Origin of the sequence: uncultured Haliea sp. (genome assembly GCF_963973825.1) — a bacterium.
In the GTDB taxonomy this organism is placed as follows: Bacteria; Pseudomonadota; Gammaproteobacteria; order Pseudomonadales; family Halieaceae; genus Haliea.
Genome location: NZ_CAXBAE010000003.1, coordinates 113216 through 343901 on the forward strand (window position 1 = coordinate 113216; position 230686 = coordinate 343901).

The following is a 230686-nucleotide window of genomic DNA, read 5'->3' on the forward strand; positions in this document are numbered from 1 at the left end:
CAGCCGCGGGGGTAGGCACCAGCGCATCGGCGGCGGGCACCGGGGTGGACACCACCTTCGCCGCGCTAGCCGGCTCGCCACCCGCGGGTGATGCAGTTTCTGCTGACGATTGAACCTCGGCGGGCGGCTCAGGTGCGTTGGGTTCAGGAGCGGCCGGCTTCGGTGCGGCCGGCTCAGGTGCGGCCGGCGCAGGCGTCTTTTTACTGCGTTTGAAAAACTTCATGGGTCTCGTGATACAGTTCGCGGGAGGCATCCGCAGGACTGCGTATCCTAACACTCCTGAAGGGGGCGACGAAATGACAGCACCGCGCGGGCGGTCAGCAAAGCGGCCGGCGTCGGCGCGGCCGGCGTCGGCCAGCAGCCTGCGCATCATCGGGGGTCGCTGGCGCGGCCGCAAGCTGCGCTTCACGGCCGCGCAGGGGTTGCGCCCCACCGGTGACCGGATTCGCGAGACCCTGTTCAACTGGCTGGCGGCGGAGCTGCCGGGAGCGCGCTGTGCGGATCTGTTCAGCGGCTCCGGCGCCCTTGGCCTGGAGGCACTGTCGCGGGGCGCAGCACACTGCGATTTCATCGACACCAACCCCGAGAGCCTGGCCCAGATCCGCCAGCATCTGAGCACACTCGACGCCACCAGCCAGGCCCGCTGCCACGCCTGTAACGCCCTCGACCTGCTCGCCGCCGGCGCCGGTCCCTGGGACATCGTCTTTATCGACCCCCCCTTCGGCCTGCAACTGGTAGAGCCGAGCTGCACCCTGCTCGCGGCCTGCGGTGCGCTGGCACCCGGCGCCAGCGTCTATATTGAAACCGGTGCCGACGAACCCGAGGCAGCACTGCCCGCGGACTGGCTGCTGCACCGCGACAAAACCTCCGGCGCTGTTCGCTACCGCCTGTTCCACACGGCGGCATGATCGCGCATCCGTTTGCGCCGGCGACAGTGAGTGTTTACCATCCGCAGCTTGTTCTCAGGCACTGAGCAGCTGGCATGAATTCACACACGGTCATTTATCCGGGCACCTTCGACCCGATTACCAACGGTCATGTCGATCTGACCGAACGGGCGGCACGCCTGTTCGGCAAAGTCGTCGTGGCCATTGCCCACAGCGAGAAGAAAACACCGCTGTTCAATCTGGAAGAGCGGGTGGCCCTGTGCAGGGCCTCGCTGCAACACCTGGAGAACGTTGAGGTGGTTGGCTTCAGCAACCTGCTGATCGACTTCGTGCACAGCCAGGGGTCGCGCTGTGTGCTGCGGGGTCTGCGTGCCGTGGCAGATTTCGAATACGAGTTTCAGCTCGCCAATATGAACCGGGCGCTGGACCGCGAGTTCGAGAGCATCTTCCTGACCCCCTCGGAACACCTGTCCTATATCTCGTCCTCGCTGGTGCGGGAAATCGCCGCCCTGAATGGCGACATTACACCCTTCGTGCCCGCGCCAGTGGCCCGGGCACTGCAGGAGCGCTTCCGCTAGCAGCCTGTCGGACTTAGGGCATCGTCGCGAGGCGTGTGGGAATCGAGGGCAGAATGTCGATCGTTTGAGGCGAATAGTGGTGGCTATTTAACGAAAACGAGCGGGATTCTGGACCGATTCCCATCAGCCGCAGCAGATGAGCCTAGGTCCGACAGGCTGCTAGTCTTCGGCGGCTGCCGCTGCGGCCTTGCGTGCCCGATTCCGCTCGACGTCCTTGTTGGTGTAGCCGGTTTCGCGGCAGCCCAGGCAGCGCACGAAGGTCGCCTCCGCGGGGCCGATCATCAGGGTTTCAGCGGCTTCACCGGCATGGCCCGCAAGCAGTGTGAAGGGCAGGCTGACCAGCCACGCGGCGGTTCCACCCACCGTCATCACCGCGCCGATGGGCCGCGCAATCAACAGATCCCCCACCATGGCGCCGGCAGACGGACTCTCATCGACCGCGCTCTGGGCGGCAACCCACTGTGGCATGGTCAGGCATGTGGCCAGCACAGCAAACGCGAGCTGGCGATTAAGGCAATTGCTTTTCATTGTTCACTCCCCCGCGGGACATAGCCCCTCCCATACAAACGCTGAGTGTAGCCTGTTCAGCGCTGACAGGCCACGCAATACACCGTACTGCGCTGCCCCAGCCGCAGCTCGCGCAAGGGTCTCGCACAGCGGCTGCAGGGCTGTCCACCACGGCCGTATACGGACAACTGCTGAGCGAAGTAACCCGGCTTGCCATCGCCGCCGACGAAGTCGCGCAATGTTGTTCCGCCCTGATCTATAGCGAAAGTAAGCACTCGCTTCACTTCCTCCGCGAGGCGCTGGTAACGAGCCAGACCGATCTTCCCTGCAGGGCGGTCAGGACGGATACCGGCCAGAAACAGGGCTTCATTGGCGTAAATATTACCCACACCGACAACCACCCGGCCATCCATCAGAAACGGCTTTACCGGCCCGCGACGGCCACGGGACCGCCGGTATAGCAGGTCTCCCGTGAAGGCCTCCGACAGCGGTTCCGGCCCGAGACCGGCCAGCAGCGGGTGGCACTCACCGGGCGCCAGCCAGAGCATGCAGCCAAACCGTCGGGGGTCGTTGTAGCGCAGACGGTCCCCGCTGGACAGCAGGATCTGCACGTGGTCATGGCGCAACAGGGGACTATCGTCGCGAATCACCCGCAGGGAGCCGGACATGCCAAGGTGCACGAGGAGGCTGCCGGAGCCGGTGTGGAAGAGCAGGTACTTGGCGCGGCGTTCCACCGCCGTGATTTCCTGGCCCTGCAGGCGCTGCGCAAGGTCCGCCGGTACCGGCCAGCGCAGGCGTGGCTCCCGCACCTCCACGGCCAGCACGCGCCGGCCCTCCGCCCAAGGCGCGACGCCGCGGCGGGTGGTTTCAACTTCAGGCAATTCAGGCATTTTGCGTGGCCATAAAAAACCCCGACACAGGCCGGGGTTCCAGGCGTATCAAAAAACGGTTTCCCGTTACTTGATCTTGCCTTCCTTGTACATGACATGCTTGCGCACAACCGGATCGTACTTCTTCATTTCCAGCTTGTCGGGGGTGGTGCGCTTGTTCTTGTCAGTGGTGTAGAAATGGCCCGTACCGGCTGACGAAATCATTCTGATCTTGTCTCTCATGACTGCTCTCCTTCAGATTCCGCCGCTCAGACCTTGACGCCGCTGGCGCGAATGTCGCTCAGCACCTGGTCAATGCCCTTCTTGTCGATGATGCGCATACCTTTGCTGGACACGCGCAGGGACACGAAACGCTTCTCGGATTCAACCCAGAAACGGTGGTGGTGCAGGTTCGGCAAAAAACGGCGGCGAGTGCGATTTTTTGCGTGTGATACGTTGTTCCCTGTGACCGGACGCTTGCCGGTGACCTGACATACTCTTGCCATGATTGCCTCTCCCATATACCACGGGACTTGTCGAATTTGTGTGGCCAAACGGGTCTGAAAGGGTACCCCGGCCGCGCGGAGCGCAACTTTATACCAGAACAGCAGGGGCATCGCAAGCAAAACCCGCGCTACAGCAAACCGCTCTCCGCGAAGGAATAGCTCTGCCCCCGACCCACGATAATATGGTCCAGCACCCGGATATCCAGCAGACCCAGGGCCGCCTGCAAGCGCTCTGTGATACGCCGGTCTGCATGACTGGGCTCGGCGACGCCCGAAGGGTGGTTATGGGCGAGAATGACCGCCGCCGCATGATACTGCAGAGCGCGAACCGCCACTTCGCGGGGATACACCGCAGCGCCATCCAGCGTGCCGAAGAACAAGTCCTCGCAGCGCAGGATACGGTGCTGGTTATCGAGAAACAGGCAGGTGAACACCTCCCGCACCTGGCTCCCCAGATGATGCTGCAGGAACTGCCGCGTAGCCTGGGGGCTGCACAGTGCACTTCCGGCGCGCGCCTGCTCCAGCGCGTGCCGTCGGGCCAGCTCCAGACCGGCCCTGAGCACGGCATACTTGCCGGCGCCCAGGCCCGGGTACGCCAGTAGCGCCTCCTGACTGGCTCGCAGCAAGCCGCCCAGGCTGCCGAACCGCTGCAACAGATCGCGGCCGAGGTCGAGGGCCGAGTAGCCCCGGCGACCGGTACGCAACAGCACGGCCAGCAGCTCGGCATCGGAGAGCGTCATCGCCCCCCGCTGCAGCAGCTTGTCGCGCGGGCCCTCCCCGGCAGCCCATTCCCTGATCGACATGGCGAAGCCCTCCCTGGCTGTGGCCCTGCGGTGTCCAAACACCCGGTGTAATGGTATTGTTCGGCATCTGTATTCATCTATTGTCCCAATTGGGTAGCCGCAGTGGCACATCTTTTCAATCGCAATGTTGTGCTCGGCGTCAGCGGCGGCATCGCCGCGTACAAATCGGCAGAGCTCATTCGCCAGCTCAAGGAACTCGGTGCCGATGTGCGGGTGATCATGACGCGTGGCGCCCAGGAATTCATTACACCGCTCACCCTGCAGGCCCTGTCCGGCCACCCGGTCCACACCGATCTTCTGGACGCCGAGGCCGAGCTCGGCATGGGGCACATCGAGCTCGCGCGCTGGGCCGACCTGCTGCTCATCGCCCCTGCCACAGCCGACCTGATCGCCCGTCTTGCGGGCGGGCGCGCCGACGACCTGCTCACTACGGTCACCCTGGCGACCGCGGCGCACAAGCTCATCGCGCCGGCGATGAATCAGCAGATGTGGCGCGACCCGGCGACCGCAGCCAACATTGCAACGCTCCAGGACCGTGGCATGTCACTGGTGGGCCCGGCCTCCGGCGAACAAGCCTGCGGTGATGTCGGTCCGGGTCGCATGGAGCAACCGGTCAATATCGCACTCGCCGCCGCCGGGCTGTTTGCCAGTGGTGCACTCGCCGGGCGCCGGGTCATGATCACTGCGGGCCCGACACGCGAAGCGCTGGACCCGGTACGCTACCTGTCCAACCACAGCTCCGGCAAAATGGGCTACGCGCTGGCCAGGGCCGCTGTCGATGCCGGCGCGCAGGTCACCCTGGTCAGCGGCCCGGTACAGCTACCGACCCCGGACCATGTCACCCGGGTCGATGTCGTCAGTGCCGCCGACATGCTGGAAGCCTGCATGGCGAGGGTAGACGACTGCGACCTGTTCATTGCCTGTGCCGCGGTTGCGGATTACCGGCCAGTCAGGGTCGCCGCACAGAAGATAAAGAAGGATGCTGCAGGCATCACCCTCGAGTTGGAGCGCAATGCGGATATCCTGGCCACCGTCAGCGCCCACGCGCAGGCACCCTTCACCGTCGGTTTTGCGGCGGAAACCCAGGAGGTGGAACGCTACGCGCGCGACAAACTCGAGCGCAAACACCTGGACATGATCGTCGCCAACGATGTGTCTGATACAGCGATTGGCTTCAACAGCGACCACAATGCCGTCACCGTCCTCTGGCAGAGTGGCAGCCAGGCTCTTGCCCAGGCCAGCAAGGCCTCGATCGCACGCGAGCTGATTTCACTGATCGCCCAGCGCATGGAGGCGGCTGATGGCTAAACGCATCAAGAATACCGCTGCTGGCGTCGTCGCCAGCAAAGCGACGCTGTACCGGATTCTCCTGATAGCCGTACTGGTTATCACACTGCCTGTACTGCTTGGCTTCGCCTACCTCGCGCTGCTGCGCGATGCCGGCCTGCAGGACCGGCATACGCGCGCAGCGGTGAACATTATCGCCAGCGAGCAGGCGCGGGCCCTGGCGCAGGTCGCCGGCGACCTGCGCATGCGTCTGCAGCAGGTGGCGGACAGCGCGCTGGGGCAACAGCTGCTGCTCGCCGATGAAGCCGCCGCGGAACCGTTGGAGCGGCAGATCCTGCGGCTGTTTCCGGAGTTCAGCGAGGTGCGCGCCCTGCTGCTGAGTGACCTCGGAACCGCCAGCCTGAGCGGATCCAGTCACCAGTTGCGCAACCACATTGAGCTCGACCTGGTGCGTCGCGCCACCGCGGGGGACCCCAGCCAGCCGGAAACCTACCGGGCCGATGGCCAGATCTACACGTCCATGGCGCAGCTGGTACGCTCGGATGCAAGCCCCGGGCGCCAGACCGTGATCCTGGGCACGTTCGACAACGCCCTTATCCCGCGCTGGCTGGAACTCGCCGACCCCGCCAACGGCCAGGTCACCCTGACCCAGAGCCATATACAGAACGGTGTCGACCTGATCACCGTGGGCAGCGCCGACGCCGGGGGGGAGCGCTACCGTGTGGTGTACACCGTGCCGGATACCAGTTGGCAGCTTGAGTTCACGCCGTCCGATGCCCTGATTGCACAATTCCAGGTCACCCGCCTGCCGTTGCTGCTGATACTGACCGTGATCCTGCTGGGCCTGGCCGGGGGGCTGCTGTTGCTGGTTTCACGGATACCCGGCTTGCTGGCCAGCGATGTGGCACAGATCATTCGCGGTGCCGGTTTGCGCGGGCAGGTCCAACTGCACCTGCCGCACCTGGTGCCCCTCGGGGAACACCTGCGCACGTTGCTCACCGAGCACCGGGGCCACAGCGCGGTGGACGACGACGAGGATGAGGTCGAGGGACCCGAGGCGCCCAAAAGCAGCCAGGCCGATAACCACCTGATGCACCCGCTGTTTCAACGCACGCCTCTGGTTGAAGAAGACCCGGTGGAAGACACCCGCGATGACGATCTGGACACGATGGATGTCACCCAGGAACCGGTGCTCAATGCCGAGGAGTTCCTGCCCGCACAGATCTTTCGCGCTTACGATATTCGAGGCAACGCCGAGCGTGAACTGGGCGACACCACGGTCAGCCTGATCGGGCGCGCCCTCGGCACCATTGCCGCCGAGAATGGCGAGAATACGCTGATTGTGGGCGCTGACGGGCGCACCTCCAGCCCCCGCATCAAGTCCGCCCTGATCAAGGCGCTGCTCAGCACGGGCAGGGACGTTATCGACATCGGTGTCGTGCCGACACCGCTGCTCTACTATGCCACGCGCACCCTGCAGACACGCTCCGGCGTGATGATCACCGGCAGCCACAACCCCGCCACCGCCAACGGACTCAAGATCGTATTGAAGAACGCACCCAGCGCGGCAGGCCTGATGCAGCGCATACGGGACACCGCACTGGGCGGCGACTTCCGCGAGGGCCGCGGCACCTTGTCGAAGGCCGACCCCCTGCCCGCGTACCTTGAAGAGATCATCAGCGATATCACGCTGCCGGTGCCCCTGAAAGTCGTCGTCGACGCCGGCAACGGCGCCACCAGTGAGATCGCACCGCAGCTGTTCGCCGAGCTGGGCTGCGACGTCATGCAGCTCTACTGTGAGATGGACGGTCGTTTTCCCAACCGCTCGCCAGACACCAGCCGCGAGGAAAACCTCGCCGACCTCGCGGCGGCGGTACGTCACAACCGCGCCGACCTGGGCGTTGCGTTCGACGGTGACGGGGATCGGGTAGCCGTGGTAACCGGCTCTGGCCGCATACTGCGCACGGATCAGCTGATGATGCTCTATGTGGAGGACGTGGTATCACGGAACCCCGGTACCGACGTCGTGTTTGACGTGAAATGCAGCCGCAACCTGGGCCAGCTGATTGTCGAGCACGGGGGCAGGCCCGTGCTGTCGAAAACAGGCCATGCGTTCATGCGGGAAAAGATGGTGGAGACCAATGCGCTGCTCGGCGGCGAATTCTCCGGGCACATTTTCTTCGGGGAGCGCTGGCACGGCTTCGACGATGGCATGTACGCCGCGGTGCGCCTGGCCGAAATACTCAGCAACCAGAACCAGAGCCTCGATGAGCTGCTCGACGCGCTGCCGCAATCCGCCAATACGCCCGAGATCCTGATTCCCGTCCCCGATGCCGACAAGTTCGCCCTGGTGCGGCAACTGATAGACGGCGCCTACTTTCCCGAAGGCAAGGTGAACACTCTGGACGGCCTGCGTGTCGACTTCAACGACGGCTGGGGCCTGGTGCGCGCCTCCAACACTTCAGCGGCGCTCACCGCACGCTTCGAGGCCTCCACAGCCGAGCGCTTGCGCGCTATCATGGCCGACTTCCGGGACCAGATGGCTGTGGTATCACCACAACTGACGCTGCCCGAATAACCCGATTCACAGCGGCCCCCTGGGGGCCACGCCAGGAACTCCTATGTCACTCGACCGCGACTCCGCCCTGAATATCGCCAGGGTTTTGACCGAAGCACTGCCCTATATCCAGCACTTCACCGGCAAAACCATTGTCGTGAAGTTTGGCGGCAACGCGATGGTCGATCCCCTGCTGCACGAAAGCTTTGCCCGCGATGTCGTGCTGATGAAGCTGGTGGGCATGAACCCGGTGGTGGTGCACGGCGGCGGCCCGCAGATCGGTGAACTGCTGAAGAAACTCAACATCCACACTGAATTCGTCAACGGCATGCGCGTCACCGACAGCGAGACCATGGACGTCGTGGAGATGGTGCTGGGCGGCAGCGTCAACAAGGAAATTGTCTCGTCCATCAGCCGCGCGGGTGGCAAGGCGATTGGCGTGACCGGCAAGGACGGGCAGCTGATTCGCGCCCGAAAACTCACCGTGAACCGCTACAGCCCGGAACTGGGTGCTTCGGAAATCGTCGATATCGGCCATGTGGGGGAAGTCGACCAGATCGACACAGAGGTGCTGAACGTTATCCTCGGCAGCCATTTCATCCCGGTCATCGCGCCCATTGGGGTCGACCACGCCGGCAACACCTACAATATCAATGCCGACCTGGTGGCCAGCAAGATTGCCCAGGTGATGCGGGCAGAAAAGCTGATGCTACTGACCAATGTCTCGGGCCTGCTGGACAAGGAGGGGAACATCCTCACGGGCCTCAGCACTCGCCAGGTGGACGCGCTGATCGCCGACGGCACCATCAGCGGGGGCATGTTGCCGAAAATCGGCTGCGCCCTGGATGCGGTGAAATCCGGCGTGGCGAGTGCGCATATCATCGACGGCCGGGTGCCCCATGCGGTTCTGCTGGAGATATTCACCGACACCGGCATCGGCACGCTGATCACCGGCCGTTCAAGCTAAACCCGTGCACCAATCCGGCCAGCGTGTTGCAGCGGCCCCGACGAGCCGATAGCATTAGGTCACCCGCCAACGATCGTGAGCGACATGCCGCCGAAAAAATCCCAACGCCGTCAGCAGATCCTGGAGGCCCTCGCCCAGATGCTGGAGGCAAGCCCCGGTAATCGCATCACCACCGCCGGGCTGGCGCGCGAGGTTGGCGTTTCCGAGGCGGCCCTCTATCGCCATTTCCCCAGCAAGGGGAAAATGTTCGAGGGCCTGATCGAGTTCATTGAAGACACCCTGTTTTCCCGTATCAACATCATTCTCAGTGAGGAGCCCGGTGTAGCCAGGCGCTGCGAAAAAATGTTGCTGCTTCTGCTGGCCTTCACCGAACGCAACCCGGGTATCACCCGCATACTCACCGGTGATGCCCTTGCGGGCGAGAACGATCGACTGCACCAGCGCGTGGCGCAGCTGTTCGACCGCTATGAGACCCAGCTCAAGCAGGTGCTGCGTGAGGCCGAGCTGCGGGAAGGCCTGCGACCGGTCATTCCACTGCCCGCGGCCGCCAATCTGTTGATGGCCACGGCGGAGGGGCGCATCGCACAGTTTGTGCGCAGCGGCTTCAGTCGCTCTCCAACGGAAAACTGGCAGGAGCAGTGGTCTCTTCTGCTGAACGGCTTCTTCCGCCAGGCGGTGACCTCGCCCCTGGTGGATCCGGCCGGCTCCGCGGCGCGCTGACGCAGGCTACCTCGCCCGCGCCTCCGGCGCGGCCGATGATTCCCCACAAACCCGATGATTCCCCACAAAAAAGCCCCGCAGGCTCTCACCTGCGGGGCTGTCGACTCGCGCCTCAGGGCGTGCCGGCGGGTGCTGTCAGCTTGTCCATCACCTGATCCAGCGAGAAGCTGGCGGCTTTCTGCCGGGGCGGATACTCCTTGAAGGTCGCGAGGAACTGCGCCACGTAGTCCTGCGCGGGCACCAGCAGGTAGGCCCGGTCCAGCATCCAGTCATAGTAGGTGTTGGATGTGATCTGGGCGCGCTCGTAGGGATCGCGACGCAGGTTGAAGATGTAGGGGAGACGCAACTCCACGAACGGCTCCTGCCAGGCCTGCAGCGTTTGCGCTACGCGCTGCTCCAGGAACACCAGCTTCCACGCGTCGTAACGCAAGGCCGTAAGGTCACCGTCATCGGAGAAGTAGAAAATCTCCCGGCGCGGCCCGGTATCCACTTCCCCGGTCAGGAAGGGCAGGAAGTTGTAACCGTCCAGGTGCACCTTGTACTTGCGGTTGATCGCGCGGTGGCCCTTGAGCAGTTTCTCCTTCACATCGGGCTCGCCCGCTACCGCCAGGAACGTCGGCAACCAGTCCATGTGGTGCATGATGTCGTTGGAGACACTGCCTGCAGGGATCTTGCCCGGCCAGCGCACCGCCGCAGGTACCCGCCAGCCGCCTTCCCAGTTGGTGTTTTTCTCACCGCGGAAGGGCGTCATTGCCGCATCCGGCCAGGTGTTCATGTGCGGGCCGTTGTCGGTGGAGTAGAACACCAGCGTGTTGTCCGCCACACCCAGCTCGTCGAGCAACGTGAGGAACTCTCCGATGTGCATGTCGTGCTCGATCATGCCGGCGGTGTATTCATCGGCGTGCGGGTACTGCTTCTTCACCATCGCCATTTTTTCGTCGCTGACATGGGTGCGGAAGTGCATGCGCGTACCGCTCCACCAGACAAAGAACGGGGTATCGGCTTTCACCGCACGGGTGATGAAGTCTTTCGCCGCCGCGACCGTTTCGTCGTCTACGGTTTCCATGCGCCGCTTGGTCAGCGGGCCGGTGTCTTCGATGCGACCGTCAGCATAGGAGCGGATGACGCCACGCGGGCCGTACTTCTCACGGAAGGCTGGATCGGTGGGATAGTCCTCGTTTTCGGGCTCCTCTTCCGCATTCAGGTGATAGAGATTACCGAAGAACTCATCGAAACCGTGATTGGTCGGCAGGTGCTCATCCTTGTCACCCAGGTGATTCTTGCCGAATTGCCCCGTCATGTAGCCGTGGTTCTTCAGCAGCCCGGCGATGGTCGGGTCCTCTTCCTGCATACCCAGTTCAGCGCCTGGCAGGCCCACCTTGGACAAGCCTGTGCGGAAAACCGACTGCCCCATAATGAAGGAGGAACGGCCAGCGGTGCAGCTCTGCTCACCGTAGTAGTCGGTAAACAACATGCCCTCGTTGGCAATGCGGTCGATGTTCGGTGTCGTGTAGCCCATCAGGCCACGGGTGTAGGCGCTGATGTTGGACTGTCCAACATCGTCGCCCCAGATCACCAGGATATTGGGTTTATCGGCGGCCAGCGCCGAGCCGGCGGACAGCGCCCCAAGAAACGCCAGGCAACGCCCGACGCGTTGGATAAGTGCATGCATACTCTTCCCTCACTGATTTTTTTCAGTTCTCCGACAAGAGTTGCACATTGTGACAAAAGTGCAAGGAAAAATGTGTGGCGTTTTCGTGACAGCGCCCCTGCAGGGGCAGCGCTAATCCGCCCTCGCAGCTTTTGAACTCAGCTCGCGGCGCAGGCGCACCGCCTCTTCCAGCATCTTGAAGCGCTCGATGTCGGCTTCGAAACTGGCACGCACTTCCTCAACTTCTTCATTGCGGTCGGCGATCTGCCGATCGGTGGCAGCGAGCTCCTTTTGCAGGCTGGCGATCGCCTTCAGCAGGGCCTCATCCACCGTCTGGCCACGGCGCTCCAGGTCGGCGGCCTGGGACTGGTAGGTTTCGATCTGCTGCTTGTAATTGCGGCGGTTGCTTTTCAGGATGCCCACCCGCAGCCTCAGGTCGGCCAGCGCCCGGTCGCGGTGCGCCTCGATATCCTCAATCGAGCTGTAGCGCAACAGCAGGGTCTGGTCCCACTTGCGCAGGCGCTGCTCCTCCAGCGCCGCGGCTTCCTCCAGCCGCAGCTGCGACGTGGCGTCGGCAAGCTCCTCGGGGGTGAGCACCCTCGGCACCACTCGGATGACGACGCCGCGTTCGTTCAGCACCTCGTAGCCGCGGGCGACATACTCGGGTGGCACGCTGTCGTCCACCACGACCACATCCTGGTCGTTGCGATAGCGATACAGCTCGTTGCCCTGGGCAATCGCCTGGGCCGCCAGGCAAGTGCACAACGCCGCGCTGATGAACTGTATGACCGCCCGTCTTTTCATGGAGTCCAATATAGAGGTTGCCAGCCGGGGCAACAAGTCACACGCCGTAGCGCTTTCGGTAATCGCGCATGGCGACGAGCACGTCCGTGTAGGCCTCTCCCGCGGCCTGCAGGTAATCGATGATGTGGCCCATATTGATGATACTGAGGACCGGAATACCCTGCTCGCGCTCCAGCTCCTGTATCGCAGAGGCGGAACCGGCGCCGCGCTCCTGGCGGTCGAGGCCGATGGCAACCCCCGCAAGCCGGGCGCCCGCTGCCTCTATCATGCCGATGACTTCGCGCACTGCCGTGCCCGCGGTGATCACGTCGTCGATGACCAGCACGCGGCCCTGCAGCGGCGCTCCCACCAGGGTTCCCCCTTCACCGTGGGTCTTCGCCTCCTTGCGGTTGTAGGCGAAGGGCACGTCACGCCCGTGATGGTCGGCGAGCGCCACCGCGGTGGCAGCGGCGAGTGGTATGCCCTTGTAGGCCGGCCCAAGCAGAACATCGAAATCGATTCCTGACTCCACGATGCTCTGCGCATAGCAGCGTCCTAGCGTGGCCAGGGCTGCCCCGCTGGAGAACGCCCCTGCATTGAAGAAATAGGGGCTGACGCGCCCGGACTTCAGCGTGAACTCACCGAACTTGAGAACATCGTGACGGCGTGCGAGTTCTATGAACTCCTGCTGGTATGCGTTCATATGTGACTCCGAAGGGGAGTAAGGGCTGCGAATTGGCCGGTTTGGGGTTATGCTTTTCCGGTGACGCCGGTATCATAGGCAGCGTGGAGCCGTAAGCGCTCCACTTCTACCGGGATTGGACATTCGACACAGTGCCGCCGCCCGGCGAACCCGAACCCGGCATGATACACGCTCTCTCAGCAAGGGGCCAAGAATGAGGATCATCAGCTTCAGTGCCGACGGCATCCAGAACGCCGCTGGTAACGGATTTTATGACTGGCTGAGCGAGCAGGATGCCGACTTTATCTGTATCCAGGATCTGCGCTGCACCGAGTACGATCTTCGCGACGATCTCTACTTCCCGCGCGAGTACAACGCCTACTTCTACGACGACGTGGACGGCAAGTCCAACGGCGTGGCCATTTACTGCCGCAAGCTGCCCAAGGCCATCATGACCGGCCTGGGGTTTACCGATTTCGATATGGAAGGCCGCTACATCCAGGCCGACTACGAGAACCTGAGTGTAGGCTGCCTGCTGGCCCCCTATGCGGCACCCGGCAACGCGGAACAGCTGGCACGAAAAAACGAGTTCTACAGCCTGCTGCAGAACCACCTGCAGAAAATTCGCAACAAACGCCGCGAGTTCATCATCTGCGGCAACTGGCACCTGGCGCACACCGCTGCCGATGTCCAGGACACGGAGCGCAACAGCACGGTCCCGGGTTTCCTCGCTGAAGAGCGCCAGTGGATGGACGAACTCATCGACGGCGGCTATGTCGACGCGTTCCGGGAAATCAACTCCGATCGCGATGAGTTCAGCTGGTGGCCGGATGGTGAGCCGGGCAGCAACGGCTGGCGCACCGACTTCCAGATCATTTCGAAGGGCCTGAAGTACGCGGTGGACTACGGCGCCATCTACAAGGCGCGGGTGTTCTCCACCCACGCCCCGGTCATCATGGATTACGACATCGAAGTCTGATCCGGCTCAACCCGCCAGCGCCAGCCTCTGGGCCTCAAAAAGCTGGCGGATGCCGGTTTCTGCCAAATCGAGCATGGCGTTCATTTCGTCGCGCTGGAAGGGCTGCCCCTCGGCGGTGCCCTGTACTTCAATAAAACCGCCGTCCTCACCCATCACGACATTCATGTCCGTATCGGCCCGGGAATCCTCACGGTAATCCAGGTCCAGCACGGGTACGCCCTGGAAGACACCGACAGACACCGACGCCACCATCTGCAACAGCGGGTCGGTGGTGATCAGCTTCTTGCGCTGCAGGTGATTCAGGGCATCCACCAGTGCCACGCAGGCACCGGTAATGGCCGCGGTCCGGGTGCCGCCATCAGCCTGAATCACGTCGCAGTCAACGGTGATGGTAAATTCACCCAGCTTTTTCAGATCCACCGCCGAGCGCAGTGAGCGGCCAATCAGCCGCTGTATTTCCAGTGTGCGACCACCCTGCTTGCCGCGACTGGCCTCGCGGTCCATGCGCGAACCGGTAGAGCGCGGCAGCATACCGTACTCGGCCGTGACCCAGCCGCTGCCCGTGCCGCGCAGAAACCGGGGTACGCCGGGCTCTACGGAGGCTGTGCAAATGACCCGCGTGGCGCCAAACTCGACCAGCACAGAACCCTCCGCGTGGCAGGTGAAATCCCGGGTGAGGATGACAGTTCTCAGGTCGTCAGGCGCGCGGCCGCTGGGTCGTTGCATGGGGAGTCTCCGGTCAATGGGTGGCGCAGTATACGCGAGCCGGGAGCTGGCTGCAGTGCGCCACCTGGCGCGCCGGAGCGGGTGTGAGCCGGCCAGCCAGCCTGCTAGACTCTGTGGGCACTTTCGGCAGAGGCAGTACGCTTGACGACACCTATCTACAGCATGACGGCTTTCGCAAGGCAGAGCAGCAGCGGCCAGGGCGGCGAGCTTACCGTGGAACTCCGTACCGTCAACCACCGCTACCTGGATTGCAGTTTCAAACTGCCCGACCTGCTGCGCAGCGCAGAAACCTCCCTGCGCGCCCGCGCCGCGGCACGCCTGTCCCGCGGCAAGCTGGATTGCCTGGTGCGCTTTCAGGCCAGCGAGACAAAGGGGTCGGCGCTGCAGGTCAACCGGGAACACCTGCAAAAGGTCATTGAGACCGCCCTGGACATCGCGCACGCACTGCCGGCCGCGCAACCGATCAACCCGCTGGAGCTGTTGCAGTTTCCAGGCGTGTGCAGCGCGGCACTGACTGACGAAACGACACTGCTGCACAGCGTCAACGCGCTGTTCGACACCGCACTGGATACCCTGATGGAAAACCGGGCTCGCGAGGGCGCCCAGCTGGCGGCGCTCATTCGCGACCGCCTGAACCAGGTCGAAGCTGCCACCGCAGCGGCCCGCGCACAGATACCGGCGCTGCGCGAGCAACAGCAGGCACGACTGCGGACGCGCCTCGCGGAATTGCGGGTGGAGGTCGACCAGGAGCGGCTGGAGCAGGAACTGGTCTACCTGGCGCAGAAGGCCGATGTGGAAGAAGAGCTGGACCGGCTGCAGGCCCATATTCGCGAAGTGCGGCACACGCTGGACACCGGTGGCCCCTGCGGGCGGCGCCTGGATTTTCTCATGCAGGAGCTGAACCGGGAGGCGAACACCCTGTCCTCCAAGTCGATCGCCAGTAGCACCACGCACAATGCGGTTGAACTGAAGGTGCTGATCGAGCAAATGCGGGAGCAGGTGCAGAATATCGAGTGAGGCAAACGGCCACCCCCCAAACCTGCAGCCCGGGAGCGCTGCTGCAACTCAGGACAGGGTTCCCGCAAGCGGGTCGAAACGCAGCTGCTTGAGGCGATCGACAAACCAGTTGAGACCCCTTCCCCCCTTACCGCGCGACCAGGCCACCGATATTTCAACGGGCGCCTTGGGGACATCCAGCTCCAGAATCCGCAAGCGCCCCTCTGCCAGCTCCCGAACAATGCGATGGCGCGGCAGGTAACCAACACCCAGACCCTTGCACTGCACCTCGATTTTATGGTCGATCGTGGGCACGATGATGCGGCTCTGGCCATCCAGCAGCCGGGCCGAGCGCACGGGCAGGCGCCGCGAGCTGTCCGCGACGATGACCGTTGGATAGTCCAGGATGGCGCTAGCGGGAAGCGGTAACGGCAGCGCCGTCAAGGGATGATCAGAGGCAACCGCGAACTCAAAAATGACCTCCCCCAGGACATGCCGCAGGAAGCCGCTGGCAGGAGGCGAGCCCGTCGCGCCGATCACCAGATCACAGCGATCATGACTCAAAGCGTCCCAGCTACCACCGAGAACCTCTTCGGTAAGACGAATCTCGGTCTTGGGCTGTATGCGCTGAAAGGCCTCGATCAACTCGTAGATGGGCTCGCAGTTCAGAACACTGTCGACGCCAATCCGCAACTCGACTTCCCAGCCGTCGGCCTCGCGGCGGGCCATCGCCGTCAGTTCTTCCGCGGCTTTGAGAATCTCCCGACCCTGCCTCAGAACCAATCGGCCAATGGCGGTCAACTCGGCCTTGCGTCGGCTCCGATCAAACAGGCTGACCCCGAGGTCCTCCTCCAACTTATTCACTGTGTAAGAAACGGCTGATGGCACGCGATGCAATTCTTCCGCCGCTGCGGCAAAGCTCTGGCGCCGCTCTATCGCATCCAGTGTCAGCAGGGCATCCAGCGTTAACAGTAAACGCATACTTCAATATTTCTGACCATATTGCTCAAATCATTCCGCTATTTTACGGAAAAGATAATTAATACTATGCACATGGGCAACAAATATTCTGAATTAATTAGGAAAAGCATCATGAACAAGACTCTTTTTATGCGCACTATCGAGACCAACGACCAGATCGCAAGCCTTGCGCTTCGCATTCCGGCAGGCATCATCTTCATCGCCCATGGCGCACAGAAACTGTTCGGCAGCTTCGGCGGATATGGGCTGGAAGGCACGGGGCAATGGATGGCCTCCATCGGTTTGGAGCCGGGCTACCTGATGGCACTGGCAGCGGGCAGCGCCGAATTTTTCGGGGGTCTGGCATTACTCCTGGGCTTGCTCACACGACCGGCCGCCTGCGTTCTGGCGGTGACCATGCTGGTCGCCATCGTCGCAGTGCATCTTCCACACGGCCTGTTCTTGAGCAACAACGGCTATGAGTTTGGCCTTGCCCTGCTGGGGATGACCATAGCCTTGACCTTTGCCGGTGGCGGAAAGTACTCGCTGGACCGTACACTGGCTGAGCGGAATGGCTGAAGATCTGCGCCACTGCGATCACGACAGCCCTGGTGACACAGGCCGAATGCCGCCGCTCCAGCCGGCCCAGCACAGACGGAGCAAGCTCATGAACCCCATCGTCGCGGATAACAAGCCGATAAAAGTTGAACTCGAAAAGGGCAAGGAGTATCACTTCTGCACCTGTGGCCGCTCTCAGTCCCAGCCGTTTTGTGACGGCTCGCACGCGGGCACAGCGTTCACACCAAAACCTTTTACGCCGGAGGAATCCGGCGCGTCCCTCCTGTGCCAGTGCAAGCAGTCGGCAGATACCCCCTTCTGCGATGGTTCTCACAACAAGCTGGATGACAGCGAGGTCGGCCAGGAAGGACCGGCCATCGACAAAGACGACACCAAGGCTCCCGCCGCCAGCGCAACGACAGAGGAGCCCACGGTAGAGTTCATCCATCAATTGGCCCGTGACGGCCTGGCCACGCTGGGAAGTCATGGGCCGATGGCCGCAATGGGCATCCCCCGACACCTGCTGCCCCAGTGGGATGACCTGCAAATCCTGACCGCGCAGCTGGCAACCAAACCGCTGCCCGAGAGCGCAGCAGTGCGCACCGAGCTCGTGATTGGCCCGGCATCCAGAAAACCCCTGCAACTCACTACGCCACTGCTGGTTTCCGACATGAGTTTCGGCGCGCTTTCCGAGGAAGCAAAAATCGCCCTGGCCACAGGCGCCGAGCTTGCAGGAACGGGTATCTGCTCCGGAGAGGGAGGCATGTTGCCGGAGGAGCAAGCTGCAAATTCTCGCTACTTCTACGAGTTGGCCAGCGCGCAGTTCGGCTACGACGAGAATGCATTACGGAATGTTCAGGCGTTCCACTTCAAGGGCGGCCAGGGGGCGAAAACGGGCACCGGCGGCCACCTGCCCGGCAGCAAAAACACCGGCAGGATTGCTGAAATTCGCGGCATCCCTGCAGGAGAGCCCGCGGTGTCGCCCCCTGCATTCGCCGAGTTGACGACCGCCAGGGACTTCAGGCGCTTCGCCGATCGCGTTCGCGAAATAACCGGTGGAATACCGATCGGCTTCAAGCTCAGCGCCAACCATATCGAGCGTGACATCCAGTTTGCCCTGGACGCCAGCGCCGACTACATCATTCTGGACGGACGCGGGGGCGGCACGGGTGCCGCACCGCAAATGTTCCGGGATCACATCAGTGTGCCTACAATACCGGCCCTGGCGAGGGCACGACGCTATCTGGACAAGCAGGGTGTCAGTGGGCAGGTAACGCTGATCATCACGGGCGGCCTGCGTACACCCATGGATTTCGTGAAGGCGCTCGCGCTGGGTGCCGACGGCGTTGCGATTGCAACCAGCGCCATGCAGGCAATAGGCTGCGTTGCCGCACGCATCTGCAACACCAACAACTGCCCGGCGGGGATAGCCACACAACGCGCGGACCTGCGACAGCGACTGAATATCGACAAATCGGCAGGACAGTTGAGAAACTTCCTGGACGCGTCTGTGGAGCTCATGCGGGTTATGGCGCGAGCCTGCGGTCACGACGCACTTCACTTGTTCAACAAGAATGACCTGGCAACCTGGCAACGCGAAATGGCCCTGTTGTCCGGCGTCGCTTTTTCCGGTGTAACGGAACCCTGAAGCCACCGGTAAACGCTCTATCTTCTACCAACAGACAGGAATACCTCATGAAACAAGCCGCCGCCATCGGCGCCACCTTATTGCTGCTGTCCGGGTGCGCAAACCCGCCGCATGACAATAAGGACGGTGCCGGAGAACAGGACGTGACACAGCACACCCAGACGGTGCATACCTACCGCTGCGCCAGCGGCGCAACCATTACGGCAATCTACCCCACTACCGAATCGGCAGAAGTGCTTTATCAGGGTAGAACCTACCTCATGCGCAGTGCCGTGTCCGCCAGTGGTGCGCGTTACGTGGGGGATGATCGGGAGTGGTGGACACGCGGCTCGGGCCCCGGCGCCGAGGGCACGCTGTTTCGTCATCTGCCGGACAAGACCTCCGGCGAACCTCTCGAGGTTTGCACAGAATCCTGAATCCGCGCTGGCGGGGGAGCGGTTCCATCATGCTGTGTTGTTGCGCGCTATCCCCTAAAATCGTGCACAGGAAGAGGGCGATCCGATACGCTGTCGAGGCATCGGGCAAACACCAGAGGACATGCAAAATGAACGGCAAGCAGGACTTGAGGCGCAGGCTTCCCTCTGTAGACCGTGTGCTGCAGACCTCTCAGGAGCTGGTTGCGCGCTGGGGCCATCAGAGGGTCAGCGACGCCATACGCCGAGAGCTGCACCGCCTGCGCAATGCCGCGGAACCCGCCACGGCGTCAGACTGCACCCCGACCGATGTGCGCGAGGCTGTCGCCGGACGGCTGCAGGCCATGGATGCGGGGGGCTTGCGCCCGGTCATCAACCTGTCCGGCATTGTACTGCATACCAATCTGGGCCGGGCCTGTCTTCCCCTTGCGGCCGCCGACGCCGCGAGGGCAGCGGCGATATTCCCCAACAACCTCGAGTACGACCTGAAGACGGGGAAAAGAGGCAACCGTGACAGTCACATCGAAGCATTGATCTGCGAGCTCACCGGCTGCGAAGCCGCCACCGTGGTCAACAACAATGCGGCCGCCGTTGTGCTTGTGCTGAGCACGCTGGCGCGCGGTATGGAGGTGCCTGTGTCGCGCGGTGAACTGGTAGAGATCGGCGGCTCCTTTCGAGTACCCGAGGTGATGGAATCCTCTGGCTGCAGGCTGGTGGAAGTCGGTGCCACCAATCGCACCCACCTGAAAGACTACCGTGCCGCCATTTCCGCGAACACGGCCCTGCTGATGAAAGTGCATACCAGCAATTATCGACTGGAAGGGTTTACCGCTTCGGTTGATGAAAAAACGCTTGCGGCGCTCGCTCATGAACATGGTCTGCCCTGCATGGTGGACCTGGGCAGTGGCTGTCTTGTCGACTTTAACACCCTGGGCCTGCCCGGTGAGCCGAAGGCTTCTGACTATATTGACAGCGGCGTCGACCTGATCACCTTCAGTGGCGACAAGCTACTCGGCGGGCCCCAGTCCGGCATCATAGCCGGCAAGAAAGCGCTGCTGCAGCGAATTTGTGAAAACCCGCTGAAGCGGGCATTGCGCGTCGACAGCATGACCCTGGCAGCGCTGGCCGAAGTGCTCAAGCTTTACCGCCATCCGGAGACGCTCACGGAAACGCTGCCTACGCTGCGCCAGCTCACCCGGCCCGTGGCAGACATCGAAGCACAGGCAAACCGTCTGTGTGCGGAACTGGCCCGCCACCTGCCAGCGCCCTTCACGGCGGCGGTAACCCCCTGTCACGGACGCTGGCGTCGTCCTTGATGAGGATATCGTCTCTCACCTCGATCCCGCGGTCGCGCAGCACGGCCTGGGCGTACTTCATGACGAGCCTGGAGTTGGGTTTGTGATGATCCACGAATGTCACTCTGGCAACCCGTGGCTTGAGCGTGATCGTGATCGGATCTGGTGTCGGACGGGGTATGGGGTCGACCATCAACTCACAACTGACATCGCCGCAGCTGACAAGCTGCTTGGCAGGTGGGTTGCCGCTCGGCCCATGACTGGACGCCTGCGTCATTGCACTCTCCTGTATTGCTGGTTAAACAATCTGTTTGCAGACCGCGTGCGTGCTGCCGACCCAGCGCGGGATAACCGCTGAAAAGCGCCCGCCGGTGCCGCCACATTCCACGAAGGTCAGTTGCTGTGGATTTTTCAGGGGCGACCGCAGTTCGCCCGGTACTACCTCTGCAAACGCAATCGGCGCCTTCGCGATACGCCCTACCTTCTCAAGATCGTCGGTCTGGCGTCGCGCCTGCGCGTAGATATACTCCACCGCCTGCGCCCGGCTGAAATCTCTGGCCACCAGCGCCATGTGATCGGGTGGAATAACCACCACAAAGCCACCCGACCGGTAATACCAGGCAGTCTGCCCGAAGTGGCAGAGGCAGTCCGCAATGGTATCCAGAACCTGGGCGCCCGTATCGCCATAGTGGTTATTACAGGAGTTGGGCCCCTCGGTAGACATCACCGTGACCGCCGACACCCCCTCCGGCAATCCATGCTGGGTGTGGTAGGCGCCCCACTCGGTGTGCGGATGCTCGGCGACACAGAAGCTGATCCGGCCTGGGTGGCCGATGGTGCCGCGGGATTGCAGGACGCCGCCACCGCGCCCGCAGAAATAGCGCATCATTTGCGCGAAACGACCCACGGTGGCATTGGCCCGACAATTGGCGCCCAGGGCGTTGGGGCCGTGCTCAAAGCCAAGGTCTTCAACCACAGGGCCGCTGACAATCACCAGCACGGCGGCTCCGCCGGTGGTCACTTCGACGCCGCTCAGGTTGAAAGCGGGGTCGAGCACGGCTTCGGTCAGGGCGCGGAGCAAGGCACCGTATTCCACCTTGCAGCCCGCCATCACCGCCGTTGCCGCTGCCTTCTCGGCGCGGATGACGATGTTCTGGCTCGGAATCTCACCCACGACATCGTGCGCCTGCCAGCCCATCGCCTCCAGCATTGCATCAACCAGACTGCCGTAGGGCGGAATAACCGGAAGCCCATCAGTCCAGCCGTTGTTCATGCAGTTTTCGATATCTTCCAGTGTTGCGTACGTTGTCATAGTGTCCACATGCTCCCTTGGCCCAGCCTAGCAGCCGAGTTATCCGACTGGCACCGTACACCTGTACTAAGGTGTTCGCTCAATCCCAGTGCGCGGCGACCGCACCCGAAACAAGCCTGACCAGCTGGTTTTGACGGTTGACGCCGGTTTTGGTGAAGACCGAGGCCAATTGACCGCGCGCGGTGTTGCGGGAAATGCCCAGCGCTTTGGCCGCTGCGGTCAGCGTCTGACCGTCGACCAGATGCGCGACCAGTTTGGCTTCCGCGGGCGTGACACCAAACAGGTCCATAAGGCGTGCCTGACTGGGGACGCAGTCTCGAACCGGACCCCGTAACAGCAACACCAGCTCGGGTCCGCCCTCGCCGAACGTCACGTTTTTCTTTTCCACGCTGCGAACCTGCACATTCCATTTCGCATCAAGCCCCGTGCGCTGCACGGTCAGCGTGCGCGCGGCGGGCGGGCCCTGCTCGCCCTGAACCGCGTCGAGCACATTGCGACACTGCTCCTCGAGCTTTTGTTGATCGGCACTCTCGGCACAGGCGAGGACGTTATGGCGCAGCAATACGCCATCTCGAGCCGCGAGAATCTCGCTGGCCTGCCGGTTGGCGGAGAGCACCTCCAGCCTGGCGTTCATGATGATGCAGGCGATATCCATTGAGCCGAGAAGCTCCTCGTAGAGCTGCTCGATAAAACGATTGTGGGTATACGCGCTGTAGAGTGTCAGCGCGTTGTCCATAAGCGGAATCAGGCCCTCGAGGCGTTGCCGGTCGCTCGCCGAAAAGGGCGGCGCGTCACCGATCCGTACCAGCCGCAACCTGAGGCGGATGAGGCTCTGGCGTTCATAAACATCGAAGCCCATCAGGTCGGTAACGGCGTGATCCTGCAGATAGGCACCGAAATCCAGCGACTCCAGCTCCGCTCGCGGAACCCGTTCGTGGAGTGTAAACACCTTTTTTCGGGCAGCTCGGCAAACGGCGAATCCTGGTAGCCTCGCGACTGGAAGGCCCGCAACGCGCCGGTGTCCGACTCCGGGTACAAGTACAGTGTCAGTCCCGGGTCCTGGGTTTGAGGGCGGCGCAGAACCAGCGTGGCACTCGGCACCTGCATGAAATCCTCAAGGCACTTCAACAGCGTTTTCCAAGGCGGCATTTCCAGGACGCCTTCGTAAATGATCTGGCTGAGCGGGTGCGCTGCGGGAATCTTGGCCACGTTTTAGCTCCTTCAAGAGCGTACACCAAGGCTTGCGCAGGCAGTATATTCGATAGCCGTGTCTGCCATACAACCGGGCGCCGGCATCCGATCGGACAAATGGCGGCCGTTATGCGCCCTCGCGCGGTACCGCGGAATATGCCTCTGCCCCGGCTGCGTGCCTGGCCGCGATGTAAGCGAAGGTCATCGCCGGCCCGAGCGTGCCTCCGCCGCCGCCATAGAGTGCTCCCGGGCCACCAACGCCGGCGGTATTGCCAGAGGCGTAGAGTCCCGGTATCGGCTGATCAAACACATCCACCACCTGGGCCTTGCCGTTGACCCGCAAACCACCGCTGGTGCCGAGGTCAGCGGGGCTGATCTCGGCAAGGTAGTAGGGGCCTTCTGTCAGTGGCCTCAGCGTGTCCGCGGCGTCACCGGACCCCAGCGTATCCATCAGACTTTCACCGCGGTGATAATCCGGGTCGCGGCCTTGCGCGGCGTGACGGTTGAAACGCTCCACCGTACGCTGCAGTGCAGCAGCGTTGATGCCTGCCTGCACCGCCAGACCCTCCAGGGTGTCCGCCTGCAGAACCCATTCGGGCAGCGGTTCGCCAGCACGGCAGCCGGCCACGAACCCGGCCTCACGCAGCGCGTGGTCCGACAGTGTATAAGCCGGCAAATTCCGGTAGCGAAAGTCCCCCCAGTTTTCCTAGGTATGGAAACTCTGCCAGGATGCATCATAAGAACCGGCTTCATTGAAAAAACGTTCGCCATGACGGTTGACGACAATCGCACCCGGCTGGGTCTTGTCGACCTGGCCAAACAGGCCCGCACCCCCGGCCAGATGGCCCTGGGCCTCGGCGAGCGCCTTGTATACCACCAGATGCCAGCACTCGTTCATGTTGCGCAGGTCGGCGCCGACGGCCATGCCCATGTGGATGCCATCGCCCCGGTTTCCGGGTGCCCCCAGGGTGTAGGGCGAGGGGCCGCGGAGAAAATGGGTCTTCATTTCCGCATTGCGCTCGAAACCGCCTGTAGCAAGAATTACACCGCGGTGGGCGCGCACGTTTTGCGTGACCGTCCCCCGGCGCACCTGAATACCGGACACCCGGCGACTGCCCGATAATTCAGTGGTGATGAGGCGCTGCGCCGGCGCCTCGGTCCAGAACTCGACACCTGCCGCCAGGCATCCTTCATAAAGCAGGGATATCAGGTGCCCGCCCAGGGCGCCGGCGGCCTCCACCGCCGTTTCCACCGACCGCCCATGAGTCATCGCTCCCGGCCACTCGGCATGATAGTCCGGCATGCGCCCCATGAATCGTGAAACCCGCCATCGGATCGGACTGTGGCGCTCTACAGCCTCCAGCATGTCGGCGCCATTGTCGATAAACGCATCGATAATCTCTGCACTGGCCTGCCCGCGGGAGAGCCGGGTGAGATAGCGTTTTGCATCGTCGCGGTTATCGTCCAGGCCCTCGCGCTGCATGACGCGATTCACCGGTACCCAGAGCACACCACCCGACACCAGTGTGGTACCGCCGATGACGCCGGCCTTCTCCAGCACCAGCACGCTCAGGCCCTCACTCGCCGCGATCAGTGCAGCCGCCAGACCGGTACCGGAACCCACGACGACAAGGTCGAATTCGCGGTCGAAGCCCGGCCCGACTGCGTCGGGAGCTGCCGCTGCGACACCAAGGCCGGAACCGGCCAGCAACGCACTGCCGCCGGTGATAAAGCTGCGTCGTTTCATGGCCGTTCCTCGTCGAGTCATGCCTTTTTCGGGCGCGCCAGCGCACTTGCCACATCAGTAATCGTACGACAACTCCAGACCCCAGGTCCGCGGTGCGCCGTACTGTTCAGTAATCAAACCCAGGGCACCAAAGTTGATGGCATAGACCGGATAATCATCGTCCGTCAGATTATCGCCAAACAGCGTGACACGCATCATCGCGTCACCCACCTGTATGTTTTCAAGACTGACCCGGGCGCCAACCACGGTTCGTTCATCCATGACTGCGGAGGGGTACGCTACGGGCTGTCCATCCACGACACCATTCCACAGCGCGTTTTCATACCATTCATCCTGCCAGTTCACTCGCAGGAAACCCGTGACATCGCCGAGCGCGGTTTCGGCAAAGGTGTAGTCTGCCGTAAGGCTTAACTGGTTACTGGGTGAATAAGGTCGCACTGCGGAGCTCACGCCATCGATGCAGGTTTGCGGGACGGCGGTGCCGCAGACGTCCGGAAACTTGTCAAAGTCGCCATGAATATAGGCATAGCTGACACCGAGCACAAGCCTGTCCAGTGGTGCCACCAGCATTTCAAGCTCCGCCCCCCAGCGGTCGGCTTCACCCGCGTTGATGATACGGGTGGTGGCGGATCCATCGCTGGAGTCGGTGTTCGCCAGTTGAATGTCCTCCCAGACGTAGGTGTACAGCGAGCCGTTGAGGCGCAGACGTCCGTCCCACCAGTCGCTTTTCACGCCGATTTCCCACTGCTCCACGGTTTCCTCGTTGAACGCCGGTGTGGCAATCTGCTCACCGTTGAAGCCGCCGCTCCGATAGCCCGTGGCATAACGCAGGAAGGTGTTGATGTCCGGCGTTGCCTGGAAAGCCGCGGTGAAATTGCCACTGACATTGTCGAAGCGCTCGGCATTCGCAAGGGTCTGCCGCGGCAGCTCACCGGCGAATGGCGTGGAGTAGGCGAGGTAGTCCCAAACAATGTCCTTGTCCTCTTCCGTATAGCGCAGACCCAGGGTCAGGGACACGCGGTTATCCAGCCAGCCGGGCTGCCAGGTCACTTGCCCGTAAACGGCGGTGGCCTCGGTGCTCAATGCATAATTCTGGGTTGGCGCGCCCGAGAGCGGCGCGACAAAAATGGCCCGTCGACTGTATTTCGCGTCATCTTCGAAATAGTAGAGACCCAGAACATAATCAAGAGACTCTGACGACCCCACCAGCTGGAATTCCTGGGAAAACTGGTCGTAAAAGTTGTCTGTATCCTGTTTGGTGTGGAAGGCGCCAATATCATCGACGCCCGCCCAGATGGCGTCAAAGGGGAGCTGCGGTATGCCGGGGTCGAAACCTCCCGTCGCACCGTACAGCCCCCCCAGGGTGAGGTGCAGCAGATCGTTGTAGGCGCCTGCGCCATTGCCGTCGAGGCGGCTATCGATATTCTCGATGTCGCCAAACACGTAGGACTCCATCTCGCGGTAGGCGGTGATGGACTTCAGCGACAGATCACCGATATTCCAGGTCAAGGTCAATGCATGCCCGTCAGTCTCGGTATCGGTAAACGGAGAGAAGTCGGCAAAGCCGCGATTCTGACGCCCGGGCCCCTGGGCAAGCGCGCCTTGATAAGAGGCTATGGTCTGTTCCAGGGAAGGGATCCAGCGCTCGCTGATGCGCGGATCCGTGCCGGGTGTCGCCGCCCAGGCGCGCGCCCCGAGCAGAATGCCCTGCAGTGCCGAAACACGGTCAACGAGCCCCGCCGCATCGACGGGGTTGAACCCAACAACCTGTTCCAGCGCGTTGGACTCATCCAGTGCGCTGTGGTCGTAAATATAGTCGGCAGAAAAATGCTCTGTCAGATCCCACTTCGCGGCCAACCGCCAGGCCTGGCGATCCAGGTCGTTGAAGTCGGCACCTCCCGGGCTGTCATTCTCCTGAAAACCGTCGCGCAGGCGCGTTTGATAGCCCACACTGAAGGCGATCTGGCCCAGTCCACTCCCCACCTCACCGATTGCCGGCAAATCAACATTCAGTTTCAGGCTGCGGTAGTCATAATTACCCACCGCGCCGGTAGCGCGCAGGCCAAATTCCCCGGTGGGCTTTCGGGATATGAAGTTCACCGCGCCACCAGTCGAGTTGCGACCGTACAGGGTGCCCTGGGGCCCGCGCAGTACCTCGATACGCTCAAGCTCCGCGACGTCCAGGGCCGAGCCGACATTCTTGCCGATGAAAACACCATCCAGGTAAATGCCTATCGCGGGGTCCAGTGAAAGGTTGTTGGGGCCACCGCTGGCCATGCCGCGGATAGTGAGGCCCGTGGTACCACGTGAGCCCGGTGCCTCGAAGCCGGCGACGCCCGGTATCTCCCCCATCAAATCGCCGGAATTCGTGATCCCCCTTTTTTCAATCGCACTGCCGCTCAACGCGGTAATTGAAATGGGTGTTTCCTGAATGTTTTCTGCACGCTTTTGCGCCGTGACAACGATTTCCTCCAGCGCAGCATCCGACTGTGCGCTGGACAATCCTGCGTACCCGGAGCTGACTATGAGCGCCACTGCAAGCGAAATTGATTTACGTTCATATAGTGACTTGCGCATAACATTTCCCTTGTTTATTGGTATTTGCTTTTTCGAATCTCGCGATGAAAGTACCGGAATATATCCACACGTTTCACCTTTCGCCCCGATCGACTGGCGGAGTCTCCCCGAGGAGAAAACCGGCTATTGGATACGGGGTGATTATCGCGGCCTTGAAAGATTATTATAGGACAGTTGGCTTATGGTCAAGCTTTGTTGCGTCTGGATTACGGCTTATTTTTCGAGGCAGAATTATTTTTGAAATCCCGGAATATCAAGCATGAAAATAATACGTTCGTATGAAGAAAGCCTCGTGATACATGCAGTATTCTTTATGCTTTTCTGCCTCATATTTTTAATTTACGCAGACAACGAGCACGCTCTCGGTGCTATATTGCGTGCGCAAACTGCTGCGTAAAACTTCCGTCGCAAAACCATGCAATAACACCGAGAGAATCGAGCACAGGGGAATCCATATGAATCGTTCAGAGAGTCGCGTTTGCGTTATCACCGGCGCCGGCAGTGGCATTGGCGCCGGGCTCGCGCGGCAAGCCTTGCGGCAAGGCATGCGGGTGGTCGGCGCTGACGTTGACACAAAGGGCCTGCAGGAACTGACAGACAGCGCCGGCGAAAACAGCGGGCAACTGACGACGCGTGCGCTGGATGTCACGGATCCCGATGCCGTGGCGAATTTTGCCGAATGGGTGTATTCAAAATACGGGAAAGTGAACCTGTTATTCAATAACGCAGGGGTGTTGGTCGACGGCAAGTGTTGGGAGCGTCCACTGCGGGACTGGCGCTGGATAATCGACGTCAACCTGATGGGCGTTGTGCACGGCCTGCATCATTTTGTGCCCAGAATGCTGCAACAGGGGGAGGCGGCCAGAATCATCAACACGGCATCGATTGGTGGACTGCTGGGCGGCGGCACTTTCATGAGTCCGTACCAGACCACCAAGCATGCCGTCGCAGTGTTGACCGAGAGTCTCTACAAGGAACTGGCCCAGGAGCCCGGTGACGTCACCGCCTCCGTGCTGTGTCCTGCCGAGGTTGCCACCAGGATATGGCACTCCGATCGCCTGCGGCCCGCTGATCAGCAGGTGAAACTTGGCGCAGCAGAGCAGGCATTCCACGATGTTGTGGCCAACAACGTCGCCATGGGGCCGAGCCCCGATGAATTTGCAGCGCAGGTTTTTCGGGGCATTGAGGACGGCCTGTTCTGGCTCATACCCGATACGGCATTCATGCCCATGCTGGAGGCCCGAACAGCGGAGATTGCGCAACAACGCAATCCGGACATCAATACCAGGGTTGATTTCGACCGCTGAAGCCGTCTGGCGCACCGGCCATTCAGGGCCGGTGCGTCGCGCCCTCTCGTTCGGGCAGACTGAAGGCAACGACATAATCGCCCAGCGTGGTCTGCAAGTAGGCATGCCCACCGGCGGCTATCACGACATACTGCCTGCCGGTTTGCCTTGACACAAAACTCATCGGCGTAGCCTGCCCACCCGCCGGAAGGCGATGTCGCCAGAGCTCCTCACCGGTGTCCACATCGAAAGCACGCAGGTAATCATCCTGCGCCGCGGCGATAAAAATCAGTCCTCCCGCCGTTATGATGGAACCACCCTGCGCAAACGCCCCGGGCAACGGAATACCCAGGGGCGCGTGGTCACGGGTCGTGCCCAGCGGGCGCTGCCAGAGCAGCTTGCGGTCTTGCAGGTCGATCACGGCGAGCCTGCCCCAGGGCGGTGCGTTACAGGGCAGCCCCAGGGGCGACAGGAAAGGCCGTTCCGTGCGCACGGCAAAAGGTGTACCCAGTTGGGGAGAAACAGGCACGCCGTTTGCGTCGAAACTGATGTGCTCACCCGCCGGCGCATCCTCCCGGCTCACGAGTTGCAACAACAGGGGCATATATGAAGAACTGACCGCCATCAGGTGCCGTGACTCATCGACAGACACGCTGCCCCAGTTCATGACCCCATTGTTGCCGGGCCAGGAGAGGCTGCGATCCAGGCCCGGGGGTGTGAACTTGCCCTCGTAGCGCAACTGGCGAAAGGCGATGCGGCACCAGAGCTGGTCCAGCATCGAAACGCCCCACATGTCTTTTTCCGTCATCGGTGGCGGCGTCAGGCTGGGCATGCCCAGCGACGCTGGTTGCGTAGGGGAATAGCGCTCACCGGGCACCTTGCCCTGTGGAACCGGCTGCTCCTGCACCGCTGCCAGCGGCGTTCCGTCACGGCGGTCGAGCAGAAATATATCGCCCTGCTTGGTCGGCTGGATCAGGGCGGGAACGCGCTCGCCGGCGATCGGCAGGTCGACGAGCACCGGCTGGGAGGCGACGTCGTAGTCCCACAGGTCATGGTGCACGGTTTGAAAAGCCCAGCGCAGTGTTCCTGTCGTGGCCTCCAGCGCGACGACCGAACTCGAGTAACGCTCCTGTGCCGCACTGCGTAGGCCGCCAAAATAATCGGGGGTGGCATTGCCCGTTGGAACATACACCAGCCCCAGGGCCTCGTCGGCACTGAACAGGCTCCAGGCGTTGGGGGAGCCGCGTGTGTAGTCGTCACCTGGCCGCCAGGGCCCGACTTCTGCAGGGCGACCGGCATCCCACGTCCACAGCTGGCGACCACTGGTCGCGGCGTAGCCGCGCACCACCCCGGGCGGCTCGTCCACAGACATGTTGTCCAGCACAAATCCGCCAACCACTGCCACGCCGTTTACCACAGCGGGCGGCGAGGTCACCAGATAATAGCCGGGCTTTACCTCTCCCAGTCCCTCGAGGAGTGAGATTTCACCGCCCTCACCGAAGTCTGTGCAGGGTGCACCGGTATCGGCGTTCAGCGCTATCAGGCGGGCGTCCAGCGTGGCCATGAGAATACGCCGTGGGCACACGTCGCCTTCGCTCTCGTAGTAGGCGACGCCGCGACAGGCAAGCATGTAAATGCCGCTGGTATCAATGCCGGGATCGTACCGCCAACGCTCTGCCCCGGTTTCCGCCTCGAGCGCGATCACGATATTACGCGGCGAGCAGAAATACAGGCTGTCATGCACTTTCAACGGCGTTGCCTGAAAACTGTAGGCATTTTGCGCCTCGGGATACGCCGCGGGAAGATCACCGCTGCGATAGCTCCAGGCGACCTCCAGCTGCGCCACGTTGGCGCGTGTGATACCCGCAGCGGGCACATAGCGCGTACCGGCCTTGTTGCGACCATAATCGCGCCACTCGCCGGCATCATCCACAGCGTCTCCGATTTCCTCCGGAGCCGACGCGCTTGTCGTGGAGGGTCCCGGGGCGTCACTGGTCAGGAAGGCGGCACCCAGCACCGCGATCAGGAATGCAAACGGCAGGATCCCCGCCCTGACGCCGAGACGGAAGCCCGCGTGCGCATCCCGGTGGGCTATGCCCCAGAATGCCAGCAGCAGGAGTCCGGCCATAGCGAGGGGGAAGCTCATGCGTGGCAGCAACAACCAGAAAGCAAGCCCGGTTTCCGCAAGAGCCCAAACCAGCGTTGCCAGGGTGGCGGCCATGTACAGCCAGAATCCCAGTGGGTTACCGCGCCAGACCAGCAGCGCCACCGCAAGATTTACTGCGCCCCAGAGCATGTAAAACCACGACCCACCAAGACTGCCCAGGCGTATGCCCCCAACGACAAGCCAGCAGCCCGCTGCGAATAACAGCAGGCTCAGAGTCCTTAGAATGGCTTTGCGCATCACATCATGATCCTTCGGGTACGTTCCTCGGCAGCAGTCAGCACAGTAGCGAATTAGCCGTTTTGTCCACCTCATGCATTTGCAGGAGTGCCGGCATGAGTACCGTGTGCGGATTGAACCTGCGGGCGTATTTTCTGCTAGCATCCCGAACATCAATTGCCGCGTGCGACGCCGCTGCGGCAGGCGACCATTTCAACGCTGTTGACTGCAGGCTACCCCTGATGCCGCATGTACCCGATCACACACAAGCGCCTGCTGGCGAACGGGCACTGTCCTTGGGGCAATACGCGTCGCTGGTCGCGGCGCTCTATCGCGGCCGCTTTCAGGCCGAGCCGTGGCAGGACTTCCTGAGCGAGCTGCGCGCACTGTGTCAGCCCTGCCTGACAGTGATCGGACTCCGGCTGCCAACGCCGGGGGATGCCGGGATTGCGTACGTGGGTGGAGCGAACTATTCACCGCAGGATCTCATGAACTTCGCCAACAACTATTCCGCGCTGGCGCCACTGGTCGACCTGCCGGACGGAGACACCGTCGCACTGGATGACCTGATCCCCCGGTCGCAGCTGCGCCGGACCGTGTACTACAACGCCTTCATGAAACCCTTTGACCAGGAGCAGATCGTCGGCTTCGATATCCAGCGCAGCGGCCAGGTGGCACTGTTCGTTCGCCTGATTCGTGGACACGGCGCACCGGACTTCGGGGCGCGGGAGCGCGACATTCTGGAGCTTCTCAAACCACAGTTCCGTGAACTTGCGGTCTGGCTGGAGAACGGCCGCAGCCTCGCCCGCGAACACACGCTGCATGAACAGGCTTTTACCAGCCTGGCACTGGGAACCGTCATGCTTGATGCCGGGCTCCGTATCGTTCACATGAACAGCGTTGCCGAGCAACTACTGAAGGACAACACCAGCATTGCGCGGGTGGCCGGCAAGCTGCGCGTCATGCACCACCGGGAGCACCAGCAACTGCAACAGGCCGTAGCGCAGCTGCTCACCGACAGCACGCAGGCCGTGCCGCACGTAATACCGGTGGAGCGGGAAACGGGTCGGTCGCCGCTGTTCCTCACCCTGCGCCGGCTGGCGCAAGAGGACAGCCTGGATGATATTCAGCACGCGGCGCTGTACATGACAGACCCCGAGCTGCGCCAGATCGATCAAACGCCACTGGTGATGGACGCATTCGGGCTCACACCGCAGGAAGCACGACTGGTCATCGCGCTGGCCAACGGCGGTACGCTGGAGGGCTTTGCCAGTGATACAGGCATCAGCAAAAACACCGCGAGAACGCATCTGTATGCGAGCTTCCGCAAGGTCGGTGTGACGCAACAGTCATCCCTGGTGAGTCATGTGATCCGCGCGATCTATGGCTTGTAAAGGGCGGGTCCGGGGTGGATGCCCGATGCGGGGCCGCATCCAGCCATGCCGCTCATGAATATGCATGATGTCTTTTCCCCGCCCAGGGCACACCCTTGTCGGCTGCCGTTCTACAACAAACAGGAGACAACCCATGTATCAGGATCTACAGGGCAAGGTGGCCGTGATCACCGGCGCGGGCAGCGGCATCGGTCGCGCCACCGCGCAGCGGCTCAGCCGTGAGGGCTGCTGGCTGGTACTCAATGATGTGAGTGAAGAACAGGCGGCAGCGACACGCGCCACGCTGAACACGCCCGACCGGTCAGTCATTCTGACGGGTGACATCGGCGATTCAGCCACCGCGGAGCGTCTCGCCACACTTGCGGTCGAAGCGGGTGGAGGGCTGCATATCTGGGTCAACAATGCCGCCCGGTCGCTGTTTGGCCCGGTTGTGGACTGCAGCAACGAGGATTGGGAGAGCGTCTTCCGCGTCACGCTGGATGGCGCCTTCTACGGTGTTCGCAGCGCCGTATCCGTTATGCGCCACAACCCGGGCCCGCAGCGCGGGGCGATTATCAACATCGCCTCCGGCGCCGCGCTGGCCGGCGAGGAGGGTCTGGGAGCTTACGGTGCGGCGAAGGCCGCGCTGGTAAATCTCACCCGCACCACGGCAGTGGAGAACGCGCGCGCCGGCATCCGTTGTAACGTGATTCTGCCGGGCCCCATCGCGACGCCGCCGATGGTTGCCGCAGCGGAGCAGTCCCCGGGCGGGGTCGAGGCATGGGCCGCGCAAACGGTTCCCGGGCGCCTCGGCGAACCGGAAGAGATCGCCAACGCAATCTGCTTCCTCGCCTCGAGGCAGGCCGACTACATCAACGGCGCTCTGCTCTGTGTCGACGGCGGCGTCTCGGCGCGCACGAATTCGCCGCGATTCAACTGACGCTGGCGCGGGGCGCAGCTAGCGCTTGCCGCTCACCAGGGAACGCATGCGTTGAGCTGTTTCCTCAATCGTGAGCCCATAGTGTGCGTACAGCTGTTCCGGCATGCCCACCGTAAGCGTCTCATCCGGCAGGCCGTGAATGGCGAACGCCACCGCCAGTCCGTTGCGGGCCAGCACCTCGCCCACCGCACTGCCCAAGCCGCCGGTGACCAGGTGTTCTTCCACGGTCAGAATCGCACCGGTCGCACGCGCGGCCTCCACAATCGCCGCCTCATCGAGGGGTTTCAAACTGTAGGCGTCCAGTACGCGAATCGACAGGCCCTCCTGGGCGAGGAGCGCCGCGGCACCGGCAGCCAGCTGCGCGCCCAGACCGGTGCCTACGATTGTTCCGTCAACACCGTCGCGCAAGCGCCCAAAGCGTCCCACCGTAATCTCCGGGGGGGCGTCATACACCGGATGTATATTGGCGTCGGTCAGCCTGATGAACACCGGGCCCGGTACCTGCTCGGACGCCGACAGCATTGCTGTCGCGGCGTTGTCGTCGGCTGGCGCGAGCACCGTGAGGCCGGGAATGGCCCGGGTAATCGCGATGTCCTCCACTGCGTGATGTGTGGTGCCGAAAAAGCCCATGGCAAGGCCACTCCAGGCCGACAGAATGCGCACCGGAACTTGAGAGAACGCAAGGTCGGTACGGATTTGCTCGGCGCACTTCAGCGCGCCAAAGGCACCCATTTGCAGGACAAACACCTTATAACCATAGGTCGCCATACCCGCCGCCATGGACATGGCATTGCATTCCGCAATGCCGGCGTCGATAAAGCGCTCCGGAAACTGCTGAACAAAGGCGCCGGTAACCGGGCCGGCACCAAGATCTGGCGAAATCAGCAGCACGTCCTCGTTCTGCTCCCCGTAGCGACGAAACGCCTCACCCAGATTGCCGACGTAGCTGCTTTCCACCGCACCGGCATTGAAGCTGAAAGGATCACTCATGGTGCTCATTGTCTTGCCTCCCTGATTTCGCGCCGAGCCTGCTCCAGATCCGCGCCGTTCAGGGCCCCGAGGTGCCATTCGCGCGGAGACGCCTCCATAAACGAAATTCCCTTGCCTTTCAGCGTGCGGGCCACAACACATACCGGTTGGTCAGTAACGCGCATCGCTCCCTCGAAGGCCTGCATCAAGGGCCCGGAATCGTGTCCGTCCACTTCAATGCTGTGCCAGCCAAAGCTGGAAAAGCGCTCCGCCAGGGGCTCGATGCCCATAACAGACTCGGTGGGGCCGTCGGCACAGGAGCCATTGGCATCCACGATTGCCACCAGGTTCCCGACCTTGTAGTGTGCCGCGGCCATGGCCGCTTCCCACACCTGGCCTTCGTGAATCTCGCCATCACCCAACAGCACGTAGATACGGTGGTCCTTCCCGCGGCGCCGCGCGGCCAGTGCCATGCCCAGACCCACGGAGAGGTTGTGGCCCAGCGACCCCGAACTGAAGTCGACGCCGGGTGCACGGTGCATATCGGGATGATCCGTGAGCTTGCTGTCCAATTGACCGAAGGTTCGCAACCATGTCTGCGGAAAGAACTCCAGTTCGGCAAACAGCGGCCACAGCGCGACGGCCACATGGCCTTTGCCAAGCAGAAAACGATCGCGGTCGTCCCAACCCGGCTCTCCCCTGCGCAAGCGCAGCACATGGTGATAGAGAGTGACCAGTATCTCCGCACAGGACAGGCTGCTGGAATAATGGCCCATCGGGGCGTGACTGATGACGTCCAGTATGTCGAGGCGCAGCTGCCTGGCCCTTTCCTGGAGCGCATCCGCCGTCACCGGCCTCAAGCGAGGCAATACATCGCGCGCGCCGCGGGTCTCCGCGGAGGACATATCTTTACTCTGTGTCACAACAGTCTCCCTGAGTAAATCGCAAGCTGGCCTGTCCGTGCTGGAATGCAGCACGTCAAAAATTGCTATTATCGCCGAGCGTATAGAAAAAAAACGTGCAGTAACTCCTGCGTATGTATTAGTACCCTGCGCCGAATCGAGATTATTTTTATGGGCCAGCTGGCTTGCATAAAGCGGCGAAGTGGCGCAAACTCCACAGCACTGAGGAAAAACAACGTCCATGCCCAAGAAAGTCGACCATGAACAACGCAGAGCCATGATTGCCTCAGCCGCCGCGCGCTGTATCGCAGAGCAGGGCCTGCAAGGCACCACAATGCGCGCCATTGCACAGTCCTCGGGGGTGTCCAAAGGCATTGTTGAACACTACTTTGCCGACAAGGACGCCGTCATCGCGGCAGCGCTGGAACAGATGAACGCCCGTTACATGCGCCGCGAACAGCGGCTTACCACAGGGCGCACCGGCCTGGATGCCCTGCGCGCACGTCTCAACGCCGTTTTGCCACTGAACACGGAGTCCCGCGAGGAGTGGAAAATCCGTCTGTGTTTCTGGAGTGTTGCAGCGATCGAACCGCAGCACCGGCGCGAGCAACAGAAGCGTCTGGCGCTGACCCGCAAACGCTATCATGGCGACCTGGAAACAGCGCTGGAGAGCGGTGAAATTCATGCCGGGGCGGATCTGGCGCGGATCGCCGGAGATCTCACGGTGTTTATGGCCGGGGCCTGCTGCGGTGCCTTGCTGGACTCCCGTTATTACTCGGCGCGTCACCTCCGCGAACTCATAGAACGCACCTTGCACAACCTGACCCGGGAGGACATCGCATGAGCAACGAGAATCGACGCAGCGAAGATCAGAGACTCACCCGTGCCTGGGATCAATTTTGCGACCAGCTGAAATCCGCTGGGCGGCTACCGTTCAGCGAGGGTGTGCCCAGCGGCGATTTGAGTCGCGCCGCAGGCTTTCGCTGTCTGGCGCAGAATATTGGCCTGGGCATGCAGTTCTTCCTGGAGAATGACGACCCACTGCATCCGGAGCTCCTGCATTACTTCGATCCCATTCGCAAGCAGGGTGGTGACAACCCCGACGCCGTGTATGTCGGTGGCCCGATAAACGGCACCGACACCTACCGGATTCACGGCAACCGCGGCAGCGCGCGCTATTTTGCGGTCACCGCGGTAGAGCACGGCAATACCCCCTGGGGCGGAGCCGCTGTACACACGCTGTTCGGCCAGGATCTGGAGGTTGCCGAGGACGGCAGCTTCGAACTGATCTGCAGCCCCGACCCACACCCGGGCAACTGGCTGCAAACCTCCCCCAACACGTTCCGCGTTACCTTCCGTCAATTCTTCGCGGACTGGGAGAACGAGCGGCCAATGCACGCCAGCATCGACCGTATCAGCGGAGCGCCCGCACCCGCGCCGGTGATGGATACCGCGCGGCTGGAACGGGGCCTGGCCGCGGTGTCGCAGTGGGTAGGCGATTCCCTGGCCTACTGGGCCGACATGATCGAGCGCTGGAAAGCGCGCCCCAACACCTTTTTGTCCTATCGCCAGCTCGACGATAACGCAATCGACGCAACCCCCGGCGGCGAACCCTTGATCGCCTACTGGCAACTGCCGGCAGACGAGGCGCTGGTTGTCCGCGTGAAGCCGCCCAGGGCGCACTACTGGGCGGTGGAGTTCGGCAACTACTGGTGGTGCTCCATGGATTATCGCAGCGTGCTCAGCAACACCAACTGCCACTACGCGCAATTACAGGATGACGGCGAGCTGATTCTCGTCATCGCTCACGTCGATACCGGTCACGCCAACTGGCTGGACCCCGCCGGCTTCAACGAGGGTTACCTCACAGTGCGCTGGATGCAGGCCGACCACTACCCAACGCCGCAGGCCCAGCAGGTGAAGCTGAGTGAGCTCGACGCCCTGCTGCCGGCCGACGTCCGGCGCGTGGATGCCGCGGGCCGGGCTGCCCAGATCGCCGCACGTCGCCGCGGTGTGATCCAGCGTTTCGGGGTTTGAGTCACAGACCACAATCATGATTAACGAGAGGACAAGATCATGGATCTGGAGTTGCAAGGCAAGACCGCCATCATCACCGGCGGCAGCGGTGGCATCGGGCGCGGCCTGGTGCTGGAATTTGCCCGCGAGGGTCTGAATGTCGTCAGCGCATCGCGTGATGTCGCCACCGGCGAAAAACTCGCCGCAGAGGCGGCGAAGCTTGGCCTGCCGGGCAAGGTACTGGCAGTTGCCACCGACGTCACCGACCGCGCCAGCGTCGACGCAATGGTGGCGCGTGCCAATGAGGTTTTCGGGCCGGTCGATGTGCTGGTCAACAATGCGGGCGGAGTCGCTCATCCCGCCAATCTCGAGGAGCTCGATGCCGACGCGCGCCGCTGGGAAATTGCGCTGAATATCGACGGCGTGGTGAACTGCTGCCAGGCGGTCGCGCAGGATATGCTGTCACGCAAGACCGGCAGCATCATCAACATTTCTTCCAATTCCTCCCTCCTGGGTGAAGCTGCGGCCAATGTTGTGCACTACGGCGGTGTGAAAGGCTTCGTCAACAGCTTCTCCAAGGGCCTTGCCTGGGAATGGGCCGGCAAGGGGATACGCGTCAACAATATCTGTCCGGGCTGGATCGTACCGTACGAAGCCGATGACGTGGGTGAGGGCAGTTTCTGGAACCGCTTTGGTTTCGAGACCATGGGCAAGCCCGATGCGATGGAAAAGGCATTGCAGGAGGGCACCCTCTATAACATGAGCGGCCTGCCCATCCCCAAACTGGGGCGCCCCGAGGATATCGCCTGGATGGCGCTGTTCCTCGCATCGGATCGTTCGGGCTATGTCACAGGGCAGTTGATTTCGGTCAGTGGCGGCGCCTACATGCCCTGACACCGTCAGGCAGCATCGCCGGGAGAAAACAGATGAGTGAATGGACACCGCCGGCCCGCCCTGAATGGGTGCAGCGCGTCATTGACGAAGGGCAGCACATGGACATCCGCAGCCTGGTGCCTCTGCGCGCCGAGGAGCTGATGGACACCGCTCGACGCAATACCGGCTTCGCTGATTTTGGCAGTGATGACTGGCTGGAGGGTTTTCACGTCTTCCTGCAGGCACTGGAGGAGGAAGCGGACCTGCACCTGCTCGGCAGGCTGATGACCCGCTCCGATATCCTCCGCTGGCTGGAGGCGCGACTGGGCATCGAAGCGGCTTACGCACAACACCCGGAAATCGAGGATGAAGTGATTGACCAGCCGGTCGTCATCACCGGCCTGCCGCGCTCGGGCACGTCCATACTCTTTGAGCTGCTGGCGCAGGACATGCGGTTTGGCTCCCCGCGCAACTGGGAAATGATGTTTCCCTACCCCCCGCCGGAGGCCGCGCATTACCACAATGACCCGCGGATAGCGCGCTGCGAACACCTGGTGACGCAGTGGAAACGCGTAGTCCCCAGCTACGCCACCATGCACGAAATGGGCGCGGAGATACCCAACGAATGCATCGTCGCCATGAGCTGCACATTCCGCAGCGAGAATCTGCCGGGGCAGTACCAGATACCACGCTACAACGACTGGTATTACCAGCAGGATCTGGCACCGGCCTACCGCTACTACAAGCGCATGCTGAAAGTGTTGCAGTGGAAAAACCCGCGCCAGCACTGGCTGCTCAAGGCACCCTCGCACCTCGGCAACCTGTCCGTGCTGTTTCAGGTGTTCCCGGATGCACGGGTGGTCATTACCCACCGCGATCCGATTGTAGCGCAGGCTTCCGTCACCAACCTGCTGGGCACCCTGTACTGGATGCGCAGCAGCAAGGCCTTTGACGCCCGCGCCTTCGAGAGCCTGATGACGCCCGAGGCAGGCGCCGCGCGGCTCAACGCCGTAATTGACCTGCTGCAGAGCGGCCTGCTGCCCAACGGCCAGCTGCACAGTTTCCTGTATCACGACCTGATACAGGAGCCACTGCCCGCGCTGGCGAACCTTTTCCAGGCGCTGGGCATGCCACTCGACGCGGCCGGGCGCAACGCCATGCAGGCTTATCTGTCACGCAAGCCCCAGGGCAAGTTCGGGCGGCATGAGTACAGCGTGACCGATGCTCAGCGGCAGCTGTACCAGCGCTACCAGACGTTCTTCAGCGTGCCGGACGAAGCCTGACCCTGCGACGGACCTGTTCCCTGAGAGTCCGCTGCGGGAAACGCCCCCACTTGCACTTCGCAATGTGTAAAATGCTGCTGAGACTGCACGACGCCACAAGGACAGCTGCCGCCCATGAACGCCACCGGAACCCTGTATACCGTCTCCGCGCCCAGCGGCGCCGGCAAGACCAGTCTGGTCAATGCCCTGCTGGAGCGCCGCCCGTCGCTGCAAGTCTCGGTATCCCATACCACCCGACCGCAGCGCCCGGGTGAGCAGGATGGGGTGAACTATCATTTTGTCGATGAAGCCACCTTCATTGGCATGCTGGAGCAAGCGGCCTTTCTTGAACACGCCCGGGTTTTCGGCAACCTCTATGGCACCTCCCAGGCCTGGGTTGAGGCGCAGCTGGCCGCCGGTACCGACGTTATTCTCGAAATCGACTGGCAGGGCGCCGCCCAGGTGAAACGGCTGCTGCCCGACACCTGCGGCATCTTCATCCTGCCGCCCTCGCGCGAGGCTCTGGAGCAGCGTCTCACGGGCCGCGGCCAGGACGATCCCGCGGTGATTGCCAGCCGCCTCGCAGAGGCTGTGGAGGAGATGTCGCACTACGTGCAGTCAGACTACCTCGTGGTCAACAACGACTTCGAGGTGGCACTGATGGAGCTGGAGGCGATCGTGATTGGTCAACGCCTGCAGACCGCGCGCCAGCAACAGGTACTCAGTGGTCTGCTGCAGGATCTGTTGAAGCCCTGAAGCGCGCGCCGGGCGTATTATTCACACAGCGGACGCGCTATACACTAAGGGGCCGGATCCGGGTATAATTGAGGGTTCGTTAACCCTGACAGGAATCACCCGCACATGGCACGCGTAACCGTAGAAGACTGCCTTGAAAACGTCGACAACCGCTTTGAACTGGTCATGGTCGCCAGCAAACGCGCCCGCCAGATCGCCACCGGCGGCAAGGATCCCCTGGTCGAGGAAGAATCGGACAAGCCCACGGTGATCGCGCTGCGCGAAATCGCTGAAGGCCTGATCAACTCCTCCATCCTCACCCGCGAAGAAGAGCGCGATGCGGAAGAGGAGCTGGCCGAGGTCATGGGGGCCCACGAGCCGCTCTAACGGCTCAGGGCTGCCGTGGTAAGCAGGTAACAGAACATGCAGACCATAGACGCCCTCGACTCCACCCTGCGCAGCTACCTGAATCCTGCGCAGGCGCAACAGGTGCGCCGCGCCTACTACTTTGCAGAACAGGCGCACTTCGGCCAGGTCCGCCGCACCGGCGAGCCCTACGTCACGCACCCACTGGCCGTGGCCGGTATCCTCGCCGACATGCACATGGACCACCAGAGCCTGATGGCCGCCATGCTGCACGATGTCATCGAAGACACCGGCATCGAAAAGGATTCCATCGGCAGCCAGTTCGGCCCCGCCGTCGCCGAACTGGTCGATGGCGTGAGCAAGCTCACCCAGATGGAATTCGGTTCGCTGGCTGAAAAGCAGGCAGAAAACTTCCAGAAAATGGCGCTGGCCATGGCGCGGGACATTCGCGTCATTCTGGTGAAACTGGCCGACCGACTGCACAACATGCGCACGCTGGGCGTGCTGCCCCAAGACAAGGCGCGGCGCATCGCCCGCGAGACCCTGGAAATCTACGCGCCCATCGCCATGCGCCTGGGCATGAATGCCGTGCGTATGGAATTCGAGGATCTCGGCTTCAGCGCCCTCTACCCGATGCGCGCATCGCGCATCAAGGCCGCCATCCGCGCCAGCAGCGGCTACCGCAAGGAACTGGTGGACAAGATCCGCCACCAGATTGAATCCACACTGGAGCAGGAAGGCCACGATGTCGAGGTGATCGGCCGCGAGAAGCACCTCTACAGCATTTACAGCAAGATGAAATCCAAGAAGAAGTCCTTCTCGGAGATCATGGACATCTACGCGTTTCGCATCATCGTCGACTCGGTGGATACCTGCTACCGGGTACTGGGCTCGGTACACAGTCTGTACAAGCCGGTCCCCGGCGAGTTCAGCGACTACATTGCCATTCCCAAGGCCAACGGTTACCAGTCACTGCACACCGTGTTGATGGGCATGCACGGCGTGCCCATCGAGATCCAGATTCGCACGCGCGAAATGGAAGAAATGGCCAATAACGGCATCGCGGCACACTGGCTGTACAAAAGCGACAGCCACTCCGCGAACGGCAGCCACGCCCGCGCCAGGGAGTGGGTACAGGGCCTCCTTGAAATGCAGCAGCGCGCCGGTAACTCGCTGGAGTTTATCGAGAGCGTCAAGATCGACCTGTTCCCCGACGAGATTTACGTGTTCACGCCAAAGGGACGCATTCTCGAGCTGCCCCGCGGCGCCACAGCGGTGGACTTCGCTTTCGCGGTGCACACCGATGTCGGCAACAGCTGCGTCGCCTGCCGCATCAACCGGCGTCTGGCGCCATTGTCGGAGCCGCTGCAGAGCGGCCAGACGGTGGAAATCCTCACCGCTCCGGGCGCCCGTCCAAACCCGTCATGGTTCAACTACGCGGTGACCGCCAAGGCACGCACCAACATCCGTCACTTCCTCAAGCACCAGACGCGGGAAGACTCGGTGGCCCTGGGCAAGCGTCTCCTCGACAAGGCCCTGCAAGCCTTCGACAGCACTCTCGAACAGCTGCCTGAAGATCGCCTGCAGGATTACCTCGCCAACAATGACTACAGTGCGCTGGACGACCTGCTGGAGGACATCGCCCGCGGCAACCGCCTGCCGCCGATCACCGCGCAGCAGATCCTCGGGGAATTTGTGGAACCCTCCGAGTCTGCGGAACGCAAGCTGCAACCGGTGGCGATTCGGGGTACCGAAGGCTTCATGGTGACCTATGCACGCTGCTGCCACCCCATCCCGGGCGACCCCATCGAAGGCTACCTGAGCTCTGAAAAGGGCGTAGTCGTGCACCGTGAGCGCTGCAAGAACCTGATGGAGATGCGGGAGAACCGCGAGCGTCTGGTGGCCCTGCGCTGGGATGACCAGGTGCAGGGTGAATACCTGACAGAGCTGCGCATCGAGGTAGAAAACCGCCGCGGCATGATCGCGGTGCTCGCCACCCGCATCAACAGCATGGGGGTGAATATCGAGAAAATCTCCACCGAGGACAAGGACTACCAGTTCACCTTCGTGGATCTGGCGATGCAGGTGACCAACCGCGTGCATCTCGCCAACATCATGAAACGGCTGCGCACGGTAAACTCTGTGCGCCGCGTGTCCCGACTGAAAAACGAAGCGCCAGCACGGCGCGTGAAACCCGGAGCAAACCGTTGACCAATCGAGCCATTATCTCCACCCCAGACGCCCCCGAAGCCATCGGGCCCTATTCGCAGGCTGTGAAAGTGGGCAACACCGTGTGGCTGTCGGGTCAGATTCCGCTGGTGCCGGGCACCATGGAGCTGGTCACGGGTGATATTCAGGCCCAGGCCCGGCAGGTGTTCAGCAACCTCGCCGCGGTGGCCGAGGCTGCGGGCGGCAGTCTCGCCAGTGTGGTGAAGATCAACATCTCGCTGACGGATATGGCGGACTTTGCGGCGGTCAACGAGGTCATGGCGGAGTTTCTGCAGCCGCCGTTTCCGGCGCGCGCCTGTGTCCAGGTCGCCGGTCTGCCCAAGGGTGTCGCCATTGAAGTTGAGGCGATTCTGGTCGTCTAGACCCGCGCCCGCAGCACCGCGCTGTAGCCGCTGCGGTAGTCGGGATAGCGCAGCCGGTAGCCGCTCGCGGTCAGCGCCCTGTTGCGGCAGCGCTTGTGTGCCACACTGCGCGGCGTTGAGGCGCCGGTTTGCCAGGTATCCAGGCCCAGCGCGCGGGCCAGCCAGGTTTCCACTTCGTACTGCGGCGCAGGATTGTTGTCCACGGCAATGATGCGCGGGGCAGGCGCAATACCCTGTGCCCAGCGCTGCAACAGCCAGGCCAGCAGGCCAGCCACGTCCTCCCGGTGAATGCGGTTGCTGTAGCGAACCGGTGATGCTGCACACAGCTCACCGCGCGCGACACGTCGCAGCAGGAATCCCTCCGGGTCGCCATAAATACCGGCACTGCGCACTGTGCAGGCTGGGTGGAGTGAATCAAACAGCTGCTGTTCGGCGTCGATAATCGCCCCGGCGGCAGGATCGGTCGTCACGAGAGGGCTGTCATCCTCCACCCAGCCGCCATCCGCTTCCGCGTAGACCCGCGTGCTGGAGACCATGAGTATGCCCGCCGGGCGGTGGCTGCCCAGCCCCCGCAACACAGCGCCCACGGCGTCGCTGAAGCCCGCCCTGTAGCCTGCTTCGCCACTGCCGGCAGGTTTCAGGGTGAGCAGCACAAAATCCGGCGCCAGTGTCTGCAGCATCGACAGGTCGGCGTTTGCGGCAGCGTAGTTCGCGGCGAGGCCTGTGAACGCCACAGGCAACTGCCCAATGTCCCGGCGCAGGCCGGTCACCGCCCAGCCGGCGCTCGCCAGGGACAGCCCCGCCCGGGTACCCAGGTCACCACAGCCGACAATCAGCACACTTTTGTTCTTCATTTCGCCTTCCCTGACTGGTTACACTACCGGGCTTTCACCTGAATGGGCGCCGCGCAGTGATTACAGGCCACTCCCGTCTGCATTGTACCCCTGAATACACGTCACACGGCGCCCGCCATTCTCAATCCGGCGCGGGAGCAGACCGTGACGGTACTTGAACCGGTGCCGGTAACCGCGCTGCGCGGGGTAGGTCCGCGACTGGCGGCACAGCTGGCGGATTACGGCATCACCCAGGTCGAGGACCTGCTGTTTCACCTGCCGCTACGTTACCAGGACCGCACACGGATCACGCCCATCGCGGGCCTGCAGGACGGTAGCGAAGTCACCGTGGAAGGGGAAGTGCGTCTCGCGGATATCGTTTTCGGCCGCCGTCGCAGCCTCGTGGCCCGCATCCAGGACGGCACCGGCACGCTCACCCTGCGCTTTTTCCACTTCAGCGCGGCGCAGAAGAACAGCCTGCAACCGGGAACGCGCCTGCGCTGCTTTGGCCAGGTGCGTCGAGGCGCCAACGGCTTCGAGATATTCCACCCGGAGTACCGGGCCCTGGAAACGGGTGAGGCCCGTGGCGCGTCACGCAGTACCGGGGAAGAGACGCTCACCCCCGTATATCCCACCACGACGGGCATAGGACAGGCCCAGTGGCGCAAGCTGTGCGGCCAGGCGCTGGGCTTTCTGCAACGGGCACAGCCCCGGGACCTGCTGCCCGCAGACAGTGGCCAGGCTTTCACCCTTGTACAGGCCCTGCAATACCTGCATGCGCCCCCACCGGATGCGCCCCTGGACGCGCTGCTGGAGGGCCGCCATCCCGCCCAGCTGCGCCTGGCGCTGGAAGAGCTGGTCGCCCATCACCTGTCGCTGCTGCGCTTGCGGGCGCGGCAGCAAGCCACACCGGCACCCGCTTTGCACGTCGACAGAGGCCAGCCGCTGCAGCAGGCGCTACTGCAAAGCCTGCCGTTTACACCCACCGGCGCCCAGCAGCGGGTGATGACGGAGATTGCCGCTGATCTGGCGAGGCCGGTGCCCATGCTGCGCCTGGTGCAGGGTGATGTGGGTTCGGGCAAAACCCTGGTGGCCGCCCATGCGGCACTGCAGGCCATCGCCAATGGCTATCAGGTGGCGCTGATGGCGCCCACGGAGATCCTCGCCGAGCAACACCGGCTGAATTTCGAACACTGGTTCGCACCGCTCGGCATCACGGTCGAATGGCTGAGTGGACGGGTCAAGGGTAAGGCTCGACAAGTGGCGACCGAGCGCCTCGCCACGGGCGAGGCGGCCCTGGCGATTGGCACGCATGCCCTGTTTCAGGAGGCGGTGGCGTTTCACCGGCTGGGGCTGGTGATGGTCGACGAGCAACACAAGTTCGGCGTGCACCAGCGCCTCGCCCTGAGCCAGAAAGCCGGTAGCGAGGGCCGGCCGCACCAGCTGGTACTGACCGCGACACCGATCCCCCGCACACTCTCCATGGTCGCCTACGCCGACCTCGATTTCTCGGTGATCGATGAGTTGCCCCCGGGCCGGGAGCCGGTTACCACGGTGCTCATCGACAGCCAGCGGCGTGACCAGGTGATCGCCCGGGTTGCCCACGCCTGCGCCAGCGGACGGCAGGCCTACTGGGTGTGCACGCTGATCGAGGAGAGTGATTCCCTGCAGGCGCAGGCGGCGGAGGCAACCGCCGAACTGCTGCGGGAGGCACTGCCCGGGCTGCAGATCGGCCTGGTGCACGGGCGCATGAAAGCGGCAGAAAAAGCCTCGGTGATGGACGCCTTCAAGGGCGGCGAGATCGCCCTGCTGGTAGCGACCACGGTGATCGAAGTGGGCGTGGATGTGCCCAACGCCAGTCTGATGGTGATCGAAAACCCCGAACGCCTCGGGCTGGCACAGCTGCACCAACTGCGCGGCCGCGTCGGCCGTGGCGGCGGTGCCAGCCACTGTGTGCTGCTGTACCAATCCCCATTGTCCCGCAGCGGACAGCAGCGCCTGCTGGCGCTACGGGAAAGCAACGACGGCTTTTACATCGCGGAGAAGGACCTGGAACTGCGCGGCCCGGGCGAAGTGCTGGGCACCCGGCAAACCGGGCTGCTTGCCTTCCGTATTGCCGAGCTGCCCGCGCACAATCACCTGCTGGACGCGGTTCACGCCATCGCCCACACTCTGCAGCAGGGGGACCCCGCGGTCATCGAAGCGCTGATTCAGCGCTGGACCGCGCAGCGGGAGAAGTTCGCCGAGGTCTGACTGCAGCAGCTACAGTGCCTGCCACTCCGCCAGCTGCGCCGCCAGCGCGGCGCGCCCGATACTGTTCAAACGGGCAATGTTCGTCTCGGGAATACGCTCGGGATTGGGCCAGCGAGCCAGCGCCTCTTCCAGCAGGTCTTCGCGCAGCAGGTGAATGACCGGCAGCGGCGCCCGGTTACTGTAGTGGCTGGCTGCCTGGGCCGGCTCACCCGCGAACTGGTACTCCGGGTGAAAACTCGCCAGCTGCACGATGCCCTCGAGACCGGCAGCCTGCAGCAGCGTGTTCGCGTGATCGAGGTAATCCAGGTACGCATCGAAGGAAGCCAGCGCCCCGGTGAAGGCCAGCAGCGTGGTGGCCACCTCGTCCCGTGTGCTGTTCAGCAGGAGGTCAAACTCCGCGAGCAGGCAGCCGTCCATCTCACGCTGGCCTGCAGCACTGTCGCTGGCCTCGCACACCACAACGCGCAGTGCTGGCGAACCCAGCAGCGGGCGCGCAAAGGGGCACAGGTTGAGGCCGACAACCGCACCTTCCAGCCAGGCCTCCAGCTGCCGCCGGGCACGCTGGGCATCCAGCGGGCCGCGGCTCAGGGCAGTATGGCCGGCAGCGCTTTCTGCAGCTCGATTTTCGCCTTGGTCGCGTCACCGGTCAGGGCAAAGCCGAGCAGCTCGCCCGCAGCGTTGCGGAACTCTGCACGTACATCGCTGCCATCGGCATCGATCTGCCACTCCCCTTCGACGCCGGCTGGCGGCGGGGCCACGACGACCGGACAGGCCGGTGTCTTGATGGTCACCGGCATGGGTGGGTAGACCACCTCGGTGGGCTCACCGGCGAGGGTCTTGCCCAGCGCGCGGGAGCAGGCCACCAGCGGTGCCACATAGACCAGCACGTGACCTGCCACTTCGGCGCAATCGCCCAGGGCATAGACATTGGGCGCACTGGTTTCCAGCAGGCGGTTGGTGACGATCCCGCGGTTCACTTCCAGACCAGCGGCCTTGGCGAGATCTACCCGGGGCCGCACGCCCACCGCGGACACCACGATGTCTGCGTTGATACGTTCGCCATTGTTCAGGCTCACCACCACGCCCTGCTCCGCGCGGTTGACCGCGGTGACCAGCGGACCGAAGTGGAAACGGGCACCCTTGGCCTCCAGCGCCGCCTGCACCGCCTTGCCTGCCGTTTCCGGCAGCAGCGTAGGCAGGCAGTAGCCGAGGGGGTCCACTGCCTCTACCTCGTAGCCACCGTTGAGCAGGTCATTGGTGAACTCACAGCCGATAAGGCCACCACCAATGATGCACACCTTACGCACGGCATTCTTCTCCATCGCCGTGCGGAAGTCGTCGTAGTCGAGCAGGTCGTTCACCGAATAAACCAGTTCCAGCGCATCGCCCTCTATCGGCGGCTGTATGGTCTGCGCGCCCAGCGCCAGCACCAGCTTGCCGTAGTGAATCGCGGTTTCCGCATCGCCGACCTTGATCACCTGATTGGCAGTATCAATGCCCGCAACGCGGGTCATGGTCCACACGCTGGCTTTCAACTGCTTGCCCATGGACCCGGCGTCCAGCTGCGCGAGGTCGTCGGCGCTGGTGTCCTTGGTGTAGCCCGTGGAGAGCATCGGCTTCGAGTAGGCGCGACCATCGTCGGAGGTGATGAGGATCAAGGGCGTTTCGCTGTCATGCTTGCGGAATTCCTTGGCCACACCGTAACCGGCCAGGCCCGTGCCGATGATGACCACCGGGGGGTGTATCTTGTCGGCCACCGGCTCTTCATGGTGCGGCGTTTCGTCGACCGGCGTCTCCTCGATCAGCTCGAAGTCTTCCTTGCCCACGCCACAATCCGGGCACAGCCAGTCCTCGGGTACGTCTTCCCATTTTGTGCCAGGTGCAATGCCGTCGTCAGGCCAGCCTTCCTTTTCGTCGTAGATCAGGCCGCAGACTATGCATTCCCACTTGCTCATAATGCCACTCGCTCTCAGTCGGTTACGCGGGTCGCCCGCAACGCTGCCGCGCGATGCAACCGGCGACGGGGGACGACCTGATTTGAAGCGAAACACTATAGAGTTACAGGAAAATTGTGCAAGCGCTTTGCAGGCGCGGCATGGACAGAACTTCGCCGCGGTTTAACACCCTTGCATGCCCGCAGCAGCTGGCGCATGCTCGCGCCTTTGCACTTCCGGAGACCCTGTTATCGTGCCTGCTTCCCTGCCGGCAGACTCGGGCCGCGACCCCCGATGGCGCCCCGAGCAACGGTTCACCAGCGCAGAGCTCGCTGCGCCCTGCCGCCGCTGGCTGCTCGATGACGGCTCGCTCACCGCGCGCCTGATCGCTCTCGAGGCCGGTAGCTTCAGCGTGCGCAGGCTCTACCAGGGCTGGCAAGTGCCCCTGCCCTCAGAGCAGCATCTGCTGCAGGTTCCGGCGCGACAGCGCGCACTGGTGCGCGAGGTGCTGCTGCAGCTGGACTCGCAGGCCGTGGTGTTTGCGCGCAGCGTGTTCCCCATCAGCAGCCTGAGCGGAGAACTGGCTCACCTGCGCAAGCTGCAGAACCGCTCGCTGGGGGCGATTCTGTTTCGTTATCCCGGCATGCAGCGCAGCCCCTTTGAGCTCGCACGACTGGGCGGTGACAGCGCCTATATCGCACCCTGGGTGAAACAGACCGTGCCGGCCTGGGCACGCCGCTCCTGCTTCAGTATCGGCGGCAAGCGCCTGCTGGTCAGTGAGGTATTTCTGCAGGGTTTCACCCCCTGGGAGGGGTCACTGGCGGTGCACCGCAGCCAGCGAGGGACAGTGAACGCTGCAATCCACGGCGTAAAGCAGTAAGCTTGCCGCTGGTTTCGTCACAGCCCCCGAAGCATGCCCGTACTGACTTCCGCGTCCGCTCTGCTCAAGCTCGTGCGTTTCGACCGGCCCATTGGCACCCTGCTGCTGCTCTGGCCGACCCTCGGGGCGCTCTGGATCGCCGCAGAGGGCAAGCCCGAGCCGCGCCTGGTGGTGATCTTCTGCCTTGGCACCCTGCTGATGCGCTCCGCGGGCTGTATCGTCAACGACCTGGCGGACCGGCACTGGGACGGCAGCGTGGCGCGCACCCGGGAGCGCCCGCTGGTCACCGGCGAAGTCTCGGTCACCCAGGCGCGCGTTCTCTTCCTGCTGCTCTGCCTGGCCGCTTTCGGCCTGGTCTTGCTGACCAACACGCTGACCACGCTGCTCTCGGTCGTCGGCCTGCTGCTGGCCTCCACCTATCCCTTCATGAAGCGCTATACCTATTGGCCGCAGGTCGTGCTGGGGGCGGCGTTCTCCTGGGCCATCCCCATGGCGTTTGCCGCGCAGCAGAACGCGCTGCCCTCAGCGCTCTGGCTGCTGTACATCGCCAATCTGTTGTGGACGATGGTCTATGACACCCAGTACGCCATGGTCGATCGCGATGATGATATCAAGGTGGGCATCAAATCGACCGCCGTGCTCTTCGGCGATGCCGACCGCCTGGTCGTGGGGGCCCTGCAGGTCCTCTGCCTGCTGGCCTGGCTGCTGGCTGGGCAGCGCTTCGAGCTCGGCGGCGCCTATTACCTGGGTCTACTTGTTGCAGGACTGCTATTCGGTTATCACCAGTACCTGATACGGGAGCGCGATCGGGTCGCCTGCTTCAGGGCCTTTCGTCACAACAACTGGGTGGGACTGGCAGTATTCATGGGCATTGCACTGCATTATCTGCTCGACAACGCCGCGTGAGCGACAGCACAGTACAGGGCGGGACGGCCACCGTGCCGACCGCCGAGTTCATCGACAGTCTTGCGCAGGTCAGCGCCGCCGACTGGGACGCGGTGGCGGGCGTGGACTACCCGTTCCTGCAGCACCGCTTCCTGCACGGCCTGGAGATCACCGGCTGCACAACCGCTGACACCGGCTGGCAGCCCTGCCATCTGCTGCTGCGCCGGGGAAATCTCCTGGTCGGGCTGCTGCCGCTCTACCTGAAAGCACACTCCTATGGTGAGTACGTTTTCGACTGGTCATGGGCAGACGCCTGGCAGCGGTCAGGGCTGGCCTACTACCCCAAGCTGGTGTCCGCTGTACCGTTTACGCCCGCCACGGGGCCGCGCCTCTGCGTGGCGGAGGGGGAGGACAGCGCCAGCCTGTGGCCCTGTGTGCTGGCCGCGATAGAGCAGTTCGCCCATACGCGCGGGCTGTCTTCCTGGCACCTGCTGTTTCCCGAGAAAGCGGTATCCGGGCAGCTGCTGGCCGCGGGGCTGCCACAGCGCATGACCACACAGTTCCACTGGTTCAACGACGGCTACACCAGCTTCGAGGACTTCCTCGGCGCGTTCTCCAGCCGCAAGCGCAAGAACCTGCGTCGCGAGCGTGAGCGCGTGACGCAGCAGGGCCTGAGCCTGCAGCTGTTGCGCGGCGCGGAGATTACCGCAGCCGACTGGCAACAGTTTCACCGCTTCTACCAGACCACCTACGCGCGGCGCAGCGGCCACGGTGGCTACCTGACGCGGGACTTCTTCCTGCAGACCGCGCCCTCACTGGGTGACCAGACGATCATGGTGGTCGCCCGGCACAGTGGCCAGGCGGTCGCTGCGGCGCTCTATTTTCGCTCATCGACCACGCTGTACGGTCGCTACTGGGGCTGCAGCGCGGATTTCGACTGCCTGCACTTTGAAGCCTGTTATTACCAGGGCATTGAGTACTGCATTGCCGAGGGGCTACAACGCTTTGACCCCGGTGCGCAGGGCGAACACAAGATCCAGCGCGGCTTCCGCCCGATACTCACCTACTCCAACCACTGGATTGCGGACCCGCGACTGGCCGAAGCCGTTGCCGACTTCACCCGCAGGGAGCGCCCGCACATTGAAGCCTACCGGGACGAGGCGGCGAGCCTCCTGCCGTTCCGCCGCGAAGGCTGAGCCCCCGCTCAGCGCATGTCGAAGTCGGCGAAGTCCGGCGAGCGCATATGCCACCAGTAATAGAGCGTTGAGTTCGGCCAGTTGTTCACGACCTTGCCCGCTGCGTTCTTGTACCAGCTGTCGCAGTTGGCCACCCACACCGTACCCGCCAGCTCCCCCTGCATGTGATCGTTGTAGGCCCGCATGGCCGCGGGATTGACAGCGAGTGCGCGCAGGTCGTGGGTCAACAGCTTTTCGATACAGGCGGCCACGTAGTGCACCTGGCGTTCCACCATGAAGATGATGGAGTTGCTGCCGAGGTTGGTATTGGGGCCGTACAACATGAACAGGTTCGGGAAGCCCGCCACACAGACACCGCGATAGGCTTTGGCGCCCTGCTGCCAGGCCTCGGCGAGGCTGCGCCCGTCGCTGCCGACAAAGTTAACGCCGGAGAGCATGGCCGAGGTATTGAAGCCGGTGCCATAGATAATCACGTCAACCGGCCTGGCGACGCCGTCCGCCGACAGCACCCCGGCTTCATCCACACCGGTGATGGCCGCAGTCACCAGCTCGACGTTGTCGCGCGCGAAGGCCTGGTAGTAATCGTCCGCGACCAGAATGCGTTTGCAGCCGACCGGATAGTCGGGTGTCAGCTGACGACGCAGCACTGGGTCGTCAATGTGTTCTTCAAGGTGCTCACGCGCCCATTTCTCCCAGAGGGGGCGCAGCAGGCTGCTGTTGCGCAGCACCGGGTAGAACAACAGCTCACCGCGCAGGTACACGGCCGCACGGTGCAGTTTCTGCAGCCAGGGCCAGCGCGCAAAGCGCCGCTTTTCGCCTGCCGTGTACTCGCGGTCATTGCGCTTGACGACGTAGTTGGCGCTGCGCTGGTAAACATGCAATTGCGCCGCCTCACGCGCAATCTGCGGAATAAACTGCAGCGCACTGGCCGCGTTGCCGATGACCGCCACGCGCTTGCCCTTGAGATCGATATCGTGCCGCCAGCGGGCGGAGTGGAACTGCTCCCCGGCAAACGTATCTGCCCCGGCAAAGGCGGGTGTGTGGGGAATGTTCAGCTGGCCCAGGCCACTGACTACCGCCCTGGCACGCAGCTGTTCACCGTTCTCCAGCGTCACCAACCACGCACCGCTGGCTTCGTCAAACTCGGCGCTGCTGACCGCGGTGGACAGGCGCAGTCGCTCACGCAACCCGTACTTGTCGGCACAGTGCTCGAAATAGGCGCGGATTTCAGCCTGTGGTGAATACTTGCGCGACCAGTTGGGGTTGGGCTCGAACGAGTAGCTGTAGAGGACCGAGGGCACATCGCAGCAGGCACCGGGGTAGGTGTTGTCGTGCCACGTGCCGCCCACGCCCGCCGATTTTTCCAGGATCAGGAAATCCTCGATACCCAGGGCTTTCAGGCGCACGCCCATGCAGAGGCCAGACATGCCGGCGCCGATAATGATGACCTGGTGGGTCGTGGAGTGATTCATAGGCTGTTCCTGTTAGTGTTATTTCCCAGCGGCTGACGGCAGTCAGCCCGGTGGCGCCTTGCGGGTGAATACCGGCTCCCGCGGCCCCGACTCGGCAGGGTTGTAGCGGTAGCCGTCAACGCTGAACGCCTTCAGCGCCTCGGGATCATTCAGGCTGTGCTCGATGATGAAGCGCGCCATCTGGCCGCGCGCCTTCTTGGCGTAAAAACTGATGACCTTGTATTTGCCGTTTCTGAGGTCCTTGAACTGGGGGGTAATAATGTCCCCATCCAGGGCCCGGGGCTGCACTGCCTTGAAGTACTCGTTGGAGGCCAGATTGACCAGCACGCGGCTGCCGCTCTTGCCCAGCTGACTGTTCAGGCTGCGCGTCAGGCCATCACCCCAGAACTGGTACAGATTGGCGCCGCGGCGGTTGGCGAAGCGCAGGCCCATTTCCAGCCGGTAGGGCTGCATCAGGTCCAGCGGGCGCAACAGGCCATACAAGCCTGACAGGATGCGCAGGTGTTTCTGGGCGAACGCCAGTTGCGCACTGCTCAGGGTGTCGGCATCAAGGCCGGTATAGACATCACCGCGAAACGCCAACAGCGCCTGCTTGGCGTTGTCCAGCGTGAAGGGCGGCGCCCAGTTGTGAAACCGGGCGTGGTTGAGTTGGGCAATATTGTTGCTGACGCCCATCAGCTCGCGGATGTCATCCGGCGCCAGCCGGCGCGCATCTTCTACCAGGGCCTCCGCCTCCTGCAGAAACTGCGGCTGGGTGCTCTTGCGGGTGCTTGGGGGCGTCTCGAAGTCCAGCGTTTTCGCCGGGGATATGAGTGTCAGCATGGATTTCTGTCCGTAGGTGGCGTGCGCCGGATACACAGCTTTCGCCTGAATCTGCAGCCTATGATACCCTGCACCGGTTTGTTCAAAAAGACCAATAACAGATGCGTCTGCTCGCCCTTGTGGCCCAATTCATCGATCGGTTTACTGAAGCCTCGGGGCGCCTGCTTGCCTGGCTGGTGCTGGCCATGGCGCTGGTCACCACCGCCGTGGTGGTGCTGCGCTACGGCTTCAATTCCGGCTCGATCATGGCGCAGGAGGCGATCATGTACCTGCACGGCTGCCTGTTCATGCTGGGCGCCGCGTACACGCTGAAGCACGATGCCCACGTGCGTGTGGATATTTTCTACCGCCGTTTTTCCCCCCGCGGCAAAGCGTGGATCAACAGCGTTGGCTGCATCACCTGCCTGATGCCGCTGTGCGGGTTCATTCTGTTCTCCAGCTGGGACTACGTGGTGGCCTCCTGGGTAATCCGCGAGACATCCCCCGAACCCGGGGGTATTCCTGCGGTGTTCCTGCTGAAAACCCTGCTGCCGCTGCTCGCGCTCAACCTGTTTCTGCAGGCGCTCGCAGAAACCCTGCGCAACGCCCGGCTGCTGATCGGAGAGCCCGGCTAATGGACGGCACTATCGCGCTGTACCTGTTTGCCTGCATCTGCCTGTTGCTCATGCTCGGGTTTCCCGTGGCTTTCACCCTGGCCGGCACTTCGCTGGCTTTCGCCGCGGTCGGCGTGATTGCCGGTCACTTCGACCCGGCGTTTCTGGCCGCACTGCCGGCACGCATCTTCGGCACCATCAACAACGACACCCTGATCGCCGTGCCGCTGTTTATTCTGATGGGCGTTATCCTGGAAAAGTCACGCATTGCCGAGCAATTGCTGGGCACCATGTCGCGCAGTTTCGGGGCATTTCCCGGTGGCCTGGGCATCGCGGTGGTGCTGGTGGGCATGCTCCTCGCCGCCAGCACCGGCATCGTGGGCGCCACCGTGGTCACGATGGGGTTGCTCTCGTTGCCGAGCATGCTCAAGGGGGGCTATGTCCCCGCCCTGGCGGCCGGCACCATCTGCGCAACGGGCACACTGGGACAGATCATCCCGCCTTCCATCGCCCTCGTACTGCTCGGCGATGTGCTGTCCAATGCCTATCAGCAGGCGCAGCTGAACGTGGGTATTTTCAACCCGAAAACCGTTTCGGTCGGCGACCTGTTCGTCGGCGCATTGCTGCCGGGGCTGTTGCTGGTGGCGCTGTACCTCGCCTATATCATTGCGGTCGCTCACCTGAACCCACGCCGCGCGCCCAACGTCGAGACCGAGCCGGTATCGGCGGCGGAAATACTGGGTAGCCTGGCGCCACCGCTGCTGTTGATCAGCCTGGTGCTGGGGTCGATCCTGGCTGGCGCCGCCACCCCCACAGAGGCCGCCGGCGTCGGTGCGACCGGCGCACTGCTGCTTGCCTGGTACAAGCGCGAGATGCCCCTGCCACGGCTGCGGGAAGCCGTTATCGACAGTATGAAAGTGACCTGCATGGTGTTCATGATTCTGATCGGCGCCGCGGTGTTTTCACTGGTGTTTCGCGGTTTTGGCGGCGAAGATCTCATACACCACTGGTTTGACCGCATGCCCGGGGGCGTCTTCGGCGCCACGATGATCGTGATGCTGGTGATTTTCCTGCTGGGTTTCATCCTCGACTTTATCGAGATCACCTTCGTCGTCGTACCCATAGTCGGCCCGGTGCTGCTGATGATGGGGCTGGACCCGATCTGGCTGGGTATCATGATAGCCATCAACCTGCAGACGTCCTTCCTCACGCCCCCCTTCGGCTTCGCCCTGTTCTACCTGCGCGGCGTGGCCCCGGCCGCGCTGCACACCAGCGCTATCTACCGCGGGGTCATTCCTTTTATACTCATCCAGCTGCTGGTGCTGGCAGCCCTGTGGGTCTGGCCACCGCTGGCAACCTGGTTGCCGGCTGCGCTGAAATAGCATCGGCTGCGTATACCCTTCTTTCGCAAACGGATTCGGGCGACACATGAACGACATCGACGACACACCGGTACCCCAAGGCGAGCTGTCCATCCAGACCGTGGCCATGCCCAGGGACACCAACGCCAATGGCGACATTTTTGGCGGCTGGCTGCTGTCGCAGATGGACATGGCGGGTGCCATCACCGCCGGTGATGTTGCCGGCGGGCGGGTGGCCACCGTTGCCATCGAGGGCATGGCGTTCCTCACCCCGGTGCATGTGGGGGCGGTGGTGAGCTGCTATTGCGACGTCCTGGAAGTCGGGCGCAGCTCGGTGCGCATCGTGGTCGAAGTGTGGATCAATTCGAAGCACGACGGTGAACCGATCAAGGTGACCGAGGGAGAGTTCGTGTTCGTTGCAATTGACGAGAAGGGCCGCACACGCGCCATCAAGCGCTGATTATTCGCCCTCCAGCACGGCGTCCCGCGCATTGATGTAGGCCTGCTCCGATATGTGGTGGTAGGCTCTGACCCCCTCATAGAACGCCCTGAATGACGCATGGATCCGCGCGGCCAGGGGGTCACTCGCCACCAGCTCCTGCATGGTCTGCTCACTGGCCCGATACAGGGCCTGCATCACGTCGTCCGGCAGCTGCCGCAGCTGCACGCCGTGTTTCTCCACCAGTTCCCGAAGCGCCGCATTATTGCGCGCCGTGAACTCGTCCAGCATCATCTGGTTCGCGGCGCGGGCCGCAGCGGTCACGATAGCCTGCAGGTCTGGGGGCAGCGCCTCGTAGGCGTCCTTGTTGATAATCAGCTCCAGCATGGCGCCGGGCTCGTGCCAACCCGGATAGTAGTAGTACTTGGCCACCTCGTGCAGCCCCAGGGCCAGGTCGTTGTAGGGGCCGACCCACTCGGCTGCATCAATCACCCCGGTCTGCAACGACGTGTAGAGCTCGCCACCGGAAATACGGACTGACGTTCCACCGGCCGCGGTAAACACGTCACCGGCAAGGCCGGGGATGCGCATCTTCAGACCCTGCAGGTCTGCCAGGGAGTTGATCTCCTTGCGAAACCAGCCCGCCATCTGCACACCGGAATTGCCGCCGGCGAAGGGAATGATGTTGGCAGGGGCGTAGGCCTCCCGCCACAGTTCCAGGCCGCCGCCGAAGTGCAACCAGGCATTGATCTCCTGCGCCGTCATGCCGAAGGGAATGGCCGTGAAGAACACCGAAGACGGTATCTTGCCCTTCCAGTAATAGGCAGCGCCGTGACCGGCATCGGCCACGCCCTGGCTGACGGCATCGAACACTTCGAATGCCGGCACCATTTCGCCGGCGCCGTAGACGCGCGCGGTGAGGCGCCCGTTACTCATTTCACCCACCATGCGGGCGAAGTTCTCGGCGCCGGCGCCCAGGCCGGGAAAATTCTTCGGCCAGGTCGTGACGATTTTCCAGCTGTAGTGCGCCTGCTCGCCGCCGCTGCCGGCCTGGGTGCCGTCCCGCCCCGCGAGTGCGCTGACACCACCGGCGCGCTCCGCCGCCCACAGCCCCAATACCAGCACCAGCGCCGCCAGTAGCAACAGTATGATAGCGGGCGTAAAGCGTCGTTCGAGGCTGGGCTGTGGCATAGTGTTCTGCTTATCGTTGGAAAATCAGGTGCTTAGGGCACCGGAGCATAGCACTGCCGGGCGCGCGAACAAACCGGCAGTCACAGCGGCTGCAGCTTGGCGTACTGCACCACCAGCCACTTGCTGCCCTCGTCATCAAAATTGACCTGTACCCGCGCATTGCCGCCGCTCCCCTCGAAATTCAGTACCGTGCCCTCACCGAACACCGGGTGATGGACACGCTGACCCAGGCTCAAACCGGTGTCCGGCACGCTGGCCTGGGTGAGGCTGCTCACCGGCCGACTGATGCTGGTATGCAGGCGAACTTCCTGCAGCAACTCAACCGGAATCTCTCGAATGAAGCGCGACGGCGTGTTGTAGCTTTCGCTGCCGTGGATGCGCCGGGACTCGGCGTAGGTAATGACCAGCCGCTGCATGGCCCGGGTGATGCCCACGTAGGCCAGGCGGCGCTCCTCCTCCAGCCGACCCGGCTCCTCCAGAGACATGCGGTGGGGAAACAGGTTTTCCTCCATACCGGCCAGGAACACCAGCGGGAACTCGAGGCCCTTGGCGGAGTGCAGGGTCATCAACTGCACGCTGTCTTCAAAATCATCCGCCTGGGCATCACCGGCATCCAGTGCAGCACTGTCCAGAAACTGCTGCAGGGGTGAGAGCTCGTCGCCCTCGGGGGCAAACTGCTTCGCCGCGCTCACCAGCTCTTCCAGGTTTTCCACCCTGGCCTGTCCCTTCTCGCCTTTCTCGTTGCGGTGGAAGTCCGCCAGGCCCGAGCCCTCGATCACCTGTTCCGCCAGTTCATCCAGGGTGAGCTCATCCGTGCCGGAGTCCAGCTCGTTGATCAGCACCTGGAAGCCCTCCAGGGCGCTGAGGGCGCGCGGCGGCAGACGCTTCTCCGCACGCGCCACATCGATCGCCCGCCACATCGGTATGGCCTGTTCACGGGCGATTTCACGCACCGTTTCCAGCGTTTTACTGCCGATGCCGCGGGGGGGTGTATTGATTACACGCTCAAGCGCGGCGTCGTCTCCCCGGTTAGTAAGTAATCGCATATAGGCCAGGGCGTTGCGGATTTCCAGGCGCTCATAGAAGCGCTGGCCACCGTAAATACGGTACGGGATACCGCTGCGAATCAGGGCTTCTTCCAGCACCCTGGACTGCGCATTGGAGCGATACAGAATCGCTACCGAGGCCCGCTCACGGCCTTCGCTGATCCACGCCTCTGCCTGCTCGACGATGAAACGCGCCTCGTCCTGCTCATTGAAACCCGCGTACAGGGAAATGGGGTCGCCGGGCTCGCCATCCGTCCACAGCTCCTTTCCCAGCCGGCCCGCGTTGTGGGCAATGACGCCATTGGCGGCACGCAGGATGGTCTGTGTCGAACGGTAATTCTGCTCCAGTCGCACGGTATGCGTGTGGGCGAAATCGTCTCCGAAGCGCTGGATGTTCTCGATCTTCGCACCGCGCCAGCCGTAGATGGACTGGTCGTCGTCGCCCACCGCCACCACCGGGATGCGATCGCCTGCCAACACCCGCAGCCAGGCGTACTGGATAGTATTGGTGTCCTGGAACTCATCCACCAGAATCTGGCGGAAGCGCTCGCGATAATGGTTGAGCACCCCGGGATTGTGCAGCCACAGTTCATGCGCCCGCAGCAGCAGCTCGGGAAAGTCCACCAGACCGGCGCGCTCGCAGGCGGTCTCGTAGGCGCGATAGACCTGCAACATGGTCTGCCCGAACAGATCCCCGGCCGGAACATCCACATGCGCGGCGCGCAGCCCCTCGTCCTTCTGGGCATTGATGTACCACTGTGCCTGGCGCGGTGGCCAGCGAGACTCGTCCAGGTTGAGCTCCCGACAGACCCGCTTTACCAGTCGCAGCTGGTCGTCGCTGTCGAGTATCTGGAAGTTCTGTGGCAGGCGCGCCTCCTTCCAGTGCGCCTTGAGCAATCGGTGGGCCAGCCCATGGAAGGTGCCCACCCACATCCCGTGGGCGGGAATCCTGAAAATCTCCTCGATGCGCGAACGCATCTCGCGCGCGGCCTTGTTGGTGAAGGTCACCGCGAGTATCGACCAGGGTGACACGTCCTGCGCCCGGATCAACCAGGCGATGCGGTGCACCAGCACGCGGGTCTTGCCACTACCGGCCCCCGCCAGCACCAGCAGGTTGGGGCTTTCATCGGCGACGGCTTCCCGCTGGGCGGCGTTGAGGGGGGAGAGAATGTCAGATACGTCCATCGACCCATTCTACCCAAATTCGCCCGCGGGCGAACGATCGGATCGGGCGGATTGCGTTGCGAGTGGCGCGGCGAAGCGCAATGCGGACGGCGCTCTGGTACTATTCGCCGAGGCCACAGGGCACACCGGAGTGAACAGATGAACGACAACAGGCGCGATGATCCCAACCAGGAGGACTCCGCAGACCAGGACTGGACCCCCTGGATGGATGATGACGCCAGCGACGACGACCTGCCCAGCTTTTCTCACGACAGCGAGGAAGACGCCCCGCGCGCAGGACGCGACGAGGATGCAGGAGACGACTCACTGGACGCAGGGGTCGACTTCGACGATGAGGAACGCGGTGTGCCGCCGGTACCCCCGGTCCTGCCGGTCACCGGGCGGGCCCCAGCTCAGCAACCCCCGGCCAGCCGGCGCCCCGGCAGCGAGGCGCGGGACGACGCCAGCATCGACAGCGGTGATTATGACGACGGCTGGGAAGACGATGAGTTTGAGGAAGACGTGCGCTATGCCACGGAGCCCGCGCGCTTCACCGACACCTGGCCCATTGGCCTTATCGCGGTGGCGGCACTGGCCCTGGTGTTGCTGGCGGCCGGCGGCTACGGTGTGATGAAACAGCGCGCTGCAATGGAACAGCAGATTCGCGAACTGCAGGCACAGTTGGCGGTGGCTGCGAAACCCGATGACGTCAGCGATGCCCGCGCCAGCCTGGAGACACTGCAGAGCGAAAACCGCCAGCTGTCCGAGAGTCTGGCGAGCCTGCGCGATGAAAACCGCCAGCTCAGTGACACCCTGGCGGGCCTGGAGCAGCAGCTAACCGTCCAGCGCGCCGCCACGGCACGCGCCACACCGCCTGCGGCGAGCAAGCCAGCCAGCGCACCCGCGCCGGCGAAGCCGGCAGCTCCCGCCGCAAGCGGCGAATGGTTCGTCAACTTCGGCAGCTACAGTGAGCGCAGTGTGGCAGAACGCTGGTCCACCCGTCTCAAGCCGGGCGCGGGGAAAGTCACCGTGAGTAGCGCGCAACGCAATGGCGAAACCCTGTACCGGGTGCGGGTGGTGGGGTTGGCTTCCGACAGCAGCGCCCAGGCGGTCGCCCGACAGCTGGAACGGGAATACGACCTGCCGAAACTCTGGGTCGGCAAGGAATGAACCGGGTGCCATCTTGGCAGTCACACGCGGGACTGCTAAGGTTTGCCTACCATCCAATAAGGAGTACAAGCATGAACACTGCAAAATCCCTGCTGGCCCTGCTGGCACTGGGCAGTTCCATGGCCATGGCGGAATGTGTGCAACCGGAATCCCCCACACTGCCCGATGGCAGCTCTGCAACCATGGACGACATGATTGCCGGGCAGCAGGCGGTGAAAGCGTTCCAGGCCGCCAACCTCGAGTACATGGGCTGCCTGGAAACGCAGTTCACTGCAGCCAAGAAAACCATTGAGGAGGGCAAGGCGAGCGATGCCGAGGCACTCAAGGCCGCCTACGAAAAAGACGTGGAAGCCTACAATGAGGCGGTGTCCGCCGAAGAAGCCCTGGCGGGGCAGTTCAACACCGAAATTCGCGAGTTCCGCGCCGCCAATCCAGACTGATCCGCACCCGGGTGCTGCCCGCCGTCACACGGCAGCGCCCTCTTCCCCGCAAGCCTTACCCGGGCATTGACGCTGCATGCGCCATGAGTGCCTTCCGGAACAGAACCCGCAGCGACATGATGTTACTCACGCCACCGAAATTGGGCCGCGCGAGAAACGCAATGCTGCGATGAGGACCGGGCTCCTCCAGCGGAATCGCCGTGAGTTCCGAGCTGTCGGACAACAGCTGATCCAGCGCCATTTCCGGCACCAGTGTGGAGCCCATGTGGCCCGCCACCATTTGAATCAGCGTGTACAGGCTGGCGCCCTCCAGCGTTTCGTCCAGGCTTGAGGCCTGCAGATGACAGGCCGCCAGCGCGTGATCCCGCAGGCAGTGCCCGTCTTTCAACAGCATCAAACGTGCCTCCCGCAGGTCCGCGGCGCGCACCGGTGAGGGCAGTTGCTGGGGGTTGTCGCGGTGGGTGACGACCACCAGATTTTCATCCCAGAATGGAAACTCCAGCAAGCCTTCGTGCGCATAGGGCAGGGCGAGCACGGCCGTATCCAGTTCACCGCTGCGCACCTTGTCGACCAGCACATGGGACTGCTCCTCCGCAATGGTCAGACGAAAGTCCGGATATTCACGGCGCACCGCAGGCAGGACTTTCGGCAGCAGGTAGGGCCCGATGGTGGGAATGACCCCCATGGTCATGGGAAAACTCAGCGGCTCCCTGGCAACGGTGGCCAGCCGGTAGATATCGTCGATCTCCAGGGAAATCGCGGTGGCGCGCGCAAGAATCTGTTCACCCACCGGGGTCAGCAGTACCTTCTTGTTATCGCGCTCAAACAGCTGCACACCGAGCTGTGATTCCAGTTCGGCAATCGCCGTGCTCAGGGCGGACTGCGAGATGGCGCACTGCTCCGCCGCCTTTTTGAAATGCAGCGTGCGGGCAACGGCGAGCGCATAGCGAAGCTGCTTGAAGGAAATCATCGGCGCTGCATGTTCCTCGCGACTAGAACCACTCGGCCGGCATACTCAGCGCTTCATCATACTGCTGCAACAGGATCTGTGTCTCATGCTGATACTTTGGCAGTTCCCAGCGCGCAAAGAATCGCGCGGCCTGCAGCTTGCCGCGGTAAAAGTGCTCCTCTTCTGTTGCCAGGGCGCCTGAGCGCAAGCTGTCGGCGGCCGCCAGTGCCTGCTTCAGCCACATCCAGGCAGCGAATACCCGCCCGAAGAAATCAAGGTACACAGCGGCGTTAGCCAATGCGGCGGTCCGATCCCGGGCAATCTCGGGCAGCAGCGCCTCGGTGACACGGGTCAATGCGGCCACCGCATCCTGCAGCGTCGCCGTGACTTCGCCAACCACCGGATCCGCGTCCTGCGCACCAACCTCCAGGTCGGCCCTGATCGCCACCATCAGGCGATTGAACACGGCGCCACCCTCAGCGCCAACCTTGCGTCCCAGCAGGTCAATGGCCTGTATGCCCTCCGTGCCTTCATGTATCGGGTTCAGCCGGTTATCCCTGTAGTACTGCTCGACCAGATGGTCCCGGGTATAACCCGCCCCGCCGAGCACCTGTATGGCGAGGTCGTTGGCGGCCAGGCAATATTTCGAGGGCCAGGACTTGATCACCGGCGTGACCAGGTCCAGTAGCGACTCAGCGGCCTCGCGGTCAGCGGCAGTGCGTGCGGAGCGACTGTCTTCAAACAGCACGCTGGCGTAGAACGTCATCGCCAGAGAAGCCTCCGCATAGGCCTTCTGGGCCAGCAGCATGCGACGCACATCCGCGTGCTCGATAATCTCGACCTGGGCGCCGCGCGGCTGCGCCTTCGCGGGCCGCGCCGTCCGACCCTGTTTGCGCTGTTTCGCGTAGAGTAGCGAGTAGTTGTAGCCCTGGTAGCCCAGCGCCGTGGCAAACAGGCCCACCGCGATCCGCGCATCGTTCATCATCTGGAACATGTGTGCCAGGCCACGGTTCAGGTCACCCAGCAAGTAGGCGACTGCGCCGTCCTTTTCACCGAAATTCAGCACCGTTGAGGTCGCGTTGCGGAAGCCCATCTTGTGCAGCAGGCCGGCCAGCGCCACGTCGTTGCGCTCGCCCAGCGAGCCATCGGCATTCACCAGCACTTTGGGGCAGATAAACAGGGAGATACCTTCCCTGCCTGTTTCCGGGCACACGGTCTTCGCCAACACCATGTGGATAATATTTTCCGTCAGGTCGTGGTCACCGCCGGAGATATACATCTTCTGCCCGAACAGGCGATAGCTGCCATCCCCCGCCGGTTTCGCCCGCGTGGTAATATCCTGCAGTGAGGACCCCTGCGCCGGTTCGGTGAGGGCCATGGTGCCCGTGAACCGTCCGCAGCGCATATGCGCGAGATAAGCCGCTTTCTGGGCATCACTGCCGAAGGTTTCCAGCAGATCGGCGGCCGCGATACACAGCAGGCAGTAGCCGGCGGTGCCCGGATTGGCGGCGTAGAAATAGGCATTGGCCGCGCGCATCACGATATAGGGCAGCTGCATGCCGCCCTCCTCAAAGTCACAGGTGGCGGCAAAGAACCCCGCGTCGGCGAAAGCAGACCATGCCTGCCGGGTTTCCGCCACCGTGGTTACCGTCTTGCCATCGAACACCGGTTCCTGCGCGTCGCCCTTGGCGTAGTGGTTGAAAAAATATTTCTCCGCTACATTCCTCGCGGTTTGCAGGGTCATGTTGATGGTTTCCCGCGTGTGCTCGCGATAGCGCTCACGCGTCAGGACCTCTGCGGTATCGAATACCTGGAATAACAGGAACTCGATGTCGCGCTCATTCAGTAGAGGGACTTGCATAGTACATCCTTGAATTGAAGCTACAGACTGCTGTTACGTGCCGCGCAGCTCCCGCCGCAGAATCTTGCCCGTGGGCGTCATCGGCAGGCTGTCGGCATACTCGATAATGTGGGGCACCTCGTGCTTCGCCAGTTTCTTTCTCACCAGGTCCTGCAGTGAGGCGGTGAGTTCCTCCGAGGGCTGCACGCCTTCGGCGAGCACCACCACCGCCTTGATGAGTTCGGTGCGGCGCTCATCCGGCACACCGACCACCGCCACAATCTTTACCGCCGGCGAGGACAGCAGTACATCCTCGATTTCAGTGGGGCCGATGCGGTAACCCGAGCTGGTGATGACATCGTCGGAACGGCCGTGGAACCAGAAATAGCCGTCCGCATCGCGGCTGCCGATATCGCCGGTGACCATCCAGTCTCCGCGAAACTTGTTCGCGGTTGCAGCCGGGTCATCGAGATAGTGCAGGAACATGGCCGGGTGAGGCCGCTGAATCGCAATCTCACCGCGCTCCCCGTCGGGCACTTCGTTGCCCTGTTCATCCACAATGGCGCACACCGCTCCGGGTGTCGGCTTGCCGAGAGAGCCGTGGCGCACCGGCATCAGTTTCGGATTGCTGCCTATCATGCCGTTGCACTCGGACTGCCCGAAGCCCTCATTGATCGTCAGGTTGAAGTGTTCATCAGCCCAGTGCGCAAGCTCGGCGCCAACCGCTTCACCTCCGGACAGCACAACGCGCAACTGCACCTGGTCGGTTTCGACACGGGCACTGGCTTCACGCATCAGCTTGAGCATGGTGGGCGTGAGCAGCGACACGGTGACCTTGTGTTCCGAGAGAATGCGGAAGGCCTCCACCGGATCGAACCCCTTCATGCTGGTGGATACGATCCTGCAGCCGTGGAAGGTGCCCACCAGGAAGATATCGGCGAAGCCGGCGACCCAGGCCCAGTCTGCCTGGGACCACAACACATCCCCGGGCTGGGGGTAATAGTCGAACAGGTACTCGAATATGGACACGTTGCCGAGCACCGCGCGGTGTGGCATCACCACCCCTTTGGGCAGGCCTGTGGTGCCCGAGGTGTAGTTGATCCAGGCCGGCTCCTCCGCGCGCGTAGCCACATTCACCCACTGGTCCGACAGCTCGCGTGTGGCAGCGTAGAATTCCAGCGGCGCGGCGGCCTCCACCTCACCCACCACCAGAATGTGTTCCAGGGTCGGGCAGTCGTCAAAAATACCCTCGATTTTGGCGTAGTTTTCCGCATCCACAATGCACAAGCGCGAGCGACTGCCATTGATACGGTGTTTCAGGGCCTCCTCACCAAACAGCACCGACGCCAGGCAGGACACAATACCCGACTTGAAGCAGGCGATGTGCGATATCGCGCATTCAGGGCGCTGCGGCAGACAGACCGTGATCCGGTCCCCGCGCACGATCCCCAGGGACGCAAACAGGTTCGCCAATCGGTTGGCGTGCTGTTGCAGGCTGCGGTAGGTCACCTGTCGCACCTGCCGGTCGGCATCCTCGAATGTGATGGCGACGCGCTGCTCGTCCGCGGCCCAGCGGTCGCAGATCGCATCCGCGATATTGAACATGTCCGGTATCGACCAGGAGAACTGTTCGCAGAGCTCGTCGTAGGTGCTGCATACCGGCAGACTGCCGTTCTTTGCGTGGCTCATAATACCCCCTCAGCTGTACAGGCGCGCGCGTTTGGCAAACGCTTCCCGCACACCCTCTTCTTCCAGGGTTTTGAAGAAGTCGGTGTAGCTGCGGTTCTGGTGATAAATGGCGTCGATGTCGGCACCGGTGCGTATGGATTGCTGCATACCCATATTTTCGAACCAGGTGTTGGAGATGCTCTTCAGGAGAATCGAATTGTCCGAGGGTGCCTTGGCAATCTTCGCGGCAACCGCCTGCACACGCGCTTCCAGCTCGTCGTGGGGCACCACTTCATTGACCAGCCCGATGCTCAGCGCTTCCTGCGCGTCGATCAGCTTGGAGGTCAGCAGCAGCTCCTTGGTCTTGCGCAGGCCAATGAGGATGGGCCAGAACATGATCGAAGGCGGAATGCCCAGGTCACAGGCGGCCGGGTGACCAAACCGCGCCCGTTCGCTGACGATGGCAAGGTCACAGACCGCGAGCAGTTCGCCGGCCCCCGACAGGCAGTCGCCCTGCACCTGCGCCACAATGGGCTTCGGGTAGCGCCAGATCCGCATCCAGTAATCCACCAGATCGTGAATATCGCGGCGATCGGCCTGGATATCGATGTTCTCGGTGTGCCCCGGGTACTGGGATGTGACCCAGTGTTCACTGCCTAGCTCGTAACCCGAGGAAAAGGCCCGGCCCTTTGAGCGGATCACAATCACCGAGACGGCCGGGTCGGAGCGCACGGAATTGAGCGCGTACTCCAGTTCCTCCAGCACCTGTGAGGACAGGGCGTTCAGGTTCTTTTCCCGGTTCAGCGTGATCGTGAATATCTTGTCCGAGGTCTCGGTCAGCAGGGTTTCCAGGGTCTTCATTACGCAGCTCCCGTTCAGGCTAATTAACAGTTGTTAGTTGGCCCGATACATTACCTGCGAGACGCCCGGAAGACCAGCCTTGCCGGCTCTGGAATGGCGCCGGAACGTTCCCCGCTACGGGATGTGACGGTCTCTCAGGCAAATGATCCACAGCTGCGCAATGAGGATGAACATCGCCGCCGCCGACAGCAGAAACGCATCCAGATAGAACGGCTCGTACCAGCTGAACTCGCCCTTGTGGATTCTCACCCAGCCACGGAAATGCTGCATCATTGCCACACCGGCACCAAAAAACCCGATGACCGAGGCAACATACTTGACGATGAAATGGCTGGAAGCCAACAGCATAAGAACGCCGAGCAGGCCAATCACGGTACGCTGCACCTGGCAGAACGGGCAGGCGTAAACCACATCCAGCCAGTCCATGGCCCAGGCACCCAGGCTGACGAGAATGGCGATAACGCCGAGTATGCGAATATTCTTCTGATAAAAGTCGTAGTGAAACATGCCAAGCCCTCCTGCAGAGGGCGCAGTGTAGCCCGCCGCGGGCGCAGGAGTACAACCCGGGCTGCGGGAACCGCGTGTTCCCCGGGCGATTGCATGTGTTAGAAAAGCAGGATCACACTCCACAGCAGGCCCACCGCGATACCGCAGATCAACACAGCCGCGGATCCCATATCCTTCGCTGCCCCACTCAAGGGGTGATACTCCAGACCAATGCGATCAACTACCGCTTCGATCGCGGAATTCAGAAGCTCCACAACGATCCACAACAACAGGCTGGCAAGCAACAGACCGGCCTCCAGCACGGAGACCTGCGACAAAAAAACAATGACCGCACCTACACAGAGCACCACACACTCCTGACGTATCGCAACCTCATGCCGAAAGGCATGGCGCAGCCCTCGAAAGGAATGCTCAAATGCCTTCAGCACTCTTGCGATGCCCGTTCGCGGTAGCGTTTCGGGATTATAGTCCGACATTTCGCAACTCCGGCAGCCAGGGCGCTAGCGCGACCGCTCGACGGTGGGTGGGTAGAGTCCGCGTCGGTACGCGAGGCTGCCCCAGAGGGCGTGCGCCAGGGCTTCACGCTCCAGTGCGGTGTTGGCAATTGGCTGCCCAAAGGTGAACCCCTCTCGCTGGAAGCGAAAGGTTTGCGGTGCCTTATCGGGTTGCAGGACCACCACCTGATCGCCGCGCCAATAAGCCTGGTTGTCACCGTACTGCATGATTGCGCGTCCTTCATAAGCGGGCGGCAACTGTGTGATATCCCGGCCCACCATCGGGTGCTCCGCCGCAATGCCCAGCAGGGAGAGCAGCGTGGGCGGCAGGTCAAGCTGGCTCAGCACTCTTGCATCACGCTGCACTGGAATGTCCTTCCCAATCAGCAAACCGGGAATTCTGAAGTGCTCCACCGGCACCAGCTGTCTGCCGAAAACCCGGTCGTCGTGGTCAGCCACCACCAGGAACAGGGTGTCATCCCAGTAGTCGCTCGCACGTGCGAGGGCAAAGAATTCGCCGAGGGCGTGATCGGCATAGCGGATCGCATTGCGCTTGGTGTTTGGCGGTTGCTCCACAGGAGTTATGGCGTTCAGCGGATAATCATAGGGCGTGTGATTGGACGAGCTGAACACCAGGCTGAAAAAGGGCTCACCGGTTGCGTGCAGACGGCTGAATTCCTCGTGCGCCTTGCGCAGCAGGTCGCCATCAGACACTCCCCAGGAACCCATGAATTCCGGGTTAGCGTAGTGCCGCCGGTCCACCACGCGCTCAAAGCCGTTGCCGAGAAAGAAACTCGCCATATTATCGAAATGGCCCTCACCACCGTAGATGAATGAGGTGTCGTAACCGCGCTCGCGCAACAGCGACGCCAGCGTGAGGAAACCCTGCTGTGACCGTGGCAATTTCACCACGCTGCGCGCCGGGGTTGGCACAAACCCGGTCACCACAGCCTCAATGCCACGGACGGAGCGTGTACCCGTGGCGTACAATTCCTCCAGCAACCAGCCCTGCGCTGCCAGCGCGTCGAACGCCGGCGTCAGGTTGTCGCCGCCCAGGGTGCCGACGTACTGCGCACCCAGACTCTCCTCCAGCACAATGACCAGATTGTGCAGGCGCGGTGCGGTCGCCGACGGTGTTTGCAGATGCCAGGTGGGGTATTCGGAAGAGAGAAATTGCGCATCAGGCAGGCCCATGGCCCGGCGCACCTCGGCAAACACCACCGCATCCGGCAGCGGCGGGTACAGCCTGGACGCATCCACCTCATTGCGCATGGCGCGTACGGCATAGGCCACGGAATACAGCGAATTCAGGGTGAGGTCGTTCAGCAGAGCATCACTGCTGAACGCGGTGAATCCGGGATTGATCGGCCGGTGCCGCAGCGTGCCACGCGCACCGAGTACCAGCAGCGGCAACAACAGTACCAACACCAGCACCCTGAGCCACCAGGTCGAAGCCACGGCGGAGGCCGGCGCAGCGCGGGTTAGTGCGCGCAGGGACAGCCACGGTGCCAGCACCAGCACGGCCAGTCCACAGAGCGTTTCCAGCAAGAACCCACCGAGCAACATCCCGAACACCTCCTGCGGGTACTGGAGGTACTCAACAAACAACCGGTTCGGGCGCAGATCGTACTGGGCTATGAACCCGGGCGTGACCGCTTCCATGAAGGCCAGCAGCGTAAAACCGAGGGCGAGCCAGACAGCAGCGCACATCGCCCGAACGCGCAGGGGCAGGATCAGCAGCATCAGCAGCGCGGGTATCATCCAGTAGCAGAGCATCACGAGATCTATACGCAGGCCGAACCCGAAGACCTTCAGTACACCGGCAGTGCCGTCGAAACGGTCGATCTGCCACAGCACAAGGCCTGCGCGACTGATGGTGGTGAGCAGCAGGCCAGCGAAAAGAAACAGCCACAAAGGCCGTAACAGGCGCTCAACCAGTGTGGGAAGGGCAATGGACATGGCAACAATACTCGGGTGTTGAACGCGACGACGTGGACGCTCAGCCCTTGTGGGCTGCAGCGCCTTCGTGGGGCGCCACGTCGAGAGAGTCATGCGCCAGCAGCCCTGGCACCCGACAGGGACGAAGCATGTCCTGCTGTGGGCGGTAGAGGCTGGTTTCTACCTGCATGAGGCCAAGGACGGCATCAAACACGTTGTCATGGGATAGCGTGTCCTGCTCAGCGCTGCGCGCCACGCAGCGCGCGTCGTAGCCCGGCGATGCCGCAAATTCGGGCGACATCCACAGCAGCATGGGAATATGGGTCTGTTCCTGCGGTGCCAGGGCATAGGGCATGCCGTGCAGGTAGAGGCCGTTTTCGCCCAGGGATTCACCGTGATCCGACACGTACAGCAAGCCTGTCTGCCACTGGGTCTGCTCGCCCAGCAATGCAATGACACGGCTCATGACATAGTCGTCGTAGTACAGGGTGTTGTCGTAGCTGTTGACGATCTGCAGGTCTGAACAGTTCTGTATGTCACTGCGCGGACAGTCGGGCGTGAAGCGCCGGAACGCGTCCGGGTAACGCTGGTTGTAGGTTGGCCCATGGCTGCCAGCCAGGTGCAGCACCACCAGTGCATCCTCGTCGCCCAGTGCCGCCAGTTGCGCCTTGAGGCCGTCGAGCAATACTTCGTCGCGGCAGTATTCCCCCTCACAGAACGGCACGCCGGGGCTGGGCTCAAAGGCCCGGGTTGGCACCCGGGCACAGACGCCCTTGCAACCACCGTCGTTTTCCAGCCAGCGTACGGCGACCCCGGCGTGCTGAATCACGTCGAGCAGATTGTCCTGGGTCTTCGCCACTCCGGGGTCGTAATCCGTGCGGTCGAGTCGTGAAAACAGGCAGGGCACGGACACCGCGGTGGCCGTACCACAGGACGACACGTGCCTGAAGGAGACCAGGCCCAGATCACGGGTGAACTGATTGGTGGGCCGCGGATAACCATTCAGCTCAAAGTTGCGTGCGCGCGCCGTTTCTCCCAGCACGAGCACCAACAGGCGTTTTTCTCGCGCCGGGTGCGCGTCTTCGATGGTGGCATCCTCACCCATCGCCTGATGTGGTCGGGGTGGAGCGAGGTAAGTGCGACTGACAAACTTGCCAGCACTGTACAGGTAGTGTGTGGGGATGATCAGCTTGTTCAGTTCGTGGTTGTTGCGTCCCAGCGAGGCGTAATCCTTGTAGTACAGCGCAGCAATACCGACGATCACCAATAGCGCCATCGACATGGTCACCAGCTTTTGCACCACCTCGCGCACCGGGCTGCGGCTGCGCAGCGGCATGGCGATGAGCAAGCCCGCGGGCACTACTCCGGTGAGCAGCCACCACAGGGCAAGGTTGCGATTGAGATAGGCGTGTACTTCACCCGGATTGGTTTCCACCAGATTGCGGATCATGTCCATATCGAACACGGTGCCGTAGTAGTACATCGCGTAGCTGACCAGCGAGGACGCGAGCAAGATGAAGACGGCAAACGGCTTTGCGAGATAGCGAAAGGTCCACACGCTGAACAGCAGGTAGAACACCGAACCGAAGAACAGCGGCAGCGAGAGCACCATACCCAGGCTCAAACCCTCCGTATGCTGCAGAATCGTGGCCAGACGCGCCGTCAGCGGGATGTTGATAACCAGCACGAAGTAGGTGGCAAGCAGCAGCGTAAACCGGCTCATTCCCAGAGGTTTCAATGTCATGCGTAGGCTCCTTGACCTGCGATCTGCTGCTGGACAGACGCAGCGAGCATCACGGTAATGGCAGGAGACTAGGGGGTGGGAGGTGACAAAAAAGTCACAGCAGCAAAACTGCGCTGCGGGTAAACGTTAAGACACCGTCACGGTGAACGTAGTGCCCCGTGGCTGGTTGGGTTGCACACTGATCTGCCAGCCCTGGTGGTCGCAGATGCGTTTGGAAATGGACAGCCCCAGGCCATAGCGTGACCCCGGACCCTGCGGAGAGCGTACACCGCGTTCAAAAATGTGCGCCGCAACGGCGGGGTCGATACCGCTGCCGGTGTCGCGCACGGCAACCGAGTGCCCGCCCACTTCGAGGGTGATGGCGCCCTGCGCGGTGTGATTGAGGGCGTTATGCAGCAGGTTATTGAGCACGGCGCCGATAAGAAACTGCGGCACGCGGACGGTTGCCCGCTCACATTGCTGATCACAGACTAGCGCAATACCTTTTTCCTCCGCGCGCCCACGCCAGAGCACCAGTGCCTCCTGGGCAGCTTCGGCCAGCGTGCAACTCGCCTCACGCAGGCATTCCTCTGGATCGCGCGCAAGCTGCAGATACAGCGCAATCTGCTGCTGCATATCATTGATCGCCCGCTGGATACGCGCCGCCACTTTCTGCTGTGCGGGGTCTTTCCCGGTGATCTCCTGCAGCAGGTCGCTGGCGGCTTGAATCGACATCATCGGCGTGCGCAGCTCATGGCTGACGTCCCCCGTAAACTGCCGCTCCCGCTCCAGCAGATCCGCCACACGGTCGGCATAGCCCTGCACAGCGCGGGCCAGGGCGCCTACTTCGTCGTTCGGATAGGCCTCCGGCCGGAAAGCCGCCAGACCGCCCTCGGGTGTGGGGTCGTCTTTCACTGCGGCGGCCAGCGTCATTACGGGGAGCAAGACCTGCGTGGCAATATAGCGAGACAGCAGGTAGCCAAGCCCGGATATCAGCAGGAAACCGACAACAATACCCGCAATGGCCAGTACTTCGTAGCGCTCGAACTCGCTCTGGTCCTGCGCCAGCACATACACCCAGGGTGCCTCATGACGCACTATCAGGCTGTAGGCGTGCGAGCCACCGAGCACCTCGAAATTCCCCTCCGGATAGTTGTGGAATGCCTCGGGCAATAATGGGTGATCAGTGCCCGGCAGCTTGTAGAACGTGCTGTCACCGTGCGGCACACTGATCGGGGTTTGCACGGCCTGGTGCTGGACGATATCGCTGTTCAGGTCACCCACCAGATGGTTGTAGAACAGCGTGCGTTCGAACCAGAACACCAGCAGGACCATGCATACCCCGCAGAGCGCGGTGAGCGAGACGATGAGCGCCATGACACTCCACTGCAGGCGCGCGCGAATGGAATAGCGAAATCTACTGGGCATCGGTGACCAGTGTGTAACCGGTGCCCGCCACATTGCGGATCATGGGGCTGTCAAAAGGCCCGTCTACGGCCTGGCGCAGGCGGTAGATATGCGACTTCAACGCGGCACTGTCCGGTGGCTCATCGCCCCACAAGGCATGATTCAGGTCTTCGTGTGACACGACATCGGGCCATTGCTTCATCAGCAGCTCGAGCAAGGCGAAACCCTTGCGATCCAGCTTGATCGGTTGCGCGCTGCGGTGAACCTGCCGCGATGCAGTGTCCAGTGACAGCTCGCCCACCCGCAACACCCGTTCGAAATTGCGCTGGGAACGTTTCAGCACGGCCTTGATGCGCTGGTGCAGCTCGGGGAGGGCAAAGGGTTTTACCAGGTAGTCATCGGCACCGGCCTCAAAACCCAGAAGCCGGTCTTCCACGGCGTCGCGCGCGGTCAACATAATCACAGGCAGCGGGTTGCGGTCACGCTCACGCAGCTCTTTGCACAAGGTAAAACCGTCCATTCCCGGCAGGCCAATATCCAACACCACCAGGTCATACGGGTGCGCCTGGATGAGCGCGCGAGCGGCCTGGCCATTTTCAATGGCATCAACCTCAAAACCCTTGATTTCCAGGTAGTCAACGACGCTGGCGAGGATGTCGCGGTTGTCTTCGACAATCAGGAGCCGGTCGGCCATGCATGCCTCTCAGTGGAGCAAACGTGTCTGCAGCGTTGCTGAAACACGGGACAAGGTCAAGCCGCCGCTCGCGCCCGGTCTGGCGTGCGCGGTCTACTCCACCGTCACCGACTTCGCCAGATTCCGCGGTTTGTCCACATCGGTGCCCTTCTGCACGGCCACATGGTAGGCCAGCAGCTGCAGGGCGACGGTGTACACGATGGGCTTCAGCACCTCCGGGCAACTCGGCAGCGCGATCACATGCACCCGGGGCTCCTCGGCAAAGTGTGCTGCATTGTCGGCGAAGACATACAGCTCTGCGCCCCGAGAGCGCACTTCTTCCAGGTTGGACTTGAGCTTTTCCATCAGGGCATCGCCCGGCGCCACGGCAATCACCGGCATGTCGGCGTCCACCAGCGCCAGGGGGCCGTGCTTGAGCTCTCCAGCCGGGTAGGCTTCCGCGTGTATGTAGGAGATTTCCTTGAGCTTCAGCGCGCCCTCCAGGGCAATCGGGTACTGGATGCCGCGGCCCAGGAACAGCGCGTGGTGCTTCATGATCAGGGCCGTTGCCATGTGCTTGATGACCGGGTCCAGGCGCAGGGTTTGCTCCACATAATCGGGCAGCTTGTGCAGCGCGGACACCAGCTCGCTGGCCGCTTCCGCGGGCAGGCCATGGCGCTTGCCCAGCACCAGCGTCAACATCAGGAAGGCCGCCAGCTGTGTGGTGAAGGCCTTGGTGGACGCCACGCCGATTTCTGCGCCGGCGCGGGTGAGAAACACCAGGTCGGATTCACGCACCAAGGAACTGTGGTCCACATTGGCGATGACCAGGCTCCCGAGATAGGCATCTTCCGTGGCGTCGCGCAGGGCGGCGAGGGTATCCGCCGTTTCGCCGGACTGCGACACGGTCACCAGCAGGGTGCCCGGCAGGGGAACCCGCTTGCGGTAGCGGAACTCGGAGGCCACCTCCACGGTACAGGGAAGCCCGGCGAGCTCTTCCAGCCAGTAGCGGGCAACCATCCCCGCATGGTAGCTGGTACCACAGGCAACAATCTGCACGGCACGCACCTGGTCGAACAGTGCCGCTGCATCCGCCCCGAAAACGCTGTCGTCGATGTCGCGGGTACCCGCCACGGGAATGGTGTTGGCCAGTGCACGCGGTTGCTCATGGATTTCCTTGAGCATGTAGTGCTCGTAGTCACCCAGCCCGGTGCTTTCTTCCAGCGCGGAGATCTGCGTCATGCGGCGCTCGACCGGTTCCCCCGCTGAAGTAAAGATCTGTAGCGAGGTTGGCGTGATGCGCACCACGTCGCCTTCCTCGAGGTAGACGAAGCGGTCGGTCACCTGGCGCAGGGCCAGCTGGTCGGACGCCAGGAAGTACTCACCGATCCCCACGCCCACCACCAGCGGGCTGCCCTCCCGTGTACCCACCACTTCATCCGGGTGTTGCGTGTCCACAGCGGCGAGCGCATAGGCACCCTGCAGCCGCGGTACCACCGCGTGAAAGGCCTCCAGCAAGGTGCTGCCCTGGCTGAGCTGCTGGTGCAGGAGATGGACTATCACTTCGGTGTCGGTACCCGACTGGAAACTGTAGCCCTGCGCCTGCAGTTCCTTGCGCAGGGCTTCGTGGTTCTCGATGATGCCGTTGTGCACCACCGCCACACGCTCCCCGGAAATATGCGGGTGCGCGTTGGCCGCCGAGGGAACCCCGTGCGTTGCCCAGCGCGTGTGGGCGATGCCGACGCAGCCGTACTTCGGGTCCATGGCCTGGGCCTGCTCGAGCTCGGCCACCTTGCCCTGGCGCTTGTGCAGCAACAGATTGTGCTCGTTGTCCACCAACGCCATGCCGGCTGAATCGTAGCCGCGGTACTCCAGCCGCCGCAGCCCCTCGAGCAAGATCTCCGACACTTCACGCCGCGCCGCCGCCGCTACTATTCCACACATGATTCAGTCCTTGTTCACTTTGCCGGGCCGTTTCCAGCCGGAAATATTCCGCTGTTTGCCGCGTGCCACCGCCAGCTCAGCCTCGGGCACCGCGCGGGTAATGGTCGAGCCCGCGGCCACAAAGCCACCGGACCCAATCTCCACAGGTGCTACCAGTGTCGCGTTGGAACCGACAAAGGCGCCATCCCCGATCCGGGTAATATGCTTGTTGACGCCATCGTAATTGCAGGTGATGGTGCCCGCACCGATGTTGGCGCCCTCACCCATCTCACAATCGCCAATATAGGAGAGGTGGTTCACCTTGCTGCCGGCGCCGATGCGCGCTTTCTTGGTTTCCACGAAGTTGCCGACGCGTGCACCCTGCGCCAGCGCGGTGCCCGGGCGCAACCTTGCGTAGGGGCCGACAGTGCAGTCGTCTGCAACCGTGGCTTTTTCCAGATGGCTCATGGCGCGTACTTCGGTGCCGGCCCCGATGCGGCTTGCGGTAATCACGCAGTTGGGGCCGATGTGTACACCGTCCTCCAGAATCACCTCACCGGCAAACACACAGTTCACATCAATAAAGACGTCTCGCCCACAGCGCAGGTTACCGCGGATGTCGATGCGCGCGGGGTCTGCGAGACGCACACCCGCTGTCATCAACGCTTCGGCACGTTGTCGCTGCAGCTCGCGCTCCAGGCGGCTCAGCTGCAGCTGATCGTTGACGCCGAGCACCGCCAGCGGATCGGCGACGGTCGCCGTGCGCACTGCGATGCCCTCTGCAACCGACAGTGACAGCACATCGGGCAGGTAGTATTCCCGTTGCTGGTTGCTGTTACCGACCTGCGGCAGAAAACGCCTGAAGAGGCTCGCCGGTGCGGCCAGGATGCCCGTGTTGACTTCCTGCACTGCGAGCTCGTCGGTGGCGGCATCCTTGTGCTCGACCACGGCACGGAACACACTGTGGCCATCGCGCAGGACACGGCCGTAGCCTGTCGGGTCATCCAGCACCGCGGTCAGCAGCGCGGGAGCGTCCTGCGCGGCCTCCACCAGCGTCTGCAAGACGTCGGGCGCCACCAGCGGCACATCGCCGTACAACACCAGCACCGTGCTCTCATCGCGCACCCCCGGCAAGGCCTGGAGCACCGCGTGCCCGGTACCGAGCTGCTCGGCCTGCTCCACCCAGCGCAAGCCACTGCCGTCCATCGCCGCGCGGACTGCGTCCGCGCCGTGCCCGACTACCACGTGGATTGCGCTGGGCTCGAGGCTGCGCGCGGCGTCCACCACGTGCTGCAACAGCGGCTTGCCCCCCAACGGGTGCAGGACTTTCGGCGTACTGGAGCGCATGCGCGACCCCTGGCCGGCAGCCAGAATGATTACTTCCAGAGTCATAGCGAAATCCCTTTGTTATTGCCGGCGCAAGCAACGTCGGGCGCGGCTGCGCTGTACTGTCAGACAGCTAGCATGTTAACGCGGGGGAAAATGGAAACAACCGGATTGTTCAGGCAGTGGTAAAAAGTGTGACGTGGAACAAAAAGGCCCTGGTGAACAGGGCCCTGGAAGGTGGTTCAGCCGCGCCCGGCGCGGTTACGCATCTTGCGCAGTACGGCCAGCTGGGCGGCGGCTTCCGCAAGCTGCGCGGATGCGCGGCCGTAGTCGAAATCGCCCGACTGGTTGGTGAGGGTGTGCAGGGCTTCGCGACGCGCTTCCTCGGCGGCAGCCTCGTCGACATCGCCGGCACGCAGGGCCGTATCTGCGAGGATGGACACCACGCCCGGCTGCACTTCAATGAAGCCGCCGGAAACGTAATACACTTCCTCGTCACCGCCCTGCTTGACGATGCGGATCGGCCCGGGGATCAGCGAGGACAGCAGCGGCGCGTGGCCGTAGGTCACGCCCATCTCACCCAGCTCGGCGGTCGCCACCAGCATTTCCACCAGCCCGGAGAAAATTTCTTCCTCCGCGCTGACGATGTCGCAGTGAATTGTCATTGCCATCTCCAGCCCCTCGTTCGCAAACCTTACAGCTTGTTCGCTTTCTCAATCGCTTCGTCGATGCTGCCGACCATGTAGAAGGCCTGCTCGGGCAGGTGGTCGTACTCACCCGCCAGAATCCCCTTGAAGCCCGCAATGGTGTCCTTCAGGGAAACGTATTTGCCGGGTGCACCGGTAAACACTTCCGCGACGTGGAAGGGCTGGGACAGGAAGCGCTCGATTTTCCGCGCGCGGGCAACCGTCTGCTTGTCTTCTTCAGACAGCTCGTCCATACCGAGGATGGCGATGATGTCTTTCAGCTCCTTGTAGCGCTGCAGCACCGTCTGCACGCCCCGAGCCACGTCGTAGTGCTCCTGACCGATCACCAGCGGGTCGAGCTGGCGGCTGGTGGAGTCCAGCGGGTCAACCGCCGGGTAAATACCCTTGGCGGCGATATCCCGTGACAATACCACGGTGGAGTCAAGGTGGGCGAAGGTGGTCGCCGGTGACGGGTCGGTCAGGTCGTCCGCAGGCACGTAAACCGCCTGGATTGAGGTAATAGAGCCGGTCTTGGTGGAGGTGATGCGCTCCTGCAACACGCCCATTTCCTCGGCCAGCGTGGGCTGGTAACCCACCGCAGAGGGCATACGGCCAAGCAGTGCCGACACCTCGGTTCCCGCCAGTGTGTAGCGGTAGATGTTGTCGACGAACAGCAGTACGTCACGCCCTTCGTCACGGAATTTTTCCGCCATGGTCAGGCCGGTCAGGGCCACACGCAGACGGTTGCCGGGCGGCTCATTCATCTGGCCGTAGACCATCGCCACCTTGGACTTGGGGAAGTCCTTGACGTTGACCACGCCCGCTTCCTGCATTTCGTGGTAGAAGTCGTTACCTTCCCGGGTACGTTCACCCACACCGGCAAACACGGACAGGCCGGAGTGTTCGGTAGCGATGTTGTTAATCAGCTCCATCATGTTCACGGTCTTGCCCACGCCGGCGCCGCCGAACAGGCCAACCTTGCCGCCTTTCGCGAAGGGGCAGACCAGGTCGATTACCTTGATCCCGGTTTCGAGGAGTTCCTCTGAGGCCGCCAGCTCATCGTAGGCAGGCGCTTTGCGGTGGATGGAGGCGCGCTCCTGTTCACCGATGGGGCCGCATTCGTCGATCGGGTTGCCGAGCACGTCCATGATCCGGCCGAGCGTTTCTACGCCAACCGGCACGGCGATGGGGCCACCGGTGTTTTCCACCGCCAGATCGCGGCTCACACCTTCGGAGGAGCCCATGGCAATGGTGCGCACAACGCCATCGCCCAGCTGCTGCTGGACTTCCAGGGTCAGGCCTTTTTCGGTAACCAACAGTGCATCGTAGACCTTGGGTACGTCTTCACGTGGAAACTCCACGTCGATGACGGCACCGATAATTTGTACGATTCGTCCGCTGCTCATGTCCGGATCCTCTGCATCAAAGTTCAATTCTGGGTGGCAGCGCAGGAACAGCCCGGCGCTACCGAATAGGTTAGGTCCTAGCCGATTGCCGCCGCACCGCTGACGATTTCCGACAGCTCCTGCGTAATCGCCGCCTGTCGTGCCTTGTTGTAGATCAACTGCAGGTCATCGATCAGTTCACCGGCGTTGTCAGTCGCGTTCTTCATGGCCAGCATCCGCGCGGCCTGCTCGCAGGCACCGTTTTCCACCACCGCCTGGTACACCTGCGATTCGATATAGCGCGTCAACAGGCTTTCCAGCAGCTGCATCGCATCGGGCTCGTAGATATAGTCCCAGTGGTGCTTCATTTCTGCGCTGTCTTCCGCCAGCAGGGGCAGCAACTGCTCAACACTGGGGCTCTGGGTCATGGTGTTGACGAACTCGTTGCTGACCAGGAACAGGCGATCGATCTGCCCTTCCTCGTAGGCGTCCAGCATGGTCTTCACACTGCCGATGAGGTCGCCCAGAGTAGGTTCCTCACCGATATCACGCACAGCCGCCTTGACGTTACCGCCGTAGCTTTTGAAGAACGCCGCCGCCTTGGCACCGATCAGGCACAGGTCGATGCCCACGCCCTGGTCCGCCCAGCCTTTCATGGCCTTGACGGTGGCTTTGAACAGGTTGATGTTCAAACCGCCACACAGGCCGCGATCGGTTGACACCACCACAAAACCCACGCGCTTGACCTCGCGCTCGATCATGTAGGCGTGCCGGTACTCCGGCGCGGAGTTGGCAATATGCCCGACCACCGCGCGCATACGACGCGCATAGGGCTTGCCCAGGGCCATACGCTCCTGGGCTTTGCGCATTTTGCTCGCCGCGACCATTTCCATGGCGCTGGTGATCTTCTGCGTACTCCGGATACTGTGGATCTTTGTCCGGATTTCTTTTCCGACTGCCATCTGCTGTCCTCGGGGTTACCAGGTTTGCGTGGCCTTGAACTTTTCGATCGCCGCCTTGAAGGCAGACTCGATCTCGTCGTTGTAATCGCCGGTTTCGACAATCTTCTTCATCAGGTCGCCGTACTCGCTGTGCATGAAGGACAGCAGAGACGCTTCGAAGTCGCGAATCTTGTTCACTTCAACACTGCGCAGGTGACCCTCGTTGGCAGCGTAAAGCACGATACCCATGTCGGCGATGGAGCGCGGCGCGTATTGTCCCTGCTTCATCAGCTCGGTGACCCGCTCACCCTGGTCCAGCTGGGCCTTGGTGGCCTCGTCGAGGTCCGATGCAAACTGGGAGAAGGCCGCGAGTTCGCGGTACTGGGCCAGTGCGGTACGGATACCCCCGGACAGCTTCTTGATGATCTTGGTTTGCGCCGCACCGCCCACACGGGAGACCGAGATACCCGCGTTCATCGCCGGACGTACGCCCGCGTTGAACATGTCGGCCTCAAGGAAGATCTGCCCGTCGGTGATCGAGATCACGTTGGTCGGTACGAACGCAGACACGTCACCCGCCTGGGTTTCAATAACGGGCAGTGCGGTGAGTGAGCCTGTCTTGCCCTTCACTGCACCCTTGGTCATCTGCTCCACGTAGTCGGCATTCACCCGTGCAGCGCGCTCGAGGAGGCGGGAGTGCAGGTAGAACACGTCACCGGGGTACGCTTCACGACCGGGGGGACGGCGCAGCAGCAGTGAAATCTGGCGGTAGGCCCAGGCCTGCTTGGTCAGGTCGTCGTAAATGATCAGTGCGTCTTCACCGCGATCGCGGTAGTACTCGCCCATGGTGCAGCCGGCGAAAGGTGCCAGGAACTGCATCGCCGCCGGGTCGGAGGCTGTCGCGGCGACCACGATGGTGTGCTCCATGGCACCGTGCTCTTCCAGCTTGCGTACCACCGAGGCCACCGAAGAGGCCTTCTGGCCGATCGCCACGTAGATACACTTGATGCCGGTACCCTTCTGGTTGATGATCGCGTCGACGGCGATGGCGGTTTTACCCACCTGGCGGTCGCCGATGATCAGCTCGCGCTGGCCACGGCCGATGGGCACCATGGCATCGATGGCCTTGAGGCCGATCTGCACGGGCTGGTCCACCGACTGGCGGGCGATAACGCCGGGCGCCACCTTTTCCAGGGCGTCGGTCAGCTTGGCGTTGATCGGGCCTTTACCGTCGATCGGGTTACCCAGTGCATCGACCACGCGGCCCTGCAGTTCCGGGCCCACAGGCACTTCGAGAATACGGCCGGTGCAGCGGCAGGACTGGCCCTCGGCCAGATTCTTGTAATCGCCGAGGATCACCGCGCCCACGGAGTCGCGCTCCAGGTTCAGCGCCATCCCGAAGATGCCGCCTTCGAACTCGATCATTTCACCGTACATCACATCGGTGAGACCGTAGATACGAATAATACCGTCGGTCACCGATACCACGGTGCCTTCGTTGCGCGCCTCGGATGACACATCAAGCTGGTCGATGCGCTGCTTGATCATCTCGCTAATTTCTGACGGATTCAGTTGCTGCATGCTCTGTTCCTCAATCCTACAAATTCATTGCCGCGGCGAGCTTGTTCAGCCGACCGCGTACGGAACCATCGATCACCAGATCGCCGGCCCTGATCAACACACCGCCCAACAGCTTGGGATCTGTCGAGGTGTGCACGTTTATTTTCCGCTCCAGGCGCTTGCTCAGGGCGGAGGCCAGCTTTTCAGTCATATCGTCCGCCAGATCAAACGCAGACACGACCTCGACATCCACTGACTTTTCGTGGTTCGCCTTGTAGCCGGCAAACAACACGGTGATCTGCGGCAACAGGAGCAGACGCTTGTTCTGCGCCAGAATGTTCAGGAAGTTGCGCAGGGCAGGACCGAGATCCTCGCCACACACATCAGCCAGCAGAGTTGCCAGCTGCGCACCGTCCTTCTCCGGATCGCGCAACAGCGCCTGCATGCGACTGTCGCGGCTGACGGCAGCGGCAAGCTGCAACTGCGGCAACCACTCGGCCAGGCTCTGGCTGTCGCGGGCGTACTCGAATGCCGCCTTCGCGTAGGGGCGGGCCAGCGTGGTCAGTTCGGCCATAACGTCCTCACCATCAAAGCTCTGCAGCCAGTTTATTCACCAGGTCCGCGTGGGCGTCCTGGTCAATCGTTGCCCCGAGCACTTTCTCTGCACCCGCCAGCGACAGCGCGGCGACCTGCGCGCGCAAAGCTTCGCGGGCGCGGTTGGTTTCCTGCTCGATTTCGGAGCGCGCAGCAGTTTTCACCCGCTCCGCTTCCGTCAGCGCCGCTGTTTTCGCTTCTTCCACAATCTGGCTGGCACGCTTGTTGGCGGAGTCGACTATGCCCGCCGCTTCGTGCTTGGCTTCTTTCAACCGCTCAAGCGCTTTTTCCTGCGCCAGTTCCAGATCGTGACTGGCACGATCAGCGGCTGCCAGGCCATCCGCAATCTTCTTTTCGCGCTCCTGCATGGCCGCAATGATGGGCGGCCAGACAAACTTCATGCAGAACCAGACGAAGCCGAAAAAGGCTATGACCTGTCCGATAAGCGTAAGGTTGATATTCACGCCATACTCCTCACAGATATGGTGGGGCAGCCGGTACGGCCGCCCCGCTCACGGTTGCGTTGTTGGTCGTGCTCAGGCCATACCAGGGGCGACAACGAAGATCAGGTACATCGCCAGACCCACGCCGATAATCGGAATAGCATCCACCAGGCCGGCGCCCAGGAAGAAGGTCACCTGCAGTTTGGGAGCCAGTTCAGGCTGACGCGCAGAACCTTCGATGAGTTTGCCGCCGAGCATGCCAATACCGATAGCCGCACCCAGACCACCGAGGCTGATCATAATTGCAGCAGCAATAAGAACTAATTCCATGATTTTCTCCTAGCGTTAATAACCAAAGTTAAAGGTGAATCAGTGGTCTTCGTGGGCCATGCTGAGATAAACGATCGTCAGCACCATGAAGATGAAAGCCTGCAGGGTGATCACCAGAATGTGGAAGATCGCCCAGCCGATCTGCAGCAGGCCTGCCGGCACCATCCAGGCCAGACCGGCACTGAACAGGGCTGCAATCAGGATAAATATCATTTCACCGGCATACATGTTGCCGAACAGTCGCAGTGCGAGCGAAAACGGCTTGGCCAGCAGACCGACAATCTCCATGAACAGGTTCACGGGGATGAACAGCGGATGATTGAACGGGTTCATGGCCAGTTCCCGGGCAAACCCGAAGCCCTTGACCTTGATGGAGTAATACAGAATCAGGATCAGCACACCGATGGCCATGCCGAACGTGATATTGGGATCGGTAGAAGGCACGATCTTGTGGTATTCAACGCCCAGCGCCATCATCAGTTCGGGTACTACGTCCACGGGCACCAGGTCCATCAGGTTCATCAGGAATATCCAGACGAAGATGGTGAGGGACAGCGGGGCGATGAGCGGGTTACGACCGTGGAAGGTGTCGCGCACGGTGTTGTCAACAAACTGGACGATCATTTCCACCGCACTGGTGAGACCGCTGGGCACATCGGAGGAGGCTTTCTTGGCAACGCGATAAAACAGCCAGCTGAACAGGATACCGAGTCCGATAGACCAGGCCATTGAATCCACGTGGATTGCGGTGAAACCCATGGCAGCGGCCTCGGCACCGCCGTGCGCCATGACCCATGCGCCGCCATCACCCACGATGGAACCGTCGTAGCGCTCATAACCGGCAGGCAGCTTGCCATAGGTCAGGTTGGTCAGGTGGTGGACAATGTACTCTGAAACCGTCTGGTTCTCGCCTGCCATCGATCACAACTCTTGTTTCGGTGTTTCGGTTTGTTTCTGCTGGCGGCGCATCAAAAACCACCAGCTTCCTATCGTTTGTACTATCAGCATCGCCACATATCCGGCGAACACCGCGGCAGCTTCCAGCGGCCGCAACACAACGAACACGGCGGCAAACCCCACCGCGCTCAGGAGGAACTTTCCGATCTCGCCGCTCAGTGCCGACCGCGCTATCTCGGAGGCTGAGCGGGCGCCGCGCGCGCGAAACAGCTTTGCAGCGAACCAGGCCTGTGGCACCACCGCCACCGCACCGCCACATAATGCTGACACCGCCGCCGTTTCATCCAGTGCCAGCCAGACCAGCAGACACGAAGGAACGAGCGTGGCCAACTGCAGCAGCGCTACGCGGTGGATCGGGGGGGAGGGAATGCTGTTCGCGCTCACGCGAAACTCCTGCCGAGCCCCTTGCCAACTGCCACACGATTGTTCCTCGTTTTGGGCGCCCGCATTATAGGGGCATTGGCTGGCGGGTTCAACCAAATCCGGCGCTTCCGGGTACGAAACATCCCTGACGTTGGCAGCATGTTGGCGCCTGTTTGCCCCGTTTTGCCGCGAATACGGGGAGACCTACTTTATCTGGTAGCGTGCGTGTCGGCAGCCACTAGATGCTGTGGTGAAGCCCGCCCCCGCGCCTAGTGGATGTGGCTCAGAATACCGTCCAGTTCGTCCAGGCTGTTATAGGTCAGCACCAGCTTGCCCTTGCCCTTGGCACCGTGCTGGATTTGCACGCGCGCGCCGATTTTCTGCGACAGGTCATCCTGCAGCTGGCGGATGTTCGGGTCCAAACGCGGTGCCTCTTCCCGCGGCGCATCCTTGCGCGCCAACAGCCCGCGCACCAGCGCTTCGGTCTGGCGCACGGAAAGGCCTTTGCCGACCACGGTTCTCGCGGCCTGCGATTGCGCGGCACCCTCGATACCCAGCAGTGCCCGGGCGTGCCCCATTTCCAGGTCGCCACGCTCCAGCAGCAGACGCACATCGCTTTGCAGCGACATGAGACGCAACAGGTTGGTGACGGTTGAACGGGACTTGCCCACCGCATCGGCGACTTCCTGCTGGGTGAGCTGAAATTCCTGCTGCAGGCGCTGCAGCGCGATGGCTTCCTCAATCGGATTGAGGTCCTCGCGCTGGATGTTCTCTATCAACGCCATGGCAATGGCGGCTTCATCGCTGACGTCACGGATAACCGCGGGAACCTGGTCCAGGCCCGCCAGCTGCGCCGCGCGCCAGCGACGCTCGCCGGCGATGATTTCGTATTTGCGGTCGCCTATCGGGCGCACCACAATGGGCTGCATGATGCCCTGGGCACGAATACTGTCCGCCAGTTCCTGCAGGGATTCCGGGTCGATGTCACGACGCGGCTGGTATTTGCCACGCTGTATCAGGTCTACGGGCAAGTCCTTGAGCACCTGCTGCTGGCCCTTGTCATCGCCGGCGGCCGGGGCATCACCGTCTCCCGCGTCACGGGACTGTGTGCCAGCGCCCAGCAGCGCATCCAGGCCGCGCCCCAAACCCCGTTTTCTGGATGACATTGTGCTCTCCTATTCCTTGACCACGGTGCCTGCAGCGGCGGCGCGGCGCTTTTCATCGCGGCGAATGACTTCTCCCGCAAGGGCCATATAGGCCCGGGACCCGCGGGAGTGCCGGTCGTAATACATCACCGGCAGACCGTGGCTGGGCGCCTCGGCGAGGCGCACGTTGCGCGGGATAACCGTACGATAGACTGCCTCGCCGAAGTGTTCGTGCAACTGGTTGGAAACCTGGTTGGTCAGGCTGTTGCGGGGGTCATACAGCGTGCGCAGGATGCCCTCAATGCGCAGCAGCGGATTCACGGACTCCGTAACACGCTGGATGGTATTCACCAGCGCCGATAGCCCCTCCAGGGCGAAGTATTCACACTGCATTGCAATCAGCACACCGTCGGCAGCGACCAGACCGTTGAGCGTGAGCATATTCAGTGACGGGGGACAGTCGATGAGAATGTAGTCGTACACGGAAGAGACTTCGCGCAGCGCCGTGTTCAGTCGGCGTTCACGCTGCTCAACCCCGATCAGCTCCACCTCGGCGGCTGTGAGGTCGTCGTTGGCGGGGAGCACATCGTAGCCACCCTCCGGTACCCGCTGGGTGATGAGGTTCACCGGCGCCCGGTGCACCAGCACGTCATAGATGCTGCGCTCGACGCTGTGCTTGTCCACCCCGCTGCCCATCGTTGCGTTGCCCTGGGGATCCAGATCGACCAGCAACAGGCGCTGTTTCATCGCTGCAAGGGACGCCGCCAGGTTGACGGAGGTGGTGGTTTTGCCCACACCGCCTTTCTGGTTTGCAATTGCAAGAACTCGTGCCAAGGCGCACTCCCGTAATGTTGGCTAGGGCCGATGCTGGTTATCGATGGTCGGCAACAGGGCAAGTTCTACCAAGTGACGCTGCTCGTCAAGCCCCGGTACCTGCAGGGGCCTGATGTGGCGCACAGCGCAGTGTTGCGTAATCGCCTGCAGTTCATCATCGGGGCGTGCGCCCTTCATGGCAAGCAAAACACCACCCGGCGCCAGTAAATGCCGGGTGACGGCCAGCATATCCTGGAGTGAGGCAAACGCCCGGGAGAGCACCACATCGAAGCCCTGTTCTGGTGTGAAGTTTTCAGCCCGGCTGTGATGCACCGTCACGTTGTCCAGCCCCAGCGCGGTTCTGGCCTGGAACAGGAAGCGGGTCTTCTTGCCATTGCTGTCCAGCAGATGAAACTCGCGCCCGGGAAACAGGATCGCCAGGGGAATACCGGGCAATCCGGCGCCGGTGCCCACATCAATGCAGCGGCTGCCGGTGAGCCACGGCGCTACCGCCAGGCTGTCCAGCAGGTGCCGGGTCACCATGGCGGCGGGTTCGCGAATGGCTGTCAGGTTATAGGCGCGGTTCCACTTCACCAACAACGCGAGGTAATCGAGCAACAGTTGTTGTTGCACAGCGCTGCTGGCAACGCCCAGGGCGTTGAGCCCGGCGCTCAGCTGCCGCGCAAGTGCCGCGTCCAACTCAGGCGCTTATGCGTTCGCTGCCACGCTCGAGAGCGCCGCGCTTTTTGAGATAAATCAGCAGCAGGGACACCGCCGCGGGTGTTACCCCGGGAATTCGGCCCGCACGCGCCAGGGTCGACGGGCGCGCCTCACTGAGTTTCTGGCGCACCTCGTGCGACAGGCCATCGACGGTGCTGTAATCCAGTGAGTCGGGTAGCGGGGTCTGCTCGTAGCGGCGCAGGCGGGCAATCTCTTCCTGCTGTCGGTCAATATAGCCGGCATACTTGGCCTGGATTTCCACCTGCTCGGCGGCCTGCTCGTCTGCCAGCGGTTCCCCTTTCAACGCAGCCACGTCGGCATAACCAATGCCGGGCCGCTTCAGCAGGTCGGCGAGGCTGTACTCCCGGGTCAGGGGTCCTTTCAGCCTGGGCTCCAGCGTTGCCGCTGCGGCCGTTCCCGGGTGTATCCAGGTGGTCGCGAGGCGTTGCGTTTCCCTGGCGATGGCATCGCGTTTACGCGCGAACCGGGCCCAGCGCACGTCGTCGATCAACCCCAGGCGGTGAGCGGTTTCCGTGAGACGCAGGTCGGCGTTGTCCTCGCGCAGCAGCAGGCGATACTCCGCGCGGGAGGTAAACATGCGGTAGGGCTCCAGGGTACCCAGGGTTATCAGGTCATCCACCAGCACGCCGATATAGGCTTCGTCGCGCCGCGGACACCAGGGTTCCTTGCCCTGCACCGCCAGCGCTGCGTTGAGACCGGCCAACAGGCCCTGTGCCGCTGCCTCTTCGTAACCCGTGGTGCCGTTGATCTGCCCTGCAAAGTACAGGCCGGGCAGGGCACGGGTCTCCAGCGAATACTGCAGGTCGCGGGGGTCGAAGTAATCATACTCGATGGCGTACCCGGGCCGTGTGATGTGCGCGTTTTCAAACCCTTTGATGGAGCGGACCAGGGCAAGCTGCACATCGAAGGGCAGGCTGGTGGAAATACCATTGGGGTACAGTTCGCTGGTGGTCAGGCCCTCGGGCTCAATGAACACCTGGTGCGATGCCTTGTCGGCAAAGCGGTGAATTTTGTCTTCAATGCTGGGGCAGTAGCGAGGCCCCACGCCCTCGATCACCCCCGAGTACATCGGTGAGCGGTCGAGGCCGCCACGGATAATGTCGTGGGTGCGTTCGTTGGTGTGCGTTATCCAGCAGCAGCGCTGCTGCGGACGCTCGGCAACGCTGCCCAGAAACGACATGGCGGGCGCGTCTGCATCGCCCCACTGCTCTTCGAGAGCGCTGAAGTCCACACTGCGCGCATCAATACGCGGCGGTGTGCCGGTTTTCAGCCGGTCAACACGGAAGGGCATTTCGCGCAGGCGCTGGGCCAGGGCGATGGAGGGCGGGTCGCCGGCGCGCCCTCCGGCACTGTTTTGCAGACCGATGTGAATCTTGCCGCCGAGGAAGGTGCCGGTTGTCAGCACGACGGTGGGGGCACGGAAAATCAGCCCCATCTGCGTGACCGCGCCTGCGACGCGACCCTGTTCCACCAGAAGGTCATCTACGGGCTGCTGAAAAATCGATAACCCGGGCTGCGCCTCGATGATTTCACGAATGGCATTGCGGTAGAGCACACGGTCCGCCTGCGCACGCGTCGCGCGCACCGCTGGACCCTTGCGCGCATTCAACACGCGAAACTGGATACCCGCACGGTCTGTGGCCCGAGCCATGGCGCCGCCAAGGGCATCCACTTCTCGCACCAGATGGCTTTTGCCGATGCCGCCGATAGCCGGGTTGCATGACATCTGGCCCAGGGTGTCGACACTGTGGGTCAGGAGCAGGGTGCGACAGCCCATACGCGCAGCCGCGAGGCAGGCTTCGGTGCCAGCGTGGCCGCCGCCGATCACAATCACATCAAAGCTCTGTTGGTATTCCACGCTGCTGCGCCTCCTGGGCCGGCGGGTCATTGCCGGGCCGGCGATTATACGTCCGGGAGGTCAGTTGTTCAAAAGATGTTCTGTGTTTTCTCGGGCCTCGGTGCATGTTTTGCTGCGACATATCTGTGTGTGTAATGCATTAAATAAATACACATTGAAAGATGAAAGAATAGAACTGATATTGTTATTGAATAGCGGGCCGTTATCGGTGAACAAGCGGATTTTATTTATAAATTTCAATGACTTGCTGCAATGATAAGCAGGCGATGAAGCGCTGTTCCTGGCGTGGTTTGCCTGTGTGTGCACTGGGGATCGAAACCGGGGGTGGCTTCAGCGCGACAGGCGGGTAGGTGTTTGCCCCCAGTTCACTACCGCGTTGCACGTCCGATTGTCCACAGGGTTATCCGTTGCCGGACACTGGCGACAAAACAGCGGCAAAAGCTGTGTACAAACTGTGGCCAGGGTCGCGATTTATTTACCGATGCAGAAACTGGAGAATATCTCGCCCAGCAGTGCGTCACTGGACATTTTTCCAGTGATTTCGCCCAGGGTGTCGTGGCAGAGACGCAGGTCCTCTGCCAGCAGCTCTCCTGCGCCCGCCTCCTCCAACTGTCGACGCCCGTTCTCCAGGTGTTCTGCCGCGATCGAGAGCGCCTGCAAGTGCCGGCGCCGTGCACTGAAGGTATCACCGGCAGCGCCCGCGTAACCGATACACTGTTTGAGGTGTTCGCGCAGCAGTGGTACCCCGGCCCCCGAACGGGCGCAAAGACGCACGATGACGGTGTCGGCCTCCTGAATCACTGCCGGTGCCGCGCCGGCCAGGTCACATTTGTTGTGGATAAGCGTCACCGGCACAGCGCTTGCGGGATAACCGGGCCAGAGGTCGTCGGGTAGTGGGCTGTCGTCATTCATGTCGACCACCAGGAGTATGCGATCTGCGCTGGCGATTTCGCGTTGTGCGCGGCGGATGCCTTCCCGCTCCACGGCGTCGTCACTGGCGCGCAGCCCCGCTGTATCCACAATGTGCAGGGGCATTCCATCAATCTGGATATGTTCTCGCAGGATGTCCCGTGTGGTTCCCGCAATGTCCGTGACGATGGCACTTTCCTGTCCTGCCAGGGCGTTCAACAGGCTGGATTTGCCGGCGTTGGGGCGCCCGGCAATGACGACCTTCATGCCCTCGCGCAACAGGCTTCCCTGCTGTGCCGCCGTCATCACCGCGTCCAGTTGTGCGGCCAGGGCCTGCAACGAATCTGCCACGTGTCCATCGGCCAGAAAGTCGATCTCCTCCTCCGGGAAGTCGATGGCGGCCTCCACGTACACACGCAAGCGGGTGACCTCCGCGACCAGCCGGTCGATTTCCTGCGAGAAGGCGCCCTGCAGGGAGCGGTGTGCATTGCGTGCCGCCTGCTCGGTGGTGCTGTTGATCAGGTCGGCGATGGCTTCTGCCTGCGCCAGGTCGAGCTTGTCGTTCAGGTAGGCGCGCTCCGAGAATTCCCCTGCCCGTGCCTGTCGCGCGCCCAGCGCAAGGCAGGCGGCGACCAGCAGGTCCAGTACGACCGGCCCGCCGTGCCCCTGTAGCTCGACAACGTCTTCCCCCGTGAACGAATGGGGTGCGGGAAAATAGAGGGCGATACCGCTGTCCAGCGACGCTCCCCGCTCATCCGCAAAGCCGCAGAAATGCGCGTGTCTCGGGGTGAGCCGTTTGCCCGTAATACGTTCGGCGATGGAGGCAGCGGAAGGACCGGACAGGCGTACAATGCCGATGCCACCGCGTCCGGGCGCAGTGGCTATGGCGGCAATCGTGTCTGCGTTGTAGGGAGTAGTTGTCACAGCGGCAGTATACGCCAGCCGCGCAGCGCCCCGCCGGGGGCGATACTAGGCTTTCGCTTTGGCGTCCGACTTTTCGATCTGTCGGGTAATGACGTACTGCTGGGCCATGGAGAGCAGGTTGTTGACCACCCAGTAGAGTACGAGACCCGCCGGAAACCAGAGAAAGAAGAAGGTGAAGATCACGGGCAACCACTGCATGATCTTGGCCTGCATCGGGTCCGGTGGCGGCGGGTTCAGCTTCTGCATGAACCACATGCTGGCACCCATCAACAGCGGCAGCACAAAGTAGGGGTCCATGACCGACAGGTCTTCGATCCACAGGAAGAAGGGCGAATGGCGCAGTTCAACGCTCTCCATCAGCACCCAGTAGAGCGAGATGAACACCGGCATCTGTACCAGCACCGGCAGGCAGCCGCCCATCGGGTTGATCTTTTCCTTGCGGTACAGCTCCATCATCGCCTGGCTTTGCTTGGCCTTGTCCTCGGCGTATTGCTCCCGGATGTCCTGCATTTTCGGCGCTACACGGCGCATATTGGCCATTGAGCGATAACTTGTGGCGGATAGCTTGAAGAAGACGGCCTTGATCAAAACGGTCAGCAGGATGATGGCCACACCCCAGTTGCCCACGAAGGCGTGGATTTTGATCAGCAGCCAGAACAGCGGTTGCGCAATCCACCACAGCCAGCCGTAATCCACGCTGAGGTCGAGGTAGGGGGAAATTTCCGCGAGTCGATACTGGTCCTTGGGTCCCGCGTAGAAGCCGGCGCTGACACTGCCCTGCTGGCCGGGATCCACTACCAGGGCGGGGCTGGTAAAGCCCGCAATGTTGAAGCCGGATGAGGTTACCCGTGTGCTGTAGGTATGGCTCTGGTCTGCTGCCGGGATCCACGCGCTGAGGAAGTAGTGCTGGATCATGGCGATCCAGCCGCCCGGAAGCTGCGCGCGGAAAGGCTCTTCCCGCATGTCCTTGAAGCTGAACTTGGTGAAACGTTCGTCGGGCTGGGTGATGGCGGCGCCCAGGAAGGGCTGCAGGCCCATGCCGCTGGAGTCGACCGTCGAGGGCTTGCTGCTGTCGCGCTTGATCTGGCCGAACAGGTTGCCCTGCCAGCGTTCACTGGTTTTGTTGTCGACGATATAGCTCACGGTCATCAGGTAGTCACCGCGGCGCAGGGTAAAGCGCTTGGTCACGCTCAGGCCCTCCGCATTCTGCCACAGGAGGTCGACGGTCAGTTCATCCGCGTTGGGTGCCAGCTCATAGCGTGATTGTGCCGCGCTGAATTGGGCACGGGATTCACTGTCGATACCATCCGGGCCAATCAGGCCACTCTGCGCGACGTAGATGCGGCGCTCGTTCTGCTCCAGCAGCACGAAGGGCTGGTTGGGCTTGTCGATATCCTCGAGATGTTCCGGCAGAGCCAGCTCTACGATGTCGCCACCGCGCAGGTCAATGGCAACCTGGAGCACATCGGTGTGCACGGTGATGATGTCGCCACTGTTGCTGATCACCTCAGGCGTCGATGCGGCCTGTGTGTCGGCAATGGATTCGGGTGCCTGTGGCAGGTCCTCGTTGCCCGCGTCTGCTGCGGTGGTAGTAGGCGATGCCGCGGCCGGTTCCGGCAGGCTGTCCGGCTCGGCAGCGATCAGACGGCTGGCGACGGGTTGCTCCGCCGTGGTTTTGGCGTCCTTGAAGGCGACCCACTCAGTCAGCAGCATGAATGAGAGAAGGGCGATGGCGCCGATCAGCAGAGTACGTTGGAAATCCATAGCAGGTATCAGCTTCGTCAGTGAATGTGCTTGCAGGGGGGCACCGGATCGAGGCCTCCCTCATGCCAGGGGTGGCATTTGCCAAGCCGGCGCAGGGTGAGGTACGAGCCCCGGACAACGCCGTGCAAATCGATGGCTTCCTGAGCGTAGTGTGAGCAGCTCGGGTAAAATCGGCAGTGATTGCCCAGAAATGGGCTGATGGCGTAGCGGTACACAGCAATCAGGGCGATAAAGAGACGGCGCATCAGCGGTCTCGCGCGCCCGTGTGTGTCGCCTTGTGTCGTGACAGCTTTTGCCATTGTTCTCCCAGCGTGGCGAACAGTGAAGCGTTGTCCATATCGTCCAGGCCGCGGCGCGCCAGGAACACGATATCCAGCGGTACGCCAGTATCGGGCAGTTGCCTGAACGATTCCCTGACGATGCGTTTGATGCGATTGCGCTGCACCGCCTTGCGTACGTTCTTCTTGGCGATAACCAGCCCCAGCCGGCTGTGGCGACCATCCGCAGGCCGCGCCAGCATCAGCAGGTGACGGTGGGAAGCCTTAATGGAGGCGCCATCGAAAACGGCCCGATATTGGGCCGCATTCAACAGGCGCCTGCATTTGCCGAAAGCGCCGGCACCCGGTTCGCACTCAGCAGCTGCGCCCACGAAGGCTCTCCCGCATCAGGCTGTCAGGCGCTTGCGACCCTTCGCGCGACGGCGGCTGAGAACCAGGCGGCCGTTCTTGGTGGCCATACGAGAGCGGAAGCCGTGGGTGCGCTTGCGCTTCAGGACGCTGGGCTGAAATGTTCTTTTCATGACGCTGTTCCAAATAGGAGGTAATAAATAGAAGGCTGATGCTTCACCCGCCCTGTGCTGGGTACAGCGCAGGGCGCACGGTGGAGTACCGGGCCGCAAAAAGGTTGGGTATTCTAGTGAAAGCCTGCGTCGAATTCAATGACGGGCCCCGCCTTTATTTTTGCTCTTTTGCCCGCAATGCCAGAGCATCCTCGCCTCGTATCTTGCGCGCCGGCAATGTCAGGCGTGGCGCGCCTTTCGGTAAACAGCGCACACCTTGCCCCTAATATATGCACAGGTTATGCACAGATCAGGTGTTCACAGGAAGAATGGCACAGGGCCGCTCAAAAAACACCCAGTAAAAGCATAAGTGTATGAAAAACATATAAAAACAACTTTTAAAAAAAACCCGCTGAGGTGTGGATAACTCGCCGCTTCACGGGTATTATCAGCGCACCGGGATCGAAAAGCCCGGAGGTTGTTAAAGCGCGAACTCACCATGCGTGACGGGCGTAATCGTTGTTGTGAAGGTGGGATCAAGGCCTTCAAAGGGGAGAATTTTGCCAGACGTCATATGGCAGCAGTGTATCAGTCGTCTTCAGGACGAGTTGCCAAGCCAGCAGTTCAACACCTGGATTCGTCCGCTGCAGAGTCGCCAGAACGGGGGGCAGTTAACGCTGTTTGCACCCAACCGGTTTATCAAGGACTTCGTCAGCGACAAGTTTGCGCCGCGCATACGCGAGCTGTTGCAGCAGATCGCGCCTGCCGAGGCACCGCAACTCGCTCTGGAAATCGGCCAGGCGCGAGAGCTTGAAACCCTTCAGCCGGTTCGGGAGCCCCTGGGCGTGGTGCACAACGCCGAGGAGTTCAGCCCACCGGCCGTTTCGGGCTATGCGGTTAACGGGGGTGGCGCCGCGCTGCGCAGTGTCGCGGCTCCCAGAATCCAGGCGGTCGCAGCGCCGCCACAGGAGTTCGGCCTGGCGACATCAGCTCTTCGAAGCCGGTCCCCCGGCGAGGATGCACAGCAACCCAATCTTGTTGATTCCTATACCTTCGATAACTTCGTGGAGGGCAAATCGAACCAGTTGGCCCTCGCGGCCGCCCGCCAGGTCGCCGAAAATCCGGGTGAAGCGTACAACCCGCTGTTTCTCTATGGCGGCGTCGGGCTGGGTAAAACCCACCTGATGCATGCTGTCGGTAACGCCCTGAAGCAGCAGAACCCGGAAGCCAAGGTGGTCTACCTGCACTCAGAGCGGTTTGTGGCCGATATGGTAAAGGCGCTGCAGCTCAACGCGATCAGCGATTTCAAGCGCTATTACCGCTCGGTGGATGCACTGCTGATTGACGACATCCAGTTCTTTGCCAAGAAAGATCGCTCGCAGGAGGAATTTTTCCACACCTTCAACGCCCTGCTCGAAGGGGGGCAGCAGATGATCCTCACCTGCGATCGCTATCCGAAGGAAATTGATGGTCTGGAAGAGCGCCTGAAATCCCGCTTCGGCTGGGGGCTGACGGTAGCGGTTGAGCCTCCGGAACTGGAAACCCGGGTGGCGATCCTCATGAACAAGGCGGCGCAATCGCGCATCACGCTGCCGCCGGATGCCGCGTTTTTTATCGCCCAGCGCATTCGCTCCAATGTGAGAGAGTTAGAGGGCGCGCTGAAAAGGGTGATAGCGAGCGCCAACTTCACGGGTAAACCGGTCGATGTGGATCTGGTCAAGGAGAGTCTCAAGGATCTGCTCGCGCTGCAGGACAAGCAGGTCAGCCTGGACAATATCCAGCGCACGGTCGCCGAGTACTACAAGATCAAGATTGCCGACCTGATGTCTCGTCGCCGCAGTCGCTCGGTTGCGAGGCCGCGCCAGGTAGCGATGGCCCTTGCCAAGGAGTTGACGAACCACAGCCTTCCGGAAATTGGCGACAGCTTTGGCGGCAGAGACCACACGACAGTGTTGCACGCATGCCGTAAAATAAAAGAACTTCGCGAAACCAACTCTGACATTCGGGAAGACTACAAAAACTTGCTGCGCTCACTCACAACGTAGGCGCGTTCGGAAGGAACCTGGATTTATGAAGTTCTCGATTTCACGGGATGCGTTGCTCAAGCCCCTCAATCTGGTTGCAGGCGTCGTAGAGCGCAGGCAGACGCTGCCCATTCTGTCCAACGTATTACTCGTGTTGGAAGGCGATCAACTCTCATTAACCGGCACTGACCTGGAGGTTGAGTTGGTCGGGCGCGTGGCGCTACCCGCACCGGTGTCTGCGCCCGGCGAGGTGACAGTGCCGGCGCGCAAACTGGTCGATATCTGCAAGTCGCTGCCGGAAGGCAGTGATATCCAGTTCACCGTGGAGGACGGTAAGGTCACGGTGCGCTCCGGGCGCAGCCGCTTCACGCTTTCGACGCTGCCCGCTCGCGAGTTTCCCGCGGTTGAAGAGGGGGTGGGTACGCATCGCTTTACGGTCAAGCAGGGCCAGTTACGCCGGCTGATTGATCGCACCGCGTTTGCCATGGCTCAGCAGGATGTCCGTTACTATCTGAACGGCATGTTGCTGGAACTCAAGGCGGGTCGCCTGCGGGTGGTCGCGACCGATGGCCACCGTCTGGCCATGTGTACCCTGCCCTCACCGTTGCCTGTCGATGAGGACACCCAGGTGATTCTGCCGCGCAAAGGTGTGCTTGAACTGTCCCGATTGCTGCTGGAAGAAGACGAGGACATTGTGGTTGTTCTGGGTAGCAACCACCTTCGCGCCACGACGGAGGGTTTTACCTTCACCTCCAAGCTGGTGGATGGCAAGTTCCCCGACTACGAGCGTGTGCTGCCCCGTGCAGCCGACAAAATTGTGCTGGGCTCCCGCCTGGAGCTGCGTCAGGCCTTCACCCGCACGGCGATTCTCTCCAATGAAAAGTACCGGGGCGTGCGCCTGAAGGTAGCGACCGACGTTATCGAAATCGTGGCAAACAACCCCGAACAGGAACAGGCTGAAGAGCAGGTACCTGTTGATTACCAGGGCGACCCGGTCGAGATCGGCTTCAATGTCAGCTATCTGCTGGATGTTCTTGGTGTGCTGAGCGGCGAGCAGGTCAAACTCTCCCTGTCTGACCCCAACAGCAGTGCCTTGCTGGAAGAATCGGAAGATGGCGATTCCCTTTACGTTGTCATGCCGATGCGGTTGTAACAGCCGTTTTTGCTAACTCAATTACAGATCCACCACCTCCGTAATCTGTCCCAGGTCGCGCTGCGCGAGCTGGGACAGGTGAATATTTTCTACGGTCCCAATGGCAGCGGCAAAACCAGCATCCTCGAGTCGGTACACATGCTGGGCATGTCGCGCAGTTTTCGTGCGGGGACTCCTCGAACCCTGGTTACCCACGGTGAACAGCGTTGTACCGTATACGGTGTAACTGAGTTTGCGACCGCGGGGCAGCGGGCCTCGGTGGCCGTTCAGCGTGAGCTCAGCGGTGAGCTGCAGATCAAACTCGCGGGCGAGAAGCTGCGCTCGGTGGCCGAACTGGTAGCCCATCTCCCCCTCCAGGTCCTGAATGCGGCATCTTTTGATTTATTGACTGGCAGCCCGGCGGCGCGGCGCCAGTTCCTCAACTGGGGTGTGTTCCACGTGGAACAACGTTTCTTCAGTGAGTGGCAGCGATTCCAGAGGTGCGTAAAACAGCGCAATAAGCTCCTGCGGCGTGGTAAACTGGAGTATTCCGAGTTGTCAGTATGGACGCGGGAGTTGGCGGCTTCAGGAGAACAGATCCACCGGTACCGTCAGGCCTATTTTGAAGTGCTGGCCCCTCGGTTTCGCGCCATTATGGCGGAGCTCTCGCCAGGGCTTAACGGGCTTGAGCTGCGCTACAGAAAGGGCTGGGACAAGTCCCTGGCCTATGGGGATGCGTTGGCGTCCAGTGAGGTCGCTGACAGTGAGCAGGGTTATACCCACGTCGGTCCCCAGCGTGCGGATCTTCGCGTGACGGTGTCCGGATACTCTGCGGCGGAGACGCTCTCGCGAGGACAGCAAAAACTGGTGGTGTGCGGCCTGAAGTTGGCGCAGGGGCAGATAATGGCTGAGTCTCAGCCCCGGGGTTGCGTCTATCTGGTGGATGACCTGCCGTCGGAGCTTGACGTTCAGCACTGCCGACAAGTCTGTGAGGCGTTGACGGCGCTGCAGGCACAGGTGTTTATCACCTGTGTAGACGCCAAGGATCTCGAGGGAATGTGGCCAGAGGGCGTGAACCCCATGATGTTCCACGTGGAACACGGTCGTGTGGTAGAGAGGTCGGCTACGGATCCGACCCAGGAGCAGCCCCCATCGGGCTGTACGTGAGCGATGTCTGGCTGAGCCCGATATCGAGACGCTATAAGCTGGCACCGCAACGGCGGGCCGGTAGTAGAGAGAAAAAGAGAGTTATCCATGAGTGACAACGAGCAAAGCTACGATTCCTCGAGCATCAAGGTCCTGAAGGGCCTTGATGCGGTCCGTAAACGCCCCGGCATGTACATTGGTGACACTGACGACGGCACGGGCTTGCACCATATGGTGTTTGAGCTCGTGGATAACTCCATTGATGAGGCGCTAGCGGGGCACTGTAGCCGGGTCGATATCGTGATACACCCCGATGAATCGGTCACAGTCAGTGATGACGGGCGCGGAATTCCCACGGAAATGCACGAGGAAGGGGTATCTGCGGCGGAAGTCATCATGACCGTGCTGCACGCTGGCGGCAAATTCGATGACAACACCTACAAGGTGTCCGGCGGCTTGCACGGTGTTGGGGTCTCCGTAGTCAACGCCCTGTCGCGGGAGCTGGTGCTGACCATCCGGCGAGAAGGAAAGCGCTACGAACAGGTCTATCATCATGGGGTGCCACAGGCACCCCTGGCGGTGATCGGTGAAACCGAAGGCACCGGCACATCGGTGCGATTCCACCCCTCCCCGGATACGTTCACCAATATCCAGTTCCATTTTGACCAGCTGGCCAAGCGTCTGCGCGAACTCGCGTTCCTGAACTCCGGTGTGAACATTCGATTAAAGGACGAGCGCTCGGGCCGTGAGGAAAATTACTGCTACGACGGTGGCCTCCGCGCTTTTGTCGACTACCTGAACAACAATAAAACCCCGGTAAACAAGCCCTTCCACTTCCAGGTGGATCTGGAGGACGGTATCGGTGTTGAAGTGGCACTGCAGTGGAATGACTCCTTTTCGGAAAACATCTTCTGTTACACCAACAACATTCCCCAGAGAGACGGCGGGACCCACCTCGCGGGCTTCCGTGCGGCGCTGACCCGCAGCCTGAACACCTATATCGAACGCGAGGGTATGGCGAAGAAGGCCAAGGTGTCCACCACCGGCGACGACGCGCGGGAAGGCTTGACGGCCATTATCTCGGTCAAAGTGCCGGATCCGAAGTTTTCTTCGCAGACCAAAGACAAGCTGGTTTCTTCCGAAGTGAAGACCGCAGTTGAACAGGCGATGAATGCCCACTTCAACGACTATCTACTGGAAAACCCCGGTGAAGCGAAGGCCGTTGTCGGCAAGATGCTGGATGCCGCCCGGGCCCGCGAAGCAGCTCGCAAGGCCCGCGAAATGACCCGGCGCAAGGGGGCTCTGGACATCGCCGGCCTGCCGGGCAAACTGGCCGACTGCCAGGAGAAAGATCCTGCGCTGTCGGAAATCTACCTGGTTGAGGGAGACTCTGCTGGCGGCTCTGCCAAGCAGGGCAGAAACCGCAAGTTCCAGGCGATCCTGCCCCTGAAGGGCAAGATTCTCAATGTGGAGAAAGCCCGCTTTGACAAGATGCTGGGTTCGGCCGAGGTGGGCACCATCGTCACCGCGCTGGGTTGCGGCATTGGCAAGGACGAGTTTAATCCGGAAAAGTTGCGTTACCACAGCATCATCATCATGACCGACGCGGATGTCGATGGCTCGCACATTCGCACGCTGTTGCTGACTTTCTTTTTCCGCCAGATGCGCGAGCTGATCGAGCGCGGACACATCTTTATTGCGCAACCGCCGCTGTACAAGATATCCCGCGGCAAACAGGGGCAGTACCTGAAGGATGATGAAGCGCTGAACCGCTATCTGACCCAGGCCGCACTGGAAGGTGCCGCGATTATCGTCAATCCCGAGGCACCGCCGATCTCCGGTGCGGGTCTCGAGGAGCTGGTGGAGAGCTTCCGCAAGGTGGCGGCAACCATAGAACGCCTCGGCAGGCTGTACGCGCCACCGGTGCTCTGGCAGATGGTGTACGGCAGCAGCCTGTTGCCTGAGGACATGCGTGACGAAGCCGCTGTGATCGCCTTCGCGGAGCAGCTTAGTGAGCGCTTACAAACCGTGGCACCCAAGGGTGCCGTGTATACCGTGAGCGTGCGCCGCGATCAGGAACGGCAGACCCACTACCCGGTGGTCAAGCTGCTGGCGCACGGCGTTGAAACAGAAACCGAGTACCGCCACGAATTCTTTTCATCGGGCGAGTACCGCAGCCTGATTGCCCTGGGTGAGACCCTGAACACGCTCATCGACGAAGACGGCTATTTCAAGCGCGGAGATAAGACCTTCCCCACCCGCAGCTTCGAGGAGGGCCTCAGCTGGCTGATGGCGGAGGCGCGCAAGGGCTACAACATCCAGCGCTACAAAGGCCTGGGCGAAATGAACCCGGAGCAGCTCTGGGAAACCACCATGGATCCGGAGGCCCGGCGTATGCTGCAGGTGACGATTGAGGACGCCATCGCCGCAGACCAGATCTTTACCACGCTGATGGGTGATCACGTGGAACCCCGTCGCGAGTTCATCGAGCAGAACGCGCTGTCGGTGGCTAACCTGGACGTGTAGCCTGGCCATGTCCTCCCCTGCGGCTGCGACCCCCATCGAACTCTGCGGCATCGCCATCCGCGAGCGCTCCGCTGCGCCCATGCAGAAGCTGTCCGCCGCGAGGGTGACACGTGGGGCCGGTGTCGAAGGTGATGCGCGCGGTCGTCCCGGCAAACGCCAGGTGACGGTACTCAGCCTTGAAAGCTGGAACACCGCCTGCGCGGAGCTCGGGGTGAACTTGTGCTGGACCCAGCGTCGCGCCAATCTGCTGGTGAGCGGCGTCGAATTCGGGCCGGACTCGGTAGGGCAACAGCTGCAGTTTGGCAGCCTGACTCTGGAGGTCACCCGCGAAACGGATCCCTGCCGGCGCATGGATGCCGCTTATCAGGGCCTGCAGGCGGCATTGGCACCGGACTGGCGCGGCGGCGTCTGTTGCCGGGTGCTCAGCGATGGCGAGCTCACAGTGGGCCTGCGCGGACTGCTTGTGCCCGGGCCCCTGCAGGGCGCACTGCAGCTGACGTGATCATACCGCCAGGGCTGGACCTAGCGACGACCCTCGGCCTGTTGGCCTGCTCCGCACTCACTTCACTGCTCACCGCAAGCCTGGGCGCCGGCGGCGGCGTGCTGCTGCTGTTGCTGCTCGCGCTCTTTTTGCCGCCAGCGGTGATTATTCCCGCCCACGGCCTGATCCAACTGGGCTCGAACGGCGGGCGCGCGGCCCTGACCTGGCGTCATATCGACTGGCGGCTGATGCGAGCCTTTGCCCCTGGTGTCGTTCTTGGCGTTGCGGCGGGCGCCCTGTTGCTGGTCACGTTACCCGCCGCAGTCTGGCAGCTGGCCATTGGTTTCTTCGTGCTTTACCTTTGCTGGGGGCCGCCGCAGCCCCGAGCGGCGCTGGGGGGTGCAGGCCTGTTTATTGCGGCAACACTCAGCAGTTTCGCCAGCCTGTTTGTCGGTGCGACCGGACCGCTGGTGGCTGCCTTTATCAAGCAGACCCAGACAGACCGGTTTCGCACCGTGGCCACCTTCGCCTTCGCCATGGTGCTGCAACACGCTCCCAAGCTGCTGGTGTTCGGGGTCGCCGGGTTCGTCTTTCGCGACTGGCTCGGCTTCGCCATCGCCATGATTGGCGCAGGATTTGTGGGTACCTGGTGTGGTGTGCGTCTGCTGGGCACCGTCAGTGACCAACGCTTCACCCGCTTGCTCAATATTGTGCTGACGGTACTGGCCCTGCGCCTGCTGTGGCTGGCGGCGGTCAGCCTGCTTGGAGACGGCGTCACCCGCTAGCTGCGATCGCGCCAGCACTGTGATTAACTAAACCCACCGTCGACCTGATAATAAAGGCACACACCGTGAAGAATAACGAGCTCCCCGTTTTTACTAACGCCGCTCGAGCAGAGGACATTGCGGCTACACTTCTTGAATCCGGCGCCGTCATCGTGGCTGACTTTCTCGCCAGGGACACGCTCGACGCCTTCAACCGGGAGATGGATGGCCCCCTCAGTCGCGAACGCCCGGACCGCCAATTCATGACGCCCGACTACGATTACTTTTTCGGCACCCGCACCCGTCATCTGACCGGGCTCAGCGGGCGCTCGGAGATCTTTCGGGAGCAGATCATGCGTCATGCGCTGTACTCGGCGCTGTGCGAGACAATCCTGTTGCCACATTGCGCGACGTATCAGTTCAACTACGGGCATGTTTTCGAGATCGCGCCGGGTGCCCGACGCCAGCCCCTGCATCGCGACGGGGACTGCTGGTCCTACTTGCCGGTCGCGTTCGATGTCGAAGTCGCGTCGATTGTGGCGCTGAGCGACTTTACCGCGGACAACGGCGCTACACTGGTGATCCCCGGCAGTCACCGATGGCCCCGGGAAAAAGCGCTGGATTACTCTGAAGCCCTACCCGCGGTGATGCCAGCCGGTGCGGCACTGCTATACCTTGGCGGCACTGCTCACGCGGCAGGTGACAACCGGACGACGCAGGACTTGCGGCGCGGCATGCACGTGAGTTTCTGTTTGGGCTGGTTGCGAACCGAGGAAAACAATTATCTCGTCTCCCCGATCGAGGAAGTGCGCAAGTTTCCCCGCCGCACCCAGGAACTACTGGGCTATCAGGCACATGACGCCTCGCCTGCCGGAGGCTGTCTGGGCGTCTACAACATGCTGGATCCCGTGGAGCTGATGAGCGACGATCAGTTCAGATTTCGAGACCAGTCGTAAACCCCCCGGGCGCCTCAGCCCGCACTAAACAACAGGCGCGTATGCCCCGCTGGGTCGAGCACGTCGAAGACGGGCCGCAGGGGCATGCCAATGCGCATGGCATCCGGCGCGACACCCGTGAGCGCGGTGTTCATGTTGAACCCCTCGCCGAAGGTGACAACAGCGAGGTTCTGCGGTTCGGCGCCCGCAAACCCGGGCAGCGTGGGCACTCGGGCGATGGTGAAGGTGCAGAGGGTTGCTCTGCCGGAGACCTCGGTCCATGCCAGATCCTGCGCGGCGCAGTGGGTGCAGTGCCGCCGGGGATAGAACACCCAGCCGCCGCAGGCCCGGCAGCGGGGGATCAGGATGCGACGCTCGCGCAGACCTTCCCAGAAGGGCCGGGTGATGTCGGTGGGGCGTGGAATCAATGCGTTCATGCTCAGGCTCCCGTCAGGATCAGCGCGCCCTGCTCACTCATCACGCCGCCGGTGCCGGAGACAAACGCGGTATCGTGCCGGTGCAGCTGCCGTTCGCCAGCGCTGCCGCGTATCTGGGTCACCGCCTCGATAAGCTGTGACATGCCGCCGGCTGTGCCTGCCTGGCCAAAGGACAGTTGTCCGCCGTGGGTGTTCAGTGGGAAGTCGCCGCGCCAGGTCAGGTCGTGGTCGCGCACAAAGGCCATGCCCTCGCCCTTGGCACAGAACCCGGCATCCTCCAGGCTGAGCAGGACGGTGATGGTGTAGCAGTCGTAGATTTGCGCCATGTCCATATCGGCGGGCTTCATCCCCGCCATCAGGAAGGCGCGCTGTGCTGCCCGCGCAATGGGGGTAACGGTCATGTCGCGGGCGTAGCTGGGGGACTTGAAGTCCAGCTGTTCACCGCAGCCGCGTATCAGGACCGGTCGATGGCGGCATTCGCGCGCCAGGTCGTCGGCGGCGACGATAAACGCGGCACCACCCGCCACCGGCATCACAATCTCGAGGATGTGCAGGGGGTCCGCTACCATCTTGCTGTTCAGCACGTCCTCCACGCTGATCGGCTGCCCATAGAACAGCGCTTCGGGGTTGGCTTGTGCGTTGCTCCGCTGGGCCACGGCAATGCCCGCCATGGCAGCGGCGTCGTAGCCGTAGCGGTGCGCGTACTGCTGGGCGATCATGGCGTAGCCGGTATTCTGGCCGACATGACCGTAGGGCAGGTCGAACTCGGCTTCCGGGGCGCCAAAGCAGCCGCTGTGTGCGCCGAGCTGCATGGCCGCTGCGACAGCCGCCGGGTCTGCGTCCGGATCTGGCGGGGCGAGGCGGCCGGGTAGCACGCAGAGCACGGCGCGGCACAATCCCAGCTGTATTGCCGCGGCTGCTCGCCACGCCATGGCCACCGCGCTGGTACCACCGAGGTCCACAGTTTCGGCGAAGCCCACCTGCAGTCCCAGGTACTCTGCCACCACCGCCGGTACAAAGGCGGTCGCCTCGTTGAAATGGGCCCCGTTCACGGCCAGCCCGTCGATGTCGCGCAGGGTAAGACCGGCGTCAATCAGCGCCAGCCGCGCCAGGTCGGCAATCTGCTCAAGGTGGAACATCTGTGGTGCGGTTGCGTATTTTTCTGGCCGGTACTGGGCGCAGCCCACAATCGCTGCCTTGCCTGTCAAGCTCACGGGTATACCCCTCATCATGCCGTTTCGTGTGCGTCAGGGATGATGGGACAGAACCGCTCCGCGCCCAAGTGTTGTGGCCAGAATCCGGCGCCGAAACCGCAGCCCGGATTGGCGCAGTAAACCGCGTGCGAGGAAAACCGCACCGAGGGGCACGGTGGCCATTTTATTGACTTCACGCATGGCGTCGCGGGGCGATCTTGTGGACTCTTCCGCGCCAACCATCGCCTTGCAGCCCGCGCGTCGAGGGATTGCAACACTATATCTGGTGCCCGCCCTAAAAAAGTGCCCTGTATATGGGGCTATTGGCTTGCCCTCACCCGCCGCCTTCGCGCACACTAGAGCGGCTGTCAGTCGATACGGGGAAGGGGTCATGGGAGAAGTGGTCAAGGCATTGCACACGGTCGTGGATATCGGGCTTCAGGACGCCTCACTGGATATCTGGGACAAGAAATACCGTCTGCAGGATCGCAATGGCAAACCGGTCGACAAGGACATCGCCGACACCCTGAAACGCATAGCCCGGGCACTCGCCGACGTCGAGGAGACAGACGCGGCGCGCAAGCACTGGTACCAGCGCTTCCTGTGGGCCTTGCAGAACGGTGCACTGCCCGCCGGGCGGATTATTTCCAATGCGGGTGCCGGGGCCTACAAGCCTGCCACCTCGACCATCAACTGCACCGTGTCCGGCAGCATCACCGACTCCATGGACGACATCCTGCAGAAGAACCATGAAGCCGGCATGACGCTGAAGGCCGGCTGTGGCATCGGCTACGAGTTTTCCACCCTGCGTCCCCGCGGGGCCTACGTCAGCGGGGCGGGTGCCTACACCTCCGGCCCGCTGTCCTTTATGGATATCTACGATCGCATGTGCTTCACCGTGTCCTCGGCCGGTGGTCGGCGCGGGGCGCAGATGGGCACGTTCGATATCCACCACCCCGATGTGATGGACTTTATCCGCGCCAAGCGCGAGGACGGCCGCCTGCGCCAGTTCAACCTGAGCCTGCTGATTACCGACGAGTTTATCGAGGCGGTCAAGGCCGAGGCGGACTGGGCGCTGAGTTTCCCGATGACGGTCAAGGAAGTGGAGGAAGCAGGCCTGGACCTGAACAACGACAGCAGCATCGTCTGGCGTCATTTCCCGGTGACCGGGGGCTACGTCAGCAATGACCGGGGCGAGGTCGCCTGCCGCATCTACAAGACGGTGCCCGCGCGCCGTCTGTGGGACATGATCATGGCCTCCACCTACGATTTTGCCGAACCCGGGTTCATTCTGATTGATCGCGTGAACCAGATGAACAACAACTGGTGGCTGGAAGATATCCGCGCGACGAATCCTTGCGGTGAACAACCACTCCCCCCCTACGGCAGCTGCCTGCTGGGCTCTATCAACCTGACCCGCCTGGTGCTGGATCCCTTCACCGATAAAGCGCGTTTCGATTGGGAACGGTATCGCGATGTGGTTGCCGTGTTCACGCGCATGCTGGACAACGTGGTGGAGATCAACGGCCTGCCGCTGGCTCAGCAGCGGCATGAGATTGCCTACAAGCGGCGTCACGGCATGGGCTTCCTCGGCCTGGGGTCGACCATCACCATGCTCGGTATGTCTTACGGCGACGAGGATTCCCTCGCCTTCACCGAAGAGGTTGCCCGCGAGATGGCGCTGGTCGGCTGGGAGCAGGCGGTACAGCTGGCGGAAGAAAAGGGCCCGGCCCCGATCATGGATGACCTGTTCGAGGTCACGCCGGAAATGCTGGCGGCCCGCCCGGAGATGCGCCGCGATGGCATCGCCGTCGGTGAGCGTCTGCCGGGGCGGGTATTGCACGCGCGCTACAGCCGCTACATGCAGCGGGTTGCCGAGGCGGCGCCAGAGCTGGTGGAGCGCATCGCAGAGCGCGGCGCGCGCTTTACCCATCACTCGTCCATTGCGCCAACGGGCACTATCTCCCTCTCGCTGGCGAACAACGCCAGCAACGGCATCGAGCCCAGCTTCGCCCACCACTACGCGCGCAACGTGATCCGCACGGGTCGCAAGAGCAAGGAAAAGGTGGATGTGTTTTCCTTCGAGCTGCTGGCCTATCGCAGCCTGGTCAATCCCCGGGCCATGCCCTACAGCGAGCGTGAGGAGGAAAAACTGCCCGATTACTTTGTCGTTGCCGACAGCGTGACGCCCAAACAGCACGTGGACATCCAGGCCGCAGCGCAAAAGTGGGTGGATTCCTCCATTTCCAAAACCGCCAACGTGCCTACGGACTACCCCTTCGAGGACTTCAAGGACATTTACCTCTACGCCCACGCCCAGGGCCTCAAGGGGTGCACCACGTTCCGCTTCAACCCCGAGGCGTTCCAGGGCGTTCTGGTGAAAGAGCAGGACCTGGAGAACACCCTCTACCAGTTCACCCTGGAGGATGGTTCTACTATAGAACTAAAAGGCAACGAGCAGGTGGAATACGACGGCGAAATGCACACTGCCGCGAATCTCTTCGACGCCCTGAAAGAAGGTTACTACGGCAAGTTCTGAGCCGGGAGACAGCAATGACGGTCAAGATTGGCAGCAAAATAGTCAGTTACAAAGTGGTACCGAAGGGCGCAACGCCGGAGCCGGTAGCGGGCGAGCGCGATGCCGTGCCGGCCAGCAACGTGGTGCACATGCACGAGTCGTTCCAGCGTCCGGAGCGCCTGGTGGGGTCAACCTACAAGGTGAAAACCCCGATGTCGGAACACGCGCTGTACATCACGGTGAACGATGTCATCCTCAATGAGGGCACCGAGCACGAACTGCGGCGCCCTTTCGAGGTGTTCATCAACTCCAAGAACATGGAGCACTTCCAGTGGGTGGTCGCCCTCACCCGGCTGATTTCGGCGGTGTTTCGCAAGGGCGGTGATGCCACGTTCCTGGTCGAGGAGCTGAAGGCGGTGTTCGATCCGCGCGGGGGCTACTTCAAGAAAGGTGGCGTGTTCATGCCGTCGATCGTCGCGGAGATCGGCTACGCTATCGAAGACCACATGAAGCACATCGGGCTGATCGACAGCAAACTGGATGAGCACCAGCAGAAGTTTATCGAAGAGAAGCGCCGGGAGCTGATGGGCGAAAGTGCCAACACGGCAACGGATGAATCGGCGTCACCGGAAGCCACCGGCTTTCCTCCCGGCGCAAGCCTCTGCTACAAGTGCAATACCAAGGCGGTTGTGCTCATGGATGGCTGTATGACCTGCCTGAACTGTGCCGATTCCAAGTGCGGGTAGCGGCGTTTGCCGGCGCGGGGCGACAACCTTGATGGCTATGTCCTCGACAATATGGAGGGCGCGGTCGATCAGGCGGCCTTCCTCGCGCGAACCGATACGCCTGTAGCCATCGTCGGTGCCCGTGGTACGGGCAAAATGTATATCGCCCGCATTTTCCACAGCCGTGCCGGCTGTGGCCCCGATACGCTGGTGGCTATCGACTGCCGCGAGTTCCGCAATCGCGACGATGCCAACCGCCGCATTCGCCACGCCCTGGAGATGGGTGCCGGCAAAACCCTGGTGTTCAAATCGCCCCAGCTGATGAGCGCCGAGGCCCAGCTGCGGCTTGCCCGACAGATCGCCACGCGCCAGTTTGTCGATGTGGAACCCCCGACCTACCTGCCACCGATGCGCTTCGTTGCGTTGTTCCCCGATACGCTGGCGAGGCTGGTGGCCGCTGGCGAACTTCAGCCTCGTCTGGCCAGCGTATTCGCCGCGTATCCGATTCGGGTGCCGCCGATGCGCCATCGGCAACAGGCGATTCTGCGTTGGGCCCACAAGATCCTCGATCAGGAGTGCGCCTTGCGCAACGTGGTGGTAAAGGGGTTCACCCCCGAAGCCGAACAGGCACTGCGCGAACACCCCTGGCACGGCAATATCAGCGAGATTCGCCAGCGTGTGGTGCACGCCCTGGAGCGTCGCCCCGCCGGCGCCTGGCTGACGCCGGTGGAGTTGCAACTGGCTCTCGGCAGTCGTGCGCGCAGTGCCGGCCTGTTGTCACCGCTGCGTCGCGGCGACAGCGAGGCCCCCGGTTATGCGCCAAGTGCGCTGGAGGAGCTGCGGCAGGCACTTGCCGATAGCCTGCAGCACTGCATTGACGGCCGACAGCTGCTGCCGCTCGGCGGCTGGCTGCAGGACGAGGTGGTGCTGGCGGCGCTCGCGCGCTATGCGGGTGATGCGCGCCCTGCCGCACGTTTCCTGCAGGTGCCGCGCCGCAATCTGGCGCGCTGGCTGCCGGGCATCGAGCAGCGTCGTGCCGCACGCGGTGCCTGCTCCGAGTGGGTTGAGCCTGCGCGCCTGGTTACGGACTGGGTGCGCGGGCTTGGCCAGAGTGGCGGCGGGCCGCTGGCGCAGGCCGAAACGCTGCTGCTCGAACTGCTTGAGGCGCGCCGTGAACAGACCACCGTGGCCCAGCGCGCACAGCTGCTGGGTGTATCGCGCCCCACCTACGCCCGTCGGTTGCTGGCGCTGGGTGCGCTGCCGGAGGCGGCTGCCAGTGGCTAGGAAACGGCGCGGTGCAGCGCCACCCGCCGACGGCGGGCTGGTGCCTGCGGCAAATGACCGTCCGACACCGGCGGCGCTGGCCGCAGACTATGCGGCGCTTGCGGAAACGCCGGTACCGCCGCCCCTGGGCTTCTCGGCGCGACTCAATCTGTTACTGGACCTGACGGCGGTGGTGCCGACACGTATTGAAGGCCGGGTGTTGGGGGTGCTGGCCATCAACCCGGGTTGGAAGGAGCTAGACGTGCGCCGCTGGTTACAGCAGGACCAGCTGCCGCCCCGTGACGTGTTGCGCCACCTGGTGACCTTGCTGGTGGCGCAGCTGGGGTCGGAACACGATGTGTTGCGGTGGGAGGCGTTCCTGATCTACGGCGCGCCCACCATCACATCGCCGGTCGAACACCTGCTCTACCGCGAGGATCGCGGACGCCGTGACATCGCCTCCCGCATCTTCGCGCTGCTCACCGAGCAGTACGCCATCCCGCCGTCCAGTTATGATGCAGACCTGGTTTTCCAGCGCTGCCTGAAGCTGATGCAGCAGTTCAACATCTACGAGTGGGAAGACTTCCAGGCCGGGCATATGGAGCCGTTCCGCAGCGTTCTTTTCCCGGAAACCTCCTGAAACGTCCGCTAGCAGCCTGTCGGATCTAGGGCATCGTCGCGAGGCGTGTGGGAATCGAGGACAGAATGTCGATCGTTTGAGGCGAATAGTGGTGACTATTTAACGAGAGCGAGCGGGATTCTGGACCGATTCCCATCAGCCGCAGCAGATGAGCCTAGGTCCGACAGGCTGCTAGCTGCGCCATTTACCGAAAAAAGGCAAATTAGTGCTTGCAGTCCCGGAGTCACTACTAAAATACTGTTACGCAGAGTCACAAGCGAGAAACCTTATGCCTGATCACAACGAGGCCCAGGACGTCAGTGGGGTCCGCGTGGCCATCATCGATGATGCCAAGACCATCCGCATGATGATGTCGCACACCTTGAAGCAGATGGGGTGTGAAGTAGAGACGGCGGAAGACGGTTATCAGGGGCTTGCCCTGCTGCGGCGCTTCAAGCCCGACATCGTCTTTCTGGATATTACCATGCCGGAGCTGGATGGCTACCAGACCTGCAGCCTGATCCGGCACGCTGAGGATACCCGCGATCTGCCGGTGGTGCTGCTGTCGTCCTCCGACGGGATATTCGACATTGCCCGCGGCCAGGCGCGGGGCGCCAACGCGCACGTCAGCAAGATTCCCCCTGACCCGGTTCTGCGCCAGTTGATCCACGAACACACCCGGGCCCACGAGGCAGCCTGACATGGGAGGGGCCTTTTCCGCCCTGCGCGCGCTGCACGAGCGGCATGCCCGCGGCAGCCCGGCACTGCCGTCGCCGCCGGCAGGGGAGCCCACATGGTCGGGCGCGGCGATCGGCATCGCCGGTGTGCCGCTGGTCATCGCGCATCGCGATGTCGAAACCATCACCGCCCTGCCCCCGCTGACCCGCATTCCGGGTACAGGCAACCGGGTGCTGGGGGTGGCCGCCTACCAGGGTGACCTGCTGCCGGTGTTCTGCGGGGATACGCTGTTTGGCCAGCGGCTGTCGCCTGGCCGCAGGCGGGAGTACTGCCTGGTGATCTCCCAGCCCGGGCTGCATGTGGGCCTGACCCTGAGCCAGGTGCGGGGGAACGTGACGCTGCCCCTGTCCCAGCGCAGCGCCGACATACCACTGCAGGGCCTGTTGGCAGAGTGCTGCGACGGTGGATTCCGGCGTGGCGATGAATTCCTGGGCCTGCTGGACAGCGGGCTGTTGATGGCCAGTGGCGTGCTGGGTGATACCAGTGCGCAGCCCGCTGACCCTGTAGAGGACGCCGTACCATGAGCCAGACTGTTCTACTTGTTATCGTTCTCGCCCTGCTTGTCGCCCAGGGTGTGACCGGCTTCCTGTTGTGGAAAGCCCGCCGTGATGGCGGCGCAGCGACGGGTTCCGACAGCGGCGTGCTTCGGGCCCTGCGACGCATGGCCGATGGCGATCTCACCGCCAGTGCAGAGAGCACCGGGCCCGCAACCGCCGCGATCGCCGAGCAACTGAATGCCGCTCTGGCGCGGCAGAGAGAGCTGGTGTCCGACCTGCGGGCGCCGTTTGAAGGCCTGGCGGCGGAGCTGCAGCGGCTCGCCAGGAATAGCCACGGGCACAGTGAAACCAGTGCCGGCATGGGCCGCCAGCTGGAAGAGGTCAAATCAGCACTGGTGCGTGAGCTCCAGGCTGCGGAGGACATGGGCAGTATCAGCAAGCAGGCGCGCGAGGCCATGGGCCGCCATCGGCAGCTGGTAAGCCGTGGCCAGACCCTCGCCGCCGACATGGCGCGCGCCTCTTCGGATGTGCGGGAGTCCATGCAGGAAACCTCGAAATCCGCCAAGCGCCAGGGCGAACTGATACAGTCGGTGACCACGGCCGCGGAATACATCCAGTCGCTGAACACGCGCATCTCGGTGGTGGCGATCAATACGCGTATCGAGGCGGAGCGCGCTGGCGAGCACGGCCGCCCCTTCCTCGGTATCGCCGAGGCTATTGGCGATCTGTTGCGTGAAGCCGAGGAGGAAGGCCGCAAGATCACCTCAGAGGTACGCATGTTGCAGAACCTGTCCGCGGAAAACCTGAACAGCCTCGAGCACACGGTGGGCGCCGTGGTCACCATCCTGGATTTTGTCGAGCGCATCGACGCGGCCCTGGAAGATATCAATCATGGCGCAGCGCACCTCCTTGACCAGGTGGATTCACTGGGCAATACCACGCAGCAGTCGGCTGAAACCGTGCGCCGCCTGAACGGACTGCTGGGCGAAGTGCGCGAGCAGAATCGCGCACTGCGGGAAGGTGCGGAAGCGACCCAGCAGGGCATTAACGCCCTGCAACAAACCCTCTCCAACCTGGGCCGCAACCTCGCCCGGCTGCGGGTCGACCAGTCAGGCAGTGCGCTGAATGTCTGAGTTGCAGCCAAACGCCAGCCCGCGGCAGGGTATCGACCTGATAGACCTGCGACGCCTGCGGCCACGGTTGCAAGGGTCCCTGGACGCCGCCGAGGCGGCACTGATCGACTACAGCCGCGACATACAGCGCCGCGAGCCCCTGCTTCACTGTCTCTGGTCGGTGCACCACATTACCGCTGCGCTGGGTAGCCTGCGGCTGCACAAGGCGGAAATGCTGGCCCTGGAAATGGAGCGCGGTTTCCTGCGCCTGCTGCGCGGTGACGTGGTGGCAGAGCGACGCAACCTTGTTATGGGTGGCCTGATGCGGGCGATCAAGACGCTGCCTGCCTATCTGGATCATGTCGAGCAGCTGCGTCTGGACAGCGGCCGCGGCCTTGAGCCCTGTGTCAATGACCTGCGCCGCTGGGCCGGTGAAGTGCCGCGCCCGGCGGCGCTGTTTTTCCACTACCCTGTGGCAGCCGAGTGTGGTGTGACCCACGCAGCTCAGACCCCCGCGGAGGAGGCTATCCGACGCGGCGCCGATGTGTTGCTGGCGCCTTACCTGCAGGGCGCCAAGGGTGTGTTGGGTTCGCGGCCCGGGGCGGAGAGCGCGCGCACCCTGGCGCGCATCGCGCAGAAGATGCATGGCTTTCTCGCCGGGACGGTGCAGGAGCCATTCTGGTTGTTGCTCATGGCGCTCTGTGAAGCACTCGCGGCGGAGCTGGCGGAGCCGGATGAGTGCATTGCGCAGATCTTCAAAGCCGGTGCTTTCATGGTCAAATACGCGCGAGAGCACGGCAGCGCTGTCGACCCCGACATGGACTATCCGGCGTATGTGCAGCGGCTGTTGTACTACATGGCGGCCTGTCCAGTGCAGCCGCTGTACGTGGCCCACGTGTGGACGGTGTTCGGCATCACCGAAAACACCCTGCGTGATGCGCAGCGCGGCCTGATACACAACGATGCCCTGCTGGCCGCCCTGCGCGGTGCGTCCAGCCGCCTTTCCAGCCTGATCGAGGCCCTGGAGCAGGCTGACCTGGAAGCGGTTGCCACCGGACGCGCGCCGCAGCCCGAAGACAGCATTGCCGAGTTGCAGGCCATTCGCTTGCGCTTGATTGCCGCCGGGGAGGAACTCCTTGCAGAAGATCTGCGGGGTGCAGACGCCATGCTGGAACAGCTGTATGCCGGACGTTTCGCCGAGCAACCCGAGCGCTGCCGCCAGGCGGTATTGTCACTCGCGCAAACCCTGGTGGATACGCAACTTGCCATCGCCAACCGCGTGTTGCTGCGCGGTGAGCAGCCTGCGTCAGCGTCGTCATTCGCTGTGCTGGCGCCCCTGCTGCTGGCCACCGGTGAACGCCTGAACCAGTTACAGGAACAGCTGCAGCAAGGTGCCGATGACGAGCAGCGCAGCGCGGTAGCGGCCGAACTGCTGACCATGGAGGGTGCGTTGTTCCTGCAGGGCCTGCTGCGCGAGGCGGCGGTCGCCGGCCAGCTCGGGCGCTGGCTGGGGGAGGCCCGCGCAGGGTGGACATCGGATGAACCCGCTGCCATGCACTTTGCCCAGGCGCTGGCCTGGCTGTCACTGCACATTGAGCGAGCCAGCCTCGACCCCGCTTCTGCCGGGGATCATGTGCTCTGCACAGCGGAACAGGCCGCGACGTTTCTGCAGCCGGCGCCTGCGAGTGAGACCGAGGGCGCGCGGGCCGCAGACGCTGCAGAGCAGGCGCAGGACGCGTTGCCGAGCGAGCAAACTGAAACCATCCCCGCGGCGTTCCGGGAGGTGTTCCTGGAGGAATCGGAGGAGATCATCGCCCGCCTGCAGAGCGAGCTGCCGGCCTGGGTTGCAGCGCCGGCACGCGACGAGCGCCTGCGGGAAATACGCCGGCACTTCCATACCTTCAAGGGCAACGGCAACGCGGTGGGCCTGTTCTCGCTGGGCGACCTGGGTCGCGATGTGCAGGACCTTCTGGACCGGGTTCTGGAGAGCCAGCAGCCGTTGGATGCGACCCTGCCCCTGTTGCTGCAGGAGGTGCTGGAGGCACTGCCGGATCTGGTCGCCACCTGCGGCGGTGCCGGAGAATTCGATGCAGCCCGCGTGCGGGAACTGCGCAATCGCTGTATGAGCCTTGGCCGGGGGATCGCCGATGGACGGTAATCAGAAGGAGCCCACCGTCGAGGAGTTGCTCCGCGAGCCCTGGGCGCAGCCACTGCTGGAGGAGTGGGGAGAGCACGCGCTGCGCTGGCTGTTGAGTCGTCGCCTCGATGAGCCTGAGGAAAAGCTGTTTGCGGTGGCGGGCGATCGCCTGCGCCGCCCCGCGGCGGACCTCAGCGACCAGGAAGCGCGACTGGGGGCGCGCCATATGATGGGTGGCGCGGTCGCCGATGACCTGTCTGACTTTATCGAGGAAGAGATCGTGCTGACCTCGGTCAGCGATTCCAGCGGCATATACGGCGGGCGCGCGGGGGAGGCCGGATCCGGACGCATGGACGCGCCACGGCACGAGTTTATCGCCGTGCGTCACGCGCGCGGCGCGGCGGACAGCAGCACCCGTGAAGCACTCGCGCACCTCGCTGGCGCCGATGTACTCAATCTCGGTCCGCCACCGGCCCTGCCCAGCACCCTGGAGCGCGACGAGGCCGACTTGTCCGCTGCGCTGGAGGCTTCCGCAGCGCCCGTGGAGCGGGTGGACGATGCCGCGCCTGGGGGAACCGGTGCCGCGCTTCCAGAAGTCCCCGAGACGGCAGTAGATGAAGCGCCGCAGGCGCCCGTGGTGTCCGTTGCACCTGAGGTGTCTCCAGCCGAGACCCCGGTCACCCCGGTCACTACGGAAACTATGGAAACTGCGGACACGCCTGCGCCAGCGCCGACACCCAGCCTGGCGCCGACCCCGGCGGAGCCGCCATCGGCCCCAGCCGTCGCCGCAGCTGCCACCGCCGCATCGCCTACCGCCGCATCGCCCGCCGCCACCGAGCCGGTTGAGCCGGGTGCAGACGAGCTGTCCTGGTGCGTGCCGCGGGATATCACCTTTAACTTCAGTACCCGGGGCGGCAGCGAGCTGTTCCAGGATTTTCTCGACGCCTTTATCGAGGAGGCCGGGACGGAGCTGGAGAAGCTCGAGGACAACCTCGGTGCCTGGGAGCGAGAGGCTGCGGGCGCCGTTGCGTCGGGCGCCGTTGCGTCGGGCGCCGTTGCGTCGGGCGCCGCTGCGTCGGGCGGCGAAGCCTCGAAGCAGGTCTCACGGGTGCTGCATACCCTGAAGGGCATTGCCAAGGGCGTTGGCCTGCAGCGCTACGGCACCCTCATTCACAATTTCGAAACCCTGCTCGACCGGCTGCCCTGCGAGGCAGGCGGCGAAGCGCACTATTTCCGCATCATCAATGCCTGGCTGGACGCAACGGTGCGCGGCTATGAGCATATCCAGCAGACGCGGAACGATGTGGCCAGTGAGCTTCCGCTGCAACAGGACGCGCCTCCCCCCGCCGCCGGTGACGACAGCGCGACGACGGGTGGCACGCCGCAGCTGCAACCGCTGGCACCGGGCCAACGCCAGGAAGATCGCAAGATTGCCGATGCCGGTGCCCAGGCGCTGGGTGCCCAGCAGACCATCCGCATCAGTCCCGATGCCCTGGACTACCTGCTCAACCTGGGCAACGAGGTGCAGAAGCTCGGCGTTCGCGCGTCCCAGAGCACCCTGCAGAGCAAGCGCGCAACGGGCGAACTGCTGAGCAGGATCGGCTCTCTGCGCACCCACATCGGGCGCATTTCCGACCGAGCATTGCTCAGTGCGACGACCCGACGCAGCGGTCCGGATACGGAGCTGGATGCCCTGGAAATGGACCAGTACTCGGATATTCACGAGGCGGCGAGCATCCTGCGTGAGGCGGTGGACGACCTCGACGAGCTGGCGCGGCTGGCGGGACGCCACACGTCCGCAGCGGAAGCGCTGCTGAAGCAGCAGGCTGGTATGGTCGCCTCCCTCGGATCGTCGATCCGCGCGGCGCGTGTGGTACCGGTTTCACGGTTGATGCCCGGGCTGCGCCGCATCGTGCGCACGGTCAGCGCGGAACTGGGCAAGGCGGTGATGTTCCGGGTGATCAGCGAGGCCGGCAAGCTCGACCGCGACAGCCATGCCTGCTGCCAGATCATTCTCGAGCACATGGTGCGCAACGCGCTGGATCACGGCATCGAAGCCCCGGCAGAGCGCATTGCGGCCGGCAAGTCGGACACCGGTGTGATCAGCATCGACGTGCGCAAACAGGGCACGGATTACGTGGTGTCGCTCAGTGACGATGGCCGCGGTATCGATCCCCAGCGCATGCGGGAACAGGCACGCAAAAAGGGGCTGGACGTCGATGTGGATAACCTCACCGACCGCGAGGCCCAGCGCCTGGTGTTCCACCGCGGGTTCTCCACAGCCGAGCGGATCAGCGAAATTTCCGGCCGCGGGGTCGGCATGGACATCGTGATGGGCGAGTTGCAACGCATCGGGGGCGATATCGAGATCGAGTCCAACCTCGGTCGCGGCACCACCTTCCGTATTCGCATCCCCTCCAACATCAGCGTCAACGGTGCCCTGCTGGTGACCGTCGCGGATACCGCTTACGCGATACCCTTCGACGGGCTGATCGGGGTTGAGCATGTGCCCGCGGATGAATTTCTGCAGGCGGTACAGGCGCAGACGGATCTGCCCTTGCTGGGCCGCCGCTGCCAGCCCTCCTACCTGGCGGCCCTGTGTTCCGGGGTGCCGCTGCCCGACCGCGACAACTGGGGCGCTACCGTACCCGTTATCGTGGCCGGATCCGGACAGCACCATATGGCGATTGCCGTGGATCGCGTGGAGGAGGCCCTCGAGCTGGTAATCCGCTCGCTGGGCAGCCAGTTTGCCGGCCTGCCCTGGGTCGTCGGGGGGACCACCAGTTCAGACGGGCGGGCCATTGTCGCCCTCAACCTGAACCTTCTGGTCAGTCGACAGGCACTGGAGCCTGTCCCCGACCTCTCGCTGGAACCCGTGGCGGACGTCAACCTGCTGGTCATGGTGGTCGACGATTCGCGGACCCAGCGCATGGTGGCGACCAGCCAGCTGCAAAGCCTGGGGGTTGAGACGGTCACCGCGGAAAACGGGCTTGCTGCCATGGAGCTCCTGGCAGGCATACATCGCCTTCCGGATGTGATTCTGCTGGACATTGAAATGCCCCTGAAAGACGGGATCCAGACCCTCCGCGAAATTCGCCGATCCCCGCGCCTGCAGTCCATCCCGGTCATCATGGTGACCTCGCGGACGGGCCCCAAGCACCGCGCGCTCGCCGAACAGGCCGGTTGCAGCGGCTACATGGGCAAACCGTTCAACTTCCCGCTGCTGGTTGAGCAGATTGCAGAGTTGACCGGCTACCCACTGCGCCTGTCCTGATATGGAGACGCAGGTGGCAAATGCCGTCCCCGCTGTACTGCTTCCCTGCGCCGATGGCGCCACCTGGCTGGTGCCGCTGAACGGTCTTGCGGAAATCGTCGTGGTGCGTGAGGCGGTAGGCGCTGCGCTGCCCTGGCGAGCCGCCCGGATTCCCGTGCTGCACCCCACACCGGCGGCCCGCACGTTTGCGGTGCTGCTGGGTATCAACGTCCCTTTCTGGGCACTGCCGCTGGCCTCGGAGCCGGTGGTCTACCGCCCGCTGGTGGCAGACGATATTGCGGAGGATGCGGCGCCAGCTGCGGGCGGCACCCCGGCGCGGATAGCGGGCAGGCAATGCCTGATACCTGACCTGCTCGCCGCTGAGTCCGGCCTCTCCCTGACACCCTGATCGGGCCCTGCAGCCGCAGGTGGGCATCGACGGGCGCACAGTCGCCTGTAAAAATATGGCACATAATAGCCAAATTGCAGCCCTAAAAATCGCTTTAAGCGTAAAAATATGGGCGTAAAAAGACACTTTTTTCCAATTGATACCCAATAATGCTTTTCCCGGCATTGTCAGACAGCGGCTGCCTGCCTATAACTGAGCGCGCTGCCATTGTGCAGCGGCGCTGACGGACAGGCTTGGCCAGTCAGGCTCGGGGAGACGGGTGGTTGAACCCGCAGCGTCGGAAAGGATTTCTGTGAATACCAGGGGGCTGCCATGTTCACCATTACACCCACGGCCACGCTGGGGTCCAGCCAGCGGGATGACCTTGAAGTTTTTGCCGTCATCGACGGCCGCAAAGTGTTTCTGCCTGAGGAAGCACGCTACGTCATGCAGGACCGACGCGGGCTCTGGTTCTACAGCAAACGCAAGCCACGCCTGTCGGAAGGTGACTGGACACCCAACAAAACCAGTATTGCCTGTGTCACCGAACGGGGCTGTGTCCGGGTTTTGAAAACGGAACCCGCAACAACCTGGCTGGAAACCTGCCAGCGGACCATCCGCATGGTAGCGCGGGATGGTGAACGTCGCCCGGCCGACGACGCTGCCTGATTACGGCGCGCGCTCGTCGTCGCCGGAGTCTGGTGCGGGTGTCCCGGCTCGCTCGGGGCTGCGGTCCACCGCGCTGAGCCGGTCGACGTCGATATCCAGATGCAGGGGTTCCAGGCTGGGCATCTGCTTGCTGGTTGCCGTGGACAGGTGCTGGAAGCGATCGACCTTGCCCGCCAGACCCTGTCGCCCGCTGAGGCCAAGCACCGTACTGTTGTACTGGTTGGCCGCTGTCTGCAGGGTGTTGCCGAGCCGCTGCAGGCGTTCCGCCACGGTGCACACCTGATTGTAGACATCGCCGGCACTGCGGCTGATTTCCTGTGCTTCGCGATTGCTGCGCTCCACGATCCAGAGGTTGGCGACGGTGCGCAGCACGGGCATCAGCGTCGTGTGTGAGACCAGCACCACGCCGCGCTGGTAACCGTAGGCAAACAGCTCGCGGTCCTGGCGCATCGCTTCGATCCAGGCCGGCTCGATGGGCATGAACATCAGGACGAAGTCGGGGCTGCCCAGCCCCGGCAGATTGGCGTACTCCTTGCCTGCGAGGTCGTCGATATGCTGTCGAATGGCCCGCCCGTGGGCCTCGAGCCGGGCGTCGCGCTGGTCTTCGTTTTCTGCGGCCAGCGCAGCCTCGTAATCCACCAGGGATACCTTGCTGTCGATCACCAGGTGGCGCTTGTCGGGCAGCAGGATCAGCGCGTCGGGCAGGCGTCGGCGGCCCTGTTCGTCCCGCAGCGCCGCCTGCGTCACATAGTGCTCCCCGGGCAGCAGTCCCGCCTGTTCCAGCGTGCGCTCCAGTTGCGCCTCGCCCCAGTTCCCGGTGGTTTTCTTGTCGCCCTTGAGTGCGGCGGCGAGATTGCTCGCCTGTTCACTCATGGCGAGGCCGATCTCCAGCACCTTGCGCAGCTCTGCCCCCAGTGCTGCCTGGCCTTGCAGGGATTCCGAGTGGACGCGGTCGATGCGCTGCTGGAAGCTGCTGATCTGTTCGCGAAACGGCTGCAGCAGTTGACCGAGGGCCTCCTTGCTGCTGTCCGTGAACTGGCGCCCGCGGGCCTCGAAAATGCGCTGTGCGAGGTGCTCGAACTCAAGCTTCAGCTGCGCACGGTTCTCATTCAGCAGTTGCAGCTGGTCGGCGTGCTGGCGCGCCTGCTCGCGCTGCCGGGCAAGCAGGCGATCGTATTCACTGCGCAGGTTCTGGTAGCGGTCGGTGAGCTGTTGCAGCGCCTGCGCCTGGGCTGCCGCCTGTTGCTGGTGCAGGCGCAAGCGCCAGATCAGTGCCGCTATCAACCCGGCGGTAAGCCCGCCCAGAATCCCCAGTGCGGGCAGGAACCAGGGACTTTGCAGGAAGCTGATGGGCACGCGCCGCTAGCTGTTGCGGGGCACGGCCAGCTGCGAGATATCCGCCACCCGCAGGAACCGCTCGCGCAGGCTGTGCAGGAGGCTCAACCGGTTGCCGCGCAGCACGGGATCCTCGGTGTTGACCATGACCTCGTCAAAGAAGGCATCGACCGGTGCCTGCAGGGCCGCCAGGCAGGACAGCGCTTCGCTGTAGGCACCGTCGGCGAGGTGCCCCTCGCTTTCACCGCCAAGCACGGCAAGGCGTTCCGCCAGCGTGTGCTCAGCAGGGTCCTGCAGCAGGTCGCTGCGCACGTCGCCAAAGCGGAAGCCGTCCTCCAGCTTGTCCAGGATATTGCTCACGCGCTTGTTGGCCGCGGCCAGCGCGGCCGCTTCCGGCAGCTGGCTGAACGCATGCACTGCGAGCACCCTGCGCTGCACATCCAGGGGCTTTCCGGGTTTGTTGGCGCTTACTGCCTTGAACACTTCCGCCGGGATATCCAGTTCCTCATACCAGGCGCGGAAGCGTTCCAGCATGTAGTCGAGTACCTGCTCCGCGGTGCCTTCCGCCACGGCATCGGCGCTGTAACCCTGCACTGCCAGCGCGAGGCACTCGCGCAGATCGAGATCCAGTTCCTTCTCGACGAGGATACGCAGTACCGCCAGCGACGCCCGGCGCAGGGCGAAGGGATCCCGTGAGCCAGTCGGGGGCTGGCCGATACCGAAGATGCCCACCAGCGTGTCCAGTCGGTCCGCCACACCCACGGCCGCCGCGGTCAGGCCCTGCGGCAGGCGGTCGCCTGCGTAGCGAGGCCAGTAATGTTCCTCAACCGCCGCCGCCACCTCGGGTGACTCACCGTCGTGCCGTGCGTAATAGGCCCCGGCAATACCCTGCATGTCGGCAAATTCCAGCACCATCTGCGTGCCCAGGTCCGCCTTGCAAAGCAGGCCGGCGCGCTCTGCGTCAGCCACGCTGCCACCGAGCTGTGCCGCCAGTTCCCCGGCCAGCCTCGACACCCGCTGTGACTTGTCGTAGAGCGAGCCCAGCTTTTGTTGGAAGACAATGCTGCGCAAGCCCTCGAGCCGCGAAAACAGGCTGTGCTGTTTGTCGGTTTCGAAAAAGAAGGCGGCGTCGCTGAGCCGCGGGCGGATAACCCGTTCGTTGCCGGCAATCACCTGCGCCGGGTCCTTGCTCTCGATATTGCACAGGGTGATGAAGTGGGGCAGCAGAGCGCCATCGGCATCCACCAGGTGGAAGTACTTCTGGTGCTCCTTCATGGAAGATACCAGTGCCTCAGCAGGTACGCTGAGGAAGCGCGGTTCGAAGTTGCCCGTCAGCGCGACCGGCCATTCGACCAGCCCGGTTACCTCATCCAGCAGATCCGGGTCGATCACCGCCTGCGCCTTCAGTGCGCTGGCCTCGACCTCAACCTGCTCGCGGATCATGGCGCGACGCTCCTCGAAGTCAGCGATGACTTTCGCGCCGGCGAGGGTTTCTGCGTAGTCTTCCGGTCGTTCCAGGCGAATTTCGCCGCTGCTGTGGAAGCGGTGGCCGCGCGTGGTGTTGCCCGTAGGCAGACCGAGCACGGTGCCGAAATCGCTCTCGCCGCCGAGCATGGCCACCACCCAGTGCACCGGGCGCACAAACTCGACACGGCTCGCGCCCCAGCGCATGCGCTTGGGAATCGGCAGCTCGCGGATGCTTTCGTGAATGATGTCGTTGAAGCTGCTGCGCAGCTGTGCGCCGGCCAGCGTGGTGCGCAGGCACAGGCGCGGCCCCTTGGGCGTGTCCACCACAGTCAGCGCTTCAGGTTCCAGCCCCTGCTTGCGCGCAAAGCCCACCGCCGCAGGCGTCCAGTTGCCCTGGTCGTCGCGCGCCCGGTCGGCGGGCGGCCCCTGTATTTCCTGCTCCCGGTCCGGCGCCTGCAGGGCGACGTCCTGAATCAGCACCGCCAGCCGGCGTGGCGCAGCGAACCAGCGCACGGCGCCATGCGTGAGTCCGCGCTGCGCCAGTCCGCCCACGATGCCATCGCGGAATGCGGTACCCAGCGTCTTCAGTGCCTTGGGCGGCAGCTCTTCGGTGCCCAGTTCAACCAGCAGTGTTTCGGTCTGGCTCATGCCTGTGCCTCCTGGCGCATCGTACCCAGAACGTCCTCGCGCAGCGCCTGTTCGGCGAGCGGGAAGCCCAGTGCGGCACGCGCGTCAAAGTAGGCCTGTGCCACGCCCCGCGCCAGCGTGCGTACGCGCAGGATGTAGCGCTGGCGTTCGGTGACCGAAATGGCGTGACGGGCGTCGAGCAGGTTGAAGGTGTGTGAGGCCTTCATCACCATTTCATAGGCCGGCAGGGGCAGGTTGCGCTCGATCAGGCGCTGGGCTTCGCCTTCACAGTGGTCGAACTGGCCAAACAGCCAGTCGGTGTCGGCTTCCTCGAAGTTGTAGCGCGACATTTCCACTTCATTCTGGTGGAACACGTCGCCGTAGGTCACTGTGCCGGAGGGGCCCCGGGTCCACACCAGATCATAGAGGCTGTCCACGCCCTGCAGGTACATGGCAATACGTTCCAGGCCGTAGGTGATCTCACCGCTCACCGGGTAGCACTCCAGGCCGCCGGCCTGCTGGAAATAGGTGAACTGGGTAACCTCCATGCCGTTCAACCAGACCTCCCAGCCCAGCCCCCAGGCGCCCAGCGTGGGCGACTCCCAGTTGTCCTCGACGAAACGAATGTCGTGCACCGCGCTGTCGATTCCCAGTGCCTGCAATGACTGCAGATAGAGCTCCTGGAATTCCGCTGGCGAAGGCTTCATGATCACCTGGAACTGGTAGTAGTGTTGCAGGCGGTTGGGGTTTTCGCCATAGCGCCCGTCGGTGGGCCGGCGACTGGGCTGGACGTAGGCGGCATTCCAGCTCTCCGGGCCGATTGCACGCAGGAAGGTGGCCGGGTGGAAGGTCCCCGCACCCACCTCCATATCCAGCGGCTGCAGGATCACACAACCCTGCTCAGCCCAGAATTGCTGGAGGGTAAGAATCAGGTCCTGAAAGGACAACGGAGCTGGGGACACGGCAACACCTGTTCGCGGTTCGCAAAAAAGCTGGGTAGTATACAGCCACTTCAGCCCGCATTGTATGCGGGGTTCCTTCTTCTCATCACGCCGGCCGGCCGCAGGAGCTGGCAGCAGGAGCAGTATGTTTTACGGCAAAGTGGTCGCGGGCCTGCTGGGCCTCGTGCTCGGTGGCCCTATCGGCCTGGTGATTGGCCTGTTTCTCGGCCACCAGTTTGACCGCGGACTGCGGCGCACGATGGAGGCGCATTCGCCGGAGAACATCGCCCGTATCAAGGAGCGCTTCTTCGAGACGATCTTCCTGCTGCTGGGGCACCTGGCCAAGGCAGATGGCCGTATTTCCCAGGGCGAGGTCGACCATACCGAGATGATCATCCGCCAAATGGGGCTGACCAGCGCCCAGCGGCAGCGCGCCATCGAGTTGTTCAAGCGCGGCGCGGCGCCCGGGTTTGATGTCGCCAGCTGCGTCGCCGACTTTCAGGCGGTGTGCGGCCGGCAGATAGCCCTGCGCCAGACGCTGCTCATGTTCCTCGTGTCCCTGGCCGTGGTGGACCACGGTATCGAGGCCGCTGAGCGCCGCGTGCTCGACAACCTGGCGGGTCTGCTGGGCTTCAACCCGTCACACGTGGAACAGCTGCTGCGTATGGCCCAGGCCCAGGGTCAGTTCCATCACGGTGGTGCCCAGCAGTCCGGCCCGGATCGCCTGCAGGCAGCCTACGCCGCGCTGGGTGTGAGCCCCGAGGTGAACGACCGCGAGCTGAAACGGGCCTACCGCAAGCTGATGAGTGAGCATCACCCGGACAAGTTGATTGCCCAGGGCGTGCCGGAGGACATGCTGAAAGTCGCTACCGAGAAGTCGCAGGAAATCACCGCGGCTTACGAGCTGATCACCCGCGCCCGCAAGTAGCAGTCCGCGCCTGCCGCGGCGCTGCGCTGGCCCTTGTGCTACGCTGGGCGACCCGAGACCGCCACCCTGCCCATGATGATTGTCGTTGCCACCCTGCTGCTGCTCCTGGTTACGCTGCTCCCCCTGTGGCGTCACCCCCATTGGCTGGTGCGCGGTCTGGAGTTTCCGCGCCTGCTGCTGGCAACCGCGGCGCTGTTGCTGCTTGTGGCACAGAGCCTCCTGCTGCAGCCGGACCGTGCGCTGAGCTGGACGCTGCTCTCGGTGACGGGCGCCTGCCTGCTGTGGCAGCTGTGGTGGATTCTGCCCTACACACCGCTCTGGCCGCGGGAGGTGAAGTCGGCACTCAGCGATGCGCCGGAGGAACGTCGGCTGTCCATCCTCACCGCCAACGTGCTCACCACCAACCGCGACGCCCGCACCCTCCTGCAGCTGGTGCAGGACTGTGCACCGGATGTACTGGTCACACTGGAGTCGGACCAGTGGTGGCAGGATCAGCTGGACGCGCTGCAGCCCGCCATGCCCCATGCCCTGAAGTGCCCGCTGGACAACTTCTACGGCATGCACGTGTATTCCCGCCTGCCGCTGGATGAGGCGAGTATCGATTTCCTGGTCGAGGACGATGTGCCCTCGATGCACGCGGTGCTTACGCTGCCCTCGGGTGACCGGGTGCGGGTGCATTTCCTGCACCCCGCGCCGCCCAGTCCCACGGAAAACCCGCAGTCGGCCGAACGCGATGCCGAGCTGGTGATCGTCGCGCGCAGCGTTGCCGGCAGCCAGCTGCCGGTAGTGGTCACCGGAGACCTCAACGATGTGGCCTGGTCGCCGACCACCCGCCTGTTCCGCGCTATCAGCGGCCTGCTGGACCCGCGCGTGGGACGCGGCATGTTCAACACCTTCCACGCACACTATCCGTTCCTGCGCTGGCCCCTGGACCACCTGTTCCACAGTGATGATTTCACCCTGCGCAGCTTGCGTCGCCTGCCGCCCTTCGGCTCGGATCACTTCGCGCTGTTTACCGAACTGGTGTTGGCGCCGGTTCGGGGTGCAGACCAGGACGGTCTGGAGCCCACAGGCGAGGATCACGCACGTGCGCGCTCGATCGCCGCGGCACAACAGGTCAGCGCCGCCTCGGTACCGACACCCGGGGAGCCCGCAGCATGACGCGATCGCAGTGGCTGTTGGTGCTCGCGGTACCGGTGCTCTGTGCAGTGGGCTGGAGCGGTGTTCTCGATCGTCTCTCTACCGAGTATCTGGACGCCGCACTGCTCGGCTCTGGCGCAGTCTACGCCACGGCCCGGGGCATCAATGCGCTGGTATCGGTATTGCAGGGGACGGAGGTCAATGCGTTTCTGCTCACCTTCACCGTCGGTGAACTGCTGGACCCGGTGAATGATCTTGTCGAGCGTTTCTCGGCGGTGATGATGGTTGCGCTGGGTGCTCTCGCCCTGCAGAAAATCCTGCTGGTTGTGGTGTCCCATGTCAGCTTCAACATACTTCTCACGGCGCTGGGCGTCCTGGGCATGCTGGCGGCCGTGTGGGGTACGCGGCGTCAGGCGGCGATTGCCACGCGGCTGTTTCTGGTGATGGTGGTACTGCGTTTCGCCCTGGCGCTGGTGGTGCTGGCCAACAGCTGGGTGGACGCGGTGTTTCTCAAGGACAACGAGGCTGTGCAGTATCAGGCGGTGCAGGGTTTCCACGGCGAGCTGAACGCGGCCAGTGACCTGGCGGATGGCTCTGCCCGCGGCCTGTCTGCGCTGGATATCCGGCAACGCATAGCGGCGCTGGGAGACCAGGTCAGTGACTTCGCCGCGAGCCTCATCAACCTGCTGATGTCCCTGGTGCTGAAGTCGATTCTGCTGCCACTGGGCTTCTTCTACCTGGCCCTGGCGCTGTTGCGGCGCCTGCTCAATTTCCTCGGTTGAGCCGGGCAGCCCGGGCGCCGTATCCGCGCACTATCACAGGCGCCAGAACATGGGCGTAAACAGCACCAGCAGGGTAAAGATTTCCAGGCGGCCGAGCAGCATGGCGAGGCAGAGCAGCCCCTTCGCAAAGGGGCTGATGCTCGCGTAATTGGCGGAGACCTCACCCAGGCCAGGCCCGAGGTTGTTGATCGATGCCGCTACGGCAGAAAACGCGGTCAGGAAGTCCATGCCGGTGCCCAGCAGGGCGAGCATGATGGTGACAAAGACAAACATGTACACCGCGAAGAAGCTCCACACCGCGCTGACCACGGAGGCCTCGACCCGGTGCTTGCCGATTTTCAGCGGGATGATCGCTTTCGGGTGGACCAGCTGCTTCAGTTCACGCACACCCTGTTTCGCGATCAGCATCAGGCGTACGGCCTTGATACCGCCGGCCGTGGAGCCCACGCAGCCACCCATGAAGGAGAACATGATGAGCATGACCGGCAGGAATGTGGGCCAGCCAGCGAAGTCCTGGGTGGCAAAGCCTGTGGTGGTGGTGATGGAGATGGTCTGGAACAGGCCGTGCACCAGGCTCTCGCTGAGCGGCAGGGTATCGGTCAGGATAAGGTAGCTGCAGGTGACCGCGATGCCGATCAGCAACACGCCGAGGAAGAAGCGGGACTCGGAGTCCTGCCGGTAGCCGGCGAGGCTGCGGCGACGCCAGGAGAGGAAGTGCAGGCCGAAATTCATCGCGGAAATCACCATGAACAGGCTGCAGATCAGCAGGATCGTGTTGCTCTCGAAATAGCCCATACTGGCGTCGTGCGTGGAAAAACCGCCAATGGCCACGGTTGAAAAGGCGTGTGCAACGGCGTCAAAACCGGTCATTCCCGCCGCCCAGAACGCCAGCGCGCAGACAGCGGTCAGGCCCAGGTAGACAAAAAACAGCGCCTTGGCGGTTTCCGCGATGCGCGGTGTCAGCTTGCGGTCTTTGGTCGGCCCCGGAATCTCGGCGCGGTACAGCTGCATGCCGCCGATGCCGAGCATGGGCAGTACCGCCACGGCGATCACGATGATCCCGATGCCGCCCAGCCACTGCAGCAGCTGGCGGTAGATGAGAATGGAGCGTGGCAGCACATCCAGGCCGGTAATCACCGTCGCACCGGTCGTGGTCAGCCCGGAGATCGATTCGAAAATCGCATCCATGGCGCTCAGCTCCAGCCCCGCAGTCAACATGAAGGGCAGCGAGCCGGCCAGGCCCAGCACGGTCCAGAACAGCGACGTGACGAGAAAACCGTCGCGGATGCGCAGCTCATGGCGCACATGCTGTACCGGCAGCCAGCTCAGCAGGCCTGCGGTGAAGGTCAGCGCCAGCGCGCTGGCAAAGCTGGTGACAGTGTGGTCGTCATCCAGCAGGGCCACGCCCATGGGGACCAGCAGGGTGCTGCTGAACAGCATCAGCAACAGGCCCAGAATGCGCAGCGTTACGCTCAGGTGCACGCGACAGGCCTAGGAAAAGAAGCCGAAACCGACCGCGAACAGCTTCTCCACGGCGGAGATGCGGCTGCGATCGGTGAGGAACAGCACGACGTGGTCATCCGCTTCCACAAGCACGTGCCTGTGGGCAATCAACACTTCGTCGCCGCGCACAATGGCGCCAATGGTCACGCCCTCCGGCAGATTGATCTCTTCCAGGCGGCGCCCGACGACCCGGGAGGAATAGGCGTCGCCACGTGCCGTGACTTCAATCGCCTCCGCCGCGCCGCGACGCAGGGAATGCACATTGGAAATGTCGCCGCGGCGCACATGGGTCAGCAGGCTGCCAATGGTGATCTGCTGCGGTGAAATGGCGATATCGATCTCGTCCCCGACGAGGTCGGCATAGGCGGGATTGGTGATCAGCGTAATGACTTTCTTCGCCCCCATGCGCTTGGCGAGCATGGACATCATGATGTTTGATTCATCGTTGTTGGTCAGCGCGCAGAACACATCAGTGGACTCGATGTTTTCGCTGGTCAACAACCCGGGCTCGGAAGCGCTGCCGTGCAGCACGATCGCGTGCTTCAAAGACTCCGAGAGCACCCGGCAGCGCGGGTACGACTGTTCGATGACCTTCACCTGGTAGTCGCGCTCGATACTCTGCGCCAGCGTTGCCCCGATGTTGCCGCCGCCCGCGATCATCACCCGCTGGTAGGGCTTGTCGATCTTGCGCAGCTCGGACATGACCTTGCGGATGTCCTTGCGGGCAGCGATGAAAAACACTTCATCGTCCACCTCAACCACCGTATCGCCCTCCGGGATAATGGCCCGGTCGCGGCGGAAGATGGCGGCCACACGGGTATCCACCTTGGGCATGTGCGTGCGAATGTCCTGCAGCTCATGGCCGACGATGGGGCCGCCGTGAAAGGCGCGCACGGCCACCAGCTGGATGCGGCCATCGGCGAAATCGAGTACCTGCAGGGCGCCCGGGTTGGCGATCAGTTCGACAATGTTCTTGGTGACCAGCTGCTCCGGCCCGATGATGACGTCCACCGGGATATTGTCCGGTGTAAACAGTTTTTCCTGGTGTGCGAGGTAGTTGGGTGCGCGCACCCGGGATATCTTGGTGGGCGTGTTGAACAGGGAGTGGGCAATCTGGCAGGCCATCATGTTGATTTCGTCGCTGTTGGTCACGGCGATCAGCATGTCGGCGTCATCGGCGCCCGCCTGGTACAGGGTGTCGGGGTGTGAAGCGCTGCCGCTGACCGTGCCGATGTCCAGCCGGTCCTGCAGTTCGCGCAGGCGGTCGGCATCGGTGTCGACGACGGTGATGTCGTTCTGTTCGTTTGCCAGGTGCTCGGCGAGTGTTCCGCCTACCTGACCCGCACCCAGTATGATGATCTTCATGGTTGGGGCGACCCCCCTGAAATTCCCGCCACCTTAATGAAAAGGCCCGCAAAATGTAAGGGTGCAGGGGTTGTAATACTGCACTCTAGGCCGGGCTTTTCGCGCGCCGCCGCAGCAGGCTGAAAAACAGGCCGTCCGGGCCGCCGGGGCGAGGCAGGATCTGGTTGCCTGCCGCCCTGGGCGTGCCGACGTTCAGTGGCAGCGATTCGGCGTCTTCCCTGCGCGCGAGGAAGGCGGCGATGACACCACTGTTCTCCGCCTCCAGCACCGAGCAGGTGACGTACAGCAGCGTGCCGCCGGGTGCCAGCAGGGGCCACAGACCATCGAGGATCGCACCCTGCTGCGCGGCCAGTGCAGGAATGTCCTCGGGGCGGCGCAGCAGCTTGACATCGGGATGGCGACGGATCACGCCGCTGGCAGAACAGGGCGCATCGACCAGGATGTGGTGAAACTGCTCAGCGGGCAGCAGGGCCGGGGGGCGGGCCGCATCGCCGCAGAGCACCGTGGCGTGCAGCTGCAGCCGCTGCAGGTTATCGCGCACGCGCTGCAAGCGCGCTTCATCGACATCCATGGCGGTGAGCGCGATGTCCGGGTGTCGCTCCAGCAGATGGCAGGCCTTGCCGCCGGGTGCTGCGCAGGCATCCAGCACCCGCGCGCCGGGACCCGGCGCAAGCAGCAGCGCCGCCACCTGTGCGGCCTCATCCTGCACGCTGGCCAGGCCCTCGGCAAAGCCCGGCAGCAGAGCGACGTCCGCGGGGGCCTCGAGGTAGATGGCCTCCGGCGCCAGGGCCCCGGCCTGCGCCGGCATGCCCGCATCGGCCAGACGTTGCAGGTACTGTTCGCGGGAGGCGCGCTGTGCGTTCACCCGCAGCACCATCGGCGGCTGTGCGTTATTGGCCTGCAGCAGGGCCTCGGCGTCTTCCGGCCAGTCGGTCTGCAAGGCGTCGTACAACCATTGAGGGTGCGCGCAGCGCGCTGCCGGACCAAGCGTCTCGGCCAGCGCGGTGCGTTCCCGCAGGAAGCGTCGCAGTACAGCGTTGCAGAGGCCGCGCGCCCAGTCCTTTTTCAGCGCCCGCGTGGCGCCGACACTGGCGGCAACGGCAGCGTGGTCGGGGATTCGCGTGTCTTCCAGTTGGTACAGCCCGAGCAGCAGCAGTGCCTCGATGTCGCTGTCCTTGCTGCGCAGGGGCTTGTCCAGCAGCGCCTGCAGCTGCGGGTAGAGCCGCGGGTACAGTCTCAGGGTGCCGTAGCAGAGCTGTTGCAGCAGGCCCCGGTCGCGGCTGCTGACCGTCTCCAGTGCGGCGGGGAGCAGCGCATTCAGCGACCCGCCCTGCAGTACGCCGGCGATAGCCTGCGCCGCCGCGGCCCGGGTATCTGTGGTCATCAGGACGTCGCCGCTTCCGCTGCCGGCTGGAAACAGGCCCCGGGTGCAAACTGCGCGCTCTGTGCGTTCAGCAGGTCAGCCGCAGGCAGCGCGCGGCCGCCGGGCAGTTGCAGGGTAAGGAGCCGCAGGCTGCCGTTGCCGCAGGCCACCTGTACCCCTTCACGATCGGCGCTGAGTATCGTGCCGGGGGCGGCGTGGGTGGCCTCGGAGACGGCACTGGCCGTCCAGATGCGCACACGCTCGCCGTTGAGCACAGCAAAGCAGACGGGAAAGGGGTTGAAGGCTGCGACCTGGCGCGCCAGCTCGGCTGCGGATTGCCGCCAATCGAGTGCGCCCTCGGCCTTTTCAATTTTACGCGCGTAGGTGGCGAGGCTGTCGTCCTGGGCGACACCCGCCTGCAGATAACCCGGCAGATCGTTGAGCACCTGCAGCAGCAGAGGAGGGCCGAGCTCGGCAAGCCGGTCATGCAGAACGGCAGCGCTGGTGGCACTGTCGATGGGGCAGCGCGCGGTCGCCAGCATGGCACCGGTATCCAGCCCGGCATCCATCTGCATGATGGTGACGCCGCTCTCGGTGTCGCCGGCCTGGATGGCCCGCTGGATGGGCGCCGCGCCGCGCCAGCGCGGCAGCAGTGACGCGTGCACATTGAGGCAGCCCCAGCGGGGCGCATCGAGTATCACCTGCGGCAGGATCAGGCCGTAGGCCACCACCACCATGACGTCGGCGGCAAAAGCGGCCAGCTCGGCCTGCGTTTCAGGTGTGCGCAGGCTGACCGGCTGGCGCAGCGGCAGCCCGGCCTGCAGTGCCAGCTGCTTCACCGGACTGGCCTGCAGCTTCTTGCCGCGGCCCGCCGGCCGATCGGGTTGTGTGTACACGCCGACCACCTGGTGGGGGCTGTCCAGCAGCGCCTGCAGGTGGTGGGCGGCGAAATCCGGTGTGCCGGCGAAGAGGACCCGCAAGGGTGCGTTGGCCATGTCAGGCCTGGCGCCGCTGTTCTTTCTGCAGTTTCTTGCGAATGCGCTGGCGTTTCACCGGCGAGATGTAATCCACGAACAGTTTGCCATCAAGGTGGTCGATCTCGTGCTGCAGGCACACGGCAAGCAGCCCGTCCAGCTCCCGTGAAAAGGCGTCGCCGTTGCGATCCAGGGCCGTCACCGAAATGCGCCGGGGGCGCTGCACCGTCTCATAGAACCCCGGCACCGACAGGCAGCCCTCATCGTATTCGCCCAGTTCGGGATTCAGCACGGTCACTTCCGGATTGATGAACACCAGGGGCTCACTGCGATCCTGGCTGACATCAATGACCAGCACGCGCTGGTGGACATTCACCTGCGTCGCCGCCAGACCGATGCCCGGTGCGGCGTACATGGTCTCAAAAAGGTCATCAACCAGTGCGCGCGTGGCGTCGGTAACCGCCGCGACGGGCTCCGCCCGGGTGCGCAGCCGCGGGTCCGGAAATTCGAGAATGTCGAGTACTGCCATGGAGTTAGCTGCCTTCGGAGCTCAACCGAGCAATGGTGAATTAGTCACATTTGGGCTTGCCACGGACCCATGCCCGCCGCAAACTGTGCCTAGTATATCGCTGCTGGCAAGGCGGTGCCCAGTGTCGTGTAGGGGCGCTTCGCACGCTGGCGGGGGGACATGGGGAAAACCTGCCTGAGGCTGCGGCAGGCAGATGATAACAGGGACGGGCTGGACAAATCATGAGAGCGAAGTCTTTTACAGTGTGCCTCGTATTGCTCGGGAGCCTGTTCTTTGGCGCCCTGGCAGGCGCTGCGGTCGAGCTGAATGAGGATGTGCCCGATGTTTATGTGGTCAAGCGCGGCGACACGCTGTGGGGCATCTCGGGGATGTACCTGCGCCAGCCCTGGCGCTGGCCGGAGCTGTGGGACGTCAATCCGCAGATCGATAACCCGCACCTGATCTACCCCGGTGACGAGCTCTACCTGACCTGGGTGAATGGTGAGCCGCGTCTGCAGTTGCGCCGTGGCCGCGATGTGAAGCTGGATCCGGGCATGCGCGTCAGTCCCCTGGATCTGGCGATTCCTGTGATTCCCCTGGATGAAATCGGTGCGTTCCTGAAGCGCCACCTGATTCTCGATGCGGATGCCCTGAACAACTCGGCCTATGTTGTGGCCGGCGACCAGGGTCGTCTGATTGCGGCGCCCGGTGACCGCGTCTACGGCCGCGGCCCCTTCCCCGACGGTGAGCGCACCTACGGCATATTCCGCGCCGGTGACACCTACAGCGATCCGGTGACGGGTGAGTTGCTGGGTTACCAGGCGGTGGATATCGGCAACGCCCGCCTGGTCAGCAGCAACCTCGACGAGGTGACCGAGCTCACGGTCACCCGCGTTACAGAAGAAGTGCGTATCGCCGACCGGCTGCTGCCGCAACGCGAGCGGGTGCTGGATGCCACCTTCCAGCCGCGCGCTCCGGGTGTGCAGGTCGATGACGGCTTCATGATTGCGGTGGATGGTGGCGTCAGCCAGATTGGCCAGGGCGATATCGTGGTGCTGAACCGCGGTGAGCGCGAGGGCCTCGAGGTCGGCCACGTGCTGGCGATCTACCAGGCCGGTGGCCTGGTGTTCGACGAGGTGGCACGGCAGAACGTTGCCCTGCCCGACACCCGCGCCGGGTTGTTGATGGTCTTCGAAGTGTTCGAGAAAGCGAGCTACGCGTTGGTGCTGCGCGCCAACCGGCCGCTGAAGGTCCTCGACAAGGTGAAAAACCCCTGAAGTAAGCACGGCGGCCACGGATTGGCCGCCGCCAGGCAGTACCCCGTTTAACGGCGATTACGTCAAGGATGATGTATGGATACCGATCACACTCGGCTGTGCCTGTTGCTGCACAGTCTTCCGCGGCTCAAGAGTCGCCAGCTCAGGCACCTCCTCGCGCATTTCAATTCGCCTCAGGCGCTGCTGCAGGCCGGGCCAGAGGATCTGCTGGCGGCCGGCGCCACAGCGGCAGCGGCGCAGGATCTTGCGCTTGCCCGACGCCTTGGTCGTCACCCGCAGGCTGCCGTCGACATAACGGCCCAGCTCGATCGGCTGCGCGCCGCTGGCGCACAGGTTCTGGTGCTGGGTCAGCCGGGTTATCCGCCACTGCTGGCGACGACCAGCGATCCACCCCCCTTCCTTTACGCCCGCGGCCACCCGGCGGCGCTGTGCGCGCCCCAGCTCGCGGTGGTTGGCAGCCGCAGGGCCAGCGCCATCGGCTTGCGTGCCGCGACCGGGTTGGCCGCCGAGGCCGTCGACGCCGGTCTCGTGGTGACCAGCGGTCTTGCGCTGGGTATCGACGCCGCGGCCCACCGCGGCGCCCTGCAGGCCGGGGGCGCATCGGTTGCCGTGATGGCCACAGGTATCGACTCGGTTTATCCGCGGCGCCACGCCGCGCTGGCCTCCGAGCTGCTCGATGCGGGTTGCCTGGTAACCGAGTTCCCGCCCATGACCCCGCCGCTCCCGGGGCACTTCCCGGCCCGCAACCGCATCATCAGCGGCCTGTCCCTCGGCGTGCTGGTGGTAGAGGCAGCCCTGCCCAGTGGCTCCCTGATCACGGCCGGCACCGCTCTGGAGCAGGGGCGGGAAGTGTTCGCCCTGCCCTGGTTCCCCGGTCACGTTGGCGGCCGTGGCTGCCTGCAGCTCTTGCGGGACGGTGCGGTGCTGGTGGAAGCCATTGACGATGTTCTCGACAACCTGGGGCCTCTGTACACCCGCCAGCGGCCGCCGCGCACCGCAGCGCTGGCGGCAGAGACGGCGCCGGCGCACTGGCTGCTGGCCTTGATGGGCGCTACGGCCGTGGATGTCGATACCCTGGTCGCGGCCGCGGGCCGCCCGCTGCCCGAGGTGCTGTCGGCCTTGTCGCTGCTGGAAGCCCGAGGCCTTGTACTGCGCGAAGCGGGCCGCTACCTGTGCACGGAGGCCGGGCTTGCCACGCCCCGGGAGAGTGGTTAAATTCCCCGCTCCGCTGTGTGCTCGGCCGCAGCCGCGACCCGCCAGCCGCGGTGTCGTGGCCGGCTCTGCCCGCGCCCAGCCTCACGAGGAGTGCCCTGCATGCCATCTGCCCTGCAACTGAAAGCCGCCGTGCGTGCCCTGGCCGACGGCGGGGTGATTGCCTGTCCCACGGAGGCGGTCTGGGGCCTCAGTTGTGATCCCGGCGACCCGCAGGCGGTCGCCCGGCTGTTGCAGATCAAGGAGCGCCCGGTGGAAAAGGGGCTGATTCTGGTTGCCGCGAACACCGGGCAGATAGCCGCGCTGCTGGCGGAATTGAGTGAGGCGCAGCGGCAGAAGCTGGCACTGTCCTGGCCGGGCCCCACCACCTGGCTGATTCCGCATCACGGACGGGTGCCAGCCTGGGTGCACGGGGGCCGGGACACGGTGGCGGTGAGGGTTACCGCCCATCCCGGCATGGTTGCCCTGTGTTCCGCCTGGGGAGGGCCGCTGGTGTCGACCTCGGCCAACCCGGGCGGCAGTCGGCCGGCGCAGTCGCTGTTTCAGGTGCACCGCTATTTCCGCGGCATGCTGGACGGGATTCTGCCCGGTCCGCTCGGAGGCGCATTGCGGCCCTCGGTGATTCGCGACCTGCAAACCGACAGGGTGCTGCGCTCCTGATTCGGGTCCCCGCCGGTGCAAGCCTGCCGGCGGCATGCGTATAATGGCCGGCGCTGAATGTGAGGACTCCACTGCCATGCACGCCGAAGACGTCAAAACCTACCTGCTGGCATTACAGCAGCGCATTTGTGAAGCGCTGGCGCTGGAGGACGGAGGCGGAGACTTCATAGTCGATGAGTGGCAGCGCGCCGAAGGGGGTGGTGGCCGCAGCCGCGTACTGGCGGATGGCGCCGTGTTCGAGAAAGCCGGCGTCAACTTTTCCCACGTGATGGGTGAACATCTGCCGCCCTCGGCGACAGCGGCCCGGCCGGAGCTCGCCGGACGCAGCTACCAGGCGATGGGCGTTTCCCTGGTGATCCACCCCCGAAACCCCTACGTGCCGACATCCCACGCCAACGTCCGCATGTTCGTGGCAGAAAAGGACGGCGCGGAGCCGGTCTGGTGGTTCGGCGGCGGCTATGACCTGACACCCTATTACGGCAATCGCGAAGACTGCCGGCACTGGCACCAGGTCGCTGCAGAGGCCTGCGCCCCCTTTGGCGAGGAGGTCTATCCCCGTTACAAGCGCTGGTGTGATGAGTACTTTTACCTGAAACACCGACGTGAGCCCCGAGGCGTGGGGGGGCTGTTCTACGACGACCTCAATGAGGGCGGGTTCGAGCGCTGTTTTGGCTTCATGCGCGCCGTGGGAGATTCCTACCTGCCCGCCTACCTGCCGATCGTGCAGCGCCGCAAGAACCAGCCCTGGGGCGAACGTGAGCGCCAGTTCCAGCTTTATCGGCGCGGCCGCTACGTGGAATTCAACCTGGTGTTCGACCGCGGCACGCTGTTTGGCCTGCAGTCGGACGGGCGCACCGAGGCGATTCTGATGTCGCTGCCCCCGCTGGTGCGCTGGGAGTACAACTACCAGCCCGAGCCCGGTTCTGCGGAAGCGGAGCTGACGGATTATTACCTGCAGCACCGGGACTGGCTGGGTGAATAAGGCCCGGCCGGCTCACCCGCCCCCCTGTTGGACAGACCGCTCATGACTGCGCAGCCAGACAAATACGCCGTTTTTGGCAACCCCATCAAGCACAGCAAGTCGCCGGCAATCCATGCGGCGTTCGCGGAGCAGTGCGGGCAACACCTGCAGTACCGAGCCGTGCGCGTGGAGCTGGACGACTTTGCCCGATCGGCCCGCTGTTTCTTCGCCAGCGGCGGCAAGGGGCTGAATGTCACGGTGCCGTTCAAGCAGGAAGCCTGCGCCTTTGCCGATACCCTCACCGCACGGGCGCGGCGAGCCGGTGCGGTGAACACACTGAGCGCTGGCGCGGATGGCACCATTGCCGGCGACACCACCGATGGCATTGGCCTGGTGCGTGACATGGTGGCGAATCTCGGCTGGCAACTGCAGGGGCGCCGCGTGGCCATCATCGGTGCCGGCGGCGCGGTGCGCGGTGTACTGGAGCCGCTGCTGAGTGAGCGTCCCGCCGCCCTGCTGATCGCCAACCGCACCGCGGCGCGGGCGGAGGAGCTGGCGGAGGCCTTTGCGACCCTTGGCCCGGTGCGTGGTGGCGGCCTTGAGCTGCTGGAGGGGCTGGAGGTGGATGTGCTGATCAATGCGACCAGCGCCGGTCTGTCCGGGGAGATGCCCGCCCTGCCGGAGATTCAGCTCACGGTGCGCAGCTGCTGCTACGACATGCTGTACGGCGCCGAACCCACACCCTTCATGCGCTGGGCGGCACAAAACACGGCCTGGGCCGTCGCGGACGGGCTGGGCATGCTGGTGGAGCAGGCGGCAGAATCGTTTTATCGCTGGCGCCAGGTGCGCCCGGCGACGCAGCCGGTGATTGCGCGGATGAGGCATCTGCTGGCAGCGGCCTGACCTCGCAGCGCGGTCATTACCGCTCCAGCTCGGCCAGATGCTGGTCCTTGAGGCGCACGTAGTTGGCGGCGCTGTAGCTGAAGTAGTCGAGCTCCTTCTCGCTCAGGGGTCGCATCTCGCGCGCCGGGCTGCCCGCATACAGGTAGCCGCTGCGCAGGGTCTTGCCCGGCGTAACCAGCGCGCAGGCGCCGATGACGACCGCGTCCTCAACCACGGCGCCATCCATGATAGTGGCACCCATGCCCACCAGCACCCGGTTGCCCACGGTGCAGCCGTGCAATGTGGCGTTGTGCCCTATGGTCACGTCGCTGCCGATCAGTAGCGGCCAGCCGTCGGGGTTGTAGGGCCCGGCATGGGTGATATGCAGCACGCTGCCATCCTGCACGCTGGTGCGCGCGCCGATGCGAATGCGGTGCATGTCGCCGCGGATTACCGCCTGCGGCCAGACGGAGACGTCGTCACCCAGCTCGACGTCCCCCAGAACCACGGCACTGGGGTCGATCAGCACACGCTGTCCCAGGGAAGGGGTGTGGCCGCCAAAGCTGCGCAGGCTGGTCGCGGTGTAGTGGCGCATAACAGACTCCTTGTTTGATCCTGCTACAATAGCGGCTGTTTCAGCAGCCTGCCAGCCGATGCTGGCCCGGAAGTGTGTATGTCGACACCAGCCCAGAACAGGCGCTTTATTGCCGGAGCCGTGTGCCCGCGGTGCAGCGCAATGGATACCATCGTGGTGGACCGCGAGAGCGATCTGCGGGAATGTGTTGCCTGTGGATTCAGCGACCCGCGGCCCAAAGACGGGCTGGTTGCCGAGCCGCCCACCCGGGTCAGCCGCCCCGCGGCGCGGCGGGTGGAAACACCGGCAGCGGTGGTGCGGATCCTGGAGCCCTCCGGCGGAGGCAAGGGGCAGGAGTGACCCTGCCCCGCGGCGCTTACAGGAAGCGGTAGGAGACCTCAACACCAACGGTGCGCGGGTCGCCCGGGAAGCGGCCTACCGTACCCAGGAAATCGGAGGTCCAGGTTTCCTCATACCCTTCGTCCAGCATATTGCGGCTCCACAGGAACACCGACCAGGTCTCCGCCTCGATACCGATGCGGCCGTTCAGCAGTGAGTAACTGTCGATTTCTCCCCACACCAGGCTGCTGCCCGGGCGTGCGAACGACACGTTGTCCTCGGTAGCATAGAAACTGTCGGTGTAGGTCCAGTCAACGCGGGTCACGAACTCGGCGCCCAGATCAGGCAGGGGCAGGTTGTGCTGAATGGCGAAGGCCGCAGTCAGCTCCGGCGCGTCCGGCAGCTTGTTGCCCGCGAGGTCCGTGCCCAGGCCCGCGGGGTTGCGTACGCTGGCACCGCCCGGGAAGGACTCGAACTCGGCGTCGTTGTAGCCGAGGGCGCCCTGCAACATGAGGCTGTTGCCGGGGAAGTAGGTGAGTTCCGCTTCCACACCCCGTGAGCGCACTTCGGCGGCGTTGCGAATGGTGATCGCCGAGGTATTGTTGTCGAGCTGCACGAACTGGTTCAGCTGGTAGTCCTCGAAATCCATCTGGAAGGCCACCAGGTTGTAGCGCAGGCGGTTTTCCAGCGCGGTGCCCTTCAGGCCGATCTCCCAGGCTTCGACGGTTTCCTGGTCAAAATCGATGCCGTCGGTGAGGGCGCTGGTGGTGACAAAGTCGACGTTGTAGCCGCCGCTCTTGAACGCCTCGGAGTATTTCACATAGAGGTTGGAATCCTCACCGAGCGCATAGCTCAGGCTGATCATCGGCGACAGGTCGTCGTAGTCGTTTTCATCGGTGAAGTTGGCGACGGTCTGGTTGCCGACCACCGGGCCCACCGCGACGCCGAAGATGGCGGCGCCCGGAACCTGCAGGAAGCCGAGGTCCACGATGTCGCCGATCAGGTCGAAGTCTACTTCCCGGGTCTCTTCCGTGTAGCGCAGACCGAAGCCCAGGGTCAGGCGCTCAGTGAGATCGTAGGTGCCGTTCAGGTAGGCCGCATAGCTGCGCGTGTCGACATCGGCGAAGGTGCCCACTCCGGCGCCGTCAAACTGCGCGCCGAACGGCGCCAGCGGCGGCGCCAGGCCCTGGAAAACGATACCGATTTCATCGCCGATAATGGCCCGGCGTGAGGAGCTGGCCTGTTCGTCATACAGGTACAGGCCGGCAACATACTTCAGGCGTCCGCTGTCGGGGGAGAAGATCTGGAACTCCTGCGTGGTTTGCTCATAGGCGTCGGGGTATTCCACCCGCAGCAGGTTGAGGAAGGAGTGGTCGGTGTCCTGCCCGCGATCGACCCAGGTGTCCCGGTAGGCGGTAATGGAGGTCAGGCGATAGTCGCTGCCGAGATCGACGTTGACGGTGGCGGAGACCCCCCAGATTTCCCGCTCCTCATGATTGTCGACATTGTTGTCGATATTGAACGCTCCCGGCGATGCCGTGTTGGGAACGCTGCCGGACCAGTCGGAGATGGCCGTACCCCAGAACGAAACGCGCTCAGACTCCAGGTAGTCGCCGGCAATATTCACGTCGTAGTGCTCGCCGCCGAAGGCGAACTGGCCGCGTACGGCAGTGCCGTCGCGCTCGTTGTGGCGGGTGCCCGTGGTCACGTTGCTGATGAAGCCATCGCGGTTGTGGTCAACCACCGAGAACCGCGCCGCCGCATTCTCGCCCAGCGGCAGGTTGGCGATCGCGGACACGCGGTAGGAGTCGTAGTTGCCCATCTCCCCGGTCACCAGCAGTTCCTGTTCCTGGGTCGGCTTCTTGGTGATCATGCTGATGGCGCCTGCCACCGTGTTTTTGCCGAACAGTGTGCCCTGCGGTCCACGCGCCACCTCCACCCGTTCCAGGTCGAGGATATCGATGTTCTGGGCGGGAGACTGGCCCATGTACACGCCGTCGACATAGACCCCGGCGCGCGTGTCGAAGCCGATGTTGCGGGTGTTTGCACCGACGCCGCGGATGCGCACAGCGGTAGAGCTGTCGTTGCCGCCGGAGATGCTCATGTTGGGGATGAATTCGGCCAGCTCGCGCACCTGTCGAACCCCGGTTTTCTGCAGTGCCTCGCTGCCCATTACGGCAATCGAGATGGGCACATCGGTGAGGCTCTCGGTGCGCTTTTGCGCGGTCACCACGACCTCCTCGAGCATGCCCGCGTTGCCCTGGGCGGCGGCGTTGACCGACAGCACGAGCAGCGCGGCAAGTGTCAGGTGTGATTGCAATATGGGCTGAGACATGCGGGAATCCTGTTATCCGGAAGTGAGAGTCTGTCGAAGTTCTGTTCGCGTTCAAGCGTAGCAGAATGCCGCGGATTGTCACCGCGTGTGCGCCAGAGAAATGGTCATTGGTACAGATAATTCTGCGGCATGGCGGGCGCGCGACAGGCTGGTTATGATCTCCCCCCGTTTCACACAAGGATACCGTCCCCATGCACCTGTCCCGCTTTCCGCGCCTGCATTTCGCGCACCTCCCCACCCCCCTGGAGCCGCTGGAGCGCCTGAGTGCTCACCTGGGAGGGCCGCGCCTGTGGATCAAACGCGATGATTGCACAGGGCTCGCCGGCGGTGGCAACAAGACGCGCAAGCTGGAATTCCTGCTGGCGGACGCCCGTGCCCGGGGCGCGGACACAGTCATTACACAGGGCGCCACCCAGTCCAACCATGCGCGCCAGACGGCGGCGGTCGCTGCCCGGCTGGGCATGGCCTGCCACCTGCTGCTCGAGGATCGCACGGCCAGTGAGGACCCCGATTACAACTACAACGGCAACGTGCTGTTGAACGAGTTGTTTGCCGCGAGGCTTTCCCTGCACCCGGGAGGCACCGACATGAATGCCGCCATGGCCGCCGAGGCGCAGCGCCTGCAGGCGCAGGGAGCACGCCCTTACGTGATACCGGGCGGTGGCTCCAACGCGGTGGGTGCCCTGGGCTACGCCAATGCCGCTCTGGAATTGCTGGTACAGGCCAACGACCGCGGTTTACGGGTGCGTGAGCTGGTGCACGCCACGGGCAGCGCGGGCACCCAGGCGGGACTGGTAGCGGGCATGGTCGCCACCCGCAGCGGCATTCCGGTACTGGGCATTGGCGTGCGGGCGCCGGATGCGGTGCAGCACCGCAACGTGCTGGCTCTCGCCAACGAGACAAGCGCACTGATGGGGTTGGGGGCAATCGCCACGGCGCAGGATGTACAGGTGAATTGCAGCTACGTGGGCGAGGGCTACGGTATTCCCACCCGGGGTACGCTGGAGGCCATCGCGCTGCTCGCCGAGCTGGAGGGCATCCTGCTGGACCCGGTGTACACCGGCAAGGGGATGGCCGGGCTGATCGACCAGGTGCGCCAGGGGCGCTACCACCCGGACGACAACGTGGTATTCCTGCACACCGGCGGCAGCCAGGCGCTGTTCGGTTACCGAGCGGCGTTCGGTTTCGCCAGTTATCGGTGATGCGCCATCAGCCCAGCCTGCTGAAACCGAGGGGCATGCGCTTGAAACCGTCCATGAAGTTGGAGCGAAAATGCGTCGGTGCCTCCAGCAAGCGCAGGTCGCCCATGCGTGACAGTATCTCCCGGGTCATCATCTCCAGGTTCAGCCGCGCCTGATGCTGTCCGGGGCACACGTGGACGCCGAAGCCGAAGGTGCGCATGGCGCGACGCGTCTGCGCCGGGTCGCGGGTGATGTCGAAGCGGTCGGGGTGGTCAAAGAGGGCCGGGTCCCGGTTGACTGAGGCCAGCAGGCAGACCACTTTGCTCCCCCGGGCAATCCGCTGCCCGGCAAGCTCGACATCGCGCATGGCCGTGCGCCGGGTGTATACCACTGTGTTGCGATAGCGCAGGATTTCCTCAACCGCCGACGGTATCAGCACCGGATCCGCCCGCAACAGCGCCAGCTGCTGAGGGTGGCGGATGAGTTCGTGGATCAGCCAGGACAGCGTGTTGCGCGTGGTTTCCGTGCCACCGATCATGAGGCCCTGGAAGATGACGCCGTACTCCTGATCGCTCAGCTTGCGGCCATCGATCTCCGCAGCCAGCAGCTCGCTGGTCATGTCGTTTCCCGGTTGTTCGCGGCGTTTGCCCGCGAAGGCCGCTGCCCAGGCGACCATCTGTGCCGAGGCCGCCCAGCCTTCCTCGCGGCTGCCGGCATAATCCGGGTCATTGGCCAGGGTTACCGCGTTGATGGCCGGCACCAGGTAGGCGTAGTCGTCGTCCGGCACCCCGAGCAGGGTAAACATCACGTGCACGGGCAGGTGCATGGCGACATCGCTGACGAACTCGCAGCTGCCGCGATCGATGATGTTGTCGATGATGGCGCTCACCTTCGCCTGCATCATGTCGCGGCGCGTCTCCAGCGCTGCCGGCCGAAAGGCCTGGTCAACCAGCGCCCGGCGCGACCGGTGTTCAGGCGGGTCGAGGAAAGTCATCGCCTGCCGCTGCAGTGCCAGCAGCTCCTCGGGAAAATCCTCCAGCAGGGGCCCGAAGCTGCTGGAGAACGTGGCCGGGTCGCGCAGTACCGCGTCGATGTCGGTCTTGTGCAGCACCAGCCAGTGCCCTCCTGCCGCACAGTCGTCTTCCTGCCAGACCACGCGGTGTTCGCGCCGCAGGGCCTCGATCGCCTCTCGTGGCGTGCCCTGGGCGAAGTTGTCGAGGTGCAGCAGGCTGCTGGTGAAGGGGCAGGCGGTCATGGCGGCTCACGGGGGCTGGATGAGATCCGGCCGAGACTAGCACAGGGTTGACGCCGGGGCAGCCCTCGCCCTAGCGGGTGACCTTTTCCGGCGGACGAAACCAGCCGTCGCGCGCAGACAGTTGCCGATAGCAGTGGTAGAGGGTCAGGCCCCGGGCCGCGTTGAACAGGGTGAAGGCCAGCCACAGCCCGTGGTTGCCCCAGGGCTGGCTGAGGTACCAGACCGGGAGGTAGACCAGAAAGGCGCTGGCGAGCATGGTCAGCATCATGTCCCGGGTTTCCCCGGTGCCGATGAACACTCCATCGAGCAGGTAGGTCGGCGCGGCGACAAGCGGCAGCAGGACCAGCCAGAAACGGTGCCCATCCAGCACCTCCAGCACCTCCGGCAGGCTGGTCAGTATCCTGAACAGCGGCAGCTGCAGGAGCAGGAAGGCAACGCTGAGCAGCATCGCAGAGCCCGCACACCACAGGCCACAGCGCCGCACCACCCGGTAGAAGCCGGGGGCGTCCCCGGCGCCGGCCCGGTTCCCGGCGAGGCTTTCGACGGCGTAGGCAAAGCCATCCAGCGCGTAGGCCGTCAGCAGCAGCAATTGCATCAACAGGGCGTTGGCCGCGAGGGTTGCCGCACCCAGTTTTTCGCCCATGCTGGTGAAAAAGGCGAAGGCTGCGAGCAGCGTAATCGTACGCACGAACAGGTGGCTGTTGCTGCGCACCAGCGCAAGGTAGGCCCGCGCTTGCAGCAGCTCGGCCAGGTCGGCGGGGAGTGGCGCCGCGCGCCGAACCACGCCGAACACGGCCAGTCCCAGGCCGAGGTATTCAGCGATCACGGTCGCCGTTGCGGCGCCGTCGCTGGCCAGGCCGAGTCCCACCACCAGCACGACGTCCAGTACGATATTGGCCAGATTGGTGACGATCAGTATCCACATCGGCCAGCGCGTGTCGCCGTGCCCGATAAACCACCCGATGATGGCGTAGGTCAGCAGCACCGCCGGTGCGCTGATGATGCGGATGCGCGCGTAGCTGTCCGCCAGCGTCAGCAATGCGGCGTCGGGCGCCATCAGCGCCAGTCCGGCCTGTAGCCACAGGGGATGCAGGAGCCAGACCAGGCTCGCCAGCACCAGTGCCAGTACACCGGCCCGGTACAGTTCAAGGCTGGCCCGAGACGCGCTGCCGGCCCCGAGTGCGCGCGCGACGCGCCCGGTTGTACCCATGCGCAGAAAACTGAAACCCCAGTAGAGGAACGACAACAGGGCGCTGCCGATGGCGACGGCGCCCAGATACCGCGTATCCTCCAGGTGACCCAGTATGCCTGCATCAACCAGGCCGAGAAGTGGAATGGAAATGTTGGACAAAATCGCGGGCCAGGCGATTCGCCATATTTTGTGGTCCAGTGATCCTGCAGTAACCATATCTAGCGCTCTGACGCCCGGTCGTGCGGCCTGAACCGACGGCGGCCAAACCCTCACAAAATCAGCATCTTAGTATTTTTTGCCCAAGAGTTTCGCTATAATCGCCGCGGCCTGCGATGCGACACTTGGTCGCAGGGGCTTGAAAATTGGCTGGAACAAGCATCTATCTCATTCCTCCCTTCCCCTGATGAAGGGCTGCGGCCCCCCGGTGCGAGATGCCCGTGGTCGCAGGAAAGGCGCGCTTTCGAGAGTGCTCTCAGGAACAGTGTAGTGCTCCACCGGCTGGGGGAGAGTTTGTGAAAATGAGGGAGACACGGGAAATGTTGTTGAAGGCGAACAGACTGCGTGAGCTGGCGCTTGGTCCTGTGCTCATGCTGCTTAGCCTGGCCAGTGCCGGTGCTGCAGCGGCGGGTGACAAGGTAAACCAGGTGAATATGGCACCCGGCGCCACCGAAATCGGCCAGAGCATTTACGACCTGCACATGCTGATCTTCTGGATCTGCGTCATTATCGGCGCGCTGGTCTTTGGGGTAATGTTCTACTCCATCTACTACCACCGCAAGTCGCGCGGCGTGACGCCATCCACCTTCCACGAAAGCACCAAGGTGGAAATTGCCTGGACCGTCGTCCCGTTCCTCATCCTTATCGGCATGGCGGTGCCCGCCACGTCGACCCTGCTGGACATCTACGATTTTGACGATGCCGAGATGGACGTCCTGATCACCGGGTACCAGTGGAAGTGGAAGTACGAGTACCTCGACGAAAACGGCGAGAATGTCTCCTTCTTCAGCAACCTGCGCACGCCGCAGGGCGAAATCTACAACACGGCGGAAAAGGGCGAGCACTACCTCCTCGAGGTGGATGAGCCGCTGGTTATCCCCGTGGACACCAAGGTGCGTTTCCTGGTCACTGCCAACGACGTTATCCACTCCTGGTGGGTGCCGGAGCTGGCTGTGAAGAAAGACGCCATTCCCGGTTTCATCAACGAAACCTGGACCAAGGCCAGCGTGGAAGGCATCTACCGTGGCCAGTGCGCCGAGCTCTGTGGCAAGGACCACGGCTTCATGCCGGTGGTGGTGAATGTGGTCAGCAAGGACGAGTACGCCGGCTGGCTGGAGACGAAGAAGGCCGAGGCCGCTGAAATCCGCGAGCTGATGGCGCAAACCTTCACCCTGGACGAGTTGATGACGCGCGGCAAGGCGGTCTACGAGCGCAATTGCCTCGCCTGCCACGGCGCCAATGGTGAGGGCGGTGTGGGCACCGCCATCGCGGGCAGCGCGATCGCCATGGGCGATGTCAGTGGGCACCTGGAAATTGGTATCAACGGTGTGCCGGGTTCTGCCATGCAGGCCTTCGGCGGCCAGATCAACGATGTGGAAATGGCGGCGGTGATCACGTATCAGCGCAATGCTTTTGGCAACAATATGGGTGACCTGGTTCAGCCTATTGATGTGTACAACCACAAAAAAGGCTAATTGGAGGAGTTAACGATGGGCGATCATCATCACGGTCCTGCCAAGGGCCTTAGCCGGTGGCTGTTCACCACCAACCACAAAGATATTGGAACCATGTACCTGTGGTTCTCGTTTTCCATGTTCATTCTGGGTGGCGCGTTCGCCATGATCATTCGCGCCGAGCTGTTCCAGCCCGGCATGCAACTGGTCAATCCCGCATTCTTCAACCAGATGACCACGCTGCACGGCCTGGTGATGGTGTTTGGCGCCATCATGCCGTCCTTCGTGGGTCTCGCCAACTGGATGATACCGATGATGATCGGTGCGCCGGACATGGCGCTGCCGCGGATGAACAACTGGAGCTTCTGGATCCTGCCTCCGGCGTTCCTGATCCTTGCGTCCACGCTGTTCATGGAAGGCGGAGCACCCAACTTCGGCTGGACATTCTATGCGCCGCTGTCGACCACCTACGCGCCGCCGTCAGTCACCTACTTCATCTTCTCCATCCACGTGCTTGGGCTGTCGTCCATCATGGGTTCGATCAACATTATCGCTACCGTGATGAACATGCGTGCCCCCGGCATGACCTACATGAAGATGCCGCTGTTCGTCTGGACCTGGCTGATCACCGCATTCCTGCTGGTAGCGGTTATGCCGGTACTCGCAGGCGCCGTCACCATGATGCTGATGGACATCCACTTCGGCACCAGCTTCTTCTCTGCCGCGGGTGGCGGTGACCCGGTGCTGTTCCAGCATATTTTCTGGTTCTTCGGGCACCCTGAGGTGTACATCATCATTCTGCCGGCGTTCGGTGTGGTCTCCCAGATCATCCCCACCTTCGCGCGCAAGCCCCTGTTTGGCTACGACTCCATGGTCTACGCCACGGCCGCCATTGCCTTCCTGTCCTTTATCGTGTGGGCACACCACATGTACACAGTAGGCATGCCGGTCGCCGGTGAGCTGTTCTTCATGTATGCCACCATGCTGATCGCCGTACCCACCGGGGTGAAGGTCTTCAACTGGGTGACGACCATGTGGCGCGGCGCCATGACCTTCGAGACCCCGATGCTGTTCTGCATGGGTTTCCTGGTGCTCTTTACCATCGGCGGTTTTACCGGCCTGATGCTGTCCATTGCGCCGGCTGACTTCCAGTACCACGACAGCTACTTTGTGGTCGCCCACTTCCACTACGTGATGGTGGCCGGTGCCGTGTTCTCCATGAGCGCCGCGGTGTACTACTGGCTGCCCAAGTGGTGCGGCCGCATGTACAACGAAACCATGGGCAAGACCCACTTCTGGATTTCGTTCGTGGGCTTCAACATCACGTTCTTCCCCCAGCATTTCGTCGGCCTGGCGGGCATGCCGCGGCGGATTCCGGACTATGCGCTGCAGTTTGCTGACTTCAACATGATGTCCAGCATCGGTGCCTTCATTTACGGCGCCTCGCAGATCCTGTTCCTGTACAACGTGATTGCGACGATTGTGGCCGGCAAGCCCACCAGCGAAGCGAAGACCTGGGAAGGTGCCGAAGGCCTGGAGTGGACGGTTGCCACACCGGCGCCCTACCACACCTTTGAAACGCCGCCGCAGGTACGCTAAACGCCTGTCTGGATTGAGGAGCGGAGCATGTTGAGAGTGAGTAGTAACCCGGTTGTCGACACCGTCGTCAAGTTGGCGTCGACCGCTGTAATCATGTTTGCTTTTGTATTCGTGGTCATGGTGCCGCTGTACAACGTGCTCTGCGATGCCCTGGGCATCAATGGCAAGACCAGCGGCGAAGCCTACACATCCGTGCAGGCCGGCGTGGACGAGTCCCGCACGGTGACCATCCAGTTTGTGGCCACCAACAACGAGGGTATGCCCTGGGACTTCGGTCCCTCAGTCACGATGATGAAAGTGCATCCGGGCGCCAGCAACGATACGGTGTTCCACGCTCGGAATCCGCTACCCAGGGCCATGGTGGCCCAGGCCATTCCCAGCGTGTCGCCCTCCCGGGCCGCGGCGTATTTCCACAAAACCGAGTGCTTCTGCTTTAACCAGCAACCGCTGGATGGCGACAGCTCGGCGGAAATGCCGCTGCAGTTCATTATCGACCGCGACCTGCCCAGCGACATCCACACGATCACGCTGTCCTACACAATTTTTGACGTCACAGATATGGTGGGCGGCTCTATTGCTGCACGCTGACACGCGGTCCGGGGGGGCCGCGTGATTACAACGGAGAAAGACAATGACAACCCAGAGTTCTACAGAGTACGAGAAGTATTACGTACCGGAAAAAAGCAAATTGGCGGTGTGCGCAACGATCGGCCTGATCCTCAGCACCTTCGGGGCCGCCAGTGTGATGAACGATATGACCTTTGGCGACGGTGCGACTACCGGCTCCTGGGGCATATTCTGGTTTGGCCTGTTCTTCTTCTCTGCAACGCTGTTCGGCTGGTTCCGCATGGCGATCAAGGAAAACCTGGCGGGTCTGAACAGCGCGCAGCTGAAGAAGTCCTATGTACTGGGCATGTTCTGGTTCATCTTTTCCGAGGTGATGTTCTTCCTCGCCTTTTTCGGTGCGCTGTTCTACGTGCGCACCCTGGTCGGCCCCTGGCTGGCCGGTGAGGGCGAAGGCGGTCGCATGAATCACCTGCTCTGGGAGGGCTTTGAGTACCAGTGGCCCATGCCGCTGACGCCCCAGGAAGCGGTGGGCGGTGTCGCCAACCAACCGATCGCCAACATGGGAACCTTCCAAAGCTACGAGAAGAGCATGGCGTTCAGCGAGGCGGCGGCATGGTATCTCTGGCTGCCGCTGTGGAACACCATCGTCCTGTTGTCTTCCAGCTTCACAGTGCACATTGCGCACATGGGTCTGCTTGACGGCAACAAGCGCAAGTTCAACATCTGGCTGGGTGTCACGGTTGCCCTGGGCATGCTGTTCGTCGCCCTGCAGGCGCTGGAGTACTATGAGGCCTATGCACACTTCGGTCTGACCCTGAACTCCGGGATTTACGGCTCCACGTTCTTCATGCTGACCGGCTTCCACGGCTTCCACGTCATCATGGGCATGACCATGCTGCTGATCCAGTGGCTGCGTTCAGTGCGGGGCGGCCACTTCACCGCTGATGATCACTTTGGTTTCGAGGCATCCAGTTGGTACTGGCACTTTGTGGACGTGGTCTGGGTATTCCTGTTCCTGTTCATCTACATTCTGTAGGGCTTCTACTCCCCGCTCTCCTCCGCCTGGGCGGCCGGACGAGGTCCGGCATCCCAGGGGTTGCGGTGTCCCAGCTTGCCGGTGGCAACGCCAAAGATCACGAGGCCTGCAAGTGCCAGGGCAAGCGTCAGGCGCACACCCAGGGAATGGAAGGTCCGGCGGCTGTTTTTATCGCCCTGATCGACCATCAGGAAGTAGAACCCGCTGCCCAGACTGGCCAGCAGCGCCAGCATCAATCCGATGATCATCAACTTCAACAATGTCCTGCTCCTTTCCGGAAACGCAGCAGTATAAACCAGCGGCCGGTACAGCTGGTGAATACAGCGCTACATTAACTGAACGGGGTTGAGGCATGGCAGCATTGAAACTGGACCTCGAGTGGCGCATCACGCTGTTTACGGCGCTGCTGTTTCCGGCTCTGGTGATACTGGGCTTCTGGCAGCTGGAACGCGCTGAAGAGAAGCGCGCGCTGGAGTCCCGCTGGGCGCAGCGCCAGAGCGAAGCACCGGTCGCGCTCCAGCAACTCGCCGCAGCGCCTGCGGAAACAATGGCCTACCGGCGCGTGTTGCTGCGCGGCGAGTTTCTACCCGACCACTATCTGCTGCTGGACAACCGCATGCATCGGGGTCGCTTCGGCAATGAGGTCCTGGGCCTGTTTCGCCTCGCCGACACCCGGCAGCTGGTACTGGTCAACCGTGGCTGGGTGCCCAGTGACCCGGCCCGCCTGAGCCTGCCTGAGGTACCCGAGCCGCGCGGTGTCACCCGCGTGACCGGGCACCTCTACGTGTCACCCGGTACGCCCTACCTGTTGGCGGAGCAGCAGTTGGCACCGCCCTGGCCGGTGCGCATACAGGCGGTCGATATGCAGGCGCTGCAACCCCTGGTGGCCGAGCTCGGCGACGCCGGGTTGTACCCCTGGATGGTGCGCATTGACCCCAATACTCCGGCGGCTCTTGTCGCCGACTGGCCGGTGGTGAATGCCAGCCCGGAAAAGCATCAGGGCTACGCCCTGCAATGGTTTACCATGGCCGCCGTTTTGTTGGTCTTTTTCCTGCTGCGCAGCTCCAACCTGTGGCGGCTTATCACGCGAAGAGAGGATTGAGTCATGCAGGAGCCCGCGCCGGGAGTGAATAACAGCCGTCTGGTTATCCTGCTCATCGCCGGTATTCCAGTCATCATGGTGCTCGCCGCCACCTGGCTCTGGTGGTTTGTTATCCGTGGCGACCTCGACCTGGTAGAAATCCTCGGTACAGCCAATCGAGGTGACTTGCTGGACCCGCCGCGCCCACTCGCGGAAGCAGGGCTGCTCTCACCCACCGGTGCTGCCCTGCCCTGGAGCAACGTCGACCACCAGTGGACGCTGCTGGTCACCCACCAGGGGGCACGCTGCGGCGCGCCCTGTGAGCAGAAGCTCTACCTGACACGGCAGATTCACCTGGCCTTGGGCAAGGAGTTTCCCCGGGTGCGACGCATGCTGATCAGCGACCGTGCGCCGTCGGATACCGGCATGTCGGTGGCCGAGCTGTCCGACGGCAAGCCGGCCCCCGCGGACTTTTCCGCGCTGTTGGCGTCGGAGCACGGCAGTGTCGCGGTGGCACGTATGGACGTCGCGGCCTGGCCAGCGCTGTTTCCGGAAACCCTGACGACGGAAGACGTCTGGTACCTGGTGGACCCTGCTGGCTGGGTCATGATGACGTATGATAGCGCCGACAGTTACAAAGACGTGATCTCTGATCTGAAATTCCTGCTGAAGAACTCCGGGGACTGAACGAGCCCAATGACTGATATGGCCGCTACAGCCAAAGCCACCTGGCGCGACTACAAGGAGCTGACCAAGCCCAATGTCGTGCTGCTGATGATTCTGACGTCGGTGATCGGCATGTTCATGGCCGTGCCCGGCATGGTGCCACTGGATGCCCTGATTCTCGGCAACCTCGGTATTGCGCTGTGTGCGGGCGCTGCGGCAGCGGTGAATCATCTGGTTGACCAGCGTGTAGACCAGCGCATGGCCCGCACCAGCAAGCGGCCGATTGCCCAGGGTCGCGTCGGCACGCTGCAGGCGGCGGCTTTCGCCACGGTGCTGGGTGGTGCGGGCATGGCCATTCTGCTCATCTGGGTCAACGCGCTCACCGCCTGGCTCACCTTCGCCTCCCTGGTGGGCTACGCGTTCATCTATACCCTGTTTCTCAAGCGCGCCACGCCGCAGAATATTGTCATCGGTGGCCTTGCCGGTGCTGCACCGCCGCTGCTGGGCTGGACCGCGGTGACCGGCGAGATTCACGGCCACGCACTGCTGCTGGTGCTGATCATTTTTGCCTGGACGCCGCCGCACTTCTGGGCGCTGGCGATTCACCGCAAGGAAGAGTACGCGGCGGTGGATATTCCCATGCTCCCCGTGACCCACGGCGACGCCTTCACGCGCCTGCATATCCTGCTCTACACCGTGCTCATGTTCCTGATCACGCTGCTGCCCTTCGTCACCCGTATGAGCGGCCCGCTGTACCTGCTGGGTGCCGTCGTGCTGGGCGGTGGCTTTCTCTACTGGGCCATCGAGCTCATGCGCAACCGCAATCCCGCGGCGCCGATGGAGACGTTCAAGTATTCGATCATCTACCTGATGGCCTTGTTCGTGATCATGTTAATCGATCACTATGTTTTCCCGATGACTGCAGCCTGAGGACCAAGCCACCATGAGCGACAGCAAGACACCCAGCCAGAGCCGCGGCATTCGCTGGACCGTTATCGGGGTTCTGGTGTTTATTCTGGTGATCGTTGCCGGTTTCGTGAACCGTATCAACCAGCCGCGCGTGATGACGGCTGCCGACATGCAGGCGAACGGGGCATTCCTGCTGCAAACCCCCCGCGACATGGGTGACTTTGAGCTGATAGACCACCGCGGCCAGCCCTTTGTACCGGCCAGCCTCGAAGGCCAGTGGACGCTGATCTTCTTCGGTTTCACCTACTGCCCCGACATCTGCCCCACCACCATGGCCTTCCTCGACCAGTTTGTGCAGGCCCTGGAGGGCACCGAAGTCGAAGACACCCGTGTGGTGATGGTTTCCGTCGACCCGGCGCGCGATTCCGTGGAGCAACTGGCCAGCTACGTGCCCTTCTTCAACCCCGAGTTTCTCGGCGTGACCGGCGAATTTCTCGACATTCACCGGTTTGCCACCGCCCTGAACACGCCCTTCCGCAAGGTGCCGGGACAGGACGAGAATTACCTCGTCGACCACAGCGCCAACGTGGTACTGATCAACCCCCGCGGCGACTACCACGCGTTCTTCAAGGCGCCGCTGGATCTGGCAAAAATGAAGCTGACCTACCGGTCAATCCGGGTTCTCTGGGACCATTGATCCGCATCACGGGAGGCCCTCATGGCTGATAGCGTCGCGCCTGTTGTCCTGGTGGACGGTTCCTCGTACTTGTACAGGGCTTTCCACGCACTGCCGCCGCTGAACACCTCGAAAGGCGAACCCACCGGTGCCGTGAAGGGCGTGATCAGCATGCTGCGTCGCCTGCTCAAGGACTATCCGGAAAGTCCGGTGGCGGTGGTCTTTGATGCCAAGGGCAAGACCTTCCGCGATGACCTGTTTGCCGAGTACAAGGCCCAGCGTCCCGCCATGCCGGACGAACTGCGCGCCCAGGTGGAACCGATACACGCCATTGTCCGCGCCATGGGTCTGCCGCTGATCTGCGAGCCCGGGGTCGAGGCGGACGACGTGATAGGCACCCTGGCGCGCCAGGCCACCGAACGCGGCCGCCCGGTGGTTATCTCCACCGGCGACAAGGATATGGCGCAGTTGGTGAACGAGCACACCACACTGGTCAACACGATGACCGATACACGGCTGGACGAGGCCGGTGTCGAAGACAAGTTCGGTATCCCGCCGTCCCGCATCATCGATTTCCTCGCACTGATGGGTGACAAGGTCGACAATATCCCCGGGGTGCCCGGCGTGGGGGAGAAAACCGCACTGGCGCTGCTGCAGGGGCTGGGTGGCCTGGATGATATCTACGCCGGGCTGGATCGGGTGGCCAGCCTGGACTTTCGCGGTGCGAAGAGCATGGCGGCAAAGCTTGAAGCCGAGCGCGAGCGCGCCTACCTGTCCTACCAGCTGGCCACGATCAAACTCGACGTGCCGCTGCAGGAGTCGGTAGAAGACCTGCACAACGGAGAGCCCGACACCGAAGCGCTGCGCGAATGGTATACGCGGTTGGAATTCCGCAGCTGGCTGGACGAACTGCTGCAGGGCGCTGAGCCCGGTGCCGTGGAGGGCGACAGCCCCGCGAGCACTATCGAAACCCACTGGGAGGTGCTGACGGAGGCGCCCGCGCTGGAGCGCTGGCTGGCACGTCTGGAGGCGGCTGAGCTGTTCGCCTTCGACACGGAGACGACCAGCCTCAATTATATGGAGGCACAGGTTGTGGGGGTCTCGTTCGCGGTGCGCCCCGGTGAGGCCGCCTACGTGCCGCTGGCGCACGACTACCTGGGCGCGCCGGCACAGCTGGATCGCGACGCCGTGCTCGCTCGCCTGCGGCCGCTGCTGGAGGATCCGGCGCGGGCAAAGGTGGGGCAGAACCTGAAGTACGATGCCAGCGTCCTGGCCAACCACGGCATCACCCTGCGCGGCATCCGCCATGACACCATGCTGGAATCCTACCTGCTGGATTCCACAGCCACCCGGCACGACATGAACAGCCTCGCGCTGAAGTACCTCGGCTACAAGACCATCCACTTCGAGGATATCGCCGGCAAGGGCGCGAGGCAGCTGACCTTCAACCAGGTCAAGGTGGAGGATGCGGGCCCCTACGCGGCTGAGGATGCCGATATCACCCTGCGCCTGCACGAGGCATTGTGGCCGCGCCTGTCGGCGCTGCCCGGGCCGGCGTCGGTGTACACCGACATCGAGTTGCCGCTGGTGCCCGTGCTGTCCCGAATCGAGCGCACAGGAGCGCTGGTCTCGCGGGAACTGTTGCAGCAGCAGAGTCGAGAGCTGGGTGAACGCCTGCAGCAGCTGGAGGCCGAAGCCCACGACCTTGCCGGCGAAGCCTTCAACCTGGGCTCCCCCAAGCAGCTGGGTGATATCCTGTTCCAACGGTTGGAACTGCCCGTACTGCGCAAGACCCCGACCGGCGCGCCCTCCACCGCCGAGGAGGTGCTGGCCGAGCTCGCCCTGGATTATCCGCTGCCGCGCGTACTGCTGGAGTACCGCGGTCTGAGCAAACTGAAATCCACCTATACCGACAAACTGCCCGACCTGCTGAATCCACAGACGGGGCGTATCCACACCTCCTACCACCAGGCGGTGACGGCGACCGGACGCCTCTCGTCGTCCGACCCCAACCTGCAGAATATTCCCATCCGCACCGAGGAAGGGCGGCGCATCCGCCAGGCGTTCATTGCGCCGCCGGGGTACCGCATTGTGGCGGCGGACTATTCGCAGATCGAGTTGCGGATCATGGCGCACCTGTCCTCCGACGCCGGTCTCCTGCACGCCTTTCGCGAGGGCCTGGATGTACACCGGGCCACGGCTGCCGAGGTCTTCGGGGTGTCCCTGGACGCGGTATCCGCCGAGCAGCGGCGCAAGGCCAAGGCCATCAACTTCGGCCTGATCTACGGCATGTCGGCGTTCGGGCTGGCGCGCCAGCTGCACCTCGGTCGCAACGAGGCTCAGGACTACATCGACCGCTATTTCGAGCGCTACCCGGGCGTGCAGGATTATATGGATCGCACCCGGGCCAGTGCGCGCGAGCAGGGTTACGTGGAAACCCTGTTTGGGCGCCGGCTTTACCTGCCGGAAATCAACGCGCGCAACAAAATGCGCGCCCAGGCCGCCGAGCGCACCGCCATCAATGCGCCCATGCAGGGCACGGCAGCCGACATCATCAAGCGTGCCATGCTGCAGGTGGACCACTGGCTGCAGGCGTCGGATGTGGACGCCCGTACCATCATGCAGGTACACGACGAACTGGTGCTGGAAGTCGCGGAAGATGCGGTCGAACAGGTGTGTGACACGCTTTGCAGCCTGATGAGTGAAGCCGCGGAACTGGCGGTGCCGCTGCTGGTGGAAGCGGGTTCTGGAAAAAATTGGGATGAGGCGCACTGAGGCGCGGAACTTTCGGGAATCTGCCCAGTCATAGAGTTCGTAGCATGCTGCTACTGTTCCGCCGGCTCCCCCCCATGAGCCGCTCGCGGAACAAGTCTCTTCCCCAGAGACCCAAGCTGTCCCGGCTGCCTGTCCCCCTACGGGTAGCCGGGTTTTTTATGCCTCCGTTTCCCCCGTGGTGTCGTCCTCGTACACGCTGATGTCGGTCAGCCAGGCGTTCAGCACCGCTATCAGCTCCTTGTGACCGCTGTGCTTGAGGGCGGAAAACAGCTGAACGCTGACCGTGTCACCGTGCCTCTGCAGCTGCCGCTGTACCTGCAGCAGCGTGGTCCGCGCCGGACCGTTCTTCAGCTTGTCGGCCTTGGTCAGCAGAATGTGTACCGGCATGCCGGCGGTCACCGCCCAGGTGAGCATCTGCTGGTCAAAGGGCTGTAGCGGATGGCGAATATCCATCAGCAGAATGAGGCCGCGCAGGCTCTGGCGTTTTTGCAGGTAATTTTCCAGCTGTTTGGTCCACTCCTGCTTCACCGCGAGGGGGACTTTCGCAAACCCGTAGCCCGGCAGGTCGACCAGTCGCTGGGTATCACTGAGGCTGAAAAAGTTGATCAACTGCGTCCGGCCCGGTGTGCGGGACGTCCGTGCGAGCTTTGGGTTGCCCGTCAAGCTATTGATTGCAGAGGATTTTCCCGCATTTGACCGGCCGGCGAAGGCCACCTCCCAGCCCGTGTCTTCGGGGCATTGTGAGAGCCGGCTGGCGCTGGTCTGGAAACGGGCACTGCGGTAGTCGGGCCGTTCCGGAGCGGGTGCTTGCATGAGATGCGCTTGCCTTTTTTGCAGGGGGTATCTCGTATATAATGCCACAGCTTTCCCGGGACCGAGGGAAAACTCCGTGTCCCGAATTACCCCGCAACAAGCAGCAGAGGTGTAGCATGAAAAAATTGTTGGCAGTTGGCGCCATGGTCTTTGCCGCCGGTGCGATGGCGGAGCCGCCCATGGACAAGTACAACAAGAGTTGTGCTGTGTGCCACAACGCAGGCGTTGCAGGGGCTCCCAAAACCGGTGATGCCGCCGCCTGGGCTCCGAAAATGGAGAAGGGCATGGACGCGCTGGTCGCGTCGGTCAAGAACGGCCTCAACGCCATGCCGCCCAAGGGCATGTGCTTCGATTGCACCGATGAGGACTACGCAGCCCTGATCACGTACATGTCCACGCCGGCGCAGTAAGGCGTCGTAACTCTAGGTTCCAGTCTGGAAGTGTCATGAAGAAAGCCCTTGTTCTTTGCGCAGCCCTGGTGGGTTTTGCACACACTGCAGGTGCGGCGACGCCGTTCCTGCAAGGCGATCCCGCAGCCGGTGAGTCACTCACCATGGTCTGCAGTGCCTGCCACGGTGCCGACGGCAACAGCCCGGCCCCCAACTTTCCCAAGCTGGCGGGCCAGGGGCAGCGCTATCTGCTCAAGCAGCTCATGGACATTCGCGATGGCGCACGTCCCATCCCCACCATGGCCGGCCAGGTCGATAACATGACCGACCAGCAGCTGGCGGACATTGCGGCCTTCTACGCCAGCAAGCAGGTCACCGGCAGCCAGGCAGACCCGGAGCTCGTCGCACTGGGCGAGAAGGTCTACCGCGCTGGCGTTGCGGAGCGCAAGGTTGCCGCCTGCAGCGGCTGTCACTCACCCAACGGCAGGGGCAATGCGCTGGCGGGTTACCCCGCCCTGCACGGCCAGCACCCCGAGTACATTGCGGCGCAGTTGCGTGCCTACCGCAAGGGCTATGAAGACCCGACCGGGCGCACCAACGACGGCGACACCAAGATCATGCGCGCCAACGCGTTTGGCCTCAGCGACATGGAAATCGAAGCCGTTGCCAGCTACGCCGCCGGCTTGAAATAAGCCGCTTCAGCAGTATCGGAAAAGGTGGCCATTGAGCCACCTTTTTTATCCGGGGTAGAACGGTACGCCGGAATCGTGGTCTGATAACGGTAATCTGACAATGGAGAATCTCATGTTCAAGCGTTTTTTCGCCCTTGCCCTGATGCTGCTGACTCCCCTCGCAGCCGTCGCCCAGGACGCCGACACCCCAGACTGGGAAGAGGGCACCCACTACGACCTGATCGTGCCGGCACTGCGCACAGCCGACCCGGACAAGATCGAAGTGGTGGAGTTTTTCTGGTACGGCTGTGGGCACTGCTACACCTTTGACCCCCTGATCAGCCGCTGGAAGGAAACCCTGGCCGATGACGTCGACTTCAAGGGTTCGCCTGCCGTATGGAACAAGCCCATGGAGCTGCATGCCGCCATGTTCTATACCGCCGATGTACTGGGGGTGCTGGATTCCCTGCACACGGTGATGTTTCAGGCCATGAATGTGGATGGCAAGCGGCTGGGTTCGGAAGCGGAAATTCGCCAGCTGTTTACGGCCAATGGCGTCAGCGGTGAAGACTTCGACAAGGCGTTTTCCTCGTTTGGGGTCAGCAGCCAGGTGCGTCAGGCCAACAGCCGCGCCCGCGCAGCGAAGATTACCGGCACGCCGGAAATGATGGTGAACGGCAAGTACCGCATCAGCATCCGCAAGGCGGGCAGCCAGGCGAACATGCTGAAGCTGGCGGATTTCCTTATCGAAAAAGAGCGCGCTGCCGCGCAGACCGCCGCCGCCTCCTGATATCGGAGGTCTGACCGAGCGCGCCGTGGAGGCCATTTACTACTCGCCAATGCTGCTGGGCGTTTGCCTGCTGTTGGCGGTTGCCATTTGCTCCACCGCGCTCTGGTATGTCTCGCGTCCCTACGCTGGCCCCGTGTTCTGGATGGCCGGCAGCTGGACGCTAATTGCGGGTATCGTCCTGTTTTTCGGCTTTATCGCCACCGGCAGCCCGGTGCTCAATGTATTGGGCAACGCGGGTCAGCTGACCGGTGAAGCCCTGTTCCTGATCGGCATCTTCCACTTCATGGGCCGTCCCCTGCCCTGGTGGACAGTCCCCGCCAGCGTCGGAGTCATGGTCGCCTTCAACGTCCACTACTGGGTGGACGACGGCAACTCGGATTTCCTCATGGGGGTGTACTCCACAATCGCGGGTTTACTGCCGTTGCAGGCGATCTGGCTGCTGTTCAAGAGTCGCGAGGATCCTGCCACGCGTCCCGCCCAGCTGCTGGTGGGCGTCAGCTTGCTGATCTACAGCGGCGTGGTGCTGTTGCGGGGCTTCCACGGCTACTCCGACTGGTTGCAGGACGAGCCCTACGTGTTGCCCCTGAATTCCTACAGCTACCTCCTGCCCTATAATTTCGGCATCCCGGCGCTGGTGATGGGCTTCGTCGGCGTGACGCTGATGACCATGCAGCGCATCCTCGCTGTGGGGCGCACGCACCAGCTGCGGGCCGAGCACCTCGCCACCCGCGATGACCTCACCAACCTGCTCAATCGCCGCGCGTTTCGCACGGTCGCCGAGCGCGATCTGGCCCGGGCCCTGCGCCAGGGGCACTCACTGTGCCTGGCCATGATCGACCTCGACCATTTCAAGCGGCTGAACGACAACCACGGGCACAGTTTCGGTGACCGCGCCCTGCGGCATGTCGCCGATGTCTGGCAGCGGCAGCTGCGCGAGACCGACGTGCTGGCGCGCTACGGCGGTGAGGAGTTTGTACTGTTACTGCCGGATACATCGCCGCAGGAGGCGCGGGTGTTGCTTGATCGCGCGCGACTGGCGGTAACGGGCACCGCCCTGCACGTCGATAAACAGCCTGTGAAGGTCACCTTCAGTGCCGGCATTACCGAGGCCAGGCCGGGGGATACCATCGACCTGCTGCTCAGCCGGGCCGACGAGGCGCTGTACCGGGCCAAGGACGCCGGCCGCGACCGTGTGGAAGTCTTCGCGCCAGCCAGCTGACCGGCCCGCTTCACTCACATGCCGCTGGGATACACGTCCAGAGCACCTTTACCGCTGGCTCTCACCTGGCGCAATGCCAGGGCATATTCCCTGAGCAGCTCCAGACAGTAGATCAGTCGATCGCGGTGATAGGTGTGGGGGTCCTGGTCGTTGTCGTTTTCATCCTCGTTGAACGCCCCGTTTACATTGCGCACGATCAGGTGCTCCGGTATGAAGCACAGGCGGTTGTTCTTATACCCGCTCATGCGCAATTCCGCCACCGGATAGGCGCCCCCGATGGAACCCGATACGGTAACGATCAACCCGGGTTTGTGCGCGAGCTCGCCACCGGCGGTCCACAGCAACAGGAAGTTCTTCAGGGCGGCGGGCACCATGCCGTGCCACTCCGGCGCAATCAGGATGAAGCCGTCACAGCCGTGCAGGGCAGTGCGCAGCGGATCTAGGATCGCCTGCCACCGCGCGTCCTCCGCATCCCAGACACCCTCCTCCCAGAGAGGCAGCGGATCTTTGCCGAGGTCGAGGAACCAGACATCGTCGCAGAGCTTGCGCTCCAGCAGGGTGTGCCTGATATAGCGGCCAACCTTGCCACTCTGTGAATCGGGGCGATGACTGCCGCTGATAATGCCCAGTTTCATGGGGGGTCTCCGTAGTGCCAATGAGGGGGTGGGTCAGATGTCCAGCCAGGGGGGTACCGGCAGGCCCTTGTTGTGCAGGAACGCGGGGTTGAACAGCTTGCTCTGGTAGCGATTGCCGTAGTCGCAGAGGATCGTGACGATGGTGTGCCCGGGCCCCAGGTGTTCCGCAAGCTTCACCGCACCGGCGATGTTGACCCCGGCAGAGCCGCCCAGGCAGAGGCCCTCGTACTGCAGCAGATCGAACAGCAGCGGCAGGGCCTCTGCATCCGTCACGGTAAACGCGGTGTCCACTCTGGCCTGCGCCACGTTGCCCGTCACATGGTTGATGCCGATCCCCTCCATGATCGAACTGCCCGCGCTCGGCGCGAGTTCGCCGCAGTTGAAGTAGTGGCTCAACGAGGCGCCCTGCGGATCGGCGAGGCCGATGGTGATGCTCTCGCTGTGCGCCTTGAGTGCCTGGGACACACCCGCCAGGGTGCCCCCGGTACCCACGGCACAGATGAAGCCGTCAATCTCGCCCCCGGTCTGCCGCCAGATCTCCTCGCCCGTCGTGTCGCGGTGGATGTTCATGTTCGCCAGGTTGTCAAACTGCCGCGCCCAGATGGCGCCCGCGGCCTCGGTGGCGGCATACTTCTCTGCCAGTCTCCGTGCGGTGTGCACGTAGTGGCCCGGTTCGCTGTAAGACGTGGCCGGCACCAGGTGCAGGTCGGCGCCGAGCAGTTCCAGGGTGTCGATCTTCTCCCGGCTCTGGCTGATCGGCATGACGACGGTGCTGGTGTAGCCCAGGGCATTGGCCAGCAGTGTCAGCCCGATGCCGGTGTTACCCGCCGTACCTTCCACGATTCTGCCACCCGGGCGCAGTTCACCGCTGGCCTCCGCGGCGCGGATAATGCCGAGCGCAGTGCGATCCTTCACGGAGCCGCCGGGATTCATGAATTCCGCCTTGCCCAGAATACGGCAGCCCGTGCGCTCAGACACCTGGCGCAGGTACAACAGCGGTGTATTGCCGATAAGCTGGGTAACGTCTGCAGCGCTGTCCACGGCGCGATTCTCCGGTAAAAGCGAAGCGGCAGTATGCCACAGCCCGTGCGGCCGGTCAGTGTCCTGCCGCGCACGGACCGGGTTCAGTGCGCCGGCGTGTCCTCGGGGTTGCGGCTGTGCAGTTTGCGGGCCAGCAGTGCGAGCGCAAGCCCCGCCAGGCCGAGCAGCAGAATCCCCGCCAGCATGGGTTGTGGTGAGTCGTGCAGGAACAGACCGATCAGGCCTCCCGCCACCGCCGAGACGGCCATCTGGATAAAGCCGAGCAGCGCGGATGCGGTGCCGGCCATGTGCGGATAGGGCTGGAGTGCGAGGCCCATGGCATGCGGCAGCGTGAGCCCCATACCCGCGGTATACAGCATCATTGGTACCGCCAGCGCCGCGACACTGGTGTCGAACAGGGTCCCCGCGATCGCCATGCCCAGGCTGGCGACGGCAACCACCACCGTGCCGATGAGCAACACGCGGGTGGAGTCCAGGCGTGTGGCGAGTCGTGCGCTCACTGCGCTGCCCGCGATATAGCCCGCCACGGTGGTGAGGAATATCGGGCCGAAGTACTTCACCGGCAGCTGCAGCATCTCGATGTAGACAAAGCCGGATGACGCGAGATAGACCATCATGCCGGCGTAGACCACCGAGCTGCTGACCACGACCGCCATGAAACGCCCGCTGCGCACCAGCACGCTGTAATTGCGCAGGATGGTGCCGGGGTGCAGGCTCTGGCGCACCGGCAGCGACTCGCCCAGGTAGCGGTTGAGTACAATGAGGACCAGTGCACCGTACAGCCCCAGAAACACGAAAATACTGCGCCAGGGGAAGAACAGGGTCAGCAGGCTGCCCAGACTGGGTGCCACGGCAGGTGCCAGCGCCATCAGCATGGCGATCAGGGACAGGGCGCGCGCAGCCCGGCGCGGCCCGAACAGGTCGCGGGTGATAGTGCGTGCCAGTGTCGGCCCGACACAGGCGCCGATGCCCTGCAGAAAGCGGTAGGCCAGAAGCTCGTCGATCGTGGTGGCCAGGCTGCAGCCGACGCAGGCGGCAATGAACAGCAAGGTGCCTGCGGTAATGACCGGCTTGCGGCCGTAACGGTCGGCCAGGGGCCCGCAGAACAGGTGAAACACGGCGAAGCCGGCCAGGTAGGCACTGAGGGTCAGTTGAATGCTGCCCACGTCGGTGTCCAGTGCAAGCCGCATGGCGGGCATGGCGGGCAGGTACATATCCACACTGAGCGGACCCAGCGCAACCAGCGTCGCCAGCAGGGCCAGCAGCCAGGGGGAATCAGCGGTGAGGTGTCGTGAACTCATGGGTCGCGGATGCTATCACGCGCATCGGCTACCCGGTCACTGTTTCTCGAACTTCAACACCGTTTTCCACCACAGTCGCGGCAGCAGCGCGTGCCAGAGCATGAGCAGGCGGGCCTCACCCGGGTAGATAATATCCCGGTTTCTGGCAATGCCTTTCTCGATCGCCGTGACAATTTTTTCCGGGTCGGACAGGCGGCCCGTTTTCTTTGCCTCAATCAGGCTGGCGGGCCCATCTGTCGCCAGCGTCTGGTCGATCAGTGGCGTGTTGACGGGCGGTGGGCACACCAGGTGCACCTGCACCCCGGAGTCCCGCAACTCATTCTGCAGTATCTCCACATAGGTGTTCACAGCGGACTTGGTGGCACAGTAGCCGCCCATGTGGGTGACCAATGCGTACCCGGCCACCGAGCCAAAGGCGATAATGCGGCCGCTGCGCCGGCTGAGCATCGACGGCAGTACGCTGCGGATCATGTAGGTGGTGCCGAAATAGTTGATGCGAAACAGGCGTTCCATACCGTCATGGGTATGGTCGATCAGTTTGTGGCTGGGCATCAGTGCCGCGGCGTGTACCAGCAGATCGATGGGGCCGGTTTCCTGCTCTACCCGCGCGACCTGCCGCTCCACATCGCCCAGGTCGCCGATGTCGCAGCGCTGCGCGCGAATGCGGTCGTCCTCGGCACAGGTTGCCTCGAGCCCGGCCTCGTTGACGTCGAAAATCACCACCCGGGCACCGCGCGAGGCCAGGCGCAGGGCGATGATGCGCCCCATGCCGCTGGCGCCACCGGTTACCAGGGCCACTTTGTTCTGCATATCAAGCATGGCATGACTCCCGTTCTGGCACGCCCATCATGCGTCCAATGGCGAAGTTCGGGCAAGCACTGTGTTGGCCGCGGGCCAGGTGCGCGGTGCCGGCCCGGCACCGAGACCCGTCACACCTCGGTGTCGTTGTCCACATGATCCAGGGGCAGCGCGGTGTTCTGCACTACCCGCCGCAGCTCGAAGCTGGAGTGCACACCGGTTACGCCGGGAATGCGCGTGAGCTTGCCGAGCAGGAAGCGTTCATAGTGCTGCATATCCGGTATAACGGCCTTCAGCAGGTAGTCAGCGCTCTGGCCGGTGACCACCGAGCACTCCATGACCTCGGGAAAGGCCCGTACCTGCTCCTCGAAGGCGTCGAAGCGGTCGGGTGTGTGCCGATCCATGCTGATGCCGATGTAGGCCGTGAGTTTCAGCCCCAGGCGAGACTGGTCGAGCAGGGTAACGGTGCCGAGGATCAGGCCAGAGTCCTCCAGCCTTTTCACCCGGCGCGCGCAGGGCGTGGGCGAGAGGCCAACCCGGTCAGCGAGCTCGAGATTACTGATGCCCCCTTCTTTTTGCAGGATATCCAGGATGCGGCGGTCGATGCGGTCCAGCTTCATGCGCCGGCTGCCAGTTGCAGAATGAGGTTGCGGTGCCCGGGCGCCACCGGCATGACCGACAGGCGGCTGCGCTGCAGCAGCGCAAAGCCCTCGAGTTGCGCGGCGTGCAGCCTGAGTTCGGCGAGCGGCAGCGGGCGCGGCAGGTGGCTGCGGTAGCGGATATCGCGCAGCACCCAGCGCGGGTTGTCGCGGTCGCTGCGCGGGTCGTAATAGGGTGAGTGCGGGTCGAACTGGCTCGGGTCGGGCCGCGCCGGGCCCACCACGTCGGCCAGCCCGACAATGGCCGGCACCGCGCAGCTCGAATGGTAGATAAAGACCTCATCGCCCGGCTGCATGCCGTCGCGCAGGAAGTTGCGCGCCTGGTAGTTGCGCACGCCGTCCCAGGGCTCGGTCTGCGCGGGCCGCGCCGCCAGATCGTCCAGGCTGAAGGTATCCGGCTCGGTTTTCAACAGCCAGCAGGCCATGCCACGCCCTCCTCCGGGTGCGTTTGATACGTTGGTTCAGAATGCGGGAAATAAGGCTAACATAGGCGTAATCACTATTAAAATATAAAAAATTAAGTATAAACACTAATTTTGGCCCGAGGTCGGTGGTTATTTGCAGGAATCCTCCGTCTCACAGGCGTTATACTATGCCTTCGGCTGATGCAGCATCTGTTGCCGCAATGCACCCCGCTTGACCCGGGCGGATGTGCAGCACAGCGGGCTTCACAAGAGCTGGTCAGGCAGGACACAACCCTGCGCGCCCCCAGATGTACAGCCGCATGTATTCGCCGCCCGGGCAGAACCGACAGAGGACAGGGCCATGAGCCAATTTGATCATCGCAAATACCCGCCTTTCGCGCCCGTGCGCATGACGGCGCGCCGCTGGCCGGACAGGCAGATTACCCAGGCGCCGCGCTGGTGTAGCGTCGACCTGCGCGATGGCAACCAGGCCCTGATCGAGCCGATGACGGCGCGGCAGAAATCGCGCCTGTGGGACCAGCTGGTGAAGATTGGCTTCAAGGAAATCGAGGTGGGGTTTCCCTCTGCCTCCAGCCACGACTACAACTTCTGCCGGGAGCTGATCGAGAACAACCGCATTCCTGAGGACGTCACCATCCAGGTGCTCACCCAGGCGCGCCCGGAGCTGATCGAGAAGACCTTCGAGGCCTTGCGCGGGGCTCGCCGCGCCATTGTGCACGTGTACAACTCCACCTCGACGGTGCAGCGCGAGCAGGTGTTTGGCCTCGATCGCGCGGGCATCATTGATATCGCGGTCAAGGGCGCCGAGCTGGTGCGCGATGTGGCGGCCCGCTATCCGGACACGGAATGGGTGTTTGAGTACTCGCCGGAAAGCTTTACCGGTACCGAGCTGGATTTTGCCGTGGAGGTGGTCGACGCAGTGACGGCGGTGTGGCAGCCGACGCCTGCGCATCCGGTGATTATCAACCTGCCGGCAACGGTGGAGATGAGTACGCCCAACGTCTACGCGGACCAGATCGAGTGGTTCTGCGATCACGTCAGGAACCGCGAAGCCCTGCTGATCTCGTTGCATACGCACAACGACCGGGGCTGTGCGGTAGCCGCGGCCGAGCTCGGTGTTCTGGCCGGCGCCGACCGCGTCGAGGGCACGCTGATGGGCAATGGCGAGCGCACCGGCAACATGGACATCGTCACCATGGCCATGAACCTCTACAGCCAGGGCGTCGATCCACAGCTGCAGCTCGCACACATGGACGAAATCATCCAGACGGTGAAAGAGTGCACCCAGTTACCCGTGCATCCCCGCCACCCCTACGCCGGGGAGCTGGTGTTCACGGCGTTCTCCGGCAGCCACCAGGACGCCATCAAGAAGTGTCTGTCCCGGCGCGAGGCGCAGGCGCCCTGGCAGGTCGCCTACCTGCCGATCGACCCGGCAGATATCGGCCGCTCCTACCAGGAGGTGATTCGCATCAACAGCCAGTCGGGCAAGGGCGGTATTGCCTATGTGCTGGAGCGCAATTACGGCTACGAACTGCCGCGTTGGCTGCAGATAGACTTCAGCGCTGCCGTGCAGGCGTTCGCCGAGAAGCAGGAATCTGAAGTGACGCCCGAGGCGATCCACGATCTGTTCCAGCAAACCTACCTGAGCGATGCAGGCCGCTGGCGCCTCGGCGATTACCAGGTGAGTCGCGCCGACAGCATTGATCAACTGCAGGCGGAGATTTTCGACGGCGCGGCGCGCAGCGCCTTGACCGGCACCGGCAACGGGGTTGTCGCGTCGTTTGTCGATGCCATGCAGCGCTTCACCGGTCGCCAGATTGTGTTGGTCGAGTACAGCGAGCACGCCCTTAGCCAGAGCGCCGATGCCGAAGCGGTGTGCTATATCCAGCTGAACATCGACGGCGAGCGCTACTGCGGCGTCGGTCGTAGCTCCGACATCATCCAGGCGTCGCTGGAGGGTATTCTCGGCGCCATCAATCGCGCGGCGCGCCAGGGTCAGACCGCGGCGGCGTAGTCGCCGCGGGCCAGGGCTACGGTCCTCGCCACCAGCAGGTCTGTTGAGGACAGCAGCTCCACGCCGGTGTCCGCGGCCTGCAACAGCAGCGGGATTTCGGTACACCCCGCGATCAGCAGTTCAGCACCGCCGAACGCGAGGCTGGCGGCGAGGGATTGCAGCCCGCTGCGCAGGTCGGCGCTGCGCTCCCCACTCTTGATGCGGTACAGCAGCTCCATGAAGCGCGCCTGCTCACTGTGGTTCCAGAGCAGTGGCTCGCGTCCCGCCGCGCGCAGTGCCTGTTGGTACAGGCCCGCCTGCAGGCAGCCGTCTGCAGCCATCACGCCTACACGTCGGGCCGGGTGCGCAGATACAGTGTCCATCACCACATCGATGATACTGACAAAGGGAATGCCCACTACGGCGCGAATCTCCCCCGTGTAGGCGTGGGCCGTGTTGCAGACCATGACCAGGAAGTCCGCGCCGGCACGTTCCAGCCGCTGGGCCATGGCGGCAAGGGCGGGTCCGGCATCGGGTCCGCTGCCGGCGATGGAGGCATGCCGGTTGGGGATATGCGGGTTGTGGTCCACCAGCATGTGGATATGCTCCTGATCCGTGCTGGCCGGTGTCGCCGCCAGTACCCGCGCCATAAAGTCCACGGTGGCCTCCGGCCCCATCCCACCCAGGATGCCCGCCACTTTGCCCGTCGGATGATCAGCCGCCATGTGCCGTTCCTCTCAGTAGGGATGACGCTGGAAATACTCCCGCGCCGCCATCCGTACCTTGCCCGCCAACAACAGGGTGGACACCATGGTGGGGATGGCCATCAGGCCGTAGGAGCCGGAAATCAGGTTGAACACGACATCGATGCTGACCGTGGCGCCGAAAACGACCGCCAGTACAAAAAACCAGCGGTAATAGGTCTGCAGCCGCGCGCCGAACAGAAAGCCAAAGCACTTGGCCCCGTAATACCACATGGTGAACATGGTGGTGCTGGCCAGAATAAGCGTGACAAAGAGCAGCAGGCCGCTGCCCAGGCTGCCGAGATCCTGACGGAAGGCGTTGGCGGTCAGCGTGATGCCGGACAGCTCTCCCGGGTCCTGCCAGGTGCCCGCAAGCAGAATCACCAGGGCGGTGCAGGTGCAGACAATCAGCGTGTCCGCTACCGGGCCGAGCATTGCCACAAGGCCTTCCCGCACCGGCTCGTTGGTGCGCGCGGCACCGTGCGCCATGACCTCGGTACCCACCCCGGCCTCGTTGGAGAACACGCCGCGGCTGACACCGATCAGGATCACACCGACCAGGCCGCCACCCACCGCCTGGGGATTGAAGGCATCGGTAACAATGCTGGCCAGCAAGCCCGGGACCCGCTCGCTGTGCAGCAGCAGCAGGTACAGGGTCATGGCCATGTAGGTCACCATCATCAGCGGCAAGAGGGTGACCGCAACCCTGGCCACGCGCTGTAGCCCGCCGAAGACCACGGCGGCCACCACGGCGGCCATGACGCAACCAATCAGCAGATTTGCACTGCCCGGGGCCTGCCCGGCGAACAGGTTGTCACGGATGAGTGCGGTGAGCTGGTTGGCCTGGAAAATGGGTAGGGTGCCGATCAGGCCGGCGAGGGAGAAGAGGATTGCCAGCGGGAAAAAAGCGCGCGGCAGGGCTTCGCGAATGATGTACATGGGCCCGCCCTGCAGCTGTCCTGCACTGTCCTTGCCGCGGTACATCACCCCCAGCGTGCAGGTGAAGAACTTGGTCGAAATCCCGACGAGCGCCGACATCCACATCCAGAATACGGCGCCCGGGCCACCGGCCGCGATGGCCAGCGCCACGCCGGAAATATTCCCCATGCCCATGGTGCCCGAGAGTGCTGCGGCCAGCGCCTGCGCGTGGCTCAGCTCGCCCGGTTCACCGGGGGTATCGTGTCGTCCCAGCATGATGCCGATGGCATGGCCGAAGTGGCGATAGGGCAAAAAGCGTGAGTACAGGGCAAAAAACAGTCCCCCGCCCAGCAGCAGCACCACCAGCGGTGTGCCCCAGACCGCGTTGGCAAAGCTGGCCGTGAGCTGTTGCAGTGAGTCCATCGGCGCTGCACCTCCGCTTGGCAAAAAGCGGCAGAATAGCACAGGGTGGTGCTAAACTCCGGGGCATGAATCTGCGTGTCATCGCCCTGCTGGCTGCGGTGTTGCCCTTCGCCGCGGTACATCTCACCTGGTTGCTGGCGGCCAGTTACGGCCATGTTGACTGGTGCAATCCCTACCTTGATAGCTGCACCTCAATCAGTGCCACCGGGCGGCAGCCTCCGGCCAGTTACCTGTTCCGCGCCACCATGTTGCCCGCCGCCGTGATTCTGGCTCTCTACTGGTGGATCAACTATGCCTGGCTGCGGTCTCTTCCCGGTGGCAACGCCTCCGCCCCGGCACTGCGCTGGATGCTGTGGCTGGGCCTGCTGGCCAGCCTGGGGCTGATTCTGTACGTCACGGTGCTGGGTGAGGCGGGCGACGCGTGGCGCTTGCAGCGGCGCGCTGGCACGGTACTGTTCTTTTCCTTCACGTTCCTCGCGCAGTTGCTGTTCGCCGCCCAGCTGCGCGCCCTGGCCGCCCAGTTGCCCGGCGCCCGGCGGCTTGCCGCCGCCATGCTTGTTCTCTGCGGCCTGTTGCTGGCGCTGGGGTTGCTCACGGTCGTGCTGCAGGCCTGGGATGGTGTATTGTACGACTCGGTCGAGGATGCTTTTGAATGGATGTTAAGCCTGCTGCTGCAAACCAATTTCCTGCTTGGCTACCTGCTCTGGCGACGCGCCGGCTGGCGGCTGCAGTTTGTTGCCCCGCGCTAGCTGCCGGGGGCGTGGCATGAGGGACGCCGTTCCGGATTTCTCGGCAATCACCGCGGCGCACACCCGCATTCGCGATCACGTGCATCGCACGCCCGTTATGAGCAGCGTCCTGCTGAACACGCACACCGGCGCCGACCTGCATTTCAAGTGCGAGAACCTGCAGAAAGTGGGCGCTTTCAAGGCCCGCGGTGCCAGCAATGCGGTGTTCGGCTTGACCGACACCGAGGCGGCCGGCGGGGTGGCCACGCATTCCTCGGGAAATCACGGTGCGGCCCTGGCCCAGGCGGCGGCTGCGCGTGGAATAGCCGCGCATATTGTCATGCCCGCCAATGCGCCGGCAGTCAAGAAGGCCGCCGTTGCGGCTTACGGTGGCCTGATTATCGAGTGCGAGCCCACGCTGGCGGCGCGGGAGCGCACCCTGGAGCGGGTGGTGGCGGCAACGGGCGCCCACGTGGTGCATCCCTACGCCGACCCGCGGGTCATTGCCGGCCAGGGCACGCTGGCGCTGGAAGTGCTGGAGCAGGTGCCCGACCTCGAAGTGATCGTGCTGCCGGTCGGTGGGGGTGGCCTGCTGTCCGGTGTCGCCCTGGCGATCAAGCACCTGCGACCGGATGTGGAGGTGGTTGCCGCAGAGCCGGAGGGCGCCGATGATGCGTTCCGCTCTTTCGGCCTCGGCGTCCTGCAGCCTTCCGTGGCCCCGCGCACCATCGCCGATGGACTGCTGGCGGGCCTCGGGGCCATCAACTTCGGTATTATCCAGCGCCATGTGGATACCATTCTGACGGTATCCGATGCGGAGATTGTGCAGGCCATGCGACTGCAGTGGAGCCGTCTGAAAACCGTGGTGGAGCCCTCCGGTGCCGTCAGCTTCGCCGCCCTGCTGGCGCATCCGGAACGGTTTCGCGGGCGCCGCGTGGTCGCTGTGATCAGTGGCGGCAACCTCGACCTCGACAACCTGCCCTGGTGACCGGCATGCCCTCCCCCCCCTTTCATCTCGCACTGCCGGTCGACGACCTGCAGGCTGCCGACCGGTTCTATGCCGGGCTGCTGGGCTGCCCCCGGGGGCGACGCTCGGAGCGCTGGATAGACTACGATTTCTGGGGGCACCAGCTGGTGGCCCACCTCGTACCCGCCGGGGCCATGCCGTCACTGGCCCGCAATCCGGTCGACGGTGAGGACATTCCGGCTTCGCACTTCGGTGTCGTTTTGCCCTGGGAGGAACTCGAGCAGCTGATTGCCAGGCTCACGGCATCCGGCGTCGAGTTTGCGATTGCGCCCACGGTGCGCTTCGCGGCGCGGCGCGGCGAGCAGAAAACCTGTTTCGTCTGCGACCCGGCGGGGAACTACCTCGAGTTCAAGGCTTTTCGCAATATCGACATGCTGTTCGCCAGCGACGGGCTGGATTACCCGTGAGTGCTGTGTCGCTACAACGCGCCGCCGTGCGGTCCGCAGTGGTCGGGTTCCTGCTTCTCTGCCTGGCGGGGTGCAGCAGCACGCGGTTCTTCTACAACCGGCTGGATTTCTTTGTCCCCTGGTATCTGGGTGATTATGTCAGCCTCGATCGCAGCCAGGATGCGCTGCTGCAGAGCGAACTGCAGCCGTTTCTTGCCTGGCACAGGCAGGATGAGTTGCCGCGCTACATTGAACTGCTACAGCGGGCGGAGCGCAGCCTCGACGAACCGCTGACCCGCGACCAGCTGGTCGCGCTCACGGCAGATGCTGAACAGGCTCTGGACCGTTTGCAGGAGCGGGCTCTGGACTGGATGCTGGTACTGGCCGATGCCCTGCGTCAGGATCAGCTGGATGAGTTCATGGGGGAATTGCGCGAGCAGCAGGCCGAGTACGAAGAAAAGTATCTGGAACGTGACGATGCAGATTATCGCGATGATGCCTGCGAGCGCCTGCAGGACAATGCCCGGCGCTACCTCGGCCGCCTGCAGACAGAGCAGAAAACGCGCCTGGCGGTAGGCTGTGCCAGCCTGCGCCGTTCAGACAGTGTCTGGCTGGCCGAGCGCGCGGTCTGGCTGGATCGGCTCGATGCGATACTGCAGCGTGAGCCGGATTGGCAGGCCAGCCTGCGGCAGGCGCTGGCCCAGCGCCGCGACAGCGTGTCCCCGGAATACCGGGCGATCTGGGAGGCCAACACCGAGGTCATCCAGCGTGCGGTGGTCGATGTGCTGAACAGCCGTACCGAGCGACAGGATGCGCACTTGCGCCGGGAGCTTGGCAAATTGCAGGACGACCTGGTGGCCCTGGTGGAGCAGGGTCTGCCGGAAGGCGCACGTCTCGCGACCTCTGCCGACGAAGCCTGAGAGGGGCCCTATGTTGCTGCGACGAATTCTGCTGGCGTTGTTGCTCGCCGCCCTGGTGGCGGGTACTGCGCTCTGGGTTCAGGTGAAGTCTGCCGCCGTACCCGACCAGGATACGGCCCTGACCCTGCCGGGGCTCAGTGCGCCGGTGACGGTGTTGCGCGACGACCTGGGTATTCCCTACATCTTTGCCGAGAGCACGGCTGACCTGCTGCGCGCCCAGGGGTTTGTGACGGCGCAGCACCGCCTGTTCCAGATGGAGTTTTTCCGCGCAACCTGGCAGGGCCGTCTGGCCGCCAGTATCGGCGAAGCAGGTCTCGCCAGCGATATACGCATGCGTGTGCTGGGGATAGAGCACAACAGTCGCCGACACGCGGCGCAGTTGAGTGCGGCCAGCCGGGACTGGCTGCAGCCCTACGTCGACGGGGTCAACGCCTACGTGACCGCACATGCGGGAGACCATCCGCTGGAACTGGGGTTGGTGGGCCTCGAGGCTCGCACCTGGGAGCTGGCCGACCTGGTCGCGCTGGTTCACTTCGTGCACTACACCCATGCCACCAATTACCAGGCGGAGCTGTTGGCGCAACAGCTTGTCGATCAGCTGGGCGCGCAGCGCGCGCAGCAACTGATGCCGCTGTTGCGCAACCTGGATCGCGATGCAGCGCAGCCCGCGCTTGCCGCGAGCGCGCCTGAAGCGGGCGCCGCTGCGGGCCTGGGCAAGGCGAGGCTGCTGTTTGCGCCAGACCCGCCCCGGCACGGTGGTATCGGCTCGAACAACTGGGCGATCAGTGCGGCGCGCAGTGCCTCTGGCCGGGCCATGCTGGCCAATGATCCGCACCTGGACAACCGCATTCTCCCGGGTATGTTTCATCCCGTGGGTCTGTTTGCGCCGGGTATCCAGGCCGTGGGTGCCACCCTGCCCGGCCTGCCCGGCCTGCTGGTGGGGCGCACGCAACACGTGGCCTTCGGCGTTACCAATGCCTACGGCGACGTCCAGGACGTGTATGTCGAAACTGTGGACCCTGCTAACCCGGAGCACTACCTGGAAGGCGGGCGCAGCCTGCCCTTCGAGCGCCGCGAGCAGGTGGTTCAGATCAAGGACAGCAAGGCGCCGGGGGGGATGCGCGAGCAGCCGCTGGTGGTGCATTACACCCGGCGCGGGCCGGTGATCAGCGACCATGCGGGTCCCGAGGGAGACAGGGTGCTGGTACTGCGCACCACGGCCTGGGAAAAACATGCGCCCCAGCTGGGCATCGAGGGGCTGCTCGACGCCGCGAACGCCCGGGAGTTTGACGCGCGGGTGCAGGATATCGACCTGATGATGTTCAATTTCGTCTACGCAGACGACCAGGGCAACATCGGGCACCGCGCATCCGGCGCGCTGCCCCTGCGCGCGGGTGGCGATGGCAGCCTGCCGCGAGCGGTGCCCGCCGATGGCAGCGATGACTGGACAGGCTGGATACCCAAGGCGCAGATGCCCGCAGCGTACAACCCGTCGCGGGGCTGGGTCGGCACGGCAAACCACGATACCCGCCCGGCAGGCTTTCCCTGGTATTACACCAATTACCTCTCACCGGACTACCGCTATTTGCGCATGGGCCAGGTGCTCAACCAGGCCCATGCTATGACCGTGGCGGATCACTGGGCGCTGATGGCCGACAACCGCAACCTGCAAAGCGACACGCTGTTGCCGCATATCCTCGATGCGCTGGCCACCGAGCCCGCGCAGGGGGACCTGCATGCCCTGCTGGCAACCTGGGATGGCGTCGACCGTGCAGACAGTCCTGCACCGCTGATCTACCAGGCGCTGTATCGGGAAATTGCCCTGGGCACCTTTACCGATGAGTTGGGTGAGGCGCTGGCGGCCGAGATGCTGTCCACCTGGTACTTCTGGCAGCAGCGTTTCGAGGCGCTACTGGCGACCCCCGACGCCGCGTGGTTCGACGACACCGCAACACCCCACCGCGAGACACTGGCGGATGTCATTCGGGCCGCGGCACCCCGGGCCCGGGCACTGCTTGAGGGCCTGCAGGGCAAAGACCCCTCGGCCTGGCACTGGGGCGAGGCACACAGCCTGCATTTTGTCAGCCCGCTGCGCCCCAGCGGATTGGGCAGCGGCCTCGCCGGCAGTTTTGCGGTGCCGCGCGGTGGCAGCGGCGAAACGCTGAACCGCGGCATTTACGACTTCGAGCAGCCCTTTGCGGCGGGTTTTTTCGCCTCGCTGAAGCTGGTGGTGGATTTTGCCGACCCGGACAAGGTCGAAGCGATCCTCGCTGGCGGGGTTGTCGAGCGGCATCTGCAGCGCCACCAGAACGACCAGGCGCATCTCTGGGCGGCGGGTGAGCGCAGGCCATGGTGGTTCAGCCCGGAGCAGGCCAGGGCACACGCTCGCACGGAAACACGACTTCTGCCGGAGTAATACGGGGATCCGGTTGCGTTAAGCATGGCTTCAGAAAAGGCGTGCACAATAACGTCAGGCACAATCCTCAGGAGGGATGTCCATGCGTCAATCGTCAGCTTTGCGATCACACCCGGTGTGGGATGCCACGACCCGCTGGTTCCACTGGATCAACGTGCTCTGTGTGCTGGGCCTGCTCGGTGTCGGCCTCGTTATCTTCAACGCGGGCACACTGGGCATCAGCGGCGAGGGCAAGGTGGCACTGAAAACGCTGCATGTGTGGATAGGTTACGTGTTCGCCATCAACCTGCTCTGGCGCATAGTCTGGGGATTTGTCGGGAACCGTTACGCGCGCTGGTCAGCCGCTTTACCGGGAGGACGCGGCTATGGGCAGGCCCTTGTCGGCTACCTGCGTGGGTTGCGCGCGGGCAAACCGCCGCCCTACCGTGGACACAATCCCCTCGGACGATTGATGGTGGCCCTGCTGCTGTTGTTGCTTGTGAACCAGTGCGTTACCGGCCTGGTGCTCGCCGGTACCGACCTGTATCTGCCGCCCTTCGGGCACCTGTTCCTGGACTGGGTGGCGGTGCCGGGTGCCAGTGCAGAGCAGCTGGTCGGCCTGAAGCCCGCGCAGACCCCGCTGCTGGATGCCGACGCTTACGCGGCCATGCGCACCTTTCGCAAGCCGTTTATTGAGCTGCACGAACTCGGTTTCTGGGGCCTGGTGTTGGCCATTCCCCTGCACATCGCCGCCGTGGTGATCACTGAGTTGCGCGAGCGCAACGGTCTGATTTCCGCGATGTTCTCTGGCCGGAAAGTCTTTTCCGAAGAGCCGCGTGACTGACACGTGGGCTGCGCCGTCACTCCTCGCGCACGTAAATGGAGGTATAGCCGGCGCGCGCGAACAGGTGGTAGCCGTGCGCCTGCAGGTGGGTGCATACCCTGCCGCTGGCCAGTGCGGCCAGGTTGGGGCCATACTCTTCCACGGAAATGACTTCCGGCCGAAAACGCTGCAGATCGATATCGCAGGCGATTTTTTCATCATAGCCCTCGATATCGATGTTGATATAGCGGATTTCCTCGCCCTGGTTCTCGGCGAGGATGCGGTTGACGCTGAGGGTCGGGACCGGCACCGCCCGCACCAGTTCCTTCAGTTCCGCCCTGTCGCTGCTGATCGACCCCAGCGCGCTGATGCCATCGCGTGTCTTGGTCACCTGCGGCAGCATCAGGTTCACCTCGGTCAGGCCGTCGCTGATTTCTGCCTCGCTGACGACGGCGGCGCAGATGTTGCGGTCACCGCGCCGCACGCGATCAAACAGGCGGATGCTGTTGGCATTGGCGTCCACATTCACGCCCTGCCATCCGCACATCCACAGGTAGGCAGTGTTGGAAAAACGGAAGGGATGAAACGCGCCGAGATCCAGGTAGCGGCCGGGCGCCCGGTTCGGCTTGACCAGTTTGCGCACGATCACGTCCTCGCCGTACTGGCCGAAGTGGCCCTTGAAGCTGCCTGAGCTGATGGCACTGAGTATTTTGAACGGGTTCATGCCTGCTCCGGCCCTCGCGGGGCGTGTCTGTGCATCAGTCGAGCAGCGACAGGTCGCGTACCGCACCGCGATCGGCGCTGGTCACCATGCTCGCATACACTTTCAGCGCCGCGCTGACCTTGCGTGGTCGAGTCTCTGCAGGCTTCCAGCCGTCCTTGCCCCGGGCGTCCATGGCGGCGCGCCGGGCGGCCAGCTGTTCATCGCTCAGCCGCACATTGATGCTGCGTTCGGGAATGTTGATGTCAATGGTATCACCGTGTTCGACGAGGGCGATGGCGCCACCCGAGGCCGCCTCGGGCGATACGTGGCCGATCGACAGGCCCGAGGTGCCACCGGAAAAGCGGCCGTCCGTCAGCAGTGCGCAGGCCTTGCCCAGCCCCTTCGATTTCAGATAGCTGGTGGGGTAGAGCATTTCCTGCATCCCCGGGCCGCCCCGCGGGCCCTCGTAGCGGATGATCACCACATCCCCGGCCTGCACCCTGCCCTCGAGGATGTCGGCGACGGCGCCCTCCTGGCTCTCACAGATGTAGGCGGGGCCGGAGAACACCAGAATGCTGTCATCGACGCCGGAGGTCTTTACCACACAGCCGTTTTCAGCAATGTTCCCGAACAGGACGGCAAGTCCGCCCTCAAGGGAGAAAGCGTGGTCGATATTGCGAATACAGCCGTTCTCCCGGTCGAGATCCAGGCTGGGCCAGCGGGTGTCCTGGCTGAAGGCCACCTGGGTGGGTATGCCGGCAGGGCCCGATTTGTAGAACTGGTGTACTGCCGCATCGCTGGTGCGCACGATATCCCAGGTATCCAGTGCCGCGCCCAGCGTCGGACTGTGCACGGTGGGGCAGTCCCGGTGCAGCAGTCCGGCGCGATCCAGTTCGCCGAGAATCGCCATGATGCCACCGGCGCGGTGCACGTCTTCCATGTGGTACAGGGGGGTGTTCGGCGCCACCTTGCACAGCTGGGGTACACGGCGCGACAGCCGATCGATGTCCTGCAGGGTGAAGTCGAGTTCGGCCTCTTCGGCCGCTGCGAGCAGGTGCAGAATGGTATTGGTGGAGCCGCCCATGGCGATATCCAGGCTCATCGCATTCTCGAAGGCCTTGAAGCTGGCGATATTGCGCGGCAATACGCTGGCATCCTCCCGCTGGTAGTAGCGCTGGCACAGCTCCACCACCAGGCGGCCGGCGCGGCGGAACAGCTGCTCGCGGTCGGCGTGCGTGGCCAGGGTGGAACCGTTACCGGGCAGGCTGAGCCCCAGGGCTTCGGTCAGGCAGTTCATGGAATTTGCCGTGAACATGCCGGAACAGGAGCCACAGGTAGGGCAGGCGGAGCGCTCGTATTCCGCAACCTGTTCATCGCTGGCGTCGCTGTCGGCGGCGATCACCATGGCGTCAACCAGGTCCAGCTTGTGCTCGGACAGTTTGGTCTTGCCGGCTTCCATTGGCCCGCCGGAGACGAACACTACCGGGATGTTGAGTCGCATGGCGGCATTCAGCATGCCGGGGGTGATCTTGTCGCAGTTGGAAATACACACCATGGCATCCGCACAGTGTGCGTTGACCATGTACTCTACCGAGTCGGAAATGATGTCGCGACTGGGCAGGCTGTAGAGCATGCCGTCATGGCCCATGGCGATACCGTCGTCCACGGCGATGGTATTGAACTCCTTGGCCACTCCGCCCGCGGCCTCGATTTCGCGGGCAACCAGCTGCCCCAGGTCCTTCAGGTGAACGTGACCGGGCACAAACTGGGTAAAGGAGTTCACCACGGCTATGATGGGTTTCCCGAAGTCGCCGTCCTGCATGCCGGTGGCGCGCCACAGCGCGCGCGCGCCCGCCATGTTGCGGCCGTGGGTGGAGGTTTTCGAGCGGTAATCAGGCATGTGGGCCTCGGTGGATCCAGTCAGATGACGTGCCGCCGAAGCAGCGATGGCAAGCGCGTAAGAATAGCAAAGAATCCGCTCTGATGGGCATTGCGTACCGCCTTCGCGGCGCGTTTTCTTGGCCATGCAGCGGGTCGGGCGCCGTTTCCCTGACGCATCGCAAGGACAGGGCACAGGGGACATGGTGTAATGGAGCAAAGGAGACGTAATGTATGAGGCAGGGAGGTATGCGCCAGCCGTTTTTCCGCGCACTCGTTTTCTCGGCGCTGTGCTGCACGGTGCCGGTGCAGGCGCAGCTTGCCAGCGATCTGGCGCTGCACGAGGTACTGAACGCGACGCTTGTCCATCACGGCTATACGGCGGAGGTCTCAGCGGAGTCCGACGGGGGCAACGGTCTGCTGGCTGCGCTGCCCTCGCTGTCCGCCAGCCGATTGCAGAGTGACCAGCGTGCGGGCACCGACGAGACCGAGCTGTCCCTCAACCTGCCCTTCAAGTCGCTGCAGCGTCGTGATCTCGATGAGAACCTGGCCGCCCTGCAGGACAATCTGCGAGAGACGCAGCAGCGCTATCGCGCCTGGTTTTTCTCCGGGCTGATCCGCAATGCCGTCTGGGAACACCGCCTTGCGACGCTGGAGCTTGCGCAGTCGCGGGCACGAGCGGAGCTGCTGCGGGAGCTGGAGCAGCGGGCGGTGTTGCAGGCCGATGCCGGCGCCATACCGGGCTATGCAGCGCTGCTGCTGACCCAGGAGCGGCTCGATGCCGAACTCGCCGTGGCCGATGGGCTGGCCCGGCAGCGCGCTGCCCAGGCCGGCTTTGTCGCGCTCACCGGTCTGCCGGCGGTGCCGGCGCGGATCGTGGAGGCCACGCCGCAACCCGAAGCGCCCGATTACAGTGGGCACCCGCAGCTGGCGCTGCTGGCCCTGGCTCGCGAGCAACAGCAGGCGCTGATTGCGCTGAATGACCCGGCAGCGGTGGACTGGAACCTGGCCCTGACAGCGCGCAGCCTGGATGGTCCCGGTCCCGCAGAGCACCAGTACGGCCTTGCCGTAGAAGTGCCTTTGGGGTTCTTCGAGGTGGACAACCGCGCCGGACAGGCGCAGCGCGCGGCGCTGGGCCGCGACTTTTCCCGCCAGCACGACACCTTGCGCACCAGTATCCGGCAGGAGTGGATTGCCCTCTCCACTGAAGCACAGCGCTTGCGTGAGCGGCGTGAGCTGCTGCAGGCATCGGCGCAGGTCGGCGAGCGCATCGAAGCGCAACTGCTGGCGCTGCGTTCGGGCAGTGAGGTGGAGGTGGAGCTGGTGATCCGGCGCCTGCTGGAGGTGCTGGAGCGGCGCAGCGAAGCGTCGCTGATCGACGCGCACATCGAGTATAACGCCGCGCGGTTGCGGCAGACAGCGGGACTACCCTTATGAAACACGCGGTATGGATGCTGCTGGCCCTGTGCTGGCCGGCGCTGGGGTTCGGGTCGGATGTGCCCCTTGCGGCGCTGGGTGACTTGCGGCTTGACTATACGGCGGTACAGCCCATTGCGGAGGTCCCGGGGCCCACGGTGCGGGCGCAGGTCACCCATCGCACCGGCAGCCAGTACAGCATTCAGTTGCCGCGTGATGTGCGGCGGGCGCATTACCTGGTACGCAATGGCGCCCAGGTGGTGGCCGGGCAGCCTTTCGTTGTGCTGGAAGGGCCGGAGATTCATCATTTTCTGCTTGAGTTCAGTGCCATGGAAAGGCGCTATCGCAGTGCCGAGGCTCGCTACCAGCGCAGCCGCGCCTCCTATGAGCAGCAGGCGCTCGCGGAAGATCGGTGGGTCGCCATCGTGGACAACTACCTTGCGCTGCAGCTGGAGTATGAACACATGCGGCATTTTATGGAGCTGGTAGACCCACCGCAGGACGACGTGGAATCCATCACCCTGCACGCTCCCATCGATGGCTATATCGAGTTCGAGAGCCGCCAGACGGCCCTGGTGGCGGGTGATGAGGTGGCGGCCTTCCTGGCGCCGGGTGAGCTGCGCGTGCAGCTCCTGGTCCCGGCGCAGGATGCGGACAGGCTGACCGGCGTGCAGCTGGCGGGTTGTCGGCTGGATGTGGAGGAGCTGGAGGGCGTTGCCCGTGGCTTTTCCTTGGTCGCCTGGAGTGCGCCCGTAACGGCGGCCTGCCGGGCGCCGCTCAACGGTGTTCTGGGGGCAACGCCGCTGTATCGCCACGCGGCGCATCGGGTGCCGCGCTCGGCGGTGTTTACCTGGGAAGAACAGGCGCATGTGCTGCTCCGCGGCGACGGGGTGCTGCAGCTGGTGCCGGTGGCGCTGCTGCAGCCGGTCGGCGAGGATTACGCGGTGACCTCCGCGGTCGACCTTGCGGGGCGCGACGTGTTGAGCAGTTCGGTGTCCGCTGTTCAGGGTGTCCTCATGGGCCTGGGTGGCGAGTGACATGCTGAAAGCGTTGCTGCGTTTCTCCCTGACCCAGCGCCTGTTTGTGTGCGTGGCAGCCCTCGCGCTGGCGGGCCTCGGCCTGCGAGCCTGGCTCGCGCTGCCCATTGATGCCTATCCCGACATCGCCCCGACACAGGTCAAGCTCATCCTCAAGGTGCCGGGCATGACGGCGGAGGAAATCGAACAGCGGGTCACCTACCCGCTGGAAACCGAGCTGCTGGGCATTCCCCGGCAGTCGATGCTGCGTTCCACGACCAAATATGCCATTACCGACATCACGCTGGATTTCGTCGATGGCACGGACATCTACTGGGCGCGGCAACAGGTGAATGAGCGCCTGGCGGGCATTCTTGATGGCCTGCCTTTCCCGGTGGAGGGCGGCCTGGCACCCATGAGCACGCCGCTCAGCGAGATGTTCATGTTTACCATCGAGAATCCCCGACTCTCGCTGCAGGACAAGCGCCAGCTGCTGGAGTGGGAGATCCGCCCGGCACTGCGCACGGTGGCGGGTGTGGCTGATGTGAACGTGCTCGGCGGCTACGCCAGGACCTACCAGGTCACCCCGCACCCGGTGGTGCTCTCCGAGCTGGGCCTGGGCATCGATGCGCTGGAGGCCGCCATCGTCGAGCAGAACCTGAATGCCGGTGTCGGCCGCATCCTGCTCGGCAATGATGTGCTGGTGGTGCGGGTCGAGGGTCAGGTGCACTCCCTGGAAGCGCTGCAGGACATTGTGGTGCATTCGGGGCCCGCCGGTGTGTATCGCCTGCGCGACGTCGCCGATGTCGAAATCGGTCACCTGGCGCGTTACGGCGCCGTGACGCGCAACGGCGAGGAAGCGGTGCAGGGCCTGGTGATTGCGCTGCGTGACAGCAACACCGGAGCTGTCGTGGACGGGGTCAAGGCGCGCCTGGCCGAACTGGAAAAGACCCTGCCTGCCGGCACCGAGATCAACGTGTTCTATGACCGCGCGCGCTTGATCAGCACGGCCATTGGCACCATTTCCAGCGCCCTGTTCCAGGCCATCCTGCTGGTGATTGCGGTGCTTACGGTATTTCTGGGCAATCTGCGCGCCGCGTTGGTGGTATCCATTTCACTGCCACTGGCGGCACTGGCGACCTTCCTGCTGATGTCCGGCACCGGCCTGACGGCCAACCTCATGAGCCTGGGCGGCCTGGTGATTGCCATCGGCATGCTGGTGGACTCCTCCGTGGTGGTGGTGGAGAACGCCCTGAGTCGCCTCGACAACAACCCCGGCCTGCCGCGCCTGCACGTGGTGTACCGCGCGGCGCAGGAGGTCGCGCTGCCGGTGGTCGCAGGCACGCTCATCGTGATCATTGTGTTTTCGCCGCTGCTGACCCTGAGTGGCCTCGAGGGGAAGCTGTTCACCCCGGTGGCGCTGACCATTGTGTACGCCATGCTGGCCGCGCTGGTGCTGTCGCTGACCCTGATACCGGTCGCAGCGTCGCTGATGCTCGGCAGGCACAAGGCGGGAATGCCGCGCTTTATGCTGCGCCTGCAGGCGGCCTATGTCGCGGCACTGGAACGGGTTCTGCGGCGGCCGCGTGCCCTGCTGCTCGGCATTGGCGCCCTGCTGGTGGTGAGCGTGGTGTTCCTGTTGCTGATGGGCAAGACCTTCATGCCCGTGCTCGATGAGGGCGATCTGATTGTGCAGCTGGAAAAATCCCCGAGTATTTCCCTGCAGGCGTCGGTAGAACTCGACCGCCAGGTGGGTGCGGCGCTGCTCGCCGGGGTGCCCGAAATACGCCAGATCGTGACCCGTACCGGTTCCGATGAACTGGGGCTGGATCCCATGGGCCTGAATGAAACAGACGTGTTCATGGAGCTGGCACCGACGGATGAGTGGCGCTTTGCCAGTAAAACGGCGCTGGAAGCCGCCGTGCGTGAGGTGCTCGAGGGCTTCCCCGGCATGAACGTCGGCTTTACGCAGCCCATCCAGATGCGGGTGTCGGAGATGCTGACTGGCAGCACCGGCGACGTAACCGTCAAGGTTTACGGTGAGGAACTCGAGCGCATTGCGGCCCTGATGCACGACATTGCCCGGGTGATTCCCCGCGTGCAGGGCGCGGTTGACGTGCAGGCCTCGGTCACCGAGGGCGGCAAGTTCCTGAATGTGGAAGTGAAGCCGGCGTTGGCGGCGGCCCACGGGCTTACCGTGGAGGGTCTGTCCCGGTATCTGCGCAGCCAGATCGAGGGTGCCGTGATCTCGGAAGTGCGTCAGGGCAACCGGCGCATTCCGGTCACCCTGGCGGCCGGTTCACAGTCGGTAGCGGTGCCGGCCACGGTCGCGGACCTCGCTGCGCGCAGCGTGGCCCTGCCCGATGGCAGCCTGGCCACGCTGGGCGATGTAGCCAGCCTCAGCTACGCCGAAGGCCCGCTGTTGATAGAGCGGGAGCGCGGCAGCCGCTTTGGGGCGGTGACGGTTAACGTGGAGGGCCGCGATGTGGTGGGTTTCGTGGAGGAACTGCGTGAGGTGTTGTCCCGCGAGGTCGCTCTGCCAGCCGGCTACCGCCTGGAGTACGGCGGCGAATTCGAGAACCAGCAGCGTGCCACGCACAACCTGTTGCTGGTGGTGCCGGTGGCGCTGGTACTGATTCTGTTGATCCTGTTCGCCACCTTCGGTTCCATGGCGCTGGCCGGCATCATTCTCGGCAACATCCCGTTCGCCCTGATGGGCGGGGTGATCTCCCTGTACCTCAGCGGCGAGTACCTGTCCGTGCCCGCCTCCGTGGGGCTCATTGCCCTGCTCGGTGTGGCGGTGCTGAACGGCGTGGTGATGGTCAGCCATTTCCAGCAGCAGGCGCATTTGCCGGGAGCACTGCCGGCACGCATCTGCGCGGGCGCCAGCCAGCGCCTGCGCCCGGTGCTGATGACCGCCACCACGGCGATTTTCGGCCTCCTGCCGCTGGTGTTCGCCACAGGCCCGGGCGCCGAGGTGCAGCGCCCCCTGGCCATTGTGGTGGTCGGCGGCCTGCTCACATCCACCGTGACAACGCTGTTCCTGTTGCCCGTGTTGTATCAGTACAGGGAGAAACGTGCCCATGGATGAACTGCTGGTGATCATGGTGCCGCGTGAGCTGCACGATGAGATGGTGGATGCCCTGATGTCGCTGCCGGATGTCAGTGGATTTACGGTGGCTGCAGTGAGCGGCTTCAGCCGCGAGCACAGTCGCCTGAGCCTCGCCGAGCAGGTGGAGGGGTCGCGCCGTATCAGCCGCTTTGAAGTTCTGCACGCCCCCACCCAGCGTCCGTCGTTACTGATGGCGCTGGCGTCCGTTGCAGGTCGCGACCGGCTGCGCTACTGGGTGCAGCCGGTGCTGGAGAGCGGCTACATAGGCAGCGATGCCGCAAAGCCAACGCTAGAGTGACTTGAAGAACACCTTGGAATTGCGCTGCAGGTTGTAGAGCGCCTGCTTCTGCGCCGGCAGTGCATCCCGCGAACGCTCCTCAAACCCCTGCTCCAGAAACCAGTGGGCGGTCTGCGTTGTGAGCACAAACACCCGGTCCAGACCCAGCGACCGCGCCTCGCGTTCGATCTCCTGCAGCAGGCGCTGGCCGCGTTGCCCACCCCGGTAGTCGGGATGGGAGACAATGCAGGCCACTTCCCCGCAGTTTTCCTCGGGAAACGGGTAGAGTGCGGCGCAGGCGATGATGCGCCCGTCGCGTTCAATGATGCGGAACTGGCGGATCTCGTTTTCGAGCAGCTCACGCGAGCGCTTGACCAGGATGCCTTCGCGCTCCAACGGTTCGATCAGCTCCAGGATACCGCCGACGTCATCAATGCTGGCACTGCGTGTCTGCTCGTAGTCGTCTTTGGCGACCAGCGTGCCGTTGCCGTCGTGGGTGAACAGCTCTTCCAGCAGCGCACAGTCGTCCCGGTAACTGATGATATGGCAGCGCGACACGCCGGCCATGCAGGCACGTCGCGCCGTTGCCAGCAGTTTTGCCTGCTCGGCGTCCTGCCCCTGAATGCCCGCTATGCTGGCCACCGTAAGCTGGCGCAGCAGGGCGCCATCGCTGCCGGCAATGCCGGCGGCGCTGCCGAACAGTACCAGCTTGTCGGCACCGATGCCCGCGGCGCAGTGTACGGCAATGTCCTCCAGCATGAGGTTGAAAATCTCTCCGGTCGGCGAATAGCCGAGGGGCGACAGGAGCACAATGGAGCCGGCGGCGAGTTGCTGCTGGATGCCGGCGCTGTCGATGCGCCGCACCCGCCCGGTGTGCTGGTAGTCGACCCCGTCCACCACCCCCAGCGGCCGTGCGGTGACGAAATTGCCGGAACAGACGCGCATGCGCGCACCCTGCATCGGCGAGTTGGGCAGGCCCATCGAGAGCAGCGCCTCGATCTGTGCCCGCAGTGACGCCGCGGCATCTGTCACATGGTGCATGCTGTCACTGTCGGTAATGCGCATGTCATCGTGGAAGCGGCTCTCGATTCCCGCCGCGGCCAGTCGGCTGTCGATCTGCGGGCGATTGCCGTGCACCAGCACCAGCCGCACACCGAGGCTGTGCAGCAGCGCCAGGTCGTGGAGGATGGTGGGAAAATTGGGATCTTGTGCAGCATCGCCCCCCAGCATCAGGACAAAGGTCCGGTTCCGGTGGGTGTTGATGTAGGGCGCCGTATTCCTGAACCAGCGAATATGGCTGCGGCCTGGGGTGGTCACGTGGCGGTTTCCGTTTATCAGTAATGATCCTGCGCCAAGAGTACCCAATGCGGGCGGTGGCGACTAATGCAAATTTTCACGGCGGGGCCGCCCACGCCCGCTAGCAGCCTGTCGGACTTAGGGCATCAGCCGCAGCAGATGAGCCTGGATCTGACAGGCTGCTACAGGCAGTAGTGCGCGATGCAGGACTGCAGCAGGTCCACGCAGGGCCGTATCTGGCTGAGTTCCAGGTATTCGTCGGGCTGGTGGGCCCGGTCGATGGATCCCGGCCCCATGATGATGGTCTCCATGCCCATGGCTTGCAGGAAGGGGGCCTCGGTGGCGAAACCCACGGCCATCGCGCTGTGGCCGGTAAGTTTCTCCGCCAGCCTCACGAGGTCGCTGTGTGCGGCCTGTTCGAAGGGCGGTACGGGCTGCACCAGCGAGCGCAGCGCAATGCCGGCCCCGTGCGCCTGTGCCAGGCCTTGCAGGCGCTGCTGTAGCTGTTCCCGAACCCCGGCGGCGGCCGCGGAGGGGGTCAGGCGCAGGTCGAAGTGCAGTTCACAGCGTCCGCAGATGCGATTCGGGCTATCGCCGCCGTGTATGCAGCCCAGGTTCAGGGTGGGAAAGGCCACGTCGAAGGCGCTGTTGGCGTGCTTCGCAGCCAGCTCCTGCCGGAACTGCATCAGTTCACCCACCAGTTCATGCATCACATCGATGGCGTTGACGCCCAGCGCCGGGTTGGAGGAGTGGCCCGCGAGACCGGTGATCTCGACGGCCTCCATCATGATGCCCTTGTGCAAACGTACCGGCTGCAGCGAGGTGGGCTCGCCGATGATGGCGGCGCGGGCCCGGGGGCGTCCCGCAGCGGCGAGCGCCCGGGCCCCGTCCATCGAGCTTTCCTCGTCGGCTGTGGCGAGTATGATCAGTGGCTGCTGCAGCGTCTTGCCTGCAAACGCGCTGGCAGCCGCGATGGCGATGGGGAAAAAGCCTTTCATGTCGGTACTGCCCAGGCCGTAGAGACGCTGGTCGCGTTCCGTGAGCTGCAGCGGGTCCGAGCGCCAGCGCCCCTCATCAAAGGGTACGGTGTCGGTGTGGCCGGCCAGTACCAGGCCGCCCGGGCCGCTGCCGAGTGTGGCAATCAGGTTGGCTTTACGCCCATCGGCTGACACAGCCATGATTTCTGTACGAAACCCCAGCGCCTCCAGCCAGCCGGCCAGCAACTCGATGACCGCCCGATTGCCCTGGTCCCAGGACGGATCGGTTGAGCTCACTGAGGGCGTGCCGACAAGCGCGCGCAGCTGGCTGATGATCTGTTTGTCTGGCTGTGACATGGCGCGGCTGCCTGCTGTTGCCCGGAGTGGACCGGCTGACGGTAGCGGCGGGCGCTGACGGAGTCAATCAGTGCCCGGGGAAATGCCTCAGCCGAAGATGCCCTTGAAGGTGAAGAAGAAGATGATGGACAACCCGGCACCCGCGGGCAGGGTGATGATCCAGGACATGAAGATGGTGCCGATGGTGCGCAGGTTCAGCGCTGCGATGCCGCGCGCGAAGCCTACCCCGAGGATGGCACCCACCAGGGTATGCGTCGTGGAGATCGGCAGCCCGGTGCCGGAAGCCAGCACCACGGTGGAGGCCGCGCCCAGTTCCGCGGCAAAGCCGCGGCTCGGCGTGAGTTCGGTGATTTTGCGCCCTACGGTCATGATCACTTTCCAGCCGTAGGTCGCGAGGCCCACCACGATACCCAGCGCGCCCACCAGCAGAATCCACCAGGGCAGCGGTGCCTGGGAGGCGATCATGCCGCCGGACAGCACGGTATTCGCAACCGCGGCCAGTGGCCCTACCGCGTTGGCGACATCGTTGGAACCGTGGGCGAAGGCCATCGCGCAGGCGGTGAAAATCATCAGGATGCCGAATACACGCTCCACGCTGGCGAAACGATGCTGGCTGTTGGGCACGTACTTCACCCGGCTGACCAGGAAGCCGCCCAGCGCTGCGACGAGCAGGCCGACCAGGAATGACAGGGGCACGGCGTTGGCGAACTTGGAGCCCAGTCCCAGGTCCATTTCCACGCCGATGTGCTTCAGGCCCTTGAGCAGGGTGACCATGGAGATCATGAAGCCGACCATCCACATGTAAATGGGGATGAAGCGCTTGGCGCGCTGAAAGGGGTCTTCGGTGTCGAGAATGAGGATTTTGACGCTCATGAACAGGGCAAAGGATATCGTGCCGGCGAGCAGCGGCGACACCAGCCAGCTGGCGGCAATGGTGCCGACCTTTTCCCAGTGCACGGCGTCCACGCCGATACCCACCGCGGCGAAGCCGACAATGGCGCCGACGATCGAGTGGGTCGTGGAGACCGGCCAGCCCTTGATGCTGGCGATCATCAGCCAGGTGCCGGCCGCAAGCAGTGCGGACAGCATGCCGTAGACCATCAACTCCGGCCTGCCGGACATCGACTCGGCATCGATAATGCCCTGGCGAATGGTGGCGGTGACCTCACCTCCAGCCAGATAGGCGCCTAGGAATTCGAACACCATGGCGACGAGAATGGCCTGCTTGATGGTCAGGGCCTTTGATCCCACCGAGGTGCCCATGGCGTTGGCAACATCGTTGGCGCCGACACCCCAGGCCATGAAGAACCCGAACATGCAGGCCAGTATCAGCAGCAGCGTGCCGTGTTCCGCGATGATTTCCATGCGCTTGTCCTATTTCGCCATCAGTATCTGCAGCCTGTGTCCCACCCGTTCGGCGGAGTCGGCCAGGCCTGCGAGCAGTTCGATCACCTTGTAATAGAACATCACATCCACCGCGTAGAGTTTTCGCTCCAGCTTGAACAGCTTGGCGCGCAGCGCCTTGGACTGCTTGTCGGTGCGCCCCTCAAGCTTGTCCAGCTCCTTGATCAGGCCCTCTACCCGCACGACTTCGCGACCGGTGAAGCCTACTTCCAGCAGTTCGTCCAGCTCGCGAATTGCCACCAGGGCCTGATCACAGGTTGCCGTACAGGCGCGGACAAATTCCAGCAGGTGTTTTTCCAGTTTGTCCGGAAAGCGCATTTCGCGCCCCAGCATCAGGCCGGCAACGTCTTTTGCCGTATTTGCCACGTGGTCCTGAATGGTGACCAGCTCCAGCAGATCAGTGCGCGGGACCGGCAGGAACAGGCTGTTGGGCAGGTGTCGGCGCACAGAACGTTTGAGCTTGTCGGCGGCCTCTTCGGCCTCCCCGATGCGCCTGAAAATATCCTCCGCCAGTTTCCAGTCATCGTTCTGTGCGGCTTCGACAAAGGCCGGGAGCAGTTGGGCGGCATCGTTCGCTACCTGCATATGCTCCTGGATCGGCCCGATCGGGGACCGGCCAAAGAGGCTGCTGAGCGGATTCGAGCTGGGCATCGGGTGCTCTCCTGTGGGGAAGGCGCGAAGTATAGGTGAGGCTGCCTCTTCTGTCACACCGGCCGGCGCGCAGCGCTCACCGCCTGTGCTAGCATGCGTGCAGTATGCATACCGTCAGCAGAGAGTTGCAGCACCATGACCGCCAACATTGGCCCTGAATACGCAGAGAGATCGCTCGAGCTGCATGTTCTGGCCGGAGAACTGTGCACTGCGGGCCGTATCTCGGCGGCGGATCGCGATCGGCTGCTCAAGGTCAACGTGGGCAGTATTCACCCGCTGGTTTACCTCGCCGAGCAGAAACTGGTGGACGCCGCGTCCCCCGGACAGGTTCTGGATATGGCGGCGCTGCTGGCCTGGCTCAGTCAGCGCACCGGGCAGGCCGTGTACGACATCGATCCCCTGAAAATCAATGTCGGCGCCGTGGCGGAGGTGATGTCCCGCGAGTTTGCCCGCCGGCACCGGATTCTGGCGGTGGAGGTGAACGCCGACGATGTGGTGATTGCCAGCGCAGAGCCCTGGATCCACGGCTGGGAGCGCAACCTCGAGCACGTCCTGCGCAAGCCCATCCGGCGCGTGCTGGCAGACCCGCGCGACATCACCCGGCACACCGCCGAGTTCTACAGCATGGCCCGTTCGGTGCGCGGCGCGCGGCACAGCGGGGCAACCCACGGCACCGCGCCGGGGGTGACCAATCTGGAGCAGATGCTGGAACTGGGCGCCCTGCACGAGCTCGACGCCAACGACCAGCATGTCGTCACCATTGTCGACTGGCTGCTGCAGTACGCCTTTGAACAGCGGGCGTCGGATATTCACATCGAGCCGCGGCGCGAGGTGGGCCATGTGCGCTTTCGTATCGACGGCGTGCTGCACAACGTGTACGAGTTGCCGGCACAGGTGTGCGCGGCGGTCACCAGCCGTATCAAGATTCTCGGTCGCATGGATGTGGCAGAGAAACGCCGTCCGCAGGATGGCCGTCTGAAAACCCGCTCGCCACAGACGGGCGGCGAGGTGGAGCTGCGCCTGTCGACCTTGCCCACGGCGTTTGGCGAGAAGCTGGTCATGCGGATTTTCGATCCGGAGCTGCTGCAGAAGAGCTTTGCCCAGCTGGGTCTTGAGGATGAGGATCTGCAGCGCTGGCAGCTGATGACCTCACACGGAAATGGCATTGTGCTGGTCACCGGCCCGACCGGTTCGGGCAAGACCACCACGCTGTATTCCACGCTGCGCCGCCTCGCCACCCCGGATGTCAACGTCTGCACCATCGAAGACCCCATCGAAATGGTGGAGGACAGCTTCAACCAGATGCAGGTGAACCACGGCATCAAGCTGGATTTTTCCACCGGGGTGCGTGCGCTGATGCGCCAGGACCCGGACATCATCATGGTTGGCGAGATTCGCGACCTGGAGACCGCGCATATGGCGGTGCAGGCTGCGCTCACCGGCCACCTGGTCTTGTCGACGCTGCACACCAACGACTCCCCCGGCTCGGTGGCGCGCCTGCTTGAGCTGGGTCTGCCCGCCTATCTGATCAAGGCCACGCTGCGCGGCATCATGTCGCAGCGCCTGGTCCGCGTGCTCTGCACGGAGTGCAAGGTGCTGGAACCGGTGGACAAGGACGCCTGGGAGCAGCTGGTGCACCCCTTTCCGCTGGCCCCGCCTTCGCAGGTGGCACGCCCCGTAGGGTGCCGTGCCTGCCGGGAGACGGGCTACAGCGGGCGCCAGGGTATTTACGAATTACTGGTCAACAGTCCCGCACTGGCAGCCTGCATTGTCCCCGACATGGAAGCGCGCAAGGTGCGCGAAGTGGCCATGTCCGAAGGCATGCGCACGCTGCGGCTGGCCGGTGCCGCGCGGGTGGCCTCGGGCCAGACCACGATAGAGGAAGTGATGCGCGTCGCCCCGCTGTTCGACGCCTGAACCGCCAACGGAAGCTTGTTACGGATGATCGATACCCACGCCTTGACCCCGGGACTGGCAGCAGCGGCAACAACCGCCTGGCAGCGCATACAGGACCACCCCGACACGGAGGCCGCTGGGCGCCTGCAGGCTGCGGTCACAGAGCGGCAGGCAGAGCTCGCGGCGCCCCTCGCCCGGGTGCTGGCCTGCAGCCCCTTCGTTGCGGAGACCGTGCGCCGCCGGCCGGCGGTGCTGACCGACCTCATCGAGTCCGGGCTCCTGCAGCGCGCCCTGCAGCCGGGGGAGTTGCGGGGGGAGCTGCGCCAGTGGCTGGCGGCGCCCGGGGCGGAATTGAATCCCGTACTGCGGCGCTTCCGTCAGCGGCATATGCTGCGCATCGTCTGGCGCGATTTTTGTCGCAGCGCCGACACCCTGGAAACCGTCGGTGACACCTCGTCGCTGGCGGAGTCCTGCATTGTGCTGGCGCAGGAACACCTGGCGGCGCAGCTGCAGGCGCGGTTTGGCACGCCCAGAAGCGCCCGCGATGGCGAGCCGCAGGAGCTTATTGTGATTGCGATGGGCAAACTGGGGGCCCGCGAGCTCAACGTCTCATCGGATATCGATCTCATTTTCGCCTTTCCGGAGGCGGGCGAGACCGATGGCGAACGCCGATCCATCAGCAATGCGGAGTTCTTTACCAAACTCGGCCAGGGCCTGATCAACGCGCTTGACCAGGTGACCGCAGAGGGCTTCGTGTTCCGTGTCGACATGCGCCTGCGGCCCTACGGTGAGAGCGGGTCCCTGGCAGTGAATTTTGCCGCGCTGGAAGAGTATTACCAGGATCAGGGGCGCGACTGGGAGCGCTACGCCCTGATCAAGGCGCGGCCCATCAGCGGCAACCCGCAACGGGGCGCGGAGCTGATGGATATGCTGCGGCCTTTCGTGTTCCGCCGCTACGTGGATTTCGGCGTGATCGAAAGCCTGCGCGGCATGAAGCAGATGATCAACAGCGAAGTGCGCCGCCGCGGCCTGCAGGACGACGTCAAGCTGGGCCACGGCGGCATCCGCGAGGTGGAGTTCATCGCCCAGTGTTTCCAGCTGATTCGCGGCGGCCGTGATCTGGCGTTGCAGCAGCGCGAGCTGCTGCTGATTCTGGAAGAACTGTGTACGCTGGGTTGCCTGCCGGCTGAGGCGGTGTTCGAGCTGCGCACTGCCTACCTGTTCCTGCGCGACAGCGAGCATGCCATCCAGGGATACCTGGACCAGCAGACGCAGGCCCTGCCGACCGACGCACTGCAGCAGCAGGCCATGGCAACGGTAATGGGCTGCGCGGACTGGGGGGCCTACCTCGCGGCGCTGGCGGCGCACCGCAGCCGCGTCGCAGAACACTTCCGCGACCTGATTGCCGAGCCCGAAGACGAGGCAGGTTCCGCCGCCGACGACCTGCCCGCCTGGGGCGCGGACCTGACCGCTGAGATGCTGGCGGAGCTGGGTTACCGCGCGGCGACCGACAGCCTGGCGCAGCTGCAGGCACTGCACGCCAGCAGCCGCGTCGCGACGCTGCAGGCCGAGGGGCGTGAGCGCCTGCAACAGTTCATGCCACGCCTTTTGCTGGCCTGTGCCGAGGCCGCAGACCCGGATCGCGCCCTGCAGCGAATTTTGCCGCTGGTCAATGCGGTGCTGCGCCGCAGCGCCTATCTGGCGCTGCTGCTGGAGAATCCCCCTGCGCTTGCCGACCTGGTGTTGCTCTGCGATGCCAGCCCCTGGATTGCCGAGCAGTTGCAGCGGCACCCGGTATTGCTGGATGAACTGCTGGACAGGGCCAGCCTGTATACCGCACCCGACAAGTCACGCCTTGCGGACGCCCTGCGCCAGCAGGTTGCGCGTCTGCAGCCGGATGACCTCGAAGGGCAGATGGACGCACTGCGCTATTTCAAGGCCGCACATGTGTTGCGTGTGGCGGCCAGTGAGGTGGTTGGGCGCCTGCCGCTGATGCAGGTGAGCGACAAACTGACGTGGATCGCGGAAGTGATTCTGGAGCAGGTGCTGGCGGTAGCCTGGAGCGACCTTACTGCGCGGTTTGGCGAACCGTCGCGCAACAGCACGGGCACCGGCTTTGCGGTGTTCGGCTACGGCAAGCTGGGCGGCATCGAGCTCAGTTACAGCTCCGACCTCGACCTGGTCTTCATCTTCGATGCCGACTCGCAGGGTGTCACCAACGGCGAGCGCAGTATTGATAACGTGCGTTTCTACACCCGACTCGGGCAGCGCATCATTCATATTCTGGAAACACGCATGGCCATGGGCCAGCTGTACGAAACGGATATGCGCCTGCGGCCCTCCGGTGCGTCGGGCCTGCTGGCAACGTCCCTGAAAGGCTTCCGCAGCTACCAGGAAGACAGCGCCTGGACCTGGGAACACCAGGCGCTGGTGCGCGCACGGCATGTTGCGGGCGATCCGGCGGTGGCCGCCGGGGTGGATGCCGTGCGCCGGGCAATCCTGGAGCGGGAGCGCGACACCCAGGCGCTGGCGGCGGAAGTGGTGGCGATGCGCACGCGCATGCGCCGCGAACTTTTGCCCGCGCAGCTCCCCGAGGGCGAGGATTTCGACCTGAAACAGAGCGCCGGAGGTATCGTTGATATTGAATTTATGGTGCAATATGCGGTTCTGGCGTGGTCTCACCGCGTGCCTGAACTGGTGCGCTGGTCGGACAACATTCGCATTCTGGAAACCCTGGCACGTGCCGGCCTGCTCAGCGAGGAAGAGAGCAGCACCCTGGTGCAGGCGTATCTGGCGTTCCGGTCTGCCGCCCACCAGCTGGCCCTGCAACAATTGCCCGGCCGGGTCGATGGCGCGCAGTACCGCGAACAGCGGGCCAGCGTGGAAGCCGTGTGGCAGCGCCTTTTTCCGGCGCAGTCAGGATCAACCGAGCAGCAGGACTGAACATGAGCGCAGTACCCAATTTTGCAGACCGCGACGGGGTCATCTGGATGGACGGCGAACTGGTGCCGTGGCGTGAAGCCAAGGTCCACGTGCTGACCCATACCTTTCACTACGGCCTTGGCGTGTTCGAGGGTGTGCGTGCCTACCACACCCCCGACCGCGGCACCTGCATCTTCCGGCTTGAAGAACACACCAACCGGCTGTTCCGCTCGGCGCACATCCTGGGCATGGACATGCCCTACGACAAGGCCACGCTGAACGAAGCCCAGCGCACCGTGGTGCGGGAAAACAAGCTCACCGAAGGCTACCTGCGGCCCATGTGCTTCCTGGGCTCGGAGGGCATGGGTCTGCGCGCCGACAAGCTGCGCACGCATGTCATGGTGGCCGCCTGGGAGTGGCCCTCCTACATGGATCCGGAAGCCCGTGATCGCGGCATCAAGGTGCGGACCTCCTCGTTCACACGCCATCACGTCAATATCACCATGTGCAAGGCCAAGGCCAACGGCAACTACATCAATTCGATGCTGGCGCTGCGTGAAGCACTGGACAGTGGCGCCGAAGAAGCCTTGATGCTCGACAATGAAGGCTACGTGGCGGAAGGCAGCGGCGAGAACGTATTCGTTGTCCGCGACAACCAGATCTTTACCCCGGACCTCACCTCCTGCCTCGACGGTATCACGCGCAACACCGTGTTTGCCCTTGCCGCTGAGCTCGGTTACCAGATTCGTGAGCGACGCATCACGCGCGATGAGGTGTACATCGCGGACGAGGCCTTTTTTACGGGCACGGCGGCGGAAGTTGTTCCTATCCGCATGCTCGACGGGCGCAAGATCGGCAGCGGCGTGCGTGGCCCGGTGACCGAAAAGCTGCAGGCCATGTATTTTGACTCGGTGCGCGGCAACCGCCCGCAACATCCCGAATGGTTGACGCCGGTCGCCTAGGCGACTGGCTGCGAACCCGTGCCGGAGCATACGCCACAGCCTCCCGCCGTGACCGAGGGCCAGCTGGACGATGGCATTTTCTATCGTCACTGGCCCGCCAGCGGTCCCGCAAGGGGCGTTATTCTGCTGGCCCATGGCCTCGGCGAGCACAGCGGGCGCTACGAGCACTTTGCGGCCTTCTTCACCCGCAGCGGCTATGCGGTGGTCGCCCCGGACCATGTGGGCCATGGGCGCTCTCCGGGCCGCCGGGCGCATGTGCAGCAATTCGCCGATTACCTGCAGCCGCTCCTGACCCTGCGCAGCCGCATTGATGACTGGTATACGGGTCTTCCCTGTTTCCTGCTCGGGCACAGCCTGGGTGGCCTGATCGCCTCGCGCCTGCTGCTCGACGCACAGTCGCGATTTGCCGGCGCTGCGCTCTCCGGGCCGGCACTGGCCGTGGACGAGCCCCCGCCCGCTCCGCTGTTGCTGCTGAACCGCCTGCTGGCCTGGCTCTGGCCGACTCTGGGCATGCTCAAGCTTGATGCCAGCCAGGTGAGCCGGGATCCGCAGGTGGTGGCGGCCTACGAAGCAGACCCCCTGGTGCATCACGGCAAAGTGAGTGCTCGCCTGGTGCGGGAGCTGTTTGCGACCATGGCTGTGGTCAACGCCCGCGCGGCTGAAATCACCCTGCCGCTGTTGGTCATGCACGGCGAAGCCGACGTGATGACAGCGCCCGCCGGCTCCCGCGATTTCAGCGCCCGGGTGGGGTCCAGCGATGTCACGCTGCGCCTCTATCCCGATCTTTACCATGAAATCTTCAACGAGCCGGAGCAGGAGCAGGTGTTTGCCGAGCTGGCCGCCTGGATGCAAGCCCGGGCGTGACAGCGACGGCCCTGATCACCGGCGCTGCGGGCCAGCTGGGCCGCGAACTGCGGGCCACTGCACCGCCGGGGCTGCGTATCGTGGCGCTGGATCGCAGCGGGCTGGACATTGCCGACCCCGAGGCGGTGCGCCGCGTATTTGCCGAGCAGCGTCCCGATGTGGTGCTGAATGCCGCTGCCTATACCGCGGTAGACCGGGCCGAGGAAGAAGAGGCGCTGGCCCTGGCCATCAACGCCGACGGACCGGGCCACCTCGCCGCGGCCTGCGCCAGTACCGGCACCGCGCTGATTCACGTGTCCACCGACTTCGTATTCGCCGGGGACTCCGGCCACCCCTACCTGCCGGACTCCCCCACGGGCCCGCTGGGCGCCTACGGGCGCAGCAAGCTGGCCGGCGAGCGCTCCGTGCAACGCGCGCATCCGCGCGCCCTGATTGTGCGCACAGGCTGGGTCTACTCCTGTTTTGGCGGCAACTTCGTGAAGACCATGCTGCGCCTGATGCGTGAGCGCGACACCCTGTCCGTGGTCTGCGACCAGGTGGGCACGCCGACCTGGGCACGGGGCCTGGCCGAAGCCCTCTGGGCGGCGGTCGAGCAGCCCCTGTTGCAGGGTGTCTACCACTGGAGTGATGCCGGTGTCTGCAGCTGGTATGACTTCGCCGTGGCGATTGCCGAGGAAGCGCAGGCCCTGGGGCTGCTACAGCAGCTGCCGGAGGTGCGGCCTATTCCGGCCAGCGACTACCCGACGCCGGCACAGCGCCCGGCCTGCAGCGTGCTCGACAAGCAGTCCAGCTGGGCCGCGCTGCAGCGTGTGCCGCCGCACTGGCGGGTGCAGCTGCGCGCCATGTTGCAGGCGTTGAAGGAGACCCCGGATGCCTAGGTCACTGCTGGTTACCGGTGGTGCCGGCTTTATCGGTGCCAATTTCCTGCACTACTGGCGCCGCCGGTACCCCGAGGATGCGCTGGTGGTGCTGGACGCCCTGACCTACGCCGGCAACCGCGCCAATCTCGCTGCACTGGAGGGGCAGGCCCGGTTTCATTTTGTGCACGGCACTATTTGCGACCAGCCGCTGGTGGAGAGCCTGCTGCGCGAGCACCGGGTGGACACGCTGGTGCATTTCGCCGCCGAGAGCCACGTGGACCGGTCCATCAGCGGCCCGGACGCGTTTATCGAAACCAATGTCATTGGCACCCACAGCTTGCTGAAGGCCGCGCGTGCCGTATGGCTGGACGGCCCGGGTGGCGCGGAACACCGTTTTCACCATGTGTCGACGGATGAAGTGTATGGCTCCCTTGCCCCGGACGCTCCGGGGTTTCACGAGGCGCAGCAGTACCAGCCGAATTCGCCCTATTCGGCGAGCAAGGCCGCGTCCGATCATCTGGTGCGCGCCTACCACCACACCTATGGCCTGCAGGTGACCACCAGCAACTGCTCGAACAATTACGGTCCCTGGCATTTCCCGGAAAAGCTGATCCCGCTGTGCCTCACCAATGTGCTGCGCGGTCGCCCGCTACCGGTGTACGGCGACGGCAGCAATATCCGCGACTGGCTGTATGTGGAAGACCACTGCCGAGGCATTGAGCTGGTGCTGCACGGGGGCGCGGTGGGCGAAAGCTACAACATTGGCGGCAACAACGAATGGCACAACCTGGCCATCGTGGAACTGCTCTGCGACCAGCTCGACCGGCGTTTTGCCGCCGATGCCACGCTGGCTGAGCGCTTTCCGGATGCGCCCGCAGCGCAGGGTGCCAGCGCGCGCAGCCTGATCCACTTCGTCGCAGATCGTGCAGGCCACGACTGGCGCTATGCCATTGACGCCAGCCGCATCACCGCCGAGCTGGGGTATGTGCCGCAGGAGACCTTCGAGACCGGTATTGCGCGCACGATTGACTGGTTTCTGGGCAACGAACCCTGGTGGCGCCCGCTGCTCTCCACCTGAGTTGTCTACACCGGGCTTTCCACCATACCGCCGTCCACGGTGAGCACGGCACCGTTCATGTAGCCCCCCGCCGCCCGACTGGCAAGCAACAGCAGGGGAACGCTGAGTTCCTCGAGTTCGCCCATGCGCCGTGCCGGAATGGTTTTGATGTAGCGCTCGCCGCTTTCGGTGTGGAAATAGTCGCTGTTGATGTCGGTGAGAAACCAGCCCGGGCACAGGGCATTGACCCGGATGTTCTGGCGGCACAGCTCCATGGCCATCGATTTTGTCAGCTGCACCACGCCGGTCTTGGAGACGTTGTAGGCGGCTTTCAGCACGCCGGTGTGCAGCCCGTAGATGGAGCCGATATTGACAATGCTGCCCCCGGCGCCGCTGCGCGCCATCTGCTGCGCCCCCGCCTGTGCCACGCGCCAGGCGCCGTTCAGGTTGGTTTCGATGATGTGATACCAGTCCGGTTCGGTGGTATCGAGGAATTTGATCGGGTCGCTGGCGACCCCGGCGTTGTTGATCAGGATGTCCAGTTGCCCCCAGTCCTGCTCGAGCTCGGCAAAGGCAGCCGCAACGCTGTCCGGGCTGGTGACGTCGAGGGTGATGGCGCCCGCCTCGGCACCCGCCGCGCGCAGGGCATCGACCTGCTCGGCCAGCTTGTCGCGGCGTCGGGCGGCCAGCACCACGCGTGCGCCTGCCGCGCTCAATACCCGCGCAAAATGCGCTCCCAGGCCGCTGGACGCCCCGGTAACCAGGGCAGTCTGGCCCTGCAGCTGAAAATAATCCTGTGCCATATCGCCAACTCCTTTCCTGCGGCTAATCGAACAGGGGCACGCTGCCCCAGGGCTGGCCCGCGGCATCCTTGGCGGACAGCGTGGGTTGCTCGCCCGGGGCAAGCGGCCATTGAATGTTGAGTTGTGGGTCATCCCAGGCCAGTGCAACCTCGCTGGCGGGATGGTAGTAGTCGCTGCATTTGTACTGGAAGTCGGCGAACTCGGAGAGCACGTAAAAACCGTGCGCAAAGCCCGGGGGTACCCACAGCATGCGGTGGTTGCTGGCACTCAGCTCAAGGCCGAACCACTGGCCCAGCGTCGGCGAGCTGCGGCGCAGGTCCACCGCCACATCAAACACCGCGCCGGAGGTCACCCGCACCAGTTTTCCCTGCGGCTGGGTGGTCTGGTAGTGCAGGCCGCGCAGGATGCCCCTGGCGGAGCGGCTGTGGTTGTCCTGTACGAAGCTGACGTCGAGCCCGGCGTCGCGAAACGTTGCTGCGTTCCAGCTTTCAAGGAAAAAGCCCCGTTCGTCGCCGAAAACGCGCGGTTGCAGTACACACAGGCCGGCCAGCGGCGTAGGCTCAAATGTCATTGCTCAGCACCCCGTCCTGGTCCAGCAGCTGTCGCAGGTAGAGGCCGTAGCCACTTTTCTCCAGCGGCGCGGCCAGCGCCAGCAATTTCTCGGCATCGATATACCCCATACGGTAGGCCACTTCTTCGGGACAGGCGATCTTCAGGCCCTGGCGCTCTTCAACCACGCGAATGAAATTGGCCGCGTCCAGCAGCGAATTGTGTGTGCCGGTGTCCAGCCAGGCGGTGCCACGGCTCATCACCTCCACCCGCAGGTCACCGCGCGCCAGATACGCCTTGTTGACATCGGTGATCTCGAGCTCGCCGCGGGCGGACGGGCGGATCCCCCGGGCAATGTCCACGACGTCATTGTCGTAAAAATAGAGGCCGGTCACGGCGTAGTGGGAGCGGGGGCGCGCCGGCTTCTCCTCAATGTCCACGGCAACGCCCTGGGCGTTGAAGCTCACCACCCCGTACCGTTCCGGGTCCTGCACGTAGTAGGCAAACACCGAAGCGCCGGACTGGCTCTGGGCGGCGTTGCGCAGGCTCTGGGTGAAGCCGCCGCCGTAGAAAATGTTGTCGCCCAGCACCAGGGCACAGGGGCTGTCGCCGATGAATTCAGCACCCAGCAGGAAGGCCTGGGCCAGCCCGTCCGGACTGGGCTGCACGGTGTACTGGATATTGATGCCCCACTGCCCACCGTCCGCCAGCAGGTCGCTGAAGGCCGCCTGGTCGCGGGGTGTGGTGATCACCAGGATGTCCCGGATACCGGCGAGCATCAGCGTTGCCAGCGGGTAGTAGATCATGGGTTTGTCATACACCGGCATCAATTGCTTGCTCACCGTGCTGGTGAGGGGGTGCAGGCGGGTGCCCGAACCGCCGGCAAGAATAATGCCCTTGTAGTGGGTAGCGGCCATACCTGATCCGGTTTTATGAAAAGCCGCGATTATACGGGAAAACGCGGTCAATTGACGATAAGGCGCGGCGATCAGAGCCGTTCGCGAGCGCCGGGACTGGTCTCCTGCCCCGCGAGACTGCTAGAATCGGCACGTTGCCAGCCACGTCTGCGGCGACAGTGATGGGCCCCTGGCCCGCCCCCTAACGGTACAGGAAGAGGCGCCGTCATCAGGCAGCTTGATACAGTAGTGAGCGATTCCGCCGCAGCCGCGAGGGTTGGCAGCGCCTACCCGCCAGCGCCTGTGGGGAAAGCCCTGCGTCCGCTGCGCATCGCGCTGCTCGGTTACCGCAGCAAGCCCCATGCCGGGGGGCAGGGGGTCTACATCAAATACCTGAGCAAGGCGCTGGTCGACATGGGCCACACCGTCGACGTGATTTCCGGCCCGCCCTACCCCGAGCTCGACCCGCGCGTCCGCCTGATCCAACTGCCCAGCCTGGACCTGTTCGAGAACGGGCTCGGCTCGCTGCGCCCACGGCACCTGCGCTCGCTGAGCAACATCATCGAGTGGCTGAGCAAGCTGACCGGTGGCTTTGCCGAGCCCTACACCTTCGGTCGCCGCGCCGTGAAGTACCTGCGCCGCCATCGCGGCGATTACGACCTGATTCACGACAACCAGAGCCTCAGCTACGGCATGCTGCAGCTGCAGGATATGGGCCTGCCGCTGGTGACCACGGTGCACCACCCCATCACCAGCGACCTGCGCATCGCCCTGGCCGCCGCGCCGCGCCTCTACCAGCGCCTGCTGATTCGTCGCTGGCACTCGTTCCTGCACATGCAGCAGAAAGTCATCACGCGTCTGCACCATGTGGTGACGGTGTCGGACTGCTCGCGGCAGGACATTGCCCGGGATTTTGGTTTGCAGCCCGCGGGCATTGCGCTCGTGCACAACGGGATAGACACGGCGGAGTTCCGCCCCCTGCCGGAGGTCGAGCGTCGTCCGCTGCGGCTGATGGCGACGTCCTCCGCTGATGCGCCCCTCAAGGGGCTGCGCTACCTGCTGCTGGCCTGCGCGCGCCTGCTGCCGCGTTACCCCGAGCTGGAACTGCTGCTGGTGAGCAAGCCTGAGCCCGGTGGTCGCACCGAGCGGCTGATCGAGCGTCTGGGAATCGGCCCCCACATCCGCTTCGTCAACGGCATCAGTACCAGCGACATGGTGCGCTACTACGCCGAGGCGAGCATCGCGGTTGTGCCCTCCATCTACGAGGGGTTCGGTCTGCCCGCTGGCGAGGCCATGGCCTGTGGCGTGCCGGTGATCTCCACCAACGGCGGTGCACTGCCGGAAGTGGTGGGCGATGCCGGTGTGCTGGTGCCGGTGCGGGATGCCGAGGCTCTCGCCGAAGCCATCGACAGCCTGCTGCAGGACCCGCAGCGTCGGGCCCGGCTGGGCGCCGCCGGGCGCCAGCGTATCCTCGAAGCGTTCAGCTGGGAGGTATGCGCCCGCGACATGGACGCCTACTACCGCAAAGTGATCGCCAATGCAGACCGTTGATTTTCGCTACTTTCCGCTGCAGCCGGGCGATCGCGTACTCGACCTGGGCTGTGGTGAGGGGCGTCATGTGATTGCCGCGTATGCCGCTGCACCGGTGCAGGCGGTGGGTGTCGATCTGTCCCATCGCGACCTGTGTACGGCTCAGGCCCGGGCCGTGGATTTCCTGCAGCCGGGCGAATCCGGTAAACAGCTGCATCTCACCCAGGCCTCCGCGCTCTGCCTGCCCTTCCCGGATGCCAGCTTCGACAAGGTGATCTGCTCCGAGGTGCTGGAGCATATCCCGGACTACCGCGCCGCCCTGGTGGAGATCCGCCGGGTGCTGAAGCCCGGCGGGCTGCTCTGTGTAAGCGTGCCCCGGCGCTGGCCGGAGCGGCTCTGCTGGCTGCTGAGCAAGCGCTATCACCAGACCCCGGGCGGCCACCTGCGCATTTTTCGCGCCGACGCCCTGCGGGCGGAAATCGAGCACGGGGGCTTTATCGGGTTTCATCGTCACGGTGCCCACGCGCTGCACGCGCCCTACTGGTGGCTGCGCTGCCTGTTCTGGCGCGAGGGCGAGCAGCAGTGGCTGGTGCGCCAGTACCACCGCCTGCTGGTCTGGGATCTGCTGCAGGCGCCGCGGTTGACCCGCACACTGGAGCGCTGGCTGAACCCGGTACTGGGCAAGAGTGTGGTGCTGTATTTCCGTGCGGAGGCCGGCCAGTGAGCGGCCTCTACCTCAGCCGAGGCCTGTTTCCGCAGGAGTTCCTGCGACCCACGGTCGAGTACCTGCTGAACAGCCAGCGGCCCAGCGGCGAAATCCCCTGGTTCGATGGCGGCTACACGGATCCCTGGGATCACGTTGAAGCGGCCATGGGGCTGTCCATTGGCGGTGAATACGGGGCCGCCGTGAGCGCCTATCGCTGGCTCGCCGCGCGCCAGCTGGCGGATGGCAGCTGGTGGGCGTCCTACCGCGGCGATGTCGTGGACAATGACCACCGGCGGGAAACCAATTTCGTCGCCTACGTCGCGACCGGTGTCTGGCATCACTTCCTGATTACCGAAGATCGGGACTTCCTGCAGGACATGTGGCCCACGGTGGAGCGCGCCGTGCGCTTTGTGCTGGCACTGCAGGGGCCCCAGGGCGAGATTGACTGGGCGGTCAACAGCGCCGGGGAGCCGCTGCGCGATGCCCTGGTCACCGGTTGCAGTTCCATCTACAAAAGCCTGGAGTGCGCAATCAACATCGCCGTGACGCTGGGCGAGCCGCAGCCTGCCTGGGTTGCCGCTCGCGCCGCGCTGGGCACCGCGCTGCGCCAGCGGCCGGAGCGCTTCGATCGCAGCTGGGAGAGCAAGGCCCGCTTTTCCATGGACTGGTTCTACCCCGTATTGTCCGGTGCCATCAGTGGGTCCGCCGCTCGCGCGCGGCTGGCGGGGCGCTGGGAGGAGTTCGTACACCCGGGGCTGGGTTGTCGCTGTGTGTCGGATGAGCCCTGGGTGACCGTGGCCGAGTCCTGCGAACTGGTGATGGCGCTGCTGGCCGCGGGCGATCACGCGCGCGCGGTCGAGCTGTATAGCTGGTTGCACCAGTGGCGTTCCGATGACGGTGCCTACTGGACGGGGTATCAGTTCGTGGAGGATCTGCTGTGGCCGGACGAACAGCCGACCTGGACCGCCGCCGCGGTTCTGCTTGCGGCGGACGCCCTCACCGGGCATACCGCCGCCGCCAGGCTGTTCACGTCAGTGCAGTTGCTGCCAGATGCAGAGGGTGTGGCGACCCGGGCGCGTCGCGATCAGTAGTCGCGGTCTACAGGCGGCGCAATACCGCCAGGCTCTCGACCTGTTCACAGAGCACAAATAAACCGGATTGCAGGGCCAGTCGGTAGACGGCACGCGGGGCCTGGCCGCCTTTGGCTGCGTCGGCGTACACATCGTGAATCGCCAGGATACCGCCGCGCCGGATGTGGCCTGCCCAGCAGCGGTAGTCGGTGAGTGCCGCATCAAGGCTGTGTCCGCCGTCAATAAACACCATGGCGAGCGGTGTTTGCCAGTGGCGGGCAGCGGCGGCGGACCCCGCAACCACCGGCACCACGGTGTCGTCCAGGCCGGCCCGCTCGATGTTGCGGCGGAATTCCCGGAAGGTATCCACCCGGGCGATGTCAGCGTCATACAGCGCCGGGTCGTGGAACATTTCTCCCCGCTGGTGCTCCTCGGACCCGCGATGGTGGTCCAGGGCAAAGACGGTGCTGCCGTTTTCCTGCGCCGCCAGCCCCAGGTACAGGGTCGATTTGCCGCAATAACTGCCGATCTCAAGGAGTGGCCCGGCGCTACTGCTGGACTGCGCCCAACGGTACAGTGCCTGCGCCTCGTCCGGGTGCAGGAAGCCTTTGATCTGGTCGATGTCGGCGGGCAGTTGCGCTGGCATGGCTGGCGCGGCGTCACGGCGGGGCCGCGACGCCGGATCCTCAGGGGGTGCTGCTGGCGGTCGGGGCGGGCGGCGGCTCCAGCGACTCGTCCAGGCGGTAGACGTCTTCCGGGCTCAACAGGCCGGCCTGCGCCTTGAGACGCATGCTGTTCAGAATGTAGTCGTAGCGGCTGTTCGCGTAGTCGCGCTCGGCGGCAAACAGGGTGTTCTGGGCATTCAGCACGTCGACCACGTTGCGCGTGCCGACTTCGTAGCCGGCCTGGGTGGCATCCAGAGCGCTTTTCGAGGACACAATGGCCTGCGCCCGGGCGGCAACGCGGGATACGTCACTGATGACGGTCATGTGCAGGGAGCGGGCATCCGTGACCGTCGTGCGGGCCAGGTTGATGCGGTTTTCCCGTGCCGCGTTGAACTCCTGGGCCGCCTTGCGCCGGTTGGAGCTCACGGCGCCACCGCTGTAGAGCGGGACATCCAGGCGGATCTGCCACAGGCTCTCGTCCAGCTCGCTGTCCGGCGAGGTTTCGAACCCCGTTGCGGGTGTCCGCGTCAGGTTGCCGTCGGTGTCGTAGTCGGCGTAGCTGTAGCTGCCGCTGATGCGGGGTGCGTGCTCCATCTGGTTGGCCTTGGCCAGCTGGCGCGCGGCTTCCTCGGCATAGCGGGACGCCTGCAGGCTGAAGTTGTTTTCCAGCGCGAACTCAACCCAGGCTGCGCGGTCTGCGGGCTCGGGCGGCTTCACGGCGAAATCATCCTTGAGGACGTTGAGCTCCCCGTGTGCGCGGCCGGTCAATACCGACAGGCGCTCCAGCGCCACGGAGACATTGTTTTCGTCCACTATCCGGTTCACCTGGGCGAGGTCGCGTGCGGCCTGCGCTTCGTAGACATCGGTGATGGCGATCAGGCCCACTTCGAAGCGTTGCTGGGTCTGTTCCAGCTGCCGTTCAAAGGCTTTCTCCGCGGCGCGCGATGCGGCGAGGTTGTCCTGGGCGCGCAGCACCAGCAGGTAGGCCTCGGCCACCCGCACAATCAGGTTCTGCTGGTTGGCGGCAAAAGTGGCCTCTGCTTGCTTGGTGAACTCCCGCCCCGACTGGAATGTGAACCAGGCCGGCAGGTCGAACAGGGGCTGGTTGAGGCTGACTTCGTAGCCATCGCGGGTGGTATCGATATCGGTCACGGTCTGCACCGTGTCCAGGCCGCCGCCAAGCCCGCCGTCCACGGCAAAGCTTTCGTCGGTCGAGCTGCGGTCGACGTCGGTATAGCTGTAGTTGGCATTCACTTGTGGCAAGAGCCGCGACAGGCCAAGCTTCTCCGTTTCCAGATTGGCTTTGTACTGTGCTTCTTCAGCCTTCAGTTGCGCGTCGTTGGCCAGCGCCAGCTCGTAAATATCGCGCAGGGACTCCGCCCCGGCGGGAGCGGTGCTCGCAAAGAGCGCCAGCGCCAGCAATGCGGCTCCTGTCTTTCTCATCCTGAATCCTCTGTCGTGCTTGTGCAGTAGCGTGTGCGAGTGTAGCAGCCCGGGCGGTTCTCCGCATGCGTTAACCGGGTCGCAAAACCGGTAATATACTCACGGTTTTCAGCGAGACAAGTGCTACACTCGGTGCCTTTACCGCATCCGCTGACGCGGGCGCTACGCCGGAAGCAGGCTTGTTTGCAGGCACAGGAAACGAATGATGGCAGTGCAGCGGGCCCGCAAGCGCCCCTTCAAAATGGATCTCAAGCGCCTGCACGCGCTGTGCGAGGCGAATTATGCGCGCCTGCTGCGACTGTTCCCGGATTACGAACAGGCCAATACGCGCGAGTTCGCGCTGGGCGCGGCCCGTGTAAGGCTGGAAGTGCTGGAACGCAGCCGCTACACCACGTTTTTTCGCCTGCACCAGCTGCACGGGGAAGATCGCTGGCTGCGCCGGCTGGTGATTGACGTGCGCGCCTATCACGACGCGGGCATGTTGGAAGTGGGGGCGTTCCAGTCCCAGAGCCGCATCCAGGCGCGCTACAGTTACCCCAACAAGCAGATGTTCCAGCAGGACGAAAAGCTGCGGCAGAATGAGTTCCTCGGCGACTGGCTGGCCCATTGCCAGGCCAATGGCCTGGGGCAGTTGCCCGCCTCCACACCGGGCGCTGTACGCTGAGCGCTGATGGCGATGGTCGAGATCAAGCGCCAGACTGTTCCTGTAGCCGACGACGTGGTGCGCCTGCTACAGCTGACCGATACCCATCTCTGCCGTGAAGCCGGCGGCGAGCTGCTGGGTATGGATACCGACCACTCGCTGCAGGCGGTGATCGATCTGGCCCTGCGGGAACGGCCGCGGGTCGACGCTGTGCTGGGCACCGGCGATATGTCCAACCATGGCTTCCTGGAGGCGTATCAGCGCCTGCGAGGCTATTTCGAGCGCTTTGCCGCGCCGCAGTTCTGGCTGCCGGGCAACCACGACGACCGTGGCCGCATGGCCGCGGTGGACACGACGGGCACCCTGCTCAGCAACGACATTCGGCTGGGGCGCTGGCAGCTGGTCATGCTCGATTCCCAGGTGCCCGGTGAGGTGGGGGGTCATCTGGGCGCTGAGCAGCTGGCGCTGCTGCGTGAGACTCTGGCACTGGCGGCGGCAGAGGGGCTGTTCAGCCTCATCTGCCTGCACCATCATCCGCTGCCCATTGGCTGTCACTGGCTGGATGAACAGCGGGTCGCCGATGCCGATGCCCTGTTCGACGTGCTCGCAGCGTACGCCGGCGTGCGCGGCGTACTCTGGGGGCATGTGCACCAGGAGGTCGACCGCATCTGGCGGGGATTGCGCCTGCTGGGGTCACCTTCCACCTGTGTGCAATTTGCGCCCGACAGCGAGAATTTTCGCGCCGATACGCTGCCGCCGGGTTACCGCTGGCTGGAACTGCACCCCGATGGCCGCATTGACACCGGGGTTTCCCGTGTCTGGGACGTTGCGTTCACGGTAGACCTGAAGCGCGGCGGTTATCTGCAGGATTAGTCGCCAGACGGGCGCCAGACCGCGCTGCTGGGTTACAATGCAGCCCGCCCGACTAACGCAGTTTCAGGAAACCACAGGCAGGCATGAGCAATTACACCGCGGAAGACATTGAAGTCCTCACCGGGCTTGAGCCGGTGCGCAAGCGCCCCGGTATGTACACCGATACGACACGTCCCAACCACCTCGCCCAGGAAGTGATCGACAACAGCGTCGACGAAGCCCTCGCCGGGCACGCCAGTCGCATCGATGTGATCCTGCACCGGGATGGCGCCATCACCGTGAGCGATGACGGCCGCGGCATGCCGGTGGACATCCACCCGGTACAGGGCCGGCCGGGCGTGGAGGTGATACTCAGTACGCTGCACGCCGGCGGCAAGTTCTCCAACAAGAACTACCAGTTCTCCGGTGGTCTGCACGGTGTCGGCGTGTCTGTGGTGAACGCGCTCTCCACCCGCCTGGAAGTCACGATCCGCCGCGACGGGAATGTCTATCGCATGGCCTTTGCCGGTGGCGAGAAAGCCAGTGAACTCGAGGTGATCGACACCTGCGGCAAACGCAACACAGGAACCGCCATTTATTTCGTGCCGGACCCGCAATACTTCGATTCGGTGAATTTCTCCGTCATGCGCCTGCAACATGTGCTGCGCGCCAAGGCGGTGCTCTGCCCGGGTCTGCGCGTCACCTTCCTGGACGAGAAAAAGGGTGAGACCGACGAGTGGTATTACGAAGACGGCCTGACGGATTACCTCTGCGAGGCGACCATTGACTCTCCCTGTGTGCCCGAGCAGCCGTTTGTCGGCAGCTTCAGCGGCCGCAGTGCAGCGGCGAACTGGGCTGTGCAGTGGTTGCCGGAAGGTGGCGAAGTGATTGCCGAATCCTACGTCAACCTGATTCCCACGGCGCAGGGTGGCACCCATGTGAACGGCCTGCGCACCGGGCTGCTGGACGCGATGCGCGAGTTCTGCGAGCTGCGCAGCCTTCTACCCCGGGGCGTGCGCCTGGCCCCCGATGATATCTGGGATCGCTGCTGTTACGTGCTCTCGGTCAAACTCGAGGACCCGCAGTTCTCGGGCCAGACCAAGGAGCGGCTGTCTTCCCGCGAGGCTGCGGCTTTCGTCTCGGGCGTGGCCAAGGATGCCTTCAGCCTGTGGCTCAACCAGCATACCGGCGAGGCTGAGCGTATTGCGGAGTTGTGCATCAACAGCGCCCAGAACCGCCTGCGCACGGCGCGCAAGGTGACCCGGAAGAAAGTCACGGCGGGCCCTGCCCTGCCCGGCAAACTGGCGGATTGTTCTGGCGAGGACCCCACCCGCGGCGAGCTGTTCCTGGTGGAAGGGGATTCCGCCGGCGGCTCCGCGAAGCAGGCGCGCAATCGCGAGTTCCAGGCCATCCTGCCGCTGCGCGGCAAGATCCTCAATACCTGGGAGGTCGATTCCCAGGAGATCCTGGCCTCGCAGGAAGTGCACAACATTTCGGTGGCGCTCGGCATCGACCCCGCCAGCGACGACCTGTCCGGCCTGCGCTATCACAAGGTCTGCATTCTGGCCGACGCCGACTCCGACGGCCTGCACATCGCCACGCTGATCTGCGCGTTGTTTGTGCGGCACTTCCGCCCGCTGGTGACGGCGGGCCACGTGTTCGTTGCCATGCCCCCGCTGTACCGCATCGACGTGGGCAAGGAGGTGTTCTATGCGCTGGACGAAAGCGAGAAACAGGGAGTGCTGGACCGTATTCAGGCCGAGAACAAGAAAGGCAAGGTCAATGTGCAGCGCTTCAAGGGCCTCGGTGAAATGAACCCGCTGCAGCTGCGCGAGACCACCATGGATCCCGACACACGTCGCCTGGTGCGGCTGGTCATCGACGCCGGTGATGAAACCAACAGCATGCTCGATATGCTGTTGGCCAAGAAACGCGCGGGGGATCGCAAGGCCTGGCTGGAGAGCAAGGGCGATCTGGCCGATATTGCGGTGCTCTGAGGCGCTGTGCCGCGCCAAGCTTGTTGCGAGTGAACTGAGCGCGGTATCTGTACTCAAATCGCTTATAGTAGGGCTCGGCGCAACATGATGATGGAGGTGAGGTGATGAATTCGATTCGCAAGGGGCTGCTGGTCGCGGTCATGCTGCTGGGCAGTGCACTGGCCCAGGCGCAGTGGGAGCTGGACAACAGCCGTTCCAGCCTCGATTTCCTGTCGATCAAGAACGACGCGATTGCCGAGAGTCACCACTTCACGTCTCTGGTGGGGTTTGTCAGCGCCGAGGGGCAGGTGCAGGTGGGCATTGATCTCGACAGCGTGGAAACCCTGATTCCCATTCGCAATGAACGCATGCGCGAGCTGCTGTTCAAGACGGCGCAGTTTCCCGCGGCGAATATCGCCGCCAACGTGTCACCGGAAGTGCTCGCCATCGTGACGGACGGTGGTGTAGTGACCACGGATATCGAAGTGCTGCTGACGCTGCATGGCGCCGAGGCCAAGCTGTCGGTGCCCGTGCTGGTCACCGGCACCGAGGGCGGCCTGCTGCGGGTGATCAGCGCCCGGCCGGTGGTGGTCAACGCGGAGACCTTCGGCCTGGCTGACGGGGTGCGCGCGCTGCAATCCGTCGCCGGCCTGAGCGCCATCAGCACGGCCGTGCCGGTGACCTTCAACCTGGTGTTCGCGCCGGCCGGCGCCTGACGCCCTCAGCGGGTGGGTCCACCCAGGCGCTCAAGCAGGGCGCGGTAGTTACGGTTGCCGGGGTCGCTGGCCACCAGCTGCTGCGCCCACAGTCGCGCGCGTTCCAGGTCGCCGCTGCTGGCTGTGTAGTTGGTGAGTGCCAGCAGAATATCCGCATTACCCGGTGCCTGCCGCTGAACCGCTTCCAGCGTCGCAATCGCCTGCGTGATGTCACCACTGTCGTGCAGGGCAATCGCATACACGTAGCGGTGTCGCGTGCCTTCCTCCTCCTGCTCCGCCGCGCGGCGTAGATACTCCAGAGCCAGCGCCCGGTTGCCCGACCGGGTCTCCAGTAGCCCCAGCGCGTGCAGCGCGGCGCCGTTGTCCGGGGCGATGGCGAGTGCCGCCTGCAGCTCGGCGCGCGCCTCGTCCTCCCGCTGCAGCATGCGCAGCAGGTCGGCGAGGTTCAGACGGGCAGGCAGGAGCTGCGGGTTCAGCTGCAGTGCTTCGCGGTAGGCTTTTTCGGCTGCAGGCAGGTCGCCGCGGTTGAGCAGGAACATGCCCATCTGTAGCTGCACGCCCGGCATATCCGCATGCAGTGACTGTATGGCAATGTACTCGGCGAACAGGCTGCGCAGGGCATCGGCCTGTGCCGGCGGAACCTGGGCCAGGGGTACCGCAGCCAGGTTCTCGGCGACTGCCATGCGCACGCTGGTGATGTCATCGCTGATCAGTGGCTGCAGCAGGCTGTAGCGCTGTGGCAGTGGCAGGCCGCTGGCCCCGCGCACGGCGCCAAGACGCAGCAGCGGATCGGGAGACTCAAGCAGCGCCTGTGCCTCCGGCGATGCACCACCGCCGGTCTGGCCCAGGGCGGCGAGCGCGGTTGCGCGCATGATGGGGGTGGCGCTGCCATTCGCTGCCAGTGCCTGTACATCAGGCACTGCCTGCGCCTGTCCGGCATGCAATCGCTGCAGTGCGCGGGCCGGGTGCGAGCCGGTATCGGTGAAGTTCACTCCCCAGTCCCGCACCGCGGCCAGCGCCCAGTCCGCCGTTTTGTCGACGTGGCACTGGTTGCAGGCGTTGGGGACGCCCATGGTGACGCTGAGGTCAGGCCGCGGTATGCGCATGCTGTGGTCGCGGCGCGGGTCGACCACCATATAGGTGGTTTCCGGCATATGGCAGTTGGCGCAGGACGCCCCGCTGGAACCCTCCGGGTGGTGATGGTGTTCGGGTTGGTCGTAGACCGCTGCCTGATGACACTGCGCGCAGACTCCGTTGCCCGGCGCGCGCAGTTGCAGGCTATGGGGCTCGTGGCAGTTACTGCAGACCACACCTGCCTGGTGCATCTTGCTTTGCACCCAGGACCCGTAGACGAACACCTCATCGCGGATCTGCCCGTCATGGTAGTACAGCGGAGTTTCCGGCAGGGCCAGGCGGTGTGTGTCCAGCAGCGGTTTGCCGTAGTGATATTCGCCCAGGGTGCCCCGGCGGGAGTGGCAGCGGCCGCAGTTGTCGATCTGCGTGTTTTCCGTCAGCGGCTCCAGCCGGCTGGCGATGGCGGCGCCCTCGGTGAACGCCCAGTCACCCCGCTGTTGCAGCGCGACCGGAAAGCCCCCTCCGGCCACGCTGGACACGCTGCCATCCGCGACCAGCTTCAGGTGTGCCTGGCCGGGCCCGTGGCAGGCTTCACAGCTCACATCTACCTCGCTGAAGCGGGTATCGAAGCTGCGCGTGCTGGCATCGTAACGCTTTTCCACGTTGGTGCTGTGGCATTCGGCACAGCGGGTGTTCCAGTTCATGTAGGGGCCGGTCCAGTGCAGCGGATCGGTGTGGTCAGTCACCTCATCGGGATTGAGGTGAAACCAGCGCTGGCCGCCCTCAGCCGCCGGTCGTGCATCCCAGGCGATCTCAAAGGCCTGCAGCCGGCCGCGGGACAGTGGCAGGAGGTATTGCTGCAGCGGATAGGCCCCGAAGGTGTAGCGCACGGGGAAGTCGGCCAGTTTGCCATCCTCCCCCGCCGTGCGGATAAACCACGCAGCGTCCTTGCGGAAGAAGGTCGTGGTCACGTCGCGGTGGGTAAAAGTGGCCTGGTTGAAATCACCCAGCACCGACTGTTCGGTCGGTGTCTCCATCGCCAGATCGTGATGTGATCCCTGCCACTGCGTGTGTTGCTCGGTGTGGCAACTGCTGCAGGCATCGCTGCCGACAAAGGCATCGGACGCGAGGACCTGCGCGCTCAGCGTCAGGCAGAAAACAAAGAATGTGCACCGCACGGTATGATCACCTTGCCCTGGAGAAGGGTCAGGCTAACCCATGGCTGGCTGTTTCCCAAGTGCGTTGCACGGGTTTTGCTGTGGAGACAGTGTGCGGCCCCACAGCAGCGCCTGCAGGCTCGCTGCTTCGCTGCGGGCGCCGCCCGCCAGCCAGCGGGCCAGCGCGCCAGCCACGTCCGGAAAGTGAACCGTCGGTGCTGTGTTGGGCCGTGCCAGCCAGGCTGCCAGCGAATCTGCCGTGAGTTCCGCGGTCACAGTTGCGTACCCGAGCTCGCGCAGGGCCATTGCGTTGGCCAGCTGTTCAAGTTGCCCCCGCAGCGGGCGTGTAAGCACCGGCTTGCGCCACTGCAGGCATTCGCTGACCAGCTCGAAGCCGCTGTTGCAGATCACCCCCGAGCAGCTTGCGAGAGCCTGCTTGAAGGGAGCAACGCGGGCGGGGTGCAGATGCACGTTGCCGGACACGGCTTCCGGGAGTGCCGGTCCGAACAGCTCGAAGCGCTGCGCAGGGCACTGCTGCAGAACGTCTACGACGCGGCGGGCATCCTCAAACGGCAGATAGACAACGATATGCTCCTGGGGTTGGATATCCAGCGGTGGCAGGTCCAGGACAGGGGGCAGCACGTGCCTGCCGTAGGGGTGCCAATGCAGGCCGATTCCCCTGTCCACCGGGGCAAAGGCCTGCATGATACGCCGTGCCAGCCAATGCCCCGCCGGTGTCGGCGTGTCGCCGCCGAAGGCGTACTGATGGCCGATGCCGATGGTGGGAATACCCGCCCTGCGGCCGGCGCGGGCGACAACCGGTTCGAAATCGGTAACGACCAGATCAAAGCCCCGCACGGGCAGAGTGCGCACATCGCGGCGAAACTGCCACAATCCGGCCTGGCTCAGGGTTTTGCGATAGCGGATTCTGCCGGCTTCGGTGGCGAAGGTCAGGCCGCGGCAGTGCAGGAAGTCGCCAAAGGGCGCCATATCGAACAGCTGGTCCCGCTCGCGACCGGAAAACACCCAGACAATCTCCACGTCCAGACCCTCGAAGGCCCGGGCCATGGCGCGGGCACGGCTGATGTGGCCATTGCCGGTGGCCTGCACGCCGTACAGAATGCGCATCAAGCTGGTAGCCCCGTCAGTTGCACAGTCGCCAGCGCAATGCCCGCCCCCATCAGGGCCCCCGCGACGGTGTCACCCGGAAAGTGTACACCGAGCAGGATGCGGGACAGGGCCACCCCACAGGCCCACACGAAGACCACCACGAAGGGGCCGCCGTAGAACAGTGTGAGCAGCGTTGCCAGCAGAAACGCCGCCGAGGTGTGGCCCGACGGAAAGCTGAACTGGTCGGATGCGGTGATCAGGCTGCGAAAACCCGGTACCGCGACCTGCGGGCGCGGCCGCTTGAGGCTGTTTTTCAGGCTCCAGTATAGAGAGCGCTCGGCAATAAGGGCGGTGGCCAGTGCTGTCGCGAAGCCCAGTGACCCCGGTGCGGCGAGAAGCCACAGTAACAGGGGTACCAGTGCCTGCAGGTAGCCGTCGCCGGAGCGTGACACGGCGCGGGCAAGCGGGCGGACCATGCGCCGCTCACCCTGGGAAAATATGCGGGCGAGCAGGTGAAGGTCCAGCCTGTGCATGGCGTTGAGCAGCTTCATGTGGACACTATGGCCGCTCGGTGTGGCAGCGGTGTGACAGCGGAGTGACGGTTTGATGAAATCAGGCGTGCTGCACGGGGGATGCGCCAGGGCGTGCGATAGCAATTTACAGCGGGTGGGCGCTCTCATACCATGCGGATTCCGCCGTCACGCAACACGGGAAGTGCACAGTGAAACTGGGAATCCTGAAGACAGACGCCGTCAGGCCTGAGTGGGTGCCGGATTTTGGCGAGTACCCCGACATGTTCATTGCCCTGCTCAGCCGGCTCGACCCGACCCTCGAGTTTCACGTATACGATGTACAGGAGGGCGTCTATCCGCAGGATATCGATGAGGTGGACGCTTATCTGATTACCGGCAGCAAAAGCAGCGTATACGACAGCGACCCGTGGATAGCGCGCTTGAAGGCGTTTGTGCGGACCTTGCACGCGCGCAAGAAAAAACTGCTGGGTATCTGTTTCGGGCACCAGCTGGTGGCCGAGGCCCTGGGCGGTAAGACCGAGAAGTCACCCAAGGGCTGGGGCGTGGGCATTCACCGTCACAGCTTCCAGCGTCTGCCTGCCTGGCACGATCAGGGGTCGGCGGCCTTTGCGATTCTGGTCAGTCACCAGGATCAGGTGGTGGCACCGGCAGCGGGCGCCGAGGTGCTTGCCGGCAGCGAATTCTGCGAAAACGCCGTGTGCCAGCTGGGTGATCACATCCTGACCTTCCAGGGTCATCCCGAGTTCGTGCCGGGTTATGCGCAGGCGGTCATGCAGTTTCGCCGCGAACGTATCGGTGAGCAGGCCTACACGCAGGGCATGGCGTCGCTGGCAGAGGACTCCGAGGCCGAGCGCGTCGGACGCTGGATGCTGGCGTTTCTGCGCAGCTGATACCGCGGCCGGGCGTCAGCGCCCGGGCTTATGCCCTGCGGGATGACGAAGTTCGTTTTCTGGCCCAGCCGGCAAGTGCGATCAAGAGCAGAGCCGTCACACCGAGCGCGTAGTGGTTGGCCACCGGGACCGCCAGGGCACCCGGAACGGTAAGCAGGGGGGACAGCACGTACAGCCCCAGGCTCACGCCGGCGCAGCCCGCGCCACCGACCAGCACGCTTGTAGCCCACTGACTGTTCGTTTGGCCGGCGTTTCCGGCAAGACAGCCATCGTTGAGACTGTCATTGCCACCCAGGCTGTCGTCGCCTATGCCAGTGCTGCTTCCCGTGAAATTGAAGCCGGTCCAGATATTTGCGCTGGTCGCCACGCCTGATTCATCGTAACCAACGGCATTGACCTGTGAGTCGCTGAAAAAGTTGCCCATGTTGTCGGCAACCCGGTCGCCATTGGTGTTATAGACGGGTTGCGCCGTATTGCTGCCGAACGCCGACGTCGTCACCAGTGTGGAGTCGTCATGGCCGAACAGGGTGGTCCAGCCGGCGATGCTGTCGGTGATGAGGTTGTTTGCCTTCACCGTAGCCGCGTAGGCGGCGTAGGCTGCCGATGATTGAGCGCCGTCAAGCGTATCGCTGCCCGCAAACACGATGTAGAACTGGTCGCCGGGCGACAGGTCCGCAGGAATAAGCTCGGGGGGTGCATCCAATGCCTGCGCGGCATGGACAACGAACACCGAGACAAACAGGAGGAGATTACGTAGGCTTCGCATGGCATTACTTCCCTGTAAAAAGAGGAAGAGGGTAACAGCTTTGAAAAGCTCAATACAGGGTTGAACAGTGGAGGCGCTACCACCCCGCGCGAAGATGTCGCGAAATTTCACCAGCTGCCGGTGTTCGGCATGGACGCCCAGGGCTCGGCGGCGGGCAGGCTCTCCCCGGCTTGCAGCAATTCAATCGAAATGCCGTCCGGTGAGCGAATGAACGCCATGTGGCCGTCGCGGGGCGGCCGATTGATGGTCACGCCGGCGTCCAGCAGGCGCTGGCAGATGGCATAGATGTCGTCAACGCGGTAGGCCAGGTGGCCGAAGTTGCGGCCTCCGCTGTAGTTCTCCGGGTCCCAGTTCCAGGTGATTTCCAGCAGCGGGCTGCTCTCCTCCCGGGCCCGCTGTGCGTCGCCCGGCGCCGCCAGGTAGACCAGCGTGAAGCGCCCGCCCTCACTGTCGTAGCGGTTCACTTCCACCAGGCCCAGTTTATTGCAGTAGAAATCCAGCGATGCGTCCAGATCGCTGGCGCGTACCATGGTGTGCAGGTAGTGCATCGGTTTTGCTCTCCGGTTGATCCAGCCCGCATGGTAGGAGCCTCCCGGCTCAGCCGCAACCCGCCCGCTCTGCCCTGTGGTGCCGCATGAGGTACAATCCGCGTTTTTGACCGCCGCAGCTGCGGTCTTCAGCGGAGTCTCCTATGTGGTTCAAAAATGTGCGGGCATATCGCCTGACAAGCCCCTTTTCCCTGTCTGCCGAGCAGCTCGAAACGCAGCTGGCCCAGCGCGGGTTTCAGCACTGCGCCGCAACGCAGCCTGTGTCCCTGGGCTGGGTGCCCGCGCTGGGTGCGGATACCGAGGCCCTGGTGCACCCGGTGGACGGCCGCTTCCTGCTGCGCCTGCGGCGCGAGGAACGGCTGCTGCCGTCGACGGTTGTGCGGGAGCAGCTGGCGGAGAAAGTGGCGGCGATTGAAGACGACCAGGGGCGCAAGGTGTATCGCAAGGAGCGCATGACCCTGCAGGATGAAATCGTGCTCGATTTCCTGCCGCGCGCCTTTACCCGGTCCTCCTATCTCTACGCCTATATCGACACGCGCGCCAACTGGGTGTTCGTCGATGCCACCAGCGCGGCCCGTGCCGAGGAATTCCTCAACCTGTTGCGCGAGTGTATCGGCACGTTTCCCGTTGTCCTGCCCCAGGTGAACAATGCGCCCACGGCGACCATGACCGCGTGGCTGGCGCACCAGAGCCTGCCGGATGATTTCGCGCTGGGCGAGGAGTGCGAGCTGCGCGAACCCGGCGACGAGGGCGGTGTCGTGCGCTGTCGCGGCGTTGATTTGCTGGGAGAAGAGGTGGAGACTCACCTTAACGCCGGCAAGCAGGTGGCGCGTCTCGCACTGCACTGGGAAGAGCGGCTATCGCTGGTGCTGGCGGAGGATCTCTGCCTGCGGCGCCTGAAGTTTTCGGATGAGTTGATGAAGGAAAACGAAGACCTGCCGGAAGCAGATCGTGCGGCGCGCCTCGACGCGGACTTCGCATTGATGTCGGACCTGGTAACGCGGTTGCAGACCCGCGTGATCGATCTCTTCGGCGGAGAAATGGAGTAACCCTGCGGGTGACCGATCTTCCGGTATGCGCTGACTACCGTCGCCTGTTTCTGGAGGACGCGGTATTCATGGACCTGCGCTCGCCCGGGGAGTACGCCCATGGCGCCTTCCCCGGTGCAACCAGCCTGCCACTGATGACCGATGACGAGCGCGCCCAGGTCGGCACCTGCTACAAACAGCGCGGCCAGGCGGCGGCCATCGAACTCGGCCATCGACTGGTAGCGGGCCGTGAGCGGGAGCGGCGCGTGGCGGCATGGCGCGCGTTCGCGCAGCGGCATCCGCAGGGTTACCTGTACTGCTGGCGCGGTGGCCTGCGTTCACAAACCGTGCAGCAGTGGCTGGCTGACGAAGGCATTGTCTACCCGCGTATTGAGGGCGGCTACAAGGCGTTGCGCCGGTTTCTGCTGGAGGAACTGGCGCGCTCGCTGGAGCGGGCGCAACTGGTGCTGGTCAGCGGGCGCACAGGCACCGGGAAAACCCGGGTCATTCACGCGTTGCCGGAGGCGCTGGACCTCGAGGGCATGGCCCGTCACCGCGGCTCCAGTTTCGGCCATTTGCCGGAACCGCAGCCCAGCCAGATCGATTTCGAGAACGCGCTGAGCATCGCATTCCTGCAGCGGCTTTCCCGCCGGCCCGGGCCGGTGCTGCTCGAGGATGAGGGGCGCCTGATTGGGCGTCTGGCACTGCCCGAAAACCTGCGCCAGAGCATGCAGCGCGCGCCCATGCTGGTGGTGGAGGAGCCGCTCGACGAACGCGTGGCGGTGATTCTCGACGACTATATCGTTGACCTGGGCGCGCGCTACGCCAGGCGTTTCGGAGCTGTCGACGGCCCGGCAATGCACCGCGCCCGCCTGCTGGAGGGGCTCGACGGCATTCGCAAACGGCTGGGTGGCGCCCGCCACCAGGCGCTGCGCGCCACCATGGAACAGGCGTTTGCGCTGCAACACAGTGGCGGGGGCAACGCAGCGCACCGCGCCTGGATTCGCGAGCTGCTGGAAGCCTATTACGATCCGATGTACAGCTACCAACTGGCACAGCGGGCCGGTACCGTTCTGTTCCAGGGTAACCGTCGGGAGGTCATCGCTTACGCCCGGAGCGCACTGTCTTGCTGACCGTGGAGCCGGTGCAGCGTGACCTGGTGCTGGTGGGTGGCGGTCATGCACATGCGCTGGCGCTGCGAATGCTCGCCATGCGTCCGCTCGCCGGCCTGCGCATCACCCTGGTGTCCCCCTCCAGCCACACACCCTATTCGGGCATGTTGCCGGGGCTGATCGCGGGCCACTACACCTTCGACGAGACCCATATCGACCTCGCGCGGCTCTGCCAGTGGGCGGGAGCGCGCTTTATCGAGGCGGCGGTGACGGCTCTGGACCCGGCGGCGCGCCAGCTCGGCATTTCCGGGCGTCCCGTCCTGGGCTACGACGTGTTGAGTCTGGACATCGGCTCCCAGCCCGACCTCGACAGCGTGCCCGGCGCCCGGGAGCATGCGACACCGGTCAAGCCGGTGGCGGACTTCTGGGCTCGCTGGCAGGCACTTGAAACCACGCTGCTGCGGCGAAGCGATGGGCGGGCAACGCACGTTGCCCTGGTGGGCGGTGGCGCCGGGAGCGTGGAGCTGGCCCTGGCCATGGCGCACCGCCTGCGTGACAGGACACCGCAGTTCAGCCTGTTTTGCGCGGCCGCCGACATACTGCCCGGCTACAATCGCCACGCCCGGGCCGCGGCCCGGCGGGCACTGGCGGCGGCGGGCGTCCGCGTGCTGTGCGGCAGCCGGGTGAATCGCGTCACGGCGGCACAGCTGACACTGGAAAACGGCAGCACTGCGGCATTTGACGCGCTGTTCTGGTGTACCGGCGCGGCGGCGGCGCCCTGGGTCGGGGCCAGTGGCCTGCGCACCGTCGAGGGCGGTTTCCTCGCGGTGAGCGACACCCTGCAGTCGGTCGATGACCCCGCCGTTTTTGCCGCGGGAGATATCGCCACGCAGTTGCAACACCCGCGGCCCAAAGCCGGCGTGTATGCGGTCCGGCAGGCACCGGTGCTGGCCGCGAACCTGCGCAACGCGCTGCTGCAGCGTCCCCTGCGCCGCCACCGGCCACAGCGGCATTTTCTCTCCCTGCTGTCGTTGGGAACACAGCGTGCAGTGGCGGAACGCGGGCCGTTCGCGGCCACCGGTGATTGGGTCTGGCGCTGGAAGGACCGGATTGATCGACGGTTTATGGCGCAGTTTGTGTCCCTGCCCGAGCGTATGCCCGGCATCGTGGAGACGCTGCCCGAGGCGCGTGTCGCGGACCGTCAGCCACCCTGCGGCGGGTGCGGCGCGAAAGTGGCCGGCGACCGGCTCGCGGCGGCACTGGCGGAACTGCGCCAGCACTATCCGCAGCAGTGTCCGGACCATGAGGGTGCCGAAGACGCAGCACGGCTCACGGCGCCAGCGGGCGGTATGCAGCTGCAGAGTCTCGATATTCTGCGCAGCCTGGTGTCAGACCCCTGGCTGATGGGGCGCATTGCCGCCAATCACGCGCTGTCGGACCTGTTCGCCAGCGGTGCACAGCCGACCGCAGCGCTCGCCGCCGTGACGCTACCCTTCAGTCAACCGGCCATCCAGCAGCGCGACCTGGTGCAGTTGCTGGCCGGCGCGCTGCAGGAGTTTGCGGCGGTGGGCTGCCGGTTATTGGGGGGGCACAGCCTGCAGGGTCCGGAGCTGGCGCTGGGTTTCGCGGTCAGCGGCGAGCCGATGGAGAGCGGGCGTCTTCTGCGCAAGCGCGGCCTGCGTCCGGGGGACCAGTTGATTCTGACCAAAGCACTGGGCACCGGCACCCTGTTTGCCGCGCACATGCAGCTGCACGCTGATGGCCGCGAGGTGCACAACGCCATCACCGGCATGTTGCAGAGCAACCAGGCGGCGGCACGCCTGGCGCTGGCCCATGGCGTCGGCGCGGCGACCGATGTCACCGGTTTTGGTGTGTGGGGGCATCTGCGGGAAATGCTTCGGCCCGGGCAGGGTGCGGTACTGTCGCTGGCCGCCCTGCCGGCGCTGCCTGGTGCGCTTGCGCAGCTGGAGGCGGGGCGGCGCAGCACCATGCATGAACCAAACGCACAGGGTGCGTTCCCCGGGCAGGTGGCTGGCCCGCGTTACGACCTGTTGTTCGATCCGCAGACCAGCGGCGGCCTGCTGCTGGGTGTGGCGCAGGAGGCTGCGCCGGCCCTGCTCGCAGCGCTGCGGGCAGCAGGCTATGCCGAGGCGGCAATCATCGGCGACATTGTCGACCGCGAAGGGCAGGGCGACGCTATCGTCTGCCGCTGATCAGCCACTGCTGCGTCGCTCCAGCCACTGCCAGAACAGCCCCTGCTGGCGATCCCGCCCGGTGAGCAGGTAGTCCAGGCGCTGATCGTTCTCCAACACCGCCTGCAGGCGCTGGGCCTCGCCGTCGCGGCCCGCCAGTAACAGCCGGTCGCCCATCTCCAGCGGTAGATCGTCGGGGGGGAACAGGATGTCCTCTTTCTGCTTGCGGATCATGACGACTTCCAGGTGCAGCCGTTCACGCCAGTTACTGGGATCTGCCAGCAGGTTGCCCACGGTAATACGCTGGCCCGCGGTAAGTGCGCGCGCCAGGGCCGGTGAGCGACGGTTGCTGATGCGGCCCGAAGAGAACTCCGGTGGGTGGTCATTCTGGTGGCGCAGGAAGCGCGCCAGCGCATCGCGGCCGGTGTCGTTGTTGAGCTGCAGCAACTGCTGAATGAACGGTTCCACCAGTCCCGAGCTGATGCGGCTGAGAATGGTGCCGGCCACCACCATGCTGGGCTGGCCGAGGAAATCCGGCTCCGCGGCACGGAACAGCGCGTGACTGGAGAGTCCGTTTTCCAGCACCACGTGAAACAGGTCGGGGTTCAGTGCGCGCGCCGTGATGAGGATGGACAGGTTGTCGGCGTCGTCACTGGTGGAGGCGACAATGCCGACGGCGTCTTCCACGCCCGCCGCGCGGAGTTCCTCCGCCTGCGTGCCGCGGCCGGTCACCGAGCCGTGGGGGCAGCCGGCCTGCTCCGGATCGGGGTGGATGACGGTCACATCCATGCCGCGCTCACGCAGCAGCTGGTACACCGCGCGACCGACCCGGCCGTAGCCACAGACAATCCACTTGCCACGCGGGATGGGCGTGGATCGGGCCAGCCGTGCGCCGGGGCCGGAGTTGAGCCAGTGGTACAATCGGAACAGGTCGGGTTTATCGATCGCCAGCTCCAGGCGGCGTACATACTCCTCGACGGGATTCACCACACAGTCGGTGTTGAACGAACGCATGTTGTCGGCATCGTTGCGCGTGTCTGCACTGGCATACACCGCAACCTTGTGATTCAGCAATGTGGCACTGATGGCGATCTTCAGATTGACGTGGCCCTCGCCGGTCACGGCGATGACACCCGTGCACCAGCGACTGCGCAGGCCGGCTTCAATCAGGTTGTCCGGCAGGTTGGCATTCATGCAGAAGGCGGTGACCGGCGCGAGAAACTCGACCACCTCCAGCGCTTCGACCTTTTCCTGGTTGTGCTCGACGACAATCACCTGATAGCCGCGATCGGTCAGGGCGCTGGTCAGCATGCGGCCCGTGTCGCCGTAACCGCAGACCAGGTAAAAAGGCTGGTTGAGATTGCGCACCTTCCAGGCAAGTCGTGCGCGACGCAGGGCGCGGGTGTAGGCCGGGTCCTGCAGCAGGGAAACGATGGAGCCGATGGAAAACAGCCAGGCGATCACCGTCAGGTAGATGCTGACCATGGTCCAGAGCCGCTGGCCTTCCGAGAATGGGTAGGGCACCTCACCAAACCCGATCGTGCTGCCGGTGTAGCTCACCACGTAAAAAGCCTGGAAGAAACTCATGCGCCAGGGATTGCCCTGGTCATCCACACCGGGGATTAGCGTAAACCCGACTGTGGCGATGGCATAGGCGGAAATGAGGATGACCAGCGGCATGCGCATGCGCCGCAGGAACAGGAATACCAGGGATTTATGCGCATGCCGGCTCATGGCGGGTTATTTCCGGCTGAGCCCGGCCGTATCCAGTGTCAGCAGCACCAGGGACACCAGGTTGGCGAGCAGTGCGCCGCCGGACAGTGACACGATGGACGCCATCACGCGGGGTGTGAGGCCAACCTCCATGACATGCACCGCGACGGCCCAGACCACGGCGGCGGCCAGCAGGTGCAGGTTCACCACCAGGCTGGAGGCAAGCAGAATGGCGCCCATCTGCGAGCGCTCGCCGAACTTGAGCACCGTGGCAATCAGGCTGACGACCAGCGCGGCAAAGAGTTCGTACACATCGTGGTGTTGCGGGTTGTCGATGTCGCCAATGAAGAACCCGAAGTTGAGGGTTACCGCGAGCAGCACGAAAAACCCGAATACCACTTTACTCATGTTCATAGCTGTTGCTTCCCCTGCCTTGGCCTGCCGCCATTATGCGCGACTGCGCGGCAGTTGCCAGCCCCGTGAGCGAAGCGTTGTCAGCTGCCGAGCAGGGCGCGCACCCGGTCGCGATAGCCGCGGCTGACCTTGATCCGGGCGCCGCTCTCGAGGTGCAGGAGGTACTCGCCGCTGTCGAGGCTCTCTGCGCCAGTGATCTCCAGGGCGTTGACGATGGTACTGCGGTGCACGCGCAGAAACTGCGCCGGGTCGAGCATGGACTCCAGCTCCTTCATGGTAACGCGCATGATGTGCGTCTTGCCTGCGGCGTGGATGCACATGTAATCGCCGGCGGCATCGATCCAGGTGATGTCGGCGGTCCTGATGAAGTGAATGGCATTGCCATCGCGAACCGTCAGCTTTTCCGGCCAGCCCTGGCGCCCGGACTCCGCCATGGCCTCCACCGTCTGCGCATTGGCGCCGGTCATGCCCATCACGAGGTTCATCAGCTTCGCCTTGTCCCTCGCTGACGCCCGCTGCGCGTTGAACTGGCGCGCGCGCTCCACGGCCTCTCCCAGCCGCTCTTCATCGATGGGCTTCAGTATGTAGTCGACGGCATGCACCTTGAAGGCGTCCACGGCATAGGTGTCATAGGCGGTGACAAACACCACCATCGGCAGGGTATCGGCCTGCAGCTCCGACAGCACCTGGAAACCGTCCATACCCGGCATCTGGATGTCGAGAAAGAGCAGGTCCGGCTCGTGTTCGGCGATCGCCTGCAGGGCCTGCCGGCCGTTGCTGCACTCCGCGACGATCTCGATGCCGGGAATCTGTTTCAGGCGCAGCGCCAGCCCGCGACGGGCGAGGTCTTCATCGTCGACAATGATGGTGGACAGGGCCTGCATCAACCGGCCTCCTTGTATTCCAGTGGTATGCGGATGGTGGTGGTGAGACCGTGGGGCTCGGTGGCGCCCAGCCGGAAGGACTGCTGCTCGCCGTACAGGGCGCTCAGCCGGTCGCGGATGTTGCCGAGCCCGACGCCGCCGCCCTTCGCGTTGCGGCCGACGCGCATATCCAGCCCGGGGCCGTCATCGGCCACCGTGAGCACCAGTTCGGTGTCCTCCAGCGTTGCACTGACGCCGATGCTACCGCCGTGCACTGCGGTGGCGATGGCGTACTTGATGGAGTTTTCTACCAGGGGTTGCAGCAGCAGGGAGGGCATCAACGCGTCGCGTGCCGGTGGCGCGAGGTCGAAATGCAGCTGCAGGCGCTCGCCGAACCGGACTTTCTCGATATCCAGGTACAGGCGCAGGGCCTCGAACTCCTCGGCCACAGTCACCTTCTCCATGGGATCGTTTTCCAGCGAATAGCGCAGGAAGCGACTGAGTCGACCGACCATGGTGTTGGCGAGCTGGGTCTCCTGCTCCAGTATCAGCGTGGAGATGGCGTTCAGCGTGTTGAACAGGAAGTGGGGGTTGAGCTGGTAGCGCAGCATTTTCAGCTGCGCCTGCTGGGCTGTGGACATCGCCGTGAGCAGGCGCTCTTTGTCTGCCTGAACCAGCAGGTAGTACTTGATGCCGAAGTACAGCACGCTCCACACCAGCATCACCCAGAATGCAGATACCGTGCCTGAAAAATAGTTGTACCAGGCCATATCGGGCTTGCCCAGCTGCTCATCCGGAAACATCAGCTGAAACAGGGTGGCGCGCAGGCCCATCCAGGCCAGGGCAGCGAGGTAGGAGCCGCCGAGCATGGCGAGCCCGCGCCAGGCCAGGTGTTGCTGCCAGGTGCGTCGGTACAGGTGGCGCAGCAGCAGCGTGAAGCCGATCCCGATCAGGCTGACCAGGGGCAGGTAGAACTCGTAGCCCTCGGGCGGTGTGCTCCACACCATGATGCCCAGGTAATAGGAAACCGCCCAGCCGCTCCAGCCGGCAGCCTGGAGCGCCCAGAACAGGATGGTCTTGTTGTGCAGAAGCTCCGACATGCGCATGCCACCAGTATACGCCGGCCCCACCGGCGGCTTCACCCCGGTTCGTCGCAGCCCGGGTGCAATCCATCGCGCTGTGCGCTGGTTCAGTCCCCGCTCGCGGCGAACCTGCGCAATGCGTCACCGGTCAGGCGATAACCCGTCCACTCACTCTGGGGCCGCGCGCCGAAGGACTCGTAGAAACGGATGGCGGGTTCATTCCAGTCCAGCACATTCCACTCGAAGCGCCCGCAACCCTCATTGACCGCCACCTGCGCCAGATAGCGCAGCAGTGCCTTCCCCGCCCCCTTGCCGCGCTCGGCGGGGTTTACATACAGGTCCTCCAGATACAGCCCGAGGCGCCCGAGCCAGGAGGAGAAGTTGTAGAAATACAGCGCAAACCCCAGGGCCCGGTCACCTTGCTCGCAGATCACGCCGTAGACTTTCGGATGCTCGCAGAACAGCAGGGCTTCCAGCTGCGGTACAGTGGCTTCCACCTCCTCCAGCGCGCGCTCGTACAGGGCCAGATCGCGAATGAATTGCAGGATCAGCGGGCAGTCCTCACGGCGCGCTTCGCGAATGGTAAGCGTGTTCATCAGGTGCCGCTCCAGCTGCGCTGCATTTCGTAGTAGAGGAAAGAGGCGGTCCAGGTGATCAGCACCAGGCCGGTCAGTGATTCGATGCCGATCAGGTAGCGCAGGTCACCCTCGGGAAAAATGTCGCCGAACCCCAGGGTGGTGAATACCGTGAACGAGAAATAGATGCAGTCCAGCAGTGAGCCGTCAAAAAATTCGCCGTGCAGTTCGCCCCACCCCGGCGTGTTGATCATCAGGTAGTAGGCAAGGCCGAACACCCACACCTCAATGGAATGGGCCACCATGGCGCCGGCGACACCGACCACAATCCGTGCGCGGTGCACGATGTTGAGGCGCGGCAGCAGGCGCGTCATCCAGTGCAGGAACTCGTAGTGGATCGCCACGGTGAGCATGACGATGAGCATGTTGATAGCGACCAGAGCGAACAAATGCGGTGCTCCACACGATTTGCGCCAGTTTAACGAAAAAAGCGCCGGAGCGCGCGAGGCACTCCGGCGCCTGAATGGCGCTGGTTACTGCCGCTGGGCAGCCAGCACTTCGTCCACTGTCGGACCGTCGATGGTTACATGCTCGCGCGCCTTCACCTGGTCGGGGCGAATATCGGCCACGTTGGTCATGAACTGGCTGTACCACTTACGCACCATGTGGATGGGGCCGTCGCCATCGCACATCAGGGGGTTGTCGATGATGCACTTGTTGTTCCAGATTGCCACATCCTGGTGGAAAGACTCGATGTTCTTCTCCGTGTACTCATCCAGCATTCTCTGGTTTTCCTCGGGGCTCAGGCTCGGGTCCTTGCGCATCATCACCCCGAAATTGATGATGAAGTTGCCCATGTCCACCGGTATGTGGCTGACCAGCAGGTGCACCGTCATCGGGTGGCCATCCATGCTGCCGGTCATCGTGGTGGTCATGTAGGCGGGGCCCTCGTAGGTGGCTACGCTGGTGATCAGGCCGCCGTCGCCTTCAGTCAAGATCTGGTGGCCGCCGACCATGTACTGTACGAACTTGTGGCCTTCCATGGTGTTGCGGAAGGACTTCACCGTTGAGTAGTGGATGGGACCGAAGTGGGCCATGTCTGCCATGTTGTCGACCAGCTCCCGGCCCAGTGTCTTGATCGGGATGGCGCGCATTTCCCAGTCGGTCCACTCACCGGAGTACCAGTCCGTCATCTCGGCGGGTTCCTGGCCGGGGATGGGGGCGTTGTTTTCCGGGTCCTGCCAGACCAGCACCAGACCGTTGCGTTCCAGCACAGGCCAGGATTTGATCACCGCCTTGTCCGGGATTTTCTTTGCGTAGGGAATGTCGTCACACACGCCGTCTGCGCCCCAGCTCCACAGGTGGAAGGGGCAGACCACGGAATTGCCACAGACCTTGCCGCCGCTGAGGTCGCCGCCCATGTGCGGGCAGTAGGCGTCGAGGATGTGCACGGCGCCGTCGTCTTCGCCGCGGTAGGCAACCAGCTTGGTGCCGAACACTTCCAGCATGCGCGGTGTGGTGGTAACGCTGGCCGCGTTGCCGATGACGTACCAGCCGCGGGCATAGCGCTCCGGGCGCGGTTCGGCCTTGATCACATAGGGTTCGATTTTTTGTTGAACAGTCATGGGTCTCTCCGGTGCAGTGCGCTGCTCGTTATGGTGTTGTATTAAAGGAAAAAGTCTGTATTCGGCTGGCCCATCAGGTTGCCGCCGAGGTTGCGGCCAAACTTGAACGGGTTGTTGGCCACGTGCGTGCGCCCGGCATTGATATCCAGCCACGCCCGGTTCAGCGGGTGTCCGCGGTGGATGCCCTGCGCGCCGCAGGCGATGAACATGGCGTTGATTGCATCCGCGCACTTGGCCCCTACCCGCGACGCGTCGAAACGCATCTTGATGCGCTCTTCAATGGGCAGCGAGCTGCCTTCCCGCGCGGCGTCCAGCATCTTGTCGAAGTTGCGGAACATGATGGTCTCGCACTCGTCGACGGTGGCAATGGCATTCGCGAGCGCCATTTGCGCATCGGGGTCCGTGGCGATCTTGTTGCCGTCGTTCAGGCCCACGCGCTCGCGGTTCACCTGCACGTAGCTGTCGGTGACGCCGCGCAGGGCGCCAATGGCCGAGCTGCACACGGCGCGCACGAAGATCTGGCCGAAAGGCAGGCGGAAGATCGGGTGCGTATTCACCGCGTTGCCGGGGCTGTTGCACTCGTAGCCGTGAATGGAGCGGTGGGTGCGGTATTCGGGGACGAAGGCGTCCTTCACCACAATATCGTGGCTGCCGGTGCCTTCCAGACCGCTCACGTCCCAGTTATCCACGATCTGGTAGTCACTGCGTGGCACCAGGAAGGTGCGGTAGTCCGGCGCCTCGCCCGCGTTCTCCGGCGGCACCATGGCGCCCAGGAAGGCCCAGTCACAGTGCTTGGACCCCGACGAAAAGCCCCAGTGGCCGCTCAGCCTGTAGCCGCCGTCGACGCGGGTCACTTTGCCGACCGGCATGTAGGAGGACGAGATCAGTACGCTGGTGTCTTCGCCCCACACGTCCTGCTGTGCGCGCTCGTCGAACAGCGCCAGCTGCCAGTTGTGGATCGCCACCACACCCAGCACCCAGGCGGTGGACATGCAGCCCTCGGCAAGGGTCATCTGTACGCGAAAGAACACCTCCGGTTCCATTTCATAGCCGCCAAAGCGTGCGGGCTGCATGATGCGGAAGAAACCCGCTTCCTGCATTTCGCGTACTGTGGCTTCGGGCAGGTGGCCCAGGCGCGCGGCTTCGGTCTGGCGCTCGCGCAGGGCCGGTACCATTTTGCGTGCGCTGGCGTAGAGGCGGTCGATATCATTCATTTGTTGTGCGGTCATGGTTATTCTCCGGTTCCGGATGATCTTTGATACCGACTATCCTCCTCCCGGCGCAAGCCGCTCATACCTCATCTGCGGTATAACCGGGGCTGAAAAGCGCAGAGCTTGATCCACATCAAGAGAATCCGGCCGGGTAACCACAGCGCCCTGATCTGTCAACTGATCTATAATGAGGACATGCCACAGCTATCGACTATCGCCTGCGCTATCGTCCTGTTCTCTATGGGTGGTTTTGCCCTGGCTGCCGACACCACGGTCTACCGTTCCGAGGGGCCCAATGGCACGGTGCAGTTTTCCGATACGCCGCCGGCGGAGGGCACCGGCACCGAGGTGTTGCGCATACGCGCGCCAGAGGCGGGTGATCCGGCAGCGGCCGAGCAGCAGCTGAAAGCGATGCGTTACAGCACCGACCGCCTGGCAGAGAGTCGCCGCGAACGCGAGCTTGAACGGGAAGTGGCAAGGTTGCGGGCGCAGGTTGAGGCCCGCCCTCCCGCCCGGCAATCGGAGCCAGAGACAACCGTCCGCTACGTGCCGGTGTATGTGCCGCCCGTGGTCATTCCCTGGCACCCGGGTCACCGGCCGCACCCGCCGCAGCGCCCCGGCCTGCGCCCACCGTTACAACAGCCGGGTATTGTTCCCGGGCCCAACAGTCAGTTGATGCGCCCCATCGTCTCCGGGCGCTGAAACCGGTTTGGGTGTTGCGCCCGCGTTGTTACAGTGTCTGCCACTGGTAGTGGTCCCCCGAGGAGCGACGCCATGGAACTGGTGATGATTTTCGATATGCGTACACCGACGTTCGGTGTGGGCAGGGAAGCGGCTTATGCCGCAGCGCTGGATATGGCCGAGTGGGCCGACCGGGTGGGTTTTGACGTGCTGGGTTTTGGTGAGCATCACTGCGCGGACGACGGCTATAACCCCTCGCCACTGGTGTTGGCCGCGGCGATGGCGGGGCGTACCCGGCAGGTGGCGTTGCGCACCGCTGTGCTGCTTGCCCCGCTTTATGACCCGGTGCGCCTGGCGGAAGACCTGGCCGTGGCCCAGCTCGTCAGCGCTGGGCGCATGCAGCTGGGCCTGGGGTTCGGCTACCGGCCGGTGGAGTTCGCCATGTACGGTCGGCGGGTGGAGGATCGCTTCGCGCTAACCTGCAACACCGCGCGGCTGCTGAAAACAGCCTGGACCGGCGAGCCTTTCACCTACGAGGGGCGCCCCTGCCTGGTGTCCCCGGTGCCGGAAAAACCGGTACCTATCCTGCTCGGTGGCATGGCGCCGAAGGTGGCGCGCATTGCCGCCGAAATTGCCGACGGTTTTCTCGTGCCGCTGTTTCCACCCAAGGTGTGGCAACCCTACCGCGACGCCTGCCTGCGCCTGGGCAAGCCGGATCCCGGCCCCTATCCCCGGCAGGGCCCGACCTTCCTCTGGGTGTCGGAAGACCCCGAAGCGGACTGGCAGTGGATTGCGCCGCACATCCTGCACGTGCTGGATTCCTATTCCCGCTGGACCGCGGAGGCCTACGGCACCCCCCAGGGCCCCTATGCGGGCGGCATGACGGCGGAGACAGTGCGCGAGAGCGGCGCTTACCAGGTGTTGCGGCCGGAAGCGGTGGTAGCCCTGGCCCGGGAGCTGGGCGAACACAGCTCGCTGTACCTGACCCCGCTCTTCGGGGGGATCGACCCCGCCCGCGGTTGGGCCATGCTGCAGTTGTTCGAACAGCGAGTGCTGCCTCATCTGCCGCGCACGGGCACCAAGCCACTCTGGGGAATGCAGGCCTAGCCCGCGAAGGCGCGCTCAGGCGAGACGGCGCACGAGCTGCTCGACCAGCTCCTCTGCCGCTACCATGGCGATAATCACCGCCAGGAATGCCACCACGCCGTGCAGTGGGCCGGTAAACAGCAAGGCATCACCGAAGGCGAGGTCGATCGCCCAGAGCATGACGAACTTGGAGGCAAACAACACCAGCCAGGCAGAAAAGAAGCGCAGGAACTGCCAGGATAACCCCTGGCGCCCGGAGAACCAGGCCGCTATACGGTGCTCGATGACGAGGGTGCCCTGCAGCAGCAACTGCAGCAGCAGCGCGGCGGCGAGGGTAATGCTGAAGGAGGAAATCTGCACGTGCTGCCAGTATTCGGCGCACAGGTTCAGTACCACCAGGTCGATCAGAATGGACACCAGGTAGCGGACAAAAATCCGCTGCCGCGTACTGGGAGGCGCGTAGGCTTCGCGGGTAACGTGGTGGTGAAGTTTCATCGCGTTGCTTTATCCTTGGTGGCCGGTGGAGCCGTCGCCATCGTGTGGCATGGGTGGACGGTTCAGCAAATTTTCGGCACGCAGTATACCGCAGCGCACAGGGGAGGTCGCCGCGCACCATGTCGACACTAATGGACGCTGACACCATTGCTCGAAACCGCGCCATGAACTATTTCGCCAGTCACGAGCGCCTGTGGCTGTTTGGCTACGGTTCACTGATCTACAAAGTGGACTTTCCTTTTCTGCAGCGGCGCCCCGCCATCATTCGCGGGTGGGCGCGCCGCTTCTGGCAGGGCTCACACGACCATCGCGGAACGCCCGCGGCACCGGGCCGCGTGGTCACCCTGGTGGAAAGCGCCGGGGCAGTTTGCCAGGGCATGGCCTTTGAGATTACCCCGGCTGTTTTCGAACACCTGGACCATCGGGAAAAGAATGGCTACCTGAGGGTGGTGGTGGATGCGGAGTTCGAGGGTGGTGCGCGTGAAGAGGCCCTGGTGTATATCGCAGGGCCGGACAACCCCGCTTACCTGGGGCCGGCGAGTGAGGTGGAAATCGCTGCGCAGATCGACCGCGCCGTGGGCCCGAGTGGTCCCAATCGCGAGTACCTGTTGCATCTCGCTGACGCGTTGCGGGATTTGGGGGCGGAGGATGCGCACGTGTTTGAGCTGGAGCGGGCCGTGCGCCGGCAGGGAAATCGTGCCCTTTTTCGCTAACGGCATTGAACCAAAAGCGTAGGTGCCCGTATCCATCTACACGCAAAGGCGAGGAGAAAGGTGATGCTGGGTTTATTCAAGAGCCCCGAGGAGAGGCAGCTCAAGAAACTGCAAAAAGCGTATGAGTCCAAGCTGGGCGAGGCCATGCAGGCGCAGCGTAACGGCAACATACGACAATATTCCGTGTTGTCGGAAGAGGCAGACAAGCTCTACCGGCAGATAACCGACATCAAGCGTTGATGCATGTCCCTTGAGCGGAGCGCAGGCCATGACTGACGACAATCCAGTTTACGCCCGGCAGATCGCCACTCGACCCGACCCGCTGGCGCCCTACCGCATTTCCCAAGCCTTCCGCGTGGGGAACCTGGTGATCACCTCCGGACAGGCTGCTATCAACAGCCATGGAGAGCTGGTTGGCGTCGGCGACTTTGCTGCACAGGCGCAGCAGGTGTTTCGCAACCTTGCCGATGTGCTGGAAGCCGGGGGAAGTAGCCTGGCGCAGGTGGTGAAAGTCACGATCTACCTGACGGACATGAGCCATTTTCCCGATGTTGTGGAGCTGCGCAGACAGTACTTCACACCGCCCTACCCCGCAGACACCATTGTCGAGGTGCGCGCCCTGGCACTGCCGGAACTCATGATCGAGATTGAGGCGATAGCGCTTGTCGGAAGCATCCCGGAGGTCGCCGCCGGCTAGAACGGGGGCTTGCCGAAGGGAATCTGTGGTGCTGGGCGGAGCGTTGTGCGCTGTGAGGGCAGCTGTCCGGAAGTAATCTGGCCCGTCGCAGTATCGTTGAGCGGGAGGTCGAAGCGTCGTAGGAGAATGCTCGCTGGACGGGAGGGAGATATGGTGCCCGGAGACAGAATCGAACTGCCGACACGGGGATTTTCAATTTCGCTGGCCAAACTAAATATTCAGCTTAATCAGCCAGTTACGACGTTTGCTCCCTGTTCTTATGTGACGTAATGGTACTGAATATTTGATGGTGCCATTTTGTGTGGTCACAATTGTGGCCACAGTCCGCACCTAACCCCGAGACCTAATGATCAATAATCTGTCCGCACAACTGTGAATTTGAGTCCGCACCTAAGTGCGGTCATTCTACTTGCGCTGCCGCTAAGGGCAGTTGATGTCCCAAAGCCGCTGTTTATTGAAAAGGGTGGGGCATGGCTTCGAATGACGTCCGGTTATCTCGGTTGGATTTCAAGTGCGAATAGCTAACATACTAATTTCATGCTAAAAGTCTTCTTTCTTTCGGCTTCTGTGGTCGAGTTGACCGGAATGAGGTTATTCGGCCCAGTCTTGTTAATTCGCTGTTATTGAGCGCTACGAGTGGGCGTCATGCGTTGGATTAAAAAAAGTATCAAAGCTTACCTAGCTCACAAGTACTATATTCGGGCCCACGGAGAAATGCGTACTGACGCGATCTATTCGATCAACCGTGCAATTAAGTTAGAGCCTGATAAATCAAGAATTCCTGAGTATCTCGAATTGAAAGGGCAAATTCAGAAAGGTATAGGACGAGAGGATGAGAGCAGGGCTACATTTGAGGAAGCTCTGCTGTATATAAAGCAGCATCCGCAGTTTTGTAGCGGTCCCAGCTTTAAAGTTCTGTTACACCGAATCGAAAAAGAACTGGAGGCGTCGTCATTCTGTGCATAGATTTTAAGCCGCGCTCAATAACAAGGCAGGGCTACGGACGCGCAAACTGCACGCGCCGCAGCCTGCGGCGTTAGGTTGCTACCCATGCTCTCCGCCCATACAAGATCTTTGATCCCGTTGTTGATCGCAGTAGCCCTTTCGACTAGCGCTGCGGCGAAATGCAATCCGGAAATTGAAGCGTTGGAGGCGAAAGTGGGTGCAGCAACGACAATTGTTGTTGCTCAACTACAGAACGCCTCCGCTGAATGGAATGACAGCAGTTCTATAACCGTAACGGCCAACTACGTCACGCTTGAGTTGTTGAAAGGACAATCTCATTCGAGTGGGAGTGTCGGTACTAGCCTTACTACGGCAGGAATGGAATTGACTCCAGGGTTGACCTATTTATTCTTCTTGTATGGCGATTCGGAAGTCGGCTTTTGTGGCGGATCTAAGCGATTAGATTGGTATAAAGCAAGTAAGGCGGGTCTCACGCATAAATGGGTTGAAGAGGAACTAGAGATCCTTTCAGAGATTCGGGAGCTGGTCGGTGATAATCCAACGTAACCAGTCGAAGCTGCGCGTTCGCTTCGCGGAACGGACCGGCGACGCCGGCCGCTTTTCGAGGCGTTAGCCAATACCATGCTCCGAAAGTTATTTACAGTTTACATGGCTTTCCTGTCTGCGAATGTCAGTGCATCAACGTACTCTTGCCCTCCGGTAGTCGAGTTGGACGCATCGGGGTTAGCTCGCATGTTAGGGGAGGTGGAAACAATAGATCCTAGCTTGACCAAGAAGGAGTTCGAGCATATCTGTATGGTCAGTACAGACGAGGGGCACACCATTATTCGGATTGACTACCCTGCGGAGCAAAGGTCGTCCACGATAGGCGTTGTCCCTTCGGTCACCTGTCGTGCTACGTCACACGAGTACAAATGGAGCTGTCGCCTGAACGAAGCCCTTCGTCTAGTAGACGGATCGAACTACATTTCTGTAGATGATGGTGTGAATGCCCACATCGCAAGAAAAGCTGTTGAAGCTGTTAATAGTATAATCACAAATAATTTAGATATCTTTGAAGTCGATACTGGGGAAAAACTAAATCTAGAAGAAGCCAAGCACATAAGGCGCATCTTTTATCGAGGGGGTGACTTGTATGTGACCGTTGGGCCAAAACCGTTTTATGGGTTCGACATCTTATTGAAGCGCATACAATGTGGACTTAGTGATTGTGCCTACAGAGCTGTATCATTCGACTTTTGGATCTCCTGACCATGACTAACAAGCGCATGTTTGTCGCCCACGGAGTGGGCCTCGACCCCAGTTCCGCCGCGCTCCACTCCGGCCTCAAATGGGGTCGTTATATGTCTGCTGTTAGGCGGTAGCCCCCCTTCGGGGCGGAAAAATAACCTCATAAACCCTCCGCTGTTGGTGTTAAGTGGCACGTAAACTGGAATTGAGTCTTGCCGCGTCAACCCTTAGCCCCTCGGTGACAAACCACAGGATTCGAACGCGAAGATGGTTAGGAAGGAGTTTGGTCGCTATTCCGCAGCTGATCTACAGGCGCTCACGCAGCAACTTCGATCGGTTGAGTCAGGCTTGGCTGAACTAAGGGGGTTCATGACCTCACTGCCAGGTGGATTTGCTGAGCGCTTAACCCCGCCCTTTTTCTGGGCTACCTTCTACAAGGTTCCCTTCCTGGATCTGGTGGCCTGGCAGCTCAAATTACTTAGTCTGGAATCAAAGTTTTCTGAGCTTGCTCAAGCGTCAGATCCTCACGTCGCGATCCTGAGTCAACTCGAGGAATTTGAGCCAAAAGGCGAACCAGAAGATGCCAAATATATTCTGGGTATTGCGATGGCCCTAAGGGGTAACCTTCGATCCATGTGCTTCTACAGTAAGTCCTTGGAGGAATTGACCAAGGAAGTTGAAAAAGGCAACGACAGAGCTTTTTTTGACGCGATACTTATCGACCGAACCATACTGACCTGTCCCCCTTTTGCTGATCGAATGGCTTTGGCGGAGTACCAGGGCGATGAGGGATTCTTCCAGGAAGCCAGCAAACGGCTTCGGCAAGGCGCTCCCACCAAGAAAATGAAACCCTACGCGCCATTGCGAGTATGTCTTTATGTATTGGAACAAGAGAATTGCCTCGCTTCCCTGACAGAAAAGCGCGCCTATGAGCTATTTTGTCAGGAACTGAAGCTTTATCCCGATGATGTCGAAGGGGATGCCTCCAGGAGTCTCAAGCGCCTTATCCAGCGTTGGCAATCTGATCGTGCGACATAAAACGCGCAGATTCTGTCGTCGTCTATTCGCCCCTGAGGAATAAGTATGACGGCCATGTCTGATCAAGGAGAATCAACATGGCTAAACAAGACTCAGTATCGATAGGTGTATCGAGCCCATCCACTGATGAGGGAGAGTGTGTGGGGTCGGGAGTGTCGGAGACAACCCCGCACCCACACCTCCCCACCGTCGAGGAAGGTGCGCCGCCTAGTAACACAGCACCTGCAAACAGCATTCAACAGAATCCGTCCACGCACATCCTCCGCGCGGGTATAGACAGCCTGTATCTGTCATATCCGGGTAGCTTGTCAGATGCACAGGCAAGGCACCTCGACGAGCTTAAGGAACGTGCAAAATCAGCTGACCTGGCCGTTTCGTCGTGTGCTGTTTTTGTGGTGGACGATCATCGCTTCGAAGTGCGGGATCGTGGAAAGGGGCGGTTCCCCTATGTTTTGGTGGATAACTGGTTTCATATCCAGGTGTGCGGTGAAAAGGCACATAGGCTCCCACTCGCCTATGTGCAACTCAGTAGCGAGCTGATCACTCGCGCAGGTTGGGCTGCGGCAACAGGTGCCCTGTCGAGTGTGGTAAGCCAGCTTGGTGGAGCCTCGATCACCCCAAACGTTAGTCGTGTGGATATCTGCGTTGATTTCACAACAGAGGTAGACATTGGTTCACTGGCTCTGGATGCCTGGGTTACTCGAGCCAATCAGGCAAGCAATTATTATACAACCCGGCGCTTCACGGGATATGCCTTTGGCTTGGGCGGAGATATATCAGCACGACTGTACGACAAGACCGAGGAGATCCAGAAGTCTAAAAAATACTATCTTCACGAACTGTGGCAAGCGTCTGGCTGGCACGGCACGACGACGGTCTGGC

General features: G+C 63.4%; 217 protein-coding genes (2 of these 217 cut by a window edge). 110 read left to right on the forward strand and 107 right to left on the reverse strand.

All coding sequences use genetic code 11. The annotated features are described in order from the left end of the window. Positions 1–223: the start of a signal recognition particle-docking protein FtsY gene (ftsY, locus tag AACZ17_RS05270; RefSeq protein WP_290740572.1), read on the reverse strand. The gene continues 989 nt to the left of window position 1, outside the view; 223 of the gene's 1212 nt are visible here — the first part of the coding sequence; it begins with the start codon at positions 221–223; the stop codon falls past the left edge of the window. A 73-nt stretch (positions 224–296) separates the two neighbouring features. Here ftsY and rsmD point away from each other — a divergent pair, with 73 nt between their 5' ends. Both rsmD and coaD read left to right on the forward strand, forming a co-directional pair. After that, positions 297–908: a 16S rRNA (guanine(966)-N(2))-methyltransferase RsmD gene (gene rsmD / locus AACZ17_RS05275; RefSeq protein WP_290740612.1), complete on the forward strand. Its 612-nt coding sequence runs from the start codon at positions 297–299 to the stop codon at positions 906–908. 74 nt (positions 909–982) lie between these two features. Next, a complete protein-coding gene (gene coaD, locus AACZ17_RS05280; protein ID WP_290740615.1) occupies positions 983–1465 on the forward strand; it encodes a pantetheine-phosphate adenylyltransferase in 483 nt (160 codons plus the stop codon). A gap of 159 nt (positions 1466–1624) precedes the next feature. On the opposite strand, the gene AACZ17_RS05285 is transcribed toward coaD, so the two are convergent. The 5 genes from AACZ17_RS05285 to radC form a co-directional block, all read right to left on the reverse strand. Beyond that, positions 1625–1993 (reverse strand): hypothetical protein, encoded by a 369-nt coding sequence (locus tag AACZ17_RS05285; protein ID WP_290740619.1) that lies wholly within the window; start codon positions 1991–1993, stop codon positions 1625–1627. 56 nt (positions 1994–2049) lie between these two features. Next, positions 2050–2862, reverse strand: a complete 813-nt coding sequence (gene mutM / locus AACZ17_RS05290; RefSeq protein WP_290740623.1) for a bifunctional DNA-formamidopyrimidine glycosylase/DNA-(apurinic or apyrimidinic site) lyase — start codon at positions 2860–2862, stop codon at positions 2050–2052. A gap of 66 nt (positions 2863–2928) precedes the next feature. Continuing rightward, positions 2929–3084: a 50S ribosomal protein L33 gene (rpmG, locus tag AACZ17_RS05295; protein ID WP_027950179.1), complete on the reverse strand. Its 156-nt coding sequence runs from the start codon at positions 3082–3084 to the stop codon at positions 2929–2931. Positions 3085–3110: 26 nt separating this feature from the next. Further along, positions 3111–3347, reverse strand: a complete 237-nt coding sequence (gene rpmB / locus AACZ17_RS05300) for a 50S ribosomal protein L28 (RefSeq protein WP_027950178.1) — start codon at positions 3345–3347, stop codon at positions 3111–3113. A gap of 128 nt (positions 3348–3475) precedes the next feature. Continuing rightward, complete coding sequence (radC, locus tag AACZ17_RS05305; RefSeq protein ID WP_290740633.1) at positions 3476–4150, reverse strand: DNA repair protein RadC; 675 nt, start codon at positions 4148–4150, stop codon at positions 3476–3478. Between the two features lie 102 nt (positions 4151–4252). On the opposite strand from radC, the gene coaBC reads away from it, so the two are divergent. The 4 genes from coaBC (at position 4253) to slmA (ending at position 9681) form a co-directional block, all read left to right on the forward strand. Continuing rightward, entirely contained in the window at positions 4253–5458 is a 1206-nt protein-coding gene (gene coaBC, locus AACZ17_RS05310; protein ID WP_290740636.1) for a bifunctional phosphopantothenoylcysteine decarboxylase/phosphopantothenate--cysteine ligase CoaBC, read from the forward strand. Next, on the forward strand, positions 5451–8015 hold the full coding sequence (locus AACZ17_RS05315; protein WP_290740639.1) for a phosphomannomutase/phosphoglucomutase: 2565 nt from the start codon (positions 5451–5453) through the stop codon (positions 8013–8015). The genes coaBC and AACZ17_RS05315 overlap by 8 nt, the downstream gene beginning before the upstream one ends. Positions 8016–8058: 43 nt before the next feature. After that, positions 8059–8961, forward strand: coding sequence for an acetylglutamate kinase (argB, locus tag AACZ17_RS05320; protein WP_290740642.1), 903 nt, complete (start codon positions 8059–8061; stop codon positions 8959–8961). Between the two features lie 84 nt (positions 8962–9045). Beyond that, the gene (gene slmA / locus AACZ17_RS05325; RefSeq protein WP_290741475.1) at positions 9046–9681 is read left to right on the forward strand and encodes a nucleoid occlusion factor SlmA; all 636 of its coding nucleotides are present in this window, start codon (positions 9046–9048) and stop codon (positions 9679–9681) included. 112 nt (positions 9682–9793) lie between these two features. Here the strand turns inward: slmA and AACZ17_RS05330 are convergent, their stop codons facing one another. The 3 genes from AACZ17_RS05330 to pyrE form a co-directional block, all read right to left on the reverse strand. Beyond that, positions 9794–11353, reverse strand: coding sequence for an arylsulfatase (locus AACZ17_RS05330; RefSeq protein ID WP_290740645.1), 1560 nt, complete (start codon positions 11351–11353; stop codon positions 9794–9796). A 111-nt stretch (positions 11354–11464) separates the two neighbouring features. Beyond that, positions 11465–12136 (reverse strand): hypothetical protein, encoded by a 672-nt coding sequence (locus AACZ17_RS05335; protein WP_290740648.1) that lies wholly within the window; start codon positions 12134–12136, stop codon positions 11465–11467. Positions 12137–12173: 37 nt separating this feature from the next. Beyond that, the gene (gene pyrE / locus AACZ17_RS05340; protein ID WP_290740652.1) at positions 12174–12818 is read right to left on the reverse strand and encodes an orotate phosphoribosyltransferase; all 645 of its coding nucleotides are present in this window, start codon (positions 12816–12818) and stop codon (positions 12174–12176) included. Positions 12819–13011: 193 nt separating this feature from the next. Between pyrE and AACZ17_RS05345 the strand changes: the two genes are divergently transcribed. Further along, on the forward strand, positions 13012–13776 hold the full coding sequence (locus AACZ17_RS05345) for an exodeoxyribonuclease III (RefSeq protein ID WP_290740656.1): 765 nt from the start codon (positions 13012–13014) through the stop codon (positions 13774–13776). A 6-nt stretch (positions 13777–13782) separates the two neighbouring features. Here AACZ17_RS05345 and rph read toward each other — a convergent pair whose 3' ends face one another. Beyond that, positions 13783–14502: a ribonuclease PH gene (gene rph, locus AACZ17_RS05350; RefSeq protein WP_290740659.1), complete on the reverse strand. Its 720-nt coding sequence runs from the start codon at positions 14500–14502 to the stop codon at positions 13783–13785. Between the two features lie 141 nt (positions 14503–14643). Between rph and AACZ17_RS05355 the strand changes: the two genes are divergently transcribed. Beyond that, positions 14644–15519, forward strand: coding sequence for a YicC/YloC family endoribonuclease (locus AACZ17_RS05355; protein ID WP_290740663.1), 876 nt, complete (start codon positions 14644–14646; stop codon positions 15517–15519). A 48-nt stretch (positions 15520–15567) separates the two neighbouring features. On the opposite strand, the gene AACZ17_RS05360 is transcribed toward AACZ17_RS05355, so the two are convergent. Next, positions 15568–16479, reverse strand: coding sequence for a LysR family transcriptional regulator (locus AACZ17_RS05360; RefSeq protein ID WP_290740666.1), 912 nt, complete (start codon positions 16477–16479; stop codon positions 15568–15570). Positions 16480–16590: 111 nt separating this feature from the next. Here AACZ17_RS05360 and AACZ17_RS05365 point away from each other — a divergent pair, with 111 nt between their 5' ends. From AACZ17_RS05365 to selA, 4 genes are all read left to right on the forward strand, one after another. Next, a complete protein-coding gene (locus tag AACZ17_RS05365; RefSeq protein ID WP_290740669.1) occupies positions 16591–17037 on the forward strand; it encodes a DoxX family protein in 447 nt (148 codons plus the stop codon). 88 nt (positions 17038–17125) lie between these two features. Further along, positions 17126–18664, forward strand: coding sequence for a glutamate synthase-related protein (locus AACZ17_RS05370; protein ID WP_290740672.1), 1539 nt, complete (start codon positions 17126–17128; stop codon positions 18662–18664). Between the two features lie 47 nt (positions 18665–18711). Continuing rightward, positions 18712–19080 (forward strand): MliC family protein, encoded by a 369-nt coding sequence (locus AACZ17_RS05375; protein ID WP_290740675.1) that lies wholly within the window; start codon positions 18712–18714, stop codon positions 19078–19080. 128 nt (positions 19081–19208) lie between these two features. Continuing rightward, entirely contained in the window at positions 19209–20393 is a 1185-nt protein-coding gene (gene selA / locus AACZ17_RS05380) for an L-seryl-tRNA(Sec) selenium transferase (RefSeq protein ID WP_290740678.1), read from the forward strand. On the opposite strand, the gene AACZ17_RS05385 is transcribed toward selA, so the two are convergent. The 7 genes from AACZ17_RS05385 to AACZ17_RS05415 all read right to left on the reverse strand — a co-directional run bounded on the left by AACZ17_RS05385 (position 20347) and on the right by AACZ17_RS05415 (position 27199). After that, entirely contained in the window at positions 20347–20649 is a 303-nt protein-coding gene (locus AACZ17_RS05385) for a hypothetical protein (RefSeq protein WP_290740682.1), read from the reverse strand. The genes selA and AACZ17_RS05385 overlap by 47 nt on opposite strands. Positions 20650–20670: 21 nt before the next feature. After that, on the reverse strand, positions 20671–21684 hold the full coding sequence (locus AACZ17_RS05390; protein WP_290740685.1) for a hypothetical protein: 1014 nt from the start codon (positions 21682–21684) through the stop codon (positions 20671–20673). 79 nt (positions 21685–21763) lie between these two features. Next, on the reverse strand, positions 21764–22543 hold the full coding sequence (locus AACZ17_RS05395) for a helix-turn-helix transcriptional regulator (protein ID WP_290740688.1): 780 nt from the start codon (positions 22541–22543) through the stop codon (positions 21764–21766). Next, positions 22543–22893, reverse strand: coding sequence for a hypothetical protein (locus AACZ17_RS05400; RefSeq protein ID WP_290740691.1), 351 nt, complete (start codon positions 22891–22893; stop codon positions 22543–22545). Before AACZ17_RS05400 ends, AACZ17_RS05395 begins: the two co-directional genes overlap by 1 nt. A 109-nt stretch (positions 22894–23002) precedes the next feature. Continuing rightward, positions 23003–23551, reverse strand: a complete 549-nt coding sequence (locus AACZ17_RS05405) for an FAD-binding protein (protein ID WP_290740694.1) — start codon at positions 23549–23551, stop codon at positions 23003–23005. 30 nt (positions 23552–23581) lie between these two features. After that, the gene (locus AACZ17_RS05410) at positions 23582–24622 is read right to left on the reverse strand and encodes an FAD-dependent oxidoreductase (RefSeq protein WP_290740698.1); all 1041 of its coding nucleotides are present in this window, start codon (positions 24620–24622) and stop codon (positions 23582–23584) included. 54 nt (positions 24623–24676) lie between these two features. Further along, the gene (locus AACZ17_RS05415) at positions 24677–27199 is read right to left on the reverse strand and encodes a TonB-dependent receptor (protein WP_290740702.1); all 2523 of its coding nucleotides are present in this window, start codon (positions 27197–27199) and stop codon (positions 24677–24679) included. 455 nt (positions 27200–27654) lie between these two features. On the opposite strand from AACZ17_RS05415, the gene AACZ17_RS05420 reads away from it, so the two are divergent. Then, on the forward strand, positions 27655–28506 hold the full coding sequence (locus tag AACZ17_RS05420) for an SDR family NAD(P)-dependent oxidoreductase (RefSeq protein ID WP_290740705.1): 852 nt from the start codon (positions 27655–27657) through the stop codon (positions 28504–28506). A gap of 22 nt (positions 28507–28528) precedes the next feature. Here AACZ17_RS05420 and AACZ17_RS05425 read toward each other — a convergent pair whose 3' ends face one another. Then, positions 28529–30889 (reverse strand): membrane-bound PQQ-dependent dehydrogenase, glucose/quinate/shikimate family, encoded by a 2361-nt coding sequence (locus AACZ17_RS05425; RefSeq protein ID WP_290741477.1) that lies wholly within the window; start codon positions 30887–30889, stop codon positions 28529–28531. 221 nt (positions 30890–31110) lie between these two features. On the opposite strand from AACZ17_RS05425, the gene AACZ17_RS05430 reads away from it, so the two are divergent. Together AACZ17_RS05430 and AACZ17_RS05435 are read left to right on the forward strand one after the other, a co-directional pair. After that, on the forward strand, positions 31111–32262 hold the full coding sequence (locus tag AACZ17_RS05430) for a hypothetical protein (protein ID WP_290740708.1): 1152 nt from the start codon (positions 31111–31113) through the stop codon (positions 32260–32262). A gap of 133 nt (positions 32263–32395) precedes the next feature. Then, positions 32396–33181, forward strand: a complete 786-nt coding sequence (locus tag AACZ17_RS05435; RefSeq protein ID WP_290740710.1) for an SDR family oxidoreductase — start codon at positions 32396–32398, stop codon at positions 33179–33181. Positions 33182–33199: 18 nt separating this feature from the next. On the opposite strand, the gene AACZ17_RS05440 is transcribed toward AACZ17_RS05435, so the two are convergent. Both AACZ17_RS05440 and AACZ17_RS05445 read right to left on the reverse strand, forming a co-directional pair. Continuing rightward, a complete protein-coding gene (locus AACZ17_RS05440) occupies positions 33200–34180 on the reverse strand; it encodes a transketolase C-terminal domain-containing protein (RefSeq protein ID WP_290740713.1) in 981 nt (326 codons plus the stop codon). Then, positions 34177–35073: a transketolase gene (locus AACZ17_RS05445; RefSeq protein ID WP_290740716.1), complete on the reverse strand. Its 897-nt coding sequence runs from the start codon at positions 35071–35073 to the stop codon at positions 34177–34179. The genes AACZ17_RS05440 and AACZ17_RS05445 overlap by 4 nt, the downstream gene beginning before the upstream one ends. 220 nt (positions 35074–35293) lie before the next feature. Between AACZ17_RS05445 and AACZ17_RS05450 the strand changes: the two genes are divergently transcribed. From AACZ17_RS05450 to AACZ17_RS05485, 8 genes are all read left to right on the forward strand, one after another. After that, positions 35294–35896, forward strand: coding sequence for a TetR/AcrR family transcriptional regulator (locus AACZ17_RS05450; protein WP_290740719.1), 603 nt, complete (start codon positions 35294–35296; stop codon positions 35894–35896). Then, complete coding sequence (locus AACZ17_RS05455) at positions 35893–37089, forward strand: DUF1214 domain-containing protein (protein WP_290740722.1); 1197 nt, start codon at positions 35893–35895, stop codon at positions 37087–37089. The genes AACZ17_RS05450 and AACZ17_RS05455 overlap by 4 nt, the downstream gene beginning before the upstream one ends. A 39-nt stretch (positions 37090–37128) precedes the next feature. Then, the gene (locus AACZ17_RS05460) at positions 37129–37962 is read left to right on the forward strand and encodes an SDR family oxidoreductase (RefSeq protein ID WP_290740725.1); all 834 of its coding nucleotides are present in this window, start codon (positions 37129–37131) and stop codon (positions 37960–37962) included. Between the two features lie 32 nt (positions 37963–37994). Then, positions 37995–39224: a sulfotransferase gene (locus tag AACZ17_RS05465; RefSeq protein ID WP_290740728.1), complete on the forward strand. Its 1230-nt coding sequence runs from the start codon at positions 37995–37997 to the stop codon at positions 39222–39224. Positions 39225–39338: 114 nt separating this feature from the next. Beyond that, on the forward strand, positions 39339–39959 hold the full coding sequence (gmk, locus tag AACZ17_RS05470) for a guanylate kinase (protein WP_290740731.1): 621 nt from the start codon (positions 39339–39341) through the stop codon (positions 39957–39959). Between the two features lie 105 nt (positions 39960–40064). Further along, complete coding sequence (gene rpoZ / locus AACZ17_RS05475; protein ID WP_290740734.1) at positions 40065–40325, forward strand: DNA-directed RNA polymerase subunit omega; 261 nt, start codon at positions 40065–40067, stop codon at positions 40323–40325. Between the two features lie 36 nt (positions 40326–40361). Beyond that, the gene (spoT, locus tag AACZ17_RS05480; protein ID WP_290740737.1) at positions 40362–42515 is read left to right on the forward strand and encodes a bifunctional GTP diphosphokinase/guanosine-3',5'-bis pyrophosphate 3'-pyrophosphohydrolase; all 2154 of its coding nucleotides are present in this window, start codon (positions 40362–40364) and stop codon (positions 42513–42515) included. Continuing rightward, positions 42512–42895: a RidA family protein gene (locus tag AACZ17_RS05485; protein WP_290740740.1), complete on the forward strand. Its 384-nt coding sequence runs from the start codon at positions 42512–42514 to the stop codon at positions 42893–42895. The genes spoT and AACZ17_RS05485 overlap by 4 nt, the downstream gene beginning before the upstream one ends. Here the strand turns inward: AACZ17_RS05485 and AACZ17_RS05490 are convergent. Beyond that, on the reverse strand, positions 42892–43749 hold the full coding sequence (locus AACZ17_RS05490; protein ID WP_290740743.1) for an epimerase: 858 nt from the start codon (positions 43747–43749) through the stop codon (positions 42892–42894). The two genes, AACZ17_RS05485 and AACZ17_RS05490, sit on opposite strands and share 4 nt — an antisense overlap. A gap of 144 nt (positions 43750–43893) precedes the next feature. On the opposite strand from AACZ17_RS05490, the gene recG reads away from it, so the two are divergent. After that, positions 43894–45981: an ATP-dependent DNA helicase RecG gene (gene recG / locus AACZ17_RS05495; RefSeq protein WP_290740746.1), complete on the forward strand. Its 2088-nt coding sequence runs from the start codon at positions 43894–43896 to the stop codon at positions 45979–45981. Positions 45982–45990: 9 nt separating this feature from the next. Here the strand turns inward: recG and AACZ17_RS05500 are convergent, their stop codons facing one another. Together AACZ17_RS05500 and AACZ17_RS05505 are read right to left on the reverse strand one after the other, a co-directional pair. Further along, complete coding sequence (locus AACZ17_RS05500; RefSeq protein WP_339637945.1) at positions 45991–46569, reverse strand: DUF1415 domain-containing protein; 579 nt, start codon at positions 46567–46569, stop codon at positions 45991–45993. Continuing rightward, the gene (locus AACZ17_RS05505; RefSeq protein WP_290740749.1) at positions 46566–47936 is read right to left on the reverse strand and encodes an FAD-dependent oxidoreductase; all 1371 of its coding nucleotides are present in this window, start codon (positions 47934–47936) and stop codon (positions 46566–46568) included. Before AACZ17_RS05505 ends, AACZ17_RS05500 begins: the two co-directional genes overlap by 4 nt. A 232-nt stretch (positions 47937–48168) precedes the next feature. Here AACZ17_RS05505 and AACZ17_RS05510 point away from each other — a divergent pair, with 232 nt between their 5' ends. Genes AACZ17_RS05510 through AACZ17_RS05520 form a run of 3 tightly spaced genes read left to right on the forward strand, consistent with a single transcriptional unit; the run spans position 48169 to position 50876 of the window. Then, positions 48169–48795 (forward strand): chorismate lyase, encoded by a 627-nt coding sequence (locus AACZ17_RS05510; RefSeq protein ID WP_290740752.1) that lies wholly within the window; start codon positions 48169–48171, stop codon positions 48793–48795. Between the two features lie 33 nt (positions 48796–48828). Further along, positions 48829–49701, forward strand: coding sequence for a 4-hydroxybenzoate octaprenyltransferase (gene ubiA / locus AACZ17_RS05515; RefSeq protein ID WP_290740754.1), 873 nt, complete (start codon positions 48829–48831; stop codon positions 49699–49701). Further along, a complete protein-coding gene (locus AACZ17_RS05520) occupies positions 49698–50876 on the forward strand; it encodes a GNAT family N-acetyltransferase (RefSeq protein ID WP_290740757.1) in 1179 nt (392 codons plus the stop codon). The genes ubiA and AACZ17_RS05520 overlap by 4 nt, the downstream gene beginning before the upstream one ends. A gap of 8 nt (positions 50877–50884) precedes the next feature. Here AACZ17_RS05520 and AACZ17_RS05525 read toward each other — a convergent pair whose 3' ends face one another. Then, positions 50885–52348 (reverse strand): NAD(P)/FAD-dependent oxidoreductase, encoded by a 1464-nt coding sequence (locus AACZ17_RS05525; protein WP_290740760.1) that lies wholly within the window; start codon positions 52346–52348, stop codon positions 50885–50887. A 42-nt stretch (positions 52349–52390) separates the two neighbouring features. Further along, positions 52391–53170 (reverse strand): peroxide stress protein YaaA, encoded by a 780-nt coding sequence (yaaA, locus tag AACZ17_RS05530; RefSeq protein ID WP_290740763.1) that lies wholly within the window; start codon positions 53168–53170, stop codon positions 52391–52393. Between the two features lie 101 nt (positions 53171–53271). Here yaaA and AACZ17_RS05535 point away from each other — a divergent pair, with 101 nt between their 5' ends. The 3 genes from AACZ17_RS05535 to AACZ17_RS05545 are packed head-to-tail and all read left to right on the forward strand — an operon-like array spanning position 53272 to position 55584. Further along, positions 53272–53784 carry a TRAP transporter small permease subunit gene (locus AACZ17_RS05535; protein ID WP_290740766.1) on the forward strand — a complete coding sequence of 171 codons (513 nt, stop codon included), beginning with the start codon at positions 53272–53274 and terminating at the stop codon, positions 53782–53784. After that, positions 53784–55145 carry a TRAP transporter large permease subunit gene (locus AACZ17_RS05540; RefSeq protein ID WP_290740769.1) on the forward strand — a complete coding sequence of 454 codons (1362 nt, stop codon included), beginning with the start codon at positions 53784–53786 and terminating at the stop codon, positions 55143–55145. The genes AACZ17_RS05535 and AACZ17_RS05540 overlap by 1 nt, the downstream gene beginning before the upstream one ends. A 46-nt stretch (positions 55146–55191) precedes the next feature. Then, on the forward strand, positions 55192–55584 hold the full coding sequence (locus AACZ17_RS05545) for an acyl-CoA thioesterase (RefSeq protein ID WP_290740772.1): 393 nt from the start codon (positions 55192–55194) through the stop codon (positions 55582–55584). On the opposite strand, the gene AACZ17_RS05550 is transcribed toward AACZ17_RS05545, so the two are convergent. Further along, positions 55585–56754, reverse strand: coding sequence for a TRAP transporter substrate-binding protein (locus AACZ17_RS05550; protein ID WP_290740775.1), 1170 nt, complete (start codon positions 56752–56754; stop codon positions 55585–55587). Between the two features lie 80 nt (positions 56755–56834). Then, the gene (gene uvrD, locus AACZ17_RS05555) at positions 56835–58985 is read right to left on the reverse strand and encodes a DNA helicase II (RefSeq protein ID WP_290740778.1); all 2151 of its coding nucleotides are present in this window, start codon (positions 58983–58985) and stop codon (positions 56835–56837) included. Between the two features lie 138 nt (positions 58986–59123). Here uvrD and AACZ17_RS05560 point away from each other — a divergent pair, with 138 nt between their 5' ends. Both AACZ17_RS05560 and AACZ17_RS05565 read left to right on the forward strand, forming a co-directional pair. Further along, positions 59124–60134, forward strand: a complete 1011-nt coding sequence (locus AACZ17_RS05560; RefSeq protein WP_290740781.1) for an SPOR domain-containing protein — start codon at positions 59124–59126, stop codon at positions 60132–60134. 71 nt (positions 60135–60205) lie between these two features. Next, on the forward strand, positions 60206–60574 hold the full coding sequence (locus tag AACZ17_RS05565) for a hypothetical protein (RefSeq protein WP_290740784.1): 369 nt from the start codon (positions 60206–60208) through the stop codon (positions 60572–60574). A gap of 55 nt (positions 60575–60629) precedes the next feature. On the opposite strand, the gene AACZ17_RS05570 is transcribed toward AACZ17_RS05565, so the two are convergent. From AACZ17_RS05570 to rpmH, 30 genes are all read right to left on the reverse strand, one after another. After that, entirely contained in the window at positions 60630–61544 is a 915-nt protein-coding gene (locus tag AACZ17_RS05570) for a hydrogen peroxide-inducible genes activator (RefSeq protein ID WP_290740787.1), read from the reverse strand. Between the two features lie 22 nt (positions 61545–61566). Next, on the reverse strand, positions 61567–63384 hold the full coding sequence (locus AACZ17_RS05575; protein ID WP_290740790.1) for an acyl-CoA dehydrogenase: 1818 nt from the start codon (positions 63382–63384) through the stop codon (positions 61567–61569). Positions 63385–63417: 33 nt separating this feature from the next. Further along, positions 63418–65052 (reverse strand): AMP-binding protein, encoded by a 1635-nt coding sequence (locus AACZ17_RS05580; RefSeq protein WP_290740793.1) that lies wholly within the window; start codon positions 65050–65052, stop codon positions 63418–63420. A 9-nt stretch (positions 65053–65061) separates the two neighbouring features. After that, positions 65062–65892 carry an enoyl-CoA hydratase/isomerase family protein gene (locus AACZ17_RS05585; RefSeq protein ID WP_290740796.1) on the reverse strand — a complete coding sequence of 277 codons (831 nt, stop codon included), beginning with the start codon at positions 65890–65892 and terminating at the stop codon, positions 65062–65064. A gap of 114 nt (positions 65893–66006) precedes the next feature. Further along, complete coding sequence (locus AACZ17_RS05590; protein WP_290740799.1) at positions 66007–66399, reverse strand: disulfide bond formation protein B; 393 nt, start codon at positions 66397–66399, stop codon at positions 66007–66009. Positions 66400–66497: 98 nt separating this feature from the next. Further along, positions 66498–66875, reverse strand: a complete 378-nt coding sequence (locus AACZ17_RS05595) for a diacylglycerol kinase (RefSeq protein ID WP_290740802.1) — start codon at positions 66873–66875, stop codon at positions 66498–66500. Positions 66876–66899: 24 nt separating this feature from the next. Beyond that, complete coding sequence (locus AACZ17_RS05600; protein ID WP_290740805.1) at positions 66900–68852, reverse strand: LTA synthase family protein; 1953 nt, start codon at positions 68850–68852, stop codon at positions 66900–66902. A gap of 40 nt (positions 68853–68892) precedes the next feature. Further along, positions 68893–70575 (reverse strand): phosphoethanolamine--lipid A transferase, encoded by a 1683-nt coding sequence (locus AACZ17_RS05605; RefSeq protein WP_290740808.1) that lies wholly within the window; start codon positions 70573–70575, stop codon positions 68893–68895. A gap of 126 nt (positions 70576–70701) precedes the next feature. Next, a complete protein-coding gene (locus tag AACZ17_RS05610; protein WP_290740811.1) occupies positions 70702–71982 on the reverse strand; it encodes a HAMP domain-containing sensor histidine kinase in 1281 nt (426 codons plus the stop codon). Then, the gene (locus tag AACZ17_RS05615; protein WP_290740814.1) at positions 71972–72655 is read right to left on the reverse strand and encodes a response regulator transcription factor; all 684 of its coding nucleotides are present in this window, start codon (positions 72653–72655) and stop codon (positions 71972–71974) included. The genes AACZ17_RS05610 and AACZ17_RS05615 overlap by 11 nt, the downstream gene beginning before the upstream one ends. Positions 72656–72748: 93 nt before the next feature. Continuing rightward, positions 72749–74578 carry a glutamine--fructose-6-phosphate transaminase (isomerizing) gene (gene glmS, locus AACZ17_RS05620; protein WP_290740817.1) on the reverse strand — a complete coding sequence of 610 codons (1830 nt, stop codon included), beginning with the start codon at positions 74576–74578 and terminating at the stop codon, positions 72749–72751. Positions 74579–74581: 3 nt separating this feature from the next. After that, a complete protein-coding gene (gene glmU, locus AACZ17_RS05625; protein WP_290740820.1) occupies positions 74582–75949 on the reverse strand; it encodes a bifunctional UDP-N-acetylglucosamine diphosphorylase/glucosamine-1-phosphate N-acetyltransferase GlmU in 1368 nt (455 codons plus the stop codon). A 176-nt stretch (positions 75950–76125) separates the two neighbouring features. Then, on the reverse strand, positions 76126–76554 hold the full coding sequence (locus AACZ17_RS05630; protein WP_290740823.1) for a F0F1 ATP synthase subunit epsilon: 429 nt from the start codon (positions 76552–76554) through the stop codon (positions 76126–76128). Positions 76555–76577: 23 nt separating this feature from the next. Beyond that, positions 76578–77975, reverse strand: a complete 1398-nt coding sequence (gene atpD / locus AACZ17_RS05635; RefSeq protein WP_290740826.1) for a F0F1 ATP synthase subunit beta — start codon at positions 77973–77975, stop codon at positions 76578–76580. 77 nt (positions 77976–78052) lie between these two features. Beyond that, positions 78053–78916: a F0F1 ATP synthase subunit gamma gene (atpG, locus tag AACZ17_RS05640; protein ID WP_290740830.1), complete on the reverse strand. Its 864-nt coding sequence runs from the start codon at positions 78914–78916 to the stop codon at positions 78053–78055. 15 nt (positions 78917–78931) lie between these two features. After that, on the reverse strand, positions 78932–80476 hold the full coding sequence (atpA, locus tag AACZ17_RS05645) for a F0F1 ATP synthase subunit alpha (RefSeq protein ID WP_290740833.1): 1545 nt from the start codon (positions 80474–80476) through the stop codon (positions 78932–78934). A 16-nt stretch (positions 80477–80492) separates the two neighbouring features. After that, entirely contained in the window at positions 80493–81029 is a 537-nt protein-coding gene (locus AACZ17_RS05650) for a F0F1 ATP synthase subunit delta (RefSeq protein WP_290740837.1), read from the reverse strand. A 13-nt stretch (positions 81030–81042) separates the two neighbouring features. Further along, positions 81043–81513, reverse strand: coding sequence for a F0F1 ATP synthase subunit B (locus tag AACZ17_RS05655; RefSeq protein ID WP_290740841.1), 471 nt, complete (start codon positions 81511–81513; stop codon positions 81043–81045). Positions 81514–81585: 72 nt separating this feature from the next. Next, entirely contained in the window at positions 81586–81822 is a 237-nt protein-coding gene (atpE, locus tag AACZ17_RS05660) for a F0F1 ATP synthase subunit C (protein WP_027949997.1), read from the reverse strand. A 39-nt stretch (positions 81823–81861) separates the two neighbouring features. Then, positions 81862–82740: a F0F1 ATP synthase subunit A gene (atpB, locus tag AACZ17_RS05665; RefSeq protein ID WP_290740847.1), complete on the reverse strand. Its 879-nt coding sequence runs from the start codon at positions 82738–82740 to the stop codon at positions 81862–81864. A gap of 3 nt (positions 82741–82743) precedes the next feature. Then, entirely contained in the window at positions 82744–83163 is a 420-nt protein-coding gene (locus AACZ17_RS05670) for an ATP synthase subunit I (protein WP_290740849.1), read from the reverse strand. A 248-nt stretch (positions 83164–83411) separates the two neighbouring features. After that, positions 83412–84308 (reverse strand): ParB/RepB/Spo0J family partition protein, encoded by an 897-nt coding sequence (locus AACZ17_RS05675; RefSeq protein WP_290740852.1) that lies wholly within the window; start codon positions 84306–84308, stop codon positions 83412–83414. 9 nt (positions 84309–84317) lie between these two features. After that, positions 84318–85121, reverse strand: coding sequence for a ParA family protein (locus AACZ17_RS05680; protein ID WP_290740855.1), 804 nt, complete (start codon positions 85119–85121; stop codon positions 84318–84320). 21 nt (positions 85122–85142) lie between these two features. Beyond that, positions 85143–85799: a 16S rRNA (guanine(527)-N(7))-methyltransferase RsmG gene (gene rsmG, locus AACZ17_RS05685; protein ID WP_290740858.1), complete on the reverse strand. Its 657-nt coding sequence runs from the start codon at positions 85797–85799 to the stop codon at positions 85143–85145. A gap of 1 nt (position 85800) precedes the next feature. After that, a complete protein-coding gene (gene mnmG, locus AACZ17_RS05690; RefSeq protein ID WP_290740861.1) occupies positions 85801–87729 on the reverse strand; it encodes a tRNA uridine-5-carboxymethylaminomethyl(34) synthesis enzyme MnmG in 1929 nt (642 codons plus the stop codon). 441 nt (positions 87730–88170) lie between these two features. Next, on the reverse strand, positions 88171–89532 hold the full coding sequence (mnmE, locus tag AACZ17_RS05695; protein ID WP_290740864.1) for a tRNA uridine-5-carboxymethylaminomethyl(34) synthesis GTPase MnmE: 1362 nt from the start codon (positions 89530–89532) through the stop codon (positions 88171–88173). A 45-nt stretch (positions 89533–89577) separates the two neighbouring features. Further along, a complete protein-coding gene (yidC, locus tag AACZ17_RS05700) occupies positions 89578–91296 on the reverse strand; it encodes a membrane protein insertase YidC (protein ID WP_290740867.1) in 1719 nt (572 codons plus the stop codon). A gap of 17 nt (positions 91297–91313) precedes the next feature. Then, the gene (gene yidD, locus AACZ17_RS05705; protein ID WP_290740869.1) at positions 91314–91541 is read right to left on the reverse strand and encodes a membrane protein insertion efficiency factor YidD; all 228 of its coding nucleotides are present in this window, start codon (positions 91539–91541) and stop codon (positions 91314–91316) included. Then, the gene (gene rnpA, locus AACZ17_RS05710) at positions 91541–91945 is read right to left on the reverse strand and encodes a ribonuclease P protein component (protein ID WP_290740872.1); all 405 of its coding nucleotides are present in this window, start codon (positions 91943–91945) and stop codon (positions 91541–91543) included. Before rnpA ends, yidD begins: the two co-directional genes overlap by 1 nt. Before the next feature lie 15 nt (positions 91946–91960). After that, positions 91961–92095, reverse strand: a complete 135-nt coding sequence (gene rpmH / locus AACZ17_RS05715; protein WP_290740876.1) for a 50S ribosomal protein L34 — start codon at positions 92093–92095, stop codon at positions 91961–91963. A gap of 539 nt (positions 92096–92634) precedes the next feature. Here rpmH and dnaA point away from each other — a divergent pair. The 7 genes from dnaA to AACZ17_RS05750 all read left to right on the forward strand — a co-directional run bounded on the left by dnaA (position 92635) and on the right by AACZ17_RS05750 (position 101103). Continuing rightward, positions 92635–94119, forward strand: coding sequence for a chromosomal replication initiator protein DnaA (dnaA, locus tag AACZ17_RS05720; RefSeq protein WP_290740879.1), 1485 nt, complete (start codon positions 92635–92637; stop codon positions 94117–94119). A 25-nt stretch (positions 94120–94144) separates the two neighbouring features. Then, positions 94145–95251 (forward strand): DNA polymerase III subunit beta, encoded by a 1107-nt coding sequence (gene dnaN / locus AACZ17_RS05725; protein ID WP_290740882.1) that lies wholly within the window; start codon positions 94145–94147, stop codon positions 95249–95251. A 9-nt stretch (positions 95252–95260) separates the two neighbouring features. After that, entirely contained in the window at positions 95261–96397 is a 1137-nt protein-coding gene (recF, locus tag AACZ17_RS05730) for a DNA replication/repair protein RecF (protein ID WP_290740885.1), read from the forward strand. Between the two features lie 87 nt (positions 96398–96484). Next, complete coding sequence (gene gyrB / locus AACZ17_RS05735; RefSeq protein ID WP_290740889.1) at positions 96485–98902, forward strand: DNA topoisomerase (ATP-hydrolyzing) subunit B; 2418 nt, start codon at positions 96485–96487, stop codon at positions 98900–98902. A 7-nt stretch (positions 98903–98909) separates the two neighbouring features. Beyond that, positions 98910–99404, forward strand: a complete 495-nt coding sequence (locus AACZ17_RS05740) for an MOSC domain-containing protein (protein WP_290740892.1) — start codon at positions 98910–98912, stop codon at positions 99402–99404. Then, entirely contained in the window at positions 99401–100168 is a 768-nt protein-coding gene (locus tag AACZ17_RS05745; protein ID WP_339637895.1) for a sulfite exporter TauE/SafE family protein, read from the forward strand. Before AACZ17_RS05740 ends, AACZ17_RS05745 begins: the two co-directional genes overlap by 4 nt. A gap of 65 nt (positions 100169–100233) precedes the next feature. Next, positions 100234–101103: a phytanoyl-CoA dioxygenase family protein gene (locus AACZ17_RS05750; protein WP_290740898.1), complete on the forward strand. Its 870-nt coding sequence runs from the start codon at positions 100234–100236 to the stop codon at positions 101101–101103. Positions 101104–101117: 14 nt separating this feature from the next. Here the strand turns inward: AACZ17_RS05750 and AACZ17_RS05755 are convergent, their stop codons facing one another. Continuing rightward, on the reverse strand, positions 101118–101519 hold the full coding sequence (locus AACZ17_RS05755; protein ID WP_290740902.1) for an OB-fold domain-containing protein: 402 nt from the start codon (positions 101517–101519) through the stop codon (positions 101118–101120). Between the two features lie 2 nt (positions 101520–101521). Beyond that, positions 101522–102733: a thiolase family protein gene (locus AACZ17_RS05760; RefSeq protein ID WP_290740905.1), complete on the reverse strand. Its 1212-nt coding sequence runs from the start codon at positions 102731–102733 to the stop codon at positions 101522–101524. Between the two features lie 370 nt (positions 102734–103103). Here AACZ17_RS05760 and AACZ17_RS05765 point away from each other — a divergent pair, with 370 nt between their 5' ends. The 11 genes from AACZ17_RS05765 (at position 103104) to AACZ17_RS05815 (ending at position 116631) form a co-directional block, all read left to right on the forward strand. After that, positions 103104–105251, forward strand: a complete 2148-nt coding sequence (locus AACZ17_RS05765) for an adenosylcobalamin-dependent ribonucleoside-diphosphate reductase (RefSeq protein ID WP_290740908.1) — start codon at positions 103104–103106, stop codon at positions 105249–105251. A 14-nt stretch (positions 105252–105265) separates the two neighbouring features. Then, entirely contained in the window at positions 105266–105976 is a 711-nt protein-coding gene (locus tag AACZ17_RS05770; RefSeq protein ID WP_290740910.1) for an NrdJb, read from the forward strand. A gap of 6 nt (positions 105977–105982) precedes the next feature. Then, complete coding sequence (locus AACZ17_RS05775) at positions 105983–107239, forward strand: sigma 54-interacting transcriptional regulator (protein ID WP_290740913.1); 1257 nt, start codon at positions 105983–105985, stop codon at positions 107237–107239. Next, a complete protein-coding gene (locus tag AACZ17_RS05780; protein WP_290740916.1) occupies positions 107232–107858 on the forward strand; it encodes a hypothetical protein in 627 nt (208 codons plus the stop codon). Before AACZ17_RS05775 ends, AACZ17_RS05780 begins: the two co-directional genes overlap by 8 nt. Before the next feature lie 268 nt (positions 107859–108126). After that, entirely contained in the window at positions 108127–108537 is a 411-nt protein-coding gene (locus AACZ17_RS05785; protein WP_290740918.1) for a response regulator, read from the forward strand. A 1-nt stretch (position 108538) separates the two neighbouring features. Continuing rightward, on the forward strand, positions 108539–109099 hold the full coding sequence (locus AACZ17_RS05790; RefSeq protein WP_290740921.1) for a chemotaxis protein CheW: 561 nt from the start codon (positions 108539–108541) through the stop codon (positions 109097–109099). Next, the gene (locus AACZ17_RS05795) at positions 109096–110205 is read left to right on the forward strand and encodes a methyl-accepting chemotaxis protein (RefSeq protein WP_290740924.1); all 1110 of its coding nucleotides are present in this window, start codon (positions 109096–109098) and stop codon (positions 110203–110205) included. The genes AACZ17_RS05790 and AACZ17_RS05795 overlap by 4 nt, the downstream gene beginning before the upstream one ends. Further along, positions 110198–112342, forward strand: a complete 2145-nt coding sequence (locus tag AACZ17_RS05800) for an Hpt domain-containing protein (RefSeq protein WP_290740927.1) — start codon at positions 110198–110200, stop codon at positions 112340–112342. Before AACZ17_RS05795 ends, AACZ17_RS05800 begins: the two co-directional genes overlap by 8 nt. Beyond that, the gene (locus tag AACZ17_RS05805) at positions 112332–115595 is read left to right on the forward strand and encodes a response regulator (RefSeq protein WP_339637902.1); all 3264 of its coding nucleotides are present in this window, start codon (positions 112332–112334) and stop codon (positions 115593–115595) included. The genes AACZ17_RS05800 and AACZ17_RS05805 overlap by 11 nt, the downstream gene beginning before the upstream one ends. A 13-nt stretch (positions 115596–115608) precedes the next feature. Continuing rightward, the gene (locus AACZ17_RS05810) at positions 115609–115983 is read left to right on the forward strand and encodes a hypothetical protein (protein ID WP_290740933.1); all 375 of its coding nucleotides are present in this window, start codon (positions 115609–115611) and stop codon (positions 115981–115983) included. Positions 115984–116295: 312 nt separating this feature from the next. After that, positions 116296–116631: a hypothetical protein gene (locus AACZ17_RS05815; protein ID WP_290740936.1), complete on the forward strand. Its 336-nt coding sequence runs from the start codon at positions 116296–116298 to the stop codon at positions 116629–116631. On the opposite strand, the gene AACZ17_RS05820 is transcribed toward AACZ17_RS05815, so the two are convergent. The 3 genes from AACZ17_RS05820 to glyQ are packed head-to-tail and all read right to left on the reverse strand — an operon-like array spanning position 116632 to position 121022. Next, positions 116632–117987 (reverse strand): DNA recombination protein RmuC, encoded by a 1356-nt coding sequence (locus AACZ17_RS05820; protein WP_290740938.1) that lies wholly within the window; start codon positions 117985–117987, stop codon positions 116632–116634. It abuts the gene before it with no gap. A gap of 6 nt (positions 117988–117993) precedes the next feature. After that, the gene (gene glyS / locus AACZ17_RS05825; RefSeq protein WP_290740940.1) at positions 117994–120081 is read right to left on the reverse strand and encodes a glycine--tRNA ligase subunit beta; all 2088 of its coding nucleotides are present in this window, start codon (positions 120079–120081) and stop codon (positions 117994–117996) included. After that, positions 120078–121022, reverse strand: coding sequence for a glycine--tRNA ligase subunit alpha (glyQ, locus tag AACZ17_RS05830; protein WP_290740942.1), 945 nt, complete (start codon positions 121020–121022; stop codon positions 120078–120080). The genes glyS and glyQ overlap by 4 nt, the downstream gene beginning before the upstream one ends. 124 nt (positions 121023–121146) lie before the next feature. On the opposite strand from glyQ, the gene djlA reads away from it, so the two are divergent. The 3 genes from djlA to AACZ17_RS05845 all read left to right on the forward strand — a co-directional run bounded on the left by djlA (position 121147) and on the right by AACZ17_RS05845 (position 123851). After that, positions 121147–121929 (forward strand): co-chaperone DjlA, encoded by a 783-nt coding sequence (djlA, locus tag AACZ17_RS05835; protein ID WP_290740944.1) that lies wholly within the window; start codon positions 121147–121149, stop codon positions 121927–121929. A 72-nt stretch (positions 121930–122001) separates the two neighbouring features. After that, positions 122002–123090, forward strand: a complete 1089-nt coding sequence (locus AACZ17_RS05840; RefSeq protein ID WP_290740946.1) for an endonuclease/exonuclease/phosphatase family protein — start codon at positions 122002–122004, stop codon at positions 123088–123090. Beyond that, the gene (locus AACZ17_RS05845) at positions 123087–123851 is read left to right on the forward strand and encodes a hypothetical protein (protein ID WP_290740948.1); all 765 of its coding nucleotides are present in this window, start codon (positions 123087–123089) and stop codon (positions 123849–123851) included. Before AACZ17_RS05840 ends, AACZ17_RS05845 begins: the two co-directional genes overlap by 4 nt. Before the next feature lie 33 nt (positions 123852–123884). Here the strand turns inward: AACZ17_RS05845 and AACZ17_RS05850 are convergent, their stop codons facing one another. The 5 genes from AACZ17_RS05850 to def all read right to left on the reverse strand — a co-directional run bounded on the left by AACZ17_RS05850 (position 123885) and on the right by def (position 129585). Continuing rightward, positions 123885–125333 (reverse strand): TrkH family potassium uptake protein, encoded by a 1449-nt coding sequence (locus tag AACZ17_RS05850; RefSeq protein WP_290740950.1) that lies wholly within the window; start codon positions 125331–125333, stop codon positions 123885–123887. Positions 125334–125342: 9 nt separating this feature from the next. Further along, positions 125343–126719: a Trk system potassium transporter TrkA gene (gene trkA, locus AACZ17_RS05855; protein WP_290740952.1), complete on the reverse strand. Its 1377-nt coding sequence runs from the start codon at positions 126717–126719 to the stop codon at positions 125343–125345. Between the two features lie 85 nt (positions 126720–126804). Further along, positions 126805–128103, reverse strand: coding sequence for a 16S rRNA (cytosine(967)-C(5))-methyltransferase RsmB (gene rsmB / locus AACZ17_RS05860; RefSeq protein ID WP_290740954.1), 1299 nt, complete (start codon positions 128101–128103; stop codon positions 126805–126807). Continuing rightward, on the reverse strand, positions 128103–129077 hold the full coding sequence (gene fmt / locus AACZ17_RS05865) for a methionyl-tRNA formyltransferase (RefSeq protein WP_290740956.1): 975 nt from the start codon (positions 129075–129077) through the stop codon (positions 128103–128105). Before fmt ends, rsmB begins: the two co-directional genes overlap by 1 nt. A gap of 1 nt (position 129078) precedes the next feature. Continuing rightward, positions 129079–129585 carry a peptide deformylase gene (def, locus tag AACZ17_RS05870; RefSeq protein ID WP_290740958.1) on the reverse strand — a complete coding sequence of 169 codons (507 nt, stop codon included), beginning with the start codon at positions 129583–129585 and terminating at the stop codon, positions 129079–129081. A gap of 221 nt (positions 129586–129806) precedes the next feature. On the opposite strand from def, the gene AACZ17_RS05875 reads away from it, so the two are divergent. The 5 genes from AACZ17_RS05875 to aroE all read left to right on the forward strand — a co-directional run bounded on the left by AACZ17_RS05875 (position 129807) and on the right by aroE (position 134577). Further along, entirely contained in the window at positions 129807–130841 is a 1035-nt protein-coding gene (locus AACZ17_RS05875) for a LysM domain-containing protein (RefSeq protein ID WP_290740960.1), read from the forward strand. A gap of 75 nt (positions 130842–130916) precedes the next feature. Next, positions 130917–132056, forward strand: coding sequence for a DNA-processing protein DprA (gene dprA, locus AACZ17_RS05880; RefSeq protein WP_290740962.1), 1140 nt, complete (start codon positions 130917–130919; stop codon positions 132054–132056). A 99-nt stretch (positions 132057–132155) separates the two neighbouring features. After that, positions 132156–132713 (forward strand): L-threonylcarbamoyladenylate synthase, encoded by a 558-nt coding sequence (locus AACZ17_RS05885; protein WP_290740964.1) that lies wholly within the window; start codon positions 132156–132158, stop codon positions 132711–132713. 76 nt (positions 132714–132789) lie between these two features. Further along, positions 132790–133695, forward strand: a complete 906-nt coding sequence (gene hemF, locus AACZ17_RS05890; RefSeq protein WP_290740966.1) for an oxygen-dependent coproporphyrinogen oxidase — start codon at positions 132790–132792, stop codon at positions 133693–133695. Positions 133696–133737: 42 nt separating this feature from the next. Next, positions 133738–134577 (forward strand): shikimate dehydrogenase, encoded by an 840-nt coding sequence (gene aroE, locus AACZ17_RS05895; RefSeq protein WP_290740968.1) that lies wholly within the window; start codon positions 133738–133740, stop codon positions 134575–134577. Positions 134578–134593: 16 nt separating this feature from the next. On the opposite strand, the gene AACZ17_RS05900 is transcribed toward aroE, so the two are convergent. Continuing rightward, a complete protein-coding gene (locus AACZ17_RS05900) occupies positions 134594–135151 on the reverse strand; it encodes a gamma carbonic anhydrase family protein (protein WP_290740970.1) in 558 nt (185 codons plus the stop codon). Between the two features lie 78 nt (positions 135152–135229). Here AACZ17_RS05900 and AACZ17_RS05905 point away from each other — a divergent pair, with 78 nt between their 5' ends. After that, positions 135230–135490, forward strand: a complete 261-nt coding sequence (locus AACZ17_RS05905) for a YheV family putative zinc ribbon protein (protein WP_290740972.1) — start codon at positions 135230–135232, stop codon at positions 135488–135490. 16 nt (positions 135491–135506) lie between these two features. Here AACZ17_RS05905 and AACZ17_RS05910 read toward each other — a convergent pair whose 3' ends face one another. Next, positions 135507–137804 (reverse strand): TonB-dependent receptor, encoded by a 2298-nt coding sequence (locus AACZ17_RS05910; protein WP_290740975.1) that lies wholly within the window; start codon positions 137802–137804, stop codon positions 135507–135509. Positions 137805–137995: 191 nt separating this feature from the next. Between AACZ17_RS05910 and AACZ17_RS05915 the strand changes: the two genes are divergently transcribed. Continuing rightward, positions 137996–139006 carry a D-cysteine desulfhydrase gene (locus AACZ17_RS05915; RefSeq protein ID WP_290740978.1) on the forward strand — a complete coding sequence of 337 codons (1011 nt, stop codon included), beginning with the start codon at positions 137996–137998 and terminating at the stop codon, positions 139004–139006. A 7-nt stretch (positions 139007–139013) separates the two neighbouring features. Here AACZ17_RS05915 and AACZ17_RS05920 read toward each other — a convergent pair whose 3' ends face one another. Both AACZ17_RS05920 and AACZ17_RS05925 read right to left on the reverse strand, forming a co-directional pair. Continuing rightward, positions 139014–140240: a cytochrome P450 gene (locus tag AACZ17_RS05920; RefSeq protein WP_290740981.1), complete on the reverse strand. Its 1227-nt coding sequence runs from the start codon at positions 140238–140240 to the stop codon at positions 139014–139016. Between the two features lie 70 nt (positions 140241–140310). Beyond that, positions 140311–141591 (reverse strand): MATE family efflux transporter, encoded by a 1281-nt coding sequence (locus AACZ17_RS05925; protein ID WP_290740984.1) that lies wholly within the window; start codon positions 141589–141591, stop codon positions 140311–140313. Positions 141592–141968: 377 nt separating this feature from the next. On the opposite strand from AACZ17_RS05925, the gene coxB reads away from it, so the two are divergent. From coxB to AACZ17_RS05945, 4 genes are read left to right on the forward strand one after another with little or no spacing between them, the layout of a single operon-like run. Next, complete coding sequence (gene coxB / locus AACZ17_RS05930; RefSeq protein WP_290741481.1) at positions 141969–143123, forward strand: cytochrome c oxidase subunit II; 1155 nt, start codon at positions 141969–141971, stop codon at positions 143121–143123. 15 nt (positions 143124–143138) lie between these two features. Further along, positions 143139–144701, forward strand: a complete 1563-nt coding sequence (gene ctaD / locus AACZ17_RS05935) for a cytochrome c oxidase subunit I (protein WP_290740987.1) — start codon at positions 143139–143141, stop codon at positions 144699–144701. 27 nt (positions 144702–144728) lie between these two features. Continuing rightward, the gene (locus AACZ17_RS05940) at positions 144729–145289 is read left to right on the forward strand and encodes a cytochrome c oxidase assembly protein (RefSeq protein WP_290740990.1); all 561 of its coding nucleotides are present in this window, start codon (positions 144729–144731) and stop codon (positions 145287–145289) included. A 43-nt stretch (positions 145290–145332) separates the two neighbouring features. Continuing rightward, the gene (locus tag AACZ17_RS05945) at positions 145333–146304 is read left to right on the forward strand and encodes a cytochrome c oxidase subunit 3 (RefSeq protein ID WP_290740993.1); all 972 of its coding nucleotides are present in this window, start codon (positions 145333–145335) and stop codon (positions 146302–146304) included. Positions 146305–146309: 5 nt separating this feature from the next. On the opposite strand, the gene AACZ17_RS05950 is transcribed toward AACZ17_RS05945, so the two are convergent. After that, positions 146310–146564 (reverse strand): DUF2909 domain-containing protein, encoded by a 255-nt coding sequence (locus AACZ17_RS05950; protein WP_290740995.1) that lies wholly within the window; start codon positions 146562–146564, stop codon positions 146310–146312. Between the two features lie 92 nt (positions 146565–146656). On the opposite strand from AACZ17_RS05950, the gene AACZ17_RS05955 reads away from it, so the two are divergent. From AACZ17_RS05955 to polA, 5 genes are read left to right on the forward strand one after another with little or no spacing between them, the layout of a single operon-like run. Then, positions 146657–147406 carry an SURF1 family protein gene (locus AACZ17_RS05955; RefSeq protein ID WP_290740997.1) on the forward strand — a complete coding sequence of 250 codons (750 nt, stop codon included), beginning with the start codon at positions 146657–146659 and terminating at the stop codon, positions 147404–147406. Positions 147407–147409: 3 nt separating this feature from the next. Beyond that, entirely contained in the window at positions 147410–148072 is a 663-nt protein-coding gene (locus tag AACZ17_RS05960) for a hypothetical protein (RefSeq protein WP_290740999.1), read from the forward strand. A 9-nt stretch (positions 148073–148081) separates the two neighbouring features. Beyond that, positions 148082–148981 carry a heme o synthase gene (cyoE, locus tag AACZ17_RS05965; protein ID WP_290741001.1) on the forward strand — a complete coding sequence of 300 codons (900 nt, stop codon included), beginning with the start codon at positions 148082–148084 and terminating at the stop codon, positions 148979–148981. A gap of 13 nt (positions 148982–148994) precedes the next feature. Beyond that, positions 148995–149657 (forward strand): SCO family protein, encoded by a 663-nt coding sequence (locus AACZ17_RS05970; protein WP_290741004.1) that lies wholly within the window; start codon positions 148995–148997, stop codon positions 149655–149657. Between the two features lie 21 nt (positions 149658–149678). Then, the gene (gene polA / locus AACZ17_RS05975; protein WP_290741007.1) at positions 149679–152411 is read left to right on the forward strand and encodes a DNA polymerase I; all 2733 of its coding nucleotides are present in this window, start codon (positions 149679–149681) and stop codon (positions 152409–152411) included. Positions 152412–152567: 156 nt separating this feature from the next. Here polA and yihA read toward each other — a convergent pair whose 3' ends face one another. Then, on the reverse strand, positions 152568–153224 hold the full coding sequence (gene yihA / locus AACZ17_RS05980; protein WP_290741010.1) for a ribosome biogenesis GTP-binding protein YihA/YsxC: 657 nt from the start codon (positions 153222–153224) through the stop codon (positions 152568–152570). 116 nt (positions 153225–153340) lie between these two features. Between yihA and AACZ17_RS05985 the strand changes: the two genes are divergently transcribed. From AACZ17_RS05985 to AACZ17_RS06000, 4 genes are all read left to right on the forward strand, one after another. Further along, positions 153341–153634, forward strand: coding sequence for a c-type cytochrome (locus tag AACZ17_RS05985; RefSeq protein ID WP_290741013.1), 294 nt, complete (start codon positions 153341–153343; stop codon positions 153632–153634). 35 nt (positions 153635–153669) lie between these two features. After that, a complete protein-coding gene (locus AACZ17_RS05990; protein ID WP_290741016.1) occupies positions 153670–154305 on the forward strand; it encodes a c-type cytochrome in 636 nt (211 codons plus the stop codon). A 112-nt stretch (positions 154306–154417) separates the two neighbouring features. Further along, positions 154418–155074 (forward strand): thiol:disulfide interchange protein DsbA/DsbL, encoded by a 657-nt coding sequence (locus tag AACZ17_RS05995; protein ID WP_290741019.1) that lies wholly within the window; start codon positions 154418–154420, stop codon positions 155072–155074. A gap of 25 nt (positions 155075–155099) precedes the next feature. Next, on the forward strand, positions 155100–156293 hold the full coding sequence (locus AACZ17_RS06000) for a GGDEF domain-containing protein (protein ID WP_290741021.1): 1194 nt from the start codon (positions 155100–155102) through the stop codon (positions 156291–156293). A gap of 14 nt (positions 156294–156307) precedes the next feature. Here AACZ17_RS06000 and AACZ17_RS06005 read toward each other — a convergent pair whose 3' ends face one another. From AACZ17_RS06005 to AACZ17_RS06030, 6 genes are all read right to left on the reverse strand, one after another. Next, entirely contained in the window at positions 156308–156928 is a 621-nt protein-coding gene (locus AACZ17_RS06005; RefSeq protein WP_290741024.1) for an NAD(P)H-dependent oxidoreductase, read from the reverse strand. A 33-nt stretch (positions 156929–156961) separates the two neighbouring features. Next, on the reverse strand, positions 156962–157969 hold the full coding sequence (locus AACZ17_RS06010) for a cysteine synthase A (protein WP_290741027.1): 1008 nt from the start codon (positions 157967–157969) through the stop codon (positions 156962–156964). An 83-nt stretch (positions 157970–158052) separates the two neighbouring features. Further along, complete coding sequence (locus AACZ17_RS06015) at positions 158053–159270, reverse strand: multidrug effflux MFS transporter (protein ID WP_290741029.1); 1218 nt, start codon at positions 159268–159270, stop codon at positions 158053–158055. Between the two features lie 36 nt (positions 159271–159306). Then, the gene (locus AACZ17_RS06020) at positions 159307–160089 is read right to left on the reverse strand and encodes an SDR family oxidoreductase (protein ID WP_290741032.1); all 783 of its coding nucleotides are present in this window, start codon (positions 160087–160089) and stop codon (positions 159307–159309) included. A 110-nt stretch (positions 160090–160199) separates the two neighbouring features. Beyond that, complete coding sequence (locus AACZ17_RS06025; RefSeq protein WP_290741034.1) at positions 160200–160688, reverse strand: Lrp/AsnC family transcriptional regulator; 489 nt, start codon at positions 160686–160688, stop codon at positions 160200–160202. Further along, positions 160685–161152 (reverse strand): EVE domain-containing protein, encoded by a 468-nt coding sequence (locus AACZ17_RS06030; protein ID WP_290741037.1) that lies wholly within the window; start codon positions 161150–161152, stop codon positions 160685–160687. The genes AACZ17_RS06025 and AACZ17_RS06030 overlap by 4 nt, the downstream gene beginning before the upstream one ends. Positions 161153–161492: 340 nt before the next feature. Here AACZ17_RS06030 and leuA point away from each other — a divergent pair, with 340 nt between their 5' ends. Next, on the forward strand, positions 161493–163166 hold the full coding sequence (gene leuA / locus AACZ17_RS06035; RefSeq protein ID WP_290741040.1) for a 2-isopropylmalate synthase: 1674 nt from the start codon (positions 161493–161495) through the stop codon (positions 163164–163166). On the opposite strand, the gene AACZ17_RS06040 is transcribed toward leuA, so the two are convergent. Further along, on the reverse strand, positions 163148–163870 hold the full coding sequence (locus tag AACZ17_RS06040) for an amino acid racemase (RefSeq protein ID WP_290741043.1): 723 nt from the start codon (positions 163868–163870) through the stop codon (positions 163148–163150). The two genes, leuA and AACZ17_RS06040, sit on opposite strands and share 19 nt — an antisense overlap. A gap of 12 nt (positions 163871–163882) precedes the next feature. Continuing rightward, positions 163883–165229, reverse strand: a complete 1347-nt coding sequence (locus AACZ17_RS06045) for an amino acid carrier protein (protein ID WP_290741046.1) — start codon at positions 165227–165229, stop codon at positions 163883–163885. A 65-nt stretch (positions 165230–165294) separates the two neighbouring features. Here AACZ17_RS06045 and AACZ17_RS06050 point away from each other — a divergent pair, with 65 nt between their 5' ends. From AACZ17_RS06050 to AACZ17_RS06075, 6 genes are all read left to right on the forward strand, one after another. Continuing rightward, positions 165295–165978: a hypothetical protein gene (locus AACZ17_RS06050; protein ID WP_290741050.1), complete on the forward strand. Its 684-nt coding sequence runs from the start codon at positions 165295–165297 to the stop codon at positions 165976–165978. 16 nt (positions 165979–165994) lie between these two features. Beyond that, the gene (locus AACZ17_RS06055; RefSeq protein WP_290741053.1) at positions 165995–166945 is read left to right on the forward strand and encodes a pyridoxal-phosphate dependent enzyme; all 951 of its coding nucleotides are present in this window, start codon (positions 165995–165997) and stop codon (positions 166943–166945) included. Positions 166946–166950: 5 nt separating this feature from the next. Then, positions 166951–167391 carry a VOC family protein gene (locus AACZ17_RS06060; protein WP_290741058.1) on the forward strand — a complete coding sequence of 147 codons (441 nt, stop codon included), beginning with the start codon at positions 166951–166953 and terminating at the stop codon, positions 167389–167391. Beyond that, positions 167388–168290: a DUF6279 family lipoprotein gene (locus AACZ17_RS06065; protein ID WP_290741062.1), complete on the forward strand. Its 903-nt coding sequence runs from the start codon at positions 167388–167390 to the stop codon at positions 168288–168290. Before AACZ17_RS06060 ends, AACZ17_RS06065 begins: the two co-directional genes overlap by 4 nt. 10 nt (positions 168291–168300) lie before the next feature. Continuing rightward, complete coding sequence (locus AACZ17_RS06070; protein ID WP_290741065.1) at positions 168301–170706, forward strand: penicillin acylase family protein; 2406 nt, start codon at positions 168301–168303, stop codon at positions 170704–170706. Positions 170707–170788: 82 nt separating this feature from the next. Next, the gene (locus AACZ17_RS06075) at positions 170789–171529 is read left to right on the forward strand and encodes a cytochrome b/b6 domain-containing protein (RefSeq protein WP_290741068.1); all 741 of its coding nucleotides are present in this window, start codon (positions 170789–170791) and stop codon (positions 171527–171529) included. A gap of 16 nt (positions 171530–171545) precedes the next feature. Here AACZ17_RS06075 and AACZ17_RS06080 read toward each other — a convergent pair whose 3' ends face one another. Both AACZ17_RS06080 and ilvD read right to left on the reverse strand, forming a co-directional pair. Next, entirely contained in the window at positions 171546–172232 is a 687-nt protein-coding gene (locus AACZ17_RS06080) for an FkbM family methyltransferase (RefSeq protein ID WP_290741071.1), read from the reverse strand. 34 nt (positions 172233–172266) lie between these two features. Next, positions 172267–174111 carry a dihydroxy-acid dehydratase gene (gene ilvD, locus AACZ17_RS06085; RefSeq protein WP_290741074.1) on the reverse strand — a complete coding sequence of 615 codons (1845 nt, stop codon included), beginning with the start codon at positions 174109–174111 and terminating at the stop codon, positions 172267–172269. 212 nt (positions 174112–174323) lie between these two features. On the opposite strand from ilvD, the gene AACZ17_RS06090 reads away from it, so the two are divergent. From AACZ17_RS06090 to AACZ17_RS06105, 4 genes are read left to right on the forward strand one after another with little or no spacing between them, the layout of a single operon-like run. Further along, complete coding sequence (locus tag AACZ17_RS06090; protein ID WP_290741077.1) at positions 174324–175526, forward strand: hypothetical protein; 1203 nt, start codon at positions 174324–174326, stop codon at positions 175524–175526. Next, entirely contained in the window at positions 175523–176542 is a 1020-nt protein-coding gene (locus AACZ17_RS06095; RefSeq protein WP_290741080.1) for a hypothetical protein, read from the forward strand. The genes AACZ17_RS06090 and AACZ17_RS06095 overlap by 4 nt, the downstream gene beginning before the upstream one ends. Position 176543: 1 nt before the next feature. Then, a complete protein-coding gene (locus tag AACZ17_RS06100; RefSeq protein ID WP_290741083.1) occupies positions 176544–179612 on the forward strand; it encodes an efflux RND transporter permease subunit in 3069 nt (1022 codons plus the stop codon). Further along, positions 179605–179931, forward strand: coding sequence for a DUF3240 family protein (locus tag AACZ17_RS06105; protein ID WP_290741086.1), 327 nt, complete (start codon positions 179605–179607; stop codon positions 179929–179931). Before AACZ17_RS06100 ends, AACZ17_RS06105 begins: the two co-directional genes overlap by 8 nt. On the opposite strand, the gene argA is transcribed toward AACZ17_RS06105, so the two are convergent. The 4 genes from argA to AACZ17_RS06125 all read right to left on the reverse strand — a co-directional run bounded on the left by argA (position 179923) and on the right by AACZ17_RS06125 (position 184595). Next, positions 179923–181227: an amino-acid N-acetyltransferase gene (gene argA, locus AACZ17_RS06110; RefSeq protein ID WP_290741089.1), complete on the reverse strand. Its 1305-nt coding sequence runs from the start codon at positions 181225–181227 to the stop codon at positions 179923–179925. The two genes, AACZ17_RS06105 and argA, sit on opposite strands and share 9 nt — an antisense overlap. A gap of 161 nt (positions 181228–181388) precedes the next feature. Then, positions 181389–182540, reverse strand: a complete 1152-nt coding sequence (argE, locus tag AACZ17_RS06115; RefSeq protein WP_290741092.1) for an acetylornithine deacetylase — start codon at positions 182538–182540, stop codon at positions 181389–181391. Between the two features lie 87 nt (positions 182541–182627). Next, a complete protein-coding gene (locus AACZ17_RS06120) occupies positions 182628–183905 on the reverse strand; it encodes an inorganic phosphate transporter (protein ID WP_290741095.1) in 1278 nt (425 codons plus the stop codon). A gap of 9 nt (positions 183906–183914) precedes the next feature. Continuing rightward, on the reverse strand, positions 183915–184595 hold the full coding sequence (locus AACZ17_RS06125) for a TIGR00153 family protein (RefSeq protein WP_290741098.1): 681 nt from the start codon (positions 184593–184595) through the stop codon (positions 183915–183917). A 135-nt stretch (positions 184596–184730) separates the two neighbouring features. Here AACZ17_RS06125 and AACZ17_RS06130 point away from each other — a divergent pair, with 135 nt between their 5' ends. Genes AACZ17_RS06130 through rfbB form a run of 6 tightly spaced genes read left to right on the forward strand, consistent with a single transcriptional unit; the run spans position 184731 to position 193177 of the window. Further along, on the forward strand, positions 184731–186512 hold the full coding sequence (locus tag AACZ17_RS06130; RefSeq protein ID WP_290741100.1) for a GspE/PulE family protein: 1782 nt from the start codon (positions 184731–184733) through the stop codon (positions 186510–186512). Positions 186513–186536: 24 nt separating this feature from the next. Then, positions 186537–189434, forward strand: coding sequence for a bifunctional [glutamate--ammonia ligase]-adenylyl-L-tyrosine phosphorylase/[glutamate--ammonia-ligase] adenylyltransferase (glnE, locus tag AACZ17_RS06135; RefSeq protein ID WP_290741103.1), 2898 nt, complete (start codon positions 186537–186539; stop codon positions 189432–189434). Between the two features lie 2 nt (positions 189435–189436). After that, positions 189437–190375: a branched-chain amino acid transaminase gene (locus AACZ17_RS06140; RefSeq protein WP_290741106.1), complete on the forward strand. Its 939-nt coding sequence runs from the start codon at positions 189437–189439 to the stop codon at positions 190373–190375. A gap of 18 nt (positions 190376–190393) precedes the next feature. Next, positions 190394–191239 carry an alpha/beta hydrolase gene (locus AACZ17_RS06145; protein WP_290741109.1) on the forward strand — a complete coding sequence of 282 codons (846 nt, stop codon included), beginning with the start codon at positions 190394–190396 and terminating at the stop codon, positions 191237–191239. Then, entirely contained in the window at positions 191236–192117 is an 882-nt protein-coding gene (gene rfbD, locus AACZ17_RS06150; RefSeq protein ID WP_290741112.1) for a dTDP-4-dehydrorhamnose reductase, read from the forward strand. The genes AACZ17_RS06145 and rfbD overlap by 4 nt, the downstream gene beginning before the upstream one ends. Next, positions 192110–193177, forward strand: coding sequence for a dTDP-glucose 4,6-dehydratase (rfbB, locus tag AACZ17_RS06155; protein ID WP_290741115.1), 1068 nt, complete (start codon positions 192110–192112; stop codon positions 193175–193177). Before rfbD ends, rfbB begins: the two co-directional genes overlap by 8 nt. 5 nt (positions 193178–193182) lie before the next feature. On the opposite strand, the gene AACZ17_RS06160 is transcribed toward rfbB, so the two are convergent. The 3 genes from AACZ17_RS06160 to rfbA are packed head-to-tail and all read right to left on the reverse strand — an operon-like array spanning position 193183 to position 195425. Next, a complete protein-coding gene (locus tag AACZ17_RS06160) occupies positions 193183–193959 on the reverse strand; it encodes an SDR family oxidoreductase (RefSeq protein WP_290741120.1) in 777 nt (258 codons plus the stop codon). 22 nt (positions 193960–193981) lie between these two features. Then, a complete protein-coding gene (gene rfbC, locus AACZ17_RS06165; protein ID WP_290741123.1) occupies positions 193982–194530 on the reverse strand; it encodes a dTDP-4-dehydrorhamnose 3,5-epimerase in 549 nt (182 codons plus the stop codon). Beyond that, positions 194520–195425, reverse strand: a complete 906-nt coding sequence (rfbA, locus tag AACZ17_RS06170; protein WP_290741126.1) for a glucose-1-phosphate thymidylyltransferase RfbA — start codon at positions 195423–195425, stop codon at positions 194520–194522. Before rfbA ends, rfbC begins: the two co-directional genes overlap by 11 nt. A gap of 282 nt (positions 195426–195707) precedes the next feature. Here rfbA and AACZ17_RS06175 point away from each other — a divergent pair, with 282 nt between their 5' ends. Genes AACZ17_RS06175 through AACZ17_RS06185 form a run of 3 tightly spaced genes read left to right on the forward strand, consistent with a single transcriptional unit; the run spans position 195708 to position 198731 of the window. Beyond that, positions 195708–196955, forward strand: coding sequence for a glycosyltransferase family 4 protein (locus AACZ17_RS06175; protein ID WP_290741483.1), 1248 nt, complete (start codon positions 195708–195710; stop codon positions 196953–196955). Beyond that, the gene (locus AACZ17_RS06180; protein WP_290741129.1) at positions 196942–197658 is read left to right on the forward strand and encodes a class I SAM-dependent methyltransferase; all 717 of its coding nucleotides are present in this window, start codon (positions 196942–196944) and stop codon (positions 197656–197658) included. Before AACZ17_RS06175 ends, AACZ17_RS06180 begins: the two co-directional genes overlap by 14 nt. Next, on the forward strand, positions 197655–198731 hold the full coding sequence (locus AACZ17_RS06185; RefSeq protein WP_290741132.1) for a prenyltransferase: 1077 nt from the start codon (positions 197655–197657) through the stop codon (positions 198729–198731). The genes AACZ17_RS06180 and AACZ17_RS06185 overlap by 4 nt, the downstream gene beginning before the upstream one ends. Before the next feature lie 7 nt (positions 198732–198738). On the opposite strand, the gene AACZ17_RS06190 is transcribed toward AACZ17_RS06185, so the two are convergent. Then, the gene (locus AACZ17_RS06190) at positions 198739–199356 is read right to left on the reverse strand and encodes a class I SAM-dependent methyltransferase (protein ID WP_290741135.1); all 618 of its coding nucleotides are present in this window, start codon (positions 199354–199356) and stop codon (positions 198739–198741) included. A gap of 40 nt (positions 199357–199396) precedes the next feature. Continuing rightward, positions 199397–200818 carry a TolC family outer membrane protein gene (locus tag AACZ17_RS06195; RefSeq protein WP_290741138.1) on the reverse strand — a complete coding sequence of 474 codons (1422 nt, stop codon included), beginning with the start codon at positions 200816–200818 and terminating at the stop codon, positions 199397–199399. Positions 200819–201023: 205 nt separating this feature from the next. Here AACZ17_RS06195 and AACZ17_RS06200 point away from each other — a divergent pair, with 205 nt between their 5' ends. The 4 genes from AACZ17_RS06200 to AACZ17_RS06215 all read left to right on the forward strand — a co-directional run bounded on the left by AACZ17_RS06200 (position 201024) and on the right by AACZ17_RS06215 (position 205005). After that, positions 201024–201482 (forward strand): DUF1249 domain-containing protein, encoded by a 459-nt coding sequence (locus tag AACZ17_RS06200; protein ID WP_339637932.1) that lies wholly within the window; start codon positions 201024–201026, stop codon positions 201480–201482. Between the two features lie 6 nt (positions 201483–201488). Further along, a complete protein-coding gene (gene cpdA / locus AACZ17_RS06205) occupies positions 201489–202334 on the forward strand; it encodes a 3',5'-cyclic-AMP phosphodiesterase (protein WP_290741145.1) in 846 nt (281 codons plus the stop codon). Between the two features lie 83 nt (positions 202335–202417). Next, positions 202418–204310, forward strand: coding sequence for a DNA topoisomerase IV subunit B (gene parE, locus AACZ17_RS06210; protein WP_290741147.1), 1893 nt, complete (start codon positions 202418–202420; stop codon positions 204308–204310). A gap of 104 nt (positions 204311–204414) precedes the next feature. Then, positions 204415–205005: a YceI family protein gene (locus AACZ17_RS06215; protein ID WP_290741150.1), complete on the forward strand. Its 591-nt coding sequence runs from the start codon at positions 204415–204417 to the stop codon at positions 205003–205005. A 5-nt stretch (positions 205006–205010) separates the two neighbouring features. Here AACZ17_RS06215 and AACZ17_RS06220 read toward each other — a convergent pair whose 3' ends face one another. The 3 genes from AACZ17_RS06220 to AACZ17_RS06230 are packed head-to-tail and all read right to left on the reverse strand — an operon-like array spanning position 205011 to position 208897. Then, positions 205011–207257: a tetratricopeptide repeat protein gene (locus AACZ17_RS06220; protein ID WP_290741154.1), complete on the reverse strand. Its 2247-nt coding sequence runs from the start codon at positions 207255–207257 to the stop codon at positions 205011–205013. Between the two features lie 33 nt (positions 207258–207290). Beyond that, positions 207291–208364, reverse strand: coding sequence for a glycosyltransferase family protein (locus tag AACZ17_RS06225; protein ID WP_290741157.1), 1074 nt, complete (start codon positions 208362–208364; stop codon positions 207291–207293). Further along, entirely contained in the window at positions 208364–208897 is a 534-nt protein-coding gene (locus AACZ17_RS06230; protein ID WP_290741161.1) for a phosphatase PAP2 family protein, read from the reverse strand. Before AACZ17_RS06230 ends, AACZ17_RS06225 begins: the two co-directional genes overlap by 1 nt. Positions 208898–209067: 170 nt before the next feature. Between AACZ17_RS06230 and AACZ17_RS06235 the strand changes: the two genes are divergently transcribed. Beyond that, positions 209068–209769, forward strand: coding sequence for a GMP synthase (locus AACZ17_RS06235; RefSeq protein WP_290741164.1), 702 nt, complete (start codon positions 209068–209070; stop codon positions 209767–209769). A gap of 28 nt (positions 209770–209797) precedes the next feature. On the opposite strand, the gene AACZ17_RS06240 is transcribed toward AACZ17_RS06235, so the two are convergent. Beyond that, positions 209798–210535: a hypothetical protein gene (locus AACZ17_RS06240; protein WP_290741166.1), complete on the reverse strand. Its 738-nt coding sequence runs from the start codon at positions 210533–210535 to the stop codon at positions 209798–209800. Between the two features lie 107 nt (positions 210536–210642). Next, positions 210643–211083, reverse strand: coding sequence for a VOC family protein (locus AACZ17_RS06245; protein ID WP_290741169.1), 441 nt, complete (start codon positions 211081–211083; stop codon positions 210643–210645). A 143-nt stretch (positions 211084–211226) separates the two neighbouring features. Between AACZ17_RS06245 and rdgC the strand changes: the two genes are divergently transcribed. Genes rdgC through selD form a run of 3 tightly spaced genes read left to right on the forward strand, consistent with a single transcriptional unit; the run spans position 211227 to position 215436 of the window. Beyond that, positions 211227–212132 carry a recombination-associated protein RdgC gene (gene rdgC, locus AACZ17_RS06250; RefSeq protein WP_290741172.1) on the forward strand — a complete coding sequence of 302 codons (906 nt, stop codon included), beginning with the start codon at positions 211227–211229 and terminating at the stop codon, positions 212130–212132. Between the two features lie 8 nt (positions 212133–212140). Beyond that, positions 212141–213244 (forward strand): tRNA 2-selenouridine(34) synthase MnmH, encoded by a 1104-nt coding sequence (mnmH, locus tag AACZ17_RS06255; protein WP_290741175.1) that lies wholly within the window; start codon positions 212141–212143, stop codon positions 213242–213244. A 2-nt stretch (positions 213245–213246) separates the two neighbouring features. Beyond that, a complete protein-coding gene (gene selD, locus AACZ17_RS06260; RefSeq protein WP_290741485.1) occupies positions 213247–215436 on the forward strand; it encodes a selenide, water dikinase SelD in 2190 nt (729 codons plus the stop codon). On the opposite strand, the gene AACZ17_RS06265 is transcribed toward selD, so the two are convergent. The 8 genes from AACZ17_RS06265 to AACZ17_RS06300 all read right to left on the reverse strand — a co-directional run bounded on the left by AACZ17_RS06265 (position 215437) and on the right by AACZ17_RS06300 (position 222916). Then, a complete protein-coding gene (locus AACZ17_RS06265) occupies positions 215437–217149 on the reverse strand; it encodes a potassium channel protein (RefSeq protein WP_290741178.1) in 1713 nt (570 codons plus the stop codon). It abuts the gene before it with no gap. A 6-nt stretch (positions 217150–217155) separates the two neighbouring features. Then, a complete protein-coding gene (locus tag AACZ17_RS06270) occupies positions 217156–217542 on the reverse strand; it encodes a DUF6394 family protein (protein WP_290741181.1) in 387 nt (128 codons plus the stop codon). Between the two features lie 80 nt (positions 217543–217622). After that, complete coding sequence (locus AACZ17_RS06275) at positions 217623–218426, reverse strand: LytTR family DNA-binding domain-containing protein (RefSeq protein ID WP_290741184.1); 804 nt, start codon at positions 218424–218426, stop codon at positions 217623–217625. Continuing rightward, entirely contained in the window at positions 218426–219505 is a 1080-nt protein-coding gene (locus AACZ17_RS06280; protein WP_290741187.1) for a histidine kinase, read from the reverse strand. Before AACZ17_RS06280 ends, AACZ17_RS06275 begins: the two co-directional genes overlap by 1 nt. 89 nt (positions 219506–219594) lie before the next feature. Beyond that, the gene (locus AACZ17_RS06285) at positions 219595–220083 is read right to left on the reverse strand and encodes a GNAT family N-acetyltransferase (protein WP_290741191.1); all 489 of its coding nucleotides are present in this window, start codon (positions 220081–220083) and stop codon (positions 219595–219597) included. Further along, the gene (locus tag AACZ17_RS06290) at positions 220083–220511 is read right to left on the reverse strand and encodes an ion channel (protein WP_290741194.1); all 429 of its coding nucleotides are present in this window, start codon (positions 220509–220511) and stop codon (positions 220083–220085) included. Before AACZ17_RS06290 ends, AACZ17_RS06285 begins: the two co-directional genes overlap by 1 nt. A gap of 84 nt (positions 220512–220595) precedes the next feature. Continuing rightward, complete coding sequence (locus AACZ17_RS06295) at positions 220596–221687, reverse strand: Rieske 2Fe-2S domain-containing protein (protein ID WP_290741197.1); 1092 nt, start codon at positions 221685–221687, stop codon at positions 220596–220598. Between the two features lie 41 nt (positions 221688–221728). Continuing rightward, positions 221729–222916: an acyl-CoA dehydrogenase family protein gene (locus AACZ17_RS06300; protein WP_290741200.1), complete on the reverse strand. Its 1188-nt coding sequence runs from the start codon at positions 222914–222916 to the stop codon at positions 221729–221731. A 177-nt stretch (positions 222917–223093) separates the two neighbouring features. On the opposite strand from AACZ17_RS06300, the gene AACZ17_RS06305 reads away from it, so the two are divergent. Together AACZ17_RS06305 and AACZ17_RS06310 are read left to right on the forward strand one after the other, a co-directional pair. Then, entirely contained in the window at positions 223094–223600 is a 507-nt protein-coding gene (locus AACZ17_RS06305) for a DUF4124 domain-containing protein (protein ID WP_290741203.1), read from the forward strand. Positions 223601–223672: 72 nt separating this feature from the next. After that, the gene (locus tag AACZ17_RS06310; RefSeq protein WP_290741206.1) at positions 223673–224686 is read left to right on the forward strand and encodes an LLM class flavin-dependent oxidoreductase; all 1014 of its coding nucleotides are present in this window, start codon (positions 223673–223675) and stop codon (positions 224684–224686) included. Positions 224687–224701: 15 nt separating this feature from the next. Here AACZ17_RS06310 and AACZ17_RS06315 read toward each other — a convergent pair whose 3' ends face one another. Beyond that, positions 224702–225160: a hypothetical protein gene (locus AACZ17_RS06315; protein WP_290741209.1), complete on the reverse strand. Its 459-nt coding sequence runs from the start codon at positions 225158–225160 to the stop codon at positions 224702–224704. Between the two features lie 119 nt (positions 225161–225279). Between AACZ17_RS06315 and AACZ17_RS06320 the strand changes: the two genes are divergently transcribed. From AACZ17_RS06320 to AACZ17_RS06350, 7 genes are all read left to right on the forward strand, one after another. After that, positions 225280–225873, forward strand: a complete 594-nt coding sequence (locus AACZ17_RS06320; protein WP_290741211.1) for a gamma-glutamylcyclotransferase — start codon at positions 225280–225282, stop codon at positions 225871–225873. 63 nt (positions 225874–225936) lie between these two features. Next, entirely contained in the window at positions 225937–226113 is a 177-nt protein-coding gene (locus tag AACZ17_RS06325; RefSeq protein ID WP_290741213.1) for a DUF6435 family protein, read from the forward strand. Between the two features lie 28 nt (positions 226114–226141). Then, entirely contained in the window at positions 226142–226570 is a 429-nt protein-coding gene (locus AACZ17_RS06330; RefSeq protein ID WP_290741215.1) for a RidA family protein, read from the forward strand. 645 nt (positions 226571–227215) lie between these two features. After that, a complete protein-coding gene (locus tag AACZ17_RS06335; RefSeq protein WP_290741217.1) occupies positions 227216–227536 on the forward strand; it encodes a hypothetical protein in 321 nt (106 codons plus the stop codon). Positions 227537–227620: 84 nt separating this feature from the next. Continuing rightward, entirely contained in the window at positions 227621–228082 is a 462-nt protein-coding gene (locus tag AACZ17_RS06340; protein WP_290741219.1) for a hypothetical protein, read from the forward strand. Positions 228083–229135: 1053 nt separating this feature from the next. Then, the gene (locus AACZ17_RS06345) at positions 229136–229804 is read left to right on the forward strand and encodes a hypothetical protein (protein ID WP_339637941.1); all 669 of its coding nucleotides are present in this window, start codon (positions 229136–229138) and stop codon (positions 229802–229804) included. A 77-nt stretch (positions 229805–229881) separates the two neighbouring features. After that, positions 229882–230686 carry the 5' portion of a hypothetical protein gene (locus AACZ17_RS06350; RefSeq protein WP_290741223.1) on the forward strand. Its footprint extends 506 nt past the window's final position, so 805 of the gene's 1311 nt are visible here — the first part of the coding sequence; it begins with the start codon at positions 229882–229884; its stop codon lies off the right edge, out of view.

Bases quoted from the DNA above. Each gene is read 5' to 3' on its own strand.
- rsmD (WP_290740612.1), top strand. From the start codon at position 297: ATGACAGCACCGCGCGGGCGGTCAGCAAAGCGGCCGGCGTCGGCGCGG.
- coaD (WP_290740615.1), top strand. From the start codon at position 983: ATGAATTCACACACGGTCATTTATCCGGGCACCTTCGACCCGATTACC.
- AACZ17_RS05285 (WP_290740619.1), bottom strand. From the start codon at position 1,993: ATGAAAAGCAATTGCCTTAATCGCCAGCTCGCGTTTGCTGTGCTGGCC.
- mutM (WP_290740623.1), bottom strand. From the start codon at position 2,862: ATGCCTGAATTGCCTGAAGTTGAAACCACCCGCCGCGGCGTCGCGCCT.
- rpmG (WP_027950179.1), bottom strand. From the start codon at position 3,084: ATGAGAGACAAGATCAGAATGATTTCGTCAGCCGGTACGGGCCATTTC.
- rpmB (WP_027950178.1), bottom strand. From the start codon at position 3,347: ATGGCAAGAGTATGTCAGGTCACCGGCAAGCGTCCGGTCACAGGGAAC.
- radC (WP_290740633.1), bottom strand. From the start codon at position 4,150: ATGTCGATCAGGGAATGGGCTGCCGGGGAGGGCCCGCGCGACAAGCTG.
- AACZ17_RS05315 (WP_290740639.1), top strand. From the start codon at position 5,451: ATGGCTAAACGCATCAAGAATACCGCTGCTGGCGTCGTCGCCAGCAAA.
- argB (WP_290740642.1), top strand. From the start codon at position 8,059: ATGTCACTCGACCGCGACTCCGCCCTGAATATCGCCAGGGTTTTGACC.
- slmA (WP_290741475.1), top strand. From the start codon at position 9,046: ATGCCGCCGAAAAAATCCCAACGCCGTCAGCAGATCCTGGAGGCCCTC.
- AACZ17_RS05330 (WP_290740645.1), bottom strand. From the start codon at position 11,353: ATGCATGCACTTATCCAACGCGTCGGGCGTTGCCTGGCGTTTCTTGGG.
- AACZ17_RS05335 (WP_290740648.1), bottom strand. From the start codon at position 12,136: ATGAAAAGACGGGCGGTCATACAGTTCATCAGCGCGGCGTTGTGCACT.
- pyrE (WP_290740652.1), bottom strand. From the start codon at position 12,818: ATGAACGCATACCAGCAGGAGTTCATAGAACTCGCACGCCGTCACGAT.
- AACZ17_RS05345 (WP_290740656.1), top strand. From the start codon at position 13,012: ATGAGGATCATCAGCTTCAGTGCCGACGGCATCCAGAACGCCGCTGGT.
- rph (WP_290740659.1), bottom strand. From the start codon at position 14,502: ATGCAACGACCCAGCGGCCGCGCGCCTGACGACCTGAGAACTGTCATC.
- AACZ17_RS05360 (WP_290740666.1), bottom strand. From the start codon at position 16,479: ATGCGTTTACTGTTAACGCTGGATGCCCTGCTGACACTGGATGCGATA.
- AACZ17_RS05365 (WP_290740669.1), top strand. From the start codon at position 16,591: ATGAACAAGACTCTTTTTATGCGCACTATCGAGACCAACGACCAGATC.
- AACZ17_RS05370 (WP_290740672.1), top strand. From the start codon at position 17,126: ATGAACCCCATCGTCGCGGATAACAAGCCGATAAAAGTTGAACTCGAA.
- AACZ17_RS05375 (WP_290740675.1), top strand. From the start codon at position 18,712: ATGAAACAAGCCGCCGCCATCGGCGCCACCTTATTGCTGCTGTCCGGG.
- selA (WP_290740678.1), top strand. From the start codon at position 19,209: ATGAACGGCAAGCAGGACTTGAGGCGCAGGCTTCCCTCTGTAGACCGT.
- AACZ17_RS05385 (WP_290740682.1), bottom strand. From the start codon at position 20,649: ATGACGCAGGCGTCCAGTCATGGGCCGAGCGGCAACCCACCTGCCAAG.
- AACZ17_RS05390 (WP_290740685.1), bottom strand. From the start codon at position 21,684: ATGACAACGTACGCAACACTGGAAGATATCGAAAACTGCATGAACAAC.
- AACZ17_RS05395 (WP_290740688.1), bottom strand. From the start codon at position 22,543: ATGGGCTTCGATGTTTATGAACGCCAGAGCCTCATCCGCCTCAGGTTG.
- AACZ17_RS05410 (WP_290740698.1), bottom strand. From the start codon at position 24,622: ATGAAACGACGCAGCTTTATCACCGGCGGCAGTGCGTTGCTGGCCGGT.
- AACZ17_RS05415 (WP_290740702.1), bottom strand. From the start codon at position 27,199: ATGCGCAAGTCACTATATGAACGTAAATCAATTTCGCTTGCAGTGGCG.
- AACZ17_RS05420 (WP_290740705.1), top strand. From the start codon at position 27,655: ATGAATCGTTCAGAGAGTCGCGTTTGCGTTATCACCGGCGCCGGCAGT.
- AACZ17_RS05425 (WP_290741477.1), bottom strand. From the start codon at position 30,889: ATGCGCAAAGCCATTCTAAGGACTCTGAGCCTGCTGTTATTCGCAGCG.
- AACZ17_RS05430 (WP_290740708.1), top strand. From the start codon at position 31,111: ATGCCGCATGTACCCGATCACACACAAGCGCCTGCTGGCGAACGGGCA.
- AACZ17_RS05435 (WP_290740710.1), top strand. From the start codon at position 32,396: ATGTATCAGGATCTACAGGGCAAGGTGGCCGTGATCACCGGCGCGGGC.
- AACZ17_RS05440 (WP_290740713.1), bottom strand. From the start codon at position 34,180: ATGAGCACCATGAGTGATCCTTTCAGCTTCAATGCCGGTGCGGTGGAA.
- AACZ17_RS05450 (WP_290740719.1), top strand. From the start codon at position 35,294: ATGCCCAAGAAAGTCGACCATGAACAACGCAGAGCCATGATTGCCTCA.
- AACZ17_RS05455 (WP_290740722.1), top strand. From the start codon at position 35,893: ATGAGCAACGAGAATCGACGCAGCGAAGATCAGAGACTCACCCGTGCC.
- AACZ17_RS05460 (WP_290740725.1), top strand. From the start codon at position 37,129: ATGGATCTGGAGTTGCAAGGCAAGACCGCCATCATCACCGGCGGCAGC.
- AACZ17_RS05465 (WP_290740728.1), top strand. From the start codon at position 37,995: ATGAGTGAATGGACACCGCCGGCCCGCCCTGAATGGGTGCAGCGCGTC.
- gmk (WP_290740731.1), top strand. From the start codon at position 39,339: ATGAACGCCACCGGAACCCTGTATACCGTCTCCGCGCCCAGCGGCGCC.
- rpoZ (WP_290740734.1), top strand. From the start codon at position 40,065: ATGGCACGCGTAACCGTAGAAGACTGCCTTGAAAACGTCGACAACCGC.
- spoT (WP_290740737.1), top strand. From the start codon at position 40,362: ATGCAGACCATAGACGCCCTCGACTCCACCCTGCGCAGCTACCTGAAT.
- AACZ17_RS05490 (WP_290740743.1), bottom strand. From the start codon at position 43,749: ATGAAGAACAAAAGTGTGCTGATTGTCGGCTGTGGTGACCTGGGTACC.
- AACZ17_RS05505 (WP_290740749.1), bottom strand. From the start codon at position 47,936: ATGAGCAAGTGGGAATGCATAGTCTGCGGCCTGATCTACGACGAAAAG.
- ubiA (WP_290740754.1), top strand. From the start codon at position 48,829: ATGCCCGTACTGACTTCCGCGTCCGCTCTGCTCAAGCTCGTGCGTTTC.
- AACZ17_RS05525 (WP_290740760.1), bottom strand. From the start codon at position 52,348: ATGAATCACTCCACGACCCACCAGGTCATCATTATCGGCGCCGGCATG.
- yaaA (WP_290740763.1), bottom strand. From the start codon at position 53,170: ATGCTGACACTCATATCCCCGGCGAAAACGCTGGACTTCGAGACGCCC.
- AACZ17_RS05535 (WP_290740766.1), top strand. From the start codon at position 53,272: ATGCGTCTGCTCGCCCTTGTGGCCCAATTCATCGATCGGTTTACTGAA.
- AACZ17_RS05540 (WP_290740769.1), top strand. From the start codon at position 53,784: ATGGACGGCACTATCGCGCTGTACCTGTTTGCCTGCATCTGCCTGTTG.
- AACZ17_RS05545 (WP_290740772.1), top strand. From the start codon at position 55,192: ATGAACGACATCGACGACACACCGGTACCCCAAGGCGAGCTGTCCATC.
- AACZ17_RS05550 (WP_290740775.1), bottom strand. From the start codon at position 56,754: ATGCCACAGCCCAGCCTCGAACGACGCTTTACGCCCGCTATCATACTG.
- uvrD (WP_290740778.1), bottom strand. From the start codon at position 58,985: ATGGACGTATCTGACATTCTCTCCCCCCTCAACGCCGCCCAGCGGGAA.
- AACZ17_RS05560 (WP_290740781.1), top strand. From the start codon at position 59,124: ATGAACGACAACAGGCGCGATGATCCCAACCAGGAGGACTCCGCAGAC.
- AACZ17_RS05565 (WP_290740784.1), top strand. From the start codon at position 60,206: ATGAACACTGCAAAATCCCTGCTGGCCCTGCTGGCACTGGGCAGTTCC.
- AACZ17_RS05570 (WP_290740787.1), bottom strand. From the start codon at position 61,544: ATGATTTCCTTCAAGCAGCTTCGCTATGCGCTCGCCGTTGCCCGCACG.
- AACZ17_RS05575 (WP_290740790.1), bottom strand. From the start codon at position 63,384: ATGCAAGTCCCTCTACTGAATGAGCGCGACATCGAGTTCCTGTTATTC.
- AACZ17_RS05580 (WP_290740793.1), bottom strand. From the start codon at position 65,052: ATGAGCCACGCAAAGAACGGCAGTCTGCCGGTATGCAGCACCTACGAC.
- AACZ17_RS05585 (WP_290740796.1), bottom strand. From the start codon at position 65,892: ATGAAGACCCTGGAAACCCTGCTGACCGAGACCTCGGACAAGATATTC.
- AACZ17_RS05590 (WP_290740799.1), bottom strand. From the start codon at position 66,399: ATGTTTCACTACGACTTTTATCAGAAGAATATTCGCATACTCGGCGTT.
- AACZ17_RS05595 (WP_290740802.1), bottom strand. From the start codon at position 66,875: ATGTCGGACTATAATCCCGAAACGCTACCGCGAACGGGCATCGCAAGA.
- AACZ17_RS05600 (WP_290740805.1), bottom strand. From the start codon at position 68,852: ATGTCCATTGCCCTTCCCACACTGGTTGAGCGCCTGTTACGGCCTTTG.
- AACZ17_RS05605 (WP_290740808.1), bottom strand. From the start codon at position 70,575: ATGACATTGAAACCTCTGGGAATGAGCCGGTTTACGCTGCTGCTTGCC.
- AACZ17_RS05610 (WP_290740811.1), bottom strand. From the start codon at position 71,982: ATGCCCAGTAGATTTCGCTATTCCATTCGCGCGCGCCTGCAGTGGAGT.
- AACZ17_RS05615 (WP_290740814.1), bottom strand. From the start codon at position 72,655: ATGGCCGACCGGCTCCTGATTGTCGAAGACAACCGCGACATCCTCGCC.
- glmS (WP_290740817.1), bottom strand. From the start codon at position 74,578: ATGTGTGGAATAGTAGCGGCGGCGGCGCGGCGTGAAGTGTCGGAGATC.
- glmU (WP_290740820.1), bottom strand. From the start codon at position 75,949: ATGACTCTGGAAGTAATCATTCTGGCTGCCGGCCAGGGGTCGCGCATG.
- AACZ17_RS05630 (WP_290740823.1), bottom strand. From the start codon at position 76,554: ATGGCAATGACAATTCACTGCGACATCGTCAGCGCGGAGGAAGAAATT.
- atpD (WP_290740826.1), bottom strand. From the start codon at position 77,975: ATGAGCAGCGGACGAATCGTACAAATTATCGGTGCCGTCATCGACGTG.
- atpG (WP_290740830.1), bottom strand. From the start codon at position 78,916: ATGGCAGTCGGAAAAGAAATCCGGACAAAGATCCACAGTATCCGGAGT.
- atpA (WP_290740833.1), bottom strand. From the start codon at position 80,476: ATGCAGCAACTGAATCCGTCAGAAATTAGCGAGATGATCAAGCAGCGC.
- AACZ17_RS05650 (WP_290740837.1), bottom strand. From the start codon at position 81,029: ATGGCCGAACTGACCACGCTGGCCCGCCCCTACGCGAAGGCGGCATTC.
- atpE (WP_027949997.1), bottom strand. From the start codon at position 81,822: ATGGAATTAGTTCTTATTGCTGCTGCAATTATGATCAGCCTCGGTGGT.
- atpB (WP_290740847.1), bottom strand. From the start codon at position 82,740: ATGGCAGGCGAGAACCAGACGGTTTCAGAGTACATTGTCCACCACCTG.
- AACZ17_RS05675 (WP_290740852.1), bottom strand. From the start codon at position 84,308: ATGTCATCCAGAAAACGGGGTTTGGGGCGCGGCCTGGATGCGCTGCTG.
- mnmG (WP_290740861.1), bottom strand. From the start codon at position 87,729: ATGACCCGCCGGCCCAGGAGGCGCAGCAGCGTGGAATACCAACAGAGC.
- yidC (WP_290740867.1), bottom strand. From the start codon at position 91,296: ATGGATTTCCAACGTACTCTGCTGATCGGCGCCATCGCCCTTCTCTCA.
- yidD (WP_290740869.1), bottom strand. From the start codon at position 91,541: ATGCGCCGTCTCTTTATCGCCCTGATTGCTGTGTACCGCTACGCCATC.
- rpmH (WP_290740876.1), bottom strand. From the start codon at position 92,095: ATGAAAAGAACATTTCAGCCCAGCGTCCTGAAGCGCAAGCGCACCCAC.
- dnaN (WP_290740882.1), top strand. From the start codon at position 94,145: ATGAAGTTCTCGATTTCACGGGATGCGTTGCTCAAGCCCCTCAATCTG.
- gyrB (WP_290740889.1), top strand. From the start codon at position 96,485: ATGAGTGACAACGAGCAAAGCTACGATTCCTCGAGCATCAAGGTCCTG.
- AACZ17_RS05740 (WP_290740892.1), top strand. From the start codon at position 98,910: ATGTCCTCCCCTGCGGCTGCGACCCCCATCGAACTCTGCGGCATCGCC.
- AACZ17_RS05755 (WP_290740902.1), bottom strand. From the start codon at position 101,519: ATGAACGCATTGATTCCACGCCCCACCGACATCACCCGGCCCTTCTGG.
- AACZ17_RS05765 (WP_290740908.1), top strand. From the start codon at position 103,104: ATGGGAGAAGTGGTCAAGGCATTGCACACGGTCGTGGATATCGGGCTT.
- AACZ17_RS05770 (WP_290740910.1), top strand. From the start codon at position 105,266: ATGACGGTCAAGATTGGCAGCAAAATAGTCAGTTACAAAGTGGTACCG.
- AACZ17_RS05785 (WP_290740918.1), top strand. From the start codon at position 108,127: ATGCCTGATCACAACGAGGCCCAGGACGTCAGTGGGGTCCGCGTGGCC.
- AACZ17_RS05790 (WP_290740921.1), top strand. From the start codon at position 108,539: ATGGGAGGGGCCTTTTCCGCCCTGCGCGCGCTGCACGAGCGGCATGCC.
- AACZ17_RS05795 (WP_290740924.1), top strand. From the start codon at position 109,096: ATGAGCCAGACTGTTCTACTTGTTATCGTTCTCGCCCTGCTTGTCGCC.
- AACZ17_RS05800 (WP_290740927.1), top strand. From the start codon at position 110,198: ATGTCTGAGTTGCAGCCAAACGCCAGCCCGCGGCAGGGTATCGACCTG.
- AACZ17_RS05805 (WP_339637902.1), top strand. From the start codon at position 112,332: ATGGACGGTAATCAGAAGGAGCCCACCGTCGAGGAGTTGCTCCGCGAG.
- AACZ17_RS05815 (WP_290740936.1), top strand. From the start codon at position 116,296: ATGTTCACCATTACACCCACGGCCACGCTGGGGTCCAGCCAGCGGGAT.
- glyS (WP_290740940.1), bottom strand. From the start codon at position 120,081: ATGAGCCAGACCGAAACACTGCTGGTTGAACTGGGCACCGAAGAGCTG.
- djlA (WP_290740944.1), top strand. From the start codon at position 121,147: ATGTTTTACGGCAAAGTGGTCGCGGGCCTGCTGGGCCTCGTGCTCGGT.
- AACZ17_RS05840 (WP_290740946.1), top strand. From the start codon at position 122,002: ATGATGATTGTCGTTGCCACCCTGCTGCTGCTCCTGGTTACGCTGCTC.
- AACZ17_RS05845 (WP_290740948.1), top strand. From the start codon at position 123,087: ATGACGCGATCGCAGTGGCTGTTGGTGCTCGCGGTACCGGTGCTCTGT.
- trkA (WP_290740952.1), bottom strand. From the start codon at position 126,719: ATGAAGATCATCATACTGGGTGCGGGTCAGGTAGGCGGAACACTCGCC.
- rsmB (WP_290740954.1), bottom strand. From the start codon at position 128,103: ATGACCACAGATACCCGGGCCGCGGCGGCGCAGGCTATCGCCGGCGTA.
- fmt (WP_290740956.1), bottom strand. From the start codon at position 129,077: ATGGCCAACGCACCCTTGCGGGTCCTCTTCGCCGGCACACCGGATTTC.
- def (WP_290740958.1), bottom strand. From the start codon at position 129,585: ATGGCAGTACTCGACATTCTCGAATTTCCGGACCCGCGGCTGCGCACC.
- AACZ17_RS05875 (WP_290740960.1), top strand. From the start codon at position 129,807: ATGAGAGCGAAGTCTTTTACAGTGTGCCTCGTATTGCTCGGGAGCCTG.
- dprA (WP_290740962.1), top strand. From the start codon at position 130,917: ATGGATACCGATCACACTCGGCTGTGCCTGTTGCTGCACAGTCTTCCG.
- AACZ17_RS05885 (WP_290740964.1), top strand. From the start codon at position 132,156: ATGCCATCTGCCCTGCAACTGAAAGCCGCCGTGCGTGCCCTGGCCGAC.
- hemF (WP_290740966.1), top strand. From the start codon at position 132,790: ATGCACGCCGAAGACGTCAAAACCTACCTGCTGGCATTACAGCAGCGC.
- aroE (WP_290740968.1), top strand. From the start codon at position 133,738: ATGACTGCGCAGCCAGACAAATACGCCGTTTTTGGCAACCCCATCAAG.
- AACZ17_RS05900 (WP_290740970.1), bottom strand. From the start codon at position 135,151: ATGCGCCACTACACCGCGACCAGCCTGCGCAGCTTTGGCGGCCACACC.
- AACZ17_RS05905 (WP_290740972.1), top strand. From the start codon at position 135,230: ATGTCGACACCAGCCCAGAACAGGCGCTTTATTGCCGGAGCCGTGTGC.
- AACZ17_RS05910 (WP_290740975.1), bottom strand. From the start codon at position 137,804: ATGTCTCAGCCCATATTGCAATCACACCTGACACTTGCCGCGCTGCTC.
- AACZ17_RS05915 (WP_290740978.1), top strand. From the start codon at position 137,996: ATGCACCTGTCCCGCTTTCCGCGCCTGCATTTCGCGCACCTCCCCACC.
- AACZ17_RS05920 (WP_290740981.1), bottom strand. From the start codon at position 140,240: ATGACCGCCTGCCCCTTCACCAGCAGCCTGCTGCACCTCGACAACTTC.
- coxB (WP_290741481.1), top strand. From the start codon at position 141,969: ATGTTGTTGAAGGCGAACAGACTGCGTGAGCTGGCGCTTGGTCCTGTG.
- ctaD (WP_290740987.1), top strand. From the start codon at position 143,139: ATGGGCGATCATCATCACGGTCCTGCCAAGGGCCTTAGCCGGTGGCTG.
- AACZ17_RS05940 (WP_290740990.1), top strand. From the start codon at position 144,729: ATGTTGAGAGTGAGTAGTAACCCGGTTGTCGACACCGTCGTCAAGTTG.
- AACZ17_RS05945 (WP_290740993.1), top strand. From the start codon at position 145,333: ATGACAACCCAGAGTTCTACAGAGTACGAGAAGTATTACGTACCGGAA.
- AACZ17_RS05955 (WP_290740997.1), top strand. From the start codon at position 146,657: ATGGCAGCATTGAAACTGGACCTCGAGTGGCGCATCACGCTGTTTACG.
- AACZ17_RS05960 (WP_290740999.1), top strand. From the start codon at position 147,410: ATGCAGGAGCCCGCGCCGGGAGTGAATAACAGCCGTCTGGTTATCCTG.
- cyoE (WP_290741001.1), top strand. From the start codon at position 148,082: ATGACTGATATGGCCGCTACAGCCAAAGCCACCTGGCGCGACTACAAG.
- AACZ17_RS05970 (WP_290741004.1), top strand. From the start codon at position 148,995: ATGAGCGACAGCAAGACACCCAGCCAGAGCCGCGGCATTCGCTGGACC.
- polA (WP_290741007.1), top strand. From the start codon at position 149,679: ATGGCTGATAGCGTCGCGCCTGTTGTCCTGGTGGACGGTTCCTCGTAC.
- yihA (WP_290741010.1), bottom strand. From the start codon at position 153,224: ATGCAAGCACCCGCTCCGGAACGGCCCGACTACCGCAGTGCCCGTTTC.
- AACZ17_RS05985 (WP_290741013.1), top strand. From the start codon at position 153,341: ATGAAAAAATTGTTGGCAGTTGGCGCCATGGTCTTTGCCGCCGGTGCG.
- AACZ17_RS05990 (WP_290741016.1), top strand. From the start codon at position 153,670: ATGAAGAAAGCCCTTGTTCTTTGCGCAGCCCTGGTGGGTTTTGCACAC.
- AACZ17_RS05995 (WP_290741019.1), top strand. From the start codon at position 154,418: ATGTTCAAGCGTTTTTTCGCCCTTGCCCTGATGCTGCTGACTCCCCTC.
- AACZ17_RS06005 (WP_290741024.1), bottom strand. From the start codon at position 156,928: ATGAAACTGGGCATTATCAGCGGCAGTCATCGCCCCGATTCACAGAGT.
- AACZ17_RS06015 (WP_290741029.1), bottom strand. From the start codon at position 159,270: ATGAGTTCACGACACCTCACCGCTGATTCCCCCTGGCTGCTGGCCCTG.
- AACZ17_RS06020 (WP_290741032.1), bottom strand. From the start codon at position 160,089: ATGCTTGATATGCAGAACAAAGTGGCCCTGGTAACCGGTGGCGCCAGC.
- AACZ17_RS06025 (WP_290741034.1), bottom strand. From the start codon at position 160,688: ATGAAGCTGGACCGCATCGACCGCCGCATCCTGGATATCCTGCAAAAA.
- AACZ17_RS06030 (WP_290741037.1), bottom strand. From the start codon at position 161,152: ATGGCCTGCTGGCTGTTGAAAACCGAGCCGGATACCTTCAGCCTGGAC.
- leuA (WP_290741040.1), top strand. From the start codon at position 161,493: ATGAGCCAATTTGATCATCGCAAATACCCGCCTTTCGCGCCCGTGCGC.
- AACZ17_RS06040 (WP_290741043.1), bottom strand. From the start codon at position 163,870: ATGGCGGCTGATCATCCGACGGGCAAAGTGGCGGGCATCCTGGGTGGG.
- AACZ17_RS06045 (WP_290741046.1), bottom strand. From the start codon at position 165,229: ATGGACTCACTGCAACAGCTCACGGCCAGCTTTGCCAACGCGGTCTGG.
- AACZ17_RS06050 (WP_290741050.1), top strand. From the start codon at position 165,295: ATGAATCTGCGTGTCATCGCCCTGCTGGCTGCGGTGTTGCCCTTCGCC.
- AACZ17_RS06055 (WP_290741053.1), top strand. From the start codon at position 165,995: ATGAGGGACGCCGTTCCGGATTTCTCGGCAATCACCGCGGCGCACACC.
- AACZ17_RS06060 (WP_290741058.1), top strand. From the start codon at position 166,951: ATGCCCTCCCCCCCCTTTCATCTCGCACTGCCGGTCGACGACCTGCAG.
- AACZ17_RS06070 (WP_290741065.1), top strand. From the start codon at position 168,301: ATGTTGCTGCGACGAATTCTGCTGGCGTTGTTGCTCGCCGCCCTGGTG.
- AACZ17_RS06075 (WP_290741068.1), top strand. From the start codon at position 170,789: ATGCGTCAATCGTCAGCTTTGCGATCACACCCGGTGTGGGATGCCACG.
- AACZ17_RS06080 (WP_290741071.1), bottom strand. From the start codon at position 172,232: ATGAACCCGTTCAAAATACTCAGTGCCATCAGCTCAGGCAGCTTCAAG.
- ilvD (WP_290741074.1), bottom strand. From the start codon at position 174,111: ATGCCTGATTACCGCTCGAAAACCTCCACCCACGGCCGCAACATGGCG.
- AACZ17_RS06090 (WP_290741077.1), top strand. From the start codon at position 174,324: ATGAGGCAGGGAGGTATGCGCCAGCCGTTTTTCCGCGCACTCGTTTTC.
- AACZ17_RS06095 (WP_290741080.1), top strand. From the start codon at position 175,523: ATGAAACACGCGGTATGGATGCTGCTGGCCCTGTGCTGGCCGGCGCTG.
- AACZ17_RS06100 (WP_290741083.1), top strand. From the start codon at position 176,544: ATGCTGAAAGCGTTGCTGCGTTTCTCCCTGACCCAGCGCCTGTTTGTG.
- AACZ17_RS06105 (WP_290741086.1), top strand. From the start codon at position 179,605: ATGGATGAACTGCTGGTGATCATGGTGCCGCGTGAGCTGCACGATGAG.
- argE (WP_290741092.1), bottom strand. From the start codon at position 182,540: ATGTCACAGCCAGACAAACAGATCATCAGCCAGCTGCGCGCGCTTGTC.
- AACZ17_RS06120 (WP_290741095.1), bottom strand. From the start codon at position 183,905: ATGGAAATCATCGCGGAACACGGCACGCTGCTGCTGATACTGGCCTGC.
- AACZ17_RS06125 (WP_290741098.1), bottom strand. From the start codon at position 184,595: ATGCCCAGCTCGAATCCGCTCAGCAGCCTCTTTGGCCGGTCCCCGATC.
- AACZ17_RS06130 (WP_290741100.1), top strand. From the start codon at position 184,731: ATGACCGCCAACATTGGCCCTGAATACGCAGAGAGATCGCTCGAGCTG.
- glnE (WP_290741103.1), top strand. From the start codon at position 186,537: ATGATCGATACCCACGCCTTGACCCCGGGACTGGCAGCAGCGGCAACA.
- AACZ17_RS06140 (WP_290741106.1), top strand. From the start codon at position 189,437: ATGAGCGCAGTACCCAATTTTGCAGACCGCGACGGGGTCATCTGGATG.
- rfbB (WP_290741115.1), top strand. From the start codon at position 192,110: ATGCCTAGGTCACTGCTGGTTACCGGTGGTGCCGGCTTTATCGGTGCC.
- AACZ17_RS06160 (WP_290741120.1), bottom strand. From the start codon at position 193,959: ATGGCACAGGATTATTTTCAGCTGCAGGGCCAGACTGCCCTGGTTACC.
- rfbC (WP_290741123.1), bottom strand. From the start codon at position 194,530: ATGACATTTGAGCCTACGCCGCTGGCCGGCCTGTGTGTACTGCAACCG.
- rfbA (WP_290741126.1), bottom strand. From the start codon at position 195,425: ATGGCCGCTACCCACTACAAGGGCATTATTCTTGCCGGCGGTTCGGGC.
- AACZ17_RS06180 (WP_290741129.1), top strand. From the start codon at position 196,942: ATGCAGACCGTTGATTTTCGCTACTTTCCGCTGCAGCCGGGCGATCGC.
- AACZ17_RS06190 (WP_290741135.1), bottom strand. From the start codon at position 199,356: ATGCCAGCGCAACTGCCCGCCGACATCGACCAGATCAAAGGCTTCCTG.
- AACZ17_RS06195 (WP_290741138.1), bottom strand. From the start codon at position 200,818: ATGAGAAAGACAGGAGCCGCATTGCTGGCGCTGGCGCTCTTTGCGAGC.
- AACZ17_RS06200 (WP_339637932.1), top strand. From the start codon at position 201,024: ATGGCAGTGCAGCGGGCCCGCAAGCGCCCCTTCAAAATGGATCTCAAG.
- cpdA (WP_290741145.1), top strand. From the start codon at position 201,489: ATGGCGATGGTCGAGATCAAGCGCCAGACTGTTCCTGTAGCCGACGAC.
- parE (WP_290741147.1), top strand. From the start codon at position 202,418: ATGAGCAATTACACCGCGGAAGACATTGAAGTCCTCACCGGGCTTGAG.
- AACZ17_RS06215 (WP_290741150.1), top strand. From the start codon at position 204,415: ATGAATTCGATTCGCAAGGGGCTGCTGGTCGCGGTCATGCTGCTGGGC.
- AACZ17_RS06225 (WP_290741157.1), bottom strand. From the start codon at position 208,364: ATGCGCATTCTGTACGGCGTGCAGGCCACCGGCAATGGCCACATCAGC.
- AACZ17_RS06230 (WP_290741161.1), bottom strand. From the start codon at position 208,897: ATGAAGCTGCTCAACGCCATGCACAGGCTGGACCTTCACCTGCTCGCC.
- AACZ17_RS06240 (WP_290741166.1), bottom strand. From the start codon at position 210,535: ATGCGAAGCCTACGTAATCTCCTCCTGTTTGTCTCGGTGTTCGTTGTC.
- AACZ17_RS06245 (WP_290741169.1), bottom strand. From the start codon at position 211,083: ATGCACTACCTGCACACCATGGTACGCGCCAGCGATCTGGACGCATCG.
- rdgC (WP_290741172.1), top strand. From the start codon at position 211,227: ATGTGGTTCAAAAATGTGCGGGCATATCGCCTGACAAGCCCCTTTTCC.
- AACZ17_RS06265 (WP_290741178.1), bottom strand. From the start codon at position 217,149: ATGAGCCGGCATGCGCATAAATCCCTGGTATTCCTGTTCCTGCGGCGC.
- AACZ17_RS06270 (WP_290741181.1), bottom strand. From the start codon at position 217,542: ATGAACATGAGTAAAGTGGTATTCGGGTTTTTCGTGCTGCTCGCGGTA.
- AACZ17_RS06275 (WP_290741184.1), bottom strand. From the start codon at position 218,426: ATGCAGGCCCTGTCCACCATCATTGTCGACGATGAAGACCTCGCCCGT.
- AACZ17_RS06280 (WP_290741187.1), bottom strand. From the start codon at position 219,505: ATGTCGGAGCTTCTGCACAACAAGACCATCCTGTTCTGGGCGCTCCAG.
- AACZ17_RS06285 (WP_290741191.1), bottom strand. From the start codon at position 220,083: ATGAACACGCTTACCATTCGCGAAGCGCGCCGTGAGGACTGCCCGCTG.
- AACZ17_RS06295 (WP_290741197.1), bottom strand. From the start codon at position 221,687: ATGACTGTTCAACAAAAAATCGAACCCTATGTGATCAAGGCCGAACCG.
- AACZ17_RS06300 (WP_290741200.1), bottom strand. From the start codon at position 222,916: ATGACCGCACAACAAATGAATGATATCGACCGCCTCTACGCCAGCGCA.
- AACZ17_RS06305 (WP_290741203.1), top strand. From the start codon at position 223,094: ATGCCACAGCTATCGACTATCGCCTGCGCTATCGTCCTGTTCTCTATG.
- AACZ17_RS06310 (WP_290741206.1), top strand. From the start codon at position 223,673: ATGGAACTGGTGATGATTTTCGATATGCGTACACCGACGTTCGGTGTG.
- AACZ17_RS06315 (WP_290741209.1), bottom strand. From the start codon at position 225,160: ATGAAACTTCACCACCACGTTACCCGCGAAGCCTACGCGCCTCCCAGT.
- AACZ17_RS06320 (WP_290741211.1), top strand. From the start codon at position 225,280: ATGTCGACACTAATGGACGCTGACACCATTGCTCGAAACCGCGCCATG.
- AACZ17_RS06325 (WP_290741213.1), top strand. From the start codon at position 225,937: ATGCTGGGTTTATTCAAGAGCCCCGAGGAGAGGCAGCTCAAGAAACTG.
- AACZ17_RS06330 (WP_290741215.1), top strand. From the start codon at position 226,142: ATGACTGACGACAATCCAGTTTACGCCCGGCAGATCGCCACTCGACCC.
- AACZ17_RS06335 (WP_290741217.1), top strand. From the start codon at position 227,216: ATGCGTTGGATTAAAAAAAGTATCAAAGCTTACCTAGCTCACAAGTAC.
- AACZ17_RS06340 (WP_290741219.1), top strand. From the start codon at position 227,621: ATGCTCTCCGCCCATACAAGATCTTTGATCCCGTTGTTGATCGCAGTA.
- AACZ17_RS06345 (WP_339637941.1), top strand. From the start codon at position 229,136: ATGACCTCACTGCCAGGTGGATTTGCTGAGCGCTTAACCCCGCCCTTT.